Genomic DNA, 221,343 nt, shown 5'->3' on the forward strand with positions numbered 1-221,343 from the left:
AGCGAGTACTGGAGTGCGCGAGCCTCTGGGAAATTTGGTTCGCCGCCACCATTCATTCCCTATCATTCATTCAGCCCACACGGAGAGATGTCTCTTCGTGTGGGCTTTCCGTATTTATTGCGTAGCGGCAGCGCCGGACAACGAGTTCGACAAGCGCGAAAGCCGCGAGCGGAGCGTCAGTTGTGCGAGTCAGCGCTCGATTCTGACGGTCTCTCGAACGTCCTGAGCGGAGCGCGCTATCTCGACTGTGTATTCGCCTGTATCGACCGTCCACCCGCGGTCCGTATCGTAGCGCGAGAACGCGAGGTCGTCGAGAGAGAGCGAGACGGTTCGTGATTCGCCCGGCGACAGCGAGAGCGATTCGAAGCCCGCGAGTTCGCGATGCGGCCGGTCGATGCCGTCGACGGAGGGCGGTCGAACATACGCCTGTACGACCTCACGCCCTCGGCGACCGGCGACGTTCTCGATAGACACTTCGATAGTGCCCCCGTCGAGAGCGACTGCGTCGCCGTATTCGAAGGTCGCGTAGGAGCGGCCGTGACCGAAGGGGTACGTCGGGTCGGTGTCGGTCGTATCGAAGTGCCGGTACCCGACGAAGATCCCCTCGTCGTAGTGAGCGACGCCGTCGACGCCGGGGAAGCGCCGGTCGTCGCTCGTCGGGTAGGTCTCCGCCGGCGCGAACGTGACCGGCAGTCGGCCGCCGGGGTCTCGGTCGCCGTAGAGGACGGACGCCAACGCGTCGCCGTCGGCTTGACCGGGGTACCAGCTCTGGACGATCGCGGCGACGTCGTCGCGCCACGGTGTCTCGACCGGGCCGCCGGAGCGGAGGACGACGATCGTCCGGTCGTTGGCGGCGGCGACGGCAGAGACGAGTTCGTCCTGTCGGCCCGGGAGCGAGAGGGTGTCGCGGTCCCGCGCTTCGGTCGTCGCGTCGCGGACGACGACGACGGCGGCGTCGGCGTTCGCCGCGGCGTCGACGGCGTCCGAGAGCGAGGGCTCGCTCTCGGGCGCGGAATCGGCGTCGTCGCGGCCGCCCTCGACGAACGGGAGGAGGTCGAACAGCGAGACGGATTCGATCGCGTCGATACCCCGAGCCGTAGTCACTGATCCGGCGGCCCGCTCTTTCAGGCCGTCGACGGGACTTTGCGAGTGAAACGGCGTCGTCTCCGAAGAGCCGCCGCCGCCGAGTTTCGCTTCGTGAACGTGGGGACCGACGAGCGCCACGTCCGCGTCGTCCGAGAGGGGCAGGATGCCGTCGTTTTCGAGTAGGACGGTTCCGCGAACGGCTACTCGTTCGGCGAGGTCGCGGTGACGTTGGCTGTCGAGTTCGCCGGTGCGTTCGGCTCCGTCGAGCAGGCCGATTCGCGCCATCTGTCCGAGGACGCGGGCGACCATGTCGTCGAGGCGGGCCGCTGGGACTGACCCGTCGTCGATAGCAGCGGCTAAGGGGGAACCGAACAGGCCCGCGTGGGTCGCGTCTGGAATTCCGTCTGGCCACTCGAACTCGTCGGCGTCGTCGGCTTCGGGTTCGACTGGGACGCCCGGCATCTCTAAGTCCATACCGGCGTTGGCCGCGCCGACGGTCGTCTCCAGCCCGTACCAGTCCGAGACGACGTAACCGTCGAATCCCCACTCGTCTTTGAGGAGATCGGTGACGAGCGTCTCGTGGTCGCTCATGTGGGTGCCGTTCACTCGGTTGTAGGCCGTCATCACCGACCCGACGCCGGCTTCGACGGTGGCGCGGAACGGCGGAAGATAGAGCTCTCGAAGCGTCCGCTCGTCGACGTCGGAACTGACAGTCGTCCGGCTCGTCTCCTGGTTATTGGCGACGAAGTGCTTGACGGTCGCGACGACGTCTTCGGACTGTATCCCCTCGACGAGCGCTCGGCCGATATCGCTCGCGAGCACGGGGTCTTCCGAGAGATACTCGAAGTTTCGCCCGCAGTGGGGCACCCGCACGATGTTCACGCCGGGGGCCAGTAGCGCGTGCTGACCGTGTGCGGTGGCTTCGCGCGCCATCGCGGCCGCCTGTTCGCGGGCGAGGTCGGGGTCGAACGACGCTGCCGTGGCGAGCGACGCGGGGAACGCGGTCGAGCGCTCGCCCTCGGCGCGGACGCCGAGGGGACCGTCGACGAGGCGAAAGGGTGGAATGTCGAGGCGTCCGACGCCGGCGAGGTAGCCGGTCGCGGTCCCGTCGGGGTCGCGCGTCCCGCAGACGAGCGATAGCTTTTCGGCACGGGTCAGCTCGGAGACGAGTGCGTCGATCTCGGGAGGTGGGTCTGCCATCAGATACCGTATCCTCGGTCGACCGCCGTATAGAGGCTTTGACGACGGAATCGCTAAGCGTCGCGAACCAAAGGTATCGATATGATCGAACGGGGACTGACACGCGGCAGTGAAAAGGATGGAGCGCACATAGTCTGTATGGCGACGAACGACCTGACGAGGGAGGAGCGGTCATGAGCGGGCCACACCAGAACCAGGAACTGGTTACGGCCGGAACATCGCTGGACGACGCCGAGGCGGCGATGGTGTTGGTCCATGGCCGCGGGGCGACGGCACAGAGCATCGTCCAAATGGGACGGGAAGTCCACCGTGCCGGGCTCGCGCTGCTGGCACCGCAGGCCGCCCGCAATACGTGGTATCCCCAGTCGTTCCTCTCGCCCGTCGAGGAGAACGAACCCGGACGGAGTTCGGGGTTACGGGCGGTCGGCGACGCGATGGAACGGGCGAACGACGCGGGGATTCCGGCGGAGAAGATATTCCTACTGGGGTTCTCACAGGGGGCGTGTCTCGCAAGCGAGTACGTCGCACGGAATCCCGAGCGATACGGCGGGCTGGCGGCACTAAGCGGTGGTCTCATCGGCGAATCTGTGAACCCCGACGAGTACGACGGTGATATCGAGCGGACGCCGGTGTTCCTCGGGTGCAGCGACGTGGACCCGCACATCCCGCTGGAGCGGGTTCACGAGACGAAAGCGGTCTTCGAGCGACTGAACGGGGACGTGGACGAACGCATCTACGAGGGGATGGGACACGGCGTCAACGAGGACGAACTCGATGCGGTGGACGAACTAGTCGAGCGATTGATCTCCGCCTGAACCGGTTCACTCCACGTCAGCGAGCGTCCCGAACTCGTCGACGGGGACGACCGAGTAGTCGATGTTCAGCGTGTCCTTGGTCGCGCGAATCTTACCCACGAAGGTCGATATCTCTTCGAGTTCCCCTTCGAGAACGAACAGTTCCATACAGCGGTGTTCGCCGACGTGGCTGTGGAAGTTCGAGGCGACGAGACCCTCGTGCTCGTGGCGCAGGCGCATCATCTTCTCTTCGACGGCGGTCGTGTCGTAGTCGAAGAGGACGGTGACGATCCCCATGAGTTCACGGCCCTCCAGTCGTTTGTCCTCGAACTCGCCCAGTAAGTTCCGACTGGCCTCGCGGATGATCTCGCTCCGGCCGGTGTAGCCGTGTTCCTCGGCGAACTCGTCGATGCGTTTCAGGAGTGACTCCGGCATGGAGACGCTGACGACGGTCATGTATTAACTGAGTCGACAATTCCTATTAAGGATTATCGAACGACTCGCGCCGCGACGGCTTTCTCTCTCCTGATTCTGTGGGGAAAACTTATAATTAGGTCGTAAGTCCCTCTTACCAGTATGACCGCGAACGTCGTGACCGACGCTAACCGGCCACACGTCCCGGGGGATGGGGCGAAGTTGACGGCCGAGATCGAAGTCGAACCCGGCCGACAGGACGAACGACCGACGCGCCAGATCGCGCTGTGTATCGACGCCAGCGGGTCGATGGCGGGCGAGGATATCGAACGCGCTCGGTCGGGGGCTGAGTGGGTGTTCGGACTGCTCGAAGACGACGACTACGTCTCCATCGTCGCCTTCGATAGCGACGTCGAAGTGATCCTCGAAGCGACGCGGTGGGGCGACATCTCACGCGAGGACGCGATGGACCACCTCGAGGAGATCGCCGCTGGCGGCGGGACGGATATGTATCGCGGACTCGCGGCGGCCGCGGAGTCCCTGCGTCGGCTGCCGGACGACGCCACGACTGCGCGTCGCCTCCTGTTGCTCTCGGACGGTAAGGACAACAGCCACGACCCGCCCGAGTTCGAGACGCTCGCGCGGGAGATCGACGCCGAGGGCATCCGCATCAAGTCGGCCGGTATCGGCAGCGACTACCGCAGGGAGACGATCCGGACGCTCGGCTCGACCGCACGCGGGGAGTGGACCCACCTCGAAGCGGCGGGCGACATCGAGCAGTTCTTCGGCGACGCCGTCGAGGAGGCCGGAACGCTCGTCGCGCCCGACGCGCAGCTGGAGTTGGACGTGGCCGAGGGCGTCGAAGTCAGTGAGGTCTACCGCGCGCTGCCACAGACACAGGAGGTCACGCCCGAATGGCGGGACAACGCGACCGTCATCAAACTGCCGGACCTGCTGGACCGCGAGACCCAGCGCGTCGTGCTGAAGATACACGCGCCGCCGCGCGCGGTCGGTCAGGAGGTCACGCTCGCGGACGTGATGCTGACCGCCGGCGGCGAGACGGCGACCGGAGCCATCACCGTCGAGTACACCGACGACGCCGAGAAACTCGGCGAGCACAACGAGCAGGTCGACGTCGACCACCGTCAGACCGTCATCAAGACGGAACTCGGGAAGGGCAACGTCGCGGAAGCCCAGACACAGATCGAGCGGATGACCCGAATCCACGGCGCGGACGCCGAAGCCGTCGAGTCCGCGGAGCGCCAGACACAGATCGTCATGGAGGGCGGCCGCGAGGAACAGAGCCGGGCGACGAAGATCGTCACCGACGAAGGACTCCAGAAGTGACGACGGGCGAATCGGGTGAACCGAGCGAGGCGGCCGACCGAACCCGACGGTGAGCACCGTGACGTGGGAACCCGAACCGGGCGACGCCGTCGGCGGTCGGTACGAACTCGAGGAGTTCCTCGGGAAAGGCGGGTTCGCGAAGGCCTACCGGGCGCTCGATCGGGAGACCGGCGACGCCGTCGTCCTGAAGCACCCGAACTACACGGAGTCACAGAACGACCGGAGCGTCATCGAGGAGTACTTCGAGAAGGAGGCGGAGTCGCTCGAACGCATCGCCGCGGCGGGCGGCCACGAGAACGTGATGGACCTCTACGACACGGTCCGGGAGCGTGACGTCCCCTTCCTCGTCGTCGAACTCGTCGAGGGCGGCATCGAACTCGACGGGGTCATCGACCGGCACGGCCCCATCGAGGACACCGAGCAGGTCCGCCGGATCGGTATCGACCTCGCGGACGCGATGGGCTTCCTCCACGAGAACGAGATCGTCTATCGGGACTTGAAACCCGAGAACGTGATGCTCACGCCCGACATCACGCCGACGCTCATCGACTTCAACACGGCGACGGGGTTCGACGCCACCGGCGACCCGGCGACGGGCAACAACGGGACGACCATCCTCGGGCCGTTCAAACCCCGCGAGGTCGCGGAGGCGAGTCGGACTGACGTCCGGCAGGGGCCGTGGTCCGACGTCTACTCTATCGGGAAGATCCTGCTCTTCCTGCTGAAGGGGAGCGTCCCGAAGAAAGACGGCGTCAACCCACAGGAGTTCGGCGCGGACTGCGAGGACTACCTCGCGGAGATCGTCGAGCGCGCGACCCAGTCGGATTACCGGCATCGCTATCGCAACGCGACGGTGCTCAGAGACGTGCTGGAGGCCAAGGACCCGACGCCGCCCTCGACCGCTTCGGTCAGATACATCCAGGCCGACCAGCAGTTCACGGTCGAACCCGGCGACACGATCGGCCGCGAGGGGGCGACCGGTCCGCCCGCGTCCATCACCATCGAGGACCCGCAGGGCGAGTACATCTCCTCGGTGCAGGTGCAGTTCGACACCCGCGACGGGGAGTGGCACCTGGTCGACCGGAGTCTCAACGGCACGTTCGTCCAGAAGGGGTCGGGATGGCAGCGAGTGCTCTGCGAGGCGGGCCGCGAGCGCCTCCGACAGGAGGGCGAGGACCCGACGGACAGACACGGCGACGTGCCGCCGGAGTCGGTGCGACTGCGGGACGGCGACCTCGTCTCGCTCGTCCATCCGACCTACGGCGTCACCTTCGAGTTTCACCCCGAGTGATCATGCGATACGCAACCAACTACGACATCGGCGACCGGAAGCGCGGACGAGGAATCAACGAGGACAGCCTCTCGCTGACCGTCTTCGAGGAGGGACACCGCGACGGTTATCGGGGGCAGCAACGCTCGCCCGATAGCGGCGAGGCGTCGAGCGCGGACGCGGATGACGGCGACAGCGGGGCCGAGGATACGGACGAGCGAGAAACGGAAGACGAACGCGAGGGCCGCCCGGCCAACCGCTCGGCTGGCGTGTTCGTCCTCGCGGACGGCGCGGGCGGTCACGACGCGGGCGACGCGGCCTCCTACATCGCGACGACGGTCGTCGCCGAGCGGCTGGCTCCGGTCGCCATCCGCGCGGTTCGGAGCCACCCGGACGGGTTCGACGTGGACATCGGGCCGAACGTGCTCCCCGAGACGCTCGGTCCCGAGGACATTCAGGCCGCTATCGAGAGCGCCGTCGTCGAAGCCCACCGCGATATCGTTCGGTACGCCGACGAGTCGGGGTCGCAGTCGTACACGACGCTCGTCGCCGGCGTCTACGCCGACGGCAAGCTCCACCTCGGCTGGGTGGGCGACAGCCGTGCCTATCTCGTCAACCACGCCCGCGAGGAGATCGCCCGGCTGACCAAGGACCACGCCGTCGTCGAGGAGATGGCCGACGTCGGGGAGATCGACGACGTGGAGGCGCACGTCCACCCGAACGGCAACGAGATAACGCGGGCGCTCGGCGGCTCCGGTCACGAGGACCCCGAACGGGCCTTCGTCGAGGTCGACACGCGGACCGTCCGGTTGTACGCCGAGGACACCATCCTCGCGACGAGCGACGGTCTCGTCGACGCCCAGACCGACGCGCCGGAGCTCTACGAGGAGTACGTGGATGCCGACCGCTCCGAAGCGGTCGCCGAGACCGTCCGCGAGGCGGTCGTCACCGACGACGAGATCCGAGACGTCCTTCTGGACGCCGACTCGCTCGCCGACGCCGCTCGGGAGTACGTCTCGGTGGCCAACGACCGCGGCGGAAAGGACAACATCTCCGTCCTCATGTTCGCCGACGAAACGCTTCCGCCGACCCCCGAGACCGGTGGACTGCCGGTGCGGGCCGCAGACCCGGACGAAGACGTCGAAGACCGCGAGACGCTCATAATGTCAGACGAGTGAACTTCAGGGGTAACGTTTTATTTCTCGCCGTGAAACCCGCCAACGAACGAGCATGTCAGACGCAAGTACCGAACGTGGGGTGGAGTGCCCGATCTGCGGGGAGGAGTTCGACCCGTCGACAGCGGGCGGGTGGTGTACGAATCCGGAGTGCGGGGAGTGGCAGTACACGGACGATAGCGATGTAGACGAGGCCACGGAAGCGGATAGTGACGCGTCCACGGAGACGACTGCCGAGGAGTCTGACCGCGACTTGCTCTCCGAGACGGCGGAGCGTACCGACGACAGCGACTCCGTCGCCGACGCCGAGTCGACCACCGGAGCGGCTTCAGGTGACGCCGGCGAGACAGACGACGCTGGTGAGACGGCCGAAGTGAGCGAGTGGGACGAGGACGTCGAGACGGCCGAAACCGACGGCGTGGCGGAGGCGTCCGAGGAGGGCGCGCCCGCCGACGCCGCCGACGCGGAGCCGGCCCCGGACTCGCCGGGCGCGCCGGCCGGCGACGAGTCGCCCGAACCGGACGCCGAGGCGGCGACGAGCGACGCGCCGGCCGAGACGCCGGAGACGGCGACCGACGCGGGGGCCGACGAGACGACCGCCGGCGAGTCGGCGGGCGAAGAATCCGCGTCCGAGGAGTCGACTGCCGAAGTCGACGAACGCGACGAATCTGCCGTCGAGGCGAACGGGGCGACGGCTGCCGAAGCGGAATCGGAGACCGAGGATCGAGAGATGGCGGACGACGAGACCGCTGAAGCGGAGCCGGCGACCGTCGACTGTCCGGACTGCGGTGCGGACCTCGATCCCGAGGCCAACTTCTGTCTGGAGTGTGGGGCCGACGTACAGGACCTCGAACCGGGCGAACCCGACCCCCTCGCGGAGTGCCCGGAGTGCGGTGCGGACGTCGACGAGGACGCCAACTTCTGTATGAACTGCGGCGAGGACCTCGACGCGCACCGGGGCGGTGAATCCGGTGGAGACGACTCGGGAAGTCAGGACGCCGTCGAGGCCCTGGAGGCACAGAGCGACGACGGCGAGACGGAGCCGGTCCCGGACTCGCTGGTGCTCGAAGTCGGCGGCGAGGAGATTCCGGTCGCCGACGGCGAGAAGGTCGGTCGGGAGATCCGAGCGGCGCTCATAGACGCCGGACGACCGGAGGACGAGGCGGTCCGAATCCACCGGGAACACGTCCGGTTCGTCCGCGAGGCAGACGCGTTCTACCTCGTCGATCTCGGTGACAACCCGACTCGGCTCAACGGTCAGACGCTCCAGAAGGGCGACCGGGAACCGGTCGCGCCGGGGGACGAACTCGAACTCTCCGGCGTCGCGACTGTCGCGATTCGAGCGCCCTGACCGCACGAATTAAGCCATCACTTGGAGATACGTCACGTAATGTCGGACGGGGTCCCCGCCGAAGAGTTTCGCCGGTCGCTGTCGCTGCTCGCCACCGAGTGGTGGGTACTCGTCGGCGGGCTCGCGGGGTACCTGTTCTACGGCACGTGGGTCGTCCTCACCGGGATTGCCGTCGGCCGCATCGTGCCAAGCTTCGCGGATGCAACCGTGCTGACCGTCGGCGGCGTGGCCATCACGGGACTCTCGGCCGCCGCCCTCGCGCTGTGGCTCCTCGCACCTGCGCTCGTAGCCGCGCGGCTGACGAACGGTCGGTTCCGAAACAGACACGGGAACCTCGCGAAGCGATACCGGCTGAACCACCCGAGTGTTCTCGTCGCGCCACCGGGGGCCCTCTTACTCGGCTGCCTGTTGGTGTCGCTCGCCATCGGGCCGACATTGGCCGTCACGGTTGTGGCGCTCGTAGCCAGCGTCCACCTGCTCGTACGGACCGTCGTCTACGGCTATCGGGTGTACTCGCTGTCGGTGCCGCCGCTGTTCACGCTGTTTCTCTACGTGACTGCCGCGATGCTCGCGGCCGGGTGGCTCGTTCAGGCGACGTTCCTCGGTAGCGTGAGTCCGTCCATCGGGAGGCTGCTGACCGCCGCTGGCGTCGACGGCGTCGTCGAGACGGGGTTCGAAATGACCGGCGTCGGCCCGAGTGCGGCGCTCGCCGCCGTGGTCGCGGTTCCCGCGCTCCTCTCGACGGCGTACCTCCTCGCTCAGCAGGTCGCCGGCGCGATCGTCAGGTCGAAAGCCCCCCTCGCCGAGCCGTCGCGCCGGCCCGGCCAGCGGTTCCCGATCATGCCGCCGGTCGCGCGGGCGGAAGGGGGACCAAGCGACGCTCGGGCCGAATCGACGAGTGACCGCGCTATCGAGGACGGAACGCTGCCGGACGAGGGCGGCGAGAGGGACGAGAACGCGGCCGATCGCGGGACGGTGGAGACCCCGGTCGAAGAACGAGGCGGAGACGACCGTTCCTCGAACACGCGGGTGTTCACGCCGGACGAAGCGGTTCCAGAAGAGACGGAGACGAACGTGGGTGCGGGGGTGACGACGTTCGACGACGCGGACGATTCCGTGGATACCGAAGGCGAGGACGACGGGTGGCTGGACGACACGGCGGTGTTCTCGCCGGAGCGCCGCGACGCGTCAACGTCCGAGGCGTGTCCCGCCTGCGGCCGGGAGATCCCGCCGGAGACGACGGCGACGTTCTGTCCCGACTGCGGCGAGCGCCTCGACTAGACGTCGAAGACGACGTAAGCGCGCCAGCCGTCGGGCGTCGATTCGACGGCCATCTCGGAGTAGGTGACGGCTTTCACCTCTCTGGCGGTGACCGCTTCGAGCGGGACACCGCGGGCGCTCGCCTCGACGCGCCACTCGCCACCCTCCTCTGTGACGGCGGCGTCGTTTTCGACCGGGAGGACGTTCCGAACGTCCCGCTCGTAGATGAGTTCGTCGAGGTAATCGAACAGGAGCGCCTCGACGGACTCCGCGGTGACGCGGAGGTCGAAGCGCTCGCCCGCGTCGGGGACCGTCTCGCACATCGCGGCGGCGAGGCCGTCGGCCATCGCGGCGAACGTCTCGTCGAGGGTCCCGCCGGTGGCCTCGACGGCGACGTCTGCCGTGTGGGAACGGAGGGTGAACGGCATCGCTCGACGGTTCGCTCCTCGCCGAAAAAGAGGTGCGGGTTCTCGAGATCTCGGGCGACGGCTGGCTGTGTCACGGGTTACCGAACGTGCAGTAGATTTAATATGTGTTCCTGAGATGGATAAAATACGTCACACGAAGCGACGTGGTGTTCCCATGACCGACAACATCCAGGCCCCATCGTCCGCGCCCGACGCACGCTGTGCGTACAGCGTGCCGACGGCCCCCGGACGCGGCGAGCGTGCCGCGTCCGGGATTCCCTTTATCGGGGCTTGGATCGGTCGGGTGAACGCCCGTCCGTCCCGCCTCGCATAGGGACACAGCGCCGCCGTGGGACGGTTGTCCGGTCGCGCGGACGCCCACTGCGGCGGCGCTTCGATCTCGTCTTCCGACGCCCCGATTCGCCGGCGACGCCGCTGCCGACGACCGCCGGGCGCTCAACTACCTTCGTGGGTAGACGGTTCGCTCGGTGACAGACGACCGTCGTCCGTCCTCACGAGCCGGGCGTGATCGGGTGCTCGGAAACGACCAACTGGTGAGAGATGTCTCCGTCGAGCGACCGCTGTGTCGCCCCACCGACGGACTCGATCGGCGAGTCCACGCCCGGTTCGACTCCGGCCGTCGGTCTATGTCGCTGAAAGCGACTGTCCCCGTCGAGGCATCGGCCGAAGTCTCGCTGCGGGTCCCCCGCGGCGGTTCCGAAGACTTAGAGAGCGGCGTCGCCGGCGTCGTCGAGAACGTCGACGGCGTCGCCGAGGTCACGGTGCGGCGAGTCCGCGGCGTCCGGCCGACGTTCACCGACCTCCGGGTCGACGCCGACCTGCGAGTGTCGATCACCGTCACCGACGACGGCGACGACGCCGCACTCGAGGCTGTGGTGACAGAATGCCTCGCCGACGGGTTCGGTATCCTCGCCGTCGACGATCTCGTCGTCGAGGACGCGTAACCCGCGCTTCGGCTCTCCCCCCGCTGGCTCCCCGCCTCTCCGCGTCCACTGGCGGACGCCGGACATCCTCCGGTCTCTGGGTTCGACCCCCGGCGGAGAGAGGATCGACGAATGCGAACCACGTATCTCATCGCCATCGCGGAACAGCGACGAAAGCAGCGAGACGACGACCGCCGACGCGCCCGCCGTCGGTAACACCGCGGGTTTTCCCGCCGCTGTCGTGACCGAGCAGCCGTCGGCCCGCCGACTGGCTCACTCTCCCTCGTTCCAGCGAACGTCGGAGAGGGTTCGCTGCACCGCTTCCTCGCCGACGGCTTGCGCGAGCGTCTCGAAGCCGCCGCGCTCGACGGGGTCGTTGGCGTTGGCGACCAGTCGCGAGACGATGAACTCCGGCGTGGACTTCCCGACGGTGCCGAAGCGGGGCTGATAGTCCACCTGTAAGTTCAGGTCGGAGTCCAGCCCCTCGGCGAAGATGCCGTCGACGCGGGCGGCGTCGGGGAGCGGTTCGAGGTCCGCCGCGAGGTGCGTGACGAAGACGCCCAGCGCGTCGCGGTCGACGGTCAGCGTGACGAGGCCGTGCAACAGGTTCGCCGCCGAACCGGGTTCGGTGATGGCCTCGAACTCGTCGACGAGCATCAGGGTCCGGTCGCCGCCGGTCAGCGGCGGGACGACCGACCGGAGCGTCGATTCGAGGACGCCCGCGTTGAACGAGGCGTGTCGGCGGTGGAAGACGACGGTGTCGACGACGCCGACCTCCGCGGCGTCGGCGGGGACCGGCAGCCCCATCTGCGCGAGCAACTGGACCTGACAGAGCGTCTCCAGCAGGGTCGTCTTCCCGCCGGAGTTCGCGCCGGTGAGAACCGCCACCCGGTCGCCGCTGGGCGGGGCGTCGGTCCGCTCGATGTCGAGCGCGTGGTCGCCGACGGCGTAGGTGACCGGTTGCACGTCGTCGGCGTCGGCGAGCGTGAGGTTGCGGGCGTTTCGCACGGCTATCGTCTCGCGGTCGACGAACGTCGGTCGCGTCAGGTCGTAGGCGATGGCGAACCGAGCCAGCGAGACGGCCAGCGAGACCTCGTCGACGACGGTGACGGCCGCGTCGATGTCCTCGCGCGCGGCCGCGAGGTTGTCTTCCAGTCGCTCGGCGACCGCGGTTTCGCGCTCCTCGACGGCGGTCCGGAGCGACCGGCGCAGCTCGCGGAGGGCGGCGTCGACGAAGTCCTGTGCATCCGTCGCTTCGCTCGGCATCGCGTCGCGGACTCGCGTGGCGTCCATCCCCGTCTCGTCGGTGACGTACCGGACGAGCGCGTCCTGGAAGTCGGCCGGGCGGCGCGCCCCGTCCTGGACGGCCTCGACCACCTCGGGCGTGGCGGCCGCCAAGTCCTCGACTTCGCCGAGCTGCGTGCGGAGGCGGTCGAGTTCCGCGTCGGCCCCCTCGCCGACGCGTTCGCCCTCGCCGGCGAGACCGGCCAGCGCCGCCCGAGCGTCTTCGAGCGCGTCGGTATCGAGCGCCGCCACCTGCTCGAAGACGCCGTCCCCGACGCCGGTCTCCAGCAGCGCGAGCGCCGTCTCGACGGCCGCTCGCTCGCCGGTCTCCGCGTCGTAGCGGTCGAAGGCGTCGAGGACGGCCCGCTGGTCGTCGTCGGCGAGGTCGCTCCAGGTCCCCTTGGCTTCGAGGACGTCGTCCAGTCGCTCGGTCATCGCCTCGCGGGTGGGCAGCGGCGTCAGGACGCGAATCCTGTCGGCGGCGTCGGCCGTGACCGCGTACTCCTCGGCGAGGTCCAGCAGTTCCTTGTAGACGTCGCGGGTGTCTCGGGTCGCCAGCAGATCCATCGACTCGGCTCCAGTCGCTCGCCGGAGGATGCGCGTCGCCCGCCCGCGGGAGAGTCCCGCGGCGGTCAGCGTCCGCGTGTTCGCCGTCTCGATGGCCTCGACGGCCCGTTCGACGCCTAACTTCTCGGCCAGCAGCTCGGACGTCTTCGGTCCGATCCCCCAGTACTCCTCCAGTCGCATGGGCCAGCGGACGGGTCGCCGCCGTTTAGTCGTTTATCACGCGCCGTCGGCCTCGATCGAGGTGTGCGTCTCCCGCGTCTCGCCCGTCTCAGCCCTGTGTCTGCCCGGACCGCCCGCCGACGGCCTCCAGTGACTCCCACGCTACTGCCCCCTGTTCGACGATGTTCGACGGCTGCAGCGCCGGATCCGTGAGCGTCTCTCGGGCGAGTTCGACGGGCCCGGCACGCGGTGCCGGGAGCGCGCTCGGATCGCTCGTCTCGAAGGGCGCTTCGGTGGCGTCGCCAACGACGACGCGCATCGCCATGCCGTACGTCTCGTGGGGCGAACACAGCAGGTCGTAGACGCCCGGCGTCTCGAAAGCGTAGAGCCACGTCGACGGGACGGGTCCGCGGGGACTACCGCCCTGCTGTCCCCCATTCTGCGGTCCACCGCCGCCTTGCCCGTCTCCCTGTCCGCCACCCTGTTGATCGCCGCTCTGCTGTCCAGCGCCTCCCTGTCCGCCTTCGCCGCCTCCGTCCATCTCGGCCGGCGGCTCGATCTGGTCGTCGGCGATCGAGCGCGGTTGCCAGCCCAGTATCGGCGAGGAGAAGGCGTGCACGCCGGTCGGCACCCGGCGTCGCATCCCGAAGGCCGGGTGGTAGCTGACGACGTTGTGGTCCGGCGTGGTGAAGACGAACTTGATCACGTCGCCCGGCCGGAGGTGGAGACCGGTCGGCTGATAGAAGAAGTCGACCGGCCGATCCGGATTGGTCGGCGGCCCCCGTATCAGCGTCTCGACTTCGTAGACCGTACCCGCACCGTCACCGGGTGAAGGGGTGTCGCCGCCTTGTCCGTCATCTGTCTGTCCGTCGTCGGTCTGTGCGGTCGCCGTTCCGCCGAGTCCCGACAGCACCGCGCCCGCGCCGAGCGCCTTCATCACGTCCCGCCGCGAGGAGTCGAGTGGATGTCGTTCCATGCCAGTACGCAACGGTCGACTGCACTTTGTTAACCTCTCTCAGTAGCGGAGCGCCGTTCACAGGACGCCGTTACCGCCCAGACGGCCTCGAAACGCTGAACGTCACTATCGTGACAGGGTAAGTCGAGCGTAGCGAACGGCAGGCCGACCGTACCGAACCGACGACGAGCGGGCAGTCGGCCGTCGGACCGAGCGGACCACTCAAGCCGCTGGCGTCGCATGCGACGGTATGGACGAGTGGCGCACGGCCGACGACCCGGCCTGTCCCGCCTGCGGGAAGTCACTGGCAGCGACGGCGACGGCGTGCCCGGCCTGCGGCGAGCAGTTGGTCTCCGAAGAGGTGGCGGCCCTCCTCGACGAGCGGATGAGCGCGGCCCACGACGGCGACGCGAACGCCGCGCCGCGGTGGGCCGTCCTCCTGACGGGGCTCGCGCTCGGAATCGCCATCGCGCCGCTGCTCGCCTACGCCGTCGTCATCGCCGTCGGCGACCTGCCCCCTCTCGCGATCGGCGGCCTCCTGCTCGCCGGCTGGCTCGGGTCGGCGGCGGCGCTCGCTCGCCTCCCGAACCCGAGTGCGGCGCTCGCTCGCGGGCTCTCCCTCGTCGTCGCCGGCGTTCTGGCCGTCATGGCGGCGCTGGGCTACGACTCGGTTTCCGGTGGCGGTGTCGGTTCGGATCGAACGCTCCTCGTCGCCGCCGCGCTGGCGGTTCCCGCCGTCGCTGCGGCGCTCTTGGCGCGGCGCGTCTCCGAGCGCGCCGCCCGGCAGGCCCGTGGCGAACCCGGTCCGCTCCACGAACGCGCGGGGTTCGGCAGCGACGGCACGGAAGAGTCTGCGGACGAGCGGCCCTGACCGTCCACGTGGATGTCGACCGCCGCGGCGGCCTGCTCTCGGAGGCGATGGACGCGGACGAACGCCACACCTCATTCACCGTCCAGAACGCCGATCCGTCGGCCGTCGAAGGGCCGCTGTCCGACGCGATTCGGCGGCTGAGCTGATCTTCCGAAATCGACTCGGCTACCCCCAGAACGACTGCGTTCTGGCGTATTCCCGCTCCTGACGGAGGATGTCCCGGTAGAACTCGTCTTCGTCCTCGCGCAGGCGGTTGATGATCCGCGCGGCGTTGTGCGGCCCGACGCCGCGGGCGGCGAGGGCGACGACGGCCTGCTTGCCGTGGGTCTGGACGAGCGACCCGGCGCGGTAAGCGCGCTCGGTCATCTTCTCCTGTTCCTCGTCCTTCTCGTCTGCTCGCACCGCCGACACGACCTCGTCGGCCCACGGGTTCAGCGCGGCGACGCGAGTGGACCCGCACTTCGGACACTCCGGCTGGTCTCGCACTCGCTTGACCTGCTGCTTGCGGTCCCACTCCCGACAGTGCAGACAGGCGAGGATGACGCGGTCGCTCTGGATCCGCTCTCGCACGGTCTGGATGACGCTCGCGTCGGCGTTCTCCGGCGAGAGCAGTTCGCGGCCCGAGGCGTTCCCGCCGAGACCGATTGGCGTGCGTTCGCCGACCGTTTCGAGGGCGACTTCGCCGGACTGGAGCGCTTCTAGCAGCGCCGCCGTCTCCTCGATGGCGAGGTCCTCGTGGCGCACCTCGCGCAACGCCTCGTCGTACATCGGCGTGTCTTCCAGCGCGGCGAGCAGTCGGTCACGACCGAAGTCCGTCGACCCGCGGCCGCGCCAGCGCTTGAGCGACCCGAACTTCGTGGCGACCTGCGCGAGCTTGAACTTCAGCGCGTCGGCGTTCTTCAGGCTCAACTCGACGAGCGCCGGGAGGTGGTCGGGGTCGGTCCCCTCTAAGACCTCCATCACGTCGCCGGCGCTGATGCGGCGAGGCACTTCGAGTTCGATGCGGTAGGGGTCGACCTCCATCGCGACCGAGGACCCCGCCCGCTGGCCCAGCAGCGCCGAGAGGACGCGTCCCAGCGTCTCGTTGACCTTGTGGCCGTAACAGCAGTTGACGAGGACCTCCCGGCCGCGGAACTCCACGAGTATCGTCTCGGCGTCGGGGATCGGTGCCTCGTGGCCTTCCAGTTGCGAGAGCCCGTCGGCCACTGTCTCCCTGTCGGCGTCGTACCGGCGGGCGACGTGGGCCGCGACCGACTCGGCGGGCGCGCCCTCCTGTAACTGCTCGCCGGCGACTCGCCGCAGTTCGCCGACCTCGCCCGCGACGGCTCGTGGGACCGGAATCTCGCTTCCGACCCACGAAGGCACTTCGCCGGCGGGGTCCTCGATGGGGGAGACGGTCACGATTTCTTCCTCTTCGTCGATATTCGTGATGCGCCACATCTCGCCGCGCTGGACGAACACCTCGCCGGGGGTGGCGAAGTTGACGACGAACCGCTCGTCTAAGGTCCCGACCTGCTGGCCCGAGGCCACGTCCTCCACGTCGTAGGTGGCCTCGTCGGGGATCATCGAGAGGTTCTGATAGAAGTACTGCCACGTGCCGCGGCGCTTCTCCAGCGTGTCGCGGTCCTCGTCCAGCCAGACGACGTTGTTCTCGGCGAGTTCGCGGACGACTTCCTTGAACGCCGCTTCGTCGATATCGCGGAACGGGTAGGCCCGCGTGATGATGCGGTACGACTCCATCGCCCGCACCTCGCCGGTGTCCATCACGATACCGGCCAACTGGTTTGCGACGGTGTCGAGGCTCCCGTCGTGGATCTCGGCGGGTTCGACGTCGCCGTCCTGCGCCTGGCGGGCGATCGCCAGCGCCTCCAGCGTGTCGTCGGCGTGGGTCGTCACGACGGTCCCCGAGGATATCTCGTCGCGGCGGTGGCCGGCGCGGCCGACTCGCTGGACGAGCCTGGACACCTGCCGGGGACTGCCGTACTGGACGACGTGGTCGACCCGGCCCACGTCGATGCCCAGTTCCATCGACGAGGTACAGAGCAGGGCGTCGAGCTCCCCGGCCTTGAACTGGTCTTCCACGTCGATTCGGGCCTCCTTCGAGAGCGACCCGTGGTGGACGCCGAGGTTCGTCCCGAGCTCTTTGAACCGCGAGCCGAGCGCCTCGGCGGTCTGTCGCGTGTTGACGAACAGCAGGACGGACTCGTTCTCCCGTATCAGGTCGTCGATGAAGCGGACGTGACTGGCCGTCTCGGCGTCGGTGACCAGTTCGCGGGAGAGCCGCTCGTCGCGGTCGGTCACCTGCGGTCGCACCACGTTCACGTCCAGTCGGCTGCCGATGTCCACCGCGACGACGGAACACCCGCGGCCGCCGGTGAGGAAGCGCCCGACTTCCCGTGGGTCGCCCACCGTCGCTGAGAGGCCGATTCGCTGAAACGGGCCCGAAACTTCGCGCAATCGTTCGAGTCCGACCGTCAACTGCGCGCCGCGCTTGGCCGCGGCGAGTTCGTGGACTTCGTCGACGACGACGTGGTCCACGTCTTCGAGCGCCGTCCGGAGTTTCGACCCCGTGAGCATCGCCTGCAGCGTCTCGGGGGTCGTCACGAGCACGTCCGGCGGGTCGTTGGCCTGCTTCTGGCGCTGGTAGTCGGTCGTGTCCCCGTGTCGGACGTCCACGTCCAAGTCGAGCGTCTCGCCCCACCACTCCAGCCGCTCGCGCATGTCGCGGTTGAGCGCCCGCAGCGGCGTGATGTACAGCGCGCCGATGCCGAACCGCTCCTCGTCGGCCGACGCGAGCGCGTCCAACACGGGCAGCATCGCCGTCTCGGTCTTGCCGGTGCCGGTCGGGGCGACGACGAGCGCGTCCTCGCCGCGCGCGAGACGGGGAATCGCCTCGCGCTGCGGTTCCGTCGGCGTCGTGAACCCGCGCTCGGAGAGGGCGCTTCGCACCTCGTCGCCGAGCACGCTGAACGCCGCGACACCGGTCTCACTCATCGGACCCGTCTAGCGGATACGACCGGTTAAGCGCGTCGTGTCACACGTTGTCGGGCCTATTCGGCATCGGTTTCAAGGCGGTCGCGCCGGAACTGCGTCCATGTATCTCGCCGACGAGGCGTGGCCGGACCTCGAATCGTACTTCGAGTCGGAGTCGCTGGCGCTGATGCCGCTGGGGTCGACGGAGCAACACGGGCCCCACCTTCCGGAAGCGACCGACCACATCATCGCCGAGTCCTTCGCCCGCCGGGCCGCCGAGGAGACCGGCTATCTCTGTACGCCGACCGTCAATGTCGGCGTCAGCCCCCACCACCGGCAGTTCCACGGGACGATGTGGGCCGACGCGCCGGCGTTCCGGGACTACGTCGAGAGCGTCACCCGGAATCTGGCGTACCACGGCATCGACCGCGTCATCTTCGTCAACGCCCACGGCGGCAACGTCGAGCATCTCCGCGAGGTGGGCCGCCGGCTGCGCGACGACGGGACGCTGTACGCCATCGAGTGGATGTGGGACGAGAGCATCACCGACCTGATCGCGGAGACGTTCGAGACGCCGGGTCCCCACGGCGGGCCCAAGGAGACGTCGCTCATTCAGCACCTCGCCGGCGAACTGGTCCACGAGGAGCGCCTCGAAGAGGCCCGCGACGGTGGCTGTCGGGAGTTCGACGAGACGACCGGCCGCGTCAACGGCGCGAGGACGTTCTACGACGCCATCGACAACACGGAAAACGGCGTGCTCGGCGACCAGACCGACGCCTCGGCCGAAGCGGGCGAGAAGTTGTTCGATGCGGCGCTCTCAAACCTCACCGGTCTCTGCGAGTGGTTAGACGACCAGCCCGCAGAAGGCCTCTTTCCGAAACCGCACGTGTAGTTTATGTCGCCGGCGAGACGACGTGAGGACATGTTCGAACCCAGCGACAGCGCGAGGGCGGGTCGATGAACACGCTCGACGACGTCGAACGGGCGGTCAAGGACACGGCTCACTACATGCGCCGGAACCTCGCCAACTACGCCGGGCGACGCGGCGGCGGGAATCCGGGCGACGAGAACCCGAGCGGCGAACGGCAGGTCGGCGGCGACGTGTGGGCCGACGACCTCTTCTTCGACGCCCTGTCCTACGTCGACGGCGTCGGCGGCTACGCGAGCGAAGAGCGCGAGGGCGTCGTCGACTGCGGCGAGGGCTACACCGTCGCGATCGACCCGCTGGACGGCTCGGCCAACCTCGCGTCGAACAACTCTGTCGGTACGATCGTCGGCGTCTACGACGCGTCGCTTCCCGCGACCGGCCGCGACATGGTCGCGTCGATGATGGTCCTCTACGGCCCCTACACGACGATGACCGTCGCCCGCGAGGACCGCGACGTGGTCCAGGAGTACCTCCTGCGCGACGGCCACAGCGAGCGCTGGGGAACCTTCTCCCTGCCGGAGGAACCGACCGTCGTCGGCATCGCCGGCAAGTCCGGCGAGCGAACCGACGCTGTCAACGACTTCGCCAGAGACCTGAGCCGAGATCTGAAACTCCGCTACGGCGGGGCGACGGTCGCCGACCTCGCGCAGGTGCTGGAGTACGGCGGGCTCTTCGGGTACCCGGCGACGACCACCTATCCCGACGGGAAACTCCGCGTCCACTTCGAGGCCGCGCCGCTCGCGTACCTCGTGGAAGCGGCAAGCGGCGGCTCCTCCGACGGATCGCAGTCGCTGTTGGACGTCGAACCGGACGGTCTCCACGGGCGGACGCCGACGTTCCTCGGAAATACGGAACTCGTCGAGCGCTTAGAGGCCGCCGTGAGCGAGTGACCGGACGACAGACGCCGTTTCAGCGTCACACCCGATCGTACCGCCCGAGCCGCGTCCCGTCGAGCAGGAACGCCTCCGCGTCGGCCATCCCGTCCGGAAGGAACGGCGCGAGGAAGTCCTGTCCCTCGACGTTGACCCACGTCCCGCCAGAGCGGTCGTTGAACGCCGGGAAGACGACGAGGTCGGCGCTCGTCTCGACGGCCGCGCCGTAGCGGTCGGCGAACGGATCGGCGACGAGGGACCCGCGGAGCCACGCCCGCTCCTTCCGCGCACCGCCGACTTCGTCCTCCAGTCTGACGACCGGGTGTTCGTGGCCGACGCAGACGACCTCGGCGTTCAGCACGTCGGGAGCCGGCCACGTGTGCCCGTGAACGAACCCCACGTCGCCGATGCGGGTCCCGTGGCCCGGCGTCACGTCGACGGCGGCGTCCATCTCGGCGAGGACGGGTTCTAAATCGCCGTCGTGGTTCCCCTTCACGAGGGTGACCGGCACGTCTACGGCGTCGAACAGCGCGGTCAGCTCCTCGCGCTCCTCGGCGAAGGGGTCGCCGATCGCGTGGCCGAGGTCGCCGAGGACGACCAGTCGGTCCGCTCGCGCCCGGTCGAGCAGCGCCAGCAACCGCTCGCGTCGCTCCTCGGCCGCCGACTGGAGCGAAACGCCCTCGTAGCGGAGGCCGGCCTCGATGCCGGCGTGGAAGTCCGCGACAGTCAGCAGTCGCTCGCCGCCGGTCTCGACGGTGGCGGCCGGGGCGTTCGGGAGCGGTTCGACGCGCATCGCTCTCGCGTTGGCGACGACGGGAGAAAAGGGGCGCGACTGCGACTCCGCTCAGATCGGAGTGAGCTTGCCGTCTTCGGGCTCGTAGCACTGCCCGCTCATCAGCGCGTCCTGGATCGCGTCCTCGACGGCGTCTGAGTCTGCGCCGTACTCCTCGACGACGGTCGCGCGGATCTCCTCGCGGTCCGCGCCGTCGCCGTCGTCCAAGTCGCGCATGACGTCCATCACGGCGTCTTCGAGGTCTACGTCCTCGGCATCGGGTTCCTCGGCCGCGTCGGCGGCCTCGCCGGCGGTCGTCTCGTCGGCTCCCGCCTCGGTCGCCGTCTCCGGGGTCTCGGCCGGCGCGTCGCTCGTCGCCGCCTCGGCGTCCGGTTCGGGCGACTCGTCGCCGGCCGGCGCGCCCGGCGAGTTCGGGGCCGGCTCCGCGTCGGCGGCGTCGGCGGGCGCGCCCTCTTCGGACGCCCCCGCCTCTGCTTCGGCCAACTCCTCCGGGTCCGGCGTGTCGATGTCGGCCTCGCCCGGCTCGTCGACTTCCGACCCACTCTGGAAGTCGGTGCCGTACTCCGCCTCGATCTCCTCGCGCTCGCCCTCGTCGAGTTCGAACTCGGTGTCGAAGTCGCCGACCTCGTCGTCGGCGTCCGCGTCGTCAGCACCCTCGTCGGCCGTCGAGGACTCGGTCGCCGCGTCGCTCGAATCGGCGATTTCCGTCTCGTCGCCGCCGAACTCGCCGGCGGTCCCCACGTCGGTATCGGTCTCGGTAGGCGCGTCCTCGGACTCCGGTTCGGTCGGTTCGACGGTCTCGCCCTCGTCGGGCGTCGCGTCGGCGGTGCCCATGCTCTCGGTGTCGGCGCTCTCGGCCGCCGCGGCGGAGTCGTCGGTCGGTTCTGCTTCGACCGACGGTTCCGAATCGTCCGACGCCCCCGAATCGACCGACGGTTCCGCGTCGCTCGGCGATGCCGCTTCAACTTCGGCCGCACCGTCGCTCTCGTCGCCGGCCGCTGCCGCCGCCACGTCGCTCTCCAGTTTGACTCCGGCGAGCACTGGCAGCGGGTCGTCGGTGCCGTCACCGGGCGACAGCGACAGCGTCCCGGCCTCGTCGACCTCGCCCGCCACGACGCGGGCGGCGTCGAGCGAGAGGTCGCGGAGCGCTTCTAGGTAGTCGCCGGTCGTGCCGTAGTGCTCCAGCGCCAACGGGATGCCGGCCGCGAGACTCTCCTCGACGCCGGACTCGGTCAGCGAAGCACGGAGGTCGTCGCCCGCGAGATCCGACTGCTTCGCGCTGGCCATGTGCCCGATGCGCTCGACGGTCTGTTCGGCGGCCTGGACGACCCAGCGGTCGCGGGTGCCGGCGTCCACCTCGCTGATGGATTCGGGGCGGATCGAGGTGAACACGCGGTCGCCGTCTTCGGGTTCGAAGGTGCGCGCCTTGCCGGTGATGGCGACGAACAGCGGCGGCGTCGTGCTCTCTAGGAACGCCAGCGCGTCGGGCTGGTACTGCCCGGCGTAGACGACGAACGGCCCCGTCGGGTCCACGATACGGGCGCGGAGCACCTCCTCGTTGACCTGCTCGATCTCGGTGAGGACGCCGACGGCGAACAGGCGGTTGACGCGCGCCCCCGTGGGCGTGACGACGTAGTTCGGGGCGCGCTCTTCGTCGGACTCAGAGTACGAGAAGTCCGCGTCGTCGAACTCCGCGGCGAACAGGCGGTGGGCGACCTCGCGCCGCCCCGGCCCGCCGTCGTCGGACTCGCTCATGCGTCGACCCCCTTCAGGAAGTTACTCGCACGCGCCGCGGGGTCGTCGTCGGCCTCCGCGAACTCGGTGGCGTTGAGGTTCGCGCCGTACTCGTCGACCGACAGCGAGCCGCGGACGACGTACTCGTGGCCGACGACGCGCTCGGCGATGCGGTCGGCGACGACCTCCTTGTCCATCGCGTCGCGGGCGTGTTCGCGGGCGTCCTCTAAGTCGCCGCCGTACACACGCTCGGTGAGTTCGTCGTCGAGGATGACCGTGACCGTGGCGGTGCCGTCGTCCAAGATGGCCTTCGTCCGCAGGTCGTCCTCGCCCTCGACCGCGCCGTGGGTGCGACACTGGCCGTTCTGGACGACGCGGCCGCAGTCGGGACAGCGCTCGATGAGGCCGGAGCCGTCCCGGATCTCGATGACGTTGCCGACCAGTTCCACGTCGAACTGGCCGCCGCTCTCGACGGCCTCGCGGATCCGCATCCGCGGGGCGTCCTCGGTGACGCTGACGGGTTCGGAGAGCGGCGTGACCGTCGAGAACTCCGAGACGTTGACCGAGGGCGCACCGCGGAACTCGCGGACGAACGTCTCCTCGATGCGGACGGACGCCCCCTCCTCGATGGTGTCGTGGGGCTCCCAGTCAGTGAAGGGGAGCCGCCCGCTCTCGTCGCCGAGCACGCCGCTCAGGATGGTCGTCTCGCCGTCCCGGCCGTCGATGACCTTCTCCTCGCACTCTATGACCCGCACCTCGACAGTGATGCCGCGGTCGCCGGGTTCGAGGTCGGCGAGGGCGGACTCCCCGCCCACGTCGGCGTCGACGTCGAGCGTCTCGTCGACCACCTCGGCGTCGGTGCTCTGGCCGAGGTTGAGTTCGGGGCGGCCGTCCCACTCGCGGACGCCGGCGTTCCCGAACCGGACGGTCTGGCCGGGTTCGAGGTCGCCTTCGAAGCCGTCCCACGCGGTGTAGGAGATGGTGCCGGACTCGTCTGCGAGCTGGCCCTCCCGGATGACGTGTTGCTCGCCGTTGTACTGGATGGACCGGCGACCGGACGTGAGGACGACGGCGGTGACCGTCACGTTCGAGTCGTCGGTGGTGACCTCGCCGATGGCCTTACTCGACGGCGTGCCGCCGCTGCCGCCGGAGTCGCCGCCGTACTTCCGCCGGAGGCTCTGCTTGGCCTCGTCCATCGGGACGGAGTACTCCACGAGGTTCTCTAAGTCGCGTCTGACCTCCTCTTTGTCTACGTCGAGGTCGGAGGCGAGTTCCTCGACATGATCTTCGAGAGACATCGACGGGAAGTTCGGCGGCGGCGTTCAAAAGGGTTTGTGGGCCGGCGCGCGCTCCCATGGAACTGTCTCGCTCCCGGAACCGAAACCCGTTTTCGTCACAGTCGCCTGCCGGCGACTATGCACGTACTCGTCAACGCCGCGATGAGCGCGGACGGAAAGCTCTCCTCCCGGCGTCGAGAGCAACTGGCGGTCTCCGGTCCGGACGACTTCGATCGGGTCGACGAATTGCGGGCCGAGAGCGACGCCGTCATGGTCGGCGTCGGGACCGTCCTCGCCGACGACCCGTCGCTGACCGTCAAGGACGCCGACCGCCGGGCGGCCCGCGTCGAACGCGGCGACTCCGAGAACCCCGCCCGCGTCGTCGCCGACTCGCGGATCCGGACGCCGCCGGACGCGAAGGTGCTCGACGGGAGCGCGGAGACGTATCTGCTGGTCAGCGAGGCCGCGCCGACGGACTTCGTCGAGGAGATGGAAGACGCCGGCGCGTACGTCGTCGCCGCCGGCGAGGACCGCGTCGACGTGACGACGGCGCTGGCGAAGTTGGAGGGCGACGGTATCGACCGTCTCCTGGTCGAGGGCGGCGGCGAACTCATCTTCAGCCTCTTCGAGGCGGGGCTGGTCGACGAGCTCTCCGTCTTCGTCGGGCCGAAGGTGATCGGCGGCCGCGACGCGCCGACGCTCGTCGACGGCGACGGCTTCGTCGAGGAGTTCCCGGAACTCGAACTCACCGATGTCGAGCGCGTCGACGGCGGCGTCCTGTTGACCTGGGACGTCTAACGTCGGAAAATTAGTGGTCGTGGCCGGTCAGCTCGCCGAAGCTGGAGCCGAAGCGCTCCTCGAAGAGGTCGAGGGTCGCCGACTCCAGTTCGGCGATCTCCTCGTCCGGCTCGCCCTCGCTGTGGTGGACCGCGGCGTGGATGCGCTGGGCCAGGCCGAACATCGCGATGTCGCCGACGACCTGCGGGTCCGACTCGTCGGGTTGCTCGCGGAGGATGTCCAAGAGGTCGCTCGGGACCGTCAGTTCGTCGGTCGCGTCGTCGCCTTCGATAGTCAGCGTGACAGTGTCGGGTGCCATAGGCACCCTTCGAGAGTCCGTCCTAAAGGGCTGTGGATGCCCGGACGAGTGACTGTCGAGAACGGTTTCGCGCTCAGTCGTCCGCCTCGGCCTGCGCCTCGGACTCCGCGGTCGGCTGGGCGTCCGCGAGGTCTTCGAGGTAGCCGTCGGCGTCGATCGCGGCCTTACAGCCCATCCCGGCGGCGGTGACCGCCTGCTGGTAGTGGTAATCGACGACGTCGCCGGCCCCGAACAGCCCGGGAACGCCGGTCGCGGTCTGGTTGCCGCCCTTGCCGCCCTGGGTCTGGATGTAACCGGTTTCGTCGAGTTCGACGCCGGTGTCGGCGAGATACCCCGTGTTCGGGGTGTGGCCGATGGCGACGAACACCGCGCCGACGTCCATCTCGACTCGCTCCGTCCCGGGGTCGTCTAAGTTCTCCGAGGGATAGCCGGCGTCGTTCCGCGCGAGAGTGACGCGGTCGACGCCCGCCTCGGCCGAGCCGTGAATCTCCAGGAGCTCGGTGTTGCGCAGGATCTCGATCTCGCCCTCGTCGACCTTCTCCTGGACCTTCTCGATCCAGTAGTCCTCGGCGCGGAACTCCTCGCGGCGGTGGGCCAGATAGACGGTGTCGGCGAACTTCGTGAGGAAGTGGGCCTCCTCGCAGGCGGCGTCGCCGCCGCCGACGACGAGCATGTCCTCGCCGCGGAAGAACGCGCCGTCGCAGGTCGCACACGTCGAGACGCCGTAGCCCATCAGGTCGTCCTCGCCGGGGATGCCCAGGGTGCGGGCGCTGGCACCCGAGGCGGCGATGAAGGCGTCACAGGTGAGGATGTCGCCGTTCGACAACTCGACGCGGAAGGGCCGCTCGCCGTCGTCGACGCGCTCGACGATGCCGTGGCGCAGCTCGGCACCGAACTGCTCGGCCTGCTCCTTCATCTCGTTGATGAGGTCCGGGCCGGAGATGCCCTCGGGGAAGCCGGGGTAGTTCTCGACCTCGCTGGTGAGAGTCAGTTGGCCGCCCGGTTCGTCCCCTTCGAGGACCAGAGGATCGTTGTTGCTGCGGCCCGCGTAGATGGCCGCCGTCAGCCCGGCGATGCCGGTGCCGGCGACGACGAGTCGGTGGTGTTCCTCGTTGTCTGTCATTACCGGGATTACTCTACACCGGCCTATACACCTTGCGCTGTCGTAGCGGGCACGCACAGCCACCCGACACGGTTATCCGCCCACCGTCGCTGGCTCCGATATGGCCGCCGACATCGAGGAGAAGACGGACCGCTACGAGGGACTGCTCGCCGACGCGCTCGACGCCGCCGCGATCGCGCCGCCGGAGGGGACGCCGATGCACGACGCCGCCCTCGACTGCGAGGAGATGGCGTCGGCGTACCTGGAGGACGGGAGACACTTCCGGGACGACGACGACCTCGTCAACGCGCTGGCGTCGTTCTCCTACGGGCACGCGTGGCTGGACGCGGGCGCGCGCATCGGCCTGTTCGACGTGCCTACCGAGGGGCATCTATTCACCGTCTGAATCCCCGCGGCGAGGCCGATGCCCAAACTAGTAGGCGGTGGGCTTACGTAGCGGCCCCGAGTTGGACACGACGATGGAGGCCGTCTTGTGGTACGTCTTGACGAGTACGCGGGGCGGAGCGAACCGAATCCGCATCCTGCGTACCATCGACGAACGGCCTCGGAACGCGAACAAACTCGCGGAGGAACTGGACCTCGACTACAAGACGGTCCGTCACCACCTGGACGTCTTAGAGGAAAACGACATCGTCACCGACAGCGGCGACGACTACGGCGCGGTGTACCTGCCGACCGATCGGGTCCGGAACTACTGGGACACCGTCGAACAAATCATGGAGGCAGCGGACTGAGTATGGCCGAAATTGGGAAAGAGTATATGAACTGTAACCTGAAATGGAAGAGCGATGGTTAGTTGGATTGACGCCGCCCGGGTCGCGGTCAGCGTCAACATGCTGCTCCTAGCGGTGCTCATCTACGTCTGGGGCCGCAACCTCTATCAGATCCGGTCGAAGCACACGTTCGGTCTTCTCTTCTTCGCCCTCCTGCTGTTCGCCGAGAACGCCTTCGCGCTCTACTTCTACCTGCTGGACCCGCTCCTCTCGGGGTGGTTCAGCAACGCGGTCCCCGACCCGGCGTGGCAGGCGATGGTCGTCCTCCACGTCCTCGAAACGGTGGGGTTGGCGGTGCTGGCGTGGATAACGTGGGACTGAAACTGCGGGTCGTCGCTCGGGATCGACGTTTCTCTTCGGGTGCGGAGCGGCGACGACGCGAGCGTCGAACGAGTCGAAGCGATCACCCGACCGACCCCCGCGCCAGGCGTCTCCATTTGCGGCAGAATTAAGTAGTTTACCGAAACGGCTTGTTCCTTGGTATCACCGTTCTGTCGGGCGGTTTTGGGTCGAAATTGGCGAAACATTTAAATAGTTGTCGAACTAACTATGGGTAACAGAGAGTCAGTAACAGCACTTCAAGATTATGCACCCGGCAGCCCGGGACACACCACCATGAGCGAATCACCAGCACACAACGGCGTTCGGGAACGGACACAGGACGAACAGGAACTCGGCGAGGAGACGACGGAACGGCAGGACGTCTGTCCGGAGTGTGGCGGTGACGTACGCACGGACAGCGAGCACGGCGAGACGGTCTGTCGGGACTGCGGTCTCGTCATCGAAGAGGACAGCATCGACCGCGGTCCCGAGTGGCGGGCGTTCGACTCCGCGGAGCGCGACCAGAAGTCCCGCGTGGGCGCGCCGACGACGAACATGATGCACGACAAGGGGCTCTCGACCAACATCGGCTGGCAGAACAAGGACGCCTACGGGCGCTCGCTCTCCAGCGAGCAGCGCCAGAAGATGCAGCGCCTACGCACTTGGAACGAGCGGTTCCGCACCCGCGACTCCAAGGAGCGCAACCTCAAGCAGGCGCTGGGCGAGATCGACCGCATGGCCTCGGCGCTGGGTCTGCCCCAGAACGTCCGCGAGACGGCCAGCGTCATCTACCGCCGCGCGCTGGACGAGAACCTGCTCCCCGGCCGCTCCATCGAGGGCGTCGCGACCTCGGCGCTGTACGCGGCGGCCCGGATGGCCGGCAGCCCGCGTTCGCTCGACGAGATGGCGGTCGTCTCCCGCGTCGAGAAGATGGAACTCACTCGGACGTACCGCTACGTCGTCCGCGAGCTGAATCTCGAAGTCCAGCCCGCAGACCCCGAGCAGTACCTCCCGCGGTTCGTCTCGGACCTCGACCTCTCCGAGGAGACGGAGCGACGGGCCCGCGAACTCATCGTCCGGGCGCGCGACGCCGGCCTGCTCTCCGGGAAGTCGCCGGTCGGACTGGCCGCGGCCGCGGTGTACGCCGGCGCGCTGCTGACCAACGAGAAGGTGACCCAGAGTGAGGTCGGCAACGTCGCCAACGTTTCGGAAGTCACCATCCGAAACCGGTACAAAGAGCTGCTCGAAGCCGAGGACGTTCCGGCCTGAATCCGACTCGCTCCGATTCAGAGGCAGAGGAGTGGGGAGACACCAATCTTTTTGCCTCCTCTTCATGTGTGTGATTAGCACACATGGAAGAAGCGTACGTTCGGTTGCTCTGTCCGGAATGCACGAAAGGCTGGGAGTCGACGCCGAGCGAGTTACCGACACACGACTCGCTGTTTCACTGTCCGAACTGTCACGCGAGCCGACGGCTCGCGGAGTTCACCCGAACCGACCGCGACTTACAGACGCTGAAGGATCTCCAGTAACCGGCGCTGCGGCGACGCCTCACTCGTCGCCCGTCGCAGAGCGCGCCCCACAAGCCTCACAGCGGAGGAGCGTCGCGCCGCCCTCCTCTTCCAGCCGCGTGTCGGGCAAGCCACACTCCGGACAGCGGACGAACTGCTCGGCGTACTCGTCCGTGGCGTTCCCGAGCCTGTCGGCGTCGAACGACCCCGTGAGCCGCGCCCGTCCGCTCTCGTCGATGTGCGCGCTGGTCCCGACCTCGCGCTGGAGGAACTGGAGGACGTGGTCCGGGTCCCGTCCCAGCGCGTCGCACAGTGACTGGAAGTTCTCGACGACGGTCTCGTTTCCCTCCTCTCGGACCGCCGGGTCGGGTACGTCGAGGCGGTCGGCCGGCTCGTCGATCGTCGGCGTCTCGCTCGCCGCCCGGTCGAGCATGTCGTCGTACTCCATGTCCGTTAGTGCACCACCCACCGACAAAAATCTTTCAGTCCCGGTTTTCGGCGGTTTAGATGCCCCCTAACACTCGAAATCATCGCTGATATCCCGAGCGGCAGATTTATAACTATTCTTTATCTGTGTGTTAACCTTCGTCAGAGTACTACTATAACCCTCCAGTCTCTAGCTTCGCGTGACCATGAAAAAGCAGGAGCTCATCCACCTTCACGGCCTGCTTGCACAGGTACAAGACCACTACGAAGCCGACACGGGCTCGGAAGTGGAACACGACGAGTACGCCGAACTCGGCGTGAAGCCGACCTCGATTCACAAGTCGAAGACCGACCACAAAGAGGCCGTCTTCGCGATCGTCGACGGCATCACCTCGGAGATGACCGCCGAAGAGAAAGAACCCGTTTCTGCCGCCGCTGACTGATCCGCTCCGCTCGATTCGAGCGGAATGCTGCCGAAAACTGAGCCGTGAGCGCGGACTGCGGGTCGTCGGGACTACTCGTCGATGAGGTCTTCGAACTCCGGGAGGACTTCGTCGTCGCTCGTCTCGGTACCGCTCTCGTCTCTCTCGTCGCTCTCCGCCTCCACCTCCTCGTCGTCTTCGTCCTCCTCCGCTATCTCCTCGATTTCGAGGACGTCGAGCGGGATGTTCTCCAGTCGCTGCCCGATCTCCTTGCGGGCGATTCGGGCGGCGTGCTCGTCGCGTTCGACGTTGAAGACCATCATCTCCAGTTCGAGCGCGACGAGGCTCTCGTCGGCGGCGAGAAACGCGGGGTCCAGGTCCTCCCCGCAGTGCGGGCAGTGGCGTTCGCCCATGTTGATTTCGACGTAGTTGAGGTCGGGATTGAGCATCTCGCCGGTCTTCGAGATGGCGATGCGGACGGCCTCGTCGGACGTCCCTACGTCGTAGACGGGTACGGCGGCCTCGACGACAACTCTGCAGTCCATGAAAGAGTGTTTGTGAGCCTATATAATGAAGGTTAGCCCGGGAGTCAATCGGACTCGAATCCGGTCGCGTCCTCGCCGACGGCGAGGCGGTCGGTCGGGACGGCGGTCTCCCCGTGGATCCACGACCTGACCGTGGCGAGCGAGAGCGACTCGCTGCCGAGTATCGCGAACCCGGCGAAGACGGTCAGGAACCCGACGACCGCCAGTTCCGAGACGGTCTCGCCGAGCAGCGCCCAGCCGCCGAGCGTCGAGACGACGGGGACGACGTAGAAGACGAGGTTCGCGTGGGTCGCCCCGGCGGTGTCGATCAGGCCGAAGTAGGCCACGTAGGCGACCGCCCCCGCGAACACGCCGACGTAGACGAGTGCGAGCAGCGCCCCGGCGGTCCAGTCGACGGCCGCGAGCGATTCGCCGGCCGACAGGCTGAGCGCGTGACAGAGCGCCGCGGCGAAGGGGAGTCCCCACGCCGTCCGGACCGTGCTCTCGAGGGCGGCGTCGCTCCAGCGGACGAGGACGCTCCCGAGCGCCCCGCTGATCGCGCCGCCGAACAGCAGGAGCTTGCCACCGCCGCCGCTCAGCAGCGTCGCCGGGTCGGGAGTCACGACCAGTCCGACGCCGAGCAGCCCGACGAGGAGGCCGGTCGCACCGCGGGCCGAGAGGCGTTCGTCCGAGAGCAGGAGCGCCGCGAACACCGGCGTCAGGATGGGATTGAGGCTGAAGACGATCGCTCCGACGGCGCTGGTGGCGTCCTGCTGACCGAGGAACAGGAGCGCGTTCGTCAGGCCGAGCGCGAGCAGTCCGGTCGAGAGAATCCCCAGGAGGTCGCCGCGAGTCCGCGGGAGCAGTTCGCTCCGCGAGCGAGTGAGGGCGACGTAGCCCAGCAGCGCCACGGCGGCGACGTCGAACCGCAGCGCGATGAACAGGAGCGGCGGGAAGTAGGCGAGCCCCGCCTTCGCCGCAACGAACACGCCGCCGAACAGCACGCTCGCGGCGACGCCGAAGGCGAGCATCCGTCGTGACACCATAGTTATACTACCTCCCGGCCGCCGTCGACGGCGGCCATCGAGATACGTCGAAAAACTGCAGATAGTAGTTCGCTCATCACGTTCTTCCGTAGGAGACGGCGGCTTATAGTCTCGTTCAGAAAATTTTACACGACGGGAAATTGTCGGCGACCCGTGATCGGATTTCACGGGGTGAAAATATTTCACGACGCGTAAGGGGTATGTGGGAGGACGCGGTAGCGCTCGGTATGGACGCCACGCTCGACGAGATAGAGTTCCTCGCGCTCTCGTCGAACCGTATCGCGGTGCTGGAACGCCTCGCCGCGGAGAAACACACCCGCTCGGAACTCGCGGAGGCGACGGGCGCGTCACAGGCCACGCTCGGCCGCATCCTCGGTGACTTCGAGGACAGAAAGTGGGTGCGCCGCGAGGGCGGCGGGTACGTCGCCACCGCGACCGGCACGCTCGTCGCCGAGGGGTTTCGTGACCTCGTGGACGTCCTCGACACCGAGCGCGAACTCCGCGACATCGCCGAGTACCTGCCGACGGACGCGATGGACTTCGACCTCCGTCACCTCGCCGGCGCGACTATCACTCGACCCACCCAGACGCGGCCGAACGCGCCGCTTCAGCACCTGCTGACGCTGATGGACGGGGCCGACGAGGTCACGGCGTTCTCCCACACCCTGAACGATCAGAGCCTCCGCGTCGCGGCCGACCGCACGGGCGACCAGCGGTTCCGGGCGGTCCTCCCGCAGAGCGCAATCGACGCGCTCGTCGGCGACGAGGCGCTACGCGACCGTCTCCGCGACCTCGTGGCTGCCGAAACCGCGTCCGTCCGCGTCTACGACGGCGAGATACCGCTGGCCGTGACTATCGTCGACGACGTGGTGAACCTCCTCGTCCGCGACCGGCGCGGCGTGCTGCGGGCCGCAGTCGACAGCGAACACCCGGCGGTTCGCGCCTGGGCCGAGACGCAGTTCGAACGGTATCACGCCGACTCGACGCCGCTCTCGGCGGGTTCGCTCTCGCCGTAGCTCACCGGACGCGCCAGACCTCGTCGCCCGGGAGGAACCGGCCGAGCTCGGCCTCCTGTCGGTAGTCGGTCTGCAGGAGCGCTTTCAGCGCCGCGACCAGTCGCTCCTCGTCGGTATCGACCCAGTCGGCGGGGTCCTTGATGGGATAGACGAGCCAGCCGCTGCCTCTGACCTCCGTCCCGTGCAGTTCGTCCATCTCCACCTCGTCGGCCCGTCGCGGGGTCATGTTGGCGAAGACGTACTTCGTCGCGCGTTCGCCGACCGGCAACAGGACGTGAGAGGTGATCGCCCTGACCTCGGTATCGAACATCGGTTCGTGGTCGTCGTAGTCCCGCTCGGTCGGTTCCCGGTCGCCGCACATGTACATGTACGAGAGGTACGTCTTCTCGACGACCGGCGGCGTTCCGGCCTCTCGCAGGAGGCCGGCCTCGACCAGCGCTCGCTGGAGGGTGTCTGCGGCCGGTGTGCCGGTGAAGGGGATCCCGGTATCGCTCCCGCCGTGGACGCCGGGGTGGTCGCCGATGACGTGGAAGTCGGCGTTCGCGTCGCCGTATCCCGGGACGAACGGCTCACACGGCGGGTCGAAGCCGAAGGGGTTGTGCTGCGTAGCCGTGATGTTCTTCACGGGCGGTCTGACGCGGCAGTGCGGCAAAACTCCGGCGGTCTCCGACGGGGACTCTCGGGCAACGTTTTTCTCGGATGCGCTCGACGGGACGGGTATGTTCGAGCCCGGGAGCCGTGGTGTCGCGTGAGTCACGATGACCGCGTCGAGGACCTCCGCGAGCGGAAAGCGGAGGCCGAACGGGGCGGCGGCGAAGAGCGCATCGAGGCCCAACACGAGCGGGGCAAGCTCACCGCCCGCGAGCGGATCGACTACTTCCTCGACGACGACACCTTCGTCGAGATCGACACGTTGCGAGAGCACCGCTCGACGAACTTCGACATGGACGAGAAGCGCGCCCCCGGCGACGGCGTCGTCGTCGGCTACGGCGAGGTCGACGGCCGGCGCGTGTACGTCTTCGCTCACGACTTCACCGTCTTCGGGGGGTCGCTGGGCGAGGCGTTCGCCCAGAAGGTCTGTAAGGTGATGGACAAGGCCATCGAGAACGGCGCGCCGATAATCGGACTGAACGACTCGGCTGGCGCGCGGATTCAGGAGGGCATCGACTCGCTGGCCGGCTACGCCGACATCTTCCACCGCAACCAGCAGGCCAGCGGCGTCGTCCCGCAGATCTCGGCCATCATGGGACCCTGTGCCGGCGGCGCGGTCTACTCACCCGCGATCACGGACTTCGTCTACATGGTCGAGGAGACGAGCCACATGTTCATCACCGGCCCGGACGTCATCGAGACGGTCACGGGCGAGGAGGTCGGCTTCGACGAACTGGGCGGGGCGAATACCCACGCTAGCGAGTCCGGCGTTGCCCACTTCACCGCCGCCGACGAGAAGGACGCGATGGACGACATCCGGTATCTCCTCTCGTTCCTCCCGCAGAACAACGTCGCGGACCCGCCCAGCGTCGACCCGTGGGACGACCCCGAGCGCCGGGACGAGTCGCTGGTCGAGACGGTGCCCGACCAGCCCCAGAAGCCCTACGACATGGTCTCGGTGATCGACGGCGTCCTCGACCGGGACTCCTTCTTCGAAGTGGCCGAGAAGTTCGCCCGCAACATCGTCACCGGATTCGCTCGCCTCGACGGCCACTCGGTCGGCGTCGTCGGCAACCAGCCGCGGGTCAACGCCGGGACGCTCGACATCGACGCCTCGCGGAAGGCGGCCCGCTTCGTCCGCTTCTGTGACGCGTTCAACATCCCCATCGTCACGTTCGTCGACGTGCCCGGCTTCATGCCCGGGAAGGACCAGGAGCGAAACGCCATCATCAACCACGGCGCGAAACTGCTGTACGCCTACAGCGAGGCGACGGTGCCGCTCCTGACCGTCATCACCCGCAAGGCCTACGGCGGCGCGTACGACGTGATGGCCTCGAAGCACATCGGCGCGGACGTGAACTACGCGTGGCCCACCGCCGAGATCGCCGTGATGGGCCCACAGGGCGCGGTGAACGTCCTCTACGACGACGAACTCGAAGCCGCCGAGGACGTGGAAGCCCGACGCCAGCAGCTCATCGACGAGTACCGCGACGCCTTCGCCAACCCCTACACCGCCGCCGAACGCGGCTTCGTCGACGACGTCCTCGAACCGAAGGACACGCGCAAGCGCCTCATCGACGACTTAGACCTGCTCCGGGGCAAGCGTAAAGACCAGCCCGACCGCAAACACGGAAACATCCCGCTGTAACATGGCCGCAGACACCGACGAGACGACGGACGCCGAACTGGTCGCAGAGATAGCGAGGCAGGTTCCCGATGCGTCGGCCGACGAGGCGGCGGCCATCGCCGTCGCCATCGGCGCGCATCTCACCGACCGACAGCGGGCCGCCGCCGCAGCCGCTGCTGCCGCCGGCTCGGGTGAGACCTGGAACGGCAAGGAGTGGTCCTTCTCGGGCCGCATCGACGCCACGCAGAAGCGACACGTCCGCGTGCGACAGGAGGCCCCGACGGACCCCTGGAGCGCGGCGGGACGCACCGACCGGATGTAGCCGTCGAGACCGTACGGCGGCAGGCGAACGGGTCGTCGACCCCCATCAGCTACACGCTCGTCCGTAGCTTCCCACGAGCGCGATATCGCTCGCCAACTTCGCCCCAATCTCCGGGTGGTTTTATGGGGTGACTACGGGTAATGAGCGATATGTTCGACAAGGTGCTCGTCGCCAACCGCGGTGAGATCGCGGTGCGTGTCATGCGCGCGTGTGAAGAACTGGGCATCGGGACCGTGGCGGTCTACTCCGAGGCCGACAAACACTCCGGTCACGTCCGCTACGCCGACGAGGCGTACAACGTCGGGCCGGCCCGCGCGGCCGATTCCTACCTCGATCAGGACGCCATCGTCGACGCCGCTCAGCAGGCGGACGCCGACGCCATCCACCCCGGCTACGGCTTCCTCGCGGAGAACGCCGACTTCGCCCGCAAGGTCGAGGAGGCCGAGGGCGTGAAGTGGATCGGCCCGGCCGGCGACGCGATGGAGAAACTGGGCGAGAAGACGAAGGCCCGCCGCATCATGCAGTCGGCTGACGTGCCCATCGTCCCCGGGACGACCGACCCCGTCGACGACCCCGAGGAGGTCGTCGAGTTCGGCGAGGAACACGGCTTCCCGGTCGCCATCAAAGCGGAAGGCGGCGGCGGCGGCCGCGGGATGAAGATCGTCCACGACCCCGACGAGGCCGAAGAGCAACTCGAATCCGCAAAGCGGGAGGGCGAGGCGTACTTCTCGAACGACTCCGTCTATCTCGAACGCTATCTGGAGAACCCCAGACACATCGAGATTCAGATCATCGCCGACCACGACGGCAACGTCCGTCACCTCGGCGAGCGCGACTGTTCGCTCCAGCGACGACACCAGAAAGTCATCGAGGAAGGTCCGTCGGCGGCGCTCTCGGACGAACTCCGCGAGGAGATCGGCGAGTCCGCCCGCCGCGGTGTGCGAGAGGCCGACTACTACAACGCCGGTACCGTCGAGTTCCTCGTCGAGGAGGACCCCGACCGCGACGCCGACGAGGTGCTCGGCCCCGACGCGAACTTCTACTTCCTGGAGGTGAACACGCGGATCCAGGTCGAGCACTGCGTCACCGAGGAGATCACGGGCATCGACATCGTCAAGTGGCAGATTCGGGTCGCACAGGACGAGACCCTCTCCTTCGAACAGGACGACGTCGAGATCGACGGCCACGCGATGGAGTTCCGCATCAACGCCGAGAACGCCGCGAAGGACTTCGCGCCGGCAAACAGCGGTTCGCTTGAGACCTACGACCCGCCGGGCGGCATCGGCGTCCGCATGGACGACGCGCTCAGGCAGGGCGACGACCTCGTCACCGACTACGACTCGATGATCGCGAAGCTCATCGTCCACGGCTCCGACCGCGAGGAGGTCATCGCCCGCGGGAAGCGCGCCCTCGCGGAGTTCGACGTCGAGGGGTTCCCGACGGTCATCCCCTTCCACCGCCTGATGCTCACCGACGAGGCGTTCGTCGACTCCACGCACACGACGAAGTACCTCGACGAGACGCTCGATAAGTCACGCATCGAGGAGGCCCAGGAGAAGTGGGGCACCGAGACCGACTCGGCAGACGAGGACGAGGAGGAACTCGTCGAACGCGAGTTCACCGTCGAGGTCAACGGCAAGCGCTTCGAAGTGGATCTGGAGGAGCGCGGCGCGCCGCCCATCAACGTCGGTGACGTGGACGCGAGCGACGGCAACCAACCGCAGCGACCGCAGGCCGGCGGGTCCGGCGGCGGCGACGGCGGCGGGTCCAGCGCCGAGGGGCAGGAACTCACCGCCGAGATGCAGGGGACGATCCTCGAAGTGAACGTCGACGAGGGCGACGAGGTCGAATCGGGGGACGTCCTCTGCGTGCTGGAGGCGATGAAGATGGAGAACGACATCGTCGCCGAACGCGGCGGCACTATCAACGAGATCGCCATCAGCGAGGGCGACTCCGTCGACATGGGCGACCTGCTGTTCGTCATCGACTAAATTTTTACTTCAGGGGGTCGCGTAGCGACCCCCGTTCGCAAAAATTTAGTATAAAAAGGCCGGAAGCGCGGCGAAGCCGCGCTTCCGGTGAAACCGCGAGCGCCGACGGCGCCCGCGGTATGCTACCTCTTACCGCGCCGCTACCGCTCTACACCGCCGCGTGCTGCCAACTGCTTTGTACCCTCGCCGCGCTACGCCGGGTATGAACGAAACGCGACACCGGGTGCTCGACGCGCTCTCGGCCGGGCCGGTCTCCGGGCCGGAACTCGCCGAGGAACTCGGCATCTCCCGGTCGGCGGTCTGGAAGCACGTCGAGGCGCTCCGCGAGGCGGGATTCGACGTCGCCAGCGACGACGCGGGCTACTCGCTGGCCGGGGTGCCGGAGTTCGGCGGCGAGGCCGTCGAGTACGGGCTCGACGCGCCCTTCGAAGTCGAGTATCACGACAGCGTTCCGAGCACGAACGCACGGGCGCGTGACCTCGCGGCGTCGGGGGCCGAGGACGTCGTCGTCCTCGCAGACGAGCAGACCGGCGGTCGGGGGCGACTCGACCGGGAGTGGTCCTCGCCGAGCGGCGGCGTCTGGCTCTCGCTGCTCTTTCGACCGGACGTGCCGATGGCACAGGCCCCGGCATTCACGCTGGCGGCCGCCGTCGCAGCGACGCGGGCGGCCCGCGAGGTCGGCGTCGACGCGGGCATCAAGTGGCCCAACGACGTCCTCGTCGAGAGCGACGGGGACGAACGGAAACTCGTGGGGATCCTCACCGAGATGGAGGGGGAGGCGGACCGCACCTCGTGGATAATCGTCGGCATCGGCGTCAACGCGAACGTCGGTCCCGAGGACCTGCCCGCCGAGGCGAACCCGACGAGCCTCTCGGCGGAACTCGGCGCACCAGTAGACAGGCGCGTGTTCACGCAGCGACTGCTCGAACTATTCGAGGAGTTACGACAGGATCCGGAGGCCGCCGTCGCCGAGTGGCGGGAGTACGCGACGACGCTCGGCAAGCGGGTCCGCGTCGAGACGCCGAACGGCGTCGTGGAGGGCGAGGCCGTCGACGTCGAGTTCCCGGGGGGGCTCGTCGTCGATACCGGCGACGAGCGCGTGACCGTCTCGGCGGGGGACTGCGACCACCTGCGGCCGCTGTGAACGGGCGCCGACTCGACTCACTTCGGCGCTCGGGCCTGCGTCTCGTCGGTCGGGGCCGCCATCTCGTGGTCGCTCACCGGCACCGTCGTCACCGGGACCGGCGACGCGCGGACGACCCGCTCGGCGACGCTTCCGAGCAAGAGGCGGTCGATGCCCCCGCGGCCGTGGGTCCCCATCACGATGGCGTCGCAGTCGGCGTCGAGGGCGTACTCGACGATCGCGGTGCTCGGAACGCCGTCTCTCGTGACCGTCTCGACGGGCACGTCGCCGGTCTGCTCTCTGAGGTCGTCGAGGGCCGTCTCTCCCTCCTCGCGCAGCATCTCGGTCAGGTTCTCCCAGCCGGTCTTCACCGGGAGCGTGCTGTATCGGCCGGTCTCGACGACGTAGAGGCCGTGAATCTCGGCGTCGTGGAACGCCGCCAGCTCGACGGCGTGGCGCACGACGCCGCCCATTCCCGCCGACCCGTCCGTTGGGACTAGAATCCGGTCGTACATGCCGGTAGTTGGCGGGCGACCGGCTTAGTTATTTGGTGCGTGGTAACACACGGCAGTACCGATCAGTTCAGTTCCGATTCCAGGTCGTCGCCGTCGCCCTCGTCGGCCATCACTTCTTCCAGTTCGCGCTCGAACTCCGACTCGGTGAGCTCGCCGTTCGTGTACCGCTCCGCGGCGCGGTCGACCTCGTCCTGCGAGTCGGCGGTCGTGGCCGCAGTCGAGAACTCGGCGGCCCCGTTCTCGTCATCGCGGCTACCGAGAACCGTCGAGGCAGCCCAGTACAGCGCGTAGCCGACGCCGGCGGCGATCAGGCCGGTGACGAGCAGGCCCAGAAGCGCCGCGACGAGATTCTGCAACAGGGCCAACAGGGCGGCAGCGATGGTGAGACCGACGAAGAGGGCGACCCCGCCGAGCAGTAAGCGCCCCAGCGTGCCGAGTGCGCGGTCGGTGGCGGACATCACTCTGACGTTGCATAGCGGAGCGTAAAAGCGTACTGCGCAAGGTTCGTGAGAATCGACCGTTTTCAGCATCGAGCGTCCTTCTGTCGGCGAACTACGCGGCCTCGTCTTCGACGGCGCGTCTGAGCAGCTCGCGGCGGGCGGCGACCCCGCAACGAACCAGAACTGTGCCGACTACCGCCGCGGGTCGTCTCGGTCCGGCGAGACGACCTGTTTCACGTCCGACGTGCCCGCCCGACGGACGATGGCCCGAATCGCGTTCCGCGCGCCGGCGAGGTTATCGGAGTCGCCGTCGAGGACCAGCAAGCGTGCGGGGCGTCCCTCCTCGACGAGTCCGCAATCGAGTCCGGCGAGTTCGGCCCCGTTGACCGTCGCCATCCGGAGGACGTCCCGCGCCGAGACGTCGAACAGCTTCGCGGTGAACGCCATCTCCCGGAACATCGAGGGACTATTGAGAAAGACGTTGTCGGTTCCGAGCGCGACGGTGGTTCGCCTCGCCAGTTCTTCGACGGGTGGCATCCCGACGCCGGTGACGAGGTTCGACCGCGGGCAGACGGCGACGGGGATCTCGCTGTCGGCGACCCGTTCCATGTGGAGTTCCTCGGCGTGGACCATGTGGACCAGGAAGTCCGGGTCCAGATCCAGCGCCGCGTTGATGTCGGAGCTGTCGACCTCGCCGGCGTGGATGCCGAACAGCTTGCCGGCCCTGCGCGTTGCCCGGCGCTCGTCACCGAACTCGCCGTCGTTGGCACCGCTCGCGCCGAAGCCGTCGGCGATCTCCATCGCATCGACCGTCTCGCGGCCGAGGACGACGCTCTCTAAGTCCGAATCCGCGAGCGCGGCCCGAATCGCGCGGATGCCGTCGACGCCGCCCTCGCGGAACTCGACGAACGCGCCGGTCCCCGACTGCTCCATGTAGGACAGGGAGTGCGCCATCGCCTCGACGAGTTCCGACTGGTCGGCCTCGCGGAGGAGGCGGTGTTTCAGGCCGTCCGGCGGCGCGACCAGTTCTTCGAGCGAGAGCCCCTCTCCGGCCTCTTTGGCGATCGAGTCGCCGATGTGCGTGTGGGCGTTGACGAACGCCGGGCAGACGATGTCGTCGCTCTCGACGCTGTCCTCTTCGACGGTCGCGATCTCGCCGTTCTCGACGACGACCCGTCCCTCGACGGGTTCGAACTCCCGTCCCCTGACGATGGTCCCCTCGATAATCATGGTCGACTCTCGACGCGACGGTCAGTTAAACTCATCGAGGGTCGCGTGGATTCCGGGACGAACGTCGCGGACGCGCGCCCCATCAAGATTCAATCCCAGTTCGCGGATGGCCACGTCGCCGACCCGTTCGCTGTCGGCCTCGGGCGCGTAGACGCCCAGTCGCCACTGGTCGCGCTGGGCGGCCCGGATGGCGTTGACGAGCGTGGACTGGTCGCTCAACCGCCGTATCTCGCCGTTGACGAGGACGCGGCTGCTTGACTCGGTCATCGACGGCTCGGCCGGCACGTCGAGGACGACCGAGTCGTGGTCGACGTTGGCCTCGTCGGCGATCGCGTGTTCCATCGCCCGCACGTCCCGGTGGTCGGCATCGAGCAGTTCGTCGGGGACGGCGGTCCGCTCGGCCCAGACCGCTCGCTTGTAGAGGTCGCGTTCGCTCAAGCGACGGGCGTAGCCGCTCGTCTCGTCGCAGCGTCGGAGGCGGACCAGCAGGTCGGCGTCGTCCCAGCGGCGCAGGTCCGAGGCCGTCGCGTTCGTCGCGGTCAGCAACCGCTCGGTGCCGCGCCGGAGCATCGACTTGGCGATCCGGGCGACATGGTGCTGATAGACGGTGGGATTCATCAGCGCCCGGGCGAGCAGGAGCGACTCGGCCGTCTGGACGTTGCCCTCGTCCAGGACGAGTTCGCCGTCGACGAAGGACAGCTCGCGGACCAGCCGTTCGTGGTCGATGGTGCCGTAGGGGACGCCGGTGTGGTGGGCGTCCCGGACGAGGTAGTCCATCCGGTCGACGTCGAGTTCGCCCGAGACCAGCTGCCCGAGTTCCCCGTCGCCGGCGACGAGGTCCGCGACGCGGTCCGGGTTCAGCCCGTGGTCGGTGAGGACGCGAGCCACCTCGCCGGTGTCGAGGATCTCGTGGACGTCGTCGTGGTACTTCCCCGTCTTCCGGTGGACGAGTTCCTCGACGTTGTGGCTGTACGGGCAGTGACCCACGTCGTGGAGGAGCGCGGCGGCGCGGACCCGCTCGGCCTGCTGGCCCTCGATGCCGAGCTGCGAGAGCGCCCGGTCGGCCAGATAGTAGACGCCGAGGGAGTGCTCGAAGCGAGTGTGGTTGGCGGAGGGGTAGACCAGCGTCACCGTGCCGAGTTGCTTGACGTGGCGGAGCCGCTGGACCGGCGGCGTCTCCAGCAGCGCCTCGGCGACGCCCTCGACCGCGATGTGGTCGTGGACGCTGTCCTTGATGGTGGTCATTGCGCCCGTGTACGACGGCCCCCGGCAAAACGGTACTGCACGCGAGGACAGGTGTTCGCCGCGTGCTCGACGAGTCAGCGCCGCGCGACGGACCCGAGCAGGTCGACCAGTTCCGCGTCGGTCGCGTTCTCGGTCACGACGGCGTCCCGGGCGTCCCGCCCCATCTCCTCGACCGTCTCGATGGCCCTGTCGGGGCCGTAGTCGCGGTTGTAGACGAGCCACGCGGCCAGTACCTGCCCGGTGCGGCCGATCCCAGCGAGACAGTGGACGACGACGCGGGCCTCGTCGTTTCGCGCCGCGGCGAGGAACGGGAGTATCTCCCCGCGGAGGAGCGACTCGGGAACGAGTCGGTGGTCGGGGACCGGCGCGTGGAGGACGTTCGACTCGCCGAAGGCGTCGCGGTAGCGGTCGAGGTTCGCGCCGCTCTCGTCGAGTTGCCTGCCGGGGAGGAGACAGCAGACGCGCTCGACGTCGCTCTCGCGCATCGTCGAGATCCAGTCGGCGAGGGCGGCGCTGTGGCTCGCAGCGCTGTGCCACCCCGGCGTACAGGAACCGAAGACGTACTCCTCGTCGGGGGCGGCGGGGGCGAATCGGTGTGCGTTCGCGGGACGCATGACTCTCTGTACGTGTCCGCTGACGGCCGACTACCTTGAGTGTATCCGCGCAGTTTTCAGGACTGATTCTCAGACCGCCGAGACGGGCGGCAGCCGCGGCTGACGCGCGGGATCTCGCGGCGGCCGACATGGGTCACCCTTTTACCGCCCGTCCCCCCACGTCGGCGTATGGTGACGTTCCTCGCCGGCGGCACCGGAACGCCGAAGCTACTGGCCGGTGCCGACGACGTGTTCGCCCCCGAGACGTCGACAGTCGTCGCCAACACCGGTGACGACGTCGAACTGGGTGGCCACCTCGTCTGTCCGGACCTCGATACGATGCTCTTTCTCGACGGCGGCGAACTGGACCGGGAGACGTGGTGGGGCCTCGCCGACGATACCGCCGAGACCCACGACGAACTCCGTCGGCTCGCCGAGGCCGCCGACCTCGACACCGGTCCGCGCTATCTCCCAGAGGACGCACAGACCGCTGGCCGCGACATCGCCCGCTGGCGGCGATTTTCGGGCGTCGCCGAGTTCATGCACATCGGCGACCGCGACCGCGCGGTCCACGTCACGCGCACCTCGCTCTTGGACGAGGGGCGCTCGCTGACCGAGGTGACGCGCATCCTCGCCGACGCGTTCGGTCTCGACCGGACGCTCCTGCCGATGAGCGACGACCCCGTGGCGACTATCGTTCACACCCCGGACGGGCCGATGCACTTCCAGGAGTGGTGGGTCGGCCGGAACGGCGACCCGCCGGTCGAAGACGTGGAGTTCCGGGGACAGGGAGCGGCGACGGCCACCGACGCCGTGCGGTCGGCGCTCTCTGATCCGGTGGTGATCGGCCCCTCGAACCCCATCACGTCGCTCGGACCGATGCTCGCCCTCGACGGTATCCGGGAGGCGCTCGCCGAGACGCCCGTCGTCGCCGTCTCGCCGTTCGTCGGCGACGAGGTGTTCTCCGGCCCCGCCGCCGATCTCATGGATGGCGTGGGCCGCGAGCCGAGCACCGCAGGCGTCGCCGAGAGCTATCCCTTCGCGGACGCGTTCGTCCTTGACGCCGACGACGAGACGCCGCTCTCCCGCCCCGTCGTCCGCACCGACACGACGCTCTCCGACGAGACCGACTCGGTACGGGTCGCCCGCGCCGTCGCGGACGCCCTCGCGGAGGTGACCTGATGTTCCGCCCGCGGGTCGCGCTGGCGAGCCTCAGCGGTCGGTCCGACGCCGCGTGGGCGCGCGCGGTCGAAGCGCACGCCGGCTGTGCCTTCCTCGGCGGCATCGCGCTGGACGATCCCACGCGCGAGGCCGCCCGCCGAATGGTCGGCCGGGACCGCGAGGAGTTCCTGCCCGAGGAACCGATCGCGTTCGTCGACGAGCAACTCACCGCCCTCGCCGACGCGCCGCTTCGCCCCGCGTTCAACGTCCGGAGCGCCTCGCTCGCTCCGGTCGAACGCGTCGCTCGCGTCTGTTCCCGGCACGACGCCGTCCTCGAACTCAACGCGCACTGTCGACAGACGGAGATGTGCGCCGCCGGTGCCGGCCAGTCTCTCCTTCGAGACGAAGCGCGGCTGGCCGAACAGGTCGCGGTCGCCTCGGAGGTGGGGGCGACCGTCTCGGTGAAGGTCAGGGCGGAAGTCGACGGCGTGGACCTCACGGAACTCGCCCGGACGGTCGAAGCCGCGGGCGGCGACGCGATCCACGTCGACGCGATGGACTCGGAGGCGGTGGTCGGAGATGTCGCCGACGCGGCGGACCTGTTCGTCGTCGCCAACAACGGCGTCCGCGATCCGGCGACGACCACCGAGTACTTCGAGCACGGTGCCGATGCCGTTAGCGTCGGCCGGGCGAGCGACGACCCCGCGGTCCTGCGGACGGTCCGAGAGACCGCGGACGACTGGTTCGCACGGGAGGCGATTCGATGACCCCCCGCTCGACCGCGCAGAACGCCGAACTGGCGCTGCTGTTGGAGGTGGCCGGGACGCCCAAGCCCGGCAACGTCGACCGCGAACGGGACTTCGAGGACCTCCGGTTCGAGCACTTCCTGGCCGGGGCCGTCGGCGCGCGACCGGGTCTCGAACTCGCCGCCGAGGGCGAGCGGGTCGGGCACGCCTTCGAACGCGCCGTCGCCGGGATGGCCGAGCAGTCGGCGGGGAACACGCAGTTCGGCGCGCTGCTGGTGCTCACGCCGCTGGTCGCGGTCGCGAGCGAGGGCGACCTGACTCCCGAGAGCGCCGATCGCGTCGTCAGGGCGACGACCGTCGCCGACGCCGCGGACTTCTACCGCGCGTTCGAACACGTCGACGTGGCCGTCGACGAGCCGCCCGAGGGGCTGGAACCGCTGGACGTGCGCCGCGGCAGCGACGCGATTCCGGCGCTCGAAGAACGGGGACTGACGCTGTTCGACGTAATGGCACGGAGCGCCGACGCGGACGGCATCGCCGCGGAGTGGGTCGGCGAGTTCGAGCGGGTCTTCGACGCCGGAGAGCGGATACTTGTCGACGACGGGCCGGTCCCGGACCGCGCCTCGCGTCTCTTCGTCGAGTTGCTCGCCGAGGAGGTCGATACGTTCGTCGTGACGCGAAACGACCGCGAGACGGCCGAGGAGGTTCAGCGTCGGGCGCAGGCGGTGCTTGACGGCGAGGAGAACGCCACGGAACTGGCCGAGGAACTGGTCGCGCAGGATATCAACCCCGGGACGACGGCGGATCTGGTGGCAGGTGCGCTGTTCGTCGCGCTGGAGCGGGGGCTGGTCGTGTGACCGACGACAGCGCGGACGAGGGGTCGGTGACGGCGAGCGAGGGGAGCGAGCGCGGCTGGCCGGTCGAACTCGCCGGCGTCACGGAGACTATCGTCACGACGCTCGGGCCAAACGAGCGCTGGAACGTCGCGGCGCTCGGTGTCCGGGCTCCGGAGGGTGACAGGCCGGCGACGGCGACGACGTGGGGCCGGACCCGGACGTGGCGGAACTTCCGCGAACGCGGTGAAGGCTACGTTCAGTTCACGCGCGACCCGGTCGACTTCGCGGAGGCGGCGCTGTCCGTCCGCGAGGAGGCCGAGCCGATACTCGACAGCGCGGACGCCTGGGTGCGCTGCGCCGTCGATCGAGTGGCCGACGGCGAGGACGGCGGCACTCGGTGGGTCGAGTGGACGCTGAAGCCGCAGGAATCGGGGGTCGAACGCCGCGTCGTGCCGACGACGAACCGCGGCCACGCGGCGGTGGTCGAAGCGACGGTCGCGGTCTCGCGGCTGGACGTCCCGGCCTACGACCGCGAGACGTTGCTCGACCGGCTACGGTACTTCGAGTCCGTCGTCGAGACCGCGGGCAGCGAGCGGGAGCGCGAGGCGTTCCGACGGGTCCGCGAACTCACCGACGCCGAGTGGTAGCGAACAGGTGGCACGACCAGAGATGATCCAGCGACCGTGAGACGGCGACGTGTCGTGCCACGCGAGCGCGGTCCACGCCGCCGCAGCGTTCAGGACATATCGACCGCTGGTCCCGCTCAGGGTGATAAACCCTCGCGACCGGGCCGGAAGTCGAACCCTTTTTCAACGCGACATAGCAAGAAACCCACATGGCAATCAAACCCGCCTACGTCAAGAAGACCGGGACACTACTGATGGAGCGATACCCCAAGGCCTTCGGCGCCGACTTCGAGCACAACAAGGACGTCGTCGACGAAGTCACCGACATCGAGTCCAAGGGCGTGCGCAACCGCATCGCCGGCTACGTCACGCGCAAGTACAACAACCCCGTCGAAGCGTAATCCGGCTCTTCTCTCTGCTCTCAGTTTTCCGTAGCGACAGCGTTACCGATGCTACCGCTCGGAACCGGCGTCGGCGGAGCCGGTACCGGACGGCTCGGCCGGACCGGTGTCGGCAGTTCGGGAGTCAGACTGGCGCTTGCGGTGGATGACGCCCTGCATGTTCGCGGTGCGAGCGGCGATATCGCGGAAGGCCTCGCCCGTCTCGCTGTCCTCGTCTAAGACGAGCGGTTGGCCCTCGTCGCCGCCCTCGCGGACGCCGGGGTCGAGCGGCACTTCACCGAGGAACGGCATGTCGGTCTCCTCGGCGAACTCGCGGCCGCCGCCGCTCCCGAAGATGTCGTGGTTACCGCCGCAATCCGGACAGACGAACGTCGACATGTTCTCGGCGACGCCCAGGACGGGCGTCTCGTGGCGGCCGAACATCCGCATGCCCTTGCGGGCGTCGTCGAGCGCGACCTCCTGCGGCGTCGTGACGATGACGGCGCCGGAGACGGGGACGCGCTGGAGCATCGTCAGCTGCGTGTCGCCGGTGCCCGGCGGCAGGTCGACGATCATGTAGTCGAGGCCGCCCCAGACCACGTCGTTCCAGAGTTGGGTGAGCACGTTGTCGACCATCGGCCCGCGGAAGATGACCGGGTCGTCCTTGCCGACGAGGAAGTCCATGCTCATCAGTTTCATCCCGTACTTCTCGACGGGTAGTATCTGCTCGTCCTCGGTGGCCCGCGGCGACTCGTCGGCGTCGAGCATCCGCGGGACGTTCGGCCCGTAGATGTCGGCGTCGAACAGACCGACGCGAGCGCCCAGTTGCGCGAGACCGGCGGCGAGGTTGACCGCGATGGTCGACTTGCCGACGCCGCCCTTCCCGGAGGCGACGGCGATGACGTTCTTGACGTTCGGGAGCGGGTCCTCCTCCTCGGAGACGCCGCGGTCGACGCTCGCCGAGAGCGAGACCTCGCGGTCGGCGTCGGCCAGCGCTTCGCGGACCTCGCCCGCCATCGCGGTCTCGGTCGGCGAGTACGGCGCGCCGAGCGCGAGGTCGATCCGTATCTCCCCGTCGGTCACGTCGACGCTGTTGACCAGCCCCAGCGAGACGATGTCTTCCTCTAAGTCCGGGTCCCGCACGTCCCTGAGTCGCTCGCGGACGTCCGCTTCGTTCATGTCACGGGGATAGGCTCCGGAGATGCGATAAGGATTGTGACAGCGCTCTCTCCCACCTATCGAACGCCCTGGCGACGGTTCACGACGAGCGTTCGAACACTTCGGCAACGGTCAGGACCGCGTCGAACTCGGGCGGCTCGCCGGTGAGCCGGACGACGCCGTCGTCGGCGTCGTACTCGATGAACTCCGCCGTGTCCGCCTTCGGGAGATCAGCGTGGTGGAGCTTGATCTCGTATCGTTCGAGCTCCGTCTCCGAGACCGCCGGGGAGTCGGCGTCGGCCTCCATCTCCGCCACCGCCTCTGCTAACTCACGCACACTCACGGGTGAGTCCTGCTCCCGCAGGTAGTACAGTACGTAGCGCCGGCGTCTCTCGCTGAGCAGCTCGAACACGTCGTCGAGTGATACCATGATTGACAAAGGTACGCTGCCAGAGAATAAAAACAGGTCGCTGAGCCGACGTGTTCGTCGGTGAAAGGCGGAGCGGCTCGGCCGATTGTCGTCCCTTCCGATCGGGGGCTCGTCTCGGACTCGACTACGGCCGGCGAAACGTGTAGGAAACCGCCGCATCTCCGTCGCCGAACTCGACGTGCAACTCGCCGGCGTCGTGATCGAACACGAGCCTCTCGGCGGGCGCGTCGAACGCGTGAAGCGGCATTCCCGAATCGACGCGGCCGTCCGGGCCGACGCTGACGTGCGTCGACTGACCGAACTCCGCGGAGAGCGTGCCGTCGTCGGCTTCGGTCAGCCTGTCCGTGCCCGCGAACCGTTCGAGGTGCCGCCGCAGGGCGTCGCGATCGCTCGGGTTGACTGCGGTCCCGCCGTCGGTGACGAGTCTGTCGACCATACTCGCCGCTGAGGCCGCCGAACGCTAAGGGGTTGTGTCGTCGGCTCGATCGCGGTCGAGGCCCCGGTGTGCAGGGTATTCACGCGGCAGCCCCCTTCCGTTGCGTTTAAATACAACCCCGGAATAGTCACGGACAGACTCGTGTAGGGGGACCGGCCCCCGAGTCCGCGTGCCGCGGGCGCGAGTATCAATGCAGGCGTGTCGTGGTAGCCAAGCCTGGCCCAAGGCGCAGGGTTGCTAACTCTGTGGCGTACAGCCTCCGGGGTTCGAATCCCCGCCACGACGCTCATCAGACCAATTACCCACATATGAGTGCAGAAGACCCCAACGCGGGCGAGGACGCGGATGCCGAAGAGGAGGAGGACATCCGCTATTTCGTCCGTATCGGACAGACCGACCTCGACGGGACCAAGTCCGTCGAGCGAGCGCTGACAGAACTGAACGGCATCGGTCACCGCGCCGCCCGCATCATCGCCCAGAAGGCCGATGTGGACCGCCGCGCGGTCTTCGGCAAGCTCGACGACGACGTCATCGACACCGTCGTCGAGCACGTCGAGAACTACGCTGACGAGGTCCCCGAGTGGATGACCAACCACCAGAAGGACTACTACTCCGGTGAGACCACTCACGAGACCGGTAACGAGCTCCAACTCACCCAGCGCCAGGACATCAACCGCATGAAGATGATCGACTCCTACCGCGGCGTCCGCCACAAGCGCGGACGGAAGGTCCGCGGCCAGCGGACGAAGTCCACCGGCCGTACCGAGGGGACCATCGGCGTCAACGTCGAGGCCATCAAGGAAGAGCAGGCCGAGGAAGCCGCCGCGGAGGATGACGAATAATGGCGCTCGGATCGAACACCAAGTTCTACGAGACGCCGAACCACCCCTATCAGGGCGAGCGGATCGCCGACGAGAGCAACCTGCTCGGTCGCTACGGCCTGAAGAACAAGGAAGAGCTCTGGCGCGGCCAGTCCGAGCTTCGCGACTACCGCCGCGAGGCCCGGAAACTGCTCGGCAGCGCGAGTGAGGACACCGACCGCGAGGCCGAGGAGTTCCTCGCCCGCCTGCAGCGCTACGGCATTCTCGGCGACCAGGACTCCCTCGACGACGTCCTGTCGCTCGACGTCACCGACGTCCTCGAGCGCCGACTCCAGACCGTCGTCTACCGCAAGGGCTACGCGAACACGCCCGAGCAGGCGCGACAGTTCATCGTCCACGGCCACATCGAACTCGACGGTCAGCGCGTCACGCGCCCGTCGATGAAGGTCGAGACGGCCGTCGAGAGCTCGGTCGGCTTCGACGAGAACAGCTCGCTGTCGGACGAACTGCACCCTGAGCGCGCGGAGGAACAAGAATGAGCGAAGCCGAAAACGACGGAATCTGGGGCGTCGCCCACGTCCACGCATCGTTCAACAACACCATCATCACCATCACGGACCAGACCGGCGCGGAGACGCTGGCGAAGTCCTCCGGTGGGACCGTCGTCAAGCAGAACCGCGACGAGGCGTCGCCGTACGCGGCGATGCAGATGGCGGAAGTCGTCGCCGAGAAGGCACAGGACCGCGGCGTCGAAGGCGTCGACGTCCGCGTCCGCGGCCCCGGCGGGAACCAGCAGACTTCCCCCGGGCCGGGCGCACAGGCGACCATCCGCGCGCTGGCCCGCGCAGGGCTCGAAATCGGCCGCATCGAGGACGTCACGCCGACGCCTCACGACGGCACGCGCGCACCCAAGAACTCCGGATTCTAATCCATGACACAGGACTACGAGGTTGAGTTCGTCGAACGCGGCGAGCGGGAGTCACGCGTGCTGGTACGGGGCATCACGCCGGCCTTCGCCAACGGCATCCGCCGGGCGATGGTCGCCGACGTGCCCACGTTCAGCATCGACACGGTTCGCGTCATCGAGAACACCAGCGTGATGTTCAACGAGCAGATCGGCCTCCGACTGGGGCTGGTCCCGCTGACGACCGACCTCGACGACTTCGAGGAAGGCGACGAAGTGACGCTGTCGCTGTCGGTTGACGGCCCGAACACGGCCTACTCCAGCGACCTCGTCTCCGGCGACCCGCTGGTCGAACCCGCCGACGACAACGTCCCCATCATCGACTTGAAAGACGGCCAGCGCCTCGAAGTCGAGGCCGACGCCGTCCTCGACAACGGGAAGGAACACGCCAAACATCAGGGCGGCGTGGGCGTCGGCTACCGACACCTCCAGCGCGTCGAGGTCGTCGGGGAGAAAGGCGAGTTCGAGGACGACGAGCCGAACATCCTCCGCGGCGTCATCGAGGAGGGCGCGGCCGAGCACGCCGCCGACCCGGACGCCGAGAACGGGGACCTCGTCCTCACCGACGAGTTCGGAAACGATCTCTCCCAGCGGTACCCCGGCAAGGAGGTCGAGGTCACCGACGTCGAGAACGCCTTCGTGTTCCACGTCGAGACCGACGGCTCGTTCACGTCCGACGAACTGGTCCTGCGCGCGGTCGAGACGCTGCGTGACCGCGCGACCGAACTGAAAGACGCAGTCCAACTGTAACGCCACATGCCCCGAAACACACCTTCGACGCCGATGACCGCCCGCGCCCCGAGCGAGAGGACCGAAAGGGGTTTTACGGGGCACGCAGAACGAAATAACGCGAGCAGGGATAGCCAAGTCAGGCCAACGGCGCAGCGTTCAGGGCGCTGTCCCGTAGGGGTCCGCAGGTTCAAATCCTGCTCCCTGCACTTTTCCTACAAAGGAGGAACTCTATGAGCAAGACGAACCCGAGACTCAGCAGTCTCATCGCTGACCTGAAGTCGGCCGCCCGCAGCGCGGGCGGCAACGTCTGGGGCGACGTCGCCGAGCGCCTCGAGAAACCCCGGCGCACCCACGCGGAAGTCAACCTGGGCCGCATCGAGCGGTACGCCCAGGAGGACGAGACCGTCGTGGTGCCGGGCAAGGTACTCGGTTCCGGTGTCCTGCAGAAGGACATCACCGTCGCCGCAGTCGACTTCTCCGGCACCGCCGAGAAGAAGATCGACCAGGTCGGAGAGGCTGTATCGCTCGAACAGGCAATCGAAAACAACCCCGAAGGCTCCCACGTGCGGGTGATCCGATGAGCCTCGCGGAGTTCGACGCCGACGTCGTCGTCGACGCCCGTGACTGTATCATGGGCCGCGTGGCCTCGGAAGTCGCCGAGAGGGCGATGAACGGCGAATCGGTCGCCGTGGTCAACGCCGAACGCGCGGTCATCACCGGCCGCGAGGAGCAGATCGTCGAGAAGTACCAGAAGCGCGTCAACATCGGCAACGACAACGGGTACTTCTACCCGAAGCGACCGGACGGCATCCTCAAGCGCTCGATCCGCGGCATGCTTCCCCACAAGAAGACGCGGGGCCGCGAAGCGTTCGAGAACGTCCGCGTCTACGTCGGGAACCCCCACGACGAGGACGGCGAAATCGTCGAGGGGACCTCGCTGGACCGACTGTCGAACATCAAGTTCGTCTCGCTCGGCGAGATAAGCGAGCAACTCGGAGCGAACAAGACATGGTAACGAACACGTCTGGTAAGAAGAAGACCGCCGTCGCCCGCGCGACTATCCGCGAGGGCGAGGGCCGCGTGCGTATCGATTCCCAGCCGGTCGAACTCGTCGACCCGGAGCTGGCCCAGCTGAAGATGCTGGAGCCGTTCCGGATCGCGGAGGACGAACTCCGCGACGACGTCGACGTCGACGTGACCGTCGAGGGTGGCGGCGTCATGGGGCAGGCCGACGCCGCCCGAACCGCCATCGCTCGCGGTCTCGTGGACTTCACGAACGACGCGGAGCTGCGCGACGCGTTCATGGAGTTCGACCGGTCGCTGCTGGTCAACGACGTTCGTCAGTCCGAACCCAAGAAGTGGGGCGGTCCCGGCGCTCGGGCCCGCTACCAGAAATCCTACCGCTGAGGTGATTCAAGCATGATGGTACCGGTCCGGTGTTTCACCTGCGGCAACGTCGTCGGCGAGCACTGGGAGGAGTTCAAGGCCCGCACCCGCGAGGCCGAGGAGCCAGAGGACCCGGAGAAGGTCCTCGACGAACTCGGCGTCGAGCGGCACTGCTGTCGCCGGATGCTCGTCTCGCACAAGGACCTCGTCGACATCGTGGCTCCGTACCAATGAACGCACAGGAGAGCCGATACGAGAAGGCCCGCAAACTCGGCGCGAGAGCGCTGCAGCTGGCCCACGGTGCGCCCGTGCTCATCGAGACGGAGCACACCCAGCCGATCCTCATCGCGGCCGAGGAGTACGACGCCGGTGTGCTCCCCTTCACCGTCAAACGAGGCGACCACAAGTGACCCTAATCACCGACATCCGACTTCGCCGCGTCCTCGACTCGCGTGGGAACGCGACCGTCGAGGCCGACGTCCTCACCGAGAGCGGGGGCTTCGGCCGCGGCAAGGCACCGAGCGGCGCAAGTACCGGCGAGTACGAGGCCATCGAACTGCCGGCTCAGGAGGCGATCGCGAACGCTCGCGACGACGCGCTCCCGCGCCTCGTCGGCGAAGTCCACGCCGGCAATCAGCGCGACGTCGACGCGGCGCTCCGCGCCGCCGACGGCTCCGACGACTTCTCGGAGATCGGCGCGAACTCCGCCGTCGCCATCTCGATGGCGGCCGCCAAGGCCGGTGCCGACGTGCTGGGCGCGCCGCTGTTCCAGCACCTCGGCGGCACCTTCCGTGGCAACGAGTACCCGACGCCGCTGGGTAACATCATCGGCGGCGGCGAACACGCCGCGGACGCGACGAACATCCAGGAGTTCCTGGCGGCACCCGTCGGCGCGCCGAGCGTCGAGGACGCCGTCTTCGCCAACGCCGCGGTCCACCAGGAGGTCCACGACATCCTCGCGGAGCGCGACCTGCCAGCGGGCAAGGGCGACGAGGGCGCGTGGGCACCCTCCGTCTCGGACGACGAAGCGTTCGAGATCATGGAAGAGGCCGTCGAGACGGTGGCCGACGACTTCGGCTTCGCGATCACCTTCGGTCTCGACGTCGCCGGCGCGGAGCTGTACGACGACGAGGAGGACGGCTACGTCTACGACGACGGCGTCAAGTCCACCGAGGAGCAGATCGAGTACATCGCCGAGAAGGTCGAGGAGTACGACCTCGTCTACGTCGAGGACCCCCTCGACGAGAACGACTACGAGGCCTTCGCCGACCTGACCGACCGCGTCGGCGACCAGACGCTCGTCTGCGGTGACGACCTGTTCGTCACGAACGTCGAGCGACTGGAGGCCGGTATCGCCGCCGGGGCGGGCAACTCCATCCTCATCAAGCCCAACCAGATCGGGACGCTCACCGACGCGGTGGACGCCATCGAGCTGGCGACCCGGAACGGCTACGAGTCCGTCGTCTCCCACCGGAGCGGCGAGACGGAGGACACCACTATTGCACACCTCGCCGTGGCGACCGACGCGCCGTTCATCAAGACGGGCGCGGTCGGCGGCGAGCGCACAGCCAAGCTGAACGAACTCATTCGTATCGAGGACAACGCAGTATGAGCGGGAACGAAAAAGAGGGTCTCGACGCGTCCGAGTCCGACTTCGACCCGTCCGAGGAGGACGACGAAGCGGCCGACGCCGAGCCCGAGACGGAAGCCGAACAGCCCGCCGACGCCGCCGACGAGGCGGCCGAGGCAGAGATAGAGGAAGAGGAAGACGCCGGACCGCAGATGGACGAGGACGTCATGCCCGGCGAGCAGTCGGAGGCGGACCTCCTCATCCCCGTCGAGGACTACCTCGGCGCGGGCGTCCACATCGGGACCCAGCAGAAGACCAAGGACATGGAGCGGTTCATCCACCGCGTCCGTGACGACGGTCTCTACGTGCTGGACGTCTCGATGACCGACCAGCGCATCCGCACGGCCGCGGACTTCCTGGCCAACTACGAGCCCGAGCAGATCCTCGTGGCGTCGTCGCGCCAGTACGGTCGGTTCCCGGCCGAGAAGTTCGCCGAGGCCGTCGGCGCTCGCGCCCGCACGGGGCGGTTCATCCCGGGGACGCTGACGAACCCGGACTACGACGGCTACATCGAACCGGACGTCGTGGTCGTCACCGACCCCATCGGCGACGCGCAGGCGGTGAAGGAGGCCATCACGGTCGGCATCCCGGTCATCGCCATGTGTGACTCCAACAACACCACGTCCAACGTGGACCTGGTCGTCCCGACGAACAACAAGGGGCGAAAGGCGCTGTCGGTCGTCTACTGGCTGCTGGCCAACGAGACGCTCGACCGCCGCGGTGCCGAGCCGTCCTACGGGCTCGACGACTTCGAATCCGATATCTGAGTTCGCGCGCTCTTCGATTCGTTTTCGCGGCTCACCGTGTCGAGGAGTGGAGACGCTCGATGAGCCCACGACGGCACAAAACCTACTATCCACCCCCGAGTAGCGAGCGCGATGGCAGAGCAAGACACCCTCCTCAACGCGGTCATCGGCGCGGTCGCGACAGCCCTCCTGAGTTCGTTCGTCCCCTTCGCACCGGTCTTCGGCGGTGCGCTCGCCGGCTACCTCCAGGGCGGCGACCGGGACGACGGCCTCCGCGTCGGGGTCGTCTCCGGCCTCATCGGCCTCGTGTTCTCGGCGATCGTCGCCGTCTTCGTCTTCGTCGTCCTCTTCGGTCTCGTCCTCAGCGGCGGGATGCCGGTCGGGTTCGGCGCGTTCGGCCTCGTCTTCCTCGTCCTCGTCGGCCTGTTCTCGGCCGTCTACATCGTCGGGCTGAGCGCGCTGGGCGGCTGGCTGGGCAACTACGTCAAGTACGAGACGGACGTCGGCAACTGACGATCGCTCGCGGGCGGTTATATCACGGCGGTGCTCGATAGCGGCGGGTGAGATGCGCGAGACGCTGACGGACGCGGGGTGGGGCGCGCTCGTGACGCTCGCCGGGGTCGCGGCGATGGTCCCGCTGTTGGCGCTGTACGTCGCCGGCGCGCTCGGGGTCGGTGTCCCGCCGTCGTCGCCGGCCTACGACCTCTTCTTGGGACTCGTATTCGGATTCTTCCTTGCGTACGCGGTCGGCCTGAGCACCGTCGGCGGTCTAGGCGGGACGTGGATGCGGCGACACACAGACTGGAATCTGGACCCGAGTCGCTGGCTTTGAGGGGGCGCTTCGGCGAATGGCGACGCGGTTTGGCACTCGATTCAAACGTGTCCAGTCCTAACCGCCGCTATGTCGAAGACCCCGCCGGGACCGAAGGGGGAACCGCTGTTCGGCAGCAGCCGAACGTACGCGAACGATCCGTTTCGGTTCATCTCGGCGCTGGAGACGGCCTACGGCGACGTGGCCCGGTTCGATATGGGGCCGATGGACACCCTCATGCTCTGTGACCCGACAGCGATCGAGCGGGTGCTGGTCTCGGACGCCGACCGGTTCCGCAAGCCGGACTTCCAGGGCGACGCGCTCGGCGACTTGCTCGGCGAGGGACTGCTCTTGAGCGAGGGCGAGACGTGGGAACAGCAGCGGCGGCTGGGGAACCCGGCGTTCTCGATGGGGCGGCTGGCCGGGATGGCGGACCGGATTACGGACCACGCCGAGGACCGCATCGCGGGGTGGGACGCGGGAGATGTCGTGGATATCGAACAGGAGATGACGCGAGTGACCCTCGACGTCATCCTCGATCTGATGATGGGCGTTACACTCTCCGAACAGCGGGTGCGGACCATCGAGGAGCAGCTCGTCCCGCTCGGCCAGCGCTTCGAACCCGACCCGATCAGGTTCGCCGCGCCCGACTGGATGCCGATGCCGGACGACGCCGAGTTCGCCAGCGCCGTCGAGACGCTGGACGGAGTGCTAGACGACATCGTCGCCGTCCGCGAGGCGGACGTCGGGACGGACGCCGACGGCCCGATGGACTTCCTCTCGGTGCTCATCCGAGCGCGCGACGACGGGAACCAGACGGCCGAGCAGCTGCGCGACGAGATGATGACGATGCTGCTGGCGGGTCACGACACGACGGCGCTGACGCTCACGTACACCTGGTTCCTGCTGTCGGAGCATCCCGCGGCCGAGCGGAAGGTCCACGCGGAACTCGACGAGGTCGTCGGCGACGAGCGACCGGGGATGGAACACGTCCGCGAACTCGACTACCTGGAGCGGGTGATCCAGGAGGCGATGCGGCTGTATCCGCCGGTGTACACCATCTTCCGCGAACCGACCGACGACGTGGAGCTATCGGGATATCCGGTCGAGGCGGGGACGACGCTGATGCTCCCGCAGTGGGGGGTCCACCGCTCGGCCCGCTTCTACGACGACCCGGAGGCGTTCGACCCCGACCGCTGGCGGCCCGAACGCGCGGAAGAGTGCCCGCGGTTCGCGTACTTCCCGTTCGGCGGCGGTCCGCGCCACTGCATCGGCAAGCACCTCGCCATGCTGGAGGCCCAACTCATCACCGCGACGACGGCCAAGCGGTACCACCTCGACTTCCAGGGCGAGACGCCGCTGGAACTCATGCCGTCGCTGACCGCCCATCCCAGACAGGAGATGTCGATGCGGGTCGAAAGCCGAGACTAGCCGGCCGTTACCACTCGGTCGGGACGTCCGTCACGTCGACGTCTCGCTCGGCCGTGACGTGGCCGCGAATCCGCAGCGGTATCGTCTCGGCCTCGCTCGTCGTGTATTCCGTGTCTACGTCCAGCGACGCCGAGACCGACTCGCCGGCGGCGACGGTACGCTCGACGACGCGCGATTCGTCGTCGTCCGCGATGCGCTTCGTCGGCCAGTAGACCGCCGCGAGGAACCGCCCGTCGGTCTCGGCGACGTTCGTCGCCGAGAGCGACACCGACAGCGGCTCGCCCTGCGAGACCGATTCGGGGACGGTCACGCTATCGAGTTTGAACCGGGGAGACGAGGCGGCGAGCGTCTCGGTCGCACCCGCCGGGAGCGCCCACTCGGTGTCCTCGCCGTCGCGTCGGATTCGCGGATTAGACGCCGACAGCGGCGACGGCAGGGTGAACGCGAGAAACGGTCGCTCGATGCCCGCGGCCATGTAGTTTCTCGATCCGACGGTGTCGGGCAGTCCCGGGTTCCACGACTCCGAATCGGTCTCGAAGGTGAATCCGTCGGTCGAAGCGTCCCGCGGTCCCTCGATGGAAGCGACGACGTACTGCTTGCTCTGGGCCGTGAGCACGCCCCCCGATCCCATCAGGGACTCGTACCGAATCGACTTCCGGACGACGATGTCCCCGACGGCGGGCGTCGCGTCGGTGTGCGTTCCGGCGGGTTGGTCGGTTGGCGACTCGGTCCGCGAACCCGTTCGGGTATCGCTCGGCGGGGCTTCGGTTCGGTTCGGCGTATCGTCCGAGCCCGCGGGCGACTCGGAGAGACAGCCGGCGAGTCCGGCGAGGGCCGTTCCGCACGCGGCGAGCAGTCGGCGGCGGTTCATACTCGGTCGTTCCGCGCACCGCTAAAAGTGCTTTCAGGAGGCTGAAAACCGCTTTTTACCGTTGTCACATCGTGCGTCGTCCCGAACTGCGAGCGAGCCGTCGCGTCGATCCGGAATCTCGCTCCGAAAACGCCTAACCCCCTCCGGATACACGAACGGGTATGGTTACGTCGAGCGCCCCCGGCAAGGTGTATCTGTTCGGGGAACACGCGGTCGTCTACGGTGAGCCGGCGGTCCCGTGCGCCATCGAGCGCCGGGCGCGAGTGACGGCCACCGAGCGAGAAGACGGGTTGCGCGTTCACGCGGACGACCTCAAGCTCGATGGGTTCACCGTCGAGTACGACGGCGACGGCGATACGCGGCCGGACGTCGAGGCGGAGCGGCCACTCGTCGAGGCGGCGATGGGCTACGTCAACGAGGCGGTCTCGCAGGTCCGGGAGGCCACCGGGACGCCCGAGGCCGGCTTCGAGATACAGATCGAGAGCGACATCCCGCTGGGGGCGGGCCTCGGTTCCTCGGCGGCGGTCGTCGTCGCGGCCATCGACGCCGCGACGCGGGAGTTGGGCGTCGAACTCACGCCCCGCGAGATCGCCGACCGCGCGTACCGGGTCGAGTCGGCGGTGCAGGACGGGCAGGCCTCGCGGGCCGACACGTTCTGCTCGGCCGTCGGCGGCGCGGTCCGCGTCGAGGGCGACGACTGCCGGACGCTCGATGGCATCGGCAACCTCCCGTTCGTCATCGGGTTCGACGGCGGGGCCGGCGACACCGGGGCGCTCGTCGCCGGCGTCCGCCGGCTCCGGGAGGAACACGACTTCGCGGCCGACACCGTTCGGGCGATCGGTGACGTCGTCCGGGAGGGGGAGAACGTCCTCGGCACGGACGACTACGAGTCGCTGGGGGAGCTGATGAACTTCAACCACGGGCTGCTGTCGGCGCTCGGCGTCTCCTCGCGGTCGCTGGATACGATGGTGTGGGCCGCCAGGGACGCCGGCGCGGTCGGCGCGAAGCTCACCGGGGCCGGCGGCGGCGGCTGTATCGTCGCGCTGGACGAGGGCGACGACGCCCTCACCGCGCTGAAGTACACACCGGGCTGTGAGGACGCTTTCCGGGCGGAACTGGACACCGAGGGAGTGAGGCGGGAATGACCGTCGTCCTCAAACTCGGCGGGAGCGTCGTCACCGAGAAGGACGAACCGGAGACGGTCGACGACGCGGGACTCGCGGCGGCGGCCGACGCCGTCGCCGACGCGGACGAGGACCTCGTCGTCGTCCACGGCGGCGGGAGCTTCGGCCACCACCACGCCGCCGAGTACGGCGTCAGCACGACCGAGGGGACCCGCGACGTTGCCGGCGTCGACGCGATCCACGGCGCGATGAAGCGACTGAACGCGCGAGTCGTCGCCTCGCTGACCGACCGGGACGTGCCGGCGGTCCCGGTCCATCCGTTCTCGGCGGGCCACCGCGACGCCGACGGCGCGCTCTCGCTGCCCACCGGTCAGGTCGAGACGCTGCTCGGCGAGGGGTTCGTGCCGGTGCTCCACGGCGACCTCGTCGCCCACGAGGGCGAGGGCGCGACCGTCCTCAGCGGCGACGAACTCGTCGTCGAACTCGCGCCCGCCGTGGACGCGGATCGCGTCGGTGTCTGCTCTACGGTTCCGGGCGTTCTCTCCGAGGCCGGTGAGGTGATCGAGCGGATCGCGGCGTTCGAGGACGTGGCGGCGGCCCTCGGCGGGAGCGACGCGACCGACGTCTCCGGCGGGATGGCCGGGAAAGTCCGGGCGCTGCTCGCGCTGGAGAGCCCGGCCCACGTCTTCGGTCCCGACGACCTCCCCGCGTTCCTCGCCGGCGAGTCACCGGGGACGACCGTCGACGCCGAGTGATACTGTCGGCGTAACCTATTTGACCAGCGTTGGTCATTGTCGTACAATGTCTGCTGTTAGCTTATTGGACGTTTACCGATACGGCACGCGCTTCGTCGGGTACTTTCTCGTCGTGAGCGTCGTCGGGGGCGTGTTCGTCGGGATCGGCATGGTCCTCGGCGCGTCGAGTGCGACCTCCCCCACAGTCGAGACGAACCGCGCGCTCTTGGGCGTCGTCGTCGCCGGTATCGGCGTCCTCCTCACGCTCTCGGGCCTGTTCGGACTCGCCCACAAACTCGTCGCCGACGCGACGCGGGTCGGTGCCGCCGCGGCCGTCGCGGCGACGGGTGGGGAACCGACTGCTGATCGAGCCGAGGACGAATCGGGCGGTGAGACCGCGACCACTGACGAAACCGCCAGGGTCGATAGCGGGGAAACGACCGACGAGCGTCGGCCCGCGGATACGGCGGCCGCGTCGACCGGTACGGCGGCTGGTGGGGCCGCAGCGACCGCCGACGAGGAGACGTCGACCCGGCGATCCGAGACGCAGCCGCCAGCCGAGGACCCCGCGGACCCCGTGGGCGTCAATCGGCCCGGCCAGAGACGCGGCGGTCCGGGGCCGGCGGCTGCGACGGAGTTGGAGACGGCGGAAGCGACGCGGGCACCGGAACAGTCGCGGTCGGCGGTCGCCGGTGCCGACGACCGATCTGCTGCCGAGCGGGACTCAGTTCCGGACCAGCCGACGGACGCCGACGTCGACGTTCCGGGGGAAGAGACCACCGGCGATGCCCCTTCGAGCGCGGCGACTGCCACCGAGACCGACGACACCGGCGCGGGACCGACCGAGGTGTCCGCCGGAGACGACAGTATCTTCGGTGGCCCGACGGCGGACGCCCCGAGCGACGCCACGGGAGAGCCGACGGCGCGCGAAGCGAACGAGGGGAACGCGCCGACTCCGGCGGAGCGCGAGTCGCCGCAGGAGTGGTCCCCGCCGGACCCGACGGAGTTCGAGTCGGGCGAGTCGTCGGATCCGCAAACGGCGGACGACGCCGGTGGAACCGCGGACGCCGCCGCGTCCGACGCCGCTGACTGGGGTGCGGAGGGCACGGACGCGACGGGCGACCACGACGAATCGACCGACGGACCGCGAACGACGGACGACTTATTCGGCGAGGAGCCGATCGACGAGAGCGACCCGTTCGAGCGCGCGGTCGGCGAGGAGACGCGCACCGCGGACAGTTCGGACGTGACGGGCGCGGACGCGACGGACGAAGTGGTCGCCGACCAATCGACTGACGAGGACGACTCCGAGACCGCTGGCAGTACCCGACGGTTCGACGTCGACTCGGACGGCGACCCGCTATCCGACGCGCTGGACGACGAGTGAGCGGACGGAACCCACATCGTTTTAAGAAGCCGCGTTGTACTGCCGCGTAACCGAGCGCACGGCCGCCCGCGACTCGCGGTTCGGCGGCCGGCAGACGACGGGGGAAAAGTCGTCGGGACGCGAGTCCCTTCCACTGCGGGAACCGAGGCTACGGGGCTACCCCGGCCGGCCTCGCCACCCATCGGAATCGAGACGCCGTTTCGGCGGTTACCGTCGTCGCCACCACCAACCGCGTGCTCGCGGTCGGCTCCACTCGGAGCTACAACCATGGAAGTCGAAATCGCAACAATTGGCGGATATGAGGCTGTGGGCCGACAGATGACGGCCGTCCGTGCGGGGGACGACGTCGTCATCTTCGACATGGGCCTGAACCTCTCGAAGGTACTGATTCACGACAACGTCGAGACCGAGCGGATGCACTCGCTCGACCTCATCGACATGGGCGCGATCCCGGACGACCGCGTCATGTCCGACCTCGAGGGCGACGTCAAGGCCATCGTGCCGACCCACGGTCACCTGGACCACATCGGCGCGATCTCGAAGCTCGCACACCGCTACGACGCGCCCATCGTCGCCACGCCGTTCACCATCGAACTCGTCAAACAGCAGATCAAGGGCGAGGAGAAGTTCGGCGTCCAGAACGACCTCCAGAAGATGGAGGCCGGCGAGACGATGCAGATCGGCGAGCGCACCGAACTGGAGTTCGTCAACGTCACTCACTCCATCATCGACGCCATCAACCCGGTCCTTCACACGCCGGAGGGCGCAGTCGTCTACGGGCTTGACAAACGGATGGACCACACGCCGGTGCTGGGCGACCCCATCGACATGAAGCGCTTCCGCGAGATCGGCCGCGAGGGCGAGGGCGTCCTCTGTTACATCGAGGACTGTACGAACGCCGGCCGGAAGGGCCGGACGCCCTCCGAGTCCGTCGCGCGCCGACACCTCAAGGACGTCATGCACAGCGTCGAGGACTACGACGGCGGGATCGTCGCCACGACGTTCTCGAGCCACATCGCTCGCGTGAAGAGTCTCGTCGAGTTCGCCGACGACATCGGCCGTCAGCCGGTGCTTCTGGGCCGCTCGATGGAGAAGTACTCCGGCACCGCGGAGCGCCTGGACTTCGTGGACTTCCCCGAGGACCTGGGGATGTACGGCCACCGGAAGTCCGTCGATCGCACGTTCAAGCGCATCATGAACGAGGGCAAGGAGAACTTCCTGCCCATCGTGACGGGCCACCAGGGTGAGCCGCGCGCGATGCTCACCCGCATGGGCCGCGGCGAGACCCCCTACGAACTGGACGACGGCGACAAGGTCCTCTTCTCGGCCCGGGTCATCCCGGAGCCGACCAACGAGGGCCAGCGCTACCAGTCCGAGAAACTGCTGGGTATGCAGGGCGCTCGCATCTACGACGACATCCACGTCTCGGGCCACCTCCGAGAGGAAGGGCACTACGAGATGCTACAGGCGCTGCAGCCACAGCACGTCATCCCCGCTCACCAGAGCCTCAAAGGGTTCGCGCCGTACGTGGACCTCGCCGAGAACCAGGGCTACAAGGTCGGCCGCGACCTCCACGTTACCCGAAACGGTAACATGATCCAACTCACCGAGTAGAGTGATGTCAGGACGCCATCAGCAGGTCGAAGCGGCCATCCTCGCCCGGCGAGAGCGGGTCAACGAGGCGCTCCCGGAGGAACTCCCGGTCACGCGGCCGGAACACCTCTACGAGGCGACCCGGTACCTGCTGGACGCTGGCGGCAAACGACTCCGACCGACGGTGCTGCTGTTGGTCGCCGAGTCGCTGTTGGACGTCGAACCGCTCTCGGAGAACTACCGCGACTTCCCGACGCTGGACGACGGGCGCGCCGACGTGCTGTCGGCGGCCATCGCGATCGAGGTCATCCAGACGTTCACGCTCATCCACGACGACATCATGGACGACGACGACCTCCGCCGGGGAGTCCCCGCCGTCCACAAGGAGTACGACCTCTCGACGGCGATTCTGGCCGGCGACACGCTGTACTCGAAGGCCTTCGAGTTCCTGCTCGGAACCGGGGCCGCCCCGGAGCGGACCGTCGAGGCGAACAAGCGACTCGCCACGACGTGCACCCGTATCTGTGAGGGACAGTCGCTGGACATCGAGTTCGAGCAGCGCGAGGCGGTCACGCCCGAGGAGTACCTGGAGATGGTCGAACTCAAGACCGCCGTGCTGTACGGGGCCGCGGCGTCGATCCCGGCGACCCTGCTGGGGGCCGACGAGGAGACGGCCACGGCGCTGTATAACCACGGGCTGGACGTGGGCCGGGCGTTCCAGATCCAGGACGACCTGCTGGACCTGACGACGCCCTCGGAGAAACTGGGCAAACAGCGCGGGTCGGACCTCGTCGAGAACAAGCAGACGCTCGTGACCCTACACGCGCGCCAGCAGGGCGTCGACGTGGCGAACCTCGTCGACACCGACTCGGTCGAGGACGTCTCGGAAGCCGAGATCGACGACGCCGTCGCCCGGCTCCGCGAGGCGGGCTCGATCGAGTACGCGGAGGACCGAGCACAGGAACTCGTCCAGAGCGGGAAGGAGAACCTCGAAGTGCTCCCCGACAACGAGGCCCGCGAGCTGCTGGACGGCATCGCGAACTACCTCGTCGAGCGAGAGTACTGACCGTCGGACCGCGCCCCGTCGGTTTTTCCGGGGTGAGTATCGGGCAACAGACCTATAATCGGCAGACGCGACGGCCGAACCATGCCGACGTACTCGGTCCTCGCCGACGTCAACGAACAGGAGATACAGAACGCCCAGGAGCTCGTGAGCATCTGGGGCGACGTCCGACAGGACATCGAGGACCTCGGTGGGGAGCCCCTCGACAGCTACGCGCTGGCGGGCAGCTACGACTTCCTGCTCACGTTCGAAGTCCCCGACGAGGACACCGTGCTGCAGGCCTCCATCGCGATCGAGCGGTACGGGCTGGACACGGAGACGATGCGCGCGGTGCCCACCGAGCAGTTCGGTGAACTCGTCACGGACATCTGAGGCGATAGCCCGCGGTCGGCTCCCCGTGGCTCTCGTTCCCCGAATCTCGACCTTCACTCTCCGGAACGGAGTTAAACGGGTTCGACCCCAACAGTCGGCCGTGACACGGTTCGTCCTCTACGGCGGGAAAGGCGGCGTCGGGAAGACCACCGTCGCGGCGGCGACGGGGCTGCGACTGGCGCGCGAAGACCACGAGACGCTGGTGGTCTCGACCGACCCGGCTCACTCGCTGGCCGATTCCCTCGGCGTCGCTCTCGGCGGTGACCCGACCGAGATACGTGAGAACCTCTGGGGCGTCGAGGTCGACCCGCAGGCGGGCGTCGACCGCTACCGCGTGCTGTTCGAGGCGCTGGCCGACGAGTTGGACGACGCCGGGATCAGCCTCGACGAGGAGGAGGTGGCGACGCTGTTCTCCTCGGGCGTCGCGCCCGGCAGCGACGAGCTCGCCGCGCTGGAGGGGCTGGCGACGTACGTCGACAGCGACCGCTGGGACCGCGTCGTCTTCGACACCGCGCCGACCGGTCACACGCTCAGGCTGCTCGACCTGCCGTCGGTGATCGACCGCGGGATGGCGACGGCGCTGGACCTCCGCGACCAGGTGCGACGGAAGGTCGACGCCACGCGGACGATGCTGTTCGGGCCGATGGGACGCAAGCGCCGCGGGGAGCACGACGACTTCACGGAGATGCGCGAGCGGATGGAGCGCGTGGCGACGGTCCTTCGAGACCCCGAACAGACCGAGTTCCGCGTCGTCACGATCCCCGAGACGATGGCGGTCCGCGAGAGCGAGCGTCTCGTCGACCGGTTGGGCGAGTTCGGGATCCCGGTGACGACGCTCGTCGTGAACAAGGTCATCGAAGACCCGGGCGACTGCGAGCGCTGTCTCGGGAAGCAGGCCGTCCAGGAGGAGGCCATCGCCGCGCTTCGCTCGTCGCTGCCGGACCTCGACGTGTGGACGGTTCCCGACGAACCCGGGGAAGTCACCGGACTGGAGACGCTCGAACGGGTCGGCGCGCGTCTCGACGTCTGAGGGCCGACGGTCGACCGTCGCGAGCGGCTTAGCCGCGACGGGGGCCGACAGCCGCGCGAAGCGACCGGCCGAGCCACGTCAGCGCGACGGCACAGGCGAAGTACGTCATCAGCAGACCGACGTGATACAGCGCCGAGTTGTGGCCGATGCCCAGCAGGGATTCGACCCCGTAGACGACGTTCTCCAGCCCCCACGGGGCGTCGTAGACGGCCATCGTCAGGAGGTAGGTCGGCACGTAGAGGGCGATTGCCAGCGGGGAGTCGGTCAGAGTCGGGAGGGCGGTCGAGAGCGCGAAGTACGCGAAGAGGGCGAGCGTCGCAGGGCGGGTCAGGAGGCTCCGGCGGCGGTCGCGGTCGCGTTCGCCGCCTTCGTCGAGGTACTCCTCGAAGGAACGGAGGTCCGTCTCGCTGTGGCCGAAGGCGGTCACATCGTTGTGGGCGACGGTGTTGTCGAACTTCAGCGAGCGGTACTGATCGGGACCCATCGGGAAACCGGGAACGCTTCCGCCGATAGTCAGTCCGATTCTGGCGAGTGTCATCGGTACGGGAAGGACGCGAAGCGGCTTCCCGTCGGCGCGATAGATCGCGCGAGCCACGTCAGCGAGGGTCAGCACGTCGGGACCGCCGAGTTCGTACGTCTCGCCGACGTGGCGCTCGTCGGTCACGCAGTCGGCGAGCATCTCCGCGAGGTCCTCGACCCAGATCGGCTGAAACCGGGTCTTGCCGCCGCCGGGGAGGCCCGTGACGTACGGCGTCGTCAGCAGGCGCGTGAAGGAGACGAACTCGCCGCCGTCGCCGAAGACGACGGAGGGCCGAACGATCGTCCAGTCCAGCGCGGAATCGCGGACGACGGTCTCGGCTTCGCCCTTCGCGCGGATGTAGTGGGTCGGCCCGTCGGGGTCGGCACCGAGCGCGCTCACCTGGACGAATCGGGAGACGCCGTGACGTTCGGCCGCGGCGACGGCGTTCTCGGTCCCGCCGAGGTGGACTCGCCCGTGCATCTCGTTTCCCCCGTCGGGTTCGAACAGCGGCGAGAGCGCGACGAGGTTCACGACGGCGTCTTGCCTGTCGAACGCTGAATCGAGCGCGTCGAGATCGGTCACGTCGCCCGCGACCGTTCGCACGCCGTCGGGGAGGGCCGTCGCGTCGGGGGAGCGAGCGAGCGCCGTCACGTCGTGGCCTCGCTCGACCAATCGGGCGGCGAGGCGGCGACCGACGAAGCCGGTGCCGCCGAGGAGGAGGATTCGCATGCGAGTCGAGATACTGTGCGTGGGGAGTTTACGTCATCCGCCGTCGGCCGCGACACCCCCTGTCACCACCGCTAGCAGGATGGGTGGTGCCTGGTTGCGTAGGGTCCGCTGGAACCGGCGTCTCGAACAGCCAGAAAGCCCCCGGTCGCTCCAGTCGAGGGACTCGCTGCGGTCCTCGGCCTCCGGCCTGCGGTCCTTACGTCGCCCGTCTTCCCGGAGCGACCGGCCCCTTTCAGTCCCACCCGAGTCGGCTGCTCAGTTTTACCCCAAGGGGTAGCGAAAGATGGATTGTCGGCACAATTCGAGGGACGAACCATCCACGACTGGAGTCGGGGCTTCCCGATTCTCATATCCTACTTCCAAGCTACACCGTCTCTCAGGAACGGAGCGTATCGAGGCCCGACACCGACTCGCTGCGCTCGCGGTATCGATCGTACAGTTCCGCCGCCCACGCGTAGAACGCCGGGTCGGTCCCGTCGGCGCAGGCGTGGAGTTGTCCGCTCTCGTCGTAGGCGAGCAGGAGAACGCGGTCGTCTGTCAGCGTCAGGCCGAACGAGACGGAATCCGGACTCTGGTACAGCGTAAAGGGCAGGACGCTCACCACCGTTGCGAACTCGGCGGGGTTCTTCTCGCGGGCGCGGTCGATGGTCAGCCCGTCGAGGACGAGTTCGGTCTCGACGCCCGAGAGGACCAGTTCGGCGTGGGCGTCGTGGAACAGGCGGCTCAACACCGGCGATATCATCCGCACGCGGGAGGTGTCGGCCGACTCGACGGTACTCACGTAGTGGCTGACCGGGGCCTGCGGTTGGTCGGTCTCGGCGACGACGAGCGTCGCGTCCGCGAGTAGGTCCGGGTCCGGTGCCACGTCCGCGGGCAGGTGTGCGTAGAGGGCGTCGTTCTCGCCGATTGCAGAGAGGGCGTCCACGTACTCGCGGTGGCGGCGCGTGACCAACAGCCCCGTCGTCGTCAGGCGGTAGTCGCCGTCGCGCTTCTCGGCCCAGCCCCGGTCGGCGAAGGCGGCCAGATTCCGCTGGACGCTCCGGCGAGACTGGTCGAGTTCGTCGGCGAGGTCGCGGGGCGACCCCGGGGTCTCGCGGAGGCGCTCTAAGAGCGCCAACCGGTCGGGCGAGTCCGCGAGGAACTGCGCGGCGTCGGGAGCCATACCCGGTGGCTGCGACGGCCGCGAAAATAACGCTGACGGGACGCAGGCCGGGGAACCGCGCGCCGGCCGAGCGAACCCGACGGCGTTTTGACCGGGGCGGTGTCAGAGGCGAGCATGGACGACGCGCTACGCCAGCGTATCGAGGAGGCCGCCGAGACGAACGCCCTCCTCAACGCGGTCAAACACGACAGCGAGGCACAGGTCGGGGCCATCATGGGGCCACTCATGGGCGAGAACCCGGAGTTCCGCGAGTACGGCGACGAGATCCCGGCGATCGTCTCGCCGGTGGTCGACCGGGTCAACGGCATGGACGCCGAGGGACGCCGCGAGCGACTGAGCGAACTCGCCCCCGAGAAACTCGAAGCGCTCGAAGCGGCGGACGAGAGCGACGAGCACCCCCTTCCGGACCTCCCCGACGCCGACGAGTACGACACCGTGCGGATGCGCGTCGCGCCGAACCCCAACGGTCCGTGGCACATCGGCCACGCGCGGATGGCGGCCGTCATCGGGACGTACAAGGAACGGTACGACGGCGAGTTCGTCTGCCGATTCGACGACACCGACCCGGAGACCAAGCGCCCGGACCTCGACGCCTACGACGCCATCCTCGACGCCATCGACTATCTGGGCTTCGAACCCGACGCCGTCTATCGGGCCAGCGACCGCGTCGAGACGTACTACGACCACGCGCGGGAACTCATCGACCTCGGCGGGGCCTACACCTGCTCCTGTCCGCAGGGGGAGTTCTCCGACATGAAGAACAGCGGCCAGGCCTGTTCCCACCGTGAAAAGGACGCCGAGACCGTTCTCGACGAGTTCGAGGCGATGGTCGACGGCGAGTACGAGAGCGGCGAGATGGTCCTCCGCGTGCGGACCGACATCACGCACAAGAACCCCGCGCTGCGTGACTTCGTCGCCTTCCGGATGATCGACACGCCTCACCCCCGCGAAGAGGCCGAGGACTACCGCTGCTGGCCGATGTTGGACTTCCAGAGCGGCGTCGACGACCACCTGCTGGGGGTCACGCACATCATCCGCGGCATCGACCTGCAGGACTCCGCGAAGCGCCAGGGGTTCGTCTACGACTACTTCGACTGGGAGTACCCCGAGGTCGTCCACTGGGGGCACGTGCAGGTCGACGAGTACGACGTGAAGATGTCCACCTCGACCATCGCGGAGCTGATCGCCGAGGGGGAACTCGACGGTTGGGACGACCCGCGCGCGCCGACCGTCGCCAGTCTCCGCCGGCGGGGCATCCGCGGCGAGGCGTTGGTCGACGCGATGGTCGAACTCGGCACCTCGACCTCGAACGTCGACCTCGCCATGTCCTCGGTCTATGCGAACAACCGCGACCTGATAGACGACGACACCGACCGCGCGTTCTTCGTCCGCGACGGCGACGAGCACGGCGGCCTGGTCGAGCGCCAGGTCGTCGGCGGTCCCGACGCCGGCGAACCGCCGTTCCACCCCGACCACGAGGACCGGGGTCGACGCGAGATCCCGGTCGCGGGCGGCGTCGCCGTCGAGGGCGACGACCTGCCCGAACACGGCGAGCGCGTCTGGCTGAAGGGCTACGGCTGCGTTCGGCACACGCGCGACGCCTTCGAGTACGTCGGCGACGACATCTCGGCGGTCCGCGAGGAGGGCGTCGACGTGGTCCACTGGGCACCGGCCGACGGTCCCGAACTCCGCCTCCGGACGATAGACGGCGACGTGACCGGCGTCGCAGAGCCGGGCGTTCTCGACTACGAAGCCGACGACATGCTCCAGTTCGAGCGCATCGGCTTCGCTCGCGTGGACGAGATCGCATCCGACGGCGAGTCCGTCGCGTACTTCGCACACCCCTGATCAGGTCGTCCATTCCACGTCGGTGAACTCGAAGCGCGCGCCGCCCGCCTCGCTCTCGGTGAGCGTCACGTCCCAGTCGTGGGCGTCGGCGATGGTCTCGACGATCGCGAGGCCGAACCCGGTGCCGTCGCCGACGGTGGTGTAGCCGGATTCGAACACGGCGTCGCGTTCGTCTTCGGGGATTCCCGAGCCGTCGTCAGCGACGAAAAAGCCGTCTTCGAGTTCGCCGACGGTGACCGAAACCGGCGACTCGTCGGTGCCACCGTGTTCCAGCGCGTTCCGAAAGAGGTTCTCGAACAGCTCGGTCAACCGCCCGGGGTCACAGAGGACGGTCCGCGACGTCTCGATCGAGCAGGTCGCCCCCTCGGTGAGGACGCCGTTCCACGCGCCCTGCGCGACGATGCGGAGGTCGACCACTTCGGTGTCTTCGATATCTTGCCCCTCTCTGGCCAGCGTGAGCGTGTCCTCGACGAGCGCCTCCATCCGCTCTAACGCGTCGCCGACGGAGTCGAGGCGGTCCTCGACTTCCGGCGTCGCCCCGTGTCTCGCGAGCTCGAGGCTCCCCGATGCGACCTGTAACGGGTTCCGGAGGTCGTGGCTGACGATGCTGGCGAACTCGTCTAAGCGCTCGTTTTGCTCCTGCAGTCGCTCCTCGCGGGCCTTCTGTTCGGAGATGTCCGCGATGATGGCGACGCTCCCGAGGATGTCGCCGTGTTCGCCCCGAATGGGGGCGATGGAGACGCTCACGTCGAGCGTGTGGCCTCCGCGGTGTCGGAGCTGCGTCTCGACGCCGGTGAGGCGGTCCCCGTCGAGTACGCGCTCGTGGCGGCGCTGTAACTCGGTGCGGTGGTCGACCGGGAGGACGGAGAGCGGTTCGCCGCAGATCTCGTTCGTCGACCACCCGAACAGCGACTCCGCGGCGGGGTTCCACACGTCGACGACGCCCGCCTCGTCCGCGGCGACGATCGCCAGCGGCGACGCCTCGATGAGCGTCTGGAGGCGCTCGCGCACCTCAGCCAGTTCGGATTCGAGGTGAGCTCGGCGGGAGACATCTTGGACCACGCCGACCGCTCTCGACTCGCCTTCCGCCGTCGCGAGCGGCGTCACGGACACCTCGCACGGAATCCGGTTCCCCGACGGTGTGACGACCTTTCTCTCCTCGCTCGCGTCGGCCTCCGACGGTCCCTCGCCTCGGTCCGACTTCAGGACGGTCGCGACCGGTTCGCCGACGAGCGTCTCCGCTTCTCGGCCCGTGAGCTCGGCGAACGCGTCGTTGACCCTGACGAACCGTCCTCCGTCGTCCGCGAGGTACACCGGCTGGTCGAGCGACTCGAAGACGGCTTCGTACTGTCCCGCATGCCGCTCGTCGGGCTCGCAGTCCGTCATCGACCCTCCCGGGCGGTGTCGTCGGGCACGGGACGCCCCGCAGCGCCGTCTCGCCTGCGCATCGCTAAGTCGGGAGAGACGAGTGGGGCGAGAGCTACCGCGCGGCGCGGCGGAGCGAACCGGCTTCGCATTTCAGCTACGTGTTTGCCAGTATCGAACTTTGTTCTATCGGCCCCATTATCACTGTTTTATCGACGGCTCCGAAGTTCGGGGGCGGTGAGAGGCGACCGTTACTGTCGTTGAAAACGGCGAGTACCGGTCGCTCGTCTGTCGGTCCCCGCTCCCTCTCTGACCGGTTCCCCCGACGCGTTTTTACCGCCGACGGACGCAGTGAGTGACGTGACAGAAGACACCGGCGAGACTGTGACGGTCGAGCGGGACGTCCCGTTCCGGGAGGTCGACGGGCGGACGCTCCTACTCGACCGCTACGAGGCGACGGCGGCGAGCGGCCCGAAACCCGTGGCCGTCCTCGTCCGCGGCGGCGCGTTCCGCTACGGCGACAAGGGCGAGTTCGCCCGGCACGCCATCGACCTCGCCGCCGAGGGGTACGTCGTCGTCGAACCGCAGTACCGGCTGGCTCCGGAGTGGACGTTCCCGGCCCCGCTCGTCGACGTGAAGGCCGCGATCGAGTGGTGTCGCGCCGAGGGCGTCAGCGGCGACCCGCAGGGCGTCGTGGCCGTCGGACACTCCGCGGGCGCGAGTCTGGTCCTCCTGGCGGCGGCGACTGCCGACGAACCCGGTTTCGAACCGGAACGCTACCCGGGCGCGTCGTCGTCTCTCGATGCCGTCGTGGGCTACTCCGGCGTCTACGACTTCCGCGCGCTGGGCATCGAGGACGGCGACCACGAGCTCGCGGCGTACCTCGGTGGCGGCCCGGAGGAGATCCCCGAGGCGTACGACCTCGCCTCGCCGGCCGGGCAGGTCGACGCGTCGATGCCGCCGACGCTGTTGCTCCACGGCGAGGACGACGACGTCGCGCCGCCGCGGCAGTCCGAACTGATGGCCGAGGCGCTGGCACCGCTCACCGATATCGACTACGAACCGGTCGCGGGGGGCCACGCCTTCCCGTTCCACGGTGGGTTCTACGACGACGTCTACGACCGCACCGCCGCGTTCCTCCGTCAGCACGTCGGCGCGGTGACGGGGCCTGGCCGCGACTTGGACGCGGGCGGGCAGCCGCCGAGCGGTGGGCCGGACGGGCGGCTTCCCGACGACGAACCGGGCCGCCGACCGTCCGGCGGCCCCGACGACCGTTCTCTCGGCGGCGGTCCCGAGGACCGAAAACCGCCAACGGGCGACCCGGCCGACGGCTCGAACCGCTATCGAGACTGACGCGTCCGGTCGAAACTTTAAGTACCACCGACGAGTGGTGGTAGATACCAATGGCCATAGATCCCGAGTTCGAGGACAACCGCGAAGTGGTCGAGGAACACGACGGCCACGACGTGTGGGGACCGGTCGAGGAACCGGAGACGCTTGGTATCCACGGCACACACGTCGCCGTCGACTTCGACATCTGCATCGCCGACGGCGCGTGTCTGGAGGACTGCCCCGTCGACGTCTTCGAGTGGGTGGACACGCCCGATCACCCCGAGAGCGAGATAAAGGCCGACCCGGCCCACGAGGACCAGTGCATCGACTGCATGCTCTGTGTCGACGTCTGCCCGGTCGACGCCATCGACGTGGACCCCGGACGCGCCGGCCGGATCTGAGCGTTCGCCGACAGTTCCACGGGCCGCGTTCTCGGTCCGCGCGAGTCGCCGGTAGCGGGTAGTCACTCGCTACTCGCCGCCGGCCGACATTATCACGAACATACATTTATATTCGACCCGCTTTGAGGTACGTTCACGAGGGTCGTGAGTGATATGCACACAGTAGTTCTGACGAAGGGCGTCCCGGACTTCCGCGAGGGGAAAGTCTCCTTCGACGAGGACGGGCACCTGGAACGCGGGAAGACACCGACGGTAATGAATCCGAACGACAAGCACGCGCTCCGCGCGGCGTTCCAGACCAGCGTGCGCAACGGCGGGCACGTCTCGCTGATGAGCATGGGACCGCCGGGCTATCAGGAGGTGTTACAGGAGGGCATGGCCGACGTCTACGCCGACGACCTCTATCTCCTCTCCGACCGGGAGATGGGCGCGGCCGACACCTGGGCCACGGCGATGACCGTCGCCTCGGGCATCGAGAAACTCGACACCCGACCGGACCTCGTGTTCGCGGGGTTCAAGACGGCCGACGGAGAGACGGGCCACACCGGGCCGCAGACGGCCTACTGTCTCGGCTGGCCCATCGTCACGCACGTCATCTCGCTGGATATCGACGAGGAGGAGGACCGCTTGCGGGCCAAGCGGCTGGTCGACGGCGACGTCACCGAGATCGAGACGGTCGAGGCCCCGCTCCCGTGTTTCGTCGTCGCGGACCCGGAGTTCGAGCCGACCTACCGGAAGGCGACCCATCGCCTCGAACACAAGGACCGCCGCGAGCAGACGCGGGAGCGGGCCGAGGAGTACGAGGACCACCTCACGGTCTGGGACCACGAGGACCTCAACCTCGACCCGGACTACATCGGGCTGGACGGCTCGCCGACCATCGTCGCCGGCGTCGACCCCATCCCCAAAGCGCCCTCCGAACGGGAGGCGACGGACGTCGACGGCGGCGACCCGGCCGAACTGGAACCGGTACTGGACGAACTCGCGCCCTACGCGGCAGGTGACTGACGATGCCCGAGATAGACCCCACCGAACACGAGATCGCCGAGCTTGGACCGAAGATCAAGGACGTCGACGACGCCGACGAACTGCGCGAGATGCTGGAACTCGAAGCAGACGGTGAGGACCGCGCGCCGGTGAAGACGCTCATCGAGGACCGCATCGAGAAGCTCGAAGCGGAGGACGACGGCGAGGTAGACCCCGAGAGCGTCGACCTCTCGGAGATGACCGTCGCGGACATCGCGAACATGGTCCGGGACGTCGACGACGTGGCCGTCCTAGAGGGCGTCCTCGAACGCGAGCGCGAGGGCAAGGACCGCTCGTCGGCCGTCACGCAGATCGAGAACCGCATCGAGTCCATCGAGGGCAGCGACGAAGACGAGGACGCGGAAGTCGAGTACGTCCCGCCCGAGGAGAAGTACCCCGAACTCGACCACCCGACCAACGACAAAAAGTGGGTGGAGGGAACCGTCGGCGAGGAGTACCGCGACATGTGGGTCTACTGCGCGACCCAGGCCGGCGAACTGGTCGACGTCTCCAAGGAGATGCTCGGGAAGGCCCGCGAGCTGATGGACCAGTACAACGAGGACTACGGGGAGGACGAGCGAGTGGTCGCGGTTCTCATCGGCGACGAGTCGAGCGACCTCGTCGAGGAGGTGACCGCCTACGGCGCTGACCTCGTGATCTACCACGAGGACGACCGCCTCGAACGCTTCCGACACACGCCCTACACCGAGATATTCACGGACATGTCCCGGGCGGGCGGCGACCTCGCCAGCGAGGGCCACGAGGAGATCGACTGGAAGGACTACCACGAACCCCGGTATACGATTTTCCCGGCGACGAACAACGGCCGGGACCTCTCGGCGCTCGTCCAGGGCGCGCTCGACTCGGGGCTGGCTTCCGACTGCTCGGGGCTGTACATCGAGAACGCGATGATCTCGAACCCGGCGAAGGTCGGAAAGGCCGGCGACAAGAAGGAGTTCGAGCGCGTGCTTCACATGAAGCGGCCGGACTTCTCGGGGTTCGAGTACTCCACGATTCTGTGCATCGACAAGCCCAACCGCGACTTCCATCCGCAGGGGGCCTCGGTGATTCCGGGGAGTTTCGAGATCCCCGAACCGGACTACGAGCGCGAGGCGGAGGTAATCGACTACGAGATGGAGTTAGACGACGACTGGTTCCAGGTCGAGGTCACGGAGTTCGACCGCCTCACCGGCGGCGTCGACCTGACGGGCAACGACGTCGTCGTCGCCGTCGGCCGGGGCATCGGCGACGACCCGACGAAGGGCATCGAACTCGCCCTCGACCTCGTCGACGCCTTCGACGACGCCGACCTCGGCCTCTCGCGCGGCGTCATCACCTCCTCCTATGCCTTCGACAGCCACGTCGAGCAGTACGTCACGGAGGAGCGCCAGATCGGCGAGTCCGGGCAGGTCGTCGAACCGGACGTCTACATCGCGGCGGGCATCTCCGGCGCGATTCAGCACAAGGTCGGCTGCGACGAGTCCGACACGATAATCGCGATCAACACGAACCCGGACGCCGACATCCGGGACTTCTCGAACTACATGATCGAGGGCGACCTCTTCGACGTGTTGCCGCGGTTGACGGAGGCGGTCGAAGCGGGCGAACTCGGTGCGGTGATGCAGGAGGCGAGCGATGACTGACCACGAACACTACGAGGCGGTCGTCGTCGGGTGCGGTCCCGGCGGGGCCGCGGCGGCGGTGACGTTAGCGCGAAACGGCGTCGAGACGCTCGTCCTCGAACGCGGGGTCGACGCCGGGTCGAAGAACGTCTCGGGCGGGCTCATCTACGCCGAGGAGTCCGCGCCGTACACGATAGACGGCCTGTTCCCGGACTTCCGCGAGGAAGCGACCGAGCGCCCGGTGACGGAGAACTTCATCCACAACATCGCCGGCGACCGGGTGAAGACGTTCGACCTCGGGGGCTTACACCACCACGACACCGCGTGGGCCGACTCGGTCCTCCGGCGACCGATGGACTCGTGGCTGGCACGACGTGTCCACGAACGCACCCGTGAGACAGGCGGCGGCCTGCTGACGGACGTCCACGTCACCGGCCTGCTCCGCGAGCGGGGCGAAATCGTCGGCGTGACGAGCGATGAACTGGACCCCATCGAGGCCGACATCGTCGTCGCCGCCGACGGCGTCAACTCCGAACTCGCCCGCGACGCGGGGCTGATGGACTGGGAGGAACCCGACGAGTGGTTCCAGGGGGTCAAAGCCGTCGCCGAGATGGACCCCGACACCATCGACGAGCGCTTCGACATCGACGACGACGAGGGGGAGGCCCACCTGTTCTCGGGCGACCTCTTCGACGGCGTCCGGGGCGGCGGCTTCCTCTACACCAACGAGGCGTCGCTCTCCATCGGGACGGTGTTCCACCTGGACTCGCTGGCCGAGGAGCGGGCCGAACCGCAGGACCTGCTCGACAGCCTGCTCACCCACCCGCTGATGGCGCAGTGGCTCGGCGACGAGTACAACGAACTGGAGTACAGCGCGAAGCTCGTCCCGGACTCGAAGAAGGTGGCACACCCCTCGCCCCACGAGGACCGCCTCGTCCTCGTCGGCGACGCCGCCGGGCAGATGCAGGCTCAGGGCCCGATCATCAAGGGGATGAACCACGCCGTGACGGCCGGCGCGCTGGCCGCCGAGGCGTTCGCCGACGCTCGCTCGCGGGGTGACCCCCATCGAGCGGGGAAGTTCTACGAGAAGAAGCTCAACGACGAAGGGGTGATGGAGAAGCTCCGACCGACCGGTTACGACGTGTTCGGGCGGGCGGGTGAAGTCGGCGCGATAGACGACCTCACGAACAGCGTCGCCGAGTCCGGCGTCGGCCGCTTCGCTATCCGCGCGGCGGGCGGCCTCTTGGAGCGGGCCTACAACTCGCCGACGCTCGTCTCGATGATCCCCGACACGAAACTGCCCTACGTCACGCTCCCGACGGTCATCGCCGAGGAGCTGGGCGACCCGGTGACGGACGTGAACAAGGTCGAGCCGCCGGAACTGGACGAGCGCATCGGCGACCTGACCTACGACGTGGGCGAACCGCACATCAAACTCCTTGATAAGTCCTTCGAGGCGTCGGGGACGGCGGTGACGGCCTGCCCGGTCAGCGCGAAGGACTTCGGCGGGGGCTGTTACCGCGACGAGATGGTCCAGACGAACGGCCACGAGGAGCACCTCGTGAGCCTCGACACCCAGCCCTGCGTCGAGTGTGGGACCTGCGCCATCGTCGCCGAGACCGAGTGGGAACACCCCGCCGGCGGGAAGGGAGTCGAGTTCAAACAGGGATAAGTCGTGAGTCAGCACCCGCAGTACGAGGAGAGAATCCGCGCGCTCGAACGAGCGGCCGAGGCGACCGCCGAGTCGCTCGACCCGGACCCGCCCGACGAGACGCGGGCGACTGAAGTCGTCCGCGAGGGCGTCGGGCCGACGGTGGCGCTGTACTGCGAGGCGCGGACCGGCGGGACGTGGGCCCGCTTCGACGGCGAGACGTTCGACCGACTCGAAGCGGCGCTGAATCGCTGGCTCGACTGCTACGCCGCGTGCTACGGTGTTACCCTCGACGGAACCTACTCGATTCGCACGGCGGCGGAACTGCTCGTGGACACGCACGACGCCGCCGCCGTCGCCGCGACGCTGACCGGCGTTCCCGATCGGTAACTCGCTTCGGTTTCTCCGACGCTGGCGTTGTGAATAATCGTGACAAACAGTTAAATACTGGGGGATGGTAACACGTTCCATGGAGCTCACCGAGCCACTGCAGTTCGACCACACAGACCGGAAGGACATCTACGAGTACGTCGAGTCGCACGGGTCGGTGGATCCCGAGGAGGCGCGCAAGGCTCTGAGAATGGAGCCGCATCCGTTCGGCCACCACGTCGCCATCATGAAACGCGACGGCGTCCTCACCGAGTTCGACGAGGAACTGCGCATCGCCTACGAGGACAGCGGCGAGGAGGAGTTCCAAGCGGACGACGTGGAGTTCACCATCCGACAGGCCCGACAGGAGGACCTGACCGGACTCGTCGGGGCGATCCGGGCGGCCATCGGGAGCGGCGAGTACATCGACGCCGAGACGGTCGCCGACGTCATCGACACCGAAGGGGTCCTGCTCCGACACAACGAACTGGAGTCGCGCATCTTCTTCGTCGCCTGCATCGACAACGACGTCATCGGCTGGGTCCACCTCAAACACCCCGAGAGCAAGAAGCTCTCGCACACCGCCGAACTCACCGTGGGCGTACTGGCCGACTACCGCGGCCACGGCATCGGCGCGCGACTGCTCGAACGCGGCACCGAGTGGGCGTCGGACCACGGCTACGAGAAACTGTACAACTCCGTCCCCTCGACGAACCAGGACGCCATCGACTTCCTCGAAGACCACGGCTGGGAGACCGAAGCGGTGCGCGAGGACCACTACAAATTCGACGACGAGTACGCGGACGAAGTGATGCTGGCGCGCTCGCTCTGATCAGGGCCACTCGTCCTCGTGGCCGTCCAGCGGTTCCGGAACGACGCCATCCTTCTGCACCCAGACTCGCGCGTGTGCCGTACAGACGAGTCGGTTGGCGTCCCACGGAATGTGCAGCTCCACCGCGGCCTCGCTCTCGCAGTCCGCTTCCTCGCAGGTCGTCATAGCGCGACCACGACCATCGTCACCAGCATCGACCCGGTGAGCAGCGCCTGGACGACGCTCGACGCGAGCATCCCGACAGTCGTCACGAGCGCCGCCCGCAGTCCCTGCTTGGCGTCCTGTTGACGCCAGAACTCCACGGCGAACACCGTCGCGGCCACGCCGAGGATGAGGCCCACCGGTCCGGTGACGAAGAAGAGTAGCAGGCCGACGATCCCCGCGACGACCGCCGTCGTGGTCGACGCGCCGCCGACGCGGGCCGCGACGGCCCCGCCGAAGAAGTCGACGATCCACGTCAACACGCCGACCAGCGTCAGGCCGACGAGCACCACGAGCGGGAGGCCGACGGCGTACCAATAGACGTAGACGCCCGCGAGCGACAGCAGCGCGCCGGGCACCTGCGGGACGAGGCTGCCGACGACGCCGCCGACGAGCAGGGCGAACGCGAGGACGACCAGTATCGTCTCGGTTCCGGTGATCATGTGTGGCGGTCCAGTTCCTCCTGTACCCACTCCTCGCCGTAGAGTCGCGTCAATCTTTCGACGCTTCCGCCGAGCGCCCGCATGCACTGTCGCCGCGAGACGAAGCCGAGTTCGTCGGTCACGCTGTCCCACGACCGCGCCTGCAACACCTTCCGGACGAGCAGTCGCTCCTCGCGGTCGGTGAGCGCGTCCGGGTCGTCGGGCGCGACGAGATGTCGAACCGCGAGCGCCCGAAACGGCGCGGGATCGGTGTCGAGGATGGCCGCGCCGCCCGGGACGCCGGCGACGAGTCGCCACTCCCAGTCGGAGAGGTCGAGCGGGGGCGCGCCGTCGACGGCCCGCAGCGCCGCCCGCACCACGTCCGGGTCGCAGTCTGAGAGCGCGTCGGAGAGGACGGCACCGACGCGAGCGAGGAACCACTCCGCGTGTCGCTCGGCGAGCGCTCGACCGGTCTCCGAACGGGGGTCGAGCATCACTGCGGAGTACTCGCCGCTCGTGTCGTTGCGCGACGTGGAGAGGTGGACAGTATCGAACCCGTTCCGCCGCCAGAACCGGACGAGTTCCGGCGTCGCGCCGTAGCCGACGCCGAGCCAGTCCGCCTCGTCGTCGAACTCGGTACGGACCCCGTCGAGGAGACGCGACCCGAGGCCGCGTGACCGGACTGCGGCGTGGGTGGCGATGCGGAGGACGCGCTGACCGACCGGGACGCCCGCGGCCTCGTCGCGCAGTTGAGTCGTCAGCACGTCGGGGACCATGTTCCCGCGGATGCGCCCGCCCTCGTACATCGTTGCCCGCGTCTCCGCGTCCAGATCGCCCTCCTGCGCGAGCAGCGCGACGGCGACGACGTGGTCGCGGTCGGACTGCCGGTCCGACGTAGTCAACGCCCGAGCAGAGAGATTCGGGGCGTCGAGCAGCCGCGCGAGGTCGGCGGGTTCGGTGCGGTAGTGAGCCAACACGAGCAAGCCGAACACCTCCCGAAGCAGGTGTTCGTCGGCGAGCAGGTCGGCGCTCGTCAGCCGGCGGTACTCGACCGTCTCGGGCGTGGCGTCGGCGACCAACTGCTCGACGGGCGGCCGCGCGTCGAGCAACAGCGCCCGGAACGCCCACGTTTCCACCGGGTCGGCGTCGGCGTAGCGGATCGGCGTCGTCATCGTCACGTCCGTCACCGCGCGGTCGCTCTCGGCCAGTCGGTCGCGGAACCGCACCGAGAAGCCGCGTCCGGCCCCCTCGTAGCCGTGAACCGTCGTCGTGAAGGCGACGGCCGGGGCGGAGAGCAGCGATTCGAGCCGCCGGACCGGCAGCGCGGCGGCCTCGTCGACGACGACTACGTCGGGGTCTTCGGGTAGCTCGACGGCCGCGGCGGGCTTCGCGAACCTGATTCGGCCACCGCTTCTCCCGTCGCCCCCGCCCTCGCTGTCCCCGCTGCTATCAACCGCGCCGTCGCCCGCGACGCGCAGCTCGCGAGGGGCGTCCTCCCTATCGCCCTCGAAGGCGACATCGCACGTCTCGAACAGCGACGCCGCGCGAGCGAACACCTCGGCCGCGCTCCGATACTGCGGCGCGGTCACGAGGACGTCGCGCCCGTCGAGCGCGAGATTCGCCGCGGCGAGTCCGGCGGCGCTCGATTTCCCGCGGCCCCGGTCGGCCTCCACGACGACGGCGTTGCCGACCTCCCGAAGCGTCTCGAAGGCGCGGATGGCCGCGACCTGGTCGTCGGTGAGACACGCATCGTAAGTCTCGGGCCGAAACGCGGCGTCGTCCGGCGGGGCCGGCGGCGCGGTCGGACGGCGCGGCGGCGGGTCGGTCAGCCCGCGCTTCTCGACGGTATCACCCTCCGCAGTCACCCTCACGACGGCGACGCCGCGATGCGCGCGCAGCGTCTCGACTAAGCGACGGCGGAAGTGACCGCTCACGTCATCGACGCCGAACGGCGGGACGGCGAGGGTGCCGTCGAAGGCATCACGCTTCTCGGGCCACTCCTCCAGCGATGGCGTCAGGAGGACGAGCAGACCGCCGCCGTCCACCGCGCCGACGGCAGTCCCAAGCGCGTTCGGTCGGAGTTCGTCGTGACAGTCTAGCACGACCGCGGTTCGGGTCCGCCCGAGTAGCTCGCTCGCCCGGGCCTGCTCGTGGCGTTCGCAGCCCAGAAACTCGTCGGGACCGAGCAGCGTCGTCTCCTCGCGGGGGATCTCGGCGGCGTCGAGCGCCGCCGCGGCGCGGTCGCGGGTCCGGGGGGCGTCGCCGGCCAGCACGAGCACCCGCCGCTCGTTCGACCGACGGGCCTCCGCGCGTAGCGACCGTGCGAGGTCCATATCTCTCGGTGGTGGTCGCGCGGTGATGGTCGTGACGGTCTCGGACCGGGTTCCGGCTCTCTGTTACCGCTTCGACAGCCGTGACAGCGTCTTCGTTCACAGAACACGAGGGCGCTGTGTGGCGGGCTGGCACGCGCTCTCGGCTTCGAAAGCGCTTTTAGGGCCGGTGGCACAGAATGGGGTACAGCCTGCGCCGGGTTGATGATGCTCCCAGCCTTCTCAGGACTACGCATGCCATCGCGGCGTGCCGCGGGGTCTCCCGCGAACGGCGGGGGAGCCTGAGCCCGCGCGCAGGAGGTGAATCATACAAATGCCAGTATACGTAGATTTCGACGTTCCGGCCGACCTCGAGGACGACGCCCTCGAGGCGCTGGAAGTCGCACGAGACACGGGCAGCGTGAAGAAAGGAACCAACGAGACGACCAAGGCCGTCGAGCGCGGCTCCGCCGAACTCGTCTATGTCGCCGAGGACGTCCAGCCCGAGGAGATCGTCATGCACATCCCCGAGCTGGCCGACGAGAAGGGCGTCCCCTTCATCTTCGTCGAGCAGCAGGACGACCTGGGCCACGCCGCGGGTCTCGAAGTCGGCTCGGCCGCCGCCGCCATCGTCGACTCGGGCGAGGCCGAAGGCGACGTCGAGGACATCGCCGACAAGGTCGAGGAGCTCCGCTGAGGTGACCAGAGATGAGTGCTGAGGAATCCGAAGGAAGCGGTGCCACGCCCGCCGAGGTCATCGAGATCGTCGGCAAGACGGGGATGCACGGCGAGGCCATGCAGGTCAAGTGCCGCATCCGCGAGGGCGAGAACCAGGGCCGTATCATCACGCGCAACGTGCTGGGTCCCGTCCGCGAGGGCGACGTGCTGCAGCTCCGCGAGACGGCCCGCGAAGCCGACTCCATCGGAGGTCAGTGACGATGCCCCGAACGAGAGAATGTGACTACTGCGGGACGGACATCGAACCCGGTACGGGGACGATGTTCGTTCACAACGACGGGACGACCGTCCACTTCTGTTCCTCGAAGTGCGAGAACAACGCCGAACTCGGCCGCGAGGCCCGCAACCTGGGCTGGACCGAGTCTGGTCGCGGTGCCGGCGGCGAGGTCGAACACGCCGACGACACCGTCGAGGACGAGTCCGCAGAGGACGAGGCGGACGACGTCGCTCCGGACCTCGAAGCCGCCGAGGACGAGGCAGAAGCGGACGAGTCTGAAGAGGAAGCGGAAACGACCGAAGAGAGCGAGAGCGAATCCGAAGAGGACGAGGAGACGGAGGAGGCCGAGGCCTGATGGCCGACGCCGAGCGCACCTTCGTCATGGTCAAGCCCGACGGCGTCCAGCGCGGACTCATCGGCGACATCGTCTCCCGCTTCGAGGAGCGCGGGCTGAAGATGGTCGGCGGGAAGTTCATGCAGATCGACCGGGACCTCGCCGAGGAGCACTACGGCGAGCACGAGGACAAGCCGTTCTTCGAGGACCTCGTGGACTTCATCACGTCGGACCCGGTCTTCGCCATGGTCTGGGAAGGGCAGGACGCGACGCGGCAGGTCCGCGACATGATGGGCGAGACGGACCCCGCGGAGTCCGCCCCCGGTACCATCCGCGGCGACTACGGGCTCGACCTCGGTCGGAACGTCGTCCACGGCTCCGACCACGAGGACGAGGGCGCGAACGAGCGCGAGATCGCGCTGTTCTTCGACGAGGACGAACTCGTCGACTGGGAGCGCATCGACGAGACCTGGCTCTACGAGTAAGCCAGGGTCGCGGTCCGTTTCTGTCGTTCGCGGTTTCGCGGTCCGACCGCAACCACCTTCAGACGCGCGTCCGTAGCCCCCGGCGTGAGCCGAACGCTCTACCAACTGGACGGCTGTCCGTACTGCGAGAAAGCGGCGGACCGACTGGACGAACTCGACGTGGAGTACGAGACCATCTGGGTCGACGCGTTACACTCGGACCGCGACGAGGTCAAGCGCGTCTCCGGCCAGCGGGGCGTCCCGGTCCTCGTCGACGAGGAGTACGGCGTCACGATGGCCGAATCCGACCGGATTCTGGAGTTCGCCGAGCAGACCTACGCCTGAACGGTCGTCGGTCGGAACCGGGCGGAAAACGGTGGAGACGAGCTTACTCGGTCACTCGTCGGCCTCGAAGTCCAGCGCCGCGCCGTTGATGCAGTAGCGCTTGCCGGTCGGCTCCGGCCCGTCGTCGAAGACGTGGCCGAGGTGGCCGCCGCAGTTGCCACAGACGACCTCCGTGCGGCGCATCCCGTGGCTCTCGTCGAGCCGCGTCTCGATGTTGCCGTCCTCGTAGACGTCCCAGAAGCTCGGCCAGCCGGTCTCCGAATCGAACTTCTCGTCGCTGTCGAACAGCTCCGCTCCGCAGCCGGCACAGACGAAGACCCCCTCGTCTTTGACGTCCAGCAGGTCGCTGCTGAAGCGGGGTTCCGTACCGGCCTCGCGGAGGATCTCGTACTCTTCCTCTGTCAGCATCTCGCGCCACTCCTCGTCGTTTTCGGGCAGTCCGCTCTCCTGTTCGCTCATGGCTCCTCGTACGGGCCGAAGGGTCATAAGCCCACGTCGTGCCCCCGGTCAGTCGTCGGCGGGCGACCGCTCGCTCGGCAGTTCGTGGCGAGATATCGACGCCGTGGGCACGAGGAACTCCGCGGGGTCGAACGCGGCCAGCGACTCCCCGTCCCCATCTCGGACGCGGGCGGGCCAGTCGGGATTGGCGAGCGCCCCGGTCGCCAGCGTCACCAGGTCGGCCCCGTTCTCGATCGCCCGTTCGGCCGCGTCGGGGTCGCCGAGCCCGCCGTTGGCGACGACCGTCGTCCCGTCGGTGACGTACTCGACGGCCGCCTCGGCGAGGGTCGGTCCGTCGTCGCCGAACGTCGGACTCGTGGCGTCCGCTTCGGTCGTGTGGACGTACTCCGCGCCGGCGGCCGAGAGCCGCTCGAAGAAGACAGCGGCGGCGTCCTCGCCCTCCGGCCACGCGTACTCGTCGTTGGTCACCCGGGTCTGTGAGATCCGGACGCCGACGACGAAATCGTCCGGAACGGCGTCGGCGACCGCCGAGACGACCGACTCGGGGAACCGGACCCGTTCCGCGGGGGACCCGCCGTACTCGTCGTCGCGTTGGTTCATGTCCGCGGCGAGGAACTCGTTGAGGAGGTAGCCGTTGGCCGCGTGGATCTCGACGCCGTCGAAACCGGCCGCGCCCGCGTTCTCCGCCGCGTCGACGAACCCCTCGCGGACGGCGTCGAGGTCGTCTTCCGTCGCCGCTTTCGGTTCGGCGAACTCCCCGGTCCCGCCGTAGGCTTGGGTCTTCTCGGCGTCGGGGCCGACGTCCGACGGCGCGAGCGTGACGTCCCCGTCGACGTGCGGGTTGCCCTGCGTCTGCGCCCCGCCGTGCATCAGTTGGGCGACGATCGGTTCCCCGGCGTCGTGGACGGCGTCGGTGACTCGCTCCCACGCGGCGACCTGTTCGTCGGTGGCCAATCCCGGTTGATTCAGGTACCCCTGACTGTAGGCGTCGTCGGTGTAGGTGCCCTCGGTGACGAGCATCGAGAACCCGCCGTCGGCGAACTTCGCGTAGTAGTCCGCCATCTCTCGGGTCGCTCGTCCGTCGGCCGTCGCGCTCACGCGCGTCATCGGCGCGAGCGCGACTCGATTGTCGAGCGAGAGCGGTCCGACCGACGTCGAATCGAATAACATCGTGTTCCGGGATACGGGACTGGAGCCATTAACCGGCCGTTCGGACCACGCCGAATCGTGCGTCGCCGTCGCTCACCCGCGGGAAGCGGACGCGGTCGCCGACGGTGGGTATTTGCGCCGGCCTGTCGAACCCCCTCTCATGCGCGTCAACCGCGCCCGCACCGAGGAGGTGCTGCGGGCCATCGTCCACGAGGCCAGAGCGGAGAAGATAACGTTCATGGCCGGCTCGATCGCCTATCACGCCTTCATCTCCATCCTGCCGCTGTTGCTGCTGGTGCTGACTCTCGTCCAGCGGACCCAGAACGTCGCGTTGCGCGACTCCATCGTCGCCATCATGCAGGCCGTGTTGACCGAGGAGGCCAGTCAGGTCATCCAGCAGGGGCTGACCGACGCCGACGCCTCCGTCTCGATACTCGGTCTCGTTTTCCTCGTCTGGGGGGCGCTCCGCATCTTCCGGGGGCTGGACACCGCGTTCTCGGACATCTACGAGACCGAACGGCAGAACACGTTCGGCGACCAGTTGCTCGACGGCCTGCTGTTGCTCGCAACCGTCGCGCTGGCTATCGTCGGCGTCAGCGTACTCGGTAACGCCGTCTCGGTCGAGGGCGGGGGCGTTCTCGGGACGGTGCTGCGCGGCAGCGTGACCGCAGCCGGGCTGTTCGTCGTCTTCTACCCGATGTACTACGTCTTCCCCGACACCGACGTGACGTTCGCCGAGATCGTTCCGGGGACGCTGTTCGCCGCCGTCGGCCTCACGGTCGCACAGGCGCTGTTCACGACCTTCAAGTCCGGCGGCGCGGGCGGCAACCTCGTCGCCAGCATCCTCGTCCTGCTGACGTGGCTCTACATCATCGGGCTGGTCGTCCTGCTCGGGGCGGTCGTCAACGCCGTCCTCTCGAACCGCTCGCGGGACGTGAACCTCGAACCCGTCGTCGGCGGCGTCGAGGAACGGGGCGGGGACACGAGCGCCGGCGTCGAACGGACGGTGCTGCTGTCGGACCTCGACGAGTTGGCCGACCGACTGACCGAGGGCGGGGAGTCGGTGTCGGTCTCAGTGACGGTCGGCGACGAGACGACGACGGTGGTCGCCCCACAGACCGCCACCGTCGACCGCGAGAACAGCGTTTTCGGCCTCGACGGCTCGGTCGCGCTGACGCTCCGGTGGTGGCCCGAGGACGACTGAGAGAGGCGGGAACTGCGAGGGACGAGCGGACGGAGCGACGGACCCATGCGTCGCAAGCGCCGAGTCCGGAACGGATCAACGCCATGTCCGACATCACGAACGCGCTGCGACGCTTCGTCGACGACGGCGGTCCGACGCTGGTCCGCGCGGCGGGCGAAGCGGGCACCGACGAGACGATTCAGGCGGCCCACGACGCGCTGGGCGACCACTGGCGCGACGGCGGCATCGTCCTCGTGTTGCCGAGTTACGACCCGGATCGGGAGGAGTTCCCGATTCGGTGGTCGAAGACCGCGACGCTCCGCGGCGGGAACCACACGGTCATCGAGAACGCCGACGACGGCGTTCCGACGCTGATCGTGGACGTGGACGCGCCGGTCAACCGACCGCCGGGGCCGAACTTCAACGATTTCACGATTCGCGGCGGGAAACACGGCGTCGAGAAGCGCGGCGGTCGCTACACCATGTTCCGGGACGTCACGGTGAAAGACGCCGCCGAAGACGGCTTTCACGTCGCCGGCGCGCGGGAGTACGACGCCGGCGAGAACCCGCCGAACGAGTTCGCGCCGAACACCCACCGGTTCTACGGCTGCGTCGCCGAGAAGAACGGCCGGGACGGCTGGTACGTCGGCGAGGGGATCCACGGCGTCACGCTGGCCTCCTCGAACGCGTACTTCAACGGACGGGACGGGGTCAACTGGCGACAGAACTACGCGGGCCACGTCGAGGGCGGGAGCTTCGAGCAGAACGGGCGCAACGGCCTTCGATTCGCCCGCGCGCAGGCGCTCGAAGTCGAGAACGCCTACGTCGAGAAGAACGGGCGGGCGGCCGACGACGGGGGCATGACGATCGGCGTCCTCGTCGGCGAGCACTCCCGCGGCGTCTCGTTCTCCGACTGTTACTTCCAAGGCGGCGGCGACGTCTCGTGGGGAGTCTACAATCAGGGGCGGGGGACCGGTCTCAGGAACTGCTACGCGCGCGGGCACACCAACGGGTTCGTCTACAACAGCGAGGCCGCCGAGGACACCGAGTGGGCGCGCGCGAGTCACACGCTCGCCGACGGCGAACGGTTCGGCGGCGGCGACGGCGTGCGGACGAGAGATCACGGCGTCGTCGTCCCGCAGGACCTCTCGACCGTCACCGGCCAGTTCGACGGCGACAGGGGCGTCCACCTCGGCAGGGACGGCCCGGTCTTCTGTCTCTGGTACGACGGCGCGTGGTACCGCCCGGAGGGGAGCGCGCTCTGAACTCGGGATTCAGTCGGACCCCGACGACGTGCCGTCGCCGCCGGTCTGTGGATCCGTCGCGTCGGTTCCGTCGCCGCTGGTGGAGATGTCGCCCGCGTTGTCCCCCGCCGCCTCCGGGACGTCGTCGCGTTCGCTTACCGGGTCGGTACCGCTCTCGATGTCGAGCCCCACGGTCGGCCGCGGTGATTCCCCGCGGGCGAGTTCGGGCAGCACGATTCGGATGGCCTCCAGAACGAGGACGAACAGGATGGGAAAGAGGAAGAATCCGGCCCAGCCGTACAGCATCGGCCCGAGGATGTACGCGAACAACAGGAGCGTCATGTCGAGGCGGCGACCCGAGACGTACGGCTGGATGACCGCCTGCGGAATCAGGTCCAGGACGAGGACGTACGCGACGAGCGCGGCGACGACGAACGTGATCCCGCCTCCGCCGCCCGACTGGAACGCCTGGAACCCGAGATACCCGGCGACGGGGACGTAGACGATCTTGCCGACGACGATGGGGATCAGGCTCGCCGCCCCGGTCAGGAAGCCGAGGACGAGCACCATCGGGACCTGCAGGCCCTGGGGCGCGAGCACGTTCGTCGCCCAGTAGGTGAGCGTCGCGATGACGGCCATGATGCTCGCGAACAGGAGATTACCGAAGAAGACCGATTCGAGGTCCTCGTCTACGGCGGCGGCGTACGCGTACGCCGTCGTCTCGCGGCCGCCAGCGAGCTCGACGAACACGTTCGAGAAGTGGTGGTCCCGAGCCAGCAGCACGTACGCGAGCGTGAGCCCGAGACCGAGTATCAACAGCGCGTTGAACGCGGTCTGTAACACCTGCATCACGAATTCGGTGTTCGAGAGCAACGCGCCGCCCTGCCCGCTGAGTACCGTCGTCGGGTTGTTGAGCAGCGTTCGCAACTGCTCCCGCTGAACTGGGCTCAGCGAGTCCAGCGCCGGTATCTGACGGAGGAACGACGAGGAGACCTGTCCGTTCAACAACTGTCTGACCCGCCCGGCCGCCGTGGCGGCGAGGAAAGACAGCACCAGGAGTATCGGCAGGAGGACGACGAGGACGGTGAACGTCGCCGCGAGGCGGTCAGAATCGACGAGCCTGCTCATCCGGCGACTGATCGGACGCGTCGCGTAATAGCCGAACAGACCGAGGACGAGTATGCCGACGAAGCGAGCGGCGACGAACGCCAGGGCCACTCCGAGCCCGACGACGAGGAGCCACCAGCCGAGGCGGTCACGGGAAATCGAAATATCTCGAATGCTCGATGCGTCCGTGCGTTGCCGACTCTCTCCTCCGTCTGCCGGCGACTCTCTGTTGGGACTCAAAATTCGGGTAGCTCCGCTACGTTTCTCTCACATAGGGGGGTTCTGCATGCAAACGAAAGCAGTCTCTCTCACCGCTGTGGGTCACACGGAGGTGCCGCGGAGACGGGCAATCGCGGCCGAGGCGGCATCAACGACCCGATGGCTCGGCCGCGGTCCGCCCGGCACTCGAAACGGGCCGCTCGGACGCTCGCGGCGGTCGAACGGAGACCGTCGTTCCCTCGGGCCCGGTCCGGGAGGGCTCTATCTCCCCGTCGTAGCGGTCGACGAGTCGCCCGACGATGACGGTTCCCAACCGTATCTCGGTGTCGTGTCGGTCCATCGTCGGATCGAACAAGTGATCGCGCAGGTCTTCGGGAACGCCCGGTCCGTCGTCTCGAATGCGGACGCGGACGCTCGCTTCGTCCACTGTCGCCGTGACGGCCAGTTCGATGGGTGACGTTTCGGCGTGTTCGACGGCGTTCCTGAACAGGTTCGAGAAGAGGCTATTGACGAGGCTGTCCGCCATCACCGGAGCCGATTCGGGCAGGTCGAGTTCCGTCACCAGGTCGTCGTTACGAACGGCCAGTTTCTCTACTCCGGTGCTGATGACCGAACGGAGGTCGATCGGCTCTGCCGTGTTCTACGGATATTAAACGGTCTGGTCACCGTCGAAACAACGGCGTCCGCGGCGGAGCCGGCGGGAAGAGCCAGGGGTGGGATTTGAACCCACGAACTCTCGATTACAAGTCGAGTGCTTGGACCACCCAAGCTCCCCTGGCGCTCGCATGCAGTCGTTACGGGGGGACCGTTTAGAGCGTATCGCTTTCGGTCGGCTTCTCGAGTTCGACGCGGTGGGGGGCGTAGCCGTGTGCGGCGTAGAACTGGCGCGCCGCGTCGTTCTCGGCGAGGGCCTCCAACGCGACGACGTCCGCGCCGGCCTCGGTGAGCGTCGCTTCGGCGGCCCCCAACAGAGCGCTCCCGATCCCCCGTCGTCGATACGCCGGACTGACGTAGATGTTCTCGACGAGCCCGCGGACCCGTCGCTGTTCGTAGCGGCCGCGCTCTATCGTCAGCATGACGAACCCGACGATCGCCCCGTCGACGCGAGCGACCAACAGGTCTTCGGCGACGACGCGATGGAGCGTCGCCTCCCGCACCGTGGTCCGGTTTTCGTCCGCCAGCAGGTGCGAACCGTGCGCTCGCTGGTCGCGGGCGAGTTCGACCCAGAGATCCACGACGGCGTCGATATCGTCGGTCGTGGCGGTCGTTATCTCCACGGGCGAACTGGGAGTCGCTGACGCAAAACAGTTGCTGCGGTCGACGGCTCAGACGTCACGGCAGTCCGCACACAGCAACTGCCCGTTGAACGACGCGAGGTCGCGTGCGAACGTCCCGCAGGCCGAACAGATGCCCTGTTCGTCGAAGGAGTCCTCCGCCGCGGTGCTCGCGCCGTCGGCGGCCGCGGCCTGGGTGGTCGCCATCTGCGTTCCCTCCACGTCGGTATCGGCGTCGGGGTTCGTCGTGCTCTCGCTCTCCAGCCGAGCGGTCGAGAGGATGTCGTGTTCGGTGACGGTCCCCACCGGCTCGCCGTCTTCGGTTATCAGGACCCACTGAGCGGACCACGCGGCCATCCTGTCCCGGGCCTCGGGGAGTCGCGCGTCGGGCGAGATCGAGGGGACCGACTCGGTCATCGCGTCGCCGACGACCGCGGATTCGGTCCCGCCCTCCGAGACGAGGTGTGCGAGGATGTCCTCCCGCGTCAGAACGCCGACGGGGTCGTTACCTCGCAGGACCAGCGCGACCGCCTCGTCCTCTCGAACCAGCAGTTCCGTCGTCTCGAGGAGGTCGTCCGACTCGCTCACGCCCACGTACTCGCGGTTCATCACCTCCCGCACTGAGACCGGCTCGTTCATGTGTGTCAGTATCACACGACCGGTCTAAAAGATACCTCCACTACGCTTATGTGGCGTGGTATCCAAGCACAAGGGCTCGCTATTCGAAGGTGACCGTCTCGCCGGTGGCTCGGCACGTCTCCAGGGCGTGTTTCGCGTCCATGCCGGCGTCCGAGGCGGTGCGGCCCCGTCCGACGCCGACTTTCAGCTCGACGTCGACCGACTCGCTGACGTGGGCGATGGCGTCGTGGTACGCGTCGGCATCGAGCGACGGACAGACCGCGATGACGTTGTCGCCACCGACGAAGAACGAGAGCGAATCGTGGGCCTCGCGCATGTACTTCATCAGCGCGGCGTAGCCCTGTTCTATCTGGATGAACGTATCGAACTCGTTCAACTGGTCGGTGTACTTCCCCGTCGCGTCGTCCACGTCGAAGTGCGCCAACTGCACGTCGGACTCGGTCCGGAACTCGTCGTCGATGGTCTGGCCGCGCAGCACCTCGCGGCGACCGTCGTCCTGTGCGCTCCCGGCGTCCTGTAGCTGTTCGGTCGCCGTCCCGAGCGCCGAGACGGGCGTCGTCCCGGTCGCCACGGAGAGGCTCATCGTGACCGGATAGCGGTTACCGACGGACTCCTGAATCAGCGCGTGGTCGGCCTCGCCGAGCCCGTTCGTGACCGCGATCATGTTGTCGAACCGCGAGAAGAAGATGTAGCCGTCGCGGTTGCCGACGAGCTGTGCGAGGTCGGCGTACAGCCGGGACTGAAGCGTCTGAAGGTCGACCTCGCGACGGGGTTCCGGCGTCACCGTCCACGGGCCGTAGTTGTCGATCTGGATGTGGGTGACCTGCGTGTTCGTCACTGTCGCTCGTCGCTTCGACACCGGCGAGTATTGGTCTGTCGGAATCCGCTCGTCCGCCGTCCGTCTCAGGCCCGTCCGCGGCCGACGAGTCCGCGACGCAGTAGCGTCACCGTCCCGAGCATCGAATCGTAGGACAGCACGCCGGTCGCCGTCAGTTTCGGGATGTGCTCGTCGTAGAGCTCCTCGCACACCGCCGCTCGGTCGCCGTCGGTTACGTCCGACGCCGCGACGTCGTCACGGGCCGCGACGACGGCCGTCGCCAGGTCCTCGACGACCATCGGCTCGCCGCGCTCGTCCAGTATCGACAGCGCGACCCGACAGGTATCGGCCGATAGAAAGTCGCTGACGACCCTCTCGGGCAACTCGTCCGGGCCGGGCTCGGAACGTTGTGCCGCCATACGTGAGCGTACGATAGCCCCCTACAAGTATGTGTCGTGGGCACACACTACGTGCCGAATCGGCGGCGAGAATCAGGCGTGGTCGAGGCGGTAGGGCCACAGGTCGGCTTCCCGCAGCGCTCTGCCGAGGGCCTTGTGAAAGTCCGGGAAGTCCTCGAACTCCGCCTGGTCGACGTGCTCGAAGATGTCCTCGACGCTGACCACCGTCTCGTAGTCGATCCGAACCGGGTGGTCGCCGTACTGCTCGACGTACTCGTCGGCCGAGAGCGGGAAGTCCTCCCCTTCGTCGATCTTCTTCGCGAGGACGGCGTGTCCGTACTTCCGCCTCCCTTCGCTCCCTTCTTCACCGTCCGGGTCGTGCGGCCAGTCCATACCGGAGACTGGCACACCGATGCAAAAAGGATTCCCCTCCGGTCCCGCTACCGCGGGATTACAACTCGTCGAATCCGCCGGTGTCGCCGCCACCGCTCCCGCGAAGCAACAGCGCTACCGCGAGGAAGCCGAGGAGCGCGACGAGGACGCCGCCGCCGAGGTACAGCGTGTCGATTCCCAGCACCGTCGCCGGGACACCGTCGGGGAGGACCTCGTCGGCGCTGACGTCGGGTCCCGCTATCGACGGTCCGCCGTCCCGTCCCTGACCGCCGTCACCGCTCGCGGGCGTCTCGCTCGCTCCACTCTCGACTTGACTCTCGCTGATGACGAGGCTCCCCGCGTCCGCGTCGTTCAACCGTATCTCGTAGGTCGCCGGTTCCGTCACATCGCGCGAGAGCCGCACCGACCGCTCGGAGTTCGCCGGCACCGAGACGGCCGTCTCGTTGACTCGCTCGCCGTTGACGAACATCGCCGCGTCGTACTCGCCGCCGACGCTCCCGTCGTTCCGCACGACGCCCTCCAAGACGATCCGCTGGCCGGCGTCGGAGTCGACCGACTCGAAGGCGGTGTCGACGAGGGAGAACGACGGCTCCATGCGCCCGACCGCCAGCGTCGCCGCGTCGGTCACGTTCGCCTCGTAGACCACGGAATCGACTCGCTTTTCGGCGACCGCCGTCGACACGCGCTCCCACGTCGACCCGTTCTGCCGATAGACGCTCACGCCGCTCGCGTCGAGTCCGGCCGCGCGCAGCCGCGACCGGTTGACCGCGAGGCGCACCGTCGTCGAGCCGATCCCGTCGGTGGACCCGACCGTGACGACGCCGACGACGGAGTCAGAGGCGTTACCCGGCAGGCGGGCCGCCGTCTCGTCCGGGTCGCCGTAGGTCGTCACCCGCTGCGTGAACTCCTCTCGGGTCGCTTCGACGGTCCACGAATCGACCGCCACCGACCGATCCGACTTCGGGAACGCGAAGGCGTACGGCTCCGTCGTCGGGACCGCGGCGGCCCGCAGTTCGACGGTCCGTCGCGTTGCGTTCTCCGCGACGACCCTCGCCGTTGCCCGCTCGACCGTCACTGTCCCGATTCGCTCGTCCTCGGCCTCGATGACGTATCGACCGGGCTCCTCGAACTGCATCGTCTCGGTGAACGTCTCCGTCTCGTCCGCCCCGACGACGACCCACCGCTCCGCCACTTTCGTCCCGTTTCGCTTGACGGCGACGTTCTTCCCGCCGCCGTCGCTGCCGATGTTCTTCACCGTCACGTTCACGTCGACGTCCGCACCGACGAGCGCCGTGTCCGACTCGACCGATCCGCCGCTGACGAACAGCCGCGGCTCGGCCGCCGCGGACCCGACGACCGCGCTCACGAGGAGGAGGAAGGCGATACCGAGCGTCACCGCACGCGTCCCGAGCGTTCCCGAGGACCCAATCAGTCGCTGCATCGTGTTGGTTGAACCGGACTAGCGGCTTAAAGCTGTGCGATTGGTTATCGGAATTTGAATTTTCAGGTGGAAGATGGCCCGAGGCGGTTCTGATGCGCTCTACGCTCGGATTTTCGAATCGACGCTGTGACAAATATATGCGATGAATTGTACCGAGTGACCGAAGCGAAACGGTGGGGCTGGGAGTGAGCACTCACGAAGTGAGTGCGAGCCTCGCCGGACGAAGTCCGTCGGTGTTTGAACCCGATGCAAACGCTCACTCCGTTCGCGTTTCCGTGCTTCAAATCCAGTTCCACCGCTCTTCGGTCACGTCCGCTCCCTCAGAAGCGGTGGGGCTGGGATTTGAACCAGAGCCAGACGGTCGCTCACTTCGTTCGCGCTGCGACTGGCAGGGCTCAAATCTCAGATGACGAATTTGCCACTCACGTATTGTTCGTGGCAAAATACGGTGGGGCTGGGATTTGAACCCAGGAATCCGTGAGGATACCTGCTTTCAAGGCAGGCGCAATAGGCCGCTCTGCCACCCCACCGCACGCGGGGCTACTGTTCGGTCCCTCTAAGGCTTGTCGATTATTCCCGAAACAGTTCGGTGCCGTCGTCGCCGTCCCGGACGTTCAGGCCGAACTCCTCGACGAGTTTCGTCGTCGTCCGCGGCGGGACGACGCGGCCGGTCTTGAGGCGGGCGCGGAGCAGGGGGACGACGGTTCGGAGATCGGCCGGGGTCTCGATGACCGGGTTCGTCGGAAGGAAGTCCACGCCGAAGCCGGCGTCGGCCGCGCGGTCGACCAGCGTCTCGACGGCGGGCGTGGCGTAGGCCCCCTCGAAGTCCACGGGTTCGCCGAAGCCGGCGTAGTACACCCGGCCGTCCGTCGAGGGGCCGAGGACGACGTCGTTGGAGCGGAACTTCATCGCGGCGCTGTCGATCTGCTGGCGGGCCAACAGCGCGGCCGTCGGTTCGATGGCGGCGACGGTCGCCACCTCCTCGCGTTCCAGCAGGTGGGTGACGGTGTTGCCGACGCGGCCGGCGAACGTCGAGCCGACCTGCACCTCGTAGCGGGCGTCGTCGGGGGCGTTAAGTTCCCCGTCGAGCGCGTCCCGAATCGTCGACTCGGAGTCGACGCCGTCCGGCACCTGGTCGTCCGGGCGGTAGTTGACGAGCAACTCGGCACCGCTGGCCTCGACGGCGCGACAGACGTCGGCCAGCATCGCGGCGTAGAGGGACGTCGCTTCGGATCCGTCGAGCGGTCCCGCGGCCAGTTCCGGGAGGACGAACCCCTCGACGGGGGGGTCGGCGAACACAGTGACCGTGGTCATACCTCACTCTGGGACCGTCTGCGGTTAGTCGGTTCCGTTCTCGGCGCGAGGGGTCGGCCGAGGCCCGCCTACCGACCGCGGCGGCCCTTCGTCTGTCGGTAGTCCTGCCCGAGCACGTCGCTGAAGTGTTCGAGGAACGCGCTCCGCTCCTCGTCGGTCTGTTCGGCCGGCGGGATCATCGGCAGGATCTCGAAGCCGCGGCCGCGGATGGTGGTGGCGTGGCGCTCCTCGACGTCGAGTTCGTCCTCGCTCAGGGTCGTGTACTCGAAGGCCAGTTCTTCGAGCGGTCGCTGGCCGACGGGGAGGAGGAGTTCGGGATTTATCATCCGTATCTCGCCGTTGAGGTACGGTTCGCAGTTCATCACCTCTTCCTCTGTCGCCGGGCGCTCGGGGTGGCGACAGCGGGTGACGTAGGTCAGAAAGGCGTTCTTCATCTCGGGTTCGGCGGCGTCGGGGTCCTCGACCATGTCGACGGCGGCGAGGATATCGAGTAGCTCGCGCTCTCGGTCGCCGGTGAAGGGGATACCCGACTCGTCCGCGCCCTCGCTGGGCGAGTCGCCGAGGACGACGAACTCCGCGCCCACGTCGCCGTAGCCGTGCGCGATGTTCTCGCGCGTCTCGCAGAGCTCGGGGCAGTTCTGGCACGATTCGTCCATGCCGAAGGGGTTCGAGATCGTCTCTTGATTCGCGTCCATGATCAGTCCTCGTCGACGGTCGTGGCGTGCGTGTCGGCGTCCTCGGGGTCGTTCTGCGGGCTCGACGGGTGGTAGTCGGTGTCGTACTCGCCGGGGTGGCCGTCGAGGCGGTCGGGGTTGATGCGCCCGCCCAAGAGCATGAAGTCCAGTACGGTACAGTAGAGCATCGCCTCGACGACGGGAACCGCACGCGGCGGCAGGACGGGGTCGTGCCGGCCGGTGACCGTGATCTCCTTCTCCTCGCCGGTTTCCCAGTCGACGGTCTTCTGGGTCTTGGGGATCGAGACCGGTGGGTGCCACGACACCTCGCCGTAGATGGGCTGGCCGGTCGTGATGCCGCCCTGGATGCCGCCGTGGTCGTTGCCGGTCGGGACTGGCTCGCCGTCCCCGTCAAATTCCCAGTCCTCGTTGTACTCCTCGCCGGTCGTGGTCCGTGCCTCGCGGCCGATGCCGTACTCGAAGTCGTTGACCGCGGGGATGGAGTACATCGCCTGTCCGAGACGCGAGGGGAAGCTATCGAAGCGGGGCGCGCCCAGTCCGCGGGGAACGCCGCGGCACTCGAAGTAGATCGCGCCGCCGATGGAGTCGCCCTCTTTCTGGTACTTATCGGCGAGGTCGCGCATCTCCTCGGCGGCGTCGGGGTCGGCGCATCGGACCTCGTTCTCCTCGCTGTGTTCGAGCATGTCCTCGAAGGTGACCGGGCCGGACTCCACGTCGCCGATCTGGCAGACGTGGGCCTTTATCTGCACGTCGAACTCGCTCTGGGCCAGCACCTGTTTCGCGACGCCGCCGGCGGCGACCCAGTTGACCGTCTCGCGGGCCGAGGAGCGGCCGCCGCCGCCCCAGTTGCGCGTCCCGAACTTCGCGGAGTAGGTGTAGTCGCCGTGGGAGGGCCGGGGGGCCGTGATGAACGGCTCGTACTTCCCCGAGCGGGCGTCTTTGTTCTGGATGACCATCCCGATGGGCGTCCCGGTGGTGTAGCCGTCCTGGATCCCCGAGTTGAGCTTCACTTTGTCGGGCTCGCCGCGGGAGGTCGTGATCATCGACTGGCCCGGTTTCCGTCGGTCGAGGTCCCGCTGGATCTCCTCCTCGGATAGCTCCACGCCCGCGGGCACGCCCGACACCGTACACCCCATCGCCTCCCCGTGTGACTCGCCGTAGGTCGTCATCCGGAAGAGACGACCGAACTCGTTGCCGTTCATTGTCGGTGTGTCGGGGACGGGGGCATTTGAACCTTGTAGATGCGCCCCCCGAGGGGAATCGCTTCGGCGCGATAAAACGCGTCTACTGGCCGACTGCGGCCCCGAGTCCCTGCATGACGTCGAAGAATCCGGGGAAGGACACGTCGACGTGCTCCGCGCCGGTGATCGTCGTCTCGCCGTCGGCCACGAGGCCGGCGACGGCCAGCGACATGATGATGCGGTGGTCGGCGTGGCCGTCGACGGTCGTGCCCCGCAGGTCGGTGTCCTCGCCGTAGACGAGGAGTTCGTCCTCGCGCTCCTCGACCTCCGCGCCCATCTTCGTCAGTTCGTCGGCCATCGCGCTGACGCGGTCGGTCTCCTTGTAGCGGACGTGCTCGGCGTCGGTGATGCGCGTGACGCCGTCGGCGGCCGCGCCGAGCGCGGCGATGGTCGGCAGGAGGTCCGGCGTGTCCTCGACGCCGACTTCGACGCCGTCGAGGGCGGAGCGTTCGACCGTGATTTCGCCGTCGTCGCGGTCCCAGTCGAGCGTCGCGCCCATCGACTCGAGGACGTCCACGATCGCCGAGTCGCCCTGTGCGCTCGGGAACGCCGAGGTGACGACGAGCTCCTCGTCGGCGGCGAGCGCGCCGGCTGCGAGCAGGTAGCTCATCGACGAGAAGTCGCCGGGGACGTGGTAGGCGCTGCCGTCGGGGTCGTAGGACTGGCCGCCGGCGACGGCGTAGCCGTCGTCGGTTTTCTCGGCCGTGACGCCGAACGCGTCGAGGACTTCCAGCGTGATGTCGACGTACGGCGAGGACTTCAGGCCGGTTGTCAGTTCGACGTCGATTCCCGATTCGGTGACCGCGCCGGCCATCAGCAGCGCGGTGACGTACTGCGAGGAGACGTCGCCGGGGATGGAGACGGTGCCGCCGTCGACGCCGCCGCCGACGACGAGCGGTGCCTGGCCGTTGTCGCGCGTGCTCTCGGCCCGGCCGCCGAGTTGCTCGATGGCGTCCAGCAGCGGTCCCTGCGGGCGCGAGCGGAGCGAGTCGTCGCCGGTGAGGACGGTCAGGTCGTCCTGCAGCGCGGCGGTGGCGGTGACCAGCCGCGTGGTCGTCCCGCTGTTGGCGCAGTCGATGACGTCGTCGGGGGTCTCCGGTCGGCCGGCGAACCCGGTGATCGAGAGCGCCGACTCGTCGCTTCGGTCGACGATGCCGCCGTATGCCTCGACGGCGCGCATCGTTGCCTTCGTGTCGGCGCTCACGAGCGGGTCGTGGACCGTCGCGCCCTCGGAGTAGCCGGCGGCGAGGATGGCCCTGTGAGTGTAACTCTTCGACGGCGGGGCCTGTGCGGTGCCCCGAACGGCAGACTCGGCGATGGTGATGTCCATATCGGGCGGGTCACGGCCGGACGACAAGAGGCTACCGCTCTGAGGAGGTGACGGGACGGGGGGTCCCTATAGCCGAACCGCGCCGACGACGAAGGCGACGAGCGGGACGGCGACCACGACGTGTAGCGCGACGAGGACGGCCTGCCCGACGCCGGAGACGCCCATCGCGGGAGCGACGGCGAAGACGGGCACCAGCATCAGAGCGAACACCGCCGTGGCGAGGGCGGTGAAGTTCCGGACGGGGCGCTCGGTCAGGCGGACCAGCGCGGCGTAGGCGACGGCCGCGCCGACACCGGCGACGACGACGCTCCCGAGTATCGGTCCGGCGGCGAACGGGCTCATCGGCCCGCTGACCCCCAGCGAGAGGTCGAGGGCGCCGGCGAGTCCGTTGACGAGCAACGCGGCGACCACCGCGACGAGGACGCCGAGCGCGGTTCGACGGGCGAGCTCTCCGCCGCTCTGTGCGATGGGATAGCGTGACGTGATAGTTGCCATAGACGCGAGTACGTCGTCAGAGACGATAAAACAGATAGCAAACTGTCAGGTTTCCGCTCGGTGCGGTTCGCCGGCCGGTTCGCCGTCCTCAGCGTCGCTCGAAGGCCGCCCGGACGGCGTCGCTGGGGGCTAACTCCGACAGTTCCGCGGACACGTCCACGTCGGCGAACTCCTCGGCGCCGGCGGGCGTCCGCTTGAGGACGTTGACGTGATAGAGGTACGAGAGGCGGAGCAGCCACCGGGCGTGGTCGTACTCCTCGGGCGATTCGATATACGTCGTCGTCCAGCCGGACTCCGTCAGGAGGTGGTGCGGCCCGGTCTCGCCTTCCTCGACGAGCGCGTCGCGGAGCTTCCGGAGGTAGGCGATGTCGAGCATCCCCCACGCGTGGACGTGGCCGATCTCCCGCGGGCCGACGCGGAACTCCGTCCCGCCGAAGCGGTGGTCGCCGACGGTGACGTGGGGCCACCCGCCAACCTCGTCCACGAGGCGCTCGACGGTCTCTTCGATCGCCGCTCTGTCTGACGTCATGCTCCCCGTACGCGCGCCGAGACGATAAGTCGCTCTCGCGCGGCAGTTACTGCACGTTCGCGCTGGAGGCCCGCTGGAGCATGTGGACGGCCACGCTCCCGAAGAGAACGCCGAGCGCGAGCAAAACTGCCACGGCCGGGACGAGCGTGTTGTAGAGGCCGCCGAAGTCGAAGCCGTAGGCCGTCACTTCGACGACGGTCATCACGTCCCGGCCCAGCATGATGGCGCGCGCGGCGTCGACGCCGTACGTGACCGGGTTGAAGCGAGCGACGACCTGAATCCACGACGGGAGGACGGAGAGCGGGAGGAACGCGGTCGAGACGAACAGCAGCGGGAACTGCAGGAGGTTCGCGCCGATGATCGTCGACTCCTGGTCCTTCGTGACGACGGCGATCGTGTTCGAGAGCGCGGTGAACCACAGCGAGAACAGGATGCCGACGGCGACGATACCCAGCGCGCCGGCGACGCCCGTCGCCACCTCCGCGCCGAGCACCACGCCGAGGCCGATGATGATGGTTATCTGGGCGGCGATGCGGAGGACCTCGGCGGCCGTCTTCCCGAGGAAGACCGCGGTTCGGTTCATCGGACTGACGAGCACTTTCTCGAACATCCCGTTCTCGATGTCGTTGACGAGGCCGACGCCGGACGTGGCCGCCGCCGCCAGCGCCACCTGCATGCAGATGGCCGGCACGAGATAGGTCTCGTAGGTGATCGAGCCGGGACCCCGATTGACCGCGCCGGTGGCCACCTGTCCGAACACCTGCGTGAACAGGACGAGGAAGATGATCGGCTGGACGAGCGAGACGACGAGGACGAACGGGTTGCGAACCGCCTTGATGTTCCAGCGGACGAAGTTCACCCAGAAATCGCCGAGGAAGGAGTTGCCCGAGTGAGTAACCTCCGTGGCCGTCGCTCCGGTCTCGGACTCCGTCTCCGAGCTCACGCGTCGTCACCGCCCTCGAACCGGTCGTCGCCCTCGGCCCGCTCGCCCCCGTCGGCGGCGAGAGAGTCGACGGCGGTATCGGAGCCGTCGGCCCCGTCGGTCTCGACGTGCTCGCCGGTGATGGCGAGGAACACGTCGTCGAGCGTCGGCGCGCGGACGTTGAACCCCGTGACGGTGAGCCCCTCGTCTCGGAGGGCGACCAGGAGGTCCGTTCCCTTCGAGCGGGCGCGTTCGGAGGTGACGGTGATGCCCTCCTCGCTCACGTCTACCGCGGCGCTCGGTTCGAAGATGTCCCCATCGCGGGCGATGCGCGCCGCGGTTCGCCTGTCGCCTTCGTCGCCCTCGACGCTCACGTCGAGTATCTCCCCGCCGACCTCCTGCTTGAGTTCGGCCGGCGACCCCTCCGAGACGAGCTCGCCGTCGAGGATGACCGCCAGTCGGTCGCAGAGTTCGTCGGCCTCTTCGAGGTACTGCGTCGTGAGGAAGATGGTAGTCCCGCGCTCGTTGATCCGCCGGAAGTACTCCCAGAGGCGGTTGCGGGCCTTCGGGTCCAGCCCGGTGGTCGGTTCGTCCAGGAACACCAGCGGCGGGCGGTGGACCAGCGCCGTCGCGGCGTCGAGTCGCTTCTGCATCCCGCCGGAGAAGTCGTCGGCCTTCTTGTCCGCGACGTCCGCGAGGTCCACGAGTTCGAGCAGTTCGTCGATGCGGTCGGCCCGGTCGCTCCGGGGGACGCCGTAGGCGTCGCACGCGAACCGGAGGTTCTCGCGGGCCGTGAGCTCGGGGTCGACGCTCGTCTCCTGTGCCATGTAGCCCACCGTCTCGCGGACGCTGCGGCTCTCCGTGAGCGCGTCGAACCCGTTGACGCGGATCGACCCGGCGGTCGGACGCAGCAGCGTCACGAGCGTCTTGATGGTCGTCGTCTTCCCCGCCCCGTTCGGGCCGAGGAAGCCGAAGAACTCCCCGCGCGGCACCGTCAGGTCGACGCCCCGTACCGCCTGCGTTCCGTCGGCGTAGGTGAGTTCGACCCCCTCCGCCGCGATTGCGTCGTCGGTCACGGTGAGGACAAGGAGCGTCGGACACAAATACTGTGTTCCGTCCGCGGCGGTAGTCCTTTGCCGCCCCCGCCCGGACGGTTCGGCATGGACCCTGACCTCTCTGCGCTGGATGCGTATCTCGATGAGCGGGACGCCGACGGCTACCTCATCGACGCGGACTCGGAGGACTCCGACCAGTACTACCTCTCCGGGTTCGACGCGCCGGACCCCTTCCTCACGCTGTACGACGGCGAGACCCACCTCCTCTTCCCGCGGAGCCTGGAGTACGGCCGCGCCACGCGGGAGGCCCGCGCCGAGACTGTCCAGCGCTACGTCGACTTCGACCACGCCGAACTGGTCGAGGAGTTCGGCCCCGAGGAAGCCGTCTCGCACGTCTTCGCGGCGTTCTGTGAGTCCTACGGCGTCGAGAGCGTCGCCGTGCCGCCGCGGTTCCCGCTCAAGACGGCCGACAGTCTCCGCGCCCGCGGCGTCGAGGTGACGGCCGATACCGACGGTATCGTCACGGAGATCCGCGCGACCAAGACCGACGAGGAAGTCGAGCACGTCCGCACGGCCCAGCGCGCGAACGAGGCGTCGATGGCCGCCGCCGAGGCGCTCCTGCGGGACGCGTCGGTCACTGGTGAGGGCACGCTCGAATACGACGGCGAGACGCTGACCAGCGAGCGCGTCAAGGAGGAGATCGAGGTGACGCTGCTGCGTCACGGCTGTTCGCTGGACGAGACCATCGTCGCCTGCGGGAGCGACGCCGCCGATCCCCACGACCGGGGGAGCGGGCCGCTGTCGGCCGACGAACCGATAATCGTCGACATCTTCCCGCGGGACAAGGCGACGAAGTACCACGCCGACATGACTCGGACGTTCTGCGTGGGCGACCCGAGCGAGACGGTGCGGGAGTGGTACGACCTGACCGAGCGAGCGATGGACGCCGCCTTCGACGCGCTGGAGCCCGGCGCGACCGGAGAGGACGTCCACGACGCCGTCTGTGACGTCTACGAGGACGCGGGGATGTCGACGCTCCGGAGCGACGACCGCACCGAGACGGGATTCATCCACAGCACGGGCCACGGCGTCGGGCTCGACGTGCACGAACTCCCGCGGCTCTCGCCCGCCGGCGGCGAACTCGAACCGGGTCACGTCGTCACGATCGAACCGGGGCTGTACGACCCCGACGTGGGCGGGGTCCGTATCGAGGACATCGCCGTCGTCACCGAGGACGGCTACGAGAACCTCACCGACTACGAAAAACGGCTGGTCGTTTGAGCGGACGGGCGACGCTACAGCTCTTCCATCTGTCCGCCGCAGTTCGGACAGGCGGCCTCCGGCAGTTCCGTCTGCTTCCCGCACACGACGCACTCGTAACCCATCTCGGTCGGTTCGTCCGTCTCGTCTCCGAACAGCCCGGAGACTCGGGAGAGGAGGCTCATTGTTGAACCCGTGTTAACGTACCTCGCGATCGGTAAAAGCGATTGTGGCCGAGCGCACCAATAAATCATTAACTTTTATTATAGATGGCCGAATAGCGAGTGGTACGCTCATGCTTGTACCTAAGGCACGTTTCGCCCGCTCGCACGACGCCCGGACCGACGACTACCGCAGACGACCCACACGACCCCCGAGACCCCCGAAATGACCACACGAATCACGACACCCACCGACGAGGACGCGTATCCGACGACCACTTCGACGTTCGGCGACACCGGGCGCAGTTCGCGCTCCGACCGCGCGCCGATGACCTTCTCCCCGACCAGTTTCGCCACCGCCGGCCAGTTCGACACCGAGGCCGACGACCACAGCTGATACGGACTGCCGTAGCTGTATCCGATATTCGCCGACCCGTAGCGGCGAACGTCCGAGTCGAACTACAGCAGCCCGTATGAGACCGGGACACAACCGTTTTCCCCGCGGCTCGCGTCCCCTCAGATATGGCAGACTACACGACGGTTTCGATCCCGAAAGACCTCGCAGAGCGCGTCGAAGGCACTATCGAGGGGACCAGCTTCTCCAGCACGTCGGACCTCGTTCGCTTCCTCCTCCGGAGCATCGTCGTCCAGCACCAGCGCGAGGGCGAACTGACCGAGGCGCAGTTTCAGGACATCGCCGACCAGCTCCGCGACCTCGGCTATCTGGAGTGATCAGGCCAGCGATTCCTCGGGAGGTTCGACGTCGAGGACCGTGATCTCGAGCTTTCGACCCGCGCGGTCGAACGCGCCGAAGGCCGTCTCGTCCCACGGCGGGATGCCGACGAACACCACTTCGTGCAGGTCGTCGGTCTTGCTGACGCCCATGTAGCCGTCGGGGTGCGAGACGAACCGACCCTGGGTCTGGCCGGCCGGCGTCCCGAGGTCCATACCGAAGACGGCGTTGACCGACCCGCCGGCCGACGGGAGGTAGAAATCGGTGAACACCGGCGTCTCCGGGTCCAGGTCGGTCTCGGGAAGCTCCGCAGCTCTGGTGACCGCGAGCGAGATGGTCACGTCGTCTGGCTCGGCTTCCCGTGCCAGCCGTAACAGCGTCTCGACGAGGCCGCGCGTGACGTAAACCACAATAGAAGTTGGCGCGACGGGCGTATAACCCCGTCGGCCGTCGTCACCTCTGTCGGCCTCAGCCGAAGACGAACGACCGAACGGTCTTGGCGTACAGGCTCGGTGCCCGACTGCGAGAGCCGCGCAGCGCGTAGGCCAGTGCTTCTGCCGCGTCCGCCATGACGCCGTGGCCGTGGCCCACGAGCAGTCGCTCGGGGTCCAGTCGGCCCAGCTTCGTCGGCGGCGTCAGTCGGAGCATCGGGTGGACGCCGAGTCGCTCGTCGCCCGCGAGGAAGAAGTCCGCCGTCCCGACGGCTTCGGGCACGACCAGCGTGTCGTCCGCGTCGCCGTACAGCATCGCCTCCTGCCAGGCGGGATTCTTGACGAGTTTGTGGACGCCGTAGTCCGTCCCGGGGATCTGTCGCCCGACGCGTTCGACCGGCGCGTCGAGGTCGCTCTCGACGCCCGACATCCACTCGGGGACGTACACCGGCGCGTCGTGGCGGTTCGCGACGGCGGCGCTGTCGCGCTTGTGCCGGTCCAGCAGGACTACGACGCCCGCTACCTCGCCGAACTCCGCGAAGAGGTCGTCGATGCCGTCGGCGTCGACGGGGTCGACGACGACCGCGCCCGCCTCGGTGTCGAGGACGTGACTCGCCCGCTGCATCTTCTCGTGGGGGTAGGCGAGCCAGCTCGCCCCGCGGTCCCAGCGGTTCGTCTCCTCCCAACTCGTCGCTGCGCCGGAGCCTTTCATGGGCATGGCCGGTCGTAGGGCGCGCGCGTGGATAAATGCTCGAACCCCGGCCGAGAGATATCGCTATCCGACTCCGCTGACTCCCCTCAGAACTCGACAGAGACGGCGTGTCGAATACAGCGGGTCCACCTGGCACGCATCGATTCTGCTCTCCCGTCACTACGTGTCAATTCTGACACTCGATAGGGCCGATTTCTCAACAGTTTTGTCCGCTCGACCGCAACGGCGACTATGGAATTCGACTTCGCGCGCTCGGTGGCCCCGCTCGTCGCCATCGTCGCCGTCGCGGCGGTCGCGCTCACGAGCGTGATGACCCCCTCGACGGTCTTCATGATGGTCCTGCCCTCGATGATCGCCTTCTCGGTCATCGCGTTCTTCTTCGGGATGAAACACGGCGAGTTCCGCGCCAGTCCGTAGCAGTCCGGTCCGACTACCGACATTCTCAGGTCGAGTCCGCCGTCGCTGTTTTCCACACCGTTGGAGACGGAGAGTTTTCACCGTCGCCTCCGAACGTCCGCGTATGCTCTCACACCCGGAGTGGCTGGCGCTGGAGGTGAAGGACACCGATCGGATGACGGCCTTCTACGACGCGTTCCTCGAACTCGACGTCGTCGAGGAGACCGAACAGGAGGCGGTGCTGGCGGTCGGCGACACCGAACTCCGTCTGCGCGCGCCGGGACCGGTGCCCCGCGGCGGCTTACACACCCACTACGCGCTGACGATCCCCGAGTCGGAGTACGACCGCTGGTGGGACCAGCTGGACGACCGCTTCGATCTAGTCGAGGAGACGTTCGGGGAGGCGCGCTCGCTGTACTTCTACGACCCGGAGGGCAACTGCGTCGAGCTGGGCGAGCGAGCGGAGGGCGGCAGCGGCGTCACCGGCATGTTCGAACTCGTCCTCGAAGTCGAGCGGTTGGACGACGCCGTCGAGTTCTATCGGGAACTCGGGTTCGAGATGGTCGACGACGGCCGCGAGCAGGGACGGGTCCGGCTGACGACCGGGGAACTCGACCTCGAACTGTGGTCGCCGCGACTCGGTATCGCCGACGCGCGCGGCGGCGTCCACGTCGACTTCGGCGTCGTCGCCGACGACCCGAGATCGGTCGCGCGGAACGTCGCGGACGAGGCGCTCGCCGTCACGTCCGTCGAGGAGGGGGTCCGCATCCGCGACCCGGACGGGCACTACCTGACGCTGGTCGGTGAGGAGAACCGGCAGTAGAACGGCCGATAAACCCGCTCAGAGTCGGTCGGTGTCGATGCTGACGCCGGGCGGCGTCACGACGAGGAAGCCGCGGAAGTGCATCAGTTCGCCGCCGGCCTCCTTGACCGGGCGGGCGAACCCGGCGGCGAGTTCGTTCAGGTCCCCGTCGACGTTCAGGACGAGCGCGCCGCCGCTCTCGACGATCTCCAGCCACTCGTCTTCACCGGTCGTCCCGTCGAGAACGCCCAACACGACGCGGTCGCTCCCGCCCGTCTCGCCGTCGGCCATCTGGTCCTCGACCGCCTGGAGGTCCAACCCCTCGAAGTCGCTCATACCGGCGCGGAGGCGGGGCACCGGCAAAAATTTTCGGCTCCCGTCCGACGCGCGGCGTCTGCCGCGGACTGCACGCCCGTCCGGAACCGGCCCGATGGACAACTATAAATACTGGAAGTGTCCAGATATAGGTGCTTATGTCCAACAACGAGGGCACGTCGGGATCTCCGGCGGATCGAGTTCTTCCAGGGCACACTGGATTCCACGTCTGAGATAACAGACGCACGGATTTTCGACACCACGCTGCGCGACGGCGAACAGTCGCCACGCACGTCGTTCAACTACGAGGACAAACGCGAGATAGCCGCTGTACTCGATGAGATGGGCACCCACGTCATCGAGGCCGGGTTCCCCGTCAACTCCGACGCGGAGTTCGAGGCAGTGCGCGACATCGCGGAGTCCACGAGTGTCACGACGTGCGGACTGGCGCGCGTGGTCGAGAAAGACATCGAGGCGGCCTTGGATTCGGGTGTGGACATGGTCCACACCTTCGTCTCGACGTCGGACGTACAGTTGCAGGATTCCATGCACGCGACCCGAGAGGAGGCGCTGGAGTCGGCGGTCGAAGCCGTCGAGCGCATCGCCGAGGCGGGCGTCGAGTGCATGTTCTCGCCGATGGACGCCACTCGGACCGACGAGGAGTTCCTCCTCGAGGTCATCGAGGCGACCTCGGCGGCGGGCGCGGACTGGATCAACATCCCCGACACGTGTGGGGTCGCCACGCCGCGGCGGTTCTACGACCTCATCGAGATCGTCGACGGCCACACCGACGCGCGCATCGACGTGCACACGCACGACGACTTCGGGCTGGCCTCGGCCAACGCCATCTCCGGGTTCGAAGCGGGCGCGAGCCAGGCGCAGGTCTCGGTCAACGGCATCGGGGAGCGGGCCGGTAACGCGGCCTACGAGGAGGTCGTCATGGCGTTAGAGGCGCTGTACGACGTCGAGACGGGCATCGATACGACGCGCATTACGGAGCTGTCACGCGTCGTCGAGGAGAAGTCGGACATCCCGGTCCCGGCCAACAAGCCGGTCGTCGGGCGCAACGCCTTCTCCCACGAGAGCGGCATTCACGCCGCCGGCGTCATCCAGAACGCCGACACCTTCGAACCGGGCGTCATGACGCCCGAGATGGTCGGTGCCGAACGCGAACTGGTGCTCGGCAAACACACCGGCGCGCACTCGGTGCGCGAGCGGCTGGTCGACGCTGGCTACGCCCCGACCGAGGCCGAGGTCCGTGAAGTGACCCGCCGCGTCAAGGACTACGGCGCGGAGAAACAGCAGGTCACCATGAGCGAACTCGAACGGTTCGCCACGGAGGTCGGCGTCGACGAGGAGTCTGAGGAGGTCCGGGCGTAGGTCCATGACCGCGCCTTCGGCCGCGACGAGACGACAGCGGTGCGCAACGGCGTCTCGGAGCGACGGTGCCGTGCGCCAGCGGCTCTCACAGAACGTTTATTACTCACCGCGGACAGAGATTCGACGTGATGACAGCGCGTACTGGCAGTCGGGTCCGTTCGACCGCGACCACCAGCGACGCGCACCTTCTTCGCGGCGGGCGTATTGTAGGGGCCTTCTAGCCCCTCACACCTCACTTTCGTCGCCGGCCGTATCGACTATCCACCATACAGCAGAGACGCCAGCTATGCACACAGCACACACAGCACCGCGGTATCGACCGACAGCGGACGGAGGGACAGCATGAGCGAACGCGCGTCCGTTCCCAAGGAGGAAGCGGACGAACAGGAGACGGAGAGCGAGGACGCGGCCCCGGTTACGACCGGCGCGCAGTCGGTCGTCCGGGCGCTCGAAAACGCCGGCACGGAGTACGTCTTCGGCGTGCAGGGCGGCGCTATCATGCCCGTCTACGACGCGCTGTACGACTCCGACATCAATCACGTGACGATGGCTCACGAGCAAGGGGCCTCGCACGCCGCCGACGCCTACGGCATCGTCACGGGCGACCCCGGCGTCTGTTTCGCCACGTCCGGGCCGGGCGCGACCAACCTCGTGACCGGCATCGCCGATGCGAACATGGACTCCGATCCGATGATCGCATTGACGGGCCAGGTCTCGAAAGAGATGGTCGGCAACGACGCGTTCCAGGAGACCGACACCGTCGGCATCACTCAGCCGGTCACGAAGGAGAGCTACTTCGCGAGCAGCCCCGACACCGTCGGCGACAACGTCAGCGAGGCGTTCGCGCTGGCCGACGAGGGCCGACAGGGGCCGACGCTCGTCGACCTCCCGAAGGACGTCACGCAGGGCGAGACGGATATCGAACCGAAAGCGGCCGCGACGCCCGACACCTACGAGGTCCAGGAGGAGGCCGACGACGAGGCCGTGCAGGAGGCCGCAGACGCGTTCGCGGCCGCCGACCGCCCGGTCATCCTGGCCGGCGGCGGCGTCATCAAGGCCAACGCCTCGGCGGCGCTGCGGGAGCTCGCCACGGAGTACGAGGTCCCGGTCGTCACGACGATGCCCGGCATCGGGAGCTTCCCCGAGGACCACGAGCTCTCCTTAGAGTGGGCCGGGATGCACGGCACCGGCTACGCCAACCTGGCGATCACGAACACGGACTGCCTGCTGGCCATCGGCACGCGCTTCGACGACCGCCTGACCGGCGGCGTCGACTCCTTCGCGCCCGACGCCGACGTCATCCACGTCGACATCGACCCCGCGGAGATCAGCAAGAACATCTACGCGGACTACCCGCTCATCGGCGACGCGCGGAAGGTCCTGCGCCAGTTGTTCGACGCCATGCCTCGTGCGCCCGAGGCCGACGCGTGGCGCGAGCAGTGTCAGGACTGGAAAGACGAGTACCCGATGGAGTACGAGATGCCCGACGACGAACCGCTGAAGCCGCAGTACGTCGTCGAGACGTTCTCCGACCTGACGCCCGACGACACCATCGTCTGTACCGGCGTCGGCCAACACCAGATGTGGGCCTCGCAGTTCTGGGAGTTCACCAAGCCCCGGACGTGGGTGTCTTCCCACGGCCTCGGGACGATGGGCTACGGCGTCCCCGCGGCCATCGGCGCGAAACTGGCCGCCCCCGACCAGGAAGTCGTCTGCTTCGACGGCGACGGCTCGTTCCTGATGACGGTGCAGGGCATCTCGGTCGCGGTCCGAGAGAACCTCGACATCACCTACGTCATCCTCAACAACGAGGCGGTCGGGATGGTCCGCCAGTGGCAGGACGGCTTCTACGAGGGCCGTCGGATGGCCTCGGAGTACCCGTGGATCCCGGCCTTCGACAAGCTCGCCGAAGCCTTCGGCGCTCGCGGATTCCGACTGGAGGCCGAGGAGGACGTCGAGGAGACGATTCAGGCGGCCCGCGACTACGACGGGCCGAGCGTCATCGACGCGCACATCGACCCCGGGGAGAACGTCTTCCCGATGGTCCCGAGCGGCGGTGACAACGGCCTGTTCGCACTGCAGGAAGACCATCTGGAGATGCTCTAACGATGACCGGAGGAATGCCAGGACCCGCGCCGGACGAACGGATCCGCCCCGAGGGCCGACGCAACACGCAGGGGATCCGCGTCGACCCCGAGGCCGAAGTGACCCACGAGCCGCGGCAGGCGGTTCTGTCGGCGCTCGTCAAGCACCGACCGGGCGTGCTCTCCGAGGTGTCCGGACTCTTCAGCCGCCGGCAGTTCAACATCGAAAGCCTCACCGTCGGCCCGACGAGTGAGGAGGATACAGCCCGGATGACGATCCTCATCGAGGAGCCGGAACCGGGGATCGAACAGGCGAAAAAACAGCTGCAGAAGCTCGTGCCCGTTGTCTCCGTCTCGGAGCTGGAACCCGAGGCGGTGCGGCGGGAACTGGCGCTCGTCAAGGTCGGCGGGGAGAAACCCGACGACGTGAACGCCGTCGCGGAGATGTACGACGGCCAGGCCGTCGACGCCTCCACCGACTCGGTGACCGTCGAGATCACGGGCAGCAAGCAGAAGATCGACGCCGCCGTCGAGGCCTTCAGGCAGTTCGACGTGCAGGAGATCGTGCGGACCGGGGCCGCCGCACTCGAACGCGGCCCCAACACACTCGATAAAGATGACTGACGAACTCAACACGACGGTTTACTACGACGACGACGCGGACGTATCGACACTCGACGACGAGACGGTTGCCGTACTCGGCTACGGTTCGCAGGGCCACGCCCACTCCCTGAACCTGCACGACTCCGGGGTCGACGTCGTCGTCGGCCTGCGCGAGGACTCCTCCTCGCGCTCGGCGGCCGAAGAGGCCGGTCTGCGCGTCGAGACGCCGGACGCGGCGGCCCGAGAGGCCGACCGCGTCGTCATGCTCGTCCCCGACACCGTCCAGCCGGCCGTCTACGAGGCCATCGAGGACGAGCTCGACGAGGGCGACACGCTCCAGTTCGCCCACGGGTTCAACATCCACTACGGGCAGATCGAACCGCCGGAGGGCGTCGACGTGACGATGGTCGCACCGAAGTCCCCGGGCCACCTCGTGCGCCGGACCTACGAGCGCGGCGAGGGGACCCCCGGACTCATCGCGATCTACCAGGACGCGACCGGCGACGCCAAGGAGGAGTCGCTGGCCTACGCGAAGGGCATCGGTTGCACCCGCGCCGGCGTCATCGAGACGACGTTCCAGGAGGAGGTCGAGACGGACCTCTTCGGCGAGCAGGCGGTACTCTGTGGCGGCGTCACCGAGATGGTCAAGGCCGGCTTCGAGACGCTCGTCGACGCGGGCTACGCCCCGGAGATGGCCTACTTCGAGTGCCTGAACGAGCTCAAGCTCATCGTCGACCTGATGTACGAAGGCGGTCACATGGGCATGTGGAACTCCGTCTCCGACACCGCCGAGTACGGCGGTCTCACCCGCGGTGAGGAGGTCATCGACCGCGAGGGCATGGAGAAGATCCTCGAAGAGGTCCAGAACGGCGAGTTCGCCCGCGAGTGGATCAACGAGAACCAGGCTCACCGGCCCGCCTACAAGCAGTATCGCGCGGCGGAGGAGAACCACCAGATCGAGGAGGTCGGCGGCGGCCTGCGCGAGCTGTTCGCGTGGGGCGAGGACGCCGACCAGGAGAAAGAGGAAGCACCAGCAGATGACTGAGGAAAAACGAACGACGGTGAGAGCGGACGGAGACAGCACGATGGGCGACGTGGACCACACGCACCCGCACACGAACGAGACCTTCGGCGCGGCCTTCCAGCGCGGCCCAGCGGTGGCCGCCGACGGGGGCGAGCGGTCCGGCGAACGCGACGCCGAGGACGAGACAGAGGCCGAAGAGACGATGTCCGACGTCGACCACGAAGCGCCCGGTGAAGGGGTCACCCGCGCCTACGAGCGCGGGACCGAGGGACGGGACGAGACAGTATGAGTCAGGGGACGCTCTACGACAAAGTCTGGGACCGGCACAAAGTCACGACGCTGCCGAACGGGCAGGACCAGATGTTCGTCGGCCTCCACCTCATCCACGAGGTCACCAGCCCGCAGGCGTTCGGGATGCTCCAGGAGCGCGGCCTCGAAGTCGCACGACCGGACTTGACCCACGCGACGGTCGACCACATCGTCCCGACGGCGAATCAGGACCGGCCCTACGCCGACGACGCGGCCGAGAACATGATGTCCGAACTCGAACAGAACGTCCGGGACGCCGGCATCGAGTTCTCGGACCCGACGACCGGCGATCAGGGGATCGTCCACGTCATCGGGCCGGAGCAGGGGATCACCCAGCCCGGCAAGACCATCGTCTGCGGCGACAGCCACACCTCCACGCACGGCGCGTTCGGCGCCCTGGCGTTCGGTATCGGGACCAGCCAAATTCGGGACGTGCTGGCGACCCAAACCATCGCCATGGAGAAGCAGAAGGTCCGGAAGATCGAGGTCAACGGCGAACTCGGCGAGGGCGTCGAGGCCAAGGACATCGTCCTCGAGATCATCCGCCGGCTCGGTACCGAGGGCGGCGTCGGCTACGTCTACGAGTACGCCGGCGAGGCCATCGAGAACCTCGACATGGAGGGACGGATGTCCATCTGTAACATGTCCATCGAGGGCGGCGCTCGCGCGGGCTACGTCAACCCCGACGAGACAACCGTCGAGTGGCTGAAAGACACCGACTACTTCCGGGAGAACCCCGAGAAGTTCGAGGAACTGAAGCCGTACTGGGAGTCCATCCGCAGCGACGAGGACGCCGAGTACGACGACGTGGTCGAGATCGACGCGAGCGACCTCGACCCCGTCGTGACGTGGGGGACCACGCCCGGTCAGGGCATCGGCATCGACGACCCGATCCCGGCCCCCGAGGACCTCCCCGAGGACAAGCAGGACACCGCCCGGCGCGCCCAGAAGCACATGCGCGTCGAGCCCGGCGAGACGATGAACGGCTACGACATCGACGTGGCCTTCCTCGGCTCGTGTACGAACGCGCGGATGCCCGACCTGCGCCGCGCGGCCCGCGTCGTCAAGGGCCGGCAGGTCGCCGACGACGTGCGCGCGTTCGTCGTCCCCGGCAGCCAGCGCGTCCAGCGCACCGCCGAGGAAGAGGGGCTCAAGGACGTCTTCGAGGAGGCCGGCTTCGAGTGGCGCAACGCCGGCTGTTCGATGTGTCTTGGCATGAACGAGGACCAACTGGAGGGCGACGAGGCGTGTGCCTCCTCCTCGAACCGGAACTTCGTCGGCCGGCAGGGGAGCAAGGACGGCCGCACCGTCCTGATGAACCCCCGGATGGTGGCCGCGGCGGCCATCAACGGCGAAGTCTCTGACGTGCGGGACCTGAAGGAGGTGAATCTGGCATGAGCGACGCCACCGAGGACATCCCCGAAGTCGACTACGTCGAGGGGACCGGTATCCCCATCCGCGGGAACGACATCGACACGGACCAGATCATCCCCGCGCGGTTCATGAAGGTCGTCACCTTCGACGGCCTGGGCGAGTTCGCCTTCTTCGACGTCCGGTTCGACGACGAGGACAACCCGAAGGACCACCCGATGAACGAGGAGCGCTTCCAGGACGCCAACGTCATGGTGGTCAACAGCAACTTCGGCTGTGGCTCCTCCCGGGAACACGCCCCGCAGGCGCTGATGCGCTGGGGCATCGACGCCATCATCGGCGAGAGCTTCGCCGAGATCTTCGCGGGCAACTGCCTCGCGCTCGGCATCCCGACGGTGACCGCCGACCACGAGACCATCAACGCGCTCCAGCAGTGGGTCGACGACAACCCGGACGGGAGAATCGAAGTCGACGTGGCGGCAGAGACGGTTCGTTACGGCGTTCCGGAATCGGACGATTCCGGAGCCGAGCAGAACTCGGAGAGGTCTGCGCTCGGCAACGAAGCGAACGTCTCCGTCGACGACGCTCAGCGACAGGCCCTCGTCGAGGGTATCTGGGACACGACGGCGCTGATGAAGGCCAACCGGAACGCCATCGAGGAGACGGCCGCACAGCTGCCGTATCTGGACCAGACGCGGTCGGACGTCGAAGCGGACGATTAACTACGGAGCGTTTCAGCTCTCCGGCGTAAGCGTCCGGTTCGCAGAAGCGGACGATTAACTACGGAGCGTTTCAACTCTCCGGCGTAAGCGGCCGGGTCGTAGATGTGGGCGACTGTCCGCTGGACGTTCTTCTGATTTCGCCCGCGAAGAGCCGAAACACAGTCGGTCTCCCGGTGTGAGGGACACCTATGGAGCGGATACGCGAGGTCCACATCGCGCCGCTGGGGCACGAACGGGACCGCATCGTCGAGCCGATTCGCCGGCACAACGCCGACGCCGTCTATCTGCTGAACCGGACCGAGCGACGACAGCAGTTCACGCCGTATCAACAGGCCCTCGTCGAGGACCTGGAGAACGACAGCGTCGATATCGAGATTCACGAGACCGATCTGGACGACCTCTACGACGTGATGGCTGTCGTCACGACCCTCGCCGCGGACCACCCCGACGACATCGTCCGGGTCAACGTCTCCAGCGGGCCGAAGGTGGCGGCTATCGGGAGCGCCATCGCCTGCATGGCGACGGACGCGACGGCGTACTACGTCCATCCCGAACGCCACGTCCCCTCTGTCGCCGAGGAACCGCTCACGGAAGGGGTTCGGGAAGCCGAGGTGCTCCCCTCCTATCCCATCGAGGCCATCCCCAGGGACCAGGTCGCTATCCTCGACTACCTCGACCGGACCAACAGCGAGAGTTACACGGCCAAGAAGAAGGACCTCATCGAGTTCGCCGAGGAGGACGCGCTGTCGTTCATCGACGACGCGAACCCCTCGAACGACAAGGCGAAGTTCGCGCTGTTGAACGCGAACGTCGTCGATCCGCTGGCGGCCGACGGCTACATATCCGTTCGAGCGGTCGGTCGGACGAAACAGATAGCACTGACCGAAACTGGCCGGAACGTCCTCCACGCGTTTCGGCACAAGCTCTGAAATCGCAGCCTTCGGGATTCTCGTCCGCGTTACGGAGTCCGTGTGACCGATAGTGCGAATAGTAACGACAGTCAGAACGGTATCGAGAGTATCGCGGGTATCCGGGCAGTACCTACAAACTACCCCCGTGAACGAGTTACTGTGCACGGGACGCCACGCCACGGCCGCTACCCGCCGATTCGTCGGCCCTCCACTCCCCTCCCGCGGGCGGTCGCGGCTGGCGGCCCGTGCCATCCCACACAGCCGCTGACGTTGTGTGCCGGGCGGGCGGGAACCGCCCGCGTTCGTCCGCGTCGCGGTCCGATGCCGGTCGCCCGCCGGCGGTCCCCGCTGACGCTCGGTCGCGGGTCCCGTCTGTCCGTTTCTCGTACTACCGGCCCAACGCGTCGCTAGTAGCGATTCCGGTCCCCGTCGTCCTCGACCGCTATGGTCGTCGGTAACGGCGACCCGGCGGCCTGAAGCGGCAACGCGTCGGAACCGAACCACTTTCACCGGCCGGCCGCCTCTCGGCGCACATGACACACGAGATCGCGGTCATCCCCGGTGACGGGATCGGACAGGAGGTCACGCCCGCCGCCGTCGAGGTCCTTTCGGCCATCGAGACGGTCGATTTCGACTTCGTCGAGGGCGACGCAGGCGACGCAGTGAAAGCGGAGACCGGCGAGGCGCTCCCGCAGGAGACGCGGGACGTCGCGGCCGACGCCGACGCGACGCTGTTCGGCGCGGCCGGCGAGACGGCCGCCGACGTCATCCTCCCGCTGCGCGAGGTCGTCGGCTCGTTCGCCAACGTCCGTCCGGCGCGGTCGTACCCCGGACTAGACGCGGTTCAGCCGGACACCGATATCGTGTTCATCCGGGAGAACACCGAGGGCGTCTACACCGGCATCGAGAGCGAGATCACCGAGGGCGTGCGGACGCTGACTCGCGTCATCACGGAGGAAGCTTCCCGCGACATCGCCGAGTACGGCTTCGACTACGCGAAGCAGAACGGCTACGAGGACGTGACCATCGCCCACAAGGCCAACGTCATGCGTCAGACGGACGGCCTGTTCCTCGAGACCGCCGAAGCGGTCGCGGAGGAACGAGGTGCCGACTACGACACGGCCCTGATGGACGCGCTGGCGATGCATCTGGTGATGACGCCCGAGGAGTACGACGTCATCATCTGCCCCAACCTCGCGGGCGATATGCTCTCTGACCTCTCGGCCGGACTGGTCGGCGGCCTCGGACTGCTCCCGTCGGCGAACGTCGGCGAGGACAACGCGCTGTTCGAACCCGTCCACGGGTCGGCTCCGGACATCGCCGGCGAGGGCGTCGCCAACCCTTCGGCGATGATCCTCTCCGCGGCGATGCTGTTAGAGCACCTCGGCTACGACGAGGAGGGCGAGCGGGTGCGAACCGCGGTCGAATCGGTCCTCGAATCCGGCCCGCGTACGCCCGACCTCGGCGGCGACGCCGGGACGACGGACGTCACCGACGCCGTCGTCGACGAACTGTAGGCTTTCTTTTCTTCACTCAGAAACGAGCAAGGGACGATAGAAAGTGGTAAAAACGAAGCGAAACAATCACGGGAAACAGCATGCTCCCGGCCGAACGCAAACGAACTATCGTCCAGCTGGTGACGGAACGAGACGGCTGTTCCGTCTCCGTGCTGGCCGACGAACTGGAGTTCTCGAAGGCGACGATCCGCCGAGACCTCCGCGACCTCGAAGAGGAGGGCCGCATCGAACGCTCGCACGGCGGGGCGGTCCCGGCGTCGTCGGTCGGTACGGAGCGTTCGTACGACCAGCGCGAGGTCGAGCACTTAGAGGCGAAGCGGGCCATCGCCGCGCGGGCGAGCGAGGAGATCCGCGAGGGCGAGGTCGTCTTCTTCGACGCGGGGACGACCACGATGGAGGTCGCGCGGGCCGCCCCCGACGAGGGGTACGTCGCCGCGACGAACATGCCGGAACTCGCCACGGAACTGTCTGACGGCGAGATCGACGTGAAACTGACCGGCGGGACGCTGCGGGCGCGAACGCGCGCGCTCGTCGGCTCGACCGCCGAGGCCTTCCTCGATCGGACGAACTTCGACCTCCTCTTTCTGGGGACCAACGCGCTGGACGCGACGGTCGGCCTCTCGACGCCCAACGAGGCCGAGGCCGCGGTCAAGCGCCAGATGGTCGAACGCGCCGGACGCGTCGTCCTCGTCGCGGACAGTTCGAAGTTCGGGGAACGGAGCTTCGTCTCGTTTGCGGACCTGTCGGACGTCGATATGCTCGTCACGGACGAGGCGCTCCCGGCGGCCCTCGCCGAGGCGGTTTCCGAGGCGGACGTCGACGTCGTCGTCGAAGGTATCACAGCATGATAGTCACACTCACGTTCAACCCGGCGGTCGACCAGACGATTCAGTTCGACGAACCGATGGCTCCGGACCGCGTCATGCGGGCCAGCGACGCCCGCTTCGACGCCGGCGGGAAGGGGATCAACGTCGCGCAGTTCCTCACGGCGATGGCGAAGCCCTGCGTCGCCACCGGCGTCGTCGGCGGGTTCACGGGCAAGTTTATCCGCGACGACATGCGGGCCGACGGCGTAGAAACCGATTTCGTCGAGGTAGCGGGAACGACGCGACTCAACACGACGGCGCTCGCCGAGGGCGTCGAGTACAAGCTCAACCACGACGGGCCGACGGTCGGGGAGAGCGACCTCGACGCGGTTATCGGGCGGGTCCGCGAACAGGACCCCGACCGCGTCCTCGTCGGCGGGAGTCTCCCGCCGGGTCTGTCCGTCGCAGACGTCGATACCGTCGCCACGGCGGGCGACTGGGACACCATCGTCGACATGGAGGGAAAGGCGCTCCGAGAACTCGACGCGCGGTACGCCCTCTGTAAGCCCAACCGCGAAGAGCTCGGCGACGCCACCGGTGCCGACGTCTCGACCATCGAGGGCTGCGCGCGCGCGGCCGACGCCTTCCGCGACCGCGGGTTCGACCGCGTGCTGGCCTCGCTGGGCGGCGACGGCGCGGTACTCGCAAACGGTTCGGACCTCCTCTACGCCGAAGCCCTCGACGTGGACGTCGTCGATACCGTCGGTGCCGGCGACGCCCTCCTCTCCGGGGTCGTCGCCGCGTGGGAGGACGGAGAGGACGACGCGACGGCGCTGCAGAACGGCGTCGCCGTCTCCGCGCGACTCGTCGAACAGGCCGGCACCGCCGTTCCGTCCTTCGAGGATATCGAGACGTTGCGAGAACGAGTGACGGTTCGAGAGTTGTAGCGCCGGACTGATCGTCCCGTTTCAGAACTTCTCGTCGTAGTCGTCGACGAAGGCGCGAACATCCGCGAGCGACGGCTGGTCCGCGGTCCGGACGAAGTGACCGGCGACGGCGTTCCCGAGGACGACGGCCGCCGCCGGGGAGAGTCCGTTCACGAGCCCGAGACCGAGCCCCGCGTTGAAGTGGTCGCCGGAGCTCGTCGTCAGTTCGGGATCCGTGACCGCGGGGACGGCGACGCTGTCCGTCCCGTCGGGAGAGACGACCACGGAGCGGTCGACGCCGTGGCCGACGAACCACGCCGGCGAGAGGACGCTCTCGACGACCTCGGCCGCTTCTTCGAACGAACGATCGGCCTCTCCTTCGTAGGCATCCGCCAGGACGCCCGTCTCCGCGCGGTTCGAGGAGACGACGACGTCCGTCACTTCGTTCAGTCGCCCGATGGCCTTCCGCCCGGCTCGCAGGCCCTCGGCGTCGAGTTTCCGCACGTCGCCCGGGTCGACCAGCACGTGGGAAGGCGGGTCGGCGATATCGTCCCAGAGCTCGCGCAATCCCTTCAGGATATCGGGGAGCCCGGGCGTCTCTGACCAGTAGCCGATTCCGAGTAGCGCTGCGCCGTCGAGCCGGTCGGCGAGTCGCTCGTGGCCGAGTCGTTCGTCGAGGCCCGCCCAGTCGAGGTCCATCGTGTCGCCGACCTCGGTCAGCATCAGCTTCCCGTCGTCGAACTCGACGGCGTCGGTGACCCCCGGGTCGCCCATCGAGTGGAGTTCGTAGTCGTCGAACTCCGAGGCGAACGCGTCGTGGACCGGGTCGCCGTACATCCCGACCATCACCGGATCGAACGACCAGGTGCCGAACGCGCGGGCGAGGTGGCAGGTGTGACCGCCCGTGCGGTTGCCGTGCTGGAGCCACTCGAAGGTGAGCGAGCTGTCGGCGGCGACCGAATTGGCCACCCGGTCGCCGAGCGCGGCAATGGTCGAGAGTCCCTCGTAGGTATCCGGGTCGACGCGGTCGGCGACGATCTCTCGGACCCGGTCGAGGTAGCCGTCGAACCCGAAGACGGCGCGGCCGCGTTCTACCTCGTCCAACGCGGCCACTGACGGGAACTCCTCGCGTGCGGCGGCGACGGCTCGTCGAGTTGACTCGTCCATGGCCGCCTACAGGACGTCGTCCGCGCTGGCTCCCTCGAAGACGACTTCGTCGAGCTTGTCGAGGATGTCGTAGGGGTCGTCTCGCTGCCAGACGTTGCGGCCGACGGCGAGGCCGGAGACGCCTACGTCCATGCAGTCCGCGACGAGTTCGAGGAAGTCGCGGTCCGACGTCTTCGAACCGCCGGAGAGCAGGACGCGGTTGTCCGCGGCGGCGTTGACGGCGTGTTCCATCGCCTCCTTGTCGCGGGGGTACTTGACCTTCGTGAAGTCCGCGCCGAGTTCCAGCCCGATGCGGGCGGCGTAGGCGATGATGTCGCGGGTCCGGTGGTCCTTGACGGCCTGTCCGCGCGGGTACGACCACATGGCGATGGGCAGGTCGTGGTCGCGGGCGGCCTCCTGTACCGGGCGGAAGTCCTCGAACATGTCCGTCTCGCGGTTCACGCCGGGGTAGATCGTGTAGCCGATGGCGTCGGCGCCCAGTTCCGCGGCGTAGTCGACGGACCAGTTCTGCGGCGAGTAGGGGTCGCCCATCCAGAGGTCCGACCCGCCGTTGAGTTTCGCCAGCAGGTTCACGTCGTCCTCGTAGCTCGGATAGTACGTCTCGGCGAGGCCCTTCCCGACGGCCAGCGCCGTGACGGCGTCGTGGGTCGCCATCTCGAACACTTCCCGGGGGTCGAGACGCTCCTCGACGCCGCCGAACTGCTTGGGTCCGTGTTCCAGGCCGTGATCGTGAGCCAGGACGAGCGTCTTGTCGTTGCGAACGAGCGGTGAGTTACCCAGTGGTCGCATACAGATGGATTACCGAGAACGAACACTAACAGTTTTCGGTTGTGTTTTTTTACTACTGAACGAGTTCGTTTCTGCTCGGCCCCGAAGGTTAAGTACGTGCGAGGGGTACCGACGACCATGCCATCCGTCGAACTCGACGACGAGACGATCCAGCGCCTGGACGACCTCCGCGTCGAGGACGAATCTTACGACGAACTCGTGAACGAGCTCATCAATATCTACGAGGCAGAGGAACTGACCCTGTTCCACGGCGGCGACGAGTACTAACTCTGCGACTGCGAGTGGGCCTGTTCACAGATCGCCTTCCAGCGCCCGTTCGATTCGAGCTTCTCTTGGAGGTCCTCGGCGTACTCCTGTGCCAACTGCTCGGCTTCCTCGGTCTGCTTACTGGACCCGCCGCCGCCACCGAAGCCGAGCGCGTCTTTCACGCCCGAGAGGAAGCCGCCGCCACCGCCGCTCCCGCCGCCCGACCCGCCGCCTGACTGCCCCATCGCCGGTTGCTGGTCGATGCGGTCGAGCTCCGGCATGATGCTCGGGAGCTTCGACGTGTCGGCCACGACGCGCGCCGACTCCGGGTCCTCGGGGTTCTCGATCTCGAACTCGACGGCCGTCATCACGAGGCCCCACTGCTGGTTCGAGAACGACGATGCTTTGACCTTCTCGTTGAACGACTGGTCGACTGCCATCCGCTCGCCCGCGATGCGGTCGGTCCAGTGGTTGTCACTCATGAGTCGGTGTTTGCCCCCCGCCTCAATGAGCGTTTCCCGAAAAAGCGTTGAAAAACGCCGGTTCTCGCGCGTTTCAGACGCCGGACTCGATGGAGATGTCGGCGTGAAGCTCCTCGCGGAGCGCCGAGTGGACGTGACAGATCTCCTCGCCGCGCTCGACGATGTCTCGCTCATCGTCACCGAGGTCCTCCTCTACCGCCATGTCGAAGGCGATGGAGACGAGGTCGTCGTCGTCGTCGAGTTCGGCCTCGACGTCGACCTCGACGTTACCCACGTCGTCGTAGCCGTGTTCGTCGGCGGCGACGCGGAACGCCGGGATGTAACAGGAGGCGTAGTCGGCCGCGAGCACTTCGTTGGCCGACGGGCCGTCGTTGCTGAGGGCGTCGACGACGAGCTCCCACTCGCCGTTGATGACGCTCTCGACCGTGTACCCTTCCTCGCACGTGCTGGTGACTTCGATGTCTGCCATAGCGTTCGGCGTGTCTCGCGCCTCCCTCCTAAACGTTGCCAGACGAGGGCGGGTATAACTCGGCTCGAAGAGACGGCGGACGTTTCGGTCCGCGAGGACTGATTAGAGTTCGAACGTCTCGTCGCCCTCTAAGACCTCGACTTCGGCGTCGCTACCGGTCGCCTTGACCTCCTTGACGAAGTCGTCGGTGTCGATCTCGATGGGCGGGAACGTGTCGTAGTGCATCGGGAAGACGGTGTCCACGTCCAGCCAGTCGGCCGCGACGGCGGCCTGCCACGGCCCCATCGTGAAGTGGTCGCCGACCGGGAGCGCGGCGGCGTCGGGTTCGAGGTACGGGCCGATTATCTCGCGCATCTCCGTCATCAGGCCGGTGTCGCCCGCGTGGTAGAACGTGGTCGACTCCTCGTCGCTGACCTGCGTGGGCTTCGTATCGGAGATGACGAACCCGGCGGGCATCCCGCCGGTGGTGCCGTAGGAGGTGTCGATGCCGTTAGAGTGGTCCGAGCGGTGCATCGTGACGAAGGCGTCGCCGACCTCGACGGTGCCGCCGAGGTTCATCCCCATGCCGCCGACGGCGTCGAACTCGCCGAAGTTGTCCTCGCAGTACTCGACGAGTTCCGGCGTGGCGACGAGGCCGCTGCCCTCGTAGCGGTCCACGTCGCCGATGTGGTCGGCGTGACCGTGCGTCAACAGGACGTAGTCCGGGTCGATCTCCTCCGGGTCCGTGTCCGTGTACGGGTTGTCGAAGAACGGGTCGATGAGCAGTTCTGTCCCGTCTACGTCGACGTGCCACGTCGAGTGGCCGTGCCAGGTGAGTTCCATGATTCGCCCGGACGTACTCGGGGCTGGCACTTAATGGTACACCGCAACTGATGACCCACGCGATTCGAGCGCCGTCAGTCGAATATGCTCAGTCGCGTGGGCTTCCCCTGCGCGTAGCGAATCCACCGGCGCACGTGTCGGTTGAGCGCCCAGAAGAGGACGACGACCATCCCGAACAGCGCGGTCAGCGCGACGGCGGCGAGGACGAGCGGACTCTCCGTCGGCAGGCCCACCAGCCCGACGATGACGCCGACCAGCGCCATCTCGGCGGCACAGCGCAGACCGGGGAGGACGAATCCGGGCGAGGGGTGTGACTCGGACGATGCGTCACCGGCCATACCCCGCATTCGCGAGCGCTCGTATAGTAGTTTGTGCCCCGACCGTGGCTTTATTCGCTCGCTGTCCTAACGGAAATCCATGACGAACGACCGCGCGTCTCGCCGCGGCTTTCTCGGCGCGCTCGGCGTCGCGCTCGCCGGAGCAGCGGGCTGTCAGACGCCTGGACAGACGGGCGACTCGAGCGGTTCCGAAGCGGGCGGCATCGCCACCGACGCGGGCGGATCCGCCGCCCGACAGTCGACGAACGCGACACGGCAGGCGGGAAGCGTCTACACGGACGTCTACCGAGCGGTCGCCGACTCCGTGGTCTCCGTGCGCGTCTACGCGCGCAACGGCCGCGGCTCCGAGGGCAGCGGTTTCCTCGTGGACGGCGAGTACCTCGTCACGAACGAGCACGTCGTCTCCGGCGGCGACGAGTTCTACGTCAGGTTCGCCGACACCGACTGGCGGGAAGTCTCGGTCGTCGGGACGGACGTCTACAGCGACCTCGCGGTGTTGCGAGCCCGGAACGTCCCCGAGAGCGCGACGCCGCTGCCGTTCGTTCGCCGGGACCCGCCAGTGGGGACGCGGGTCGTCGCCATCGGCAACCCGTTCGGCCTCTCGGGATCCGTCTCGGAGGGGATCGTCAGCGGCGTCGACCGAACCCTCCGTAGCGCGAACGACTTCTCCATCGCCGCCGCTATCCAGACGGACGCGGCGGTCAACCCCGGCAACAGCGGCGGCCCGCTCGTGAACCTCGACGGCGACGTCCTCGGGGTCATCAACTCCGGCGGCGGCGACAACGTCGCGTTCGCCATCTCCGCGCTGCTCTGCCGGCGCGTCGTCCCGGCGCTCGTCGAGGACGGGCGCTATCGCCACTCGTACATGGGCGTGACGCTCCAGAGCGTGACTCCGCTCCTGGCCCGCGCGAACGACCTGGAACGGGCCAGCGGCGTCTACATCGACCGCGTCCTCCCCGGCGGCCCGGCCGCCGGCGTCCTCGACGGCTCCGACCGAACGCGGTCGGTCTCCGGCACCGCAGTTCCCGCCGGTGGCGACGTGATTCGCCGCCTCGACGACACCCCGACGCCGACGCGACAGGCGCTGGCGACGTTCCTCGCGCTGGAGACCAGCCCCGGCGACACGATCTCGGTCACGCTGGCCCGCGACGGGGAACAGCGGACGGTCGATTTGGAACTCGGGACGCGCCCGCGCCCCTAGTTCAGCGCGAGGAACCGGTAGTTCAGGACGGCGGCGAACGTGACCCAGAGGAGATACGGAACCAACAGGTAACCGGCGCGGCGGTCGACGCGCCGGAACGCAGCGATAGTCGGAACGAGCAACGCGAGCAGCGCCCCGATGACGGCGAGCGCCAGCGCGAGGTTCTGCGCCTGGAAGAACACCGGTGTCCACGCGACGTTGAACGCCATCTGCGCGACGAACAGACCGAGCGCGACCCGGCGCTCGCGGGACGCCTCCGCCCGCCAGACGAGATAGAGCGCGACGCCCATCAGCGTGAACAGCAGCGTCCAGACGACGCCGAACGCCCACGACGGCGGGTAGATCGCGGGTTTGGTCAGGCCCTGGAACCACGCGGAGTCCGGGCCGCCGAGGGCGGCGGGGGCCGCGCCGACGAGGTTGACGAGGACAACGGCGAGGAGCGCGCCCGGAAGGTCTCCACGCTCGAAGGATGCTGTCGCGGTCATACGCCACTCTTGGTCGGAGAGCCACGTATAGCTACGGCCGTGGTGGAAGCGCACTCGCGGTGTGGCCGCTTTCGTCGCTGCTGAGGATCCCCACGCAGCAGTTCTGCATCTACCGCTACGTCAGCCGTTCGCCGAGCAGCGGGGCACCGACCGTTCCGCCGACGGCGACCGCCACCCCGAAGAAGGTCAGCGGAAGCGACGGCTGGAGGGCGTAGAGGGCACCGAAGACCCCGGCTGCGAGCCCCAGCACCGCGAATCCGGCGACTACCTCCCGTCGCTCGGTCGGATGGGCCGGCGTCGCCTCGGCGACTCGCCACCACACGAGCCAGCCCCCGACCGCGCCACCGACCGCCGCGACGCTGTCGAAGGACACGCTCAACGGCAGTCCGAGTATTCCTATCCCCGCCGTGATCAACAGGAGACGTCCCGGGTCGGTCCCCCGATCGGTCGCCCAGTAGAACGCGCCGAGGACCAGAGCGCCGAGAGCGATACCGACGACGATGTCGACGGCGTAGTGTACTCCCAGCGCGAGTCGCGAGAACGAGACCAGGAGCACGATACCGCTCGCGATGACGAGTCGCGTTCGGCGTTTCCACCGGTCAAGCACCAACGCCAGCCCGCCCCAGAACAGCACGCTGCCGAACGCGTGCCCGCTCGGGAACCCGGGGCCGTCTGCCGTCGCCGTACTCACGAATACGGGCCGAACCGCCGAGGGGAGCCATCGAACGATCGGTGCTTCGGCAGCGCCGGGGGGCCGCGGGAGCAAGAAGAAGTTCTTCAGGACGCCGATGAGGGCGATGTACGCGATGACCAGCGCCAGCATGAACAGCCCCCGACGTCGGTCGATACCCCAGTGAGGCAGTTCGTCGCCGGTGATGTAGAGCACGCCGCCGAGGAGAAAGAGAAACCAGACGTCACTCAACTGCGTGAGCAGCGCGAAGAGGACGAGTAACGGCCCCTCGTGTATCTGCACGAACTCGGTGATTCCGATGGCTCGGCCGTCCGCTACCATCCGCGTGACTCACCGTCCGTCTCGAGGGCGGGAGCAGTCCATCGAGTTCGGCCGCCGATGGGGGGCTGTGTTCGAGACACTACAGATCTGGCGGCAGTTAGAGCGCAACACGGGTAAGTTGAATGGCTCCGAACGACGGACGCGCCCAGGGTGTCGACAGCCACAGCCACCGGACGCTCACCGCGGACAATCCGTAGAATCACTGTATCGAGCAAATGGCGGGGGCGAGGACCGGTCCGGACCTCGCACGAAGAACCGCGCTTGGCTACTCCAGCGGTTCGGCCGCGTCGCGCTCGACCAGCGGGTCGGCGTTGTCGGCCGGCAGCGTTACCACGTCGTCCGTCGAGAGGTCGTACTCGCGCTGGTCGACGCCGAATATCTCGCCCACGTCGTCGGTGATGCGGACGGTCTTTCGCTCGACGTCGTCCGTCGTCGCCCCGTCGGTCTCCGTCGACACGTCTGCGTTGTCGTCCCCGGTCGGCGGTGACGAGCCGGTCCCGTCGTCGTCCCCGAGGGCCGCCGCGGCCTCGCCGGACGGTCGGTCGGGGTCTCGCTCCGGCGGCGGTGACGGCGTCTGCGTCTCCGTCCTCTCGTTTCCGTCATCGGACGGTTGCCCGTCGCCGCCGCCCATGACGTCGGCGGCGTCGACGCTCGTCCCCTTCTGTTTCGTCTCGCCGTCCTGCTCGGTCGGGTCGGGCACCGCGTCGGGCATCTGGTCGGGGGCGGGGTCTGCGGTTCGCTCGCCCGACTGGTCGGCGGTCGCCGTCGGTTCGCCGTCGGCGTCGTCGGTGGCCGGCGAGTCGCCGCCGACGGCCCCGGCGGGCGCGTCGCCCGCGATGACGTCTAAGACGTGTTCGCGGTTCGACTCGATGGAGTCGACCATCGACTCGAAGAGGTGTTCCTCTTCCTGTGTCAGACCGTCGTCCTCGGTCGGCATGTCCGCGGCCGCGAGCGACGCCATCTTCACGATCTTGCCGATTCGGCGCTCGTAGATGGCCTCGACGGTCTGTTCGGCGGTCTTGATGTCGTCGGTCAGGCGGTTGACCTCCGGCGAGTCGAAGGGGTCGTCGGCGCGGTCGGCCGCGCGGTCGCGTTCCTCCCTGAGCTGGGCGACGAACGTTCCGGCCTCCTCGTAGAACGTCGAGCGCAGCTGCTGTAGCTGGTCGGTCTGGCGCTCGCGTGACTGGACCGATTGGAGTTCGTCGAGATTCATTCTGCCCCCTTCTCAGCGCGACCGCGGGCCATCAGGAACACGCCCACGTGCTCTGGTACTGTGTGATGACCCGCCTCCACCGTAAAGCTATCCCCATCGAATTCGACGAGGCCGCCCTCGGTCACTTCGACGGTGATCTCGTGGCCCCGGAAGGTCTCGGGCACGGCGTCGGAGAGCGGGTCGAACGCCTCGATCGCGTCCCGATCGATGCGCTGGACTTCGAGCCCGCTGCCGCCGTGAAGCGACCCCGGCAGGCGGATGAGGCGGTTCGTGTCGGTGGTCACAGGTTCGTCGATCGGGGCGTTGTCGGCGGCGACCGCTTCGAGGGCCAGCACCTTCGAGATCTGGTAGAACGCCGAGTGGACGTCGATGTTGCCGGCGGCCACCCGGTCGTAGTTGTCCCGGGCGGCGTTGAGCGCGGCGGTCGCCTTCCCCTCGCCGATACCGTCGTACTGCCGCAACCGGGCGATCGCGTCGTCCTCGTCCATCTCGCGCAGTCGGTCGACCTCGGCGAGGATGTGGCGGTGCGCGCGAGCGCTCCACCCGCCCTCGGTCGTCAGCGTCCGCTTCTCGGCGGGGCTGGACCGACCGGACGTGCCGGCCACCGTCTCCACGTCGACGAGCTCGTCGAACTCCAGTCCGATACCCCGGACGTAGTCGACGATCTCGCGGCGCGCGTCGCGTTCGAGGCCGCGGATCCCCTCGTCGCGGACGTGGACGTGGTAGCCGCGGCCGCCCGAGAAGACGACGGTCAGGTCCTCGAAGCCGAAGTCGTTCTCAAGGAAGTCCAAGAGGCGAAAGAGGGCGTCCTTGCACTTCGCGAGCATCTCGGCGTAGGTGTCCTCGCCCAGCGTGACCGACGGGAGGTGGTCGGCGTCTAAGTCGAAGACGAGGTCCGAGGAGCGCCACCCCTTCTCGCCCATCGACGAGGCGCTCGGGTCGTCGTACCGGCCCGCCGAGAAGTAGACGTGGCGGGGCTTCTTGCGGCCGAGGAACGCCTCGACGTCGCCGAGGTCGAGCAGCGAGCGATGGCGGACCATCGTCTCGCCGGGGCCGTCGGTCCACGGGATGAACCCCCACTCGCGCTCGTTCGCGGCCGGCGGCGGCGAGATATCCGCCTGTCGATAGTGGTCGCCGAACCGGCCGCGGAGATACGTTTGCGTCCGCGATTCCATCGGCTACTCGGTTAGGGGGACCCGTTCAAAAGGATACGGATTCTCCTACCCGCGCAGGAACTTCGAGAGCTTGTCGGCGATCGTCTGCTCGCCGAGTTTGAGGTAGTAGGCGTCGCCGCCGTCCTCGTAGTAGTTGTCGATGCGACGGCGCACCTCGAAGCCGATGTGCTTGTAGAACTCCAGGGCTGACTCGTTCGTCGAGCGCGCGTGACAGGTGACGCTGCCGTAGTCCTCGGCGACGCGCGCGATGAGACGCTTGCCGAAGCCGTCGCCGCGGTAGTCGCGGTCGACGGCCAGAAAGAGGATGTAGCCGTCCCGCCGGACAGCCGCGAAGCCGACGAGAGCGTCCGTAGAGCGGTCGAGATAGAGGTAGACCGTCGAGCGTCGGTAGGCGTTCCGGAAGAATCCCCGTCGCTGCCGGAGGACGCCGTCCTCCTGTCGGATGGTCTCCTTGAGCCGCCACGCGGCATCGACGTACTCGTCGCTCCCCCGGTCGATGACCCGTGTCTCTATGTTGACGCTCACTGGCCAAGTGGTAGTAGGGGCACGAATATAATTCCACCGCCCGATACGCTGACGTACAGTTTTTTCTCCCTCCGCCTACTTCTGATTGGCATGGCTGATAGGAGGGTGCCCGAGCAGGTCGCGCCGACGACGGTGAAGAAGTCGGTTCGGCAGGCGTTCATCACGGGCTTTGCGATGATGATTCCGCTGATAGTCACGCTGCTCATCATCGGGTTCGTCGTCAACTCTCTCTCTAACGTGTTGGACCCGGTGGTCGCGTTCACGTTCCGGATATCGGGGTCGGAGATCAACCCCGCCGAGACGCCGGCGTATCTGGTGAAGGTGCTGGCGCTGGTCGTCTTCGTCGCCGCCATGTTCTGTATCGGCTTAATCGCGGAGCGCCAGCCCGGCGGCGGGCGCATCGAGGACGTCTTCGATACGATGATGAAGCGGATCCCGGCGATCGGGTCGCTGTATCGGAGTTTCGACGAGATGAGCGAGATGCTGCTCGACAACGACACGCAGAGCTTCAAGGACGTCGTCCTCGTCGAGTACCCGACGAGAGGGTCCTACACCGTCGCGTTCGTCACCGCGAGCACGCCCCGGTCCATCGAGGACGCGACGGACAACGAGGAGATGGTGACGCTGTTCATGCCGATGGCACCGAACCCGGTGATGGGCGGATACGTCATCCACGTCGACATCGACCGAGTGTACGACGCGGACATGACCGTCGAGGAGGGCGTCCGCTCTATCGTCACCAGCGGCGTCGCCATCGGCGAGGGGAACATCTCGCGGCCGATCGGCGAGTCGACCTCCGTCCCCGGCGTCGGTCACCCCGCGGAGGCCCAGTATCGGCCCTCGGACGCGACGCGGGAACCGACGCCGCGGACCGGCATCTCGAAGCGGGAAGACGCCTACAGCGACGACGTCTCCCCCGAACACGCGGACACGCCGGAGGGCGTCGCCCGCCAGCACACCGAGGACACGCCGACCACTCGCGACGCAGAGTACCCTTCCGACCTCGAACGCGGCGAGGGAACCATCGGGAACGACGCGGACCACCCCGGAGAGATCGACCGGAGCGACACGACGGTCGGGCGGGACGCCTCGCGCCCCGAGGACATCGAGCGAGGCGACGGGACCATCGGCGACGACGCCGACCGACCGGCGGACGTAGAGCGCGGCGAGGGGACCCTCGGCGACGACGCCGACCACCCCGAAGACATCGAGGCGGACGAGGGGAGCGGCGAGGAACAGGGTTAGGTACCCGCCTGTCCGAGGTCCGGTATGGTCACTCGCTCGATACGCGGCGCGCTCGGTGTCGCGCTGGTGGTCACCGTTCTCAGCCGGCCCGCGGCGGCGCACGTAGACTACGTCACCGACGGCCCCGGCGCGGCGATGAACGCCCTCGCCTTCCTCCTCGAAGTCCTCTCCGATCCGACGAACGCGCTCCTCTTCGGCGGCGTCTCCGTCGCCGGCGCGGTCGGCGTCGCCGCGTATCTGTGGGTGCGGCCGACCATCACCGATGTCGTCGTCCTCCGGGAGAAACTCGCCGGCTACGCCGACCTCGTCCCGTGGATGCTCAGACTGGCCGGCGGCCTGCCGCTGGTCGGAGCCGGCTTCCAGGGCTACCTGTTCGCGCCGACGGTCGCCTTCGACCTGAGCGCGAACCCGCTCCTGCGGGTGCTGTTCATCGGGCTCGGGTTCTGCGTCCTCTTCGGCCTCGCGACGCGCATCGTCTCCGCTATCGGTCTCCTCACCTACGCGTGGGCGTTCACCGTCGACCCCGCCGTCGTCCTCGCCGTCGAATACGTCCCGATCTTCCTCTCCCTGCTCGTCGTCGGCGGCGGTCGCCCGAGCGCCGACGACATGCTACAGGACGTGGCGAGCACTCCGGGGACCTACTACGGCCGCGTGGACCCGATCCACCACCTGAAGGCGTTCCTCGACGACGCGACCGACCCGTACCGGGCGTACGTCCCGACGATTCTCCGAGTCGGAATGGGGGTCTCCTTCGTCTATCTGGGCCTGTTCCAGAAGCTCGCCGACCCGGGCAGCGCCCTGCTCGTCGTCGCGAAGTACGACCTCACCGCCGTCGTCCCGGTTGACCCCGGCCTCTGGGTCGTCGGTGCCGGCGTGACCGAGATGGCGGTCGGGCTCGCGCTGATCGCCGGCTTCTTCACCCGCGGCGCGGCCGCGGCGTCGTTCGTCCTGTTCACGACGACGCTGTTCGGTCTGCCGGACGACCCGGTGCTGGCCCACGTCACCCTCTTCGGGATGGCCTCGGCCGTCTTCACGATGGGTGCCGGGCCGTTCTCGCTGGACCACCGCATCGGCCGCCCGGCCCTGAAAGACGACGACGAGACGGTCTCGCCCGCCGACTGAGACCGGTCGCGCTCGCGAACGGTTCCGGTTTCCGAACTGGACCGGGCATACACATTTGCCCGTCCGCGTCGGACCTTCAGCTATGACGACATACGACGCGGGCGAGGTCACGCTCGAAAAGGTCCGCGAGTACGTCTGGGAGATCCCGCGGGAAGGGGGGATGCGCGTCCCCGCGCGTGTCCTCGCCAGCGAGAAACTGCTGGACGAGATCAGCGACGACAAGACCCTCGAACAGCTGAAGAACTCCGCGCACCTCCCGGGCGTCCGCAAGCACGCGCTGTGCATGCCCGACGGCCATCAGGGGTACGGCTTCCCGGTCGGCGGCGTCGCCGGCATCGACGCCGAGGACGGCTGTATTTCGCCCGGAGCGGTCGGCTACGATATAAACTGCCTTTCCGGTGATACAGAAGTACAACTCTCACACGGGCGCCGGATTCCGATCGCGGACCTCGCAACGCGGTTCGAAGGCGAACAGGCGATGGTCGCTGGCGAGACGATCACTCGATCCCCGATTCAACTGTTTACCGCCTCTGGTGAGCAGCCCGTATACGAGATCGAAACGACGACTGGAAGGCGAATCGAGGCGACGGCCGACCATCCGTTCCGTACGCCGGACGGCATGTGCCCCCTCAACGAACTCGAAGCCGGTGACGAGATTGCCGTTCGGCCGTTCCGGGGACTAGAAGACGAAGACCCGCACGGTCGAACCATCCTCACTGAAGCCGACTTCGCCGACCAGCATCCGCAACTCGTTCGAGCGTTGAGTCAACGCGGCCTTCTCCCGCTGACGACGGCCGACGAGAGTTTCCACCGTCTGTTGAAGCTCGTCGGATTCTTCACCGGTGATGGCTCGTTCGGTGGGGAAGGGCAGACGTGGTTCTATGGGGACCCGACTGATTTAGAGCAAATTCGCGCTGACGTACGAGAAATCGGGTTCACGCCCTCGAAAGTGTATTCCAGAGAGAGAAGCCACGATATCGAGGGCAAGACGTTCGAACGCACGGAATATAGCTTCAAGACGACATCCAAAGCGCTCCGGCTCCTTCTTCGGAAGCTCGGCGCACCTGTCGGAAAGAAGATCGAATCGGGATTCACCACGCCGTGGTACTTCGAGCACCTCACGAACTGGCAGAAGGCCCTGTACTACTCGGCATATTTCGGCGCTGAGATGAGTGCACCGGCAGCACAACACGAGAAGACCCTTTACTGTCCGAAGGTCTCGCAAAACCGCACCATGGAGACCGCAGACGCCGGTAGAGCGTTTTTGCGCGACCTCACGACCTTTCTCGAAGATATCGGTATCGAGACCAACGCTGTCGAAGCCTTCGAAACGGATTCGAACGCAAATCGAGATGTCGTTCGCCTCCGCGTCGGTGTCAAGAACAACTCCGTGAACCTCGTTCGCTTTTTCTCGACGGTCGGATACCGATACAACCGTTCGAAGCAGCGGAAATCAGCTATCGCTATCCAGTATTTGAAGACGAAAGGGCGAGAGATTGCGCGACGGGAAGCCATCGCCACGGAAGCGCGGACAATGGCGGATGGTGGGATATCGATCGGTGAAATCAAGTCCGCGTTCGAAATTAACGAGCGATTCATCGAGCGGAGTATCTGGAGCGGTCGGTCTGGTCGTCCGCGTCCGGGTTCTGAGTTCCCAAGTTTCGAAGAGTTTAGAGCTTCGTGTGAGGTCGCCGAAGACATGACTATTCGGGAGGGAATCGTCTCTATCGAGCCACTTGGCCGGAAACCCGTTTACGATATCGGTGTGGAACACGAGGCTCACAACTTCCTCGCAAACGGATTCGTCGTCTCTAACTGCGGCGTCAGAATGTTGACAACTCCCCTCGAATACGACGACGTTCGGGGCCACGAAGAGGAACTGGTGAATCGCCTCTTCGAGGCCGTCCCGTCGGGGCTGGGCGGCGGCGGCGTCTTCGAGGGGACCGTCGAAGACGTGGAGGCCATCCTCGAACGCGGGATGGACTGGGCCTTAGAGCACGGGTTCGCCACCGAGGCGGACTTAGAACACTGCGAGGACGAGGGGTACCGCCCGGAGGCCGACGCTGGCGTCGTCTCCGAGAAGGCCAAGAACAGAGGGAAGACGCAGGTCGGCTCGCTCGGGTCGGGCAACCACTTCCTGGAGGTCCAGCGCGTGACCGACGTCTACCGCGAGGACGTGGCGAGGGAGTTCGGGCTCGAAGCCGAGCAGATCGTCGTGCTCATCCACTGCGGATCGCGCGGACTCGGCCATCAGGTGTGTACCGACTACCTTCGGAAGATCGAGCAGACACACGGCGACCTGCTGGCGGAGCTACCGGACAGGGAACTGGCGGCCGCCCCCGCGGGGTCGCAGTTGGCCGACGAGTACTACCGCGCGATGTGCGCGGCCATCAACTTCGCGTGGACGAACCGGCAGCTCATCATGGACCGGACGCGGGACGTGCTGACCGACGTGTTCGACGTTCGGCGCGACGACCTCGAACTGCTGTACGACGTGGCGCACAACATCGCCAAGAAGGAGGTCCACACCGTCGACGGCGAGGACCGAGAACTCTATGTCCACCGGAAGGGCGCGACGCGGGCGTTCCCGGCCGGCCGACCCGAACTGCCGCCCGCTTACGCCGACGTGGGCCAACCGGTCATCATCCCCGGAAGCATGGGTGCAGGGTCGTACGTGCTCCGCGGCGGCGAGCGCTCGATGGCGGAGACGTTCGGGTCGACGGCCCACGGAGCGGGGCGGCTGATGAGTCGCACGCAGGCCAAACAGGAGTTCTGGGGCGAGGACGTGCGCGACGACCTGCGCGAACGACAGCAGGTCTACGTCAAGGCCCAGTCGGGCGCGACCGTCGCGGAGGAAGCGCCGGGGGTCTACAAGGACGTAGACGAAGTGATCCGCGTCTCGGACGCGCTGGGGATCGGCGAACGGGTCGCTCGGACGTTCCCGGTCTGTAACATCAAAGGGTGAGTCCGCTCGCGACGGCTCGACGGCTCACCCGCCGTTCCATCGGTCGAGCCGCGTTCGATTGCCGCTCTGATTGTAGTAGATCGTGACGGTGTCCCGCCCGCTCACCCGACGGCCGTAGGCGTTGCCGCTGCTCAACTGCGCGAGGTCGCCGGGTTCGACCATCGCCGTCTCGTTGCGGTTCGCCACTGCGGCCCACGTCGTCGTGGCCTCCGGCCCCTCGAACTCGATGCGCCCGGCTTCGAGCGCGTCGCCGCGGCTGTGGGTGACGATGAGCAGTTCGTTGCTCTCGACGTAGTCGTAGGTGAAGTTCGCCTGCGGCCCCCCTCCGGCGTCGGAATCGACGACGAGGACGCTCAGGCCGACGACCGCCGTCACGAGAATCGTCATCCCGACGAGGACGGCGACGCCGATGGACTCGGACATCGCGACCGTATCGTCGTCGAGACTGCGCGCCCTCATCCTGTCCGAGATATAGACAGACCACGTTAAATGCTGTTCGGCCCGTTATCACTCCGGAAAACGCCACTCTCGTCGGAGGAGCGGCTTCGGAGGGCCCTCCGACGAGGGGAAGACACATGTCGGTTCGGGTCACAGCGAACCGTATGATAGACGAGACAGTCGAGGAGATCGAGGAGATGCAGACGCACGGCTCCTCGGTCGTCGCCATCAAGGCGGCGAAGTCGTTGCGGGCGCTGACCGAACGGGAGTTCCCCACCGTCGAGGAGTACCTCCGCACGCTCGAACGCAACAGCAACGCTCTCCGGCGGGCGAACCCCTCGCACGCCTCGCTGTACAGCACGCAACACGAGATCGTCGAGGCGGTGACCGACGCCGACCCCGCCGACGTCTCGACGGCGAAGCGGCTCACGCTCGAAGCCATCGAGTCGGTCGTCGACGAGGTGGAGTCGGCGAAGGAGCGCGCCGCGGCGCGGGCCGCGACGCTCATCGCGGACGACGACGTGCTGTTGATCCACGACTACTCCTCGACGGTCATGACCGCGATCGACGACGCGCTGGCGGCCGGGCACTCCTTCGAAGTGTACGCCACGGAGTCCCGGCCGCGCTATCTCGGGCGGAAGGCCGCGCGGAAACTCGCCGAGCGCGACGGCGTGGACGTGACGCTCATCGTCGACAGCGCCGCCGGTCACTTCATGCCCGAGTGCGACCGCGTCGTCGTCGGCATGGACTGTATCGTCGAGGACGTGCTTTACAACCGAGTGGGGACGTACCCCATCGCCACGGCGGCCAACGACACGGGCGTCCCGGTGACGGTGGTCGGTGCCGACTCGAAGTACGTCGACGGCGCGTTCGCCTTCGAGAATGAGTCCCGCTCGCCGTCGGAAGTGCTGTTGGAACCGGCCGAAGGGTTCGACGTGGCGAACCCGGCCTACGACGCGACGCCGGTGAAGCTACTCGACTCCGTCGTCACGGACGAGACGATACACGAGTACTGAGAAAATCGGTGCGGTCTGAACGCTACCGGTCGCTGACGACTGTCTGACACTCGGGACAGCGCAGAACGCGTTCGTCGCCGGTCCCGTCGACGGCCCAGTTCTCCCCGGCGCGGCTCTCGTAGCCACAGGCCGGACAGAACAGCACGCCCTTGCGTCGTTGCCGGCGCGGCCGCTCGGCGTCGGCGGCGTCTGCCGCGCGAGTTTCGATGGAGGTCATCGGCTAGAGGGAGGTACCGCGACCGGAAGTATTTGTTGGTGAACTGTGTAATTATTCACCGAAGACGTCCCCGTCCCCCATCGAAGACCGTTAGCAAATTCGTGATATGTCTTCTCGAAGCGCGGTCACATGTACATTCGGTCGTCGGGCGTCGCCTCCGCCTCGGCGGCCTCGATCCGCTCGGCGAGCGCGCGGTACTGCGCCTCGACGTTCGCCGCGAAGGCCTCCAAGGGTTCGGTGTCGACTTCGATACTGTGGGTGCGAACGAGCGCGTCCACGAGGCGAATCGCGGCGGCGGCGTCGGGGGCCTGCGGGTGAGCGGGCGTCGTGAAGACGCCGACGGGACGCTCGTCGTCCTCGATGCCGCGCGAGACGAGTTCGGCCGTGACGCCGTCTAGGAACCCGGTCCCCATCGAACGGACGTCGGTGTCGGCGAGGTAGCGGTCCCGGTAGTCCTCGGTGGCGATGTAGAACGGGACGTGGTCCTCCGGGCCGTGCGCGACGGGGACCCCCGAGAGAATCGTCAGGTTCGACGGTTCGAGTTCGGCGTAGAGGGCGTCGACGGCGTCGGCGAACGCTTCGGCGGTCGGTACCGGGACGAACCGCTCGCTGATGACGACGCCGAGCGAGGTCTCGGCGTGGGCGTACACTCGCGTGTGGTGGCGCGGAACGCCGTTCTCGAACGGGGTGATCAGCGGCGGCCCGCCCGCTTCGAGGTGGCCGACCTGCGTCATCGACAGCTGGTCGATCAGGTAGTCGACGGCGGTCAGACCGGCGAGCCCGTACTCGCTGAACCCGAGGACGAGCGTCTCGATCTCGGGCGGTTCGGCTGTCGCTTCGAAGCGCGGCGTCCGCGTCTCGTCTGTCGCCATACCGGGTGGTCGCTCGCCGTCGGCTAATCGTTTCGGGAGGGGAACCCTTTTTTCGTGTGACCGTGGACTGTACGCCATGCGTTCCGGTCACGTCCGGTTGTTTCAGGGGGATGGAACCCCCACGCCGCCGACGCCCACGGACACTCCCGCGGAAGTGACGCAGACGCTGTTCTCGTGGCTCCCGTTCCACATCCCGACGTGGGCCGCGGACCTCCTCGCCTCGATCGTCGTCATCGCGCTGGCCTACGGCGTCTCTCGGCTGCTGGTCCGACTGCTCGGCCGCCGGGTCGCTCAGCAGTTCCGTCGGCCGAGCCTCACGCGGACCGTCCTCCGCGGCATCCGCGCGGCCGTCTACGTCTTCGCGCTGCTCACCATCATGGGCATCTACGGGCTCGAAATCGGGGATATCGGGCTCTCGGTGGCCGTCTTCTCGGCCGTCATCGGTGTCGTCGTCGCGCCCATCGTCGGCAGTTTCATCTCCGGGGTCTTCCTGCTGGCCGACCAGCCCTACGAGATCGGCGACATGATAGAGCTCGCCGACCGCGAGCAGACCGGCTTCGTCGAGGACATCACGCTCAGACACACCAAGGTGTTCACGCTCGACAACACGTTTCTGGTCATCCCGAACGGGTCGATGCGGGACCGCGACGTCGTCAACTACTCCGCGGAGGACCCCCGGACCCGCCTCGCGCTCGACGTGCTGGTCACTTACGAGAGCGACGTCCCCGAGGCGCGGTCGCTCATCGAGCGGGCCGCGCGGAACGTGGACAACGTCATCGAGGGCGGGCCGAACATCCGCGTGGGGGCCGCCCGCTACCCGGCCGCGCCGACGGCGTACATCAACAACTTCGCCGACCACGGCGTCCTGCTGACCGTTCGCTACTGGGTGACCGAGCCGTACAAGCTGCTGGCCACCCGCTCGAAGGTCCAGACCAACGTCTGGGACGCCCTGGAGGACGTCGACGTGGAGATCGCCTATCCGCACTCGCACCTGTACTTCGACGAGACGAGCGGGGAGATGCAGGTGTCGGTGGAGAACCGCGACCGACTCACCGGGCGGCCGCCGGCCGACGCGGCGAGGGACCCGGAGCGGGACGTCCCGAGCGACGCTCAGTCGTCCGAGGAGCGCGACGACGGCGAGTACCGCGAGGGCTGACTGTTCGGGCTCACCGTGACCACGTCGCAGTCCAGCTCGTCCCGGAGGTAGCGTTCGATGTCGGGGTCGTCCACGAGACGGCGGATCATCGACCGCCAGCGACTCACCTGTTTGTCGCCGATAACGACCACGTCGGCGTCCTGCGCGGCGACCTCGTCGAGGATCGTCTCCTCGACGAGCATCCCCGAGCGGACGACGTAGCGCGTCCGGGGCAGGTGACCGAACTCCCGTTCGACGGCGCTCTTCAGTTGCGCCCGTGAGACGTTGTGGCCGCCCTGATAGAGGTTGACGTGCAGAACTGTCAGATCAGCGTCCTCCTCCTCGGCGACGTCGACGGCCGCCGAGAGGGTCGCACGCGAGTTCTCGGAGAGCGGATACCGGACCGGGACGACGACCTGTGGCATCGACGGAGAGTTCGACGGCGGGGGTTAAATCCCTAGCGACGCACCACGCGACCGGTCACCGACGCGTCGATGCCCTCGCTGCGAGCGTAGTCGGCGAGCACCTCGTACTGGAGGTCGTACGCGGCGACGCGGTGGGACTCGGTCAGCGTCGGGAACTCGACGGTCGTGTGCAGGAGGTACTCCGATGTGGCGAGCGTGTACGTCTCCGCGTCGACTACGGGCTCGCCGCCGACGCGAAGCCGCTCGACGGACTGCGTCTCGCGGTCCCAGACCAGTTCGAGACCGCTGACGTGGGCGTGCCACCAGTCGGCGTCGCCGTGGTCGACCACCCGACCGCTGGCCTCCCGGCAGATAGAGCGCAGTTCCGCGCCCGTGACTTCGGCGACGACGACCGGTTCCTCGAAGGGGACGACCGAGACAAGGTCCGCGACGGTCACGTCGCCCGCGAGCGGTGACTCGTCGCGCCGGATGCCGCCGCCGTTCTGGAGACCCACGTCCGCGCCGGTCGCCCAGCGGTAGGCGTCGGCGACGACGTTGCCGATGCGGCTCTCGCCGCCGTAGGCGTCGGTCTGCTCGCGCGAGATCGGCTCCTCGACGCGGGCGACGACCTCGTTCAGCCCCGTCTCCGCGAGGCGTCCCTCGATGGCCGACGCGACCCTCTCCATGGGTTCGCCGTCCTCGACGGCCCGGAACTCGGCGGTCGGCCGCGCGCCGCCGAGGTCGACGTCGACGACGGCGTGACCGTTCGACCCCGGACGCGTGAGGAGTGTGTCGTCGATGCGGTCGATGCGTCGCTCGTGGACGTGCCCGCCGAGAATCACGTCCACGTCGCAGCGGCGCGCGAGTTCGTCGTCGTCCCGGCCGAGGTGCGAGACGACGACCACCAGATCCGCGCCCCGCGCCCTGAGCGCGGCCGCGGCGTCGGCGACGGCGGCGAACGGGTCGGTGAACGCCAGCGGGTCGGCCGACGGGTTGGCGGCCCCGGTGGCGGTGTTGGTCACGCCGACGAACCCGACGGTCGTGCCGACCACCTCCCGCAGCGCCCGCGACTCCGTCTCGTCGGCGAGGAAGCGGTCGCCGTCGCGGCGGACGTTCGCGGTCAGCCATGTCTGCGGGGAGCGCTCGACGACCTCGCGCGTGGCGGCCAGGCCGTGATCGAAATCGTGGTTTCCGAAGGTCTCGAAGTCCGGTTCGACCGCCGCGAAGAAGTCGAGCGACTGCCGTCCCTCGGTCACCATCGAGAGGACCCCTGGAGCGGTGTTGTCGCCGCTGCCGACGAGCAGCGTCTCGGCGTCGTTCAGCGAGGTCAGCGTCCCGGCCAACCGCCCGATGCGGTCGGGGTCGTCGTGGGCGCTCTCGACGTCGGAGTAGTGGAGGAGGCGAGGACCCATTAACCCGCCGTAGGGGACCGTTCGACAAATCGGTTCCGCAGTGAATTAGGCGCTCGAACCCGACGTCACGGTATGGAAGAACGCACTGGTCCGGACGGCGAGACGCTCTTCGTGGACCGCGAGGACGGCGACATCGGGACGAAGGGGCCGTTCTACACCGTCTACGTCGAGGCCGACCGCGAGCGCCGCTGGGGGTACTTCTGTGGCAACTGCGAGACGTTCAACAACGCGATGGACTCGATGGGGCGCATCCGCTGTAACGAGTGCAGCAACCTCCGGAAGGCCGAGGAGTGGGACGCGGCCCACGAGTGAGCTGGTGACCAGCCGACAACTATAGATCTATTGTCAGGTGTAAACGTTTATGCCACCCCCACTGGTAGGTCTTCACAGATGGGGGTCGTTACCACATCCCTCGGCGAGCGGGCCCAGTCGATTTTCGACGACATCGGATACTCCGTGTCGCGCACAGAGTCCGGCATCCGAGCCGAACACGAGTGGCGCAACGTCCACGTCACCGTCGTCGAAGACCAGGAGACGCTTCCGGAGACAGGGGAGTTGCGCTGTTTCGTCACCTGGGCGGCCGACGCCTCGGACCTCGGCCGTCGCCTCGGTGGTATGGACGTGGAGTACGACTGGGCCGTCATCGGCGTCCGCGAGGACGGCGGCTACGACGTCGTTCACCCGTAGCATCTTAGGGCGACGGGTCCGACCATCGAGCGTGCAAGCCAGCGTCGTCGTCTCCGCGCTCGAACAGTTGCTCGGTGGCATCCGCGAGACGCTTCCGAACGTCCTCGCGGGGATCGTCTTCCTGACCATCGCGGCGGTCGGTATCAAACTCGTCATGCTCGTCGTCAGGGCGGTTCTCCGGCGGGCACTACCCGGCGAAGCGCCGGTGTATCGCCAGTTCATCGCCAGCCTCGTCCTGGTGTTCCTCTGGTTCGGCGTCGGCCTCTCCTTTCTTTCCATCGTCGGTCTCACACTCGTCGCGGCGTCGCTCGGAACGGCCACGGGATTTCTGGCGCTGGGGGTCTCCTACGCCCTTTCAGACATGATCGCCGACGCCGTCTCCGGCGTCTACCTCCTGCGCGACCCGGATTTCAACCCCGGTGACACGGTCACGGTGAAGGACACTACCGGCGAGGTGCTCGCCATCGAACTGCGCAAGACGCGCTTCGACGTGGACGGAAACGTCGTCGTCAGAGCCAACGCCGACATCGAGCAACAGTGGACGAAAGTGCGCGCCGACGACTAACCATGCGGTTCACGCGGTGTCCCACCGTCTGACACGCGATACTTATATTCGCTGACGACGAACACGGGGGCATGTTTATCGGCCATGCCCTCCTCGCGTTCGCGCTCGTGGCGCTCGGGGCCAGACGGCTGGACGCGCGCCCCGAGCGCGCGCTCCAGCTGGGCGCGGTGGCCGGCCTCTTCGCCGCCGTGCCGGACGTAGACGTGGTGTACGCGCCCGTCGGACTGCTCGTCCAGTCGGTGGGGACGCTCAGCCCCGACGTGTTCTGGGAGACGGCCAACGTCGTCCACCGAGGGCCGACCCACTCGCTGGTGATGGGCGCGCTCCTCGCGCTGGCCGTCGCGCTCTGGGTCACGGAGACGCGGCGGTGGCGTGCGCTCTCGCTCGCGCTCGTCGGCTCGCTCGTCGCGGTCGCGACGAGCGTCAGCGGCATCGTCGGCGGTGCCGTCGTCCTCGTCTTCGCCGTCGCCGGGCTCGGCGTCGGTGCGTTCGCCGCCCACCGCTTGGAGATCGCCCCCCGGCCGCTGTCCGCCGTCGCGGCCGCGGGGCTGTTCTCCCACCCGTTCGGCGACCTCTTCACCGGCGGTCCGCCGCCCTTCCTCTACCCGTTCGACGTGACGCTGGTCGCCGAGCGCGTCCTGCTCCACCCCGACCCGACCGGGCACCTGTTGGCGGCCTTCGCCGTCGAACTGGGGACCGTCTGGCTGGCCGTCTGGACCTACGCGCGCCTCTCGGGCTACCGGTTGCCCGCGCTGGTCCATCCGCGCGCCGCAGTGGGTGCCGGCTACGCCGCCGCGGCGCTCTTGCTTCCGGCTCCGACGCTGGAGCAGTCCGCGCACTTCGTCTTCAGCGTCCTCGCCATCGGCGTCGTCGGCGCGCCGGTGCGCCCGTTCAGGCACGGCGTCGACTGGCTCGAGACCGTCGTGACCGGGCTGGCGGCCGTGACCGTCGCGGCGGTGGCCTACGCGCTGGCCTACGGCGTGCTATAGGGCGATACCGGCGATAGTGTTTTCCACGTCCGCTCGTACCTGATGGACATGGATTCCGACGTGACCGCGCTGTTGCACGACCAACGGACGAACGCGCTCCTCGCGTGGTTGGTCGTCGCGCTCTTGCTGGCCGTCGTCGGTGGAAGCGTCGTGGAGGGAGAGCTGCTCTGGGCCGCCTTCGCCGCCGGCGTCGCGGTGCTGGCCCTACTGCCGCCGCTGTTGCTCCTGAACCGTCACGCGATGTTGCCGTGGGAGATTCTCCTGCTCGCGGCGCTGCCCGTCGTCGGTCGCGTGTTCGCCACGCTCTCGGTCACGGGGAACCTCGCCACGTACCTCTCGGTGGCGGCCATCGCGCTCATCGTCGCCGTCGAACTCCACGTCTTCACGCCGGTCCGGATGACGCCCCGCTTCGCCGTGGTCTTCGTCGTCGTGACGACGATGGCGACCGCCGGCGTGTGGGCCGTCGTCCGCTGGGTCGCCGACCAGACGCTCGGGACGGCGTTCCTCCTCGACCCGGCGCTCACCGAACACGCCATCGAGGAGGCAGTTATGTGGGAGTTCGTCGCCTCGACCGTCGCCGGCGTCGGGGCCGGCGTCGTCTTCGCGTACTACGTGCGCCGAGAGATGGGGGCGACGCGGGTCCCCGAGGAGGTCCGACCGGAGCTATGAGGATTCGGGACTATCTCGGCATCAGCGACCGCCGCCAGCGACAGGCCTCGCGCGCGATGACCCTCTCGATGGTCGCTATCTTCGTCATCGGCGTCTGGACGGGCAACACGGGTATCATCGTCAACACGGCCCTCGGGCTCGCGGTCACGCAGATCCCGCCGCTGCTGGAGCGAGACTACGGCATCGCGCTCGACCCGGCGCTGACGCTGTGGATTACGTCGGCCGTCTTCCTCCACGCGGTCGGCGTCATCGGCATCCCGTGGTCCCCGACGAACTTCTACGCGAGCGTCCCGGGCTGGGACCACGTCACACACGCCCTCTCGTCCTCGCTGGTAGCCGCCGTCGGCTACACCACCGTCCGGGCGCTGGACCGCCACACCGAGGAGATCTACCTCCCGCCGCGCTTCATGTTCGTGTTCATCCTGCTGTTCGTGCTCGCCTTCGGCGTGCTCTGGGAGGTCATCGAGTTCACTATCGGCCTCGCCGCCGAATCGACCGGCAACTCGGCGGTCCTCACGCAGTACGGCCTGCGCGATACGATGCTCGACCTCGTCTTCGACACCGTCGGGGCCGTCGTCGTCGCTATCTGGGGGACCGCCCACCTCACCGACGTCGTCGGCCACGTCGAGGGGTGGCTCGGACAGCGGACCAGCTAGCTCGAAAGACTGAAACTACGGACTGTCCACTTCGAGGGCAAGCGATGGAACTGCGATACGAGACCGACGACGGCGAGACGTTCCACGAGGCGTACCTCGGCGACGCCCTCGACATGGACGAAGTGGTCGCCGACGGAGCGGTCGACCTCGTCGTCACCTCCCCGCCGTACAACATCGGCAAGGAGTACGAGGAGGTGATGGCGCTCGAGGACTACCTCGATTTCACGCGTCGGTGGATGGGACTCGCCGAGCGGACACTGGCCGCCGACGGCTCCTTCTGGCTCAACATCGGCTTTCGGAAGGAGTCTGACGGCCGACAGTACGTTCCGTGGGAGTACGACATTTACCCCATCGTCCGCGACGAACTGGACATCTCGCTGGTCCAGCAAGTCGTCTGGCACTACAAGGCGGGCGTGAACTGCCGAAACCGCTTCTCGCCGAAGAAGGAGACGTGGCTCTACTGCGTCGCCGACTTGGACGACTACACCTTCAACCTGGACGAGGTTCGCGTCCCGGCGAAGTACCCGAACCAGAAGAAAGACGGCGAGCTGAAGGTCAATCCGAACGGGAAGAACCCGGGCGACGTCTGGGACATCCCGAAGGTGACTTCGGGCACGGACAGGGCGTCGCCGGAGCGCACCGACCACCCCGCGCAGTTTCCCGAAGCGGTCATCGAGCGCATCGTCGAGGCCAGTTCCGACCCGGGCGACGTGATCCTCGACCCGTTCCTCGGCAGCGGGACGACGATGAAAGTGGCCCGCGACCTCGGGCGGAGCTGCATCGGCTTCGAACGCGACGAGGAGTACGTGGACGACATCGTCCGCGACCGCGTCTTCACCGACTACGAACCGCCCGTAGACGACGACGCGCAGATGAGCCTAGACGAGCTGACGTGACACGCCGTCTGCGTGTCGGCCGCTCGCCGCCGATAGCCCCAACGGTTACAAAAACCGCAAGCCAACATCCGGGTACAGCACCGGGTCGCGACCGCTCGGTCGCGGCAACGGTGTTAGTACACACCAATGGTATTCAAGAAAATCACGCTCATCGGGACGAGTTCGGAGAGCTTCGACGACGCCGCAGACGACGCCATCGAACGCGCGGAACGGACGCTGGACAACCTGAAGTGGGTCGAAGTGGACGAACTCGGCGTCGAGATCGCCAACGCCGACGGACGGGAGTACCAGGCGGAAGTGACCGTCGCCTTCGAACTCGAGGAGTAGCTACGTTCGGAACGACTCGCCGCAACCGCACTCGCTGACCACGTTGGGGTTCTCGACGTGGAACCCCGCGCCCTGTAGCCCGCCTTCGTACGCGAGGACCGACCCCTCGATGTAGTCGATGCTCGCGCCGTCGACGAACACGCGCAGGTCATTGCGCTCGAAGACGGTGTCGCCGTCTTCCGGTTCGTGCTCGAAGCGCATCCCGTAGGAGAGCCCCGCGCAACCGCCCTGCTGGACGAACAGGCGTAGGCCGGCCACGTCCGTGTCCATCCCCTCTCCCTCCAGCAGGTCCAGTGCCTCCGCGGCGGCCTCCTCCGTGACGCCCACGTCGGAGCCGCCGAGTTCAGGTTCACCGTCCTCTGCGGTACTGCTCATACGGATACGTGTGCTCCCGAGCGTGTTAACCCTGACGCCGGTGGGCGTTCCGGCCCGACTCTCGCAGTCGACAGCCGTCTCACTCCGTCTCGCCGTCGAGTCCCTCGCTGAACTCCGCTTCGGCGAGATCCTGCAGGACGCTCTTGGCCTTTGCTCGGGTCCCCTCGCTCATGCCGTCGATAGCTTTGACGCTGCGGCCGCCGCTGTAGGCTCGCCGTATCCCCTCCAGGTTGAGCTCGCCGTCCGTATCGACCACGGGGAGTTCGAGGTCGCTGAACTTCTCGGGCGGGAAGCCGCCCTTCGCCACCACGAAGTGGTCCGCGATCTCGGTGAGCTCGTCCGTCTCGAAGTCGCTCAACGCCGGGGCGTCCCACGGCTCGGTCGTCACGGAGTCGTAGGAGACGGTCGCGGCTTCGTATGCTGTCACACTCGTTCTGTTCGCTCCCCGGAAAAAAGCGGAACGCTTGCTCACGCTCCCGAGTAACGGTTCGCGGTTCGAGGGGCGGCTCAGTCGCCGATCTCGTGGTCGAACCCCTCGCTGGCGAGTCGCTGGATAATGCCCTTGACCTGTCCGACGGTCTCGCCGTCGATTCCGTCGACGGCTTCGACGCTGTGGCCGCCGCTGTAGGCCGTCTGGAGCGCGTTCAGGTTCAGGCTCCCGTCCGGGTCGACGACCGGGATCTGCAGGTCGCTGAACTCCTCCGGCGGGAAGCCCGACGACGACAGCAGGTAGTGGTCGTCGACGGTCGAGAGGTCGTCCGTCTCGAAGTCGCTCTCGGACGGGGCGCTCCAGTCCGCTTCCGTCGTTCCCGAGTACGAGACCGAGTGCGCTTCGTAACTCGACATGGGCGACGCTACGGGCCGACGGAGCCGAAAAAGTGCACCTTGCGCATTCCGGAGTGCCGCTACTCGAACCGCTTGCGGACGCTCTCGGCGTGGCCCTCCAGCCCCTCGGCCTCCGCGAGTGTCGTGATCGTCTCGCTGATGTCCGAGAGCGAGTCTTCGCTGAGGCGCTGGACGGTCGTCGACCGGACGAAGGTGTCCACGGAGAGGCCGCCGGTGACCCGCGCAGCGCCGCCGGTCGGCAGGACGTGGTTCGTCCCGGCGGCGTAGTCGCCGGCCGCCACGGGGCTGTACGGGCCGAGGAACGCGGAGCCGGCGGAGGGAATTCGCTCTAAGAGCTCCTCGTCGTCCTCGGCCTGAATCGAGAGGTGCTCGGCGGCGTACTCCTCGGCGAACAGCACCGCTTCGCTCATCGACCGGGCGCGGAAGACGCCCGAGGCGTCGCTTTCGAGCGCCGCTCGAATCACCGCCTCGCGCTCTCGCTCGCCGGCCTGTTCCTCGACGCTCTCGGCGACGGCCTCGGCCACTCCCTCGTCGTCGGTGACAGCGACGACGGAAGCGTTCTCGTCGTGTTCGGCCTGCGCGACGAGGTCCGCCGCGACCAGTTCCGGGTCGGCGGTCGCGTCGGCGACGACCATGATCTCCGACGGTCCGGCGAGGAAGTCGATGGCCACGTCGCCGCGCACCTCGGCCTTCGCCGCCGTGACCCAGCGGTTGCCCGGCCCGACCACGATGTCGGTGGCGTTGACCGTCTCGGTGCCGTAGGCCAGCGCCGCGATGGCCTGCGCGCCGCCGACCTGATAGACGGCGTCCGCGCCGGCAACGTGGATCGCCGCCAGCGTGACCGGATTGACCGTCTCCGCGGGCGGCGTGGCGACGGCGACGTGTTCCACGCCCGCGACCTTCGCCGGGATCACACCCATCAGCGCGCTGGAGGGGTAGGCGGCGGTGCCGCCGGGCGCGTAGACGCCGGCGCTGTCGAGCGGCCGATAGCGGCGGCCCAGCTCCCGCCCCTCGAAGTCCTCGCGCCAGTCCTCGGGGACCTGCCGCTCGTGGAACGCCCGGATGTTCTCGGCGGCGTCCTCGATGGCCGCTCGCACGTCGTCGTCTACTTCTTCGTAGGCGCGCTCGGCGGCGTCGGTGATGTCGACGTTGCCCACCTCGACGCCGTCGAACTCGCTGGCGAAGCGCCGGAGCGCCACGTCGCCCTCCTCGCGGACCTGCGAGACGATGTCCTGAACGTCGTCCCTGACCGCCTCGACGCCCGCGTCCCGGTCGAACAGCGCCGACCGCTCGTCGGGCCCGAGGTCGGCGATAGTGTGTACGTCCATGGACCGCCTTCGAGACGGGCGGAAAAACGGGTTTCCCTTCGCCGCTAGCATCCCTGATTATGTCTGGTTTTGCAACTGCCGTGACCGAGAGCCAGAAAGCCCCCGACGCGCTCCAGTCCCGCGACTCGCTGCGCGCTCACTGCGTTCGCGTGCTTGCTTCGTCGGGGTTCCCGGAGCGCGTCGGCCCCTTTCAGTCCACCCGTGTCGGCTGATTGGCCAGCTACGGGGTGGGACTGAAAGGGGCCGGACGCTCGATTAGCCCGGACGACGTAAGCACCGCAAGGAGCGGAGCGACTGAGGCGCGCAACGAGTCCCGGCAATCGAGCGTTCGGGGGCTTTCTGGCTGTTCGAATCGGTCACCCTTCCGAACCCGGCGTAACCAGAACTAGCCCTCTCAGAGAAAACAGATGCGTTCAGGCGGTCCACTCGTCGGGCTTGGTGTTGTAGTCGATGTCCGTCGCCGCGAGGTGTTCGACCTCGCTCCACGGCACGTCCTCGACGGTGATCTCCTTGCCGTCGTAGCGCAGACGTTTCCCGACCTCTTCGGGTTCGGGTTCGCGGTCCCGGCGCTTGGCGACCTCCACGTCGTGGTCGTCGAACTCCTTGACGATGGTCAGAAGGTTCACCGGGCGGCCCCAGAGCTCGAAGGTGCGTTCGAGGACGTCCGCGGCCTGCTTGGTGTCGAGCATCACGCCGTTGTACTGGTGGGCCAACAGCAGCTCGTTGCGGTTCTGGTAGTTGCCGTCCTGGACGACGACGGTGGGCTTGCCGAAGTTGGTGAACTGCAGCATCAACTTCTTCTTGACGTCCTCGTGGTCCGTCGACGTCACGCGGTAGTCGCCCGAGGCGTGGGTGTACTCGTAGGTGAAGTAGTCGTTGTCGTCGACGAACTCCTGGGTGAGGAACTCATCGAGGAAGGTCACGTCGTTGTGGCTCTCGCGGATCTCGCGCATGCGCTCCCAGCCGCGGGTGTAGTCCACGTCGGCGAGCGCCGCCTCGACGCTGTCGTACCGGGAGTCGTCGAACATGTACCGCGAGACGCGCTCTAACTCCTCCTGGCTGACACGCGAGACGAACCCGCGGTACTGGGGCTTGACCAGCGAGTAGTGCCGTTGGGCCAGCCCCTCGTAGGTCAGCACCTTCCAGGGGTACTTCTCGGCGTCGAGGTCGCCGTCGCGGGCGCGTTCGAGCGACTCGGCGTCCACGCGCGGGTCCTCGGGGTCGAGTTCGTCGAGGTGTTCGACCGCGTTCTGCAACCACTCGGGCGGTTCGAGGCGGTCCTGTACCTCGGTGAAGTCGATCACGTCGTGGAACGTCCGCCAGGTGACGCCGTCGACGCGGAGCAGCCTGTCGACGACCTCCCGGCGGTTCTCCGTGTTCTCGACGTACTCCCAGATCTCCAGCCCGAGCTTGTAGGGATTCAGCCCCGGCGACCCCAGCACTCGCGCCATGTGGTCGGCGTAGAGGACGAACTCGTCGTCGCCGGCGAAGCGCTCGCCGGTCATCATCAGCGACTCCCAGTAGGCCGCCCAGCCCTCGTTCATCACCTTCGTCATCTTCTGGGGGGCGAAGTAGTACGCCTCCCGGCGCAGGAGTTCGAGGATCTCCGCCTGCCAGTCCTCCATCTCGACGGCCTTCCCGGCGTCCTCGTCGTAGGCCATCCCGTGCTTTCGCAGGAAGCCCAGCACGTCCTTGTCGGGCTGGGCGGGGAAGGTGACGCCGTCCTCGTCGTCGGCCTGCGCGTCTAACCACTCGTCGTCGAACACCTGCCGCTTGACCTCGTCCGAGAGGTCGAGTTCGTCCAGCTGGTCGACCACGTCGACGCCCTCGATGTCCTCGAAGTGCTCGGCGGCCGTCTCGACGGGGCTGTAGGGCTGGTGCTGGTCGATGTTGTCCTCCAGACAGAGGACGTGGTCGATGAACCGCTCGACCTCGCCCCGCTCGATGTCGGGGTCCTGCATGTACTCCCGAATCGTGTCGCCGTGGCGAGCGAGCATTCCGGCGGCGTCCGGGCCTCTGTCGGGGCCGCCTTCCGTGGCCTCGCTGGCGGCCCGCGGCGGCGCGCCGTCGCTGAACATCTTGAACCAGCGGTTGTTGGCGAAGAAGTCGGCGTGGGCCTCGACGTGGGTGATGACCGCCTTCTGGTCGGCCAGCGTGTTCGACTCCTGGAGGAAGGCGTGGGCCGGGTCGTCGTTGTTGACGATCTCGAAGGCCTTCCCGCCGAGGAACTGGCCCTGCTTCTGCTGGCGGTCGTACTGCATCCCCCAGCGCCAGTGGGGGTACCGCTTCTGGAACCCGCCGTAGGCGATGAGCTCGTTCATCTCGTCGTAGTCGACGACCCAGTAGTTCACCGGGTAGGGCGTCAGCCCGAGCTTCCGGGCGAGATTGCCGGCCTCGTCGACCGGCTCCTCGAGGTCGTCGGCGATGCGTTGCTTGGCGAATCTGTCGTCTTTGCTCATCCCTCTTCCTCCGTGCTGAGTATCTCGTAGATGGCGTCGATGACGTCCTCCGGCGAGGAGACGTACGCCACCGCCACGTTGTCGCTGTCGCGGAAGCTCCGCTCGACCTCCTCGGCGTGGGTCGCGTTGATGGCGTTGCCGCTCGGCTGGGTCTCCACGTAGGCGTGGAGGTTCGCCGGAATCTGCTCCATCATCGGGATGACCTTCTCCTCGGTGTCGTTCGAGGAGTTCTCCGAGTCGCCGGCGGCGAAGACGTAGCGGTTCCACTCGCTCCAGGGGTACTCCTCTTCGAGGATCGCCGCCGCGAGGTCGTACGCGCTGGAGATGCGGGTCCCGCCACCGGAGCGGATGCCGAAGAACTCGTCGCGGTCGACCTCCCAGGCGTCGGCGTCGTGGGCGATGTAGACGAACTCGGCGTTGTCGTACTTCCCCTGGAGATACCAGTCCAGCGGCGTGAACGTCCGCTCGACGAGCTCACGCTTCTTCTGGCGCATCGACCCGGAGACGTCCCGGATGTTGACGACGACGACGTTCTTCTCGCGCTCCTCGACGATCTCGGGGTAGCGGTAGCGCTCGTCCTCCCGGCGGAACGGGATCTCGTCGACGCCCTCCCGGCGGATGCGCTGTGGGGTGTCCGTCTGCTCGACGTTTTCCTCCATCTCCTCGATGGACGCCCACTTCGTCTTCTCCTCGTCTGGGATGCCCTCGTAGGCGTCTTCGATCCACGCCTTCGAGACGACGATATTCTTCTCGCGCGCCCACTCGAAGACGGTCGCCGGTCCCCAGCCGTCGACCTTCAACGCCTCGCGGACGTAGTCCTCGTCGAAGTCCATCGCCAACTTGCGCTTCAAGCCCTGCTTGAACAGGCGCTCGAAGTCCAGCGTCGAGGACGGCCCCGTCCGCGTGATGTCGGTGAAGTCGCCCTCAGTCTCCTCGATGACCTTCTTCCCCTTCGGGTCCAGGTCCAGGCCGAGGCGCTCGTCCAACTCCTCGGCGAACTCCTCGGGGTCCATCTCGTAGTACTCGTGCTCGCCGCCCTCCTCGCCGGGTTCGCCGTCCTCGTCGCCGTCCTCACCGGGCTGGGGCTGCGGCTGGCCGACCGGGTCGCCCGGTTCGGCCCCTTCGCCCTGCCCGACGCCGCCCTTGTCCCGCTGGTCGTAGGCGAACTCGGGCAGATCGACGATCTTGATCGGGATGCGCACTTCGTCGCCGCGCGAACCACCGAGGTCGCCGTACTGGATGAACTCGGCGAGGTCCTGCCGGCGCTCCTCGCCGATCTCGCGGTACCGTTCGAGGTCGTCTTTCAGTCCCATCTGTAACTCACCTGACTCATGACGTGTCGGCTGGTCAGCTCGGCGGTGGCCTCGCTGTACCCGCGCATGTCGACCATGTTCTCGACGGTCTTCTCCTTGAGGCGGGCCGTCTCGGTCCCCGACGGAGGGTTGTCCCACTGCCGGGGGTCGAAGTCCTCGTAGGTCCGCTTGACGTCGTCCCAGTCGTGGCTCCCCAGCACCGTCTTGATGACCGGGATCTCCTTCGGGGAGACGTCGCCGACGCGGAACTCCTCGTCGCGGCGCTGCCACGCGTGGCGGTTCAGCGCCGTGATTATCTTGTCCGTGCGGAACGCCTCGACGGCCTCGTCGGGGTCGTTGTCGTCGTAGTTGTCCTCGTCGAACCGGCCGAGGTGCTCGATCTCGAACACCTTCATCTTCAGCGGGTCCGGGTCGACGTACTCGCCGCGGGCGTTCTCTATCTGCTCGTCGCTCGCCCACGCGTAGACGTGCTCGATGTACTCCTCGACGGTGGACTCGTCGACGCGCTTATCGCGCATCATCGCGTCCAGCACGTCCCGCTCCTGCTCGCCGAAGACGTGGTTCTTCACGGGCACGACGCGCTCCTCGTACTCGCCGGCCTCCGCCGCAGAGAACACCGGCGCGTCGCCGAGCCCCTCCGCGATGGCGTTGAGGACGTCCCGCGGCATGATGACGTGTTCGACGGGTAAATCGGGGTGGTGGCGGTCCTGCGTCTCGTGAAGCAGGTCGGCGACGATATCTCGGACGTAGGTCACGGGGATGCCGTGGTCGCCGTCGGCGTCGGTCTTCTCGACGTCGTAGTCGTCGATGTCGACCCGCTCGTCGCCCTCCATCAGGTAGCCGCGGTCGAACAGCAGCGCCTTGTCGACGAGGTCCAGTCCGTTCGGGATCGGCGAGGCGTCCAGCCGGGAGACGACGGCGTACAGCGCCGCCGCCTCGATGGTGTGGGGGGCCAGTTCCTTCTCGGTGGCCGTCTCGGCCTCGTCGCGGACGGCGACGGTCACCGGCTCCTGAATCCACGTCTCCAGCTCCTCCCACGAGTCGGGGTCCCAGACGCTCGTCTCGTTGGTCAGCTCCCGGCGGAGCAACTGCGCTTCCAGCGAGAGGTTCGTCAGGTACGTGAACTCGTGTTTGTCCAGCCGCCGCTTCAGCGCCTTCAGCGGGTCCTGTCCCTCGCGCTCGGCGTGCTGGTTCAACTGGGCTTCGAGGTCGGGATTCGAGATGATGACCAATTGGGTATCGACGTCCATCCCGATGCCCTTATCGAGCTTGACGCGGCTCTCGTCGGGGACGTTCAGTAGCTTCTGGAGCAGATCGGCGTGCTGGGCGGCGTCTTCGACCACCGTCAGCAGGCCGTTGCCCTGCGAGAGGACGCCGTCGTAGGAGAACGCCTGCGGGTTCTTCCGGCCTCGCGAGTCCAGTTCGCGTAACATTCCGTGCATCCACGACCCGACCAGCCGCTCTTTCGGCGTGCCCTCGTCCTCGGAGTGGAGGACGCCGATGCCGCGACCGATGTCCACGACGAAGTTCTTCACCCGGAGGTGTCCGGGGTCCGTGACCGCCGAGAACAGGTCTTCGGTCCCCTGTCGGCGGTACTGCTCCTCTAAGTAGTCGTAGGCCTCCCGCGAGAACGGGTCCAAGTCGCCGTCGACGTGGATCTCGATGTGATCGTCCAGTTTCTCGTTGATCGCCGCCAACAGGTCCGCGCGGACGTCCTGCGGGAACACCGTCAGCGGGTGGACCTGCACCGGGCTCTCGTACCAGTCGTCCTCGTCCTCGACCGGCACGTCGCCGTAGGTCAGGGCGCTGTCGCTCCCGCCCGCGCCGGCGACGTTCCACTCGACGGTGTACCGCCGCCCCTCGGGCGTCTTCGAGTACTCCCGCAGGCCGTTGATGAGACACCGCTTCAGCTCTGACTTGCCGGTCGCCGTCGGCCCTTCGAGCCAGACGATCTTCTCGTCTTTCCCCCGCCCGGCCGCGATGGAGCGCAGGTCGTCGACGAAGGCGTTCAGCACCTCCGTGTTGCCGAGGATGGCGTGTTCCCCGTCGTTGTGCGGGTCGTCGAAGAAGCGGTAGCGCTCCTTCTCTTCGCCCTCCTCGATGACGGTGCGCGTCCCGGCCGCCTCGATGGCCGCGAGCAGGTACTTCGAGGCGTGGGCGGCTATCTCGGGCGTCTCGAGGACCGTGTCGACGTACTCCGCGAGGCTCATCGGGGCCTCGTAGGTCGCATCGAGCGACTCGTCCGCCCGGCCGATGTACTCCTCGCCGTTCATCTAGTCCTCCATCTCGCTCTTGGCGACCTCCGCGCCGGCGAACTCGAGCACTTCGCGCGCGCCCTCCTCGGAGTAGCCCTGTTCGATGAGCGCGTCGATCCACTGGTTGCGCTCGTCGTCGTCCATCTCGCCGGAGGAGACCAGCGCCGAGAAGTTGATGTTGTGCTTCTTGTCCTCCCAGAGCTTGCGCTCTAAGGCGCGGCGCAGGCGGTCGTTGTCCTGCGGGTTAAACGTGTCGCCCTCGCGGGCGCGACGAGAGACCCAGTTCGAGACCTCCTGTCGGAAGTCGTCTTTGCGGTCCTCGGGCAGGTTGAGCTTCTCCTCGACCGACCGGAGGAACTGCTCGTCGGGCTCCTGTTCCCGACCCGTGAGCTCGTCCTCGACGGTGTCGTCGTCGATGTAGGCCATGACGTGGTCCATGTACTTCTCACCCTGACGCTGGATCTCGTCCATGTCGTAGGCCAGCGCGTGGCGCACGTCCTCGATAGCCCGCTCCTTGTACTCCTCGCGGACGAGTTCGAGGTAGCGGTAGTACTGGTCGAAGGACTCCTCGTCGATGGAGCCGTGGTTCTCCAGGTTCCCTTCGAGGTGGTTGAACGTCGTCAGCGGCGAGAGGAAGTCCCGCTCGCGGTGCATCGAGTCCATGATGGCCTCCGCGATCTCGTCGCCGATGAACCGCGGGGAGACGCCCTCCATCCCCTCGCCGATCTCGGCGGTCTTCGAGGCCTCGTCGCGGAGCTTCTTCACGTCGATGTCGTCGGCCTCGTCGATCTCGCCGTTGTAGGCCTTGGCCTTCTGGACGAGGTCGACGGACTCGGTGTCGGGCTCCTCGATGCGCGTGAGGACGCCGAACAGGCCCGCCATCTCCAGCGTGTGGGGCTCGACCTGGATGTCCGGGAGGTCCGCGTTCCGGAGCATCTTCCGGTAGATCTTGGCCTCCTCCTCGTACTGGAGGACGTACGGGAAGTCGATGCGTTTCGTCCGGTCGTTGAACGCCTCCATCTTCTCGTCGCCCTTCTTGTCGCGGTACTCGGGCATGTTCGTCCGACCGACGATGACCTGGTCGATGTCGATTCGGGGGTTGTTCTTCGGCTTTATCGTCTGTTCCTGACTGGCATGGAGGAAGTCATAGAGGAACTCGCGCTGGAGCTTCAGCAGCTCCTCGCCGGAGAAGATGCCCCGGTTGGCGTTACAGAACGCGCCGGAGTAATCGAACGCCCGCGGGTCGCTCTCGCCGTAGATGGCGATCTTCGAGTAGTTGACGTCGCCGGTGAGCTCCGTCTCGTCCTGGTTCTTCTTGTCCTTCGGTTCGAACGTCTCGATCCCCTGTCGCTGGTTCTCGTCGGCGACGAAGCGGATGATCTCGACGTGGTTCTCCAGGACGGCCTGTAAGTCGTCGTCGTAGTGGGCGAGCAGGCGGTCCATGTAGAACTCGCTGGCCGGGTCGAGCGCCTGCTCGTTGCGGATCGTGTAGGGCGCGTCGAGTTCCCCGTTGATGTCCTCGATCACCTTATCGCGTTGCTCCTGCGGGAGCAGGACCATCGGGTCCTGGTTCATCGGCGACTGCACCACGTCGTCGGCCGGGTCCTGGTCGCCGACCACGTCACAGAGGTTGGTCCAGCGGAACGTGTACATCCGCCCCTCGTCGCGGCGGGTGTAGTTCTCGTAGTAGCGCCGGGCCTGCCGGTCGAAGTCGGACTTCCCGGAGCCGACCGGTCCCAGCAGCAGTTTGATGCGCTTCTCGGGCCCCAGCCCGCGCGCGCCGGACTTGACCTTGTTGACGAACTCGTGGATGGACTCGTGGACCTCCCGGCCGTAGAACGTGTTCTCGCCGTCGTGGAGGGGGTCCTCGCTGGCGAGTTCGTACTCGACGACCCCGGCGTCCTCGTCGTAGCTCGTCCCGTAGTAGTCGAACATGTCCGCGACGCGCTGGTGGGCGTTCCGAGCGATGCGCGGCTCGTCGTACAGTTGGTCGAGATACCAGTCGAACGAGTGGGTCGTCCGCAGGTCCGCTGGTATCGTGTCCCGGTACTCCTGACTCAGTGCCTCGAGTGTCTCTTTGTTCTTGCTCATGCTATCTCTGTGAGTTCGGCACGCGGCGTGGGGGTGCCGGACCGGACCCAGTCAGTCGGTTGCCACCGTCTGTCGCTCCGTGTGTTCTCGCGGGCGGCCGTCACAGGACCCGCCGACGCAGGCCGATGAGTGTTCGCTGTCATGCGTGGTCTGGCCGGGTGGACACGGGGACGGTCCCACCCCATTGGTAGCGGGTGACAGTGCGTAACTGTTTCCGATACTATTTATTACATGAGAACTGCACCCCTAAGTACCTTTTCCCGACACACATATACCACCGCCTCTCGGCACGTCGCTTTTGCCCCCTAATACGGGGACGGCTCAGCCGAGGTGCGTCACCATCGATCACACCTTTCGCTCGGCATTTATATACCACCGCTGAATACGACCGCGGGCACCGCCGGCCGACAGAGTATTGGACGGCGGCGAGAACGCCCCCGTATGGACCTCGACGCGCTCGTCGACGACTGGACGGTGTGGAACGAGACCGACGAGAAACTCATCCTCGCGTACCGCCCGGATGTCTTCGACAGCGAGAACTTCCCGGCCCCTTGCCTCCCGACGATCTATCTCACGCGGGGCAAGCGCACGCGCCGACCCGGTGCCGACCGTACGGGCGAGGACTGGTACGTCACGCTGTATCTGGAACCCGAGGTGTCCCGCGACGCCGACTCCTTTTCCGACCGGGGCGCCGCCGTCGAGGCCGCCGTCTCCCTCGCCAACCGCTTCGCGTCGGGAGAGCTGGACTATCGAGCGTTGTATCAGGTCCCCCGCGAGGCGTACCTCGACGAACTGGACGACCTGACCGGACGTTCCTGACGCTTATCTGCCGCGCTGTTCTATCCCCGCTATGACCTCCGTGACGCTCGTCGGCACGCGCCTCGCCGAGGTGGGCGAGGAGTTCGTCTACCGCGGCGAGGCCGACGGCTGTGCCGGCTGTCCGTACCGCGATCAATGTCTCAATCTCACCCCCGGCCGCCGCTACCGCATCACCAGCGTCCGCGAGAGCGGACAGACCCTCGACTGCGCAATCCACGATACCGGCGTCCGCGCCGTCGAAGTCGAACCCGCGCCCATCCCCGCGAACGTCCCCGATAAAGGTGCCTACGCCGGCAGTAAAGCTTCCCTCGCCGGCTCCTGTCCCCACACCGAGTGCCCGAGCCACCAGTACTGCGAACCGATGGGCGCGGAGTTCGACACCGAGTACCGCATCGAGAAGATCGTCGGCGACCCGCCCCACGACTACTGCATGCTCGACCGCGACCTCACGCTGGTCGAACTCGAAGCGCCCGAGGACGCTTGATACGGGTTATCGTAGCCATTTACCGGTAATCGTCGCACCGGGGTTGACGTTACCGGTAAGAGACCGCGACAGCTCGTATGACGCGCCTCAGTCGAGGGCACCGACGTGGTCGGCGGTGTACCCGAAGACCTCCTCGTACCCCTCCGCGGAGAGGAGGACGGGGTGGAACGGCTCGTCGGAGACGAGTTGCTCCCCGTCGGCGGCGGCGATCGGTTCTCCGGCCGGGTGCTCCTCGAAGTTCCGGGCGTATACCTCGTACTGGTCGGCCGCGGCCTTCGGGATGGGGTCGCCGAGCCGGAACACCGGCAGGGACTCGCGTCTCGCGGGCAGTTTCTCGTCGGTGACGCCCGTCGCGGCGAGGAACTCCCTGATGACCTGCTCGGCGTTTTCGGCGGCCTCGGGCGACCCCTGATAGCCGCACTCCACTTCGATGGCCCCGGGCGCGACGGAGAAGATCCGGCCCTCGCTGGCCGCCTCCGTCTCGACGACCGCGTCGACCGACAGGTTCGGGAGGACGTCCCGAAGCGCCGGCGACAGCTCCTCGACGAGGGCGAACATGCCGTCGTAGGACTGCGTCGAGTGGAGGCCGAGGACGGTACAGCCGCGAAGTTCCTCGGTCAGCTCCGCGGCCAGTCGCTCCTCGTGGAGCGCCGAGTCGGGGTCCCCCGGGAACGCGCGGTTCAGATCGGTTTCGAGGTAGCGCTCCCCCGCTTCGAGCGCCTCCTCGTTGGCGACGATGAACTTCACCGGGCGATTCACGGACGGCGGGTCCGCCAGGATCGACTCGATGGCGTCCGGGCCGCACGGTTCGTCGCCGTGAATGCCGCCGACCACGACTATTTCCGGCGCTCCGTCGCCCAGTTGTTCGACTCGCATTTGTAGGCCTTTGGGCGGCCTGCCTTTAGAGTCGTGTGGATTCCACGTCACCGCGTTACTGTGTCACTTTGTAACGGGGTGCGGAAAATCGGCCGCGCTCAATCGAGCGTCTCGGCGTAGGCGAAGTCCGCCTCGTCGGCGGTCGGATACTCGTCGTCTAAGCGGATCTGCCACCCCTCTAGCACACTCGGATCGTCCAGCGCGTTCGAGACGGTGGTCCGGACGTCGAGGACGTCCACGCCGTAGTAGTCGCTCGGGACGCCGCGGAAGTAGTCGAGGGAGGTGCGAAACAGCGAGCGCATCCCGTCGTCGTCCTCGAAGTCGAAGTGCTTGTACGCGCCGGCGGCGACCTGGACCATCGCGTGGAGGAACTTGCTCTCCGTCGAACCGTTGCCGTAGTTGTACCACTCGTCCTCGAAGCAGTCGTGCGACTCGTGGAACTCCCCGACGTTGTACAGGCGGACCCCGTGGACGACGGCTCGGCGGAGCGTCGCGTGTTCCCACTGCCCGTCCGTTCGCCAGCCGGTCGGGTTACCGGCCGGCGGTTCGACGGTCGGGTCCCGCGTGTGGTCGTCCATACGCCACCTTCGGCGGCCGGCCGGGTGAATCCACCGGTCCGGGCCGATACTGTCGATACGCCGATACGAACTCCGAGTGACAACGCCGACGTTGCTAATGCAGAGCTTTTTTGTGCGACAGTTCGAACCATCCGTCATGACAGAGAAGCGAGAGCCGCCGGACCCGCCCGACGGACCGGGCGGGGCGGCGGTCCTTTCACGTATGACCGACCCGGTCGTGGCGCTGGACGGGGAGCTACGAGTCACCTTCTGCAACGACGCGGCCGAGGAGGTCCTCGCCAGCGCCGATGCCGACCTGCCCGGGACAGCAGTCGGGGAGCTGCTGCCCGAGGCGATAGCGGCGGCGTTTCGAGACGAGTGCGAACGCGCGATGGAGACACAGTCGCCGTCGACGTTCGGGATCGACTACCCGCCGTCCGACGGCCGGTTCGAGGGACGGCTGTACCCCTCCCGGACCGGGCTGTCCGTCTTCTTCCGCGACGTCTCCCCGCGCGTCCGAGAACGGAGCCGACTCGAGACTCGCGAGCGCGCGCTCCAGCGGACCTACGAGATCGTCGGCGACGTCGACCGACCGTTCGACCGACAGGTGACGGAGTTACTGTCGGTCGTCAGCGACGCGCTCGGGACGGAGTACGGGGTGCTGTCGCGGATCGACGCCGACGCGGACACCTACGTCTTCGAGGCGCTCTCCGGCCCGACCGACTGTGACTTCGAGGCCGGCGACGCCGTCTCGCTCGGCGCGACGAACTGCGAGCGCGTCGTCCGGTCGGGGGAGCCGCTCGTGGTAGACGATATCGAGACCGACGCGCCGGACCTCGCCGACCGGACCGGCAACGCGGAGTGGGGGATCGCCTGTTATCTGGGCGTCCCGGTCTCGGTGGAGGGGTCCTCCTACGGGACGTTCTGTTTCTACGATACGGAACCGCGGACGGAGTCGTTCTCGGAGTGGGACGTGACGCTCGTCGAACTGCTCGGCAACTGGGTGAGCGCCGAGCTGGAGAGCGAGCGGACGAACGCGCGGCTCGAATCGTTCGCGGGGATGCTGGCCCACGAACTCCGCAATCCGCTCCAGATCGCGCACCTCTACCGACAGCAGGCCGCGACCGGCGACGAGGCGGCGGCCGAGGAGCTGGCGGCGGCGCTCGACCGCATGGCGGAGTTGATCGACGTCATCCTCGTCACCGCCGGCGGGACGGACTCGGTCATCGAGTGGGAGGAAGTCGCGCTGGCCGACGCCGCCAGCGAGGCCTGGAAGGAGGCGAGAGACGACGAGTCCGGACTGGTGCTCGAGACTGAGCAGGTCGTCGAAGCCGACCCGATGCACCTGCGATACGTCCTCGAGAACCTGTTCTCGAACGCCGTCGTTCACGCCGGTCCCGACGTGACCGTTCGCGTCGGGGACCTGCCCACCGGCTTCTACATCGCGGACGACGGCCACGGAATCGAGGCGGCCGAGCGCAGTCAGGTGTTCGAACCCGGCTACACCACCGACGGCGGCGGCATCGGCCTCGGGCTTACCTACGTCGACCAGTTGGCCGACACCTACGACTGGGACTGTACTGTCACCGAGAGCCACGACGGCGGCGCGCGCTTCGAGTTCACCGGCACCGAACCGAACGCCGCCGACTGAGACGCGTCGCCGCCGGTCTGCCCGCTCGCGGACCGAGAGTGTAAGAGGTTTATATCCCGATATCGTTGGTCGAACTGCACGACCGCGAGACAGCGTGCGAGGGTAGCCAAGCCAGGAAACGGCGGCGGACTCAAGATCCGCTCCCGTAGGGGTCCAAGGGTTCAAATCCCTTCCCTCGCACTGTTGGACCTAATACGGTCCCTCGCACACAGTGCCGGAAGACTCGCACGGAGCGATCTTCCCTCGCAACTTTCCCTGATGTATTCTGTGGAGTGACCTCTGTAAACGGCGGCGGACTCGAAATCCGCTCCCGTAGGGTCGTCGCGAGCGTCAGCGAGCGACTGCTCGGAAGGCGAGCGAAGCGAGTCTTCCGGCGGTCCAAGGGTTCAAATCCCTTCCCTCGCACTGACCGACCGCTATCGCCGTCGGGCGGTGTCGCCGAAGGCGACGACGCCCGAGACGTGAAAGGGGTCGGGACGAGGACCTAATACGGTCCCTCGCACACAGTGCCGGAAGACTCGCACGGAGCGATCTTCCCTCGCAACTTTCGATAGAACGCCGCTGAGAGGGGTCTGCGAGCAGCGGCGACTCCTTCTCTCCTCTATTCGTTATCCTAACGGTTTGTAATATATGGGTACTTTTATACTGTAACGTGAGTTATTGACTGGCATGGCAACCGATCAGGCCGACGGTTCGGGTGTCCGAGTGCCGCCGCTGGAGAACACGGCGTTCTTCTCCATCGATTCGGACGACGGCTACGTCCGCATCGAGCAATCGCTCGGGAATCAGGTACTGTACACGCCGGAGGAGGCCCGCGACATCGCCGAGTCCATCCTCGCGACCGTCGAGGAAGTGTCCGATCAGAAGTAGCGTTCTTTTGCTGGATACCGAGTTGGTAAGGCCCCTGGCCTGCCAGCCCCCGCCATGTCGGACGCACATCATCGTGCAGCGCTCGCGGAGCGGGCCGCGCGGGCCGGGGGCGTCGTCGCGCGAAAGCGGTTCCGCGGCGACCTCGCCGTCGAGACGAAAGCCAACAAGAACGACCTCGTCACGGAGGTCGACCGCGACGCACAGAGTCAGGTGGTGGCGACCGTCCGCGAGGAGTTCCCCGACGACCCGTTCGTCCTCGAAGAGGAGGCGGTCACCCTCGCCGGCCCCGAGACCGGCGAGACGGACCCCCGCGTGCTCGACGGCGTCCCCGATAGCGGGGCGGCGTGGGTCGTCGACCCCATCGACGGCACCGCGAACTACGTCCGGGGCAACCGGACGTGGGCGACCAGCGTCACCGCGCTCGAGGACGGCGACCCGGTCGGGTCGGCGACGTACATGCCGTCGGCGGGCGACCTCTACGCCGCCGGGCCGGAGAGCGCGACCCGCGACGGCGCGACGCTGTCGGTGAGCGAACGCGCCGACCCCGAGACGTTCGCCGTCGCGCCCGTCGGCTGGTGGGACCGCGACGACCGCGCGGAGTTCGCTCGACTCTGCGAGGCCGTCGTCGAGCGGTTCGGCGACATGCGCCGCATCGGGAGCTTTCAGGCGACGCTCGCGCTCGTCGCCGACGGCGGGCTAGAAGGGGCGATCTGTACGGTGCCGATGAACCCCTGGGACACCATCGCCGGCGTTCACATGGTCCGGCAGGCCGGCGGGACGGTCACCGACCTCGACGGCGAGGCGTGGCGACACGACAGCCCGGCGCTCGTCGCCTCCAACGGCGAGGCCCACGACGAGCTGGTGGCCGCCGGCAACGAAGCGGTGCAGTAGGCCCGAGCCGTCGGCGGCCCCGCCGCCGATGTCGCGCCCTCCGCGCACGCGACCGGAAACCTGAAACCGACGCACGCCGCTCACTCGCCCATGAACACGTTCGAGCGGGTCGTCGACGACTACGGGGCCGGCCGCCTCTGGGTCGCCTCCTTGGTCGCCATCGTCGCCGTCGCCTGGGGCGCGGTACTCGCGGCGCGAGAGGCCGTCTGGGACCGCTTCCTCTGGCACTACTTCTGGGGACCGGTGTACGCCGACGCGAAGGCCGCCGGCTGTGCGGTCATGACCGACAGCGGCCCGGAACCGCTGTACGAGGGCTGTCAGGCGGCCGTCCAGAGCGGGCGCGTCGTCGCCGAACCGGGGTACACTATCGTCTCCGAGATCGGCTACATGCTGATCCTGGTGTACATGCTCGTCGGCGTCTACTTCCTGCTGGAGCGACTCGACATCGCGGAGGACCCGAAGCTCTACTTCGCGTTCGTCCCGTTCATGCTGCTCGGCGGGGCGCTCCGGGTCGTTGAGGACGGGACCGACCGAGCGATAGAGGCCGGGGTCTCGCCGCTGGTCGAGTACCCGCTGAGCTCGCTCATCATCAGTCCCATCATCTACGGTACCGTCTTTCTCATGACGCTGCTGACCCTCGTCGCCTGCGTCCTCCTCGACAGGCGCGGTTACATCGGGAGCTACTACCGCGCGACGGCCGGGGTCGGGACGGCGCTCGTCCTCGGGACGCTCGTCTACCTCTACGGCGTCGCGGCGACGACGGACTACTCGACGCTGTACCCCTCGGTGTTGATCTCGACGGTCGGAATCGCCTCGCTTCTCGCTTACGGCCTCTACAAGGCGTTCGACGCGTACGCGCCGGAAGTCAACGACGGCACCGGTTACATCGGGCTGTTCGTCATCTGGGGCCACGCCATCGACGGCGTCGCCAACGTCATCCTCGCCGACTGGCTGAACGCGCTGAACGTCCCGCTCGAATACTACCCCAAGCACCCGGCCAACGCCTTCATCATCTCGGTGACCGAGGCGCTCCAGCCGGCGGGACTCACGGCCGCCATCGGCACCTCGTGGCCGTTCCTGATCGTCAAGCTCGTCGTCGCGTCGCTGGTCGTCTGGCTGTTCAACGAGGAGTTCATCGACGAGAGCCCGCGCTACGCGTTGCTGTTGCTCGTCGCCGTCACCGCCGTCGGTCTCGGACCCGGCACGCGCGATATGCTCCGGGCCACGTTCGCCATCTAAATCTGTCGCAGCGCCGACTCGGGGTAGTGCCGTCCGCCGCAGTTCTGACACTCCGCGACCACCAGCGCCGACCCGTCCGCCGTCGTCACTTCGGCGCGGACGAGGCTGTCTCCACACTCGCTACACGGGAGGTCGTACTCGGATACCATGTGTTAGTTGCTGAGCCGTCGGTATCGGCTCTCCGTGTCAATTGACATCACCCAACACTATAACGATTCGGGCGGGAATCCCACCGCTGGGAGCCGTAGCGGCGTATCCTCGCTCGTCCTCGAATCGCACGACGTGGGCGAGATTCTCGCCTGCTGGTGCAGGCAGGCTACTGATTGCCGAATCGGCGCTGAAACCGACAGCGGGAACCCCGATTATGACTATCGATGCGACGGTCTACAGAGGACCGCACGAGATGGAAGTCGAGGAGATAGAAGAGCCCGAGCTGGAGGGGCCCAACGACGCGATTCTGGACATCACGACGACCGCGATCTGCGGCTCGGACCTCCACATGTACGAGGGGCGAACCACGATCGACGAGGGCCGCGCGTTCGGTCACGAGATCATGGGGATCATCGAGGAAGTCGGCGACGGCGTCGAGAGCCTCGAACCCGGCGACCGGGTCGTCCTGCCGTTCAACATCGCCTGCGGCTACTGTCGCAACTGCGTGGACAACTACACCGCCTTCTGTCTGAACGCCGACTCAGAGACCCCCGGCGGCGTCTACGGCTACGCGATGATGGGACCCTATCAGGGCGGACAGGCCGAGAAGGTCCGGGTCCCTCACGCCGACTTCAACGCGCTGAAACTCCCCGACGGCGACGAACACGAGGACGACTTCGTCATGCTCGCCGACGTGTTCCCGACCGGGTGGCACGGCACGGAGCTCGCCGACCTCGAAGCCGGCGAGTCTGTGGTCGTCTACGGCGGCGGTCCCGTCGGACTGATGGCGGCCTACAGCGCGAAGCTCAAGGGCGCATCGGACATCTACCTCGTGGACAGGGTCGAGAGCCGCCTCGAACTCGCCGAGGAGCACTGCGACGCGACGACGGTCAACTTCGAGGAGGAAGACCCGACGGAGGTCATCCCCGAGCAGCACGGCGGCAAGGTCGACAAGGGCGTCGACGCGGTCGGCTATCAGGCCATCGACGGCGGCCGGCACAGCCACGGCGACGGCGCGTACGACAAGTCCCGCGAGGACCCCTCGCAGGTCATCAACGACCTCATCGGGACCGTCCGCGCGACGGGGAAGGTCGGCATCGTCGGCGTCTACTTCTCGTCGGACCCGAACCCGCCCGAGCACGTCGACGAACCGGGCGAACTGCGCGTCGACTTCGGCAAGCTCTTCGAGAGCGGACTGCGGATCGGCACCGGCCAGTGCGACGTCAAGCGGTACGACCGACGGCTGCGCGACATGATCATCGAGGGCCGCGCGGAACCGAGCTTCATCGTCTCCCACCGCGTGGGGCTCGACGAAGCCCCCGAGATGTACGAGCGGTTCGACGAGCGCGAAGAGGGCGTGACGAAAGTCCTCTTGAAGCCCTGAGAACGCCAGAATCGCCCGCCCCAGATCAGGGGAACGGGTGGTGCGCCCGGTCGAGGCGCGGTTCGAACCCGAGGTCGGCCGGCACGCGCTCCGCCCGGTCGCCGAAGTAGGCGTCGTCGAAGAAGAGCGGCTGGGCCGTCGGGCAGAACACGCGCACCGCCTCGAACCCCATCCCGTCGAGGTCCCGCGTCGTGAGCCGCGTCGCGTAGGGCGTCAGGCCCGCGTCGGTCGCGCGCTCGACGAGCGCGTCCAGTTCCGCCTCGCCCTCGGGCGGGGCGTCGGGACCGATGCTCGACAGCGGGACAGCCGTCTCCGCCTCGACCAGCGACGCCGCGTCCTCGGGTCGGTCGGCGTACTGTCCGATAGCACCGTCCTCCTCGCGCGCCTTTTCTTCGCCCATCCCCCGCAGTTCCATCCAGTTCTGCAGCGCCTCTTCGAGCGCGCCGACGGCGGCCGACTCGGCGTCGAGCGACGCCGACGTGCCCAGCGCGAACCTCGGCCACGCCTCCCGACGCACGGCGACGGTCACGACCGGCACGTCGACGTCCTGCGTGAGCGAGAGCGCCGTCACGGAGAGGTCCTCCGAGCGAGCGCGGCGGCGGAGCGTGTCGAAGGCCTCGCTGTCCTCGACGACGGCTTCCAGCGGGTCGTACGTCGAGTACCACGCGAGCATCGCCGCGTCGCGCTCGATCACCTCGTAGAGCCCCGAGAGCAGCGCCTCGGTCTCCGAACTCCCGAGTCCGAGCCCGGTCGTCGTCGCCGGCCGGACCGTCCGCGAGGGCGGCGGGTAGACGGCGACTTCGGCGGGCGCGGCGACTTCCTCGCCGGTAGCGAGGGCCTCGGCGGGCACCCACGGCAGTTCGCCGTCGGCCGCCCACCCCCCGCCGCCGGGCGCGACGAACGACGCCGGGTCCAGCGCCCCCTCGATACGCTCCGCGGTTCCCTTCGCCATCGCCGCTTCGCGGTAGGTGCCGGCGGCGTAGCGCTCGTAGCCCTCGCCCAGCGCCTTCATGAACGCGGCGTCCCAGTCGACGGCGACGCCCGCGGCCTGCTGGGGCGCGGTCGCGTCGCTGAACCCCGACGTGTCGGTGAGCGACGCGAGGTAGTACGGCGCGGGGAACGACTCGCCCTCCCCGACGTCTCGGACGACGCCCACCCGCCGGTCGAGTCCGGCCTCGGCCCGTTCGAGCGCCTCCCGCTCGTGGGCTGGACTCCCCGACCGTCGCAGCCGCCACCGCGAGGAGTCGTCGCAGCGACACCCCGGAACCGGGAGGAACTGCCGTTCGGTGTGGGGTAGTTCGACGACGGTGCCGGCCAGCGCGCCATCGCCCGCGAGCGCCCGCTCGATGCGCCGCCCGGCGACCGCGCCCGCGAACCGCTGGGTGCCGGTCGACGGCGCTTCGGCGGGCGCTTGTCCCTGATCGACGTTTGCCCGGACTCGCTGTCGGAGACAGTCGTAACAGCCGGTCTGCGGGCCGAACCCGCTGACCGCCGCGTCGACCGCCGGCACGCCGCCGATACCGCCGAGTTCGACGGCGACCCACGCTCTCCCCGTCTCGATAGCCCGGTCGTTCGCCGACTGGAAGGTGTCCGCGGTGACCGGGCCGACGACGACGGTGAGGTCGGCGGCGGCTTCGAACGGTCCCTCGCTCCGCGCGACGGTCGCGTCCGCGTCCTCGACCGCGGCGACGAGCGACTCGGCGGCCGGTCCGCTCCCGACGACTTCGACAGTGGTCATGCCCGTGACGAGACGGAGGGGAAAGAAAAACCTAGGCGGCCAGCAGGCTCTGTGCGACCGTCGCCAGCTCGTCGGCGTCGGCGTCTTCGAGTCGCTCGTCGCCGAGCATCAGGCGCAGTCGGGGACGGCCCACGTCGATGGGGACCTTCTCGGTGTCGATGAGGCCCATGTCTTCGAGTTTCGTCTTCGTGCGGGAGAACGTCGCCTTGCTCGCCAGGCCGACGTCCTCGCCCCACTTGCTGATGTCGTACAGCAGTTCGCCGTTGCGGGCGGCCACCAGCAGGCTGATGGTGACCTCGTCGAGGCCGTCGCCGTCGCCGCGTGCGGTGGCGAGCGAGCCCAGAACCGCGTCGAAGTCCTCGGCGGCCGCCTCGCCGATATCCTCCTCCAGCGTCGTGCGGACACGCGAGATGGCCGGGGTTCGCAGCGAGTACTCCTCGGCATCCTCCCAGGCCGTCTCGTAGTAGTCGTAGGCGTTCCCGACGAAGTCGTCGTCGTCGGTGCCCAGCCCGCCGACGGCGTCGCCGATCGCCACGAGCGCGTAGACGTTCTCCGGCGTCACCGCGACGGAGTGAGCCGGCACGTCTTCGAGTATCCGCATCGAGAGGGTGTCCGCCTCGATGAGGTCCGCGGCCGTACTGGCGACGAGGAAGTCGTCCATGACGTCTTTCAGCACGCGCTCGTCGGCGAGGAGCCGGACCGGCGAGGGGTCGCCCTGCTCGTCCAGGGTCGAGACGAGCGCCGACACGGCGTCTCTGTCCGGGTTGACCACGTACACCGTCTCCTCGGCCTCCTCGAACACCGCCGACAGCATCGAACCGATGTCGTCTTGGAGTAGGGTTGCACTCATTCTCCTAGCGGGTGTATTGTGCCTTGAACCATTTAATTTCATCGGCCGTTTCGGGTTGATTTCTTGAACACATCACACAGACGCACCTTACCGATGGGTTAAATGTATGTGGTACGCGAGCTACTGGAAATCGATATACGACTGCCGAGTAGGCGCACCCTACCTCGACAGTAGATTCGTATGAGGCGGGGATTCAGACCGATTCGGCGAGCCGGGTCGCCAGGTCGCCCGACCAGTGGAAGTCGCCGTCGTAGACGACGGGGACCGAGACGGATTCGAGCGTCTCGACGAGCGTCGCGGCGTCCACCGAGAGGGCGGTCCGCCTGCCGTTGAGCGCGGTCACGCTCCCGAACGGGAGGCGGTATCGCTCCCCGGCCCGCGGCGTCACGACTTCGCAGACGACGTCGTAACCCGCGTCGGTCTCCGTCAGCCAGACCACCGCGGGATTGGTCGGACTCGGCACGAGCGCGTGCGTCCCGTCGCCGACGACGGCGTAGTCCTTCCCCATCACGATGCGTCGGCGGGCGAGTGAGAGCGCGCGGTGGATGCTGAATCCGTTGCTCAGCAGCCGTGCGAAGGCCGTCCCGACCATCGCCGCGTGACGGTCGAGGACGTCGGTGAACGTGACGGCCCCGGCGACCGCACCGCTCTCGACGAGGGCCAACCCCTCGTCGTAGGAGCCGCAGGCGTTCAGGAAGAAAGTCCGCGTCCGGACGTCCGAGAGGGTCTCCGCCGAGAGCGTCCCGTCTGGACAGCGAAGCCCGTCGCTCTCGCAGTGGCCGATGAAGTGGACGAAGTCGTTCCGGGACTCGAAGACGTCCGCGAGTTCGGCCCTCGTCAGTCGCTCGGTGACGGTCACGTCCATCGGCAGATCCGCCGCCCGGTAGATGTCGGTCACCGCGCCGCGCTCGTCCGACATCGTCGAGTCGTTCAGCACGACCGACACCCGGAGGCGGTCGCCGCCCCGATCGCGGTAGCGATAGCGGTTCTCGTAGGCCGCGGTCGTCGGCTTGAAGGCGTCGACCGGCGTCCCCGGCGCCAGCCACGCACGGACGCGAGCCGAATCGCCGCTCGGTTCGACCCTCGCCGCCGTCGCGGGGGTCCCGCGCGTCGGATACGCGTCGGTGAGCGTCCGGTCGAGGAGGTCCCGTCGGTCGAGTTCAGCGCCATCGGGCAGATAGACGAGACTCAACTTGTCGAGCAGGAACGGGAGGCACCGGGCCCGACCGAGCGAGGGGTCTACATGCGTCGAGAGATGCCACTCGGGGAGGCCATCCTGTATCGCGGCCGACGGGAACGAGAGGTATCGCTCCAGTCGGCCCGCCGGCGAGAGCGCTCGCACCGCCTCGGGATCCAGCGAGCACGCCTCGACGAGGTCGGCGTTCCGTTCGGGGTCCACCCGCCGGACCAGACAGTCGAGGTAGAACACCCGCCTGAGCATCGCGGCGGCCTCCGTCTGGAAGCCCGGGAGCGGTGAGAACTCGCGGTCGACGTCCGTCCCCGCCGCGGTCAACACGGGGCGGTCGCGGTCGCCGACAGTGACCGACGCGCCGAGGTAGAACGCGAGCGGCGCGGCGACGAAGACGGACTCGACCGTCTCGGGGAGGCGCAGTTCGATACCGGTCTCGGGGCGCTGTCGCGCGATTTCGTCGGGAATCGACGCGGTCTCGCCGGTCGTCAGGAGCGGCGGATGGTCGCGCTGTGCCGGATGGGACCGCGAGGGGGCCATCGCGTGGTGGGCGGCACTCAGACAGGAGAAGCCTTCGGCGAGTCCGGCGACCGTCTCGGGGACCTGTACCCGTTCGAGGCCGGTCGTCGCCTCGCTGAACCCCAACGTGATCGGGGTAGACTCCCACAGCGAGAGGACCGTCCCCTCGCGCGTCGGCCGCAGCGAGGCCGGCCCGTCGAACCGGACGTGGACCCGGACTCCGTCGGTCGCGAACGGGTCGTCTCGCTCGCCCGTCGCCCGTTCGACCGTCCCGGTGACGAGGAAGGCACCTTCGGGCAGTTCCGCGGCGCGCGAGAGGTGATACTGCGCGTTACACTCCAGTCCGGTCACCGTCACGTCCGTCCCCGGGAGGTGGAGCCGCCCGGTCTCGGCGCTGAAACTCTCGTCGGTCGGACGCGGAATCGGCCACGTGGCAGACTCTCGCACCGAATCTAACTGTTCCCGTATCGCTTCCGGACAGAGAGACCCACCGTCGTCGGTCGCGAGGGAGTCCCCACCGTTCCTCGCATCCGCCGTCCCCCTTATTACCATGTGACACGGGGTTTGCGCTAATACGTTATATGCGTGGCTATACGTTTGTTGATATAATTCCTCGTCTTACGATACGCTCGCCCGGTATCCCATTTTTCCTGTCACTCGGTCGCACGCCCTCGGCCAAAGGGTAGATTATTGGCGGACGGGATTCGAGAGTGCGATATGACCTACGACACCGTCCGCGAGACGGACCCTGCGGTCGCCGACGCCCTCGAGGGCGAGCGCGCACGCCAGAACGACACACTCGCGATGATCGCCAGCGAGAACCACGTCTCCGAGGCCGTCATGGAGGCCCAGAGTTCCGAACTCACCAACAAGTACGCCGAGGGCTACCCCGGCGAGCGCTACTACGGTGGTTGTGAGTACGCTGACGACGTCGAGGAACTCGCCATCGAACGCGCCCAGGAACTGTGGGGTGCGGACCACGTCAACGTCCAGCCCCACTCGGGCTCGCAGGCCAACATGGGCGTCTATCTGGCCGTCCTCGACCCGGGCGACAAGATCCTCTCTCTGGACCTCACCCACGGCGGCCACCTCTCGCACGGCCACCCCGCGAACTTCGCCGGGCAGGTCTACGAAGTCGAACAGTACGAAGTGGACGCCGAAACCGGGTACATCGACTACGAGGGCCTCGCAGACCACGCCGAAGAGTTCGACCCCGACATCATCGTCTCGGGCTACTCGGCGTACCCCCGAGAGGTCGACTTCGAGCGGATTCAGGAAACCGCCGACGCCGCCGACGCCTACCACCTCGCGGACATCGCCCACATCACGGGCTTGGTCGCCGCAGGCGTCCACGAGTCGCCCGTCGGCGTCGCCGACTTCGTCACTGGCTCGACGCACAAGACCATCCGCGCGGGCCGGGGCGGCATCATCATGTGCGAGGAGGAGTACGCCGACGACGTCGACGCGGCGGTGTTCCCCGGTTCGCAGGGCGGCCCGCTGATGCACAACGTCGCGGGCAAAGCGGTCGGCTTCGGCGAGGCGCTCGACCCCGAGTTCGAGGCGTACGCCGAACAGACCGTCGCCAACGCGAAGGCGCTGGGCGACCGTCTCCAAGAGCACGGCCTGGACCTCGTCTCCGATGGCACGGACAACCACCTCGTCCTCGTCGATTTGCGACCCTCCCATCCCGACACGACCGGCAAGGCAGTCGAAGAAGCCCTCGAAGACGCGGGCATCGTCCTCAACGCGAACACGGTGCCGGGCGAGACCCGGTCGGCGTTCAACCCCTCGGGTATCCGCGCGGGGACGCCGGCGCTGACGACGCGGGGCTTCGACGAGGACGCCTGTCGCGAAGTGGCCGACCTCATCTACGACGTCGTCGACGCCCCCGGCGACGAGGACGTGGTCGCGAAGGTCGGCGACCGCGTCGACGAACTGACCGACGAGTACACGCTCTACGAGTAACCCTCGCACCGCTGGCCGGTGCGCTCGACGCTCCGACCGCGTCATAGTGACGCTTTTTGCCTCCGCGTGTCCCTCTCCACGTGATGACAGAGATAATCGACGGTGACGCCGTCGCCCAGTCGATTCGCGACGACCTCTCGACGGCCATCGACCAGCTGGACGCCGAGGGGATTCGGCCGTCGCTGGCGACGGTCCTCATGAGCGACGACCCGGCCAGCGAGACGTACGTCTCGATGAAACAGGACGACTGCGCCGAGGTCGGCATCGAGGCCATCGACATCGAGATCGACCCCGACGCCGACGGGAGCGAACTGTACGACACCATCGACGACCTGAACGCCGACGGGAACGTCGACGGCATTCTCGTTCAGATGCCAGTCCCCGACCACGTCTCCGACCGCGAGGTCCTGCGAGCCATCGACCCCGAGAAGGACGTCGACGGCTTCCACCCCGAGAACGTCGGTCGCCTCGTGGCTGGTGACGCCCGCTACAAGCCCTGTACGCCCCATGGGATTCAGAAGCTCATCGAGTCCGCGGGCGTCGATACCGAGGGCAAGGAGGCGGTCGTCGTCGGGCGGTCGGACATCGTCGGCAAGCCGATGGCGAACCTGTTCATCCAGAAAGCGCCGGGCGGGAACGCGACGACGACGGTGTGTCACTCCCGGACCGAGGACCTCGCGGCGAAGACCCGCGAGGCGGACGTCCTCGTCGCCGCGGCGGGCGTCCCCGAGATGATCGACGGCGACATGATTCAGGAGGGCGCGACGGTCATCGACGTGGGCATCAACCGCGTGGACGCCGACAACGAGAAGGGCTACGAGTTAGTCGGCGACGTGGCGTACGAGAGCGCGAAGGAGCGGGCGGGCGCGATCACGCCGGTCCCCGGCGGCGTCGGCCCGATGACCCGCGCGATGTTGCTGTACAACACCGTCAAAGCGGCGGGCCTCCAGCACGGCGTCGCGGTCGACCTCCCGTAGATGCCCTCGCTCTCGACCTTCGAGGACGACGCGTTTACCCGGCGGGTCACCCGGGCGGTCGACGAAAGCACGTTCGAGACGTACCGCGCGCGCATCCAGAACGGACTGGAGTGGGCCGTCGGCGCGCTGACCGAAGACGGGGAGGGCCGCGTGCTGTTCGTCTACGACGACGGCCGGTGGATGCTCCCCGGCGGCGGCGTCGAGGCCGGCGAGAGCCGCGAGACGGCGCTGGTCCGCGAGGTCCGCGAGGAGACCGGTGTCGAGATCGCCGTGGGGGAACTGCTCGCCGTGACCGAGGTGACGCTGACCGAGGGCGACCGCGAGACGCGGTTCCACTTCGGCACCTATCGCGCGACGCCCGAGGACACCGAACTGTCGTCTGATCCCGGCCTCGCCGACGAGGGGATCGAACGCGTCGAGTGGAAAGGGGAGCTTCCGGACGGCTGTCTGGATCACGACCTCATACGGCGCGTGCGGTGACCGGTCGGGCGACAGTCGAGCCGCGGCGTCTCAGTCGTCTCCCGCGACGGTCTCTTCCGCTTCCATGCGTCCCATATCTCGACTGGCGAGCTCGCGGACCCGGCTGACGTCGAAGCGCTCGCCCCCGTCGTAGAGTTTGCTCACGAGCCAGATGGTGACGATGGCCGCGAGCGTCGCCGGGACCGCCGGTTCGACCTGCCCCTCGCCGAAGAACGTGGGCGATCCGAGGGCGAACTCCCAGACGGCGAAGACGAGGCCGCCGACGACGAACCCGGGCAGGCCCGCTTCCCGGACGGTCCCGTCCCAGAGCATCATCACGAGGCCGGCGAAGAGGACGGACATGATGCCCATCCCGAGCGTGTTGATGGCGATTATCTGGATGCCGCTCTGGGCTATCAGCGCGGCGCCGACGCCGAAGACGAGGACCGTCACCCGCGTCACCGCGACGAGGTGCCCGTCGTCGAGCCCCTCCTTCCCGCCGCGGAGCGGGATGTAGAGGTCGTTGACGAAGCTCGTCGCGCCGGCGAGCAGGAACGAGTCCGCGCCGGTGATGACCGCCGAGACGGCCGCCGCCAGCAGGAGACCGGCGAGCACCGGGGGGAGCGTGTTCGTAATGGTCCAGGCGAACGCCATCGAGGACTCGATCTGCGCGCCCTGCGCGTTGGCGATCATCCCGGCGGCCGCGGTGAGCACGCCGTAGCCGGTTATGATCGCGCCGGCGAGGAACGTCCCGAACATGGCGACTCGCTTGCTCCGAGCCGACCACGTCCGCTGGAGCATCTGTTGCTGTGCGCCGGCGACGGTGATGTACATCAGGTACCACGAGCCGATCTGCACGAGGCCGACGCCGAACCAGTTCATGTGGCCGGAGGGGACGCTCCCGGCGATCGCGCCCACGCCGCCGGCGTTCATGACCGCGATGGGCGTCGCGATGAGCATTCCGACGATGATGACCACGCCGTGTAAGGTGTCCGTGTACGCGACGGTGCTCATCCCGCCGTAGGCGGTGAGACCGACGAATATCGCGACGCTCACCCAGAAGGCGACCGACAGCGAGACGTCCGTGACGACGGAGATGATCGACGCCATCCCGATGGTCTGGCCGGCGGTGAGCGCCACCTGCCCGACGACGGTGAACAGCCCGGCGAAGTACTGGGTGTACTCCCCGTAGACCCGGCCCAGCAGCCCGGGGACGCTGACGACCTCGAAGGAGTAGAGGAAGCCGATGAACACCGTGATGGTCATCCACGCGAGGCCCTCGGCCATCGCGTACCACTGGGCGCTGATGCCGTCGACGAACGCCCGCTGTGCGATGCCCATCGTGAGGCCGCCGCCGGTGAACGTCGCGAAGTACGTCATCATGTAGACCGGGAGGCTCAGGTCCCGCCCCGCGAGCGTGAACTCCACGTACCCCTCGCCGGCGCCGCGCCCGAACCAGATGCCGACGGCGAGCGTGACGAGGAAGTAGACGATCATCGTCAGGATCAGCGGATCGGTGACGTCTACCACGGAGTCACCCCCGATCGCCACTGCCGATCGATTGCCGCCCGGTTCGCAGGTCGTTGGCGAGCGTCCTCACTCGCCGAAGGCTGTGTTGACATGTGCGTGACTGCTCGGCCGGCCACCTGTGCCTCGATACAGGGGGTGCTCGCAGACGTGGCCACGTTCGCGTCGCTGTACGCAGACGGTTCTGCTTGCTAACGCAGGCTAAGTACTGTCGCACTTTGACACAACCCACCGACGCCGCGGTCCGGACTACGCCGCGTCCAGTCCGCTCAGCCAGTTGTCGGCGGTGACGTAGGCGCTCTCGTCGCCGCTGACGAACCGGCCGAGGTCGCGGGCGGCGTGGAGCAGGCGGTTCGCGTTCTCCGGGTCGACGTCCCCATCTAGGGCCTCGACTCGCTTGCGGTGGTCGCGGATGCGACCCGAGAGCTGTCGAGCCGTCTCGTCCGGGTGGTCGTCGAGGTATCTGCGCACGTCACGCTGGTAGGCGTCGACGGCCTCGGCCACGGCGAGCCCGAACGCCGTGCGGAGCCCGTCCGGGACTTCGTCGGCTCTCGGCCGCTCCCCGGCGTCGGCCCCGCCGAGCAGGTCGAGGAAGTACAGCTCCGTCGCGTCGTCCGGGCGCATCTCACGCGCGAGGGCAGTGGCGACGTGCTGGAGGATACTGGCGGCGACGTACGTCTCGTCGAGGGGTTGGAGCTCGCCCGCGTCGATGAACCCCCGTTTGCGCGTGTACTCCCGGCACGTCTCCGCGGCGGCGCGGGCGACCTCGTCGGCCGGGTCGTCGTCCACGCGGTTCCGTATCCGCGTCAGATCCAGCGAGACGGGCGTGTCGGTGTGTTCCGTGTGATCGTCGACGCCGACGCTGTGGACGCTGCCGCACTCCGGGCACTCGACGCTCCCGGTGTCGTAGTACGACCACCGGGTCCCGCAGGACTGGCACTCGCGGTCCCCTCGGATCTTCATGTCTCCCTCTCTATTCGCCGGCCTCAAGATTGTTCCGTGAGGGGTGGCGAGAGCCTGACCGAAGGGAAGGGTCTCGAAGAAGCACAGCGGCGAACGCAGTGAGCCGCGAGCAGTAGCGCGATTCGAAGCGAGCGAAGTGAGTGTGAACCGCGAACGCGATCACGGTGAGGCGCTGACGGGCGGAAGACCCTCGAACCGCGAGCGACAACACCCGCGTATGCGTTCGGAATCCGAGGTCCGCGAGCAGTACGAGTTCCTGACCGAGCAGCTGGAGAGCGAGGAAATGAGCCACGAGCGCATCCGAATGATGTTCACCCACTACAAGCGGGCGCTGGGATGGGTGCTCGAAGAGGAGCATATATAGCGCTTATATTCCGTTCTTATCCGATTCGATAACTAACACCAGTCGCGGCGTGCCGGTACTTTTAAGTTCATCACCCTCCTTCTGTCAAGTGACGCTTCGCTTGGAGGGCCGAAGCGTCAGCGGGGACCAATTCAGGGCGGCAAGCGGTCGCGTTTTTCGCGACCGCTTTCCACTTACTTCGCTACATTATACGACTCAGACGCTTCTCTGCGGGTCGTTTCTCCGAGATGTCGAAACCGACGAGCGCCGAGAGCGGCGTCACTCGATCCGCAGGTCGCCGTCCGCGGACTCGCTCTCGGACGCGTTCTCGGGCCACTCCAGTTCGACTTCGATGCTCAGCTCGCCGTCGCCGTCGGTCGGTCCCTCTCGCTCCGCTTTGACCTCGAACTCCACCGTCTCGGGAGGGTCGAGCGTGACGGACTGGTCGCCCGCGCGAAGCGTCACGTCCGACCCGGACTCCAGCGAGTCGGCGAGCGTTCGGAGGTAGTCGGCGACGGCGTCTCGGCCGAGCGGTCGTTCTGTCTCGAACAGCGTCTCTTCTGGCATACCCCTCCTTGGCGGCGTCGCTAAATAATATCATCGGCATCACCTTTCCGGGAATGATGAAATACTGACTCGAACTTTCGGTGTGATAATTCGGCGCGATTCGCCTTGATGCCTCTGGAAAGCGGATTCGATGTGGGGGAGGGAAACGCGAAACTCTCCGATTCGACATATTTAAACGATTTAGACAATAATACTAGTTTAGACCAGAGCGATGCACGACTTGACCGGATTCCAGCGCGACCTCCTCTACGTCATCTCGGGGCTGGAGGAGCCACACGGGCTGGCGATAAAGGAGGAACTGGAGGAGTACTACGAGAAGGAGATCCACCACGGCCGGCTGTATCCGAACCTCGATACGCTCGTCGACAAGGGACTCGTCGAGAAGGGCCAGCGGGACCGGCGGACGAACTTCTATACGCTCACGCGACGCGGCCGCCGCGAGATCGAGGCTCGGCAGGACTGGGAGACGCAGTACCTCGACGCGTGAGACGACCCGACCTCGGCCGGTACTGATTCCCCGACCCGCTCAGCTAGCTTCGGGATCGTCCGGCGTCGTCGACCTCGCGGTACCTGCCGGTCGGTACTCCGCGGTCGGCCGGTCCTCGCTCTGTCTGCCGCTCTCGTTCTCGCCCTCGTCCCCGGTCTCACTCGCTCCGTCTTCTCGTAGGTCCTCGACGAAGTTCGTCGGATCGACCGCTCGCGGCTGTATCTCTCTGCCCTCGACGAGTTCCGGGAGGACGAACCGAGCGAAGTGGACGACGAGCACCAGCAGCATCGGCGCGAGGAAGATGCCCGGCCAGCCGAAGAGGAACGGGCCGAGGATGTACGCGAACATCAACATCCCCGTGTGGAGACCGGGCGCAGGGTCCCGGTCGCCCGCGGTCCGCCCGAACCGACCGAGCGAGAAAGAGACGCCGCTGGAGACGTACGGGCGGACCAGCAGGTCGGGAATCGTATCGACGACGACGAACGCGACCGCGACGAAGAGCGCGACGAACCACCAGCCGTCGCTGGCGAAGAACGCCTGCGCCGAGAGGTACGCTCCCATCGGGACGTAGACGAGTTTCATGCCGACGATGGGGATGAGGCTCGCGGCCCCGGCCAGCAGTCCGGTCAGGGCGGGATACGGCACGGCGTGGCCGGCCGGCGCGACCATGTCGACGAGGCTGAACGAGATAGCCCCGATCGCACCGGTGACGATGGCGTTGAGGATGTTGCCGTAGAACACCTTGTGGAAACTCCGGTCGACCTCGTGGAAGTAGCGGTCTAAGACCCCGCGGTGGTCGAGGAAGTTCTTCCCCCACTCGGCCAGTCGCGGCCCGTCCCGGAGGAGGTAGAACGCGAAGGCGAACATGACGAAGACGTGGACGAGGCCGGTGCCGATGAACCCGACGTAGTCGAGGAACTGCGCGAGCGTCTCGACGAGGGTGTCGGTTCCGGCATCCGTCAGGAGGGCCTGGGGGTTCTGGACGGCGTCGGAGACGTCGAGATACGGTTCGGCGACGGCGGCGTAGGGACCGAGGTCTGCGGTCGCGGCGACCCGTTCGAACTCCTGGAGGGCGATGGCGAGCGTGTAGTAGAGCAGGCCGAGGACGGGCAGTGCGAGCAGGAACAGCGAGAGCAGCGCCGAGAGCGTTCGCTGGCGGAGGCGGCGGTAGACGCGGCGGTACAGCGGCCGCGTCGCGTAGTAGAGGAAGATCCCGAAGACGAACGTGCCTATGAAGGTATACAGGATGAACAGGAGCGTCGCCGCGAGGAGGGCGCCGAAGCCGATCCAGAAGGCGCGGGGCCAGTCCACGTCGGACGGTACCATGCGTTTCACTTTCGCAGCGCCCAATAAAAAGGTGTGCGCTCGCTGGCCGTAGTATTTTACTGTCCGGCCGAGTACGGGGACTGTGACTTTGATACAGTTGGTCTCCTCGCCGGGGTACGACGTCATCCTCAACATCCTGTTGGCGGGTGCGCTCGGGATGTTCCTCGGCCTGGAACGCGAGTGGTCGGAGAAGTCGGCCGGAATCCGGACGTTCGCGCTCATCAGCCTCCTGGCGGCGGTGTTCACGCTGACGGAGAACAGCACGCTCCTCATCGTCGGCGGGATTCTCGTCATCACGCAGGGCGTACTGCTGGCGATACAGGGGCTCATGGCGGACCGAGAGCGCCTCTCGCTGACCACCTCCGTCTCGATGCTGGTCGCCTACGGTATCGGCTCGCTCGCCGCGTCGGGGGCCAGACTCGAGGCGGTGACCGTGGCCGTCATCTCCTCGCTGCTGCTCGTCCTCAAGCGGGAGCTCCACAGTTTCGCGGGGGGGCTCTCGCGGGAAGAGGTGCGGTCGGCGACGGAGTTCGCCATCATCGCCTTCGTCGTCTATCCGCTGTTGCCGCCCGACCCGGTGTCGGTGCCGAGAATCGACGTCACGCTCGAACTCCGCACGATCTGGCTGATGGTCGTCTTCGTCGCGGGCATCGGCATCCTCAACTACGCCGTCGTCCAGAGCTACGGCGGGCGCGGCATCGCTATCACCGGCTTCTTCGGCGGACTGGCGTCCTCGACGGCGGTCGTCGGCACGATGATGGACCACGTCAAACAGCGCCCGGAGGCCAGTTCCTACGCGGTGGCGGCCATCCTCCTCGCCGACGCCGCGATGGCGCTTCGGAACCTCCTCATCACCGTCCTGTTCACGATCAGCCAGGGCGTACTGGTGGAGGCGATCGTCCCGTTGGGGGCCGTCATCGTCGGGAGCATTGTGGTCGCAGCCTACACGGCCGACTGGTCTCAGACCATCGAGATGAACCTCGACAGCCCGTTCTCGCTGCAGAACGCACTGACGTTCGGCGGGGTGTTCCTGCTGGTCGTCGTGGCCGGCGGCGTCGCCAGCGCGCGGTTCGGGACGGCGGGACTGTACGTCACGTCGGCGATAAGCGGCCTCGTCTCCAGCGCGGGCGCGACCACGTCCGCGGTGTTGCTCTACCGGAGCGGGACGATCCAGAGCGAGCAGACGGCGATGATCGCGATCCTCATCGCGACGGCCTCCAGCATCGTCGTCAAGGCGGCGCTCACCGCGCCCAGCCCGAACCGGAAGTTCGCCACGCAGGTGGCCATCTGGAGTTCGGTCGTCCTCGGCGGCGCGAGCCTGATGGCCGTCGCGCTCCTGATGTGAGGCCCGCGGGCGGATTCAGAACTGGTAGCGCCGGTCGTCGTCGTCCTGTTGCTGGGGGAACTGGTTGCCGGTCATCTCGTCGAAGGTCATCCCCGAGAGGTACTCGTCGTAGGTGCAGTCGTAGCCCGACCGGAGGTGGAAATCGAGCGTCCCGCGTTCGACCGTCGCCTGGAAGAAGTCGTGGACGGCGCGGCGGACGAGCTCGTCGACGTCCTCGGGGTCGAGCGCGACCGAGAGCATCGCCAGTTCGTTGCGCGTCTCCCGGTCGAGGTCCACGGAGAGGTCCTCGCCGGCGGCGGCGTACTCGGCTTCGATCTCGTCTTGCAGATCGTCGAGACTCATGTCTCCCGGGTAGTGGAGGCCGCGGAAACGCTTTGCGACTCGGCGGCCGGAACGCTCGTGAATCGACGCCTCGCGCCGTTCCGGGTCCGGAGCCGCCAATATCACAAATTTTATACTTATTAGGAGGTGACACTCGGGGAGAGTGGCGGCTCGACGTACTGGGGACACCGACGATAGATGACTGGAGACGACGACGGCGCTCATTCGCGGGGCCGGACAGCGGACGCTCCGACTGGGCGAACCAACGAACCGGAGCGCGAGCGGACGCTTCGCGGTCGATTCCGGCGCGTAGTGCCGTCGGTCGTCCGACGAAACTACGCCGCCAGACTGGTGGTGACTCTCGCTGTCGTCGCGCTTCTCGTCGGTGCCGCTGGGTTAACGGGCTACGTTCAGGTCCGGAAGGCGGTCGAGGACGACCGGACCGAGATGCTGACGGAGACGGCGACGCTCCGCGCGTCGTCGCTCGGCGAGTGGCAGTCCGGCGTTCGAGCGCAGGCACGGACTTTCTCCGGTACGCCGGCGCTCGGCGGCGGAAACGGGACGGACCGCCGACAGGCGCTCCGGCGGCTCACGGCGACGTCGTCGTCGAACGTGGTCGAAATCCACTACGTCGACGTCTCGGGGGCACAGGCGGTGGTCGCGGCCAGCGCCGAGCGGTCCGCGACCGAACGGTCGGTTGCGTCCATGCGACCCGCGTGGCGGCCCGCCGTCCGCGAGGCGGGGGCCTCGACCGATCCGACGGCGGTGGTGCCGTCGGCCGCCTACGAGCGAGACGGGCGGCAGGCGATGGCGTTCGCCAGCCCGGTCGCCGGCCGCGACGCCGTCTTGCTGGTCGTCGGGACGGTAGACGGTCGACAGCTCGACGGCGGTGCGATGGGAACGACGGCGGTCCTCGACGGAGCGGGCGACCCCGTGTTTCCGACGGCGGCGAGAGACACCGAGCGGTACGCCGCGCACGCGGGATTCGAGACCGCCAGAGGCGGCGCGACCGCGACCGGCGAGGCGGGCGACGAGGCGTTCGCGTACGCGCCGGTCGACGGGACGCCGTGGGTCGTGGTGACCGCTGCCGACCGGGCGACGCTCTTCGGGCCGTCGGGGGTAGTCGGTCGCACTCTCGCCGCCGTTGTCGCCCTCGCGGTTCTCTCGCTGGGCGTCGCGGCGCTCGTCGTCTCCCGCGAGACGGTGACCCCGCTCGTCCGGCTCCGAGCGCGCATCGAGTCGATCGAGGACGGCAACCTCGGTGCGGACCTCTCGACCGACCGCGAGGACGAGATCGGCCGGCTCTACGACGCCGTCTCCGACGCGCGCGACGCCCTCGCCGAGCAGATACGACAGGCCCGCGAGGCCCGGGAGATGGCGGAGCAGTCCAAACGGGAACTGGAGCGACAGAACGACCGCCTCGACCAGTTCGCCTCGACGCTGTCACACGACCTCCGGAACCCGCTGACGGTCGCCCGCGGCCACCTCGAACTGCTCTCGGCGCAGCTGACGACGCTGGACGGGGAAACGGATAGGGCGGAGTTACAGACCCACGTCGAGAAGGTCGAGGGCTCTCACGACCGCATCGAGTCCATCATCGACGACGTGCTCACGCTGACGCGGGAAGGGGAGAGCATCGAACAGACGGAAGAAGTCGCCCTCGACACCGTGGCCCGCGACGCGTGGGAGAACGTAGACAGCGGGGACGCGACCCTCGAAATCGCGGGGAACCGTTCCATCCGCGCCGACCGTTCGCGTCTCCTCCGCGGACTGGAGAACCTGTTTCGCAACTCCGTGGATCACGTCGGCGGGGACGTCACGGTCGAAGTCGGGTTGCTCTCGGACGGGTTCTACGTCGCCGACGACGGGCCGGGCATCCCCGAGTCGCAGTTAGACGAGATCTTCGAGTACGGGCACACGACCAGCGAGGACGGGACCGGACTGGGGCTGTCCATCGTCAAGACCATCGCGGAGGCCCACGGCTGGCGGCTCTACGTCGACAGCACGTACGAGGACGGCGCGATGTTCGTCTTCTCGGACGTGGCGAGCGGCGACGACCTCGACTGGTCGGACAGCGAGTTCGAGCGGGTCGACGTAGACGACTGAGTCTGGCGGCGGTCCCGGCCCAGCGGCCGCCGGCAGCGACGCCGACCGCTACACACAAACCGCGACGATTCTAACGGCGGGCCAATGAGTGAGCAGTCGGCGACTGCGGATCTCCCCGGTGACGTGCCCGCGGACCCGTCCTCAGTGCAGCGGGCGCTGATCGAGTGGTACGAGGCCGACCATCGAGCGTACCCGTGGCGGCAGACCGACGACCCCTACGAGATCCTCGTCTCGGAGGTGATGAGCCAGCAGACCCAGCTCGACCGCGTCGTCGGTGCGTGGGAGGACTTCCTCGACCGCTGGCCCGCCGTCTCGGACCTCGCGGCGGCCGACCGGAGCGACGTGGTCGGCTTCTGGACCGACCACTCGCTGGGGTACAACAACCGCGCGAAGTACCTCCACGAGGCCGCGAGGCAGATCCGCGACGACCACGGCGGCGAGTGGCCCCGCGACCCCGACGGCCTCTCGAAGTTGATGGGCGTCGGTCCCTACACCGCCAACGCCGTCGCCTCCTTCGCGTTCAATAACGGAAATGCCGTCGTGGATACCAACGTGAAGCGGGTGCTGTACCGCGCCTTCGACGTGCCCGACGACGACGACGCCTTCGAGGAAGTCGCACAGGCGCTCATGCCCGAGGGGGAGTCCCGCGTCTGGAACAACGCCGTCATGGAGCTGGGCGGCGTCGCCTGCCAGAAGACGCCGGACTGCGACGGCGCGGAGTGCCCGTGGCGCGAGTGGTGCTCCGCCTACGCGACCGGGGACTTCACCGCGCCGGACGTGCCGACCCAACCCGAATTTGACGGGAGTCGCCGGCAGTTCCGCGGGCGCGTCGTCTCGACGCTGAAGGAGTACGACGAGCTCGCGCTGGACGACCTCGGCCCGCGCATCCGCGTCGATTACGCGCCGGAGGGCGAGTACGGCCGGGAGTGGCTCCGCGGACTGGTCGGCGACCTCGCCGACGACGAGTTAGTGACCGTCGATGAGCGGGACGGCGAGACGGTCGCCCGACTCCGGCGGTAGCGCCCCACCGAAACCGAGATACCGGTTCGCCGTCAGAGAGGTGGTATGTCGGGCGATATCGGGCTGGACGGGCGGGACGAGCCGTCGCGGACGGCCGAGGACCACGTCGAACTGCTCTCCGAACTGGATTCGCACGACCTCGCGCTGGCGATGGACCTCGTCGAGTCGGGCGACGCCGACGTCTTCGATATCCACGGGGAGAGCGACCCGGACGCGGTGTTCCCCCAGTCGGTGGCGAGCGGCGGACCGACGCCGAGCGGCGTCATCCTCTGGACGCGCGTCGACCCCGAGCGGTTCGACACGGAGACGCCGCTCGGCGTGCAGGTGGCGACGGACGAGGCGTTCGAGGACGTGGTCTACGACGGCGTCGTGACCGACGGCGAGCGCATCGCCGCCCACGACTACACGGTGAAAGTCGACGTCGACGGCCGCCTCGACCCCGATACCGAGTACCGCTATCGGTTCGTCTACGACGGCGTCGCCTCCCGGACCGGGCGCTGTCAGACGCTTCCGCGTCCCGAGGACTCTCCCGATTCGCTCCGCATTGCCGTCCTCGCCTGCCAGAACTACCTCAACGGCTACTTCCCGGCGCTGGGCCACGTCGCCGAAGAGGACGTGGACTTCGTCGTCCACCTGGGCGACTTCATCTACGAGTCCGGCGACGGCCACTTCAAGGGCCTCGGGTCCTACGAGTACGAGGGCCGGGAGCTGTCGCTGCCCAGCGGCTACGACCGCGTGCGGAACCTCGACGACTACCGCTACCTCCACCGGACCTACCGCTCGGACCGCTTCCTTCAGCGCGCCCTGGAGTCGCACACGCTCGTCGCCGGCTGGGACGACCACGAGATGGTCAACGACGTCTACTGGGACAGTCGGACCGACGCGCCCGCGGGCGATCACCCGCGCGGCGGCGACCCCGAGTTCATGACCGAACTCGTCGCCGACGCGATGCACGCGTGGTGGGAGTACATGCCCGCACGCGTCGAGTACGACCCCAACGGCGAGTCCCTCCAGGAGCGGTTCAGACTCTGGCGGACGCTGGAGTTCGGCGACCTCGTCTCGCTGTCGCTGACCGACGAGCGCCTCTTTCGGGACCCGCCGCGGGAGGCGATCCCGACGCCCGATAACGTCGGCCCCCACCGCGAACCGCCGGGGCGGACGATGCTCGGCGAGGAGCAACGCGAGTGGCTCGTCGACACCATCGTCGACTCCGAAGCCAAGTGGACGGTGTGGGCCGACGAGGTGCTGACCATCCCGTTCCGCCTCGGCTCCGGGCCGCTGTCGGTCTACCCCGTTCAGGGCGGCTGGGACGGCTACACGCGCGAGCGCCTGCAGGTGGTCGAGGCCATCGCCGCCGCCGACGTGACGAACTTCGTGACGCTGACCGGCGACATGCACTGTTACATAGCCGGCTATCAGCAGACCTCCTATCCCGGCCGCGTCACCGGCGGCGAGGGGGTCGCGCAGGGCGAGCGCATCGGCGTCGAGTTCATGACCCCTGCCGTCACGTCGCTCAACGCCGCCGAAGCGCTCCATCTCACTCGCGGACTCCGCGGGAAACTGACCGAACCGCTGCTGAGTAAACTCGTCGCCGCGATGAACCCCCACATCGAGTTCTTCGACAGCCACAACTGGGGCTACTCGGTCGTGGAGTTCACTCGCGAGGACTGCACCTACGTCGGATACGGCGTGGACAAGACCGTCGATTCGATAGACGGCGACCGCTCGGTGGTCGTCGCCTACCGCGTCCCCGACGGCGTCGTCGACCTCGTCGACGTGACCCACGAGTACCGAACATAGTGACGACCCGAACGAACCACGCTTTCACCGCCTCTTTTAATCTGTCCGGCCCTGAGCTAACGCATGTCCAGACCGCACGTCGTCGGTATCGCCGGGAGCCTCCGCGACGAGAGTTACACCCGCGTCGCTATCGAGCGAGCGCTCGCCGAAGCCGAAGTCGCGGGCGGGACGACCGAACTGCTCGATCTCCGGGAGTTCGACCTCCCGGTCTTCGACGCCGACGCCCGCGAGGCCGGCGACGCGACTCGACTGACCGACGCCGTCGCCGAGGCCGACGCGATCCTCCTCGGGACGCCGGTGTATCACGGGTCGTTCTCCGCGCCGCTGAAGAACGCGCTCGACTACTGCGGGTTCGACGAGTTCGAGAACAAGACGGTCGGGCTGCTCGCCGTCGCCGGCGGCAGCTTCCCAATCACGGCGCTCGAACACCTCCGCTCGGTCTGCCGGGCGCTGAACTGCTGGGTAATCCCCCACCAGGCGGCCATCCCGCGGGCGAGAAACGCCGTCGAAGCGGGCGCGATAACCGACCCGGACATCGACGAGCGAGTGGCGCGACTCGGCGAGGAGGCGGTGCAGTACGCCAACATCGAACCGGACCCGCCGTGTTTCGAGAGCACGGAGAACGTCGGCGCGGACGATTAGCCGCGGAGACGACTCGCAACTGTCATATCCGACCGGCCGCTACACCGAAACGTGACACAGTGGGTCGAGAACACGACGGGCGGGCGCGACAGGGGGCCGACCGCGCTGGCCCGCGCGTGGGGAGAGATCCTCGTCCGTCCCCGGCGGTTCTTCCGGACCGGCGTCGCGCCCGGCGACCAGGCGCCGGGGCTGATATTCGCGGCGCTGGTCGTCGCCCTCGAAGAGCTGAGTCGGTTTCTCGTCGTCGACTTGGCTCGCCGCGGCGTCGTCTCGACCGGGCCGTTCGCGTATCCCGCCATCGGCGAGTTCACGCCGGGCCTCGCGGTTCTCGTCCTGCTCGCGGTCGTCGTCTTCGTCGCGCCGGCGACGGTCCACCTGACGGCGGCGCTCCAGACGCTGCTGTTGATCCCCGTCGCCTCCGAGCGCGGGGGCGTCAGCGAGACGGTGCAGGTGCTCTGCTACGCGATGGCCCCCTGCGTCTTCGCGGGACTCCCCTCGCCCGAACTCCGGGTTCTCGTCACGCTCTGGGGGGTGGGGCTGTACGTCGTCGGTACCGCCGTCGTCCACGAACTCCGCCTGGGCTTCGCGGCCGTTCTCGCGGCGCTCCCCGCCGCGATCGTCTTCGGGTACGGCTTTCGGGGCTTTCACGCCCTGGCGACGCTCGCGTCGAGTGGTGGGTTTTAGGCGTCGGCGGCCCGCGGTTCGGGTATGCTCAGCATCGACATCGAGCAGTTCATGCTGGAACTGAAAGACGGCGCGTTCAAGAACGTCGGCCCGTCGAACAAGCAGGCGACCATCAAGATGTACGATGTCGAAGGCGTGGACGTCCGCGAATACGGTGACAAGCGAGTGAAACTCGCCTTCGAGGACGAACAGGGCAGCGAGGTGGAGATTGCCCTGTTCCCCGAACAGGCCAGAGCGGTCGCTTCAGGCCTCGAACTGCTGGAATCGGAGAGCGACGTGCTGGACTGAATCGGCGCGTCGCCGACGCGAGGAATTCGACAACAGTTTTAGGCAGCGCCTGCTTTCGTCGTCTAATGGGTTCGTGTATCATTTGCGGCACGTCCGTCGAAGGACGTATCTGTGACCTCCACGAGGAGGACGCCCTGTTCGTATTCCGAGGCAACAGCGCTGACCAACTGACCGTCGACCGGTACTACCGCGGTACCGTGGACGGATTCGCCGAGTTCGGCGTCTTCGTCGACATCGGCGACAGCGTCACGGGGCTCCTCCACCGGAGCGAACTGGATCGCCGGCTCGACTCCCTCGACTGGGACTCGGGCGACGAGGTGTACGTTCAGGTGAAGAACGTCCGCGACAACGGCAACATCGACCTGGGCTGGTCCATCCGCCAGTCAGAGCGCGAGTTCCGCGGCGTCCTCGTCGACGACCCCGAAGTCGGTCACTCGACGCTGCTCGAAGAGGACGAAGACGACGAAGCGGAGGCGGGTGCGGCGGATTCGGGAAACGGTAGCACGCGGGACGATTCGACCGGACGGAACGACGAGAGCGGCGAGACCGCCGAAGTCGCCGAGACGGAATCCGACGCCGGAGCCGTCAGTCGGTCGAGCGACGCCGAGCGCGTAGACGGCGCCGGCAGCGTCGGCTCGACGGAGAGCGAAGTCGACGACGCGGCGACGACGGAGACGGACGCCGCCCAGAGCGGCGGGAGCGCGGCGGTCGTCGAGGAACAGACCGAATCCGACACCGAAGCGACAGCGGCCGACTCGACCGACGCCGAAGCGGCCGACGCTGAAACGGCCGATGCCGAAGCGACCGACGCGGAACCGCAGACGGTCGCCGTCGGAGCGCTCTCGGAACACGTCGGCGAGGACGTTCGCCTCGAAGGCGAGGTCGTCGGCATCCGACAGACCTCCGGTCCGACGGTGTTCGAACTCCACGACGAGACCGGCACCGTCGACTGCGCCGCGTTCGTCGAGGCCGGCGTCCGCGCTTACCCCGACGTCGAGGAGGGCGACTTCGCCCGGTTCGACGGCGAGGTGCGCCGCCGACGCGGCGAGATCCAGGTCGAGACCGAGGACCTCTCGGTCCTCGAAGACGCGGAGCGCGACGAGGTCGAACAGCGCCTCGCGGACGCGCTGGACGACGAGGCCCGCCCCGACAGCGTCGACCCGCTGGCCGACGACCCGGCCATCGACGCCCTCTCCGAGGACCTCGTCGAGGTGGCCACGGAGATCAGGAAAGCGGTCCTCACTGACCGCCCGGTCATCGTCCGGCACGCCAACACGGCCGACGGCTACCTCGCGGGCAGCGCGCTCGAACGGGCGACGCTCCCGCTGGTCACCGACCAGCACCGCCGCACCGACGCGCAGTACCACTACTTCGACCGCCGACCGCTCGAAGGCGGCGTCTACGACATGGACGACGCGACGAAGGACACGTCGACCATGCTCGACAACCGCGCGCGCCACGACGAGCAACTGCCGCTGTTCGTCTTCGTCGCCGCCGGCGGCACCCGCGAGAGCCTCGACGGCTTCGACCTGCTGAACGTCTACGGCGCGCCGACGGTGCTCGTCGACGACATCGACGTCGACGGCGCGGTCACCGACGCCGTGGACGCCGCGGTCTCGCCGAGCCTGGCCGACGCGCCCGAGACGACCGCGACGGCGCTGGCCGCCAACGTCGCCGCCCACGTCAACGACGGCGTGCGCGAGGACCTCCGCCACCTGCCCGCGGTGAGCTTCTGGGAGGGCGTCCCCGACGCCTACCACGAGGCCGCCGGCGAGGCGGGCTACGACGACGAGGCGGTCACGCAGCTCCGCGAGGCCGTCGCGCTGGAGGCCCACTACCAGTCCTACGAGGACAAGCGCGAGCTCATCACCGACCTCGTCTTCGGCGACGACGAGGACGACGTGGGCGGTCTCGCCGGTCACATCGCGGAGCAGTTCCGCGAGCGAGTGGACGACGAGGTTTCGACGGCGAAGGCCAACCTCGACTACCGCTCCGTCGAGGACGCCGAGGTGGCCGTGCTGGACACGGACGCGTACTCTCACCAGTACGAGTTCCCGCCCGAGACGCTCCTGCTCGACGAGCTCCACCGCGACGTCCGCGACGAGGCCGACGCCGTCGTCGGCATCTCTACGGACACGCTGTACGTCCGCACCGACGCCGACGTGGACGTCCACGAACTGGCCGCCACCGTCGCCGAGAACGCGCCGGAAGGCGGCGTCGCCCCGCGGAGCGTCCGCGAGGGCTCGATCCGCTACCTCGCAGGTGAGCGCGACGCCGTGCTCGACGCGCTCCTGTCGGCGCTCGGCGACGAACTGTAGATTCGCGGAACTTCTCTCGCGGAGCTTTTTCATCGCGTCCGTCGTCGGCAGTAACATGAGCGACGGCCCGGTCAACGCCGACGATCTGGAGTGGACGACGCACGAACACGGACAGCGCACGTTCAAGCGCAAACAGCTGGGCGCGGCTGCCGGCGGCGAGGAACTCGGGACGAGCCTCTACGAGGTCGAGTCGGGCAAGCGGCTGTGGCTTCGCCACTATCACGAGGGCAACGAGGAGGCGCTGTTCGTCTTAGACGGCGGCGGGACGCTCTGGCTCGGTCCCGACTCGGCGGAACACACGCTCGAATCCGGTGACTACGTCGCCCTCCCCGCCGGAGAGGAGAGCGCTCACGAGATCGAGGCGGGCGAGGACGGCCTCCGCCTGCTCGCGGTCTCGACTATGGAGGAGCCGGACATCACGGTCTATCCCGACAGGGAGATGGTCGGTCTCTACGCCGGCTCAGCCCCCGGTGGGGACAGCGACGAGCGGTCGCTCTCGACGTATCTGGATAGGAATGCGGAGATGGAGTATTGGGAGTAGCGAGGGTCTGACCGCAGGGAAAACCCTCGAATTGCGAACGAGGAGCGGAGCGACTCGTGAGCAGTAGCGCGGTTTGAGCGAACGAAGTGAGCGAGAACCGCGAACGCAATGCGGTGAGGGACGAATCGCAGAGCAGTAGCGAGGGGCGCGCGACTGAAAGGAGCGCGGCCCTCGATAACGCGCAGCGGGGAACGAAGTGACCCGCGAGCAGTAGCGAGGGACTGAACGTAGTGCAGTCCCTCGTACCGGAACGGTGACCAACGGGAGCCGTGAAGGAGTAGCGAGACGCCGAGCAGAGAGGGACCGAAGGTCCCTCAGACAGTCGGGCGGCGTTGCCGCCCGACGACGAAGCGAGGGGCGCGAACGGAGTGAGCGGCCCTCGATAAGTCGAGCGGGCGATGCCCGCGAGACAGCGACCTGCGGAATAGTATCGAGGGGCGCAGTCACACGCTGTATCCAGCGAGCGACACGCTTATTCGCGCGAGACGACGACTTCGGGTAACCCGATGAGTACCGACACGTCCGACCCGAGCGAGACGGAGGCCTTCCAGCAGGTGTGCGCGGAGTTGGTCGACCGCATCCTCGCCGGCGAGGTCGAGCGCGACGACGTCGAGCAGGCGAAGGTGGACGTCTGTCGGGAGTACTCCGCGCCGAAGGTCCCGAAGAACTCCGAGCTGCTGGATTACGCGCCGCAGGAACACCGCGAAGTGCTCGAAGAGGTGCTCCAGCGCAAACCGGTCAGGACGGCCTCGGGTGTCTCGCCCATCGCCATCATGACCTCGCCGCACCGGTGTCCCCACGGGAAGTGCCTCTACTGCCCGGGCGGTCCGGACTCGGAGTTCTCCTCCGCGCAGTCCTACACCGGTCACGAACCCGCCGCGGCCCGCGGCGAGCAGAACGACTACGACCCGTACGGGCAGGTCACGCTCCGCCTGAACCAGCTACGGGAGATCGGCCACCCGGTCGACAAGGCCGAACTCATCGTCATGGGCGGGACGATGACCGCCCGGAGCCACGACTATCAGGAGTGGTTCGTCAAGCGGGCGCTGGAGGCGATGAACGACTTCGACGTGGACGCCGAGCCGACGCCGGCCGAGGACGTGAGCTTCGCCGAGGACCCCGAGGAGTACGAGTTCAAGTATTTAGAGGACGTCATCGAGGAGAACGAGACGGCCGACGTTCGCAACGTCGCCACGACGTTCGAGACCAAGCCCGACTGGTGTGACCCCGAACAGATCGACCGGATGCTCGACCTCGGCGCGACGAAGGTCGAGGTCGGCGTCCAGACGACGTTCGAGCGCATCAACCGCGAGATGCACCGCGGCCACGGCGTCCAGGCGAGTATCGACGCCAACCGCCGCCTGCGGGACTCGGCGTTCAAGGTCGGCTTCCACATGATGCCCGGCCAACCCGGCATGTCCAAGGAGATGTGCTTAGAGGACTTCCGGCGCATCTTCTCGGAGTCGCAGTGGAAGCCCGACTACCTCAAAATCTATCCGACGCTCGTCGTGCCGGGGACGGTCACCTACGACTGGTGGCAGAAGAACGACTTCGACCCCCTGGGCAATCAGGAGGCCGCCGAACTCGTCGCCGAGATCAAGGACATGATTCCCCGGTACACCCGTCTCCAGCGGGTCCAGCGGGACATCCCGGCGGACTTCATCGAGGGCGGCGTCTGGAAGTCCAACCTCCGCCAGCTCGCGTGGAAGGAGATGGACAAGCACGGCTGGTCCTGTGACTGCATCCGCTGTCGGGAGGCGGGCCACAGCGAGAACGACGCCGAGAACGTCTCCCTCGACGTGATGACCTACGAGGCCTGCGGCGGGACGGAACATTTCATCTCTTTCGAGGACTTCGAGAACGACGTGCTGGTGGGCTTCTGCCGGCTTCGGTTCCCGAACGATCCGGTCCGCGAGGAGCTACAGGACGCCGCGCTCGTCCGCGAACTTCACGTCTACGGGAACTCGGTCGGACTCGGACAGGCGGCGGGCGACGACGACCACCAGCACCGCGGTTACGGCAAGCGGCTGCTGGCGAAAGCCGAGGAGTTGGCCCGCGACGCCGGATTCTCGAAGCTCGCGGTCATCTCCGGCATCGGCGTCCGGGAGTACTACCGGAACAAGCTCGACTACGAGCAGGACGGGCCGTACGTCTCGAAGCGGTTGGAGTGAGAGCGGCCCGAACGACGCGAGGGCCGATTTTTCGCCCACGTTTTCGAGGCGTGGTGGCCGCAGGCAATCCGAGGGCGAGAAAGATGGCTGCGACGGCCCGTACGTCTCGAAGCGACTGAGATAGATACGAACAGGAGTTCCGTCAAACCCTCCTACCTTCGAAGATAATAGTACGTGAGCGGGACCAGGGCGACGAACAGGAACAGCGTGAAGGCGGTCTCCGAGAGCGGATCCGGCGGTGCGATCGCCGTTCCGGCGACGGTCGCGCCGAGACTGCTTACCGCGAACAGCCACGCGATACGCTCTCGCTGGGCCACGGGTCTCGCTCGTTCGCGTGCCCGTCGAACGCTGACGAGGTAGTAGATGCCGATGGGCCAGAAGAGGACCGCCCCGACCCCCCAGAGCGCGGGAAGGGAACTACCGCGAGCGGCGGAATCGGCGTAGAACCAGTATCCCGTCGAGAGCCACGCCACCGCGAAGAGCGCGAGACGGACGAGAACCCCCGCGTAGAGCAGCGTCGATAGAGACACGATTCGCGACTCGTCTCCCCGGGTTATCTGCTTTCCGTCGGTCTCCCGGAACTGCCGTTGGACGCGACCCCCTCGCGCCGAACGCGAGCCTCGTCGATTCACAGCCTGCCGTACTTCTCGGCCAGCCCCACCACGCCGAACAACACCGCGCTCAGACCGCCGAGGACGACCAGCGCGGCGTAGACGACGCCCGCGAGTCCGCTCGGCCCACCGGTCAGTCCGCCGAAGATAGCGATGCCGACGACGATGTCGCCGAGACCGCTGCAGTCGTGGAGGTCCAGATGGCGGCCGCCGACCGAGAGCGTGCGCTCCGTCGAAGCGAGGAGGAAGAGCGAACCCGCGAGCGCGAGCGAGCCGGCGAACACCGCCGCTCCGAGACCGGCGGTGAGCGAGGCCGGGCCGAAGACCACCGCGAGGCCGGCGACGCCGGCCAGACAGCACAGTCCCGCCAGCAGGTTGGTGCGATTCGCCACGCGGGGGAGTCGGGTCGAAGCCGGAAAGCCGATGCGGCTCGGGGACTCAGCGTCGGAGCATGCCCCGCATCCAGCGAGAGACGCGGATCGACGCGCCGCGCGAGCGGGTGTTCGACCTCGCGCGGCACGTCGAGGCTCACGTCGCCACGATGCCCGACGAGGAGGCCGTCGCGGGGACGGGACTGCTCGGTCCCGGCGACCGCGTGACCTTCCGCGCGCCGCAGTTCGGCGTCCCGTTCGAGCTCGCCGCGGAGGTCGTCGGGTTCGATCGACCGCGACGGTTCCGCGACGTCCAGCGGTCGGGCGTCTTCGGCTCGCTCTCGCACGAGCACACCTTCGAGGAAGTCGAGGGCGGGACGCTCATGCGCGACGACGTTCGCTTCTCGATGCCGTTCGGACCGCTCGGTCGACTCGGCGCGCCGGTCGCGCGCTGGCGACTCCGACGGCTCGTCGACTATCACGCGAAGGCGCTGAAACGGCTCGCCGAGGGCGAGAACTGGCGACGGTACCTCGACGACTGACCGGGCCGGTCACCGCGGGGTGAAGGTCGCGGCGGCGTGTTCGAGGAGTTCCTCGGCCACCACGTCGATGCCGAGAATATCTTCGCCGGGCGTGTACTCCGTCTCGAACCCGGCGGGCTCTGCTGGCGGGCCGCCGCGCTGGCCCCGCGGCGGCGGGCCGTGGGCGTAGACGCCGTGGGGGTTCGGATACGTCCAGACGTGCATCATACACGGCGTGCGACACGGTAGTCTGAAGCCGCTGTCGGCCCCGCCGGCGTATAGGGTCTGGTACTTCCACCACGCGTAGCGACCCGGTAAGCCGACGTGATGGTGCCACGGCGAACAGCGCGCTTCGTCGTCCTCGTCGTCCCCGTAGACGGACGGCGGGTCGACCGGTTCGCCGTTCTCCGTGGCGACGAACATCACGCCGAGCGGCCGCCACCACTTGTTGTCCACCATGATCGAAGCCGGACGGGCGGCGTCGAGGAACGTGTCGTCGCTGATGTACGACGGATTGAGCCAGTGGGAGTAGCCGAAGCCATCGGTGCCCCGGAGCAGGTCGAAGTAGGGGACGAATCCGTCCTCGAGGAGCGCTCCCACCGTCGAGAAGTCGTCGTCCAGCGCGGCCGCGACCTCGTCGCGGAGCTCCTTCGTCCGAGGATGGTCGTCGGCGCAGCCGGCCTTCGTCGCCGAATCGCAGTCCACCATCTTCGGTTCTCTCGTCGCGTCGGGACAGTCCTGGCTGAACAGGGACGACCCCCGCCCCATCCGCGCCGTTCCCGAGAGGCCGGCGACGCCGCCGGACGCCCGCAGGACGTCGCGGCGGGAGAACTCTCCTTCGTTCGGGTCTCTCGTCATGCGCTTTGTTCTCAACAGTCACGATGGCATCAACAATCGGTGCTTATCGAGTCCGGCCCCGCGATAAGGGCGTCTTATCGAACTATCTGATCTCGCCGTCGCACACGAGTCGAGCGGATTTTTGGAAGATATTGACTACCACGATTCGGCGTCGTTTTCCGGGTTCGGCCCCACAGAAAGGTATGGTACGGCGACTTCGCGAGGGGGTGTGGCTGCTGGAACTCGGTCTCGTCCCGCCGTTCATGTCCAACGCCTATCTCGTCGACGGGTCGGCGCTCGACGGCGAGAGCGACGGTCTGACGCTCGTAGATACGGGGCTCTGGTGGAACGAACCGCCGATAGCCGACGAACTCGATGGGGTCGGATACGATCCCGAAGATGTCGACCGAGTGCTCGTGACACACTACGACCTCGACCACGTCGGCGGCTTGAACCGGTTGGCTCCCGAGTTCGACGGCCCAGTGTACGTCGGCCGGGAGGACCTGGCGCTGCTGGCCGGCGGGACCGACCCACCGCTGTTTCACCACAAGGGGCTGTTCCACCGGGCGAGCAGACAGCTATCGCGGCTCCCCGACGTGGACTGGCGACCGCTCTCGGAGGGCGACACCGTCGCGGGCTTCACCGCCTATCACACGCCGGGGCACAACCCCGGGCACCTCGCCTACTACCACGAGGCGGCCTCGACGGCGTTTCTCGGCGACCTCGTCTGGGAGGAGGACGGGGCGCTGACCACGCCGTTCTGGGGGGACTCCTACGACATGGGTCGTCTGCGCGAGAGCGTGCGCGGTCTCGCGTCGCGGATGCCCGCCTTCGACGTGGCGGCGATGGGCCACGGCGACCCGCTCCTCGCGGGCGGGTCAGACGCGCTCCGGGCGCTCGCCGCGAGCGTCTGAGCGCGGGCCGGCGGCTCGCCGACGCTTGGGTGAGTTATTTACTCGGGCCGTCCTTCCCTCTAGGCATGACGGCGACGCTGGCGGTCGTCGGTGCCGGTGCGGCCGGTGCCGCGGCGACGTACGCACTCCGTGACGCACCGGTCGAGGTGACGGTCCTCGAGAAGAGCCGCGGCGTCTGCGGCCGCGCGGCCACCCGACGGAACGGGGGCTGCGTCTACGAGTACGGCGCGAACTACCTCAAGGACGACGACGACCGCGTCACCGAACTGGTGACCGACGAACTGCCCACCGACGGCCTCGTCGACGTCGATGACCCGATCTACGCCTTCGAGCGCGACGGCGAGATTCACGAGGGGAGAGACGCCGACGAACACAAGTGGACCTACGAGGCGGGCATCACGCAGCTCGCCAAGCGGCTGTTCGCCGAGACGGACGCCGAGATTCGCCACGAGGTCCGCGTCGAGACGCTGGAGCGGGTCGGCGACGGCTGGCGCATCTCCGACGACGAGGGGACCGACTGCGGGCGGTACGACGGCGTCTTGCTGACGCCGCCGGCCCCGCAGACGGCGGACATCCTCGGACAGGCGGAGTGGAACCACGACGACCGCCGCTCGATCCGCCAGACCGTCGCGTCGGTCCCCTACCGAACCGTCGTCGCCGGCGTCCTGCACTACCCCTTCGAACTCGACGTGCCGTGGTACGCCGCCGTCAACGCCGACAAGGACCACGACATCGGCTGGGTCGGCCGCGAGGAGTGCAAGGCCGGCCACGTCCCCGACGGCGAGTCGCTGCTGTTGGTCCAGATGAATGAGGGCTGGTCGGTCGCCAACTACGACGAACGGCCGGACGCCCTTCTCGACCGGATCGCCCAGCGGACGGCGCACTTACTGGACGACGACCGGCTGACCGACCCCGACTGGACCGACCACCAGCACTGGCGGTACTCCCAGTCGGAGGCGACCGTCGACCACGACGAGATCGCGGTGGCGCGAGACCACGACCTCTTCTTCGCCGGCGATTGGGTGGCCGAGGAGTCGCGTCTGCACGCGGCGTTGCGGAACGGGCTCGACACGGGCGAGACCATCGCAGCCGCGCTCTGAACCCCCGCCATCGAGTTCGAGCGGTCCCGACAAGCCTTTGCGTCGCCGCCGACAGCCATCGACATGGACGAAAAGCGGGAGCTGACGAGCGTCGACCTCGCGGCGCTCGAGAGCGAACTCTCCGACTATATCGGGGCCAAGCTCGATAAGGCCTACCTCTACGCCGACGACGACGTGGTCCGGCTGAAGATGCGGGACTTCGACCGGGGACGAGTCGAGTTCATCATCGAACTGGGCGACGTCAAGCGCGCTCACGTCGCCGCGACCGAACACGTTCCGGACGCACCCGGCCGCCCGCCGGACTTCGCCATGATGCTCCGGAACCGCCTGTCAGGTGCCGATCTCGCCCGCGTCGAGCAGTTCGAGTTCGACCGCATCCTCGAACTGGAGTTCGACCGCGAGGACGCCTCGACCACCATCGTCGCGGAGCTGTTCGGCGACGGGAACGTCGCGGTGCTGGACGAACACGGCGAGGTCATCGACTGTCTGGACACGGTTCGACTCAAGTCGCGCACCGTCGCGCCGGGGACGCCCTACGAGTTCCCCTCGGCGCGGTTCAACCCGCTCACGGTCGACTACGAGGGGTTCGCCGCGCGTATCCGCGAGTCCGACGCCGACGTCGTCCGCACCCTCGCCACACAGCTGAACTTCGGCGGGCTCTACGGCGAGGAGCTCTGTTCGCGGGCCGATATCGAGTACAACCTCCCCGTCGAAGAGCTGACCGACGAGCAGCTGGAGCGGCTGTACGAGGTCGTCTCGGAACTCGCGACGCGGCTGCGCGAGGGAGACCTCGACCCGCGCGTGTACTACGAATCCACCGGAGACGGCGACGGTGACGGCGACTCCGACGACGCCGACGCCGGGGACGGCAGCGAGAACCGCCGGCGCGTCGACGTGACGCCGATCCCGCTCGTCGAGTACGAACACCTCTATAGCGAGCAGTTCGAGGATTTCAACGACGCGCTCGACGACTACTTCTTCAACTTCCAGCGGGAGGAGCAGGTCGAGGGCGGCGAGCCCAAACGGCCGGACTTCGAGGCCGAGGTCTCGAAGTACGAGCACATCATCCAGCAACAGGAGGAGGCCATCGAGGACTTCGAGGCCGACGCGGAGGCCGAACGCGAGAAGGCGGAACTCCTCTACGCGAACTACGACCTCGTCGACGAGGTGCTCTCGACGGTGCAGGGCGCGCGGGCCGAGGACGTCCCGTGGGCCGAGATCGAGGCGACCTTCGAGGAGGGGGCCGAGCAGGGCATCCCGGCCGCGGAGGCCGTCGTCGGCGTCGACGGCACCGAGGGGACCGTGACGCTCGACATCGACGGGACGCGGGTCACGGTGGACGCCCACACCGGCGTCGAGAAGAACGCCGACGAGCTGTACAAGGAGGCCAAGCGCATCGAGGGCAAGAAGGAGGGCGCACAGGCGGCCATCGAGGACACCCGCGAGGACCTAGAGGCCGTCCAAGAGCGCCGTGAGGAGTGGGAGGCCGAAGATAGCGAGACCGAAGTCGAGAGCGACGACGAGGCCGAGGACGACGAGCCGACCGACTGGCTGAACGAGCCCTCGATTCCCGTCCGCTCGAACGAGCAGTGGTACGAGCAGTTCCGCTGGTTCCACACCTCCGACGGCTACCTCGTCATCGGCGGTCGGGACGCCGACGACAACGAGGAACTGGTCCAGAAGTACCTCGAACGCGGTGACAAGTTCTTCCACGCGCAGGCCCACGGCGGTCCGGTCACCGTCCTCAAGGCCACCGGCCCGAGCGAACCCGCGAAGGAAGTCGAGTTCCCCCAGTCATCCCTCGACGAGGCGGCCCAATTCGCCGTCTCCTACTCCTCGGTCTGGAAGGACGGCCGGTTCGCCGGCGACGTGTACATGGTAGACCCCGATCAGGTGTCGAAGACGCCCGAGAGCGGCGAATACTTGGAGAAGGGCGGGTTCGCGGTACGGGGCGACCGGACCTACTTCGAGGACACGGAAGCGAGCGTCGCCGTCGGCATCACCTGCGACGACGAGACGCGCGTCGTCGGTGGTCCGCCGGCGGCGATTCGCCCGCAGGCGGCGACGAGCATCACCGTCGAACCGGGCCAGTACGCCCAGAACGACATCGCCAAGATGCTCTACCGGGAGTTCAAATCGCGCTTCGCCGACGAGACGTTCGTCCGGAAGGTCGCCAGCCCCGACCGGATCCAGGAGTTCCTGCCGCCCGGCGGGAGTCGGATGGTCGAGGAGTAGCGCGTCACTGCTTCTACTGTCGGTCGAAGTATAGCACGGCTCACGCACGTTTATATACTTGTTGGTCGTATTATACGAATAGATACGGACAGAGGCATGTCGGGGGAAGGGGGCCTCGAAGTCGTATCAGGAGATACCAATGTTTCAAGAAGCCATAAACTACCCACGGAACAGCGACAGCGCACTGAAGAACGTCGTCATCGGCGGGTTACTGCTCGTCTTTAGCGTCCTGCTCGTCCCGACGTTCCTCGTGATGGGGTACGTCGTCCGGTCCCTGCGGTCGATACTCGGCGGCGTCGAGGAGCCGCCGGAGTTCGACGAGTGGGGCGAGCTGCTCGTCGACGGCCTGAAGGCGTTCGCCATCGGGTTCGCCTACTCGCTGCTACCCGTCGTCATCGTCGCGGTCGCGGTGTTCGCGGGCGGCCTCACCCTCGGCCTCGGCGGGAACGGAGGCGGGAGCGGACTGGCCGTCGGCCTCATCTTCCTGGTGACCGCGCTCCTCGTGACCGTCGTCTCGCTGGCCATCGCGTACGTGATCCCCGCGGCCATCGTGGCCTGGGTCCGCACCGACAGCCTCGGCGCGGCGTTCTCGCCCCGCGAGCTCCGCTCGCTGGCCTTCAGCCGCACCTACGCGACCGGGTGGCTCGTCGCCTTCGGTATCAGCCTCCTCGCCAGCGTGATCATCGGCGCGCTCAACGCCGTCGTCGTCGGCGCGGTGCTCGTCCCCTTCGTGGTATTCTACGCGAACGTCGCGGGGGTTCACGCCATCGGGTCGGCGGTTCGGGAGATGCCCGCCGTCGAAGACGGGCCCGACGCGCCCGCCGGACAGCCCGTCGCCTGAGCGGACGAACGCACACGTCGATTTTTGGTGCGTACGGGAGGAGCGAGTTTTCATCACGGACGTCTATTCGGCCCTACCTCGCCCGTACCCGGTATGCGACGTGCGACTTCTCCTCAGTGGGTGTTTATCCCCTTAGAAGACGAAGTACGTACCGTTACTGCCACAGCGGGTCACTGCCGACCGTTTTCGGGTCAGAGCGACGCTGGCGGTGACGGTGATAACCCATGTTAGAAGACGCACTCAGATTCCCGTGGAACGGCGAGAAGAAGGGCGAGACGCTACTCGTCGGCGGGCTGTTGAGCCTGCTCGGCTTCCTGTTCGTCCCGCTCCTGTTCGTCTACGGCTATCTCGTCCGAGTCATCCGAGCGGTGGCCGCCGGCGAGACCGACCGGCCGCCGGTGTTCGACGACTGGGGCGAACTGCTCGTCGACGGCGTCGTCGCGTTCGTCATCTCGCTCGCGTACCTGGTGGTCCCGACGGTGGCTATCGCGTTCGTCGGCGGGCTGTTCCTCTTTCCCGTGGTCGTCGTCGAGGGGAGCGCCGCCGGTGCCGTCGGCCCGCGCTCCGGGCTCCTCGCGGTCGGCGGCCTATTGCTGGCCCTGCTCGCGCTGTCGACGTCGTTCCTGCTGTTGCTGGCCGCGGCCTACCTCGCGCCGGCGGGCGTCGCCGCGTTCGCTCGTACCGGGCGCTTCGGGGCGGCGTTCTCGCCGTCGCACCTGCGGACGGTCGGCGGTGACCGCCGCTACGCGACCGGCTGGCTCGTCGCCGTCGTCGTCGGCTTCCTCGCACAGGTCGTCGCCGGTGCCGTGGGTGCGACCGGTCTCGGTGCGCTCCTGGTGCCGTTCGTCCTGTTCTACGGCTCCGTCGCCAGCGCGTACGCCATCGGCGTGGGCGTCTCGGAACTCGGACTGGCGGCCGAGACCGACGAGGAGTCCACCGCCAGTCAGCCCGCGGTGTGAATAGCAGGGCACTTGTGAGCGGCGAGTCGAGAGGGAGACATGCAGATCAAGAGCCGGGAGGCCACCGGCGAGGGTCGGGAGCGCGTCGAGGTGGTCCCCGAGACGCTCGACGACCTCTGGCACCTCTCGTACGTCATCGAACCCGGGGACCGGGTCTCCGGTGACACCACGCGGCGCATCCAGCGCAACGACGACAACCTCCGGGACTCCGGCGGCGAGCGCGAGCCCATGTGGCTGGCCATCGAAGTCACGGACGTCGAGTTCGCGAAGTTCGCCAACCGCCTCCGGGTCGGCGGCGAGATAATCGAGTGCTCCCGCGAGGACCAACTGGGTTTTCACCACACCCTCAACGTCGAGGAACACACGGAACTGACCATCGAGAAGCGGTGGAAACCAGACCAGAACGACCGGCTCGAAGAGGCCGTCGAGGCCACCGAGAACCCCGACGTGGTCATCGCCACCGTCGAGGAGGGCGAGGCGCACGTCCACACCGTCGCCCAGTACGGGACCGAGGAACGCGCCGTCATCACCTCGACGACGGGGAAAGGCGAGTACGCCCGGCCCCGCGACGAACTGTTCGGCGAGCTCGCGAAGGTGCTGAAACGGCAGGACGTGGACGCCTACATCCTCGCCGGTCCCGGCTTCACGAAGCAGGACGCGCTGGATCACTTCGAGGAGGAGATCCCGGAGGTAGCCGAGCAGATAACCGTCGTCGACACCGCGGGCGTCGGCGACCGCGGCGTCCACGAGGTGCTGAAACGCGGTGCCGTTGAGGACGTCCAACAGCAGACCCGCATCGCCGAGGAGGCGGACCTCATCGACGAGCTGATGGCCCGCATCGGCGAGGGGAGCGAGGTCGCCTACGGCCCCGAGGAAGTCGCCAAGGCCGCCGACTTCGGCGCGATCGAGACGCTGCTGGTGCTGGACGAACGCCTCCGACTGGAGCGGGCCGGCGAGGGCGACTGGGACGTCGACGTCGACGAGATAATCGAGACGAGCGAGCAGAAGGGCGGCGACGTGACCGTCTTCTCGGCGGAGTTCGCCCCCGGTCAGCAACTGGCGAACCTCGGCGGGATCGCCGCGCTACTTCGATACAGACTCGACTGATCTCGATGGCGAAAACCGACTGCAAAGCCGACTGTCGCCCGACGTTTCGGGAGTATCGTTTCTTGTAATCGCCCGAAACGGTTTTTTATTACCCTCTCCTTTCGCTTACAATCACGCCGTGAGGGAGTAGTCGATGTCATTCGAGGAACAACCGGACTTCGCGAGGCAGGTGGCCGATCTGAACAAGTACGGCCAGGCGCTCAACCGCTGTGAGAGCGTCGAGGAAGTGGTCTCGCTCACGCTGGAGGCCATGTCGCTCCTCTTCCAGTTCTCGTACTCGACGTTCGTCGAAGTCCGGGACGGCGAACCGCTCGTCGTCCACAGCACGAATCCCCGACTGACGCAGGGCGACCGACCGAGCGCCGTCGCTCGGCGGGCGTTCGACGACGGCGAGACGGTCGTCGCGACCGACGAGGAGGCAGGCATGACGCCCGACTCGGACGTGACGGCGACGCTCGCCGTCCCGGCACAAGTGGGCGGGGACGTGACGGCGGTTCTGGTCACCCGCTCGACCACCGTGAGTTCCTTCGGCGAGGAACACAGCCGACCGCTGGAGATCCTGGCCTCCCACGCCGCGACGGCGATCAGCAACATCCGCTCGCGCGAGCGACTCGAACGGGCCAGACAGGACTTGGAGACGCGCAAGGAGATGATAGAGATGTACGACCGGCTCCTGCGCCACGACCTCGGCAACGACCTGCAGGTCATCGCCGGGTTCGCCGACGCCGTCGCGACGGAGGTCGAGGGTCAGACCGAGGAGTACGCCGGCAATATACAGCGGGCCGCCCGCAGCTCCGCCGACCTCATCGAACGCGTCGGCTCGCTCGTCTCGACGCTCGAACAGCAGGACGAGCCCGAACCCCGGCCCCTCGGGTCGATACTCGATAGGACCGTCACCGAAGTCGAGGCGAACTACGACTCGCTGACCGTCGACTTCGATCGGTCGGCCTTCGAGTACCGGGTCTTCGCCGGCGAACTCCTCGACTCCGTGTTCACCAACCTCGTCTCGAACGCCGCCGTCCACAACGAGGGCGACGTACGCGTGGTCATCAGCGTCGAGGAGTCCGGCTCCGACGAGATCGTCGTTCGGTTCGCCGACGACGGCGCGGGCGTCCCCGAACACCTCCGCGAGGAGATCTTCGAGATGGGGGCGAAAGGCCCGGAGAGCGACGGGAGCGGCTTCGGACTCGGGTTCGTCCGGGCGCTGACCGAATCCTACGGCGGCGACGTCTCCGTCGACGAGAGCGAGTCCGGCGGTGCCGAGTTCCGGGTCACGCTCGAGCGAGTCTGACTCCGCGGCGGGCCGCCGTCTCACCGTTAGAACTCGTCGACGGTGATGGAGAGGCCGTCCTCCGCGAAGCGAACGTCGCCCTCGTAGCGGTCGCCGACCGATTCCAGCATCTCGTCGTGTCGCCCCTCGGTGTGCGGATAGAGGTGCGTCAGGTAGACCCGGCCCACGTCGGCGTCGGCCGCCGCGAGCGCGTCGCCCAGCGACGACGGCGTCGGGTGGTTCGAGACGTCGACGTCGTCGGGGAACGAGCAGTCGTGGACGAAGACGGCCGCGCCGTCGGCGAACTCCACGAGGTCGGTAAAGGCCTCCGAGTCGCCGCTGAACGCGATCGTCGGCCCGCCGTTCCCGTCCCTGAGCCGATAGGCGAAACACTGCATCGAGTGGCGCGTCTCGAATCGATCGCCGTCGAATCCCGCCAGCGAGAACGCCTCGTCTTCGATGTCGCGCAGCGTCAGGTCCAGTCGGTCCTGCATGTACTCGTGGACCGAGAGGGAGTCACGGACGAGCGATTCCGTCCCCGGCGGCCCGGCGATCGTCAGGTCCGTCTCGCCGGCCAGCCAGCGGGCCTTCATCAGCACGTCGAGGTCGGAGACGTGGTCGAGGTGGTGATGGGTCAACAGGACGGTGTCGACGCCCTCGTAGCCCCGGTCGGTGCGGGCGAGCGCGGAGAGGACGCCGCTGCCGCAGTCGATGAGTAGCGCGTCGGAGCCCGATTCGAGGAGATAGCCGGACTGAGCGCGCGTGCCGGTCGGCATGGCGCTGCCGGTCCCGAGGAACGTGAGTCGCATACCCGACCCGTCGGGTCGGAGCACAAAGGAAGTGCTGTCGCGTCAGCGGGGGCGGGCGGTCCGCGATGGAGGGCGGGGGGGAGAGGGGAGACCGCACAGGGCCGCGTCAGCGGCGAGGTGGGCAGGCTGATGGCCGCCAACGGGGACCGGTGGAAGTCCGACAGGGCGGAGATCCCACCTGACAGGGCGGACAGCGGCAGACCGGCGCGCCCCGTGACGGCGCATCCGATACTTCCACGGGGAATATAAAAAGTGCATCTGAGGCTCAAAGCGCGTTTTGAACGACCGAAAACCCGCTCACAGCGCGCGGTTCGACTATCGGTAGTTGCTGTAGGCCCACATCGCCGCGACGATGGCGACGACCAGCAGCCCGCCGAGGAAGAACGCCAGTCCCGGCGCGATCTCGGCCCCGCCGCTCCCGGCGGCGGTCACGGCGGCTTCGGTGCCCTGCGCGACCACCTCCGGGGCCTCGGTCGCCCGTTCGGTCGCTTCCGCCCCCCGACTCGGCGTCGGCGTCGCCTCCGCGATGCTGAACCCGCCGCCGTCGCCGCTCTGGGTCGGAGCCGGCGTATCGGCGGCCGGTGCCGGGGTCGCCGTCCCCTGCCCGGCCGCGCCGCCGGCCGACCCGGCGTCGCCGCCATCGGCACCGCCGGAGGAGGACATCCCGAACGGAATCGGGACGTTACCGAGCAGGATCTGGACGAGGACGCTGGCGGCGGTGAGCAGGCCCACGACGGGGACCAGCCGCGCGAGCAGCGACCGCAGGGAGCGCTTGCGGTCCTGCGTGCCGACGAACAGCACGAGCGGGTCCTCCGGCGGTTCGAAGACCTTCATCTCCTGGCCCTTCTCGGAGTACTGGGTGCCGGCGACGGCGATGAGTTCCTCGTCTTCGAGCTTTTCGAGGTGGTAGGACACCTTCTGGATAGACATGCCGAGCCGGTCGGCCAGTTCGGAGGGCGTACCCGGTTCCTCGTAGACCGTGTTGAGTATCTCGCGAGCCGTTTCGGAGGAGAGCGCGTCGAGGACAGCGGAGACGTCTTCGTCGACACCGACGAGTTGGAGTTCCCCGTCCTGTGACGCACTCGCGTCGGGGCCACGCGAGGGCAGCAAGGACATAACCGACTCAGTGAGCCCCAGCGTAATGAATCTCCGGGAGACTCCGACCGCGATTTGAGTGTCGCTCCGACGCGGTAATCCGACGCTATTCGAGCGGGCCGAACCGGCCGACGGACCGATGGTGCCGGAACCCACTTGACCGCACGGCCCCTCCTCCGGACCAGAGGCCACGATGGGAGGACGAGAGCGACTCGCGGCGACGGCCCCGGCGTTCGACCCGGCGTCCGTCGCCATCGACGACTCGGACGTGCTGGAGTTGCTAGACCCGGTCGTCCAGGAGTGGTGGGTCGAGCAGTTCGGTGAGTTCGTGCCCGGCAACGGCGGCTTCTTCACGCCGCCGCAGAAGGAGGCCGTCCCGCTCATCCACGAGGGGGAGAACGCGCTCATCTGTGCGCCAACCGGGAGTGGGAAGACGCTCGCCTCCTTCACCGGCATCATCAACGAGCTGTTCGGGAAGGCCCGCGAGGACGACCTCGACAACTCCGTCTACTGCCTGTACGTCTCGCCGCTGAAGTCGCTGGCCAACGACATCCACCGGAATCTGGAGGTCCCGCTCGCCGACGTCACGGAGAAACTGGACGAACGCGGCGAGGACGTGGAAATCCGTCACGCGATTCGCCACGGCGACACGAGCGACAGCGAGCGCCAGGCGATGTTGGAGACGACGCCGCACATCCTCAACACGACGCCCGAAACGCTGGCCATCCTGCTCAACTCCCCGAAGTTCAGGGAGAAACTGGAGACGGTAGAGTACGTCGTCGTCGACGAGATCCACAGCCTCGCGGAGAACAAGCGGGGAACCCACCTCTCGGTGTCGCTCGAACGGCTGGAGGCGATGGCCGAGGGGTCGCCGACGCGGATCGGCTGCTCGGCCACCGTCGAGCCGCTCTCCACCGTCGCCGAGTTCCTCGTCGGCCGCGAGGAGCCCGGCGGGGAGTCCCGCCCGTACGAGCTCGTCGACACGCGCTTCTCCCGGGACTTCGACGTGGAGCTCTCCTGTCCGACCGACGACCTCATCGACACGCCCAGCGGCGTCGTGACCGACCGGTTCTACCGGCAGCTACACGACCACGTCCAGAGCCACACGAACACGCTGATCTTCACGAACACCCGGTCTGGGGCCGAGCGAGTGCTCCAGAACCTCCGCGAGAAGTTCGACGCCTACGACGAGGACAACTCCGGCTGTCACCACGGCTCGCTCTCGAAGGAGAAGCGCCACGAGATCGAGGAGGCGCTGAAAGCGGGGACGCTCGACGTCGTCACCACCTCGACGAGTCTCGAACTGGGCATCGACATGCCTCACATCGACCTCGTGGTGCAGGTCGGCTCGCCGAAGTCCGTCGCCTCGCTGCTCCAGCGCATCGGGCGGGCAGGCCACCAGCTCGGCCAGACCGTCGAGGGCCGCGTCGTCGCGCTCGACCGGGACGAACTCGTCGAGTGCGCGGTGATGCTCAAGAAGGCCGAGGAGGGGTTCGTCGACCGGGTGTTCATCCCCGAGAACGCACAGGACGTGGCGACACAGCAGGTCTACGGCATGGCCATCAACCGGGTTCGTCCCGAGCGGGAGATCCGCGGTATCCTCGGGCGAGCGTACCCCTACCGGAACTACGGCGACGAGGAGTGGGAACAGCTCATGCGGTACATGACCGCCGATTACCCGGGAATGGAGGAGAAGAACGTCTACGCGAAGGTCTGGCGCGACGCGAACGACCCGCCGGACGGCGAGTACCACTACGACGAGTACGAGGTTGGCGAACCGCTCATGGGCAAGCGCGGCCGCCTCGCCCGGGTCATCTACATGACGAACATCGGCACGATTCCGGACTCGTTCACCTGTGACGTGAAGACCCGGTCGAGCGGCGAGTGGGTCGGCCAACTGGACGAGTCCTACCTCGACACCTTAGAGCAAGGCGACGTGTTCGTCCTCGGGGGTGCGAACTACGAGTACCGCTACCGGCGCGGCTCGAAAGTGTACGTCGACCCGACGAGCGCCCGGCCGACGGTCCCCTCCTGGTTCTCCGAGCGACTGCCCCTCTCCTACGACCTCGGGCGGGAGATACTCGCGTTCCAGCGCGACCTCCTCGACAGGCTCGAACGCGGCGGGATGTCGGCGGTCCGCAACTGGCTGCGGGAGATGCCATTAGACGAGAACAGCGTCAGGGCGATCGCCCGGATGTTCGGCCAGCAGGTGGCCTACGCCGGCAGCGAGAGCGTCGCCACGGACGACCGACTCGTCGTCGAGACCGTCTTGGACCACGATCAGTACGAGCGCCACTACCACGTCCACTCCAACTACGGCCGGCGGTTCAACGACGGGTTCTCCCGCCTGCTGGCCTACCAGATGGCGCAAGCGGCCAACGCCAACGTGCAGGTGGCCGTCGCCGACAACGGCTTCACCCTCTCGATGCCGCTGAACCGCAAGGTGGACATTCAGCGGATTATCGAGGGTCTCGACCCGACCGAGGCCCGAGCGGACCTGCGGGCGAGCCTCGACGGGACGGACCTGCTCCAGCGGTACTTCCGCATCAACGCCACGCGCTCGCTGATGATACTCAAGCGCTACAAGGGCTACGAGAAGTCCGCCAGCCAACAGCAGGTCTCCTCCGAGATGCTGCTCGGGTTCGCCGAGGACCTCGGCGAGTTCGCGGTCGTCGAGGAGACGTACCGAGAGATTCTAGAGGACAAACTCAATGTCGCCGGCATCGAGGACGTCCTGCGGGATATCGAACGCGGGGCCGTCGACGTGAGAACGATACGGGTCGACTCACCGACGCCGCGGGCGTTCGGATTGGCGACGCTCTTGGCGAGCGACGTGGTGCTCGCGGAGGACGAGTCGGCCGTCCTCGAAGCGTTCCACGAGCGGGTCCTCGACGAGATCGACGGCGACGGCGCCGCGGCGGTCGACGATTGAAAATCGCCACGGCGCCGTCCCGACGGCTCACGTCCCGCGAGTGACTTCCCGCTCGACGAGTTTCTCTAACCCGCGCCGCAACCGTTGGGAGGCGGCGTTCGTGCTGATACCGACGCGGTCGGCCACCTCTCCCAGAGTATGTTCGCGCGGGACGTTCCAGTAGCCCATGTCGAGCGCCGCCATGACGCACTCCGTCTGCGCGCCGGTCAGCTCCCTATCCTCGTCGGGGATCGACGGGTTGTAGAGACGACGGAGGCGGATGTCCACGTCGTTCGCGCCGCACTGCTCTCGAAACGAGGTGAGGTCCGAGCGGGACAGGAACTGCAGGCGGAACTCCCACTCGTCCTCGTCGCCGTCGGCGGTCAGCACCTGGACGTCGTTCGCTATCATCGACTGAATGAGGCCGTTGATCTCCGAGCTCCACCGGATCTCGAACAGCGAGCGCTCGTCGGCGTCGGTGACGACGCGGACGTCCTTCGTCAGCGAGTCCGCTCGGATAGTCCCCTCTACCTCTTCTAGCGGCGCGTTCGCGACCCAGACGAGCGGCATCACCCCGTCCTGAAGCGGGACGATGCGCTCGATCTCGATGTCGATGTCCGGATACTCGTCGAGTAAGTTCCCGAGCGCGAAGTCCTCCGACGGGACCGTTATATCTGAGATGACGACCATCTGCTGTGGGCAACTCTCGGAGGCGGCCGCTTATACTTCCGGGTCGGGTTGAACAAGGCTACCGTTACATGTGAGAGCAAAATACTTACTGAGTTCCTGCATACATAATATCGAACTCTATAGGCCGTGAAAAACGAGCGCATATCATATCAACATGCAATATATATTCGATCCGTCACGCACGAACGGTAGTCGAACCGGATCTGCCGAACGCGATGCCTGTATCCCGACGAATCCCGCCGCGAGAGACCGTCGTACGACTCGAACGTTCGACCGAGCGCAGGAAACTCGACGGAGCGGTGTCCCGGAGGGAGAGACTACATGCCCACGATAGTCAGAGCCACCGTTCCGGCCACGGAGGTCGCACTGGCCGAGACTTTCGCGGCGCTCCCGACGCTCGAAGTCGAAGCCGAGCGCGTCGTCAAGAGCGGCGAGAAGGTCGTGATGCCGCTCCTGTGGATCCGAAACGCCGGCGTGGAGGAGTTCGAAAGCGCCTGCGCGGAGGATCCGACGATCGACGACCTGGAGCTATTGGCGGACTTCGGCGACGAACTGCTCTATCGGATGCACTGGATCGAACAGGTCGGCCTCCTCCTCCAGATGCTGACGAACGGGCAAGCGACCATCCTGAACGCCTTCGGAACGGAGGAACAGTGGCACCTCCGGATGCTCTACCCGTCGCGGGACCACCTCTCTCAGACGAAGGAGTTCTGCGTCGAACACGAACTGGAGTTCACCGTCGACGCGATCCGAGAGATGGAGGGCGACCCCTCGGGCCGCTACGGCCTGACGACGGAACAGTACGAGACGCTCGTGACGGCGGTCAGGCGCGGCTACTTCGAGGTGCCCCGGGACATCAACTTAGAGGAGTTGGCCGACGAACTGGGCGTCTCCCACCAAGCCGTCTCGGAGTGTCTCCGCCGCGGGACCGAAGCGCTCATCGAGGACACGCTCCTCGTCGGCTTCCCCGAACAGGAGACCCAACCACCGAGCCCCCTCGAAGGCGACTGAGGGGCGGTCTGCCGGTGAGCCACCGAGCCGAACGTTACGGCAACTGTTAACGGCACCTCGGCCCACGGGGTACGTATATGGAGTCGTTGCACCCGCGAGTGAGGCTGCTGTGGGCCGGACGAACGGCCCTCAGCGTCTCCCTGCTGGCGGGAATCGCCTTCCTCGTGAACCGATTCGCCGTCTCGCTCCCGCTCACCGCCGTCGTCGTCTGCTGGGGTCTGCTGGTCTCGCTCGGGGCCGTCCACGCGGTGCTCGCCCATCGCATCTGGCGCTTCGAGCTGCAGGACGACGCGCTGTTTCTCGTCCGCGGCGTCCTGACTCGCACCGACACGTCCGTCCCGTACGTCCGAGTCCAGCACGTCGACACGACCCGCGGGCCGATCGAGCGGTCCGCGGGCCTCGCCAGCGTCGTCGTCTACACCGCCGGTTCCCGGGGTGCCGACATCACGATTCCGGGCCTGCGACCGGAGCGGGCGACAGAACTACGCGAGCGACTTCGGGACCTCGCCATCGAGAGCGAGGCGACCGACGCCGTATGAGGCGGCTCCACCCGCTGAGCGCCGTCCGGCGGACCGTCGTCGCGGCGGCGCAGGGGGCCTTCTTCGCGTTCTTCGTCGGCACCGCTCTCGCCGGTACGGCGGCCTTCCCCGCGTGGACGATTCCCCTGCTCGCGCCGGCGGGCGCGGTGGTCGCCGCCGCGTTCGCGCTGGCGCGGTACTACCGGTTTCAGTACGAGATCGAGGGCGATACGCTCGCCGTCGAATCGGGCGTCCTCGCCCGGCAGTCCCGCGAGATCCCGCTCGGGCGGATCCAGAACGTCGACGTCAAACAGGGCGTGGTGAACCGACTGCTCGGCCTCTCGGTCGTGGCCTTCGAGACGGCCGGCGGCAGCGCGACCGAGGCGACGCTTGACGCCGTCGACGAGGGGGAGGCCGACCGGCTCCGCCGCCTCGTCCAGCGCCGCGACCGAGAGACCGCGGAGCGCGACGATTCGGCCGCCGAACGGGAGAACGCGGCCGCGCCCGCCGCCGGGGAATCGACGACCCCGCGAGATGCGGACTCCCGGCGACCGGTCCCCGAGACCGACGAACCGACGGAGGAGCTGTTCGCGTTCACGTGGCGCGACCTGTTGACCTACGCCGTCGTCTCCGTCCGGCCGGCCGCGCCGGCGCTCACGCTCGCCGGGCTCCCGCTGGGCGGGGACCTCGTGGCCGCGGTGTTCCGGTTCAACCTCGCCGTCCTCGGGAGCGACGCCGCGCCGTCGCTGTCGATACTGGAGACGTTCGGTCCGCCGCGGCTGGTCGCGCTCGTCGCCCTCACGCTCGCGGAGTTCCTGCTGACCGCGCTCGTCGTCAGCGTCGTCCTGACGGTCGTGGAGTACCACGACTTCCGCCTGTTCCAGGAGGGCGACGACCTCCGCTATCAGCGGGGGCTGCTCCGGCGCTACAGCGGGACGATCCCGCTCTCGAAGGTCCAGACCGTCACGATCAGGGAGAACGTCCTGATGCGTCGCTTCGGCTACGCGACGCTCGTCGTCGAGACGGCGGGATACAGCGGCGGGAACGACCAGTCCTCCCAGGGCGTCGCCGTGCCGATGGCCCCGCGGGAGACGGTATACGAACTCGCCCGCGACGTCGAACCGTTCGGCGACCTCTCGTTCGAGCGCCCGCCGACGCGCGCCCGGCGGCGGTACGCGATCCGGTTCGCCGTCGCCTTCGGCGTCCTGACCGTCGCCGGGTACGCCGCCGACCGATTCGTCCTCGAAACCGGTTACTGGTGGGCGTTGCTCGGTCTCCTCGTCTTCGTCCCGCCGGCCGCGCACCTCCGGTGGCGACACCGCGGCTTCGCGCTGGACGACGACGTGCTGGCGACGCGGTCGGGGTTCTGGCGACGGACCACTCGCGTCGCGCCGTACTACCGCATTCAGACGGTCTTCGTCGGTCGCTCGCCGTTCCAGCGACGCCGCCGCCTCGCGACCGTGACCGCCGACACCGCGAGCACGGCGAGCGTCTTCGGCGGGTCGGCGGCGGCCTACGACGTGGACGACGACCGGGCGACCGAACTCCGGGATACGCTCCGCTCGCGGCTGTACGCCGACTTGCTGGCGAGAAAGCGGGACGCGGGGACGACGACCAGCGAGTCAGTCGATCAGTAGCCTCGAAAGCGCGTCGGAACGGCGGTGAGAAAGCGATAGCGCGTGCGGGAGATCGTCTCGCCTCGGGCCGCCTCGTCGGTCGGTTCGTCGGATAGATCGGCTGTTCGTATCGGCGGCTATCGATCGGGTTTACGGACGGTTAGCGGAACCGGGCGCGCCGATTCACTCGACGTGTTCCGCCCCGCAGCTCCGGCAGGAGAAGACGGTCTCTTCTGACAGCTCCTGTTCGACTGCCAACGGGAAATCACACTCTGGACAGTTCATCGTACACCTACGTATGGCGTACACCTACCTAAAATTATACCTTGCAAAAACGCACTTCGGATAAGTGGTCACTCGGCCCACTCGACCATCCGGCGGTAGACGTCGTCAGCGGCGAGTGCGTCGCGGTCACCGACGAGGACGAGCGATTTCTTCGCCCGCGTGAGCGCCACGTTGATCCGCCGGTAGTCCTCGAAGATGGGGCCGTCGAGCGTCCCGGTGGCGACGAAGGAGACGACGATGACTTCCTTGCTCGACCCCTGGAACCGGTCGACGGTGTCGACGGCGACGTCGGGGAGGCGGCGGTCGAGTTCCGCCACCTGCGCGCGGAACGGCGCGATGACGCCGATGTCGTCGGCCGGGACGCCGGCCTCGCGGTACGCCGACACCACCTCGGCGACGGTGTCCGCCTCGTCGGGATTGGTGTTGCCGACCTGCGACCCGTCCGGGTCGACGAAGGCGACGCGGTCGCGGAGGTTCGCCGGAAGCGAATCCAGCGAGACGCCCGGCAGGTCGTCGATGCGCTGGGCTGCCACCTCGCCGGTCGCCGGACGTAACTGCCCGTCGTAGAACTCCCGGGAGGCGAACGCCTGGATGCGCTGGGCCATCCGGTACTGGCGGTCGAGCATCACGCCGGCCTCGGGCGAGGCTTCTATGAGCCGCTGGAATAACGACCGCGAGAGCGTCTCGTCCTCGGACTGGACGACCGGCGGGAGCTGCTGGTGGTCGCCGACGAGGACGAACCGGTCGGCGAGCGTCGTCGCCGCCAGCGTCCCGGGTTCGGTCAACTGCCCGGCCTCGTCGACGACGGCCACGTCGAACGATTGGCTCTGCAGGGCCGTCCCACCGCAGGTGGCCGTCGTCGCGGCGACGACCTGTGCGTCCCGGAGCGTCCCCGCGCACTTGTCGGGATCGCCGGACTGCTCCAACCGATACTTCTGCATGTCCTCGCGGACGCCGCTCTCGGTGCCGACGCGGACGATGTCGGTGAACCCCTGCTCCTCTAGGGCCTCGATGGCGTTGTCCACCGCCCGGTTGGTGAACGCCGACAGGAGGATCCGGTCGCCGCGTTCAACCAAGGCCCGTAACATCCGCGCCAGCGTGTAGGTCTTCCCCGTACCCGGCGGCCCGTGAACCAGCGCGAAGTCCTCGGCCCCGACGGCGAGTCTGACCGCCTCGTCCTGGGCGGGGTTGTTGTCGATGAACGTCTCCTCGATGGGTTCGAACTCCGGGTCCCGCCGCCCGAACAGCACGTCCTTTTGTTCCGGGGCTTGCGTAAGTAGGGCGTCGTGGAGCGCGTTCTGGAGGCGGTCGGTCGTCAGTTCGGAGGGGTAGACGTCCAGTCGGCGCAGGTCGAGTGGCTCGTCCGCCGTCACCACTATCTCCTCGCCACTCACGGCTTCACCGTTCGCGTTTTCCGAGGCACTTCGCGCCTCGCCGAGCCGTTCGACCCGCGCCAGCTCCGCGTCCCCGGTCACGGGGTCGCCGTCGCTGGCCAGCACGAGGTTGCCTTCCCGGATCTTCGAGACGGCTCCGGTCCCCTTCGCGCGCAGTTCCCAGCGGCCGCCGTCGAGTTCGGTGCGGCCGGCGGGTTCGAGGTCCACCAGCGCGCGGTCGTCGGCGGCCCGCTCCTCGGGCGTCTGTTCCCACAGTTTGGCGTACTCGCGGTGGACCGCGCGGCGCTCGGCCTCGATGGCGTCGTAGAAGCGCTCGAAGTACTCCCGTTCGTCCTCGGGGATGGCGACGCCGACCTGTCCGGCCTTCGACTCCTGGTCGAGGCGGCCCGAAACCGCCATACAGGTGTCCTGCTCGAAGCAGTACTCGCACTTGGCGTTGGCCTCGTACCCCGTCGGGACGCCGGTGTCGTACTCCATCGCGGCGATCTCGTTGCGCGTCCGGATCACGTACTGGAGCAGCCCCGACCCGATGGAGAACTCCTTGGCCGGCGAGAGGTCGCCGCTCTCCTCGTTGCGGTCGACGGCGGCGTTCTTCGTATAGAGGAGCGTCCCGGTATCCGGTGCGGCCTCCAAGGGACTCCGGGTACCGCCGTCGCTGGCCATCACGTCGCTCGCGGCGAGCGTGTTCGCGGCGCGCTCGCCGAGCATCAGGGCGTAGGCCGTCGCCTGGATCTTGTCCTGAAAGCGCGGTTCGCGCTTGGTGTTCTTCCCGGTCTTGAGCTCGACGGGCATCCCCCGGCGGACGGCGTCGGCCCGCCCCTTCATGCCGAAGCGCTCGGAGATGAGCGTCATCTCGGAGCGCCACTCACTCTCCGCGGGACTGAAGTCCCGCTCCGAGCTGTCAGCGGCGGTCGCCGCTCTGTCTTCCTCCGTCAGCGTCCCCTGATTAAGCCACCCCTCGATGGCCTTCGCGTGGTCGCGGACGTCGCCGGCCACCTCGTCGGCCTCCCGGCCCAACAGGCCGATGTCCAGCCCCGCCTGCTCGATCTGTTCGTCGATCGCCGTCTCCACGTCCCGGCCCCGCAGTAAGTCCCCGAAGACCTCGTGGACGACCGTCCCCTTCACCAGCGGGTAAGCGAGGTCCGCGCCGTCGAGCTTGCGGAGGTAGTACATCCGGGGGCACTGCACCCACGCGCGGACGTCGGTCACGTCCACGAGGAAGTCCGGTTCGACCACGATCGCCGAGTCGCCGCCGACCGAGTACTGCGTCTCGCCCCGGTACTGGCGCTCGTCGGGGTCGTAGACGGCCAGTTCCATCCCGGCTTCGAGGTACTCCGCCGTCTCCGTCCACTTTCCCCACAGCGTGACCGTCGTCGGCTCACCGGCCCCGCGTTCGGGCCGGAGCGTCACCTCACAGAGCTCGCTCTCGCCGTACTGCGTGCTCACGGTCTTCGGCTCCTCGACTCCCACCACGACGCCGCGCAGTTGCACGCGACTGTCCACGTTCGGCTCGGGAAAAACGCTATCGGTCAGTTCGAGTGGCCGTTCGACGCCGCGCTCTGGGTCTCGCCGCCGTCGTGTTCGTGCGCTTCGAGCGTCGAGCGGGAAATGTCTTCCAGCACGTCCTCGCTGGTCGCTTCGAGGACGACCGGCGGCGCGCGGTCGGCCAACTCGGCCTCCATCCACCGCGGGACGCAGACGCACCAGCGGTTGCCCGGTTCCAGACCCGGGAAGTCGAGGTCGGGCCGGGGCGTGACGAGGTCGTTGCCCTGCCCCTTGCTGTACTGGAGGAACTCCTCGGTCATCACCGCGCAGATCTCGTGGCGACCCGGGTCTCGCTGGAGCGGATAGCAGTAGCCGTCCCGCATGGCCCCGGTCATCGGGTCCGTCCCGCAGGGGGCTAACTCCCCGCCCAGTACGTTCGCTTCACTCTCCATATTTCTAGGCTGCGGTCGTCGACTTAAAGAAATTCTGTACGGCTCTCCGAGACGATCGGCGGACTGCGACGGTGCGGCGATGTCGCGCTCGCGAGCGGCAAGAGTTCGCACGGACCGATGCCTTCATTCTGACCCGTCGCCAACGTCCAGGCGACAATGCGCGTTCGTGACTGGCAGGACATCATCGAGGACGTGATGGACAGCGGTGCCGACCCCGGGGGCTGGCGGGCGGTCGGGGGCGACCGCGCGAGCGGGATCGGCGAGGACCTCTACGTCGGCCATCCGAGCGCGGGCGTCTACCAACTCAAGACCTACGCGAAGAACCCCTTCGAGGTACAGGGGGTCGGCTCGCGGGTCGCCCGACGCATCGACGAGGACATCGACCCGCTGTTCCCCGAGGAGGGGTCGGGCCTCTTCGGCGTCCAGCAGGCCCCCGACGACGAGAGCGACGCCGAGGAGAAGGCCAAGAACCTGGAGGCGGTCCTCGAGACGCACGCGGACGCGCCGACGACGCCCAGAGCGATGTTGGAGGACATCATGGACGCCGTCGATTCGCCGGCCTACGGCCCGATGGAGTTCGACCAGTACGAGCGACCCGACCGGATGGACGACCTGACCGACACGTTCGAGGAGGCCGAGGAGCTGCTCGATACGGAGTTCGAGGATATCATCGACGAAGACGTGGACAGGGGGTTCTACTGATGACCGCGACGCGCGGTACCGACGCGGGTGGGGTCTGATGGTCGGCCCGTCCGTCACCGCGGCCGACCGCGAGCGGTTCCTCAAGCAGTTGAAGCTCGGGTTCGCCCTGCTGGTCGGCGGGTCGATGGCCTTGGTCACGCTCTACGGCGGCGCGGGACTGCCGATGGTCCTGGGGATCGGCGTCGGTGCGACCGTCGTCGGCGGCGTCCTCGCGGAGTTCACGTTCCCCGACAGCATCGCCGAGACCCCCTACGACGACAGCGGGGAACGGGGGCCGAAACCCGGGACTCGAACCAAGCGACGACGCGCTCGCGAGGACGACGAGGGGGAACAACCCGCCCGAACCGACGGCGACGGCCGGTGAGGCCCGAGCCGCGAGCGGGGGCGTCGGGACGGCGCGCCGACCACGAACTTTTGTACCGCGTCCGCCGTAAGCGCACCGTATGGCCGACTCGGAGTACCCGCTCGACGAGTTAGACCGGCGCATCATCCACGCGCTCCAACGGGACGCTCGCCACACGTCCGCCAGCGAGATCGCGGAGACGCTGGACGTCTCGGCCCGCACCGTCCGCAACCGCATCGCCAAACTCGAAGAGGGGGGCGTCATCCGCGGGTACGACGTCGACGTCGACTACGAGGCCGCGGGATACCAGTTACACACGCTCATCGTCTGTACCGCGCCGATTCACGAGCGAGAGGAGATAGCGAAGCGCGCGCTCGACGTGGAGGGCGTCGTCGCCATCCGGGAGGTGATGACCGGTGCCGACAACGTCCACGTCGAAGTGGTCGGTGCCGACGGGAACGACCTGAGTCGGATCGGCCGCGACCTCAACGACATCGGTCTCGAAGTGGTCGACGAGGACCTGATCCGCAACGAGTACACGCGCCCGTTCCACCTGTTCGACGCCGACGCGACCGGTGACGGCGGGGAAGAGTAGTTCCACAACTTCGATATTTGGGACATCAATTTTCCGATACGGAACCGATTGCTAGGTGTTTATGCCGGTCCGGAATCTATACTGCGTATCGGCGATAGCGACCACCGCCGTCGTCGAACCCATCCATGACGCGCAGAACGATCCTCCGAGACACGCTCGCTCGTACCGCCGGACCGCCGACGCTCCTCGTCGTCAGCGACTCGCACGCCGGGTCGATGCTCGCGTCGGCGTTCGAACCGACCGCCGACGTCCGTCTCGTCACCGACCACCGGAGCGCTGCCGGGCAGTTGCCCGACGGCGTCCAGGTGACAGTCGGTGACGTGACGTCGCTGGAGACGCTCGCGGACGCGGTAGACGCCGACGCCGCGGTCGTCGCGCTGCGACGGGACAGACAGGCGGTGCTGGTCACCCAGTTGCTCCGCACGCACTTCGACCTCGAGACGGTCGTCGCGGTGCTCAACGACCCGCAGCGACGGGAGGCGGTGGCGGACATCGCCACGACCGTCGTCTGCGGATCGACGCTCCTCGCGACGGAACTGCGGCGGGAGATCGAGCGCTCGCTCCCCGCATTCGAACCCGCCTGAGATGGTGAAGGACCTCGAACGAGACCTCGGTCTCCCGTCCGTCCTCGCCATCAGCATCGGCGCGATGATCGGCAGCGGCATCTTCATCCTGCCGGCGCTGGCGCTCGAGATCGCCGGTCCGGCCGTGATCCTCGCGTACGCCCTCGCCGGGATCCTCGTCGTGCCGGCGGCCCTCTCGAAGTCCGAGATGGCCACCGCCATGCCGGAGGCCGGCGGGAGCTACATCTACATCGAGCGCGGCATGGGGCCGCTGCTCGGGACGATAGCCGGCCTGGGAACGTGGTTCTCCCTCTCGTTCAAGGGCGCGCTCGCGCTCGTCGGCGGCGTCCCCTACCTCCTGTTGCTGTTCGACCTCCCGCTGAAGCCCGTCGCGCTGGGGCTGGCGGCGGTGCTGATCCTGATAAACGTCTTCGGGGCCAAGCAGACCGGCCGGCTCCAGGTCGCCATCGTCGTCGTCATGCTGGCGGCGCTCGGCTGGTTCACCGCCGGGAGCGTGTCCGGCGTCCAATCGGCGAACTACGCCGGCTTCCTCGACGCCGGCCTCGGCGGCGTGCTGGCCGCGACCGGGCTCGTGTTCGTCTCCTACGCCGGCGTCACCAAGGTGGCGAGCGTCGCCGAGGAAGTCGAGGACCCGGGGCGGAACATCCCGCTGGGCATCCTCGGATCGCTCGCGTTCACCACGGTGCTGTACGTGGCCATCGTGGCGGTGTTAGTCGGGATCACGGACCCGGGGAGCGTCGCCGGGTCGCTCACGCCGGTCGCCGTCGCCGCCGAGGTGACGCTCGGGTCGGCGGGCGTCGTCGCCATCATCGCCGCGGCCATCCTCGCGTTGGTCTCGACGGCCAACGCCGGCATCCTCTCCTCGTCGCGCTACCCCTTCGCGATGAGCCGGGACCGGCTCGCGCCGCCGTCGCTGGCCGCCGTCAGCGACCGGTTCGGCACGCCGGTCGCCGCCATCACGCTCACGGGCGTCGTCCTGCTGCTCCTGATCGCGTTCGTCCCGATCCTCGAGATCGCGAAGCTGGCCAGCGCCTTCCAGATACTGGTGTTCGCGCTCATCAACGCGGCCCTCGTCGCCTTCCGCGAGGGGAGCGCCGACTACGACCCCGAGTTCACGTCGCCGCTGTACCCGTGGACGCAGATCGCCGGGGTCGTCACCGGCGGCCTCCTCCTCACGCAGATGGGGACCGTCGCGCTCGCCGGCGCGGTCGTCATCACGCTCGCGAGCGTCGTCTGGTACCTCGTCTACGTCCGTCCGCGGGTCCGCCGGGAGGGCGCGGCGACGGACGCCATCCGCCGGCAGGTCGGTCGGAACGCGCTCACCGACGTCGAGTCAGCAGCGGCGGACGCCACCCGCGAAGTGCTCGTCGCGTTCACCAAGGCCGTAGACGAGGACAGGGAGCGAGCGCTGGTCGAACTGGCCGCGGACGTCGTCCGGCCGGACGGCGGTCGCGTGGTCGCCGTCCGGTTCGAGGAGATCCCCGACCAAGCTCCCCTCATCGAGGACGCGGCCGACCAGTCGTCGGCTGACCTCGCGTTCGAGACGCGGATGGCGGCGCTCGGCGAGGAGCTGGCGGTCGACGTGGAGGCCGACGAGATAGTGAGTCACGACACGAAACACGCCGTCGTCAACTTCGCAGCCGACCGGGGCATGGACACGATACTGGCCGAACACGAACCGCTCCGGCTTCGGTCGCGCCTGTTCGCCGACCCGATCGACTGGGTCGTCCGGCACGCCCCCTGTGACGTCCTCCTCGTGGACAATCTCGGCTACGACCGGCCGAGACAGGTCACGGTGGCGGGCGAGGGCGGACCGCACCCGCCGCTTGCGGTGACCGTCGCCGAGGCCGTCGCCGAATCGAACGGGGGGAACGTCTCGCTCTGGTACCCCGCCGACGGCTCCGAGGAACACAGGGAGACGATCGACGACTACCAGTCGTCCATCTCAGAGCTGCTCTCGGTCCCCGTACAGACTGAATCGCTCCGTAGCGACGGTGGGCGACTGCCGCGGCCGGACCTCCTCGTGCATCGGGGGGCCGACCGCCGGCTCAGAGCGGCGCTGTTCGACGGCGGCCCGCCCTCGCCGAGTCCGGGGTGTACGACCGTCACCGTCTATCCGCACGACTCCCGTCGGCCGTCGCTGGCGCGTCGCATCCTCGAACGGGCCGTCTTCTAACCCGCGGGCCCTCGCTCGCGGCTTCTCTCCCGTCGCGTCTACGACTCGGAGTTAGAGTGTTTCAGGTAGAGCGATCGCCCCCTGTGGAGGACGTCCCACAGCGAGTTGCCGCCGCGCTCCCAGACGAGCGTCGGAACGAGCTGCCCGCCGAACCCCTCCTTGTACCGGAACAGGCCGTTCTCGTAGTCCGGTTTCGTCGTCCCGAGGTCGTAGGTCTCGTAGCCGTTGTCGATCCCCCAGCGGACGACGTAGTCGTAGAGCAGTTCCGAGACGTGATGATCGAAGAACTCGCGAGGAATCGCGGAGATATACCCGTGGACGGAGGACTGCTCGTCGTCAAGTATCTCAAGCAGGCCGCCGGCGTACTCGCCGTCGACGCGCGCGGTGACCAACAGCAGTCGGTCCGCCATCCCGAGCAGCGACTCGAAGAACTCGCGCGGGAACGCGGAGACGCCGAGTTCGTCCATCACCCGCACGTATGTCCGATAGAACCGCCCGAGCGTGTCGCTCGTCACCGCCTCCTCGATCACCTCGGCGTCGCCCTCCCGCCCGCGTTCGATACCTTTGCGCCTCGACCGGCTCATCCCCGAGAGAATGTCCTCGTACGGGCGTGAGAGGTGTAACAGGAACCGACAGCGCCGCCGGTTCGGCTCGTAATCGTGACTCTGAAAGAGCGTGTTGTAGCGGAGGTAACTGGTGTCGAGCGCGCGTATCTCGTGGACGACGGTCCGGCCGGTGCAGTAGTCGGCCACCGTCTCGAGCATCGCGGGGAGGACGGTGTCCGTATCTGTCGTCGCCAGCGGGCCCCCGAAACCGGGTTCGACCGAGACCAGTCGTCGGAGCGGCGAACGGTCGACGCCCTCTAAGGGCTCGAGGAAGTTCGGAAAGAGACCGATCGGATTCCCGTCCTTCTCGACGAAGAGATGCCGCGGCGCGTGGCCGAGACCGTTCTCGACGGCTTCGAGCCACTCGTGGCGGTGGAAGACGCTCCCTCTCGAGGACTGGTCGACGACGGCGTTCCAGCGGTCGGGCGAGACCTCGCTGATCGACCCGAGAACGCGCAAATCGTGTCTGAACTGTTCGTCTGTCCCCGTCGCCCGTCCCAAACGTAGTCCAGATGCGATGCGACTAGAGAGTGGCATCTACGTAGCGGCCACACGACCGGTCAGTAATGTTATGGTGAGCTTTCAGCCGGTAAGCCCCTCCGGACCGGCCTCGCGCCGTCACGGCGGCGAGACGGGCGTCGACCGGCGGAAACGTCGGCTTACGGGTCGACGCGACGTACCCAGAGCGACGGATTCTCGATCTCGTCGTCAGTCGGGAGCGTCTCGGGCGAGTCCCAGACGCGTCCGGCGGCCGCGACACCGCGAGCGTCGGCGACGGCCTCGAAGAACGCCTTTCCGCGCTCGTACTGCCGGCGTTTCATCCCGAGGCCGAGCAGCCGGCGGACGAGTTCCGCGACGGGGCCGCGTCCCTGTCGGCGTTCGTCGACCTTCCGCCGCAGGTCGTCGTACTCGTCGTCGAAGGCGCGGTCCATCAGCAGCTCCGCGTACCCCTCGACGGCGGTCATCGTCGTGTCCAGTTCGCCGAGCGAGGCACGATCTAAGTTGCCGTCGCTGAGGCGCTCGATGGCCTCCTCCATCTTCTCCTCCATGTGCTCGGAGAGCCACGGCGCGGCCCCGAACTCCGCGGCGTGCGTCACCTCGTGGAAGGCGATCCAGCGCCGGAAGCGGTCCTGGTCCACGTCGAGTTGGGCGGCGACCTTCCGGATGTTCGGGCGCACGAAATAGAGCGCGTGGTCGTCGCCGTCGGCCAGCAGGAGCGGGTCGTACTGGCCGAGGACGTTGTTCGCGAGAAACGAGAGGGCGAAGGCCATCGAGCCGGTGTTGACGACGCGGGCGATTCCGGGGATGAACTGCGCCTGCTGCTCGATCGGGGCCATCACCCGCTCGAAGGTCGCCACGTTCGCGTCTATCCAGTGGTGACGGTGTTGGATCTCGACCGTGTCCGGGAGGTCGAAGTCGAGCCCGCCGACCTCGCGAACGCGGTCGCGAGCGTCGCGGACGTCGCTCGCGTACCCCCTGCGCTCGTCGGCGGAGACGTCGAGGTCGCCCGGGTCCGTCGCCTCCTTGGCGGCGGCCGTGACGGCGCTCCAGTCCAATGGCCCGTCGCCGGACGCGCCCGCGACGGCGCGGACGCTGTGATACAATCCCATATCCGGGAAACGGGGCGGCGATGCATAGGCCTTCTCCCCGCGTGCACAGATCGGTCGTCGCGCGGCTTCAGACGTCGCCGAAGTCGTCGTCGAAGTCGTCGCCGAACTCCTCGTCCAGTTCGTCGTCCCCGCCCAGCAGTTTCTTCTTCGCGACGACGGCGACGACGAGCAGCGCGACGAGGACGAAGACCGCGAACAGTCCCGAGCGGCCGCCCGCTTCGTCGTCTTCGAACTCTTCCGCTTCTACGTCCTCCTCGTCGTCTTCGTCGATTCCGAAGCCGGACGTGCCGGCGGTGAACTCCGAACCGTCCAGGTTCAGCTCCAGGAGTGTGAATTTCGCCATACTGATACGTCGGCCCGACGACTCTTATCCGTTGTGCTGTCGGAGCGATCGGCCCGTTTCTCGTCCGTTGGTGCCCCCGTGTAACGGCCATCGCGACTTTCAATCGCTCCGACGGCCCCGTAATTCATAGTCGCCGACACCGTATCCCGGGTATGGAGGAACGACGACGCGAGTTCTTGGAGTCGCTGTTGACCACGCCGGGTCCCTCCGGCTACGAGGCCGACAGCCAGCGCGTGTGGGTGGACTACGTGAGCGAGTTCGCAGACGAGGTCAGGACCGACGACTACGGCAACGCCGTCGCCACGCTCCGCGGCAGCGACACGTCGGTCGCGCTGGCGGGCCACGGCGACGAGATCGGCTTCATCGTCCGGGACCTGACCGACGACGGGTTCGTCCGTCTCGAGCGCATCGGCGGGTCGGACAAGACCGTCTCCCGCGGCCAACACGTCACCGTCCACACTGCCGACGGCCCGGTCTCGGGCGTCGTCGGCCAGACCGCGATCCACCTCCGGGAGGGCGAGGAGGAGAGCGTCCCCGAAGTGGCCGAACAGCACGTCGACGTGGGCGCCGAAGACGGCGAGGAACTCGAATCGCTCGTCGACCGCGGCGACCCGGTCACGTTCACGCAGACCGTCTCGGAGCTGGCGAACGGCCGGCTCGCCGCTCGCGGGATGGACAACCGAGTCGGCATCTGGGCGGCCGCCGAGGGCCTGCGCCGCGCGGCGGAACGGGGCGTCGACGCCACCGTTCACGCCGTCTCGACGGTCCAGGAGGAAGTCGGCCTGCAGGGCGCGAAGATGGTCGGATTCGACCTCGACCCGGACGCGGTCGTGGCGGTGGACGTCACGCACGCGCCCGACTCGCCGGACTCGCCGAGCGACCGCTCGACCGGCGTCGAACTCGGCGGCGGCCCGGTCGTCTCCCGAGGCAGCGCCAACCACCCGGTCGTGGTCGAGTCGCTCCGCGAGACGGGGACCGACGAGGAGATCGACGTCCAGCTACAGGCGACCGGTATCCGGACCGGCACCGACGCCGACGCCTTCTACACCGCGCGCGGCGGCATCCCGGCGGTCAGCGTCGGCCTCCCGAACCGCTACATGCACACCCCGGTCGAGGTCATCGATCCGGCCGACCTCGACGCGCTGGCGGACCTGCTCGCGGGATTCGCCGCCCGCGCGACCGACGACGCCCCCTTCTCCGTCGATGTGTAGACGCGAGGCACCGGCGGCTCGGCGCGGTCGCTCGCGCGTACGGAACCGCGCTACCGGCGACGCGGGCGACGTGATCGGGGCCGCTCCCCGGTCTCACGCGCCGCCGATAGAGTACCGCCATCGGGCTCGGAGGCGAAGTCAATAGCATGGAGTGGACACCGTCCAAGAGCCGCGCGGCGTGGTGGGTCCTCGGCCTGTTCGTCGTCGTCTTACTGGCGTGGGTGTTCACCAACTACGCCGGCGCGTTCGTCCTCGGCCTGTTCCTCTACTACGTGACTCGGCCGGCACACCGGCGGCTGCAGTCCCGGTTCCGACCGACCATCGCCGCGGTGGTCTCGCTGCTCGTCCTCGCCGTTCCGGTGGTCCTCCTCGTGGGCTATACGCTCGCCGTCGCGGCACAGGAACTGGGCAACCTGGCACAGACGGTCGATCTCGGCCCGCTGGCGGGGTTCATCGAACCGTACCTCGACGTCTCCACGATCGTTCAGGACCCCGAGGTGCTGCTCGAAAACCCGGACGTCGTCAGCGCCGGACAGGTGTTCGCGACCGGTATCCTCGCGTACCTCCCGCTGGTCGGGGCGGCGCTCATCGACCTGTTTCTGGCGCTCACCGTCGCCTACTACCTCCTGCGGGACGGACCGCGGCTCAGCCGGTGGCTCCGGAACACGCTCGGCGGCAACTCGGCCGTCTTCGACGAGTACGTCGACCTGGTCGACGAGGACCTCGGGAGCGTCTTCTTCGGGAACATCCTCAACGCGTTCGTCGTCGCCATCGTCGCGGTGGTCCTCTACTCCACGCTGGACGCCGTCGCGCCCGCCGGCGGCATCCCGTATCCGGCGCTCGTCGGCGTCCTCGCGGGCGCGGCGAGCCTGATCCCGGTCGTCGGCATGAAACTGGTGTATATCCCGGTGGCGCTCGGTCTCTTCGGCCGGGCGTTCCTCAACGGCGAACCGCTGTGGTTCCCGACGGTGTTCGTCGTCGCCACCGTGGTCATCGTCGACTTCATCCCCGACCTCCTGCTCCGGCCGTACGTCTCCGGGCGCAACCTCCACGTCGGCCTCGTGATGATCGCGTACATCATCGGGCCGACGCTGTTCGGGTGGTACGGCCTCTTCCTCGGCCCGCTGTTGCTCGTCGTGGTCTATCACTTCGCGCGGCTGATCGTCCCGACGCTGACCGGCAACGAAGGGGCCGAGCGGACGCCGACGCCGCCAGCGGACGCGGCGGGTATCCGCGCCGCCGAGCCGTCGGCGAGGGACGAGGGAGCCACCGAGGGCGACGCCACGTAGATCGCGCGGACGACGGGCGATTCCCCGCTATCGGGCGAAGCAAGCGGTACGTTTAAGCGGCAGACACTATCTCAACCGTACATGAGTGGACGACCGCTGGACGTACTCGAAGCGTCGCTCGGCGAGGACGTCACCGTACAACTGAAGGGCGGCGAGCTGTTCGAGGGCGAGCTCACCGGGTACGACCAGCACATGAACCTCGTCATCGAAGACGAAGACACAACGATTATACGCGGGGATAACGTCGTCTCGATTAACCCATGACTGGCGCAGGAACACCGAGCCAAGGGAAGAAGAACACCACGACACACACGAAGTGTCGCCGGTGTGGCGAGAAATCGTATCACACGAAGAAGAAGGTCTGCTCGTCGTGCGGCTTCGGCAAGTCGGCGAAACGACGTGACTACGAGTGGCAGTCGAAAGCCGGCGAATAACTCTCCATCATGCACGAGAAGTGCGGCGTTGTCGGCATCTCTCTCGAAGACCGTAACGCCGCCCGCCCCCTCTACTACTCTCTCTACGCGCTCCAGCATCGCGGACAGGAGTCCGCCGGTATCGTCACCCACGACGGTTTCCAACAGCACAGCCACGTCGAGATGGGACTGGTCGGCGACGCCTTCGGTCCCGGCGACCTCCAGTCGCTGAACGGGGCCAACGGGATCGGTCACGTCCGCTATCCCACCGCGGGCAGCGTCAACGCCTGCTGTGCCCAGCCCTTCTCCGTCTCCTTCAAATCCGGTTCGCTGGGCCTCTCGCACAACGGGAACCTCGTCAACGCCGACGAGATCGGCGACGAACTGGCGGACCTCGGCCACGCCTTCACGAGCGACGGCGACACCGAAGTCATCGCCCACGACCTCGCGCGCAACCTCCTAGAGGAGGACCTCGTCCGCGCCGTCAAGCGGACGATGGAGCGCATCCACGGCTCCTATTCGCTGACCATCATGCACGACGAGACGGTGCTCGGCGTGCGAGACCCGCAGGGCAACCGCCCGCTGTGTATCGGCGAACTGGAAGACGGCTACGTGCTGGCCTCCGAGTCGGCCGCCATCGACACGCTCGACGGCGAGCTCATCCGGGACGTGAAGCCCGGCGAACTGGTCGTCCTCCATCCGGACGGCACCGGGTACGACACCTACCAACTGATCGAGCAGCAGAACACGGCTCACTGCTTCTTCGAACACGTCTACTTCGCCCGGCCG

At 67.6% G+C, this 221,343-nt stretch carries 237 protein-coding genes, 5 tRNA genes and 2 pseudogenes (1 of these 244 only partly in view); 144 read left to right on the plus strand and 100 right to left on the minus strand.

The annotated features are described in order from the left end of the window. Nucleotides 1-189: 189 nt before the first annotated feature. The gene (locus GO488_RS00005) at nt 190-2,286 is read right to left on the minus strand and encodes a beta-glucosidase (RefSeq protein ID WP_162315767.1); all 2,097 of its coding nucleotides are present in this window, start codon (nt 2,284-2,286) and stop codon (nt 190-192) included. 173 nt (nt 2,287-2,459) lie between these two features. Between GO488_RS00005 and GO488_RS00010 the strand changes: the two genes are divergently transcribed. Next, complete coding sequence (locus tag GO488_RS00010; RefSeq protein ID WP_162315768.1) at nt 2,460-3,101, plus strand: alpha/beta hydrolase; 642 nt, start codon at nt 2,460-2,462, stop codon at nt 3,099-3,101. 6 nt (nt 3,102-3,107) lie between these two features. On the opposite strand, the gene GO488_RS00015 is transcribed toward GO488_RS00010, so the two are convergent. Continuing rightward, entirely contained in the window at nt 3,108-3,536 is a 429-nt protein-coding gene (locus tag GO488_RS00015; protein WP_162315769.1) for a CopG family ribbon-helix-helix protein, read from the minus strand. Between the two features lie 120 nt (nt 3,537-3,656). Here GO488_RS00015 and GO488_RS00020 point away from each other — a divergent pair, with 120 nt between their 5' ends. Genes GO488_RS00020 through GO488_RS00040 form a run of 5 tightly spaced genes read left to right on the plus strand, consistent with a single transcriptional unit; the run spans nt 3,657 to nt 9,918 of the window. Continuing rightward, nucleotides 3,657-4,841 (plus strand): vWA domain-containing protein, encoded by a 1,185-nt coding sequence (locus tag GO488_RS00020; protein ID WP_162315770.1) that lies wholly within the window; start codon nt 3,657-3,659, stop codon nt 4,839-4,841. Nucleotides 4,842-4,899: 58 nt separating this feature from the next. After that, the gene (locus GO488_RS00025; RefSeq protein ID WP_162315771.1) at nt 4,900-6,132 is read left to right on the plus strand and encodes an FHA domain-containing serine/threonine-protein kinase; all 1,233 of its coding nucleotides are present in this window, start codon (nt 4,900-4,902) and stop codon (nt 6,130-6,132) included. Between the two features lie 2 nt (nt 6,133-6,134). Beyond that, on the plus strand, nt 6,135-7,289 hold the full coding sequence (locus tag GO488_RS00030; RefSeq protein WP_162315772.1) for a PP2C family protein-serine/threonine phosphatase: 1,155 nt from the start codon (nt 6,135-6,137) through the stop codon (nt 7,287-7,289). Between the two features lie 52 nt (nt 7,290-7,341). Beyond that, nucleotides 7,342-8,637: a zinc ribbon domain-containing protein gene (locus GO488_RS00035; protein ID WP_162315773.1), complete on the plus strand. Its 1,296-nt coding sequence runs from the start codon at nt 7,342-7,344 to the stop codon at nt 8,635-8,637. Between the two features lie 39 nt (nt 8,638-8,676). After that, nucleotides 8,677-9,918, plus strand: a complete 1,242-nt coding sequence (locus GO488_RS00040; protein ID WP_162315774.1) for a zinc ribbon domain-containing protein — start codon at nt 8,677-8,679, stop codon at nt 9,916-9,918. Here GO488_RS00040 and GO488_RS00045 read toward each other — a convergent pair. After that, complete coding sequence (locus GO488_RS00045; protein ID WP_162315775.1) at nt 9,915-10,325, minus strand: archease; 411 nt, start codon at nt 10,323-10,325, stop codon at nt 9,915-9,917. The two genes, GO488_RS00040 and GO488_RS00045, sit on opposite strands and share 4 nt — an antisense overlap. Before the next feature lie 626 nt (nt 10,326-10,951). Here GO488_RS00045 and GO488_RS00050 point away from each other — a divergent pair. After that, nucleotides 10,952-11,269: a hypothetical protein gene (locus GO488_RS00050; RefSeq protein WP_162315776.1), complete on the plus strand. Its 318-nt coding sequence runs from the start codon at nt 10,952-10,954 to the stop codon at nt 11,267-11,269. A 252-nt stretch (nt 11,270-11,521) separates the two neighbouring features. Here GO488_RS00050 and GO488_RS00055 read toward each other — a convergent pair whose 3' ends face one another. Next, nucleotides 11,522-13,279 carry a MutS-related protein gene (locus GO488_RS00055; protein ID WP_162315777.1) on the minus strand — a complete coding sequence of 586 codons (1,758 nt, stop codon included), beginning with the start codon at nt 13,277-13,279 and terminating at the stop codon, nt 11,522-11,524. A gap of 88 nt (nt 13,280-13,367) precedes the next feature. After that, on the minus strand, nt 13,368-14,234 hold the full coding sequence (locus GO488_RS19775; protein WP_174242476.1) for a twin-arginine translocation signal domain-containing protein: 867 nt from the start codon (nt 14,232-14,234) through the stop codon (nt 13,368-13,370). 229 nt (nt 14,235-14,463) lie between these two features. Between GO488_RS19775 and GO488_RS00065 the strand changes: the two genes are divergently transcribed. Both GO488_RS00065 and GO488_RS19830 read left to right on the plus strand, forming a co-directional pair. Beyond that, nucleotides 14,464-15,084, plus strand: coding sequence for a zinc ribbon domain-containing protein (locus GO488_RS00065; RefSeq protein WP_162315778.1), 621 nt, complete (start codon nt 14,464-14,466; stop codon nt 15,082-15,084). A gap of 8 nt (nt 15,085-15,092) precedes the next feature. Further along, nucleotides 15,093-15,230 (plus strand): hypothetical protein, encoded by a 138-nt coding sequence (locus tag GO488_RS19830; RefSeq protein ID WP_194242918.1) that lies wholly within the window; start codon nt 15,093-15,095, stop codon nt 15,228-15,230. A 19-nt stretch (nt 15,231-15,249) separates the two neighbouring features. On the opposite strand, the gene GO488_RS00075 is transcribed toward GO488_RS19830, so the two are convergent. Next, entirely contained in the window at nt 15,250-18,078 is a 2,829-nt protein-coding gene (locus GO488_RS00075) for a DEAD/DEAH box helicase (protein ID WP_162315779.1), read from the minus strand. 100 nt (nt 18,079-18,178) lie between these two features. Here GO488_RS00075 and GO488_RS00080 point away from each other — a divergent pair, with 100 nt between their 5' ends. Together GO488_RS00080 and GO488_RS00085 are read left to right on the plus strand one after the other, a co-directional pair. After that, a complete protein-coding gene (locus GO488_RS00080; RefSeq protein ID WP_162315780.1) occupies nt 18,179-18,949 on the plus strand; it encodes a creatininase family protein in 771 nt (256 codons plus the stop codon). 65 nt (nt 18,950-19,014) lie between these two features. Continuing rightward, nucleotides 19,015-19,875, plus strand: coding sequence for a class 1 fructose-bisphosphatase (locus GO488_RS00085; protein ID WP_162315781.1), 861 nt, complete (start codon nt 19,015-19,017; stop codon nt 19,873-19,875). A 25-nt stretch (nt 19,876-19,900) separates the two neighbouring features. Here the strand turns inward: GO488_RS00085 and GO488_RS00090 are convergent, their stop codons facing one another. From GO488_RS00090 to GO488_RS00100, 3 genes are read right to left on the minus strand one after another with little or no spacing between them, the layout of a single operon-like run. Next, nucleotides 19,901-20,650, minus strand: a complete 750-nt coding sequence (locus tag GO488_RS00090) for a metallophosphoesterase (protein ID WP_162315782.1) — start codon at nt 20,648-20,650, stop codon at nt 19,901-19,903. Between the two features lie 51 nt (nt 20,651-20,701). Continuing rightward, nucleotides 20,702-22,405, minus strand: a complete 1,704-nt coding sequence (locus tag GO488_RS00095) for a hypothetical protein (protein ID WP_162315783.1) — start codon at nt 22,403-22,405, stop codon at nt 20,702-20,704. After that, nucleotides 22,402-23,682 (minus strand): Single-stranded DNA binding protein, encoded by a 1,281-nt coding sequence (locus GO488_RS00100; RefSeq protein ID WP_162315784.1) that lies wholly within the window; start codon nt 23,680-23,682, stop codon nt 22,402-22,404. The genes GO488_RS00095 and GO488_RS00100 overlap by 4 nt, the downstream gene beginning before the upstream one ends. A 117-nt stretch (nt 23,683-23,799) precedes the next feature. On the opposite strand from GO488_RS00100, the gene GO488_RS00105 reads away from it, so the two are divergent. Beyond that, a complete protein-coding gene (locus tag GO488_RS00105) occupies nt 23,800-24,459 on the plus strand; it encodes a 2,5-diamino-6-(ribosylamino)-4(3H)-pyrimidinone 5'-phosphate reductase (protein WP_162315785.1) in 660 nt (219 codons plus the stop codon). Between the two features lie 10 nt (nt 24,460-24,469). On the opposite strand, the gene GO488_RS00110 is transcribed toward GO488_RS00105, so the two are convergent. Together GO488_RS00110 and GO488_RS00115 are read right to left on the minus strand one after the other, a co-directional pair. Further along, nucleotides 24,470-24,757 carry a DUF7545 family protein gene (locus GO488_RS00110; RefSeq protein ID WP_162315786.1) on the minus strand — a complete coding sequence of 96 codons (288 nt, stop codon included), beginning with the start codon at nt 24,755-24,757 and terminating at the stop codon, nt 24,470-24,472. Nucleotides 24,758-24,830: 73 nt separating this feature from the next. After that, a complete protein-coding gene (locus GO488_RS00115; protein WP_162315787.1) occupies nt 24,831-25,880 on the minus strand; it encodes an NAD(P)/FAD-dependent oxidoreductase in 1,050 nt (349 codons plus the stop codon). Between the two features lie 100 nt (nt 25,881-25,980). Between GO488_RS00115 and GO488_RS00120 the strand changes: the two genes are divergently transcribed. From GO488_RS00120 to GO488_RS00140, 5 genes are all read left to right on the plus strand, one after another. After that, on the plus strand, nt 25,981-26,265 hold the full coding sequence (locus GO488_RS00120; protein WP_162315788.1) for a DUF357 domain-containing protein: 285 nt from the start codon (nt 25,981-25,983) through the stop codon (nt 26,263-26,265). A gap of 73 nt (nt 26,266-26,338) precedes the next feature. After that, nucleotides 26,339-26,614, plus strand: coding sequence for an ArsR/SmtB family transcription factor (locus GO488_RS00125; protein WP_162315789.1), 276 nt, complete (start codon nt 26,339-26,341; stop codon nt 26,612-26,614). Between the two features lie 54 nt (nt 26,615-26,668). Continuing rightward, nucleotides 26,669-26,974 carry a DUF8036 family membrane protein gene (locus GO488_RS00130; protein ID WP_162315790.1) on the plus strand — a complete coding sequence of 102 codons (306 nt, stop codon included), beginning with the start codon at nt 26,669-26,671 and terminating at the stop codon, nt 26,972-26,974. Between the two features lie 294 nt (nt 26,975-27,268). After that, nucleotides 27,269-28,243, plus strand: a complete 975-nt coding sequence (locus GO488_RS00135; protein WP_162315791.1) for a transcription initiation factor IIB — start codon at nt 27,269-27,271, stop codon at nt 28,241-28,243. A gap of 83 nt (nt 28,244-28,326) precedes the next feature. After that, a complete protein-coding gene (locus GO488_RS00140) occupies nt 28,327-28,506 on the plus strand; it encodes a DUF7836 family putative zinc-binding protein (RefSeq protein WP_162315792.1) in 180 nt (59 codons plus the stop codon). A gap of 19 nt (nt 28,507-28,525) precedes the next feature. Here GO488_RS00140 and GO488_RS00145 read toward each other — a convergent pair whose 3' ends face one another. Beyond that, on the minus strand, nt 28,526-28,933 hold the full coding sequence (locus tag GO488_RS00145; protein WP_162315793.1) for a translation initiation factor IF-2 subunit beta: 408 nt from the start codon (nt 28,931-28,933) through the stop codon (nt 28,526-28,528). A 184-nt stretch (nt 28,934-29,117) separates the two neighbouring features. Here GO488_RS00145 and GO488_RS00150 point away from each other — a divergent pair, with 184 nt between their 5' ends. After that, nucleotides 29,118-29,354 (plus strand): UPF0058 family protein, encoded by a 237-nt coding sequence (locus tag GO488_RS00150; RefSeq protein ID WP_162315794.1) that lies wholly within the window; start codon nt 29,118-29,120, stop codon nt 29,352-29,354. A gap of 71 nt (nt 29,355-29,425) precedes the next feature. On the opposite strand, the gene GO488_RS00155 is transcribed toward GO488_RS00150, so the two are convergent. Next, a complete protein-coding gene (locus tag GO488_RS00155; protein ID WP_162315795.1) occupies nt 29,426-29,878 on the minus strand; it encodes a DUF555 domain-containing protein in 453 nt (150 codons plus the stop codon). A gap of 44 nt (nt 29,879-29,922) precedes the next feature. Further along, nucleotides 29,923-30,903, minus strand: coding sequence for a DMT family transporter (locus GO488_RS00160; protein ID WP_162315796.1), 981 nt, complete (start codon nt 30,901-30,903; stop codon nt 29,923-29,925). Between the two features lie 227 nt (nt 30,904-31,130). Between GO488_RS00160 and GO488_RS00165 the strand changes: the two genes are divergently transcribed. Then, the gene (locus tag GO488_RS00165; protein ID WP_162315797.1) at nt 31,131-31,919 is read left to right on the plus strand and encodes a helix-turn-helix transcriptional regulator; all 789 of its coding nucleotides are present in this window, start codon (nt 31,131-31,133) and stop codon (nt 31,917-31,919) included. Between the two features lies 1 nt (nt 31,920). On the opposite strand, the gene GO488_RS00170 is transcribed toward GO488_RS00165, so the two are convergent. Then, a complete protein-coding gene (locus tag GO488_RS00170; protein ID WP_162315798.1) occupies nt 31,921-32,544 on the minus strand; it encodes a uracil-DNA glycosylase family protein in 624 nt (207 codons plus the stop codon). 123 nt (nt 32,545-32,667) lie between these two features. Between GO488_RS00170 and GO488_RS00175 the strand changes: the two genes are divergently transcribed. The 4 genes from GO488_RS00175 (at nt 32,668) to GO488_RS00190 (ending at nt 37,654) form a co-directional block, all read left to right on the plus strand. Then, on the plus strand, nt 32,668-34,218 hold the full coding sequence (locus GO488_RS00175; RefSeq protein WP_162315799.1) for an acyl-CoA carboxylase subunit beta: 1,551 nt from the start codon (nt 32,668-32,670) through the stop codon (nt 34,216-34,218). Nucleotide 34,219: 1 nt separating this feature from the next. After that, complete coding sequence (locus GO488_RS00180; protein ID WP_162315800.1) at nt 34,220-34,519, plus strand: DUF8022 family protein; 300 nt, start codon at nt 34,220-34,222, stop codon at nt 34,517-34,519. Between the two features lie 149 nt (nt 34,520-34,668). Continuing rightward, the gene (locus GO488_RS00185) at nt 34,669-36,510 is read left to right on the plus strand and encodes an acetyl-CoA carboxylase biotin carboxylase subunit (RefSeq protein WP_162315801.1); all 1,842 of its coding nucleotides are present in this window, start codon (nt 34,669-34,671) and stop codon (nt 36,508-36,510) included. 202 nt (nt 36,511-36,712) lie between these two features. Then, complete coding sequence (locus GO488_RS00190) at nt 36,713-37,654, plus strand: biotin--[acetyl-CoA-carboxylase] ligase (protein WP_162315802.1); 942 nt, start codon at nt 36,713-36,715, stop codon at nt 37,652-37,654. Between the two features lie 17 nt (nt 37,655-37,671). Here the strand turns inward: GO488_RS00190 and GO488_RS00195 are convergent, their stop codons facing one another. From GO488_RS00195 to GO488_RS00215, 5 genes are all read right to left on the minus strand, one after another. Further along, the gene (locus GO488_RS00195; protein ID WP_162315803.1) at nt 37,672-38,148 is read right to left on the minus strand and encodes a universal stress protein; all 477 of its coding nucleotides are present in this window, start codon (nt 38,146-38,148) and stop codon (nt 37,672-37,674) included. Nucleotides 38,149-38,210: 62 nt separating this feature from the next. Further along, nucleotides 38,211-38,606, minus strand: a complete 396-nt coding sequence (locus GO488_RS00200) for an SHOCT domain-containing protein (protein WP_162315804.1) — start codon at nt 38,604-38,606, stop codon at nt 38,211-38,213. 174 nt (nt 38,607-38,780) lie between these two features. Then, nucleotides 38,781-39,818, minus strand: a complete 1,038-nt coding sequence (locus GO488_RS00205; RefSeq protein ID WP_162315805.1) for an amidohydrolase family protein — start codon at nt 39,816-39,818, stop codon at nt 38,781-38,783. Between the two features lie 21 nt (nt 39,819-39,839). After that, on the minus strand, nt 39,840-41,063 hold the full coding sequence (locus GO488_RS00210) for an HD domain-containing protein (protein ID WP_162315806.1): 1,224 nt from the start codon (nt 41,061-41,063) through the stop codon (nt 39,840-39,842). Nucleotides 41,064-41,137: 74 nt separating this feature from the next. Further along, on the minus strand, nt 41,138-41,677 hold the full coding sequence (locus GO488_RS00215; RefSeq protein WP_162315807.1) for a protein-tyrosine phosphatase family protein: 540 nt from the start codon (nt 41,675-41,677) through the stop codon (nt 41,138-41,140). A 168-nt stretch (nt 41,678-41,845) separates the two neighbouring features. Here GO488_RS00215 and cofD point away from each other — a divergent pair, with 168 nt between their 5' ends. The 5 genes from cofD to GO488_RS00240 all read left to right on the plus strand — a co-directional run bounded on the left by cofD (nt 41,846) and on the right by GO488_RS00240 (nt 45,426). Continuing rightward, nucleotides 41,846-42,838, plus strand: a complete 993-nt coding sequence (gene cofD, locus GO488_RS00220; RefSeq protein WP_162315808.1) for a 2-phospho-L-lactate transferase — start codon at nt 41,846-41,848, stop codon at nt 42,836-42,838. Beyond that, nucleotides 42,838-43,584, plus strand: coding sequence for a tRNA-dihydrouridine synthase (locus tag GO488_RS00225; RefSeq protein ID WP_162315809.1), 747 nt, complete (start codon nt 42,838-42,840; stop codon nt 43,582-43,584). Before cofD ends, GO488_RS00225 begins: the two co-directional genes overlap by 1 nt. Then, nucleotides 43,581-44,420 carry a triphosphoribosyl-dephospho-CoA synthase gene (locus GO488_RS00230; RefSeq protein ID WP_162315810.1) on the plus strand — a complete coding sequence of 280 codons (840 nt, stop codon included), beginning with the start codon at nt 43,581-43,583 and terminating at the stop codon, nt 44,418-44,420. The genes GO488_RS00225 and GO488_RS00230 overlap by 4 nt, the downstream gene beginning before the upstream one ends. Next, the gene (locus GO488_RS00235; protein WP_162315811.1) at nt 44,417-45,046 is read left to right on the plus strand and encodes a DUF447 domain-containing protein; all 630 of its coding nucleotides are present in this window, start codon (nt 44,417-44,419) and stop codon (nt 45,044-45,046) included. Before GO488_RS00230 ends, GO488_RS00235 begins: the two co-directional genes overlap by 4 nt. A gap of 188 nt (nt 45,047-45,234) precedes the next feature. After that, nucleotides 45,235-45,426 carry a 30S ribosomal protein S17e gene (locus GO488_RS00240; RefSeq protein ID WP_135303180.1) on the plus strand — a complete coding sequence of 64 codons (192 nt, stop codon included), beginning with the start codon at nt 45,235-45,237 and terminating at the stop codon, nt 45,424-45,426. A 51-nt stretch (nt 45,427-45,477) separates the two neighbouring features. Here the strand turns inward: GO488_RS00240 and GO488_RS00245 are convergent, their stop codons facing one another. The 3 genes from GO488_RS00245 to GO488_RS00255 form a co-directional block, all read right to left on the minus strand. Beyond that, a complete protein-coding gene (locus GO488_RS00245) occupies nt 45,478-46,584 on the minus strand; it encodes an Mrp/NBP35 family ATP-binding protein (RefSeq protein ID WP_162315812.1) in 1,107 nt (368 codons plus the stop codon). A gap of 79 nt (nt 46,585-46,663) precedes the next feature. Further along, the gene (locus tag GO488_RS00250) at nt 46,664-46,993 is read right to left on the minus strand and encodes a DUF7344 domain-containing protein (protein ID WP_162315813.1); all 330 of its coding nucleotides are present in this window, start codon (nt 46,991-46,993) and stop codon (nt 46,664-46,666) included. A 124-nt stretch (nt 46,994-47,117) separates the two neighbouring features. Further along, nucleotides 47,118-47,429, minus strand: coding sequence for a hypothetical protein (locus GO488_RS00255; protein WP_162315814.1), 312 nt, complete (start codon nt 47,427-47,429; stop codon nt 47,118-47,120). Between the two features lie 200 nt (nt 47,430-47,629). Here GO488_RS00255 and GO488_RS00260 point away from each other — a divergent pair. From GO488_RS00260 to GO488_RS00335, 16 genes are all read left to right on the plus strand, one after another. Next, nucleotides 47,630-47,714: transfer RNA gene (locus tag GO488_RS00260), tRNA-Ser, on the plus strand. A 23-nt stretch (nt 47,715-47,737) separates the two neighbouring features. Next, a complete protein-coding gene (locus GO488_RS00265; RefSeq protein WP_162315815.1) occupies nt 47,738-48,271 on the plus strand; it encodes a 30S ribosomal protein S13 in 534 nt (177 codons plus the stop codon). Then, on the plus strand, nt 48,271-48,789 hold the full coding sequence (locus GO488_RS00270; RefSeq protein ID WP_162315816.1) for a 30S ribosomal protein S4: 519 nt from the start codon (nt 48,271-48,273) through the stop codon (nt 48,787-48,789). Before GO488_RS00265 ends, GO488_RS00270 begins: the two co-directional genes overlap by 1 nt. Further along, on the plus strand, nt 48,786-49,178 hold the full coding sequence (locus GO488_RS00275; RefSeq protein WP_135303174.1) for a 30S ribosomal protein S11: 393 nt from the start codon (nt 48,786-48,788) through the stop codon (nt 49,176-49,178). Before GO488_RS00270 ends, GO488_RS00275 begins: the two co-directional genes overlap by 4 nt. Before the next feature lie 3 nt (nt 49,179-49,181). Continuing rightward, nucleotides 49,182-49,964: a DNA-directed RNA polymerase subunit D gene (locus tag GO488_RS00280; protein ID WP_162315817.1), complete on the plus strand. Its 783-nt coding sequence runs from the start codon at nt 49,182-49,184 to the stop codon at nt 49,962-49,964. Between the two features lie 103 nt (nt 49,965-50,067). After that, nucleotides 50,068-50,152, plus strand: a tRNA-Leu gene (locus GO488_RS00285). Nucleotides 50,153-50,176: 24 nt separating this feature from the next. Then, nucleotides 50,177-50,527: a 50S ribosomal protein L18e gene (locus GO488_RS00290; RefSeq protein ID WP_162315818.1), complete on the plus strand. Its 351-nt coding sequence runs from the start codon at nt 50,177-50,179 to the stop codon at nt 50,525-50,527. After that, entirely contained in the window at nt 50,524-50,961 is a 438-nt protein-coding gene (locus GO488_RS00295; RefSeq protein WP_162315819.1) for a 50S ribosomal protein L13, read from the plus strand. The genes GO488_RS00290 and GO488_RS00295 overlap by 4 nt, the downstream gene beginning before the upstream one ends. After that, nucleotides 50,955-51,353 carry a 30S ribosomal protein S9 gene (locus tag GO488_RS00300; RefSeq protein WP_135303170.1) on the plus strand — a complete coding sequence of 133 codons (399 nt, stop codon included), beginning with the start codon at nt 50,955-50,957 and terminating at the stop codon, nt 51,351-51,353. The genes GO488_RS00295 and GO488_RS00300 overlap by 7 nt, the downstream gene beginning before the upstream one ends. Nucleotides 51,354-51,365: 12 nt before the next feature. After that, the gene (locus GO488_RS00305) at nt 51,366-51,566 is read left to right on the plus strand and encodes a DNA-directed RNA polymerase subunit N (protein WP_159901306.1); all 201 of its coding nucleotides are present in this window, start codon (nt 51,366-51,368) and stop codon (nt 51,564-51,566) included. After that, on the plus strand, nt 51,563-51,742 hold the full coding sequence (locus GO488_RS00310) for a DNA-directed RNA polymerase subunit K (RefSeq protein ID WP_135303168.1): 180 nt from the start codon (nt 51,563-51,565) through the stop codon (nt 51,740-51,742). The genes GO488_RS00305 and GO488_RS00310 overlap by 4 nt, the downstream gene beginning before the upstream one ends. Beyond that, a complete protein-coding gene (gene eno / locus GO488_RS00315) occupies nt 51,739-52,944 on the plus strand; it encodes a phosphopyruvate hydratase (RefSeq protein WP_162315820.1) in 1,206 nt (401 codons plus the stop codon). Before GO488_RS00310 ends, eno begins: the two co-directional genes overlap by 4 nt. Further along, nucleotides 52,941-53,729 carry a 30S ribosomal protein S2 gene (gene rpsB / locus GO488_RS00320; RefSeq protein ID WP_162315821.1) on the plus strand — a complete coding sequence of 263 codons (789 nt, stop codon included), beginning with the start codon at nt 52,941-52,943 and terminating at the stop codon, nt 53,727-53,729. Before eno ends, rpsB begins: the two co-directional genes overlap by 4 nt. Before the next feature lie 111 nt (nt 53,730-53,840). Then, nucleotides 53,841-54,221 carry a DUF5518 domain-containing protein gene (locus GO488_RS00325; RefSeq protein ID WP_162315822.1) on the plus strand — a complete coding sequence of 127 codons (381 nt, stop codon included), beginning with the start codon at nt 53,841-53,843 and terminating at the stop codon, nt 54,219-54,221. 52 nt (nt 54,222-54,273) lie between these two features. Next, a complete protein-coding gene (locus tag GO488_RS00330; RefSeq protein ID WP_162315823.1) occupies nt 54,274-54,540 on the plus strand; it encodes a hypothetical protein in 267 nt (88 codons plus the stop codon). Nucleotides 54,541-54,609: 69 nt separating this feature from the next. Further along, nucleotides 54,610-55,950: a cytochrome P450 gene (locus GO488_RS00335; protein ID WP_162315824.1), complete on the plus strand. Its 1,341-nt coding sequence runs from the start codon at nt 54,610-54,612 to the stop codon at nt 55,948-55,950. Nucleotides 55,951-55,957: 7 nt separating this feature from the next. Here GO488_RS00335 and GO488_RS00340 read toward each other — a convergent pair whose 3' ends face one another. After that, nucleotides 55,958-56,821 carry a hypothetical protein gene (locus tag GO488_RS00340; RefSeq protein WP_162315825.1) on the minus strand — a complete coding sequence of 288 codons (864 nt, stop codon included), beginning with the start codon at nt 56,819-56,821 and terminating at the stop codon, nt 55,958-55,960. Nucleotides 56,822-56,982: 161 nt separating this feature from the next. Between GO488_RS00340 and mvk the strand changes: the two genes are divergently transcribed. From mvk to GO488_RS00375, 7 genes are all read left to right on the plus strand, one after another. After that, nucleotides 56,983-57,966: a mevalonate kinase gene (gene mvk, locus GO488_RS00345; protein WP_162315826.1), complete on the plus strand. Its 984-nt coding sequence runs from the start codon at nt 56,983-56,985 to the stop codon at nt 57,964-57,966. Then, nucleotides 57,963-58,700 carry an isopentenyl phosphate kinase gene (locus GO488_RS00350; RefSeq protein ID WP_162315827.1) on the plus strand — a complete coding sequence of 246 codons (738 nt, stop codon included), beginning with the start codon at nt 57,963-57,965 and terminating at the stop codon, nt 58,698-58,700. Before mvk ends, GO488_RS00350 begins: the two co-directional genes overlap by 4 nt. 46 nt (nt 58,701-58,746) lie before the next feature. Then, on the plus strand, nt 58,747-60,066 hold the full coding sequence (locus GO488_RS00355; protein ID WP_162315828.1) for a hypothetical protein: 1,320 nt from the start codon (nt 58,747-58,749) through the stop codon (nt 60,064-60,066). 267 nt (nt 60,067-60,333) lie between these two features. Then, nucleotides 60,334-61,680, plus strand: coding sequence for an RNase J family beta-CASP ribonuclease (locus GO488_RS00360; RefSeq protein ID WP_162315829.1), 1,347 nt, complete (start codon nt 60,334-60,336; stop codon nt 61,678-61,680). A 4-nt stretch (nt 61,681-61,684) separates the two neighbouring features. After that, complete coding sequence (gene idsA3, locus GO488_RS00365; protein ID WP_162315830.1) at nt 61,685-62,725, plus strand: geranylfarnesyl diphosphate synthase; 1,041 nt, start codon at nt 61,685-61,687, stop codon at nt 62,723-62,725. A gap of 81 nt (nt 62,726-62,806) precedes the next feature. Then, a complete protein-coding gene (locus GO488_RS00370; protein WP_162315831.1) occupies nt 62,807-63,094 on the plus strand; it encodes a GYD domain-containing protein in 288 nt (95 codons plus the stop codon). A 100-nt stretch (nt 63,095-63,194) separates the two neighbouring features. Beyond that, nucleotides 63,195-64,124 carry an ArsA family ATPase gene (locus GO488_RS00375; RefSeq protein ID WP_162315832.1) on the plus strand — a complete coding sequence of 310 codons (930 nt, stop codon included), beginning with the start codon at nt 63,195-63,197 and terminating at the stop codon, nt 64,122-64,124. 367 nt (nt 64,125-64,491) lie between these two features. Here the strand turns inward: GO488_RS00375 and GO488_RS00380 are convergent. Both GO488_RS00380 and GO488_RS00385 read right to left on the minus strand, forming a co-directional pair. Beyond that, nucleotides 64,492-65,373, minus strand: a pseudogene (locus tag GO488_RS00380) (complex I NDUFA9 subunit family protein); the annotation flags it as partial. Nucleotides 65,374-65,749: 376 nt separating this feature from the next. After that, nucleotides 65,750-66,535 (minus strand): helix-turn-helix transcriptional regulator, encoded by a 786-nt coding sequence (locus GO488_RS00385; protein WP_162315833.1) that lies wholly within the window; start codon nt 66,533-66,535, stop codon nt 65,750-65,752. Between the two features lie 114 nt (nt 66,536-66,649). On the opposite strand from GO488_RS00385, the gene GO488_RS00390 reads away from it, so the two are divergent. Then, entirely contained in the window at nt 66,650-68,383 is a 1,734-nt protein-coding gene (locus GO488_RS00390) for a glutamate--tRNA ligase (protein WP_162315834.1), read from the plus strand. Here the strand turns inward: GO488_RS00390 and GO488_RS00395 are convergent, their stop codons facing one another. Continuing rightward, complete coding sequence (locus GO488_RS00395; RefSeq protein ID WP_162315835.1) at nt 68,384-69,769, minus strand: PAS domain-containing sensor histidine kinase; 1,386 nt, start codon at nt 69,767-69,769, stop codon at nt 68,384-68,386. 339 nt (nt 69,770-70,108) lie between these two features. On the opposite strand from GO488_RS00395, the gene GO488_RS00400 reads away from it, so the two are divergent. From GO488_RS00400 to GO488_RS00430, 7 genes are all read left to right on the plus strand, one after another. Beyond that, a complete protein-coding gene (locus GO488_RS00400; protein WP_162315836.1) occupies nt 70,109-71,101 on the plus strand; it encodes an alpha/beta hydrolase in 993 nt (330 codons plus the stop codon). Between the two features lie 50 nt (nt 71,102-71,151). After that, entirely contained in the window at nt 71,152-71,481 is a 330-nt protein-coding gene (locus GO488_RS00405; protein ID WP_162315837.1) for a 4Fe-4S dicluster domain-containing protein, read from the plus strand. Between the two features lie 153 nt (nt 71,482-71,634). Next, nucleotides 71,635-72,489, plus strand: coding sequence for an electron transfer flavoprotein subunit beta/FixA family protein (locus GO488_RS00410; RefSeq protein ID WP_162315838.1), 855 nt, complete (start codon nt 71,635-71,637; stop codon nt 72,487-72,489). Between the two features lie 2 nt (nt 72,490-72,491). After that, a complete protein-coding gene (locus tag GO488_RS00415; RefSeq protein ID WP_162315839.1) occupies nt 72,492-74,150 on the plus strand; it encodes an electron transfer flavoprotein subunit alpha/FixB family protein in 1,659 nt (552 codons plus the stop codon). Beyond that, a complete protein-coding gene (locus tag GO488_RS00420) occupies nt 74,143-75,801 on the plus strand; it encodes an FAD-dependent monooxygenase (RefSeq protein ID WP_162315840.1) in 1,659 nt (552 codons plus the stop codon). Before GO488_RS00415 ends, GO488_RS00420 begins: the two co-directional genes overlap by 8 nt. A gap of 3 nt (nt 75,802-75,804) precedes the next feature. Next, on the plus strand, nt 75,805-76,170 hold the full coding sequence (locus tag GO488_RS00425; protein WP_162315841.1) for a DUF8055 family protein: 366 nt from the start codon (nt 75,805-75,807) through the stop codon (nt 76,168-76,170). 79 nt (nt 76,171-76,249) lie between these two features. Continuing rightward, entirely contained in the window at nt 76,250-76,981 is a 732-nt protein-coding gene (locus tag GO488_RS00430; RefSeq protein WP_162315842.1) for a GNAT family N-acetyltransferase, read from the plus strand. On the opposite strand, the gene GO488_RS19520 is transcribed toward GO488_RS00430, so the two are convergent. From GO488_RS19520 to tmcA, 3 genes are read right to left on the minus strand one after another with little or no spacing between them, the layout of a single operon-like run. Further along, nucleotides 76,982-77,146, minus strand: a complete 165-nt coding sequence (locus tag GO488_RS19520; RefSeq protein WP_164509597.1) for a DUF8014 family protein — start codon at nt 77,144-77,146, stop codon at nt 76,982-76,984. Continuing rightward, nucleotides 77,143-77,625: a DUF456 domain-containing protein gene (locus GO488_RS00435; protein ID WP_162315843.1), complete on the minus strand. Its 483-nt coding sequence runs from the start codon at nt 77,623-77,625 to the stop codon at nt 77,143-77,145. The genes GO488_RS19520 and GO488_RS00435 overlap by 4 nt, the downstream gene beginning before the upstream one ends. Continuing rightward, nucleotides 77,622-79,937 carry a tRNA(Met) cytidine acetyltransferase TmcA gene (gene tmcA, locus GO488_RS00440; RefSeq protein ID WP_162315844.1) on the minus strand — a complete coding sequence of 772 codons (2,316 nt, stop codon included), beginning with the start codon at nt 79,935-79,937 and terminating at the stop codon, nt 77,622-77,624. The genes GO488_RS00435 and tmcA overlap by 4 nt, the downstream gene beginning before the upstream one ends. A 310-nt stretch (nt 79,938-80,247) precedes the next feature. On the opposite strand from tmcA, the gene rpl7ae reads away from it, so the two are divergent. The 5 genes from rpl7ae (at nt 80,248) to GO488_RS00465 (ending at nt 82,011) form a co-directional block, all read left to right on the plus strand. Continuing rightward, nucleotides 80,248-80,610: a 50S ribosomal protein L7Ae gene (rpl7ae, locus tag GO488_RS00445; RefSeq protein WP_162315845.1), complete on the plus strand. Its 363-nt coding sequence runs from the start codon at nt 80,248-80,250 to the stop codon at nt 80,608-80,610. Nucleotides 80,611-80,621: 11 nt separating this feature from the next. After that, a complete protein-coding gene (locus GO488_RS00450; RefSeq protein ID WP_135303141.1) occupies nt 80,622-80,849 on the plus strand; it encodes a 30S ribosomal protein S28e in 228 nt (75 codons plus the stop codon). 2 nt (nt 80,850-80,851) lie between these two features. Continuing rightward, nucleotides 80,852-81,223, plus strand: coding sequence for a 50S ribosomal protein L24e (locus tag GO488_RS00455; RefSeq protein WP_162315846.1), 372 nt, complete (start codon nt 80,852-80,854; stop codon nt 81,221-81,223). Then, complete coding sequence (ndk, locus tag GO488_RS00460; RefSeq protein WP_162315847.1) at nt 81,223-81,687, plus strand: nucleoside-diphosphate kinase; 465 nt, start codon at nt 81,223-81,225, stop codon at nt 81,685-81,687. Before GO488_RS00455 ends, ndk begins: the two co-directional genes overlap by 1 nt. Nucleotides 81,688-81,771: 84 nt before the next feature. Beyond that, nucleotides 81,772-82,011 (plus strand): glutaredoxin family protein, encoded by a 240-nt coding sequence (locus GO488_RS00465; protein ID WP_162315848.1) that lies wholly within the window; start codon nt 81,772-81,774, stop codon nt 82,009-82,011. A 51-nt stretch (nt 82,012-82,062) separates the two neighbouring features. On the opposite strand, the gene msrB is transcribed toward GO488_RS00465, so the two are convergent. Continuing rightward, nucleotides 82,063-82,470, minus strand: a complete 408-nt coding sequence (gene msrB, locus GO488_RS00470; RefSeq protein ID WP_162315849.1) for a peptide-methionine (R)-S-oxide reductase MsrB — start codon at nt 82,468-82,470, stop codon at nt 82,063-82,065. A 48-nt stretch (nt 82,471-82,518) separates the two neighbouring features. Then, on the minus strand, nt 82,519-83,640 hold the full coding sequence (locus GO488_RS00475; protein WP_162315850.1) for an oxidoreductase: 1,122 nt from the start codon (nt 83,638-83,640) through the stop codon (nt 82,519-82,521). 139 nt (nt 83,641-83,779) lie between these two features. On the opposite strand from GO488_RS00475, the gene GO488_RS00480 reads away from it, so the two are divergent. Together GO488_RS00480 and GO488_RS00485 are read left to right on the plus strand one after the other, a co-directional pair. Then, nucleotides 83,780-84,823 (plus strand): YihY/virulence factor BrkB family protein, encoded by a 1,044-nt coding sequence (locus GO488_RS00480; protein ID WP_162315851.1) that lies wholly within the window; start codon nt 83,780-83,782, stop codon nt 84,821-84,823. 83 nt (nt 84,824-84,906) lie between these two features. Further along, complete coding sequence (locus GO488_RS00485) at nt 84,907-86,067, plus strand: right-handed parallel beta-helix repeat-containing protein (RefSeq protein WP_162315852.1); 1,161 nt, start codon at nt 84,907-84,909, stop codon at nt 86,065-86,067. Between the two features lie 9 nt (nt 86,068-86,076). Here GO488_RS00485 and GO488_RS00490 read toward each other — a convergent pair whose 3' ends face one another. The 18 genes from GO488_RS00490 to GO488_RS00575 form a co-directional block, all read right to left on the minus strand. Beyond that, nucleotides 86,077-87,327: an AI-2E family transporter gene (locus GO488_RS00490; RefSeq protein WP_162317502.1), complete on the minus strand. Its 1,251-nt coding sequence runs from the start codon at nt 87,325-87,327 to the stop codon at nt 86,077-86,079. A 193-nt stretch (nt 87,328-87,520) separates the two neighbouring features. After that, nucleotides 87,521-87,934: a sensor histidine kinase gene (locus GO488_RS00495; RefSeq protein ID WP_162315853.1), complete on the minus strand. Its 414-nt coding sequence runs from the start codon at nt 87,932-87,934 to the stop codon at nt 87,521-87,523. Between the two features lie 143 nt (nt 87,935-88,077). Beyond that, nucleotides 88,078-88,151, minus strand: a tRNA-Thr gene (locus GO488_RS00500). 30 nt (nt 88,152-88,181) lie between these two features. Further along, entirely contained in the window at nt 88,182-88,649 is a 468-nt protein-coding gene (locus tag GO488_RS00505) for a GNAT family N-acetyltransferase (RefSeq protein ID WP_162315854.1), read from the minus strand. A gap of 48 nt (nt 88,650-88,697) precedes the next feature. Further along, nucleotides 88,698-89,285, minus strand: a complete 588-nt coding sequence (locus GO488_RS00510) for a CBS domain-containing protein (RefSeq protein ID WP_162315855.1) — start codon at nt 89,283-89,285, stop codon at nt 88,698-88,700. Between the two features lie 79 nt (nt 89,286-89,364). Next, nucleotides 89,365-90,123, minus strand: a complete 759-nt coding sequence (locus GO488_RS00515; RefSeq protein WP_162315856.1) for a GTP cyclohydrolase III — start codon at nt 90,121-90,123, stop codon at nt 89,365-89,367. A gap of 65 nt (nt 90,124-90,188) precedes the next feature. Next, complete coding sequence (locus GO488_RS00520; RefSeq protein ID WP_162315857.1) at nt 90,189-90,521, minus strand: DUF7344 domain-containing protein; 333 nt, start codon at nt 90,519-90,521, stop codon at nt 90,189-90,191. A 72-nt stretch (nt 90,522-90,593) separates the two neighbouring features. Next, the gene (locus tag GO488_RS00525) at nt 90,594-90,893 is read right to left on the minus strand and encodes a DUF5785 family protein (protein WP_162315858.1); all 300 of its coding nucleotides are present in this window, start codon (nt 90,891-90,893) and stop codon (nt 90,594-90,596) included. A gap of 58 nt (nt 90,894-90,951) precedes the next feature. Continuing rightward, the gene (locus tag GO488_RS00530) at nt 90,952-92,334 is read right to left on the minus strand and encodes a hypothetical protein (RefSeq protein WP_162315859.1); all 1,383 of its coding nucleotides are present in this window, start codon (nt 92,332-92,334) and stop codon (nt 90,952-90,954) included. A gap of 446 nt (nt 92,335-92,780) precedes the next feature. Next, nucleotides 92,781-92,864 (minus strand) — tRNA-Ser (locus GO488_RS00535). A 40-nt stretch (nt 92,865-92,904) separates the two neighbouring features. Next, the gene (locus tag GO488_RS00540) at nt 92,905-93,648 is read right to left on the minus strand and encodes a glycosyltransferase family protein (RefSeq protein ID WP_162315860.1); all 744 of its coding nucleotides are present in this window, start codon (nt 93,646-93,648) and stop codon (nt 92,905-92,907) included. A gap of 68 nt (nt 93,649-93,716) precedes the next feature. Further along, nucleotides 93,717-94,343, minus strand: coding sequence for a uracil-DNA glycosylase (locus GO488_RS00545; RefSeq protein WP_162315861.1), 627 nt, complete (start codon nt 94,341-94,343; stop codon nt 93,717-93,719). 2 nt (nt 94,344-94,345) lie between these two features. Next, nucleotides 94,346-95,545: a chorismate synthase gene (gene aroC / locus GO488_RS00550; protein ID WP_162315862.1), complete on the minus strand. Its 1,200-nt coding sequence runs from the start codon at nt 95,543-95,545 to the stop codon at nt 94,346-94,348. A gap of 82 nt (nt 95,546-95,627) precedes the next feature. Further along, nucleotides 95,628-96,914, minus strand: coding sequence for a 3-phosphoshikimate 1-carboxyvinyltransferase (aroA, locus tag GO488_RS00555; protein ID WP_162315863.1), 1,287 nt, complete (start codon nt 96,912-96,914; stop codon nt 95,628-95,630). A 66-nt stretch (nt 96,915-96,980) separates the two neighbouring features. After that, on the minus strand, nt 96,981-97,409 hold the full coding sequence (locus GO488_RS00560; protein ID WP_162315864.1) for a DUF6069 family protein: 429 nt from the start codon (nt 97,407-97,409) through the stop codon (nt 96,981-96,983). 88 nt (nt 97,410-97,497) lie between these two features. Next, on the minus strand, nt 97,498-97,938 hold the full coding sequence (locus tag GO488_RS00565; protein WP_241692872.1) for a luciferase domain-containing protein: 441 nt from the start codon (nt 97,936-97,938) through the stop codon (nt 97,498-97,500). A 46-nt stretch (nt 97,939-97,984) separates the two neighbouring features. Beyond that, nucleotides 97,985-98,881: an ABC transporter permease gene (locus tag GO488_RS00570; RefSeq protein WP_162315865.1), complete on the minus strand. Its 897-nt coding sequence runs from the start codon at nt 98,879-98,881 to the stop codon at nt 97,985-97,987. Further along, nucleotides 98,878-99,936 carry an ATP-binding cassette domain-containing protein gene (locus tag GO488_RS00575; protein WP_162315866.1) on the minus strand — a complete coding sequence of 353 codons (1,059 nt, stop codon included), beginning with the start codon at nt 99,934-99,936 and terminating at the stop codon, nt 98,878-98,880. Before GO488_RS00575 ends, GO488_RS00570 begins: the two co-directional genes overlap by 4 nt. An 84-nt stretch (nt 99,937-100,020) precedes the next feature. On the opposite strand from GO488_RS00575, the gene GO488_RS00580 reads away from it, so the two are divergent. Next, nucleotides 100,021-101,196 (plus strand): M24 family metallopeptidase, encoded by a 1,176-nt coding sequence (locus GO488_RS00580; RefSeq protein ID WP_162315867.1) that lies wholly within the window; start codon nt 100,021-100,023, stop codon nt 101,194-101,196. Nucleotides 101,197-101,210: 14 nt separating this feature from the next. On the opposite strand, the gene GO488_RS00585 is transcribed toward GO488_RS00580, so the two are convergent. Further along, on the minus strand, nt 101,211-101,360 hold the full coding sequence (locus GO488_RS00585; protein ID WP_162315868.1) for a transcription initiation factor IIE subunit alpha family protein: 150 nt from the start codon (nt 101,358-101,360) through the stop codon (nt 101,211-101,213). A gap of 202 nt (nt 101,361-101,562) precedes the next feature. Between GO488_RS00585 and GO488_RS19525 the strand changes: the two genes are divergently transcribed. After that, a complete protein-coding gene (locus GO488_RS19525) occupies nt 101,563-101,733 on the plus strand; it encodes a hypothetical protein (protein WP_164509598.1) in 171 nt (56 codons plus the stop codon). 125 nt (nt 101,734-101,858) lie between these two features. After that, entirely contained in the window at nt 101,859-102,068 is a 210-nt protein-coding gene (locus GO488_RS00590) for a CopG family ribbon-helix-helix protein (protein ID WP_135303121.1), read from the plus strand. Here GO488_RS00590 and GO488_RS00595 read toward each other — a convergent pair whose 3' ends face one another. Together GO488_RS00595 and GO488_RS00600 are read right to left on the minus strand one after the other, a co-directional pair. Next, entirely contained in the window at nt 102,069-102,479 is a 411-nt protein-coding gene (locus GO488_RS00595; RefSeq protein WP_162315869.1) for a JAB/MPN domain protein-containing protein, read from the minus strand. It abuts the gene before it with no gap. Nucleotides 102,480-102,537: 58 nt separating this feature from the next. Further along, a complete protein-coding gene (locus GO488_RS00600) occupies nt 102,538-103,218 on the minus strand; it encodes a hypothetical protein (protein ID WP_206674375.1) in 681 nt (226 codons plus the stop codon). Between the two features lie 225 nt (nt 103,219-103,443). On the opposite strand from GO488_RS00600, the gene GO488_RS00605 reads away from it, so the two are divergent. Together GO488_RS00605 and GO488_RS00610 are read left to right on the plus strand one after the other, a co-directional pair. After that, nucleotides 103,444-103,629, plus strand: coding sequence for a DUF7333 family protein (locus tag GO488_RS00605; protein ID WP_162315870.1), 186 nt, complete (start codon nt 103,444-103,446; stop codon nt 103,627-103,629). Between the two features lie 103 nt (nt 103,630-103,732). Continuing rightward, the gene (locus GO488_RS00610; RefSeq protein WP_162315871.1) at nt 103,733-104,431 is read left to right on the plus strand and encodes a VOC family protein; all 699 of its coding nucleotides are present in this window, start codon (nt 103,733-103,735) and stop codon (nt 104,429-104,431) included. Between the two features lie 18 nt (nt 104,432-104,449). Here the strand turns inward: GO488_RS00610 and GO488_RS00615 are convergent, their stop codons facing one another. Then, nucleotides 104,450-104,746, minus strand: a complete 297-nt coding sequence (locus GO488_RS00615; protein WP_162315872.1) for a DUF5779 family protein — start codon at nt 104,744-104,746, stop codon at nt 104,450-104,452. 111 nt (nt 104,747-104,857) lie between these two features. Between GO488_RS00615 and GO488_RS00620 the strand changes: the two genes are divergently transcribed. The 11 genes from GO488_RS00620 (at nt 104,858) to pfkB (ending at nt 116,399) form a co-directional block, all read left to right on the plus strand. Beyond that, nucleotides 104,858-106,105, plus strand: a complete 1,248-nt coding sequence (locus GO488_RS00620) for a LeuA family protein (protein WP_162317505.1) — start codon at nt 104,858-104,860, stop codon at nt 106,103-106,105. 342 nt (nt 106,106-106,447) lie between these two features. Continuing rightward, nucleotides 106,448-108,211 carry a biosynthetic-type acetolactate synthase large subunit gene (gene ilvB / locus GO488_RS00625; RefSeq protein WP_162315873.1) on the plus strand — a complete coding sequence of 588 codons (1,764 nt, stop codon included), beginning with the start codon at nt 106,448-106,450 and terminating at the stop codon, nt 108,209-108,211. A gap of 14 nt (nt 108,212-108,225) precedes the next feature. Further along, nucleotides 108,226-108,813 (plus strand): acetolactate synthase small subunit, encoded by a 588-nt coding sequence (gene ilvN, locus GO488_RS00630; protein WP_162315874.1) that lies wholly within the window; start codon nt 108,226-108,228, stop codon nt 108,811-108,813. Next, nucleotides 108,806-109,837, plus strand: a complete 1,032-nt coding sequence (gene ilvC / locus GO488_RS00635) for a ketol-acid reductoisomerase (RefSeq protein ID WP_162315875.1) — start codon at nt 108,806-108,808, stop codon at nt 109,835-109,837. Before ilvN ends, ilvC begins: the two co-directional genes overlap by 8 nt. Then, entirely contained in the window at nt 109,830-110,105 is a 276-nt protein-coding gene (locus GO488_RS00640) for a DUF7989 family protein (RefSeq protein ID WP_162315876.1), read from the plus strand. Before ilvC ends, GO488_RS00640 begins: the two co-directional genes overlap by 8 nt. After that, nucleotides 110,102-111,523, plus strand: a complete 1,422-nt coding sequence (leuC, locus tag GO488_RS00645) for a 3-isopropylmalate dehydratase large subunit (RefSeq protein ID WP_162315877.1) — start codon at nt 110,102-110,104, stop codon at nt 111,521-111,523. The genes GO488_RS00640 and leuC overlap by 4 nt, the downstream gene beginning before the upstream one ends. Beyond that, on the plus strand, nt 111,520-112,218 hold the full coding sequence (gene leuD / locus GO488_RS00650) for a 3-isopropylmalate dehydratase small subunit (protein WP_162315878.1): 699 nt from the start codon (nt 111,520-111,522) through the stop codon (nt 112,216-112,218). The genes leuC and leuD overlap by 4 nt, the downstream gene beginning before the upstream one ends. A 188-nt stretch (nt 112,219-112,406) precedes the next feature. Continuing rightward, the gene (locus tag GO488_RS00655; RefSeq protein WP_162315879.1) at nt 112,407-113,147 is read left to right on the plus strand and encodes an HFX_2341 family transcriptional regulator domain-containing protein; all 741 of its coding nucleotides are present in this window, start codon (nt 112,407-112,409) and stop codon (nt 113,145-113,147) included. A 515-nt stretch (nt 113,148-113,662) separates the two neighbouring features. Further along, the gene (locus GO488_RS00660; RefSeq protein ID WP_162315880.1) at nt 113,663-114,646 is read left to right on the plus strand and encodes an isocitrate/isopropylmalate dehydrogenase family protein; all 984 of its coding nucleotides are present in this window, start codon (nt 113,663-113,665) and stop codon (nt 114,644-114,646) included. 80 nt (nt 114,647-114,726) lie between these two features. Continuing rightward, nucleotides 114,727-115,494 (plus strand): HTH-type transcriptional regulator GlpR, encoded by a 768-nt coding sequence (glpR, locus tag GO488_RS00665; protein ID WP_162315881.1) that lies wholly within the window; start codon nt 114,727-114,729, stop codon nt 115,492-115,494. Continuing rightward, nucleotides 115,491-116,399, plus strand: coding sequence for a 1-phosphofructokinase (gene pfkB, locus GO488_RS00670; RefSeq protein WP_162315882.1), 909 nt, complete (start codon nt 115,491-115,493; stop codon nt 116,397-116,399). Before glpR ends, pfkB begins: the two co-directional genes overlap by 4 nt. 21 nt (nt 116,400-116,420) lie before the next feature. Here the strand turns inward: pfkB and GO488_RS00675 are convergent, their stop codons facing one another. Both GO488_RS00675 and GO488_RS00680 read right to left on the minus strand, forming a co-directional pair. Then, on the minus strand, nt 116,421-117,545 hold the full coding sequence (locus tag GO488_RS00675) for a hypothetical protein (protein WP_162315883.1): 1,125 nt from the start codon (nt 117,543-117,545) through the stop codon (nt 116,421-116,423). A 6-nt stretch (nt 117,546-117,551) separates the two neighbouring features. Then, nucleotides 117,552-118,334, minus strand: a complete 783-nt coding sequence (locus GO488_RS00680) for a class I fructose-bisphosphate aldolase (protein WP_162315884.1) — start codon at nt 118,332-118,334, stop codon at nt 117,552-117,554. Nucleotides 118,335-118,451: 117 nt separating this feature from the next. On the opposite strand from GO488_RS00680, the gene GO488_RS19530 reads away from it, so the two are divergent. Further along, complete coding sequence (locus GO488_RS19530; protein WP_164509599.1) at nt 118,452-118,601, plus strand: DUF7557 family protein; 150 nt, start codon at nt 118,452-118,454, stop codon at nt 118,599-118,601. Here the strand turns inward: GO488_RS19530 and GO488_RS00685 are convergent. The 4 genes from GO488_RS00685 to GO488_RS00700 form a co-directional block, all read right to left on the minus strand. After that, the gene (locus GO488_RS00685) at nt 118,598-119,062 is read right to left on the minus strand and encodes a DUF5799 family protein (RefSeq protein ID WP_162315885.1); all 465 of its coding nucleotides are present in this window, start codon (nt 119,060-119,062) and stop codon (nt 118,598-118,600) included. The two genes, GO488_RS19530 and GO488_RS00685, sit on opposite strands and share 4 nt — an antisense overlap. A 73-nt stretch (nt 119,063-119,135) precedes the next feature. Beyond that, a complete protein-coding gene (locus GO488_RS00690) occupies nt 119,136-119,531 on the minus strand; it encodes an OsmC family protein (protein WP_162315886.1) in 396 nt (131 codons plus the stop codon). A 102-nt stretch (nt 119,532-119,633) separates the two neighbouring features. Further along, on the minus strand, nt 119,634-120,353 hold the full coding sequence (locus GO488_RS00695) for a metal-dependent hydrolase (protein WP_162315887.1): 720 nt from the start codon (nt 120,351-120,353) through the stop codon (nt 119,634-119,636). Nucleotides 120,354-120,427: 74 nt separating this feature from the next. Further along, nucleotides 120,428-120,691, minus strand: a complete 264-nt coding sequence (locus tag GO488_RS00700; protein ID WP_162315888.1) for a hypothetical protein — start codon at nt 120,689-120,691, stop codon at nt 120,428-120,430. Nucleotides 120,692-120,770: 79 nt separating this feature from the next. Between GO488_RS00700 and GO488_RS00705 the strand changes: the two genes are divergently transcribed. Further along, nucleotides 120,771-121,892, plus strand: coding sequence for a S1C family serine protease (locus tag GO488_RS00705; protein ID WP_162315889.1), 1,122 nt, complete (start codon nt 120,771-120,773; stop codon nt 121,890-121,892). Here the strand turns inward: GO488_RS00705 and GO488_RS00710 are convergent. The 5 genes from GO488_RS00710 to GO488_RS00730 all read right to left on the minus strand — a co-directional run bounded on the left by GO488_RS00710 (nt 121,889) and on the right by GO488_RS00730 (nt 126,302). Continuing rightward, the gene (locus GO488_RS00710) at nt 121,889-122,377 is read right to left on the minus strand and encodes a TspO/MBR family protein (RefSeq protein ID WP_162315890.1); all 489 of its coding nucleotides are present in this window, start codon (nt 122,375-122,377) and stop codon (nt 121,889-121,891) included. The genes GO488_RS00705 and GO488_RS00710 overlap by 4 nt on opposite strands. A gap of 115 nt (nt 122,378-122,492) precedes the next feature. Then, a complete protein-coding gene (locus GO488_RS00715; protein ID WP_162315891.1) occupies nt 122,493-123,389 on the minus strand; it encodes a phosphatase PAP2 family protein in 897 nt (298 codons plus the stop codon). 265 nt (nt 123,390-123,654) lie between these two features. Further along, complete coding sequence (locus GO488_RS00720; protein WP_162315892.1) at nt 123,655-124,602, minus strand: hypothetical protein; 948 nt, start codon at nt 124,600-124,602, stop codon at nt 123,655-123,657. Further along, nucleotides 124,599-125,777, minus strand: coding sequence for a DNA primase small subunit PriS (gene priS / locus GO488_RS00725; protein WP_162315893.1), 1,179 nt, complete (start codon nt 125,775-125,777; stop codon nt 124,599-124,601). The genes GO488_RS00720 and priS overlap by 4 nt, the downstream gene beginning before the upstream one ends. A 45-nt stretch (nt 125,778-125,822) precedes the next feature. Further along, the gene (locus tag GO488_RS00730) at nt 125,823-126,302 is read right to left on the minus strand and encodes a GNAT family N-acetyltransferase (protein WP_162315894.1); all 480 of its coding nucleotides are present in this window, start codon (nt 126,300-126,302) and stop codon (nt 125,823-125,825) included. A gap of 90 nt (nt 126,303-126,392) precedes the next feature. Between GO488_RS00730 and GO488_RS00735 the strand changes: the two genes are divergently transcribed. The 4 genes and pseudogenes from GO488_RS00735 to GO488_RS00745 all read left to right on the plus strand — a co-directional run bounded on the left by GO488_RS00735 (nt 126,393) and on the right by GO488_RS00745 (nt 131,634). Then, the gene (locus GO488_RS00735; protein WP_162315895.1) at nt 126,393-127,547 is read left to right on the plus strand and encodes a DUF502 domain-containing protein; all 1,155 of its coding nucleotides are present in this window, start codon (nt 126,393-126,395) and stop codon (nt 127,545-127,547) included. 24 nt (nt 127,548-127,571) lie between these two features. After that, a complete protein-coding gene (locus GO488_RS00740; RefSeq protein WP_162315896.1) occupies nt 127,572-128,669 on the plus strand; it encodes a DoxX family protein in 1,098 nt (365 codons plus the stop codon). A gap of 82 nt (nt 128,670-128,751) precedes the next feature. After that, nucleotides 128,752-129,060 (plus strand): annotated as a pseudogene (locus tag GO488_RS20140) (RtcB family protein); the annotation flags it as partial. Next, nucleotides 129,052-131,634, plus strand: coding sequence for an RtcB family protein (locus tag GO488_RS00745; protein ID WP_338401340.1), 2,583 nt, complete (start codon nt 129,052-129,054; stop codon nt 131,632-131,634). The pseudogene GO488_RS20140 and the gene GO488_RS00745, both read left to right, overlap by 9 nt. A 24-nt stretch (nt 131,635-131,658) precedes the next feature. Here GO488_RS00745 and GO488_RS00750 read toward each other — a convergent pair whose 3' ends face one another. Continuing rightward, a complete protein-coding gene (locus GO488_RS00750) occupies nt 131,659-132,093 on the minus strand; it encodes a type IV pilin N-terminal domain-containing protein (protein ID WP_241692873.1) in 435 nt (144 codons plus the stop codon). Nucleotides 132,094-132,236: 143 nt separating this feature from the next. Between GO488_RS00750 and GO488_RS00755 the strand changes: the two genes are divergently transcribed. Continuing rightward, nucleotides 132,237-133,088: an eIF2B alpha/beta/delta subunit family protein gene (locus tag GO488_RS00755; protein WP_162315898.1), complete on the plus strand. Its 852-nt coding sequence runs from the start codon at nt 132,237-132,239 to the stop codon at nt 133,086-133,088. Nucleotides 133,089-133,110: 22 nt separating this feature from the next. On the opposite strand, the gene GO488_RS00760 is transcribed toward GO488_RS00755, so the two are convergent. After that, entirely contained in the window at nt 133,111-133,305 is a 195-nt protein-coding gene (locus tag GO488_RS00760; protein WP_162315899.1) for a DUF8106 domain-containing protein, read from the minus strand. Between the two features lie 125 nt (nt 133,306-133,430). Further along, a complete protein-coding gene (locus GO488_RS00765; RefSeq protein WP_162315900.1) occupies nt 133,431-134,177 on the minus strand; it encodes a proteasome assembly chaperone family protein in 747 nt (248 codons plus the stop codon). A 76-nt stretch (nt 134,178-134,253) separates the two neighbouring features. On the opposite strand from GO488_RS00765, the gene GO488_RS00770 reads away from it, so the two are divergent. Beyond that, a complete protein-coding gene (locus GO488_RS00770) occupies nt 134,254-135,333 on the plus strand; it encodes a mechanosensitive ion channel family protein (protein WP_162315901.1) in 1,080 nt (359 codons plus the stop codon). On the opposite strand, the gene GO488_RS00775 is transcribed toward GO488_RS00770, so the two are convergent. Then, on the minus strand, nt 135,288-135,737 hold the full coding sequence (locus GO488_RS00775) for a universal stress protein (RefSeq protein WP_162315902.1): 450 nt from the start codon (nt 135,735-135,737) through the stop codon (nt 135,288-135,290). The genes GO488_RS00770 and GO488_RS00775 overlap by 46 nt on opposite strands. 32 nt (nt 135,738-135,769) lie before the next feature. After that, nucleotides 135,770-137,128 carry a bifunctional metallophosphatase/5'-nucleotidase gene (locus GO488_RS00780; protein WP_162315903.1) on the minus strand — a complete coding sequence of 453 codons (1,359 nt, stop codon included), beginning with the start codon at nt 137,126-137,128 and terminating at the stop codon, nt 135,770-135,772. A 72-nt stretch (nt 137,129-137,200) separates the two neighbouring features. Between GO488_RS00780 and GO488_RS00785 the strand changes: the two genes are divergently transcribed. The 8 genes from GO488_RS00785 to GO488_RS00820 all read left to right on the plus strand — a co-directional run bounded on the left by GO488_RS00785 (nt 137,201) and on the right by GO488_RS00820 (nt 141,917). Beyond that, the gene (locus tag GO488_RS00785) at nt 137,201-137,440 is read left to right on the plus strand and encodes a DUF5816 domain-containing protein (RefSeq protein WP_162315904.1); all 240 of its coding nucleotides are present in this window, start codon (nt 137,201-137,203) and stop codon (nt 137,438-137,440) included. A 78-nt stretch (nt 137,441-137,518) separates the two neighbouring features. After that, on the plus strand, nt 137,519-137,815 hold the full coding sequence (locus GO488_RS00790) for a DUF7116 family protein (RefSeq protein WP_162315905.1): 297 nt from the start codon (nt 137,519-137,521) through the stop codon (nt 137,813-137,815). A 31-nt stretch (nt 137,816-137,846) separates the two neighbouring features. After that, on the plus strand, nt 137,847-138,380 hold the full coding sequence (locus tag GO488_RS00795; protein ID WP_162315906.1) for a mechanosensitive ion channel domain-containing protein: 534 nt from the start codon (nt 137,847-137,849) through the stop codon (nt 138,378-138,380). Between the two features lie 71 nt (nt 138,381-138,451). After that, complete coding sequence (locus GO488_RS00800; protein WP_162315907.1) at nt 138,452-139,369, plus strand: metal-dependent hydrolase; 918 nt, start codon at nt 138,452-138,454, stop codon at nt 139,367-139,369. 48 nt (nt 139,370-139,417) lie between these two features. Beyond that, nucleotides 139,418-140,038 carry a hypothetical protein gene (locus tag GO488_RS00805; RefSeq protein WP_162315908.1) on the plus strand — a complete coding sequence of 207 codons (621 nt, stop codon included), beginning with the start codon at nt 139,418-139,420 and terminating at the stop codon, nt 140,036-140,038. Continuing rightward, nucleotides 140,035-140,694 carry a DUF2238 domain-containing protein gene (locus tag GO488_RS00810; protein WP_162315909.1) on the plus strand — a complete coding sequence of 220 codons (660 nt, stop codon included), beginning with the start codon at nt 140,035-140,037 and terminating at the stop codon, nt 140,692-140,694. The genes GO488_RS00805 and GO488_RS00810 overlap by 4 nt, the downstream gene beginning before the upstream one ends. Nucleotides 140,695-140,738: 44 nt before the next feature. Continuing rightward, nucleotides 140,739-141,590 (plus strand): DNA-methyltransferase, encoded by an 852-nt coding sequence (locus GO488_RS00815; protein WP_162315910.1) that lies wholly within the window; start codon nt 140,739-140,741, stop codon nt 141,588-141,590. Between the two features lie 126 nt (nt 141,591-141,716). Next, on the plus strand, nt 141,717-141,917 hold the full coding sequence (locus GO488_RS00820) for a dodecin (protein ID WP_162315911.1): 201 nt from the start codon (nt 141,717-141,719) through the stop codon (nt 141,915-141,917). Here GO488_RS00820 and GO488_RS00825 read toward each other — a convergent pair whose 3' ends face one another. From GO488_RS00825 to hisD, 4 genes are all read right to left on the minus strand, one after another. Further along, a complete protein-coding gene (locus tag GO488_RS00825) occupies nt 141,918-142,292 on the minus strand; it encodes a HesB/IscA family protein (protein WP_162315912.1) in 375 nt (124 codons plus the stop codon). Nucleotides 142,293-142,371: 79 nt separating this feature from the next. Continuing rightward, complete coding sequence (locus GO488_RS00830) at nt 142,372-142,719, minus strand: hypothetical protein (RefSeq protein WP_162315913.1); 348 nt, start codon at nt 142,717-142,719, stop codon at nt 142,372-142,374. Between the two features lie 80 nt (nt 142,720-142,799). Continuing rightward, on the minus strand, nt 142,800-143,138 hold the full coding sequence (locus GO488_RS00835; protein ID WP_162315914.1) for a hypothetical protein: 339 nt from the start codon (nt 143,136-143,138) through the stop codon (nt 142,800-142,802). Nucleotides 143,139-143,197: 59 nt separating this feature from the next. Then, nucleotides 143,198-144,466 carry a histidinol dehydrogenase gene (hisD, locus tag GO488_RS00840; RefSeq protein ID WP_162315915.1) on the minus strand — a complete coding sequence of 423 codons (1,269 nt, stop codon included), beginning with the start codon at nt 144,464-144,466 and terminating at the stop codon, nt 143,198-143,200. 59 nt (nt 144,467-144,525) lie between these two features. Here hisD and GO488_RS00845 point away from each other — a divergent pair, with 59 nt between their 5' ends. After that, nucleotides 144,526-144,678, plus strand: a complete 153-nt coding sequence (locus GO488_RS00845) for a hypothetical protein (protein ID WP_162315916.1) — start codon at nt 144,526-144,528, stop codon at nt 144,676-144,678. A gap of 201 nt (nt 144,679-144,879) precedes the next feature. Here GO488_RS00845 and GO488_RS00850 read toward each other — a convergent pair whose 3' ends face one another. From GO488_RS00850 to GO488_RS00865, 4 genes are read right to left on the minus strand one after another with little or no spacing between them, the layout of a single operon-like run. Continuing rightward, a complete protein-coding gene (locus GO488_RS00850; RefSeq protein ID WP_162315917.1) occupies nt 144,880-146,925 on the minus strand; it encodes a SpoVR family protein in 2,046 nt (681 codons plus the stop codon). Then, nucleotides 146,922-148,238 carry a YeaH/YhbH family protein gene (locus GO488_RS00855; protein WP_162315918.1) on the minus strand — a complete coding sequence of 439 codons (1,317 nt, stop codon included), beginning with the start codon at nt 148,236-148,238 and terminating at the stop codon, nt 146,922-146,924. Before GO488_RS00855 ends, GO488_RS00850 begins: the two co-directional genes overlap by 4 nt. Continuing rightward, on the minus strand, nt 148,229-150,511 hold the full coding sequence (locus GO488_RS00860) for a PrkA family serine protein kinase (protein WP_162315919.1): 2,283 nt from the start codon (nt 150,509-150,511) through the stop codon (nt 148,229-148,231). Before GO488_RS00860 ends, GO488_RS00855 begins: the two co-directional genes overlap by 10 nt. Next, nucleotides 150,512-152,584: a PrkA family serine protein kinase gene (locus GO488_RS00865; RefSeq protein ID WP_162315920.1), complete on the minus strand. Its 2,073-nt coding sequence runs from the start codon at nt 152,582-152,584 to the stop codon at nt 150,512-150,514. A 441-nt stretch (nt 152,585-153,025) separates the two neighbouring features. On the opposite strand from GO488_RS00865, the gene GO488_RS00870 reads away from it, so the two are divergent. Both GO488_RS00870 and GO488_RS00875 read left to right on the plus strand, forming a co-directional pair. Next, on the plus strand, nt 153,026-153,403 hold the full coding sequence (locus GO488_RS00870; protein WP_162315921.1) for a DUF5820 family protein: 378 nt from the start codon (nt 153,026-153,028) through the stop codon (nt 153,401-153,403). 31 nt (nt 153,404-153,434) lie between these two features. Further along, entirely contained in the window at nt 153,435-153,887 is a 453-nt protein-coding gene (locus GO488_RS00875) for a UPF0179 family protein (RefSeq protein ID WP_162315922.1), read from the plus strand. Nucleotides 153,888-153,974: 87 nt separating this feature from the next. Here the strand turns inward: GO488_RS00875 and GO488_RS00880 are convergent, their stop codons facing one another. Both GO488_RS00880 and GO488_RS00885 read right to left on the minus strand, forming a co-directional pair. Then, entirely contained in the window at nt 153,975-154,763 is a 789-nt protein-coding gene (locus tag GO488_RS00880) for a M14 family metallopeptidase (RefSeq protein WP_162315923.1), read from the minus strand. A 98-nt stretch (nt 154,764-154,861) separates the two neighbouring features. Beyond that, nucleotides 154,862-155,341, minus strand: coding sequence for a DUF309 domain-containing protein (locus tag GO488_RS00885; protein ID WP_162315924.1), 480 nt, complete (start codon nt 155,339-155,341; stop codon nt 154,862-154,864). 136 nt (nt 155,342-155,477) lie between these two features. On the opposite strand from GO488_RS00885, the gene GO488_RS00890 reads away from it, so the two are divergent. From GO488_RS00890 to GO488_RS00910, 5 genes are all read left to right on the plus strand, one after another. Further along, nucleotides 155,478-156,971 (plus strand): sensor histidine kinase, encoded by a 1,494-nt coding sequence (locus GO488_RS00890; protein ID WP_162315925.1) that lies wholly within the window; start codon nt 155,478-155,480, stop codon nt 156,969-156,971. Between the two features lie 96 nt (nt 156,972-157,067). Continuing rightward, nucleotides 157,068-157,151: transfer RNA gene (locus tag GO488_RS00895), tRNA-Leu, on the plus strand. A 489-nt stretch (nt 157,152-157,640) separates the two neighbouring features. Beyond that, the gene (locus GO488_RS00900; protein WP_162315926.1) at nt 157,641-157,841 is read left to right on the plus strand and encodes a hypothetical protein; all 201 of its coding nucleotides are present in this window, start codon (nt 157,641-157,643) and stop codon (nt 157,839-157,841) included. Between the two features lie 54 nt (nt 157,842-157,895). Then, on the plus strand, nt 157,896-158,732 hold the full coding sequence (locus tag GO488_RS00905) for an inositol monophosphatase family protein (protein WP_162315927.1): 837 nt from the start codon (nt 157,896-157,898) through the stop codon (nt 158,730-158,732). Between the two features lie 90 nt (nt 158,733-158,822). Next, a complete protein-coding gene (locus tag GO488_RS00910; RefSeq protein WP_162315928.1) occupies nt 158,823-159,971 on the plus strand; it encodes a DUF63 family protein in 1,149 nt (382 codons plus the stop codon). Here the strand turns inward: GO488_RS00910 and GO488_RS00915 are convergent. Then, nucleotides 159,968-160,120: a hypothetical protein gene (locus GO488_RS00915; protein WP_162315929.1), complete on the minus strand. Its 153-nt coding sequence runs from the start codon at nt 160,118-160,120 to the stop codon at nt 159,968-159,970. The genes GO488_RS00910 and GO488_RS00915 overlap by 4 nt on opposite strands. Before the next feature lie 215 nt (nt 160,121-160,335). On the opposite strand from GO488_RS00915, the gene GO488_RS00920 reads away from it, so the two are divergent. Then, the gene (locus GO488_RS00920; protein ID WP_174242477.1) at nt 160,336-161,505 is read left to right on the plus strand and encodes a glutathione-independent formaldehyde dehydrogenase; all 1,170 of its coding nucleotides are present in this window, start codon (nt 160,336-160,338) and stop codon (nt 161,503-161,505) included. A 25-nt stretch (nt 161,506-161,530) separates the two neighbouring features. Here the strand turns inward: GO488_RS00920 and GO488_RS00925 are convergent, their stop codons facing one another. The 3 genes from GO488_RS00925 to GO488_RS00935 all read right to left on the minus strand — a co-directional run bounded on the left by GO488_RS00925 (nt 161,531) and on the right by GO488_RS00935 (nt 166,248). Further along, nucleotides 161,531-163,243: a YcaO-like family protein gene (locus GO488_RS00925; protein WP_162315930.1), complete on the minus strand. Its 1,713-nt coding sequence runs from the start codon at nt 163,241-163,243 to the stop codon at nt 161,531-161,533. A 31-nt stretch (nt 163,244-163,274) separates the two neighbouring features. Then, nucleotides 163,275-164,093 carry a transcriptional regulator TbsP gene (gene tbsP / locus GO488_RS00930; protein WP_162315931.1) on the minus strand — a complete coding sequence of 273 codons (819 nt, stop codon included), beginning with the start codon at nt 164,091-164,093 and terminating at the stop codon, nt 163,275-163,277. Between the two features lie 193 nt (nt 164,094-164,286). Then, complete coding sequence (locus GO488_RS00935) at nt 164,287-166,248, minus strand: CHAT domain-containing protein (protein WP_174242478.1); 1,962 nt, start codon at nt 166,246-166,248, stop codon at nt 164,287-164,289. 270 nt (nt 166,249-166,518) lie between these two features. Between GO488_RS00935 and glyA the strand changes: the two genes are divergently transcribed. The 3 genes from glyA (at nt 166,519) to GO488_RS00950 (ending at nt 169,223) form a co-directional block, all read left to right on the plus strand. Further along, complete coding sequence (gene glyA, locus GO488_RS00940) at nt 166,519-167,766, plus strand: serine hydroxymethyltransferase (RefSeq protein WP_162315933.1); 1,248 nt, start codon at nt 166,519-166,521, stop codon at nt 167,764-167,766. 83 nt (nt 167,767-167,849) lie between these two features. Next, nucleotides 167,850-168,743 (plus strand): bifunctional methylenetetrahydrofolate dehydrogenase/methenyltetrahydrofolate cyclohydrolase, encoded by an 894-nt coding sequence (locus GO488_RS00945; protein ID WP_162315934.1) that lies wholly within the window; start codon nt 167,850-167,852, stop codon nt 168,741-168,743. Beyond that, nucleotides 168,744-169,223 (plus strand): NUDIX hydrolase, encoded by a 480-nt coding sequence (locus GO488_RS00950; protein ID WP_162315935.1) that lies wholly within the window; start codon nt 168,744-168,746, stop codon nt 169,221-169,223. Nucleotides 169,224-169,253: 30 nt separating this feature from the next. On the opposite strand, the gene GO488_RS00955 is transcribed toward GO488_RS00950, so the two are convergent. Both GO488_RS00955 and GO488_RS00960 read right to left on the minus strand, forming a co-directional pair. Then, nucleotides 169,254-170,732, minus strand: coding sequence for a sodium:solute symporter family protein (locus GO488_RS00955; protein ID WP_162315936.1), 1,479 nt, complete (start codon nt 170,730-170,732; stop codon nt 169,254-169,256). Nucleotides 170,733-170,978: 246 nt separating this feature from the next. After that, complete coding sequence (locus GO488_RS00960; RefSeq protein WP_162315937.1) at nt 170,979-171,692, minus strand: DUF7117 family protein; 714 nt, start codon at nt 171,690-171,692, stop codon at nt 170,979-170,981. Between the two features lie 217 nt (nt 171,693-171,909). Here GO488_RS00960 and GO488_RS19535 point away from each other — a divergent pair, with 217 nt between their 5' ends. Beyond that, nucleotides 171,910-172,056, plus strand: coding sequence for a hypothetical protein (locus tag GO488_RS19535; protein WP_164509600.1), 147 nt, complete (start codon nt 171,910-171,912; stop codon nt 172,054-172,056). Nucleotides 172,057-172,314: 258 nt separating this feature from the next. On the opposite strand, the gene GO488_RS00965 is transcribed toward GO488_RS19535, so the two are convergent. Next, nucleotides 172,315-172,602 (minus strand): amphi-Trp domain-containing protein, encoded by a 288-nt coding sequence (locus GO488_RS00965; protein WP_162315938.1) that lies wholly within the window; start codon nt 172,600-172,602, stop codon nt 172,315-172,317. A gap of 211 nt (nt 172,603-172,813) precedes the next feature. Here GO488_RS00965 and GO488_RS00970 point away from each other — a divergent pair, with 211 nt between their 5' ends. After that, the gene (locus GO488_RS00970; RefSeq protein WP_162315939.1) at nt 172,814-173,089 is read left to right on the plus strand and encodes a PadR family transcriptional regulator; all 276 of its coding nucleotides are present in this window, start codon (nt 172,814-172,816) and stop codon (nt 173,087-173,089) included. Nucleotides 173,090-173,128: 39 nt separating this feature from the next. Here the strand turns inward: GO488_RS00970 and GO488_RS00975 are convergent, their stop codons facing one another. Continuing rightward, complete coding sequence (locus GO488_RS00975) at nt 173,129-174,415, minus strand: AI-2E family transporter (protein ID WP_162315940.1); 1,287 nt, start codon at nt 174,413-174,415, stop codon at nt 173,129-173,131. 82 nt (nt 174,416-174,497) lie between these two features. On the opposite strand from GO488_RS00975, the gene GO488_RS00980 reads away from it, so the two are divergent. Then, entirely contained in the window at nt 174,498-175,760 is a 1,263-nt protein-coding gene (locus GO488_RS00980; RefSeq protein ID WP_162315941.1) for an MgtC/SapB family protein, read from the plus strand. A 15-nt stretch (nt 175,761-175,775) separates the two neighbouring features. On the opposite strand, the gene GO488_RS00985 is transcribed toward GO488_RS00980, so the two are convergent. After that, the gene (locus tag GO488_RS00985; protein WP_162315942.1) at nt 175,776-176,102 is read right to left on the minus strand and encodes a ribbon-helix-helix protein; all 327 of its coding nucleotides are present in this window, start codon (nt 176,100-176,102) and stop codon (nt 175,776-175,778) included. A gap of 177 nt (nt 176,103-176,279) precedes the next feature. Here GO488_RS00985 and GO488_RS00990 point away from each other — a divergent pair, with 177 nt between their 5' ends. The 9 genes from GO488_RS00990 (at nt 176,280) to GO488_RS01030 (ending at nt 187,651) form a co-directional block, all read left to right on the plus strand. Next, nucleotides 176,280-178,187 carry a sensor histidine kinase gene (locus GO488_RS00990; protein WP_162315943.1) on the plus strand — a complete coding sequence of 636 codons (1,908 nt, stop codon included), beginning with the start codon at nt 176,280-176,282 and terminating at the stop codon, nt 178,185-178,187. Between the two features lie 84 nt (nt 178,188-178,271). After that, nucleotides 178,272-179,207 (plus strand): HhH-GPD family protein, encoded by a 936-nt coding sequence (locus GO488_RS00995; protein WP_162315944.1) that lies wholly within the window; start codon nt 178,272-178,274, stop codon nt 179,205-179,207. A 45-nt stretch (nt 179,208-179,252) separates the two neighbouring features. Then, the gene (locus tag GO488_RS01000; protein ID WP_162315945.1) at nt 179,253-181,007 is read left to right on the plus strand and encodes an alkaline phosphatase D family protein; all 1,755 of its coding nucleotides are present in this window, start codon (nt 179,253-179,255) and stop codon (nt 181,005-181,007) included. Between the two features lie 63 nt (nt 181,008-181,070). Further along, nucleotides 181,071-181,649, plus strand: a complete 579-nt coding sequence (locus GO488_RS01005; protein ID WP_162315946.1) for an NADPH-dependent FMN reductase — start codon at nt 181,071-181,073, stop codon at nt 181,647-181,649. 51 nt (nt 181,650-181,700) lie between these two features. Beyond that, the gene (locus GO488_RS01010) at nt 181,701-182,333 is read left to right on the plus strand and encodes a YIP1 family protein (protein WP_162315947.1); all 633 of its coding nucleotides are present in this window, start codon (nt 181,701-181,703) and stop codon (nt 182,331-182,333) included. 24 nt (nt 182,334-182,357) lie between these two features. Next, nucleotides 182,358-182,621, plus strand: coding sequence for a hypothetical protein (locus GO488_RS01015; protein ID WP_162315948.1), 264 nt, complete (start codon nt 182,358-182,360; stop codon nt 182,619-182,621). A gap of 65 nt (nt 182,622-182,686) precedes the next feature. Beyond that, nucleotides 182,687-184,939, plus strand: a complete 2,253-nt coding sequence (locus tag GO488_RS01020) for a DHH family phosphoesterase (RefSeq protein WP_162315949.1) — start codon at nt 182,687-182,689, stop codon at nt 184,937-184,939. Nucleotides 184,940-184,994: 55 nt separating this feature from the next. Further along, nucleotides 184,995-185,480 carry a cupin domain-containing protein gene (locus GO488_RS01025; RefSeq protein WP_162315950.1) on the plus strand — a complete coding sequence of 162 codons (486 nt, stop codon included), beginning with the start codon at nt 184,995-184,997 and terminating at the stop codon, nt 185,478-185,480. A gap of 506 nt (nt 185,481-185,986) precedes the next feature. Continuing rightward, nucleotides 185,987-187,651 (plus strand): tRNA uridine(34) 5-carboxymethylaminomethyl modification radical SAM/GNAT enzyme Elp3, encoded by a 1,665-nt coding sequence (locus GO488_RS01030; RefSeq protein ID WP_162315951.1) that lies wholly within the window; start codon nt 185,987-185,989, stop codon nt 187,649-187,651. A gap of 152 nt (nt 187,652-187,803) precedes the next feature. Here GO488_RS01030 and GO488_RS01035 read toward each other — a convergent pair whose 3' ends face one another. Both GO488_RS01035 and GO488_RS01040 read right to left on the minus strand, forming a co-directional pair. Further along, entirely contained in the window at nt 187,804-188,181 is a 378-nt protein-coding gene (locus GO488_RS01035; RefSeq protein ID WP_162315952.1) for a hypothetical protein, read from the minus strand. 98 nt (nt 188,182-188,279) lie between these two features. Further along, complete coding sequence (locus GO488_RS01040) at nt 188,280-188,654, minus strand: DUF7994 family protein (protein WP_162315953.1); 375 nt, start codon at nt 188,652-188,654, stop codon at nt 188,280-188,282. 59 nt (nt 188,655-188,713) lie between these two features. On the opposite strand from GO488_RS01040, the gene GO488_RS01045 reads away from it, so the two are divergent. Next, a complete protein-coding gene (locus GO488_RS01045; protein ID WP_162315954.1) occupies nt 188,714-189,175 on the plus strand; it encodes an SRPBCC family protein in 462 nt (153 codons plus the stop codon). Nucleotides 189,176-189,184: 9 nt separating this feature from the next. Here the strand turns inward: GO488_RS01045 and GO488_RS01050 are convergent, their stop codons facing one another. Further along, nucleotides 189,185-190,012, minus strand: a complete 828-nt coding sequence (locus GO488_RS01050; RefSeq protein WP_162315955.1) for a hypothetical protein — start codon at nt 190,010-190,012, stop codon at nt 189,185-189,187. Nucleotides 190,013-190,194: 182 nt separating this feature from the next. On the opposite strand from GO488_RS01050, the gene GO488_RS01055 reads away from it, so the two are divergent. From GO488_RS01055 to GO488_RS01085, 7 genes are all read left to right on the plus strand, one after another. Next, nucleotides 190,195-190,905 (plus strand): MBL fold metallo-hydrolase, encoded by a 711-nt coding sequence (locus GO488_RS01055; protein WP_162315956.1) that lies wholly within the window; start codon nt 190,195-190,197, stop codon nt 190,903-190,905. A 65-nt stretch (nt 190,906-190,970) separates the two neighbouring features. Next, on the plus strand, nt 190,971-192,005 hold the full coding sequence (locus tag GO488_RS01060) for an NAD(P)/FAD-dependent oxidoreductase (protein WP_162315957.1): 1,035 nt from the start codon (nt 190,971-190,973) through the stop codon (nt 192,003-192,005). A 63-nt stretch (nt 192,006-192,068) separates the two neighbouring features. Further along, complete coding sequence (gene rqcH / locus GO488_RS01065) at nt 192,069-194,240, plus strand: ribosome rescue protein RqcH (RefSeq protein ID WP_162315958.1); 2,172 nt, start codon at nt 192,069-192,071, stop codon at nt 194,238-194,240. 139 nt (nt 194,241-194,379) lie between these two features. After that, entirely contained in the window at nt 194,380-195,081 is a 702-nt protein-coding gene (locus GO488_RS01070; protein WP_162315959.1) for a DUF4013 domain-containing protein, read from the plus strand. Nucleotides 195,082-195,305: 224 nt separating this feature from the next. Then, nucleotides 195,306-196,040: a DUF4013 domain-containing protein gene (locus GO488_RS01075; protein ID WP_162315960.1), complete on the plus strand. Its 735-nt coding sequence runs from the start codon at nt 195,306-195,308 to the stop codon at nt 196,038-196,040. Between the two features lie 39 nt (nt 196,041-196,079). After that, the gene (locus tag GO488_RS01080) at nt 196,080-197,147 is read left to right on the plus strand and encodes an mRNA surveillance protein pelota (RefSeq protein ID WP_162315961.1); all 1,068 of its coding nucleotides are present in this window, start codon (nt 196,080-196,082) and stop codon (nt 197,145-197,147) included. Between the two features lie 133 nt (nt 197,148-197,280). Further along, nucleotides 197,281-198,438 carry a sensor histidine kinase gene (locus GO488_RS01085; protein ID WP_162315962.1) on the plus strand — a complete coding sequence of 386 codons (1,158 nt, stop codon included), beginning with the start codon at nt 197,281-197,283 and terminating at the stop codon, nt 198,436-198,438. Between the two features lie 26 nt (nt 198,439-198,464). Here the strand turns inward: GO488_RS01085 and GO488_RS01090 are convergent, their stop codons facing one another. Then, nucleotides 198,465-199,226 (minus strand): MBL fold metallo-hydrolase, encoded by a 762-nt coding sequence (locus GO488_RS01090; RefSeq protein ID WP_162315963.1) that lies wholly within the window; start codon nt 199,224-199,226, stop codon nt 198,465-198,467. Between the two features lie 315 nt (nt 199,227-199,541). Then, a complete protein-coding gene (locus GO488_RS01095; protein ID WP_162315964.1) occupies nt 199,542-200,342 on the minus strand; it encodes an ArsR/SmtB family transcription factor in 801 nt (266 codons plus the stop codon). A 172-nt stretch (nt 200,343-200,514) separates the two neighbouring features. Between GO488_RS01095 and GO488_RS01100 the strand changes: the two genes are divergently transcribed. Then, a complete protein-coding gene (locus GO488_RS01100; protein ID WP_162315965.1) occupies nt 200,515-203,253 on the plus strand; it encodes an ATP-dependent helicase in 2,739 nt (912 codons plus the stop codon). A 27-nt stretch (nt 203,254-203,280) separates the two neighbouring features. On the opposite strand, the gene GO488_RS01105 is transcribed toward GO488_RS01100, so the two are convergent. Further along, complete coding sequence (locus GO488_RS01105) at nt 203,281-203,922, minus strand: helix-turn-helix domain-containing protein (protein ID WP_162315966.1); 642 nt, start codon at nt 203,920-203,922, stop codon at nt 203,281-203,283. Nucleotides 203,923-204,243: 321 nt separating this feature from the next. Here GO488_RS01105 and GO488_RS01110 point away from each other — a divergent pair, with 321 nt between their 5' ends. The 3 genes from GO488_RS01110 (at nt 204,244) to GO488_RS01120 (ending at nt 207,088) form a co-directional block, all read left to right on the plus strand. Then, nucleotides 204,244-204,933, plus strand: a complete 690-nt coding sequence (locus GO488_RS01110; RefSeq protein WP_162315967.1) for a helix-turn-helix domain-containing protein — start codon at nt 204,244-204,246, stop codon at nt 204,931-204,933. A 77-nt stretch (nt 204,934-205,010) separates the two neighbouring features. After that, nucleotides 205,011-205,472 carry a PH domain-containing protein gene (locus GO488_RS01115; RefSeq protein WP_162315968.1) on the plus strand — a complete coding sequence of 154 codons (462 nt, stop codon included), beginning with the start codon at nt 205,011-205,013 and terminating at the stop codon, nt 205,470-205,472. Beyond that, nucleotides 205,469-207,088 carry a PH domain-containing protein gene (locus tag GO488_RS01120; RefSeq protein ID WP_162315969.1) on the plus strand — a complete coding sequence of 540 codons (1,620 nt, stop codon included), beginning with the start codon at nt 205,469-205,471 and terminating at the stop codon, nt 207,086-207,088. Before GO488_RS01115 ends, GO488_RS01120 begins: the two co-directional genes overlap by 4 nt. A 332-nt stretch (nt 207,089-207,420) precedes the next feature. Here the strand turns inward: GO488_RS01120 and GO488_RS01125 are convergent, their stop codons facing one another. Together GO488_RS01125 and GO488_RS01130 are read right to left on the minus strand one after the other, a co-directional pair. Further along, entirely contained in the window at nt 207,421-210,237 is a 2,817-nt protein-coding gene (locus tag GO488_RS01125) for an AAA domain-containing protein (protein ID WP_162315970.1), read from the minus strand. A 38-nt stretch (nt 210,238-210,275) separates the two neighbouring features. Beyond that, nucleotides 210,276-210,683, minus strand: a complete 408-nt coding sequence (locus tag GO488_RS01130) for a DUF2237 family protein (protein WP_162315971.1) — start codon at nt 210,681-210,683, stop codon at nt 210,276-210,278. Between the two features lie 156 nt (nt 210,684-210,839). Between GO488_RS01130 and GO488_RS01135 the strand changes: the two genes are divergently transcribed. From GO488_RS01135 to GO488_RS01155, 5 genes are all read left to right on the plus strand, one after another. Next, a complete protein-coding gene (locus tag GO488_RS01135; RefSeq protein WP_162315972.1) occupies nt 210,840-211,385 on the plus strand; it encodes a hypothetical protein in 546 nt (181 codons plus the stop codon). 37 nt (nt 211,386-211,422) lie between these two features. Continuing rightward, on the plus strand, nt 211,423-211,749 hold the full coding sequence (locus GO488_RS01140; RefSeq protein ID WP_162315973.1) for a hypothetical protein: 327 nt from the start codon (nt 211,423-211,425) through the stop codon (nt 211,747-211,749). Between the two features lie 79 nt (nt 211,750-211,828). Then, nucleotides 211,829-212,323 carry an Lrp/AsnC family transcriptional regulator gene (locus GO488_RS01145; RefSeq protein WP_162315974.1) on the plus strand — a complete coding sequence of 165 codons (495 nt, stop codon included), beginning with the start codon at nt 211,829-211,831 and terminating at the stop codon, nt 212,321-212,323. Nucleotides 212,324-212,448: 125 nt separating this feature from the next. Next, a complete protein-coding gene (locus GO488_RS01150; protein WP_162315975.1) occupies nt 212,449-212,907 on the plus strand; it encodes an NAD-binding protein in 459 nt (152 codons plus the stop codon). A gap of 4 nt (nt 212,908-212,911) precedes the next feature. Next, nucleotides 212,912-215,083 carry a universal stress protein gene (locus GO488_RS01155; protein ID WP_162317508.1) on the plus strand — a complete coding sequence of 724 codons (2,172 nt, stop codon included), beginning with the start codon at nt 212,912-212,914 and terminating at the stop codon, nt 215,081-215,083. Nucleotides 215,084-215,121: 38 nt separating this feature from the next. Here the strand turns inward: GO488_RS01155 and GO488_RS01160 are convergent, their stop codons facing one another. The 3 genes from GO488_RS01160 to GO488_RS01170 all read right to left on the minus strand — a co-directional run bounded on the left by GO488_RS01160 (nt 215,122) and on the right by GO488_RS01170 (nt 217,641). Next, nucleotides 215,122-216,225: a GNAT family N-acetyltransferase gene (locus tag GO488_RS01160; RefSeq protein WP_162315976.1), complete on the minus strand. Its 1,104-nt coding sequence runs from the start codon at nt 216,223-216,225 to the stop codon at nt 215,122-215,124. Nucleotides 216,226-216,347: 122 nt separating this feature from the next. Further along, entirely contained in the window at nt 216,348-217,298 is a 951-nt protein-coding gene (locus tag GO488_RS01165) for a zinc-dependent metalloprotease (protein WP_162315977.1), read from the minus strand. A 67-nt stretch (nt 217,299-217,365) separates the two neighbouring features. Next, nucleotides 217,366-217,641 carry a hypothetical protein gene (locus GO488_RS01170; protein WP_162315978.1) on the minus strand — a complete coding sequence of 92 codons (276 nt, stop codon included), beginning with the start codon at nt 217,639-217,641 and terminating at the stop codon, nt 217,366-217,368. A gap of 152 nt (nt 217,642-217,793) precedes the next feature. On the opposite strand from GO488_RS01170, the gene GO488_RS01175 reads away from it, so the two are divergent. The 5 genes from GO488_RS01175 to purF form a co-directional block, all read left to right on the plus strand. Beyond that, complete coding sequence (locus tag GO488_RS01175) at nt 217,794-218,852, plus strand: M20/M25/M40 family metallo-hydrolase (protein ID WP_162315979.1); 1,059 nt, start codon at nt 217,794-217,796, stop codon at nt 218,850-218,852. 146 nt (nt 218,853-218,998) lie between these two features. Further along, the gene (locus GO488_RS01180) at nt 218,999-220,141 is read left to right on the plus strand and encodes an AI-2E family transporter (RefSeq protein ID WP_162315980.1); all 1,143 of its coding nucleotides are present in this window, start codon (nt 218,999-219,001) and stop codon (nt 220,139-220,141) included. 81 nt (nt 220,142-220,222) lie between these two features. Then, nucleotides 220,223-220,405: an LSM domain-containing protein gene (locus GO488_RS01185; protein ID WP_162315981.1), complete on the plus strand. Its 183-nt coding sequence runs from the start codon at nt 220,223-220,225 to the stop codon at nt 220,403-220,405. Next, nucleotides 220,402-220,575 (plus strand): 50S ribosomal protein L37e, encoded by a 174-nt coding sequence (locus GO488_RS01190; RefSeq protein WP_004517916.1) that lies wholly within the window; start codon nt 220,402-220,404, stop codon nt 220,573-220,575. Before GO488_RS01185 ends, GO488_RS01190 begins: the two co-directional genes overlap by 4 nt. 9 nt (nt 220,576-220,584) lie before the next feature. Then, nucleotides 220,585-221,343, plus strand: partial view of an amidophosphoribosyltransferase gene (gene purF / locus GO488_RS01195; protein ID WP_162315982.1) — the 5' portion only. It continues 684 nt past the right edge of the window; only the first 759 of its 1,443 coding nucleotides appear in the window; its start codon is at nt 220,585-220,587; the stop codon falls past the right edge of the window.

Origin of the sequence: Haloarcula limicola, assembly GCF_010119205.1 — an archaeon.
GTDB lineage: Archaea > Halobacteriota > Halobacteria > Halobacteriales > Haloarculaceae > Haloarcula > Haloarcula limicola.

Excerpts from the sequence above, each read along its gene's own strand:
- GO488_RS01020 (WP_162315949.1), top strand. The coding sequence starts at position 182,687 with ATGGGTTCGTGTATCATTTGCGGCACGTCCGTCGAAGGACGTATCTGT.
- GO488_RS00800 (WP_162315907.1), top strand. The coding sequence starts at position 138,452 with ATGTTTATCGGCCATGCCCTCCTCGCGTTCGCGCTCGTGGCGCTCGGG.
- GO488_RS00600 (WP_206674375.1), bottom strand. The coding sequence starts at position 103,218 with ATGCCCATGAAAGGCTCCGGCGCAGCGACGAGTTGGGAGGAGACGAAC.
- GO488_RS01090 (WP_162315963.1), bottom strand. The coding sequence starts at position 199,226 with ATGCGACTCACGTTCCTCGGGACCGGCAGCGCCATGCCGACCGGCACG.
- GO488_RS00960 (WP_162315937.1), bottom strand. The coding sequence starts at position 171,692 with ATGAAGATCCGAGGGGACCGCGAGTGCCAGTCCTGCGGGACCCGGTGG.
- glyA (WP_162315933.1), top strand. The coding sequence starts at position 166,519 with ATGACCTACGACACCGTCCGCGAGACGGACCCTGCGGTCGCCGACGCC.
- GO488_RS00090 (WP_162315782.1), bottom strand. The coding sequence starts at position 20,650 with ATGCGCGTCGAACCGCTCCCGAACGCCCCGGCCGCCACCGTCGAGACC.
- GO488_RS00780 (WP_162315903.1), bottom strand. The coding sequence starts at position 137,128 with ATGGGTCCTCGCCTCCTCCACTACTCCGACGTCGAGAGCGCCCACGAC.
- GO488_RS00520 (WP_162315857.1), bottom strand. The coding sequence starts at position 90,521 with ATGGCGGCACAACGTTCCGAGCCCGGCCCGGACGAGTTGCCCGAGAGG.
- GO488_RS00815 (WP_162315910.1), top strand. The coding sequence starts at position 140,739 with ATGGAACTGCGATACGAGACCGACGACGGCGAGACGTTCCACGAGGCG.
- GO488_RS00075 (WP_162315779.1), bottom strand. The coding sequence starts at position 18,078 with ATGAGTGAGACCGGTGTCGCGGCGTTCAGCGTGCTCGGCGACGAGGTG.
- GO488_RS01045 (WP_162315954.1), top strand. The coding sequence starts at position 188,714 with ATGCCCCGCATCCAGCGAGAGACGCGGATCGACGCGCCGCGCGAGCGG.
- GO488_RS00905 (WP_162315927.1), top strand. The coding sequence starts at position 157,896 with ATGTCGGACGCACATCATCGTGCAGCGCTCGCGGAGCGGGCCGCGCGG.
- GO488_RS00705 (WP_162315889.1), top strand. The coding sequence starts at position 120,771 with ATGACGAACGACCGCGCGTCTCGCCGCGGCTTTCTCGGCGCGCTCGGC.
- GO488_RS01050 (WP_162315955.1), bottom strand. The coding sequence starts at position 190,012 with ATGACGAGAGACCCGAACGAAGGAGAGTTCTCCCGCCGCGACGTCCTG.
- GO488_RS00430 (WP_162315842.1), top strand. The coding sequence starts at position 76,250 with ATGGAGCTCACCGAGCCACTGCAGTTCGACCACACAGACCGGAAGGAC.
- GO488_RS00010 (WP_162315768.1), top strand. The coding sequence starts at position 2,460 with ATGAGCGGGCCACACCAGAACCAGGAACTGGTTACGGCCGGAACATCG.
- GO488_RS00715 (WP_162315891.1), bottom strand. The coding sequence starts at position 123,389 with ATGGTAGCGGACGGCCGAGCCATCGGAATCACCGAGTTCGTGCAGATA.
- GO488_RS00210 (WP_162315806.1), bottom strand. The coding sequence starts at position 41,063 with ATGACCACCATCAAGGACAGCGTCCACGACCACATCGCGGTCGAGGGC.
- GO488_RS00965 (WP_162315938.1), bottom strand. The coding sequence starts at position 172,602 with ATGCCAGAAGAGACGCTGTTCGAGACAGAACGACCGCTCGGCCGAGAC.
- GO488_RS01005 (WP_162315946.1), top strand. The coding sequence starts at position 181,071 with ATGTCCAGACCGCACGTCGTCGGTATCGCCGGGAGCCTCCGCGACGAG.
- GO488_RS01150 (WP_162315975.1), top strand. The coding sequence starts at position 212,449 with ATGACGCGCAGAACGATCCTCCGAGACACGCTCGCTCGTACCGCCGGA.
- rpsB (WP_162315821.1), top strand. The coding sequence starts at position 52,941 with ATGAGCGGGAACGAAAAAGAGGGTCTCGACGCGTCCGAGTCCGACTTC.
- GO488_RS00415 (WP_162315839.1), top strand. The coding sequence starts at position 72,492 with ATGCCCGAGATAGACCCCACCGAACACGAGATCGCCGAGCTTGGACCG.
- GO488_RS00155 (WP_162315795.1), bottom strand. The coding sequence starts at position 29,878 with ATGGACTGCAGAGTTGTCGTCGAGGCCGCCGTACCCGTCTACGACGTA.
- GO488_RS00305 (WP_159901306.1), top strand. The coding sequence starts at position 51,366 with ATGATGGTACCGGTCCGGTGTTTCACCTGCGGCAACGTCGTCGGCGAG.
- GO488_RS19520 (WP_164509597.1), bottom strand. The coding sequence starts at position 77,146 with ATGACGACCTGCGAGGAAGCGGACTGCGAGAGCGAGGCCGCGGTGGAG.
- GO488_RS00100 (WP_162315784.1), bottom strand. The coding sequence starts at position 23,682 with ATGTCTCTCGAAGATCATGTCGAGGAACTCGCCTCCGACCTCGACGTA.
- GO488_RS00240 (WP_135303180.1), top strand. The coding sequence starts at position 45,235 with ATGGCAATCAAACCCGCCTACGTCAAGAAGACCGGGACACTACTGATG.
- GO488_RS00020 (WP_162315770.1), top strand. The coding sequence starts at position 3,657 with ATGACCGCGAACGTCGTGACCGACGCTAACCGGCCACACGTCCCGGGG.
- GO488_RS00040 (WP_162315774.1), top strand. The coding sequence starts at position 8,677 with ATGTCGGACGGGGTCCCCGCCGAAGAGTTTCGCCGGTCGCTGTCGCTG.
- GO488_RS00150 (WP_162315794.1), top strand. The coding sequence starts at position 29,118 with ATGAAAAAGCAGGAGCTCATCCACCTTCACGGCCTGCTTGCACAGGTA.
- leuD (WP_162315878.1), top strand. The coding sequence starts at position 111,520 with ATGAGCGACGCCACCGAGGACATCCCCGAAGTCGACTACGTCGAGGGG.
- GO488_RS00140 (WP_162315792.1), top strand. The coding sequence starts at position 28,327 with ATGGAAGAAGCGTACGTTCGGTTGCTCTGTCCGGAATGCACGAAAGGC.
- GO488_RS00640 (WP_162315876.1), top strand. The coding sequence starts at position 109,830 with ATGACTGAGGAAAAACGAACGACGGTGAGAGCGGACGGAGACAGCACG.
- GO488_RS00655 (WP_162315879.1), top strand. The coding sequence starts at position 112,407 with ATGGAGCGGATACGCGAGGTCCACATCGCGCCGCTGGGGCACGAACGG.
- rpl7ae (WP_162315845.1), top strand. The coding sequence starts at position 80,248 with ATGCCAGTATACGTAGATTTCGACGTTCCGGCCGACCTCGAGGACGAC.
- GO488_RS00275 (WP_135303174.1), top strand. The coding sequence starts at position 48,786 with ATGAGCGAAGCCGAAAACGACGGAATCTGGGGCGTCGCCCACGTCCAC.
- GO488_RS01120 (WP_162315969.1), top strand. The coding sequence starts at position 205,469 with ATGAGGCGGCTCCACCCGCTGAGCGCCGTCCGGCGGACCGTCGTCGCG.
- GO488_RS00565 (WP_241692872.1), bottom strand. The coding sequence starts at position 97,938 with ATGACGTCAGACAGAGCGGCGATCGAAGAGACCGTCGAGCGCCTCGTG.
- GO488_RS00850 (WP_162315917.1), bottom strand. The coding sequence starts at position 146,925 with ATGAGCAAAGACGACAGATTCGCCAAGCAACGCATCGCCGACGACCTC.
- GO488_RS01145 (WP_162315974.1), top strand. The coding sequence starts at position 211,829 with ATGGCCGACTCGGAGTACCCGCTCGACGAGTTAGACCGGCGCATCATC.
- GO488_RS00115 (WP_162315787.1), bottom strand. The coding sequence starts at position 25,880 with ATGACAGACAACGAGGAACACCACCGACTCGTCGTCGCCGGCACCGGC.
- GO488_RS00055 (WP_162315777.1), bottom strand. The coding sequence starts at position 13,279 with ATGCGACTGGAGGAGTACTGGGGGATCGGACCGAAGACGTCCGAGCTG.
- GO488_RS00970 (WP_162315939.1), top strand. The coding sequence starts at position 172,814 with ATGCACGACTTGACCGGATTCCAGCGCGACCTCCTCTACGTCATCTCG.
- pfkB (WP_162315882.1), top strand. The coding sequence starts at position 115,491 with ATGATAGTCACACTCACGTTCAACCCGGCGGTCGACCAGACGATTCAG.
- GO488_RS00530 (WP_162315859.1), bottom strand. The coding sequence starts at position 92,334 with ATGCAGCGACTGATTGGGTCCTCGGGAACGCTCGGGACGCGTGCGGTG.
- GO488_RS00270 (WP_162315816.1), top strand. The coding sequence starts at position 48,271 with ATGGCGCTCGGATCGAACACCAAGTTCTACGAGACGCCGAACCACCCC.
- GO488_RS00385 (WP_162315833.1), bottom strand. The coding sequence starts at position 66,535 with ATGGCTCCCGACGCCGCGCAGTTCCTCGCGGACTCGCCCGACCGGTTG.
- msrB (WP_162315849.1), bottom strand. The coding sequence starts at position 82,470 with ATGAGCGAACAGGAGAGCGGACTGCCCGAAAACGACGAGGAGTGGCGC.
- ilvN (WP_162315874.1), top strand. The coding sequence starts at position 108,226 with ATGCCAGGACCCGCGCCGGACGAACGGATCCGCCCCGAGGGCCGACGC.
- GO488_RS00330 (WP_162315823.1), top strand. The coding sequence starts at position 54,274 with ATGCGCGAGACGCTGACGGACGCGGGGTGGGGCGCGCTCGTGACGCTC.
- GO488_RS00065 (WP_162315778.1), top strand. The coding sequence starts at position 14,464 with ATGGACGAGTGGCGCACGGCCGACGACCCGGCCTGTCCCGCCTGCGGG.
- GO488_RS00050 (WP_162315776.1), top strand. The coding sequence starts at position 10,952 with ATGTCGCTGAAAGCGACTGTCCCCGTCGAGGCATCGGCCGAAGTCTCG.
- GO488_RS00950 (WP_162315935.1), top strand. The coding sequence starts at position 168,744 with ATGCCCTCGCTCTCGACCTTCGAGGACGACGCGTTTACCCGGCGGGTC.
- GO488_RS00525 (WP_162315858.1), bottom strand. The coding sequence starts at position 90,893 with ATGGACTGGCCGCACGACCCGGACGGTGAAGAAGGGAGCGAAGGGAGG.
- GO488_RS00605 (WP_162315870.1), top strand. The coding sequence starts at position 103,444 with ATGGAATTCGACTTCGCGCGCTCGGTGGCCCCGCTCGTCGCCATCGTC.
- GO488_RS00925 (WP_162315930.1), bottom strand. The coding sequence starts at position 163,243 with ATGACCACTGTCGAAGTCGTCGGGAGCGGACCGGCCGCCGAGTCGCTC.
- GO488_RS00295 (WP_162315819.1), top strand. The coding sequence starts at position 50,524 with ATGAGCCTCGCGGAGTTCGACGCCGACGTCGTCGTCGACGCCCGTGAC.
- GO488_RS00435 (WP_162315843.1), bottom strand. The coding sequence starts at position 77,625 with ATGATCACCGGAACCGAGACGATACTGGTCGTCCTCGCGTTCGCCCTG.
- GO488_RS00180 (WP_162315800.1), top strand. The coding sequence starts at position 34,220 with ATGGCCGCAGACACCGACGAGACGACGGACGCCGAACTGGTCGCAGAG.
- GO488_RS00095 (WP_162315783.1), bottom strand. The coding sequence starts at position 22,405 with ATGAGCGAGTCCGACGACGGCGGGCCGGGGCGGCGCGAGGTCGCCCAC.
- GO488_RS00130 (WP_162315790.1), top strand. The coding sequence starts at position 26,669 with ATGGTTAGTTGGATTGACGCCGCCCGGGTCGCGGTCAGCGTCAACATG.
- GO488_RS01115 (WP_162315968.1), top strand. The coding sequence starts at position 205,011 with ATGGAGTCGTTGCACCCGCGAGTGAGGCTGCTGTGGGCCGGACGAACG.
- GO488_RS00300 (WP_135303170.1), top strand. The coding sequence starts at position 50,955 with ATGGTAACGAACACGTCTGGTAAGAAGAAGACCGCCGTCGCCCGCGCG.
- GO488_RS00985 (WP_162315942.1), bottom strand. The coding sequence starts at position 176,102 with ATGAGTCTCGACGATCTGCAAGACGAGATCGAAGCCGAGTACGCCGCC.
- GO488_RS00165 (WP_162315797.1), top strand. The coding sequence starts at position 31,131 with ATGGACGCCACGCTCGACGAGATAGAGTTCCTCGCGCTCTCGTCGAAC.
- GO488_RS01160 (WP_162315976.1), bottom strand. The coding sequence starts at position 216,225 with ATGCCACTCTCTAGTCGCATCGCATCTGGACTACGTTTGGGACGGGCG.
- GO488_RS00015 (WP_162315769.1), bottom strand. The coding sequence starts at position 3,536 with ATGACCGTCGTCAGCGTCTCCATGCCGGAGTCACTCCTGAAACGCATC.
- GO488_RS00310 (WP_135303168.1), top strand. The coding sequence starts at position 51,563 with ATGAACGCACAGGAGAGCCGATACGAGAAGGCCCGCAAACTCGGCGCG.
- GO488_RS00790 (WP_162315905.1), top strand. The coding sequence starts at position 137,519 with ATGGGGGTCGTTACCACATCCCTCGGCGAGCGGGCCCAGTCGATTTTC.
- GO488_RS00045 (WP_162315775.1), bottom strand. The coding sequence starts at position 10,325 with ATGCCGTTCACCCTCCGTTCCCACACGGCAGACGTCGCCGTCGAGGCC.
- aroA (WP_162315863.1), bottom strand. The coding sequence starts at position 96,914 with ATGGACATCACCATCGCCGAGTCTGCCGTTCGGGGCACCGCACAGGCC.
- ilvB (WP_162315873.1), top strand. The coding sequence starts at position 106,448 with ATGAGCGAACGCGCGTCCGTTCCCAAGGAGGAAGCGGACGAACAGGAG.
- GO488_RS01080 (WP_162315961.1), top strand. The coding sequence starts at position 196,080 with ATGCAGATCAAGAGCCGGGAGGCCACCGGCGAGGGTCGGGAGCGCGTC.
- GO488_RS00360 (WP_162315829.1), top strand. The coding sequence starts at position 60,334 with ATGGAAGTCGAAATCGCAACAATTGGCGGATATGAGGCTGTGGGCCGA.
- GO488_RS00580 (WP_162315867.1), top strand. The coding sequence starts at position 100,021 with ATGGACCCTGACCTCTCTGCGCTGGATGCGTATCTCGATGAGCGGGAC.
- GO488_RS00900 (WP_162315926.1), top strand. The coding sequence starts at position 157,641 with ATGGCAACCGATCAGGCCGACGGTTCGGGTGTCCGAGTGCCGCCGCTG.
- GO488_RS00885 (WP_162315924.1), bottom strand. The coding sequence starts at position 155,341 with ATGGACGACCACACGCGGGACCCGACCGTCGAACCGCCGGCCGGTAAC.
- GO488_RS00820 (WP_162315911.1), top strand. The coding sequence starts at position 141,717 with ATGGTATTCAAGAAAATCACGCTCATCGGGACGAGTTCGGAGAGCTTC.
- GO488_RS00660 (WP_162315880.1), top strand. The coding sequence starts at position 113,663 with ATGACACACGAGATCGCGGTCATCCCCGGTGACGGGATCGGACAGGAG.
- GO488_RS00590 (WP_135303121.1), top strand. The coding sequence starts at position 101,859 with ATGGCAGACTACACGACGGTTTCGATCCCGAAAGACCTCGCAGAGCGC.
- GO488_RS00910 (WP_162315928.1), top strand. The coding sequence starts at position 158,823 with ATGAACACGTTCGAGCGGGTCGTCGACGACTACGGGGCCGGCCGCCTC.
- GO488_RS00230 (WP_162315810.1), top strand. The coding sequence starts at position 43,581 with ATGACCCCCCGCTCGACCGCGCAGAACGCCGAACTGGCGCTGCTGTTG.
- GO488_RS00085 (WP_162315781.1), top strand. The coding sequence starts at position 19,015 with ATGAACACGCTCGACGACGTCGAACGGGCGGTCAAGGACACGGCTCAC.
- GO488_RS01190 (WP_004517916.1), top strand. The coding sequence starts at position 220,402 with ATGACTGGCGCAGGAACACCGAGCCAAGGGAAGAAGAACACCACGACA.
- GO488_RS00030 (WP_162315772.1), top strand. The coding sequence starts at position 6,135 with ATGCGATACGCAACCAACTACGACATCGGCGACCGGAAGCGCGGACGA.
- GO488_RS00915 (WP_162315929.1), bottom strand. The coding sequence starts at position 160,120 with ATGGTATCCGAGTACGACCTCCCGTGTAGCGAGTGTGGAGACAGCCTC.
- aroC (WP_162315862.1), bottom strand. The coding sequence starts at position 95,545 with ATGAACGGCAACGAGTTCGGTCGTCTCTTCCGGATGACGACCTACGGC.
- GO488_RS01025 (WP_162315950.1), top strand. The coding sequence starts at position 184,995 with ATGAGCGACGGCCCGGTCAACGCCGACGATCTGGAGTGGACGACGCAC.
- GO488_RS01075 (WP_162315960.1), top strand. The coding sequence starts at position 195,306 with ATGTTAGAAGACGCACTCAGATTCCCGTGGAACGGCGAGAAGAAGGGC.
- GO488_RS01105 (WP_162315966.1), bottom strand. The coding sequence starts at position 203,922 with ATGGTCGTCATCTCAGATATAACGGTCCCGTCGGAGGACTTCGCGCTC.
- GO488_RS00975 (WP_162315940.1), bottom strand. The coding sequence starts at position 174,415 with ATGGTACCGTCCGACGTGGACTGGCCCCGCGCCTTCTGGATCGGCTTC.
- GO488_RS00995 (WP_162315944.1), top strand. The coding sequence starts at position 178,272 with ATGAGTGAGCAGTCGGCGACTGCGGATCTCCCCGGTGACGTGCCCGCG.
- GO488_RS00545 (WP_162315861.1), bottom strand. The coding sequence starts at position 94,343 with ATGGACGCGAATCAAGAGACGATCTCGAACCCCTTCGGCATGGACGAA.
- GO488_RS00185 (WP_162315801.1), top strand. The coding sequence starts at position 34,669 with ATGTTCGACAAGGTGCTCGTCGCCAACCGCGGTGAGATCGCGGTGCGT.
- GO488_RS00105 (WP_162315785.1), top strand. The coding sequence starts at position 23,800 with ATGCACGTACTCGTCAACGCCGCGATGAGCGCGGACGGAAAGCTCTCC.
- GO488_RS00680 (WP_162315884.1), bottom strand. The coding sequence starts at position 118,334 with ATGCGACCACTGGGTAACTCACCGCTCGTTCGCAACGACAAGACGCTC.
- GO488_RS00250 (WP_162315813.1), bottom strand. The coding sequence starts at position 46,993 with ATGGTATCACTCGACGACGTGTTCGAGCTGCTCAGCGAGAGACGCCGG.
- GO488_RS00190 (WP_162315802.1), top strand. The coding sequence starts at position 36,713 with ATGAACGAAACGCGACACCGGGTGCTCGACGCGCTCTCGGCCGGGCCG.
- GO488_RS00615 (WP_162315872.1), bottom strand. The coding sequence starts at position 104,746 with ATGAGCGACTTCGAGGGGTTGGACCTCCAGGCGGTCGAGGACCAGATG.
- GO488_RS01055 (WP_162315956.1), top strand. The coding sequence starts at position 190,195 with ATGGTACGGCGACTTCGCGAGGGGGTGTGGCTGCTGGAACTCGGTCTC.
- GO488_RS00740 (WP_162315896.1), top strand. The coding sequence starts at position 127,572 with ATGGTCACTCGCTCGATACGCGGCGCGCTCGGTGTCGCGCTGGTGGTC.
- GO488_RS00685 (WP_162315885.1), bottom strand. The coding sequence starts at position 119,062 with ATGAGTGACAACCACTGGACCGACCGCATCGCGGGCGAGCGGATGGCA.
- ilvC (WP_162315875.1), top strand. The coding sequence starts at position 108,806 with ATGACTGACGAACTCAACACGACGGTTTACTACGACGACGACGCGGAC.
- GO488_RS00845 (WP_162315916.1), top strand. The coding sequence starts at position 144,526 with ATGTCTGGTTTTGCAACTGCCGTGACCGAGAGCCAGAAAGCCCCCGAC.
- GO488_RS00770 (WP_162315901.1), top strand. The coding sequence starts at position 134,254 with ATGCGTTCCGGTCACGTCCGGTTGTTTCAGGGGGATGGAACCCCCACG.
- GO488_RS00540 (WP_162315860.1), bottom strand. The coding sequence starts at position 93,648 with ATGACCACGGTCACTGTGTTCGCCGACCCCCCCGTCGAGGGGTTCGTC.
- GO488_RS00750 (WP_241692873.1), bottom strand. The coding sequence starts at position 132,093 with ATGAGGGCGCGCAGTCTCGACGACGATACGGTCGCGATGTCCGAGTCC.
- GO488_RS01095 (WP_162315964.1), bottom strand. The coding sequence starts at position 200,342 with ATGTCCTTGCTGCCCTCGCGTGGCCCCGACGCGAGTGCGTCACAGGAC.
- GO488_RS00990 (WP_162315943.1), top strand. The coding sequence starts at position 176,280 with ATGACTGGAGACGACGACGGCGCTCATTCGCGGGGCCGGACAGCGGAC.
- GO488_RS00160 (WP_162315796.1), bottom strand. The coding sequence starts at position 30,903 with ATGGTGTCACGACGGATGCTCGCCTTCGGCGTCGCCGCGAGCGTGCTG.
- GO488_RS01000 (WP_162315945.1), top strand. The coding sequence starts at position 179,253 with ATGTCGGGCGATATCGGGCTGGACGGGCGGGACGAGCCGTCGCGGACG.
- GO488_RS00195 (WP_162315803.1), bottom strand. The coding sequence starts at position 38,148 with ATGTACGACCGGATTCTAGTCCCAACGGACGGGTCGGCGGGAATGGGC.
- GO488_RS00880 (WP_162315923.1), bottom strand. The coding sequence starts at position 154,763 with ATGCGAGTCGAACAACTGGGCGACGGAGCGCCGGAAATAGTCGTGGTC.
- GO488_RS01110 (WP_162315967.1), top strand. The coding sequence starts at position 204,244 with ATGCCCACGATAGTCAGAGCCACCGTTCCGGCCACGGAGGTCGCACTG.
- GO488_RS00120 (WP_162315788.1), top strand. The coding sequence starts at position 25,981 with ATGGCCGCCGACATCGAGGAGAAGACGGACCGCTACGAGGGACTGCTC.
- GO488_RS00450 (WP_135303141.1), top strand. The coding sequence starts at position 80,622 with ATGAGTGCTGAGGAATCCGAAGGAAGCGGTGCCACGCCCGCCGAGGTC.
- glpR (WP_162315881.1), top strand. The coding sequence starts at position 114,727 with ATGCTCCCGGCCGAACGCAAACGAACTATCGTCCAGCTGGTGACGGAA.
- GO488_RS00410 (WP_162315838.1), top strand. The coding sequence starts at position 71,635 with ATGCACACAGTAGTTCTGACGAAGGGCGTCCCGGACTTCCGCGAGGGG.
- GO488_RS00340 (WP_162315825.1), bottom strand. The coding sequence starts at position 56,821 with ATGAACCGCCGCCGACTGCTCGCCGCGTGCGGAACGGCCCTCGCCGGA.
- GO488_RS00395 (WP_162315835.1), bottom strand. The coding sequence starts at position 69,769 with ATGACGGACTGCGAGCCCGACGAGCGGCATGCGGGACAGTACGAAGCC.
- rqcH (WP_162315958.1), top strand. The coding sequence starts at position 192,069 with ATGGACGAAAAGCGGGAGCTGACGAGCGTCGACCTCGCGGCGCTCGAG.
- GO488_RS00710 (WP_162315890.1), bottom strand. The coding sequence starts at position 122,377 with ATGACCGCGACAGCATCCTTCGAGCGTGGAGACCTTCCGGGCGCGCTC.
- GO488_RS01070 (WP_162315959.1), top strand. The coding sequence starts at position 194,380 with ATGTTTCAAGAAGCCATAAACTACCCACGGAACAGCGACAGCGCACTG.
- GO488_RS00785 (WP_162315904.1), top strand. The coding sequence starts at position 137,201 with ATGGAAGAACGCACTGGTCCGGACGGCGAGACGCTCTTCGTGGACCGC.
- mvk (WP_162315826.1), top strand. The coding sequence starts at position 56,983 with ATGGTTACGTCGAGCGCCCCCGGCAAGGTGTATCTGTTCGGGGAACAC.
- GO488_RS00855 (WP_162315918.1), bottom strand. The coding sequence starts at position 148,238 with ATGGGACTGAAAGACGACCTCGAACGGTACCGCGAGATCGGCGAGGAG.
- GO488_RS00690 (WP_162315886.1), bottom strand. The coding sequence starts at position 119,531 with ATGGCAGACATCGAAGTCACCAGCACGTGCGAGGAAGGGTACACGGTC.
- GO488_RS00835 (WP_162315914.1), bottom strand. The coding sequence starts at position 143,138 with ATGTCGAGTTACGAAGCGCACTCGGTCTCGTACTCGGGAACGACGGAA.
- GO488_RS19535 (WP_164509600.1), top strand. The coding sequence starts at position 171,910 with ATGCGTTCGGAATCCGAGGTCCGCGAGCAGTACGAGTTCCTGACCGAG.
- GO488_RS00035 (WP_162315773.1), top strand. The coding sequence starts at position 7,342 with ATGTCAGACGCAAGTACCGAACGTGGGGTGGAGTGCCCGATCTGCGGG.
- GO488_RS00350 (WP_162315827.1), top strand. The coding sequence starts at position 57,963 with ATGACCGTCGTCCTCAAACTCGGCGGGAGCGTCGTCACCGAGAAGGAC.
- GO488_RS00135 (WP_162315791.1), top strand. The coding sequence starts at position 27,269 with ATGAGCGAATCACCAGCACACAACGGCGTTCGGGAACGGACACAGGAC.
- GO488_RS00805 (WP_162315908.1), top strand. The coding sequence starts at position 139,418 with ATGGATTCCGACGTGACCGCGCTGTTGCACGACCAACGGACGAACGCG.
- GO488_RS00735 (WP_162315895.1), top strand. The coding sequence starts at position 126,393 with ATGGCTGATAGGAGGGTGCCCGAGCAGGTCGCGCCGACGACGGTGAAG.
- GO488_RS00860 (WP_162315919.1), bottom strand. The coding sequence starts at position 150,511 with ATGAACGGCGAGGAGTACATCGGCCGGGCGGACGAGTCGCTCGATGCG.
- GO488_RS01180 (WP_162315980.1), top strand. The coding sequence starts at position 218,999 with ATGGAGTGGACACCGTCCAAGAGCCGCGCGGCGTGGTGGGTCCTCGGC.
- GO488_RS01030 (WP_162315951.1), top strand. The coding sequence starts at position 185,987 with ATGAGTACCGACACGTCCGACCCGAGCGAGACGGAGGCCTTCCAGCAG.
- GO488_RS00110 (WP_162315786.1), bottom strand. The coding sequence starts at position 24,757 with ATGGCACCCGACACTGTCACGCTGACTATCGAAGGCGACGACGCGACC.
- tbsP (WP_162315931.1), bottom strand. The coding sequence starts at position 164,093 with ATGAGTGCAACCCTACTCCAAGACGACATCGGTTCGATGCTGTCGGCG.
- GO488_RS00475 (WP_162315850.1), bottom strand. The coding sequence starts at position 83,640 with ATGTTATTCGATTCGACGTCGGTCGGACCGCTCTCGCTCGACAATCGA.
- ndk (WP_162315847.1), top strand. The coding sequence starts at position 81,223 with ATGGCCGACGCCGAGCGCACCTTCGTCATGGTCAAGCCCGACGGCGTC.
- GO488_RS00200 (WP_162315804.1), bottom strand. The coding sequence starts at position 38,606 with ATGTCCGCCACCGACCGCGCACTCGGCACGCTGGGGCGCTTACTGCTC.
- GO488_RS00215 (WP_162315807.1), bottom strand. The coding sequence starts at position 41,677 with ATGCGTCCCGCGAACGCACACCGATTCGCCCCCGCCGCCCCCGACGAG.
- cofD (WP_162315808.1), top strand. The coding sequence starts at position 41,846 with ATGGTGACGTTCCTCGCCGGCGGCACCGGAACGCCGAAGCTACTGGCC.
- GO488_RS01135 (WP_162315972.1), top strand. The coding sequence starts at position 210,840 with ATGCGCGTTCGTGACTGGCAGGACATCATCGAGGACGTGATGGACAGC.
- GO488_RS00755 (WP_162315898.1), top strand. The coding sequence starts at position 132,237 with ATGATAGACGAGACAGTCGAGGAGATCGAGGAGATGCAGACGCACGGC.
- GO488_RS00265 (WP_162315815.1), top strand. The coding sequence starts at position 47,738 with ATGAGTGCAGAAGACCCCAACGCGGGCGAGGACGCGGATGCCGAAGAG.
- GO488_RS00765 (WP_162315900.1), bottom strand. The coding sequence starts at position 134,177 with ATGGCGACAGACGAGACGCGGACGCCGCGCTTCGAAGCGACAGCCGAA.
- GO488_RS00560 (WP_162315864.1), bottom strand. The coding sequence starts at position 97,409 with ATGGCAACTATCACGTCACGCTATCCCATCGCACAGAGCGGCGGAGAG.
- GO488_RS00945 (WP_162315934.1), top strand. The coding sequence starts at position 167,850 with ATGACAGAGATAATCGACGGTGACGCCGTCGCCCAGTCGATTCGCGAC.
- GO488_RS01015 (WP_162315948.1), top strand. The coding sequence starts at position 182,358 with ATGCTCAGCATCGACATCGAGCAGTTCATGCTGGAACTGAAAGACGGC.
- priS (WP_162315893.1), bottom strand. The coding sequence starts at position 125,777 with ATGGAATCGCGGACGCAAACGTATCTCCGCGGCCGGTTCGGCGACCAC.
- GO488_RS00875 (WP_162315922.1), top strand. The coding sequence starts at position 153,435 with ATGACCTCCGTGACGCTCGTCGGCACGCGCCTCGCCGAGGTGGGCGAG.
- GO488_RS00290 (WP_162315818.1), top strand. The coding sequence starts at position 50,177 with ATGAGCAAGACGAACCCGAGACTCAGCAGTCTCATCGCTGACCTGAAG.
- GO488_RS00675 (WP_162315883.1), bottom strand. The coding sequence starts at position 117,545 with ATGGACGAGTCAACTCGACGAGCCGTCGCCGCCGCACGCGAGGAGTTC.
- GO488_RS00480 (WP_162315851.1), top strand. The coding sequence starts at position 83,780 with ATGCGCGTCAACCGCGCCCGCACCGAGGAGGTGCTGCGGGCCATCGTC.
- GO488_RS01170 (WP_162315978.1), bottom strand. The coding sequence starts at position 217,641 with ATGGCGAAATTCACACTCCTGGAGCTGAACCTGGACGGTTCGGAGTTC.
- GO488_RS01130 (WP_162315971.1), bottom strand. The coding sequence starts at position 210,683 with ATGGAGAGTGAAGCGAACGTACTGGGCGGGGAGTTAGCCCCCTGCGGG.
- GO488_RS00890 (WP_162315925.1), top strand. The coding sequence starts at position 155,478 with ATGACAGAGAAGCGAGAGCCGCCGGACCCGCCCGACGGACCGGGCGGG.
- idsA3 (WP_162315830.1), top strand. The coding sequence starts at position 61,685 with ATGTCAGGACGCCATCAGCAGGTCGAAGCGGCCATCCTCGCCCGGCGA.
- GO488_RS00920 (WP_174242477.1), top strand. The coding sequence starts at position 160,336 with ATGACTATCGATGCGACGGTCTACAGAGGACCGCACGAGATGGAAGTC.
- GO488_RS00370 (WP_162315831.1), top strand. The coding sequence starts at position 62,807 with ATGCCGACGTACTCGGTCCTCGCCGACGTCAACGAACAGGAGATACAG.
- GO488_RS00455 (WP_162315846.1), top strand. The coding sequence starts at position 80,852 with ATGCCCCGAACGAGAGAATGTGACTACTGCGGGACGGACATCGAACCC.
- hisD (WP_162315915.1), bottom strand. The coding sequence starts at position 144,466 with ATGGACGTACACACTATCGCCGACCTCGGGCCCGACGAGCGGTCGGCG.
- GO488_RS19775 (WP_174242476.1), bottom strand. The coding sequence starts at position 14,234 with ATGGAACGACATCCACTCGACTCCTCGCGGCGGGACGTGATGAAGGCG.
- GO488_RS00390 (WP_162315834.1), top strand. The coding sequence starts at position 66,650 with ATGGACGACGCGCTACGCCAGCGTATCGAGGAGGCCGCCGAGACGAAC.
- GO488_RS00205 (WP_162315805.1), bottom strand. The coding sequence starts at position 39,818 with ATGATTATCGAGGGGACCATCGTCAGGGGACGGGAGTTCGAACCCGTC.
- GO488_RS00610 (WP_162315871.1), top strand. The coding sequence starts at position 103,733 with ATGCTCTCACACCCGGAGTGGCTGGCGCTGGAGGTGAAGGACACCGAT.
- GO488_RS00510 (WP_162315855.1), bottom strand. The coding sequence starts at position 89,285 with ATGAACGAGCCGGTCTCAGTGCGGGAGGTGATGAACCGCGAGTACGTG.
- GO488_RS00865 (WP_162315920.1), bottom strand. The coding sequence starts at position 152,584 with ATGAGCAAGAACAAAGAGACACTCGAGGCACTGAGTCAGGAGTACCGG.
- GO488_RS00810 (WP_162315909.1), top strand. The coding sequence starts at position 140,035 with ATGAGGATTCGGGACTATCTCGGCATCAGCGACCGCCGCCAGCGACAG.
- GO488_RS00255 (WP_162315814.1), bottom strand. The coding sequence starts at position 47,429 with ATGGTCGACAGACTCGTCACCGACGGCGGGACCGCAGTCAACCCGAGC.
- GO488_RS00355 (WP_162315828.1), top strand. The coding sequence starts at position 58,747 with ATGTCTGCTGTTAGCTTATTGGACGTTTACCGATACGGCACGCGCTTC.
- GO488_RS01165 (WP_162315977.1), bottom strand. The coding sequence starts at position 217,298 with ATGGGATTGTATCACAGCGTCCGCGCCGTCGCGGGCGCGTCCGGCGAC.
- GO488_RS00280 (WP_162315817.1), top strand. The coding sequence starts at position 49,182 with ATGACACAGGACTACGAGGTTGAGTTCGTCGAACGCGGCGAGCGGGAG.
- GO488_RS00775 (WP_162315902.1), bottom strand. The coding sequence starts at position 135,737 with ATGCCACAGGTCGTCGTCCCGGTCCGGTATCCGCTCTCCGAGAACTCG.
- GO488_RS00700 (WP_162315888.1), bottom strand. The coding sequence starts at position 120,691 with ATGGCCGGTGACGCATCGTCCGAGTCACACCCCTCGCCCGGATTCGTC.
- GO488_RS00825 (WP_162315912.1), bottom strand. The coding sequence starts at position 142,292 with ATGAGCAGTACCGCAGAGGACGGTGAACCTGAACTCGGCGGCTCCGAC.
- GO488_RS00125 (WP_162315789.1), top strand. The coding sequence starts at position 26,339 with ATGGAGGCCGTCTTGTGGTACGTCTTGACGAGTACGCGGGGCGGAGCG.
- GO488_RS00335 (WP_162315824.1), top strand. The coding sequence starts at position 54,610 with ATGTCGAAGACCCCGCCGGGACCGAAGGGGGAACCGCTGTTCGGCAGC.
- GO488_RS00695 (WP_162315887.1), bottom strand. The coding sequence starts at position 120,353 with ATGGAACTCACCTGGCACGGCCACTCGACGTGGCACGTCGACGTAGAC.
- tmcA (WP_162315844.1), bottom strand. The coding sequence starts at position 79,937 with ATGGACCTCGCACGGTCGCTACGCGCGGAGGCCCGTCGGTCGAACGAG.
- GO488_RS00225 (WP_162315809.1), top strand. The coding sequence starts at position 42,838 with ATGTTCCGCCCGCGGGTCGCGCTGGCGAGCCTCAGCGGTCGGTCCGAC.
- GO488_RS01175 (WP_162315979.1), top strand. The coding sequence starts at position 217,794 with ATGGAGGAACGACGACGCGAGTTCTTGGAGTCGCTGTTGACCACGCCG.
- GO488_RS00485 (WP_162315852.1), top strand. The coding sequence starts at position 84,907 with ATGTCCGACATCACGAACGCGCTGCGACGCTTCGTCGACGACGGCGGT.
- GO488_RS01185 (WP_162315981.1), top strand. The coding sequence starts at position 220,223 with ATGAGTGGACGACCGCTGGACGTACTCGAAGCGTCGCTCGGCGAGGAC.
- GO488_RS00405 (WP_162315837.1), top strand. The coding sequence starts at position 71,152 with ATGGCCATAGATCCCGAGTTCGAGGACAACCGCGAAGTGGTCGAGGAA.
- GO488_RS01140 (WP_162315973.1), top strand. The coding sequence starts at position 211,423 with ATGGTCGGCCCGTCCGTCACCGCGGCCGACCGCGAGCGGTTCCTCAAG.
- leuC (WP_162315877.1), top strand. The coding sequence starts at position 110,102 with ATGAGTCAGGGGACGCTCTACGACAAAGTCTGGGACCGGCACAAAGTC.
- GO488_RS01060 (WP_162315957.1), top strand. The coding sequence starts at position 190,971 with ATGACGGCGACGCTGGCGGTCGTCGGTGCCGGTGCGGCCGGTGCCGCG.
- GO488_RS00760 (WP_162315899.1), bottom strand. The coding sequence starts at position 133,305 with ATGACCTCCATCGAAACTCGCGCGGCAGACGCCGCCGACGCCGAGCGG.
- GO488_RS00005 (WP_162315767.1), bottom strand. The coding sequence starts at position 2,286 with ATGGCAGACCCACCTCCCGAGATCGACGCACTCGTCTCCGAGCTGACC.
- GO488_RS00245 (WP_162315812.1), bottom strand. The coding sequence starts at position 46,584 with ATGAACGAAGCGGACGTCCGCGAGCGACTCAGGGACGTGCGGGACCCG.
- GO488_RS19530 (WP_164509599.1), top strand. The coding sequence starts at position 118,452 with ATGCCATCCGTCGAACTCGACGACGAGACGATCCAGCGCCTGGACGAC.
- GO488_RS00870 (WP_162315921.1), top strand. The coding sequence starts at position 153,026 with ATGGACCTCGACGCGCTCGTCGACGACTGGACGGTGTGGAACGAGACC.
- GO488_RS00420 (WP_162315840.1), top strand. The coding sequence starts at position 74,143 with ATGACTGACCACGAACACTACGAGGCGGTCGTCGTCGGGTGCGGTCCC.
- GO488_RS00720 (WP_162315892.1), bottom strand. The coding sequence starts at position 124,602 with ATGAATCTCGACGAACTCCAATCGGTCCAGTCACGCGAGCGCCAGACC.
- GO488_RS19525 (WP_164509598.1), top strand. The coding sequence starts at position 101,563 with ATGACCACACGAATCACGACACCCACCGACGAGGACGCGTATCCGACG.
- GO488_RS01085 (WP_162315962.1), top strand. The coding sequence starts at position 197,281 with ATGTCATTCGAGGAACAACCGGACTTCGCGAGGCAGGTGGCCGATCTG.
- GO488_RS00080 (WP_162315780.1), top strand. The coding sequence starts at position 18,179 with ATGTATCTCGCCGACGAGGCGTGGCCGGACCTCGAATCGTACTTCGAG.
- GO488_RS00585 (WP_162315868.1), bottom strand. The coding sequence starts at position 101,360 with ATGAGCCTCCTCTCCCGAGTCTCCGGGCTGTTCGGAGACGAGACGGAC.
- GO488_RS00145 (WP_162315793.1), bottom strand. The coding sequence starts at position 28,933 with ATGGAGTACGACGACATGCTCGACCGGGCGGCGAGCGAGACGCCGACG.
- GO488_RS01100 (WP_162315965.1), top strand. The coding sequence starts at position 200,515 with ATGGGAGGACGAGAGCGACTCGCGGCGACGGCCCCGGCGTTCGACCCG.
- GO488_RS00325 (WP_162315822.1), top strand. The coding sequence starts at position 53,841 with ATGGCAGAGCAAGACACCCTCCTCAACGCGGTCATCGGCGCGGTCGCG.